The organism is Pseudomonas sp. AC112 (assembly GCF_979253545.1).
This window is the reverse complement of the sequence record NZ_CEEDCM010000001.1, coordinates 2659767-2888028: the sequence shown is the minus strand read 5'-3', so window position 1 is coordinate 2888028 and position 228262 is coordinate 2659767. Positions and strand designations below refer to the sequence as shown.

The following is a 228262-nucleotide window of genomic DNA, read 5'->3' as shown; positions in this document are numbered from 1 at the left end:
GAAAGCTGACCAGCACATCATTTGAATCCACCTCGCTCATACCCGCACCTTTGTATTTTGGACTGCTGTGGAACAAGCGTAGTCCAGGCGCAAGGCCCCGGAAATCGGGGGCCAGGAGAGAATTGCATCAGCCGGATGGAAGGTTTGGGGTAGGGATCGCCCTACACGGATGGCGGGGATAGGACAGCGCCGCGACAAGACGTGAGCTGCAAGCGGCAAGAACGGGCTTCAACCGCTCGAACACCTGTCGCAAACAGATATGCGTACTCCCTGTACGAGCCCGGCTTGCCGGCGATAGCGATTCTACGGACGCTATCGCCGGCAAGCCGGGCGCCTACAAGAGCTTGTGTTCCATGGCGTATTTCACCAACTCGGCGAGGGAGGTGATATTGAGCTTTTGCATCAACCGCGCCTTGTGGGTGCTGATGGTCTTGCTGCTCAACGCCAGTTGCTGGGCGATGTCGTTGACGTTAGCGCCCTGGGCCAGGCGCTCGAACACCGAAAATTCACGCTCGGAGAGCAACGAATGCAATGGCCGGGTATCGGTGAGGCCGACTTCAAAGACCATCCGGTCGGCCAGGTCCGGGTCGATGTAACGACCGCCGGCCGCGACCTTGCGGATTGCCGTGAGCAACAGCGCCGGGTCGCTGTCCTTGGTGGCGTAACCGGCGGCGCCGACCTTCAAGGCGCGGGCGGCCATTTGCGCTTCGTCGTGCATCGACAACACCAGGATCGCCGGCGGATTGCTCAGTGCACGGATGCGCGCGATCGCTTCCAGGCCGTTGACGCCGGGCATCGAGATGTCCAGCAGCACCACCTCGCACGGCACATGGCGCAACGTCTCCAGCAGTTGCTCGCCATTGCTCGCTTCCCCAACCACCAACAGGTCTTTGGCCAGGCCGATCAATTGCTTGATGCCTTCACGAACGATGGTGTGGTCTTCGGCTACCAGTACGCGGATCACAGGGACTTCCTCTTGGTGTTATGCATCCAACGGCACCGTGACACTCAGGGTGGTGCCCTCCCCCAACTCGCTGTCCAGGCTCAATTGCCCGCCCATGATCAGCACCCGCTCGCGCATCCCCACCAACCCGAATGACACCGGGCGGCCTTGGGCCTGGATGAAACCGACGCCATCGTCGCTGATGGTCAGTCGCAAATCCGCGCCCTCCACGGCAAGGGTCAGCTCCACAGTATGCGCCTGGGCATGACGCATCACATTGGTCAGCGCCTCCTGCAAAATGCGGAACAGGCCGATGGCCTTGGCATCGCTGAGAGCCGGCAGGTTATCCGGAACCTGCACCAGGCAGGGAATCTGCGTACGTGCTTCAAAGCGCCGCGCCTGCCATTCGATGGCCGAGGCAATGCCGGCATCCAGAATCGGCGGTCGCAGCGCCGTCGCCACATCGCGCACCAACTGGAACAACTGGGCGATCAGGCGCTTCATGCTGTTCAAACGCTCATGCAGGCCGGGGTCGAGTTGCGCATAGGCCAGCTCGCACATCGAGGTTTCGAGCTTGAGCACCGTGAGCATTTGCCCAAGCTCGTCGTGTACCTCGCGGGCAATGCGGGCCTTTTCTTCTTCGCGCACGGTTTCCAGGTGGGCGGACAGTTCGCGTAACTGCGCCTCACTTTGCAGCAACGCGGCCAACGTCCGGCGCAGCTCGGTGACGTCGTTGAGGTAAACCACCAGGTATTCGGCCTCGGCAAACCGCAGAAAACTCAAGGACACATTGGTCGGCAGGATGCTGCCATCGGCTCGCCGGCAATCGGTGGCAAAATTCTGCGGGCCGTCTTCGCTGGCCCGCGCACGCTTCCACAGGTTGAGCCAGCGGTCCATATCCAGGCTTGGATCAAGGTCGGCCAGCGGCCGCTCGATCAGCGCCCCGGGGCCGTAGCCGAGCATGTTTTCGGCGGCACGGTTGGCATAGCGCACATGGCTGTCCCAGTTGACCCAAAGGATGCCGACAGTGCTCTGATCGATGGAAAACTGCGTCAGTCGCAAGGCTTCGGCACCAGCGGCACGGGCTGCGCTTTCTTCGCGAGCGGCCAGCAAGCCCTGTTCCAGCACCCGTTGCTGGCGTCGCTGCCAGGCCACGACGGCCAGGCTGGCAAGCAGCAACAGGCCCAGCAACAGGCTGAGGTTTTGCCACAGGCCCGGGGATTCCGTCAGGCGCGGGTACTTGGGTTGCAGCCAGCGGCTGTGCAATTGGTCCAGGTCGCGGGCAGGGATCGCGCGAAGTGCGCTTTCCATGATGCCGGCCAGTTCCGGCCATTCCCGACGCGTGGCCACCCGCAGCAATTGCGGCAAGCCGATATCGCCCACCACCGCCAGCCCGGCAAACTCAGCCTCCCCGGACAAACGGCTCAACTGTGCTTCATCCACCACCGCGTAACGCGCCTGCTGGCTCACCAACAACTGCAGGGCCTGGCGCTCCATTGGCACGCCTTGCAGGTTGAGGGTGGGATAGGTGCTGCGCAGGTAATTGGCCACGGCACTGGGCATGCGCACAGCGACACGGGATTGCTCATCGAGCTTTTCCAACTCAACGGCGCCGCCGCCCTCCCGGATGCCGACGATGTGTTGCGGCACGCGCATATAAGGGTCGGTGAACAACCACAAGCGCAAGCCGGCCGGGGTTTGTTGCAGGCCGGGGGCGATGTCGACCTCGCCTTCGCGCACAGCCGCTTCCAGTTGCTCCTGATTGGGAAAGTTGCGCCAGGTCAGCTCGATGTTCAGGGCCTTGGCCAGCCACTGCATCAACTCGACATTCGCACCGGACAGCCGTTGCAAACGCCGATCGTATTGCGCGTAAGGCGCCTGCAACACCAGCCCCACCCGCAATTCGGGGTGCTGGGCCAGCCATTCGCGTTGCTGGGCAGTGAGCTGCGCCTGCGGTGCAGCGGGCGCGGGGGCGGCATTGGCCATCAAGGCAAGGCACAAACAGCCGATAACCAGCAGACAGCGATAAACCATGATCCACGTCTCACATCACTGACAAATACTGACCAACCCATTAGGCTGCTGGAATCACTTCTGGCCGGGAATTAACGATGCCCTTTTTCCAACGTTCGGCACTGCCAGCATTGTGCCTGTCGCTGCTTTTTACCAGTGCCTTTTCTGTACAAGCCGCTGACGCCCCAGCACCTGCCGCCGAAAAACCTGTCGAGCGCCAGCCGCTGCCGGAGCGTAGCCAGGAAGAAGCCAGCTTTCTTACACGCAAAATCCCGCAACAGGAGCAGCAACAATTGCAGGCCGGCAGCGATTCATTCCTGGCACTGTGGAAGCCGGCCAACAGCGCCGAACCCGAGGGCGTGGTGATTATCGTACCGGGCGCCGGCGAAAACGCTGACTGGCCGCAAGCAATCAGCCCGTTGCGGCACAAATTGCCGGATGCCAATTGGGGCAGCCTCAGTCTGTCGCTGCCAGACGTGAGCGTGGACACCCTGCCGCCGCGCGTGATGGAAGCGCCCAAGGCCACCGTCGACACCAGTAGCAAGGAAGCGAGCACCGCCGACAAACCCATCGAGCAGGCCGCCAGTGCCGAAGCCGAAGGCACCGACCCGTCAGTGGTTCCGGGCGCCGATGAGCAAGACAAGACCGATGCGTCGCGCATTTTCGACCGCATCGACGCCGCCGTGGCCTTCGCCCAGACCCAGAGCGCACGCAGTGTGGTACTGCTCGGCCATGGTACCGGCGCCTGGTGGGCCGCGCGCTATCTGAGCGAGAAGCAACCATCCCAGGTGCAGAAGTTCGTCATGGTGGCGGCGCAGACGCCCACCGGGCGCCATCCCGATGTCCAGCAGCTGGCCCCAGGCCTGAAGCTGCCGACTGCCGATGTCTTCTATCAAGACGAAGCCCTATCGCGCAAAAACGCCCTGGCCCGCGCCCAGGCGGCCAAGCGTTTGAAGAATGAGGGCTATAAGCAGGTGTCGTTGAAAACCTTGCCCGGCAACAGTGATGCCGGCCAGGAGCAGTTGTACCGCAGGGTTCGCGGCTGGCTGAGCCCCCAAGCAAGCGCCGACTGAGGGCACACCGCAGGTCCTCTTCGGGGGCGGGCTTGCTCGCGAAAGCGGTGGGTCAGTCAGCGCCAGATACTGATAGACCGCATTCGCGAGCACGCCCGCTCCCACACGCGAACGGGTTATCAGCGTGAAAAAAGTGAAAGCTAACGGAAATCCCGGCGTTCGCGGATCAACGCATAGGCGTTGTGCAACTCGCGAGTACGCTCGGTGGCCTCACGCACTTGCGCGGCGCTGGCGCCGGTACCGGCAATCTTGTCCGGATGATGGCGACTGAGCAGGCGGCGATAAGCCCGTTTAATCATCGACGGCTCGGTAGTGGCGGTCACGCCCAGCAAACGCAACGCATCCTGATAAGTGGGGCCCCGACTGACCAGTGGCTTGCGCTCCGGCGTAAAGTCGGCGGCCAGTGCCTGGAGTTGCTGCGGCGTCCAGCCCAGCCACTTGCCCCAGAGGTCGATCAGGTCGCGCTCGGCGTCACTCGCCTTGCCATCCGCCCAGACCATGCGCCAACACGCGCGCAACACACCCTCCGCGGCATGGGGTTGAGCCTTGAGCACACGTAGATAACTGCGAACCCGATCGGAACCGGACTTGCCGCGATTGAACGCCGCAATCGCACGGCGCTGGGCTGAGTCGCTCATGTCCAGCGCGCGCATTTCCTGGCGCGCCTGCTGGATATGCCCATCCACCACCCGCCCGTTGCTCTTGGCCAAGCGCCCCAGCAACACAAACAACAATTCATCATTGCGCAATGCCGGGCGCCCGCCCAGGCGCTCGCGCAATTGCGCCCAACTCTGCAGTTGCAGACGGCGATCCAGCGCCTGCCCTAACAGTGCACCCAACATGGCCCCCGGAATACTGGCAATGGCAAAGCCAGCCCCGGCGCCGATCAGCGTCCCTGGCCACAACATCTTACTGCCCCGCTGTCAGCAGGGTTTCGACTTGCGCCAGGCGCTCCAGCGTGCCGACATCAATCCAGCGTCCCGCCATGTGTTCCCCCGTTACCAGACCTTTGGCCATGGCCGCCCGCAACAGCGGCGCCAGCTTGAAGGCACCCGCGCTGCAACCCGCGAACAGCTTGGGGTCGAGGACGGAAATGCCACTGAAGGTCAGGTTATCGGCACCGGCCGCTGCATCATGAAGCAAACCTTGATCAAGGTAGAAATCGCCACCCGAAGGGTGGTGCGCCGGGTTATCGACCATCACCAGATGGGCCAGGCCCTTGATCGGCTGCTTGAGCTGGGTGAAGTCGTAATCGGTCCAGATGTCGCCATTGACCACCAGGAAAGGCTCGTCCCCCAGCAATGGCAACGCCTGGAAAATTCCCCCGCCGGTTTCCAGCGGCTCGCCTTCGGCGGAGTAACGGATGCGCAGGCCAAACTGCGCACCGTCCCCCAGGTAGCTTTCGATCTGTTGGCCGAGCCAGGCGTGGTTGATCACGATCTCGGTGAAGCCAGCCTTGGCCAGCGCCTCCAGGTGATACTCGATCAAGCGCTTGCCGCCGGCCTGCACCAGCGGCTTGGGCGTGTGCAAGGTCAGTGGACGCATCCGCTCGCCTTTGCCAGCGGCCAGGATCATGGCCTTCATACGCTCGCCTCGACGGGCTGACGCAGGCTGGCCAGCAGCTCACCGAGTTCGCTCAGTTCCGGCCGGTCCGCCAGCACTGCTTCTATATAAGCAAAGAAGCGCGGCACGTCGGCCAGGTAGCGTGGCTTGCCGTCGCGATGACAAATGCGCGCGAAAATCCCGATGACCTTGAGGTGACGCTGCACGCCCATCAAGTCGCTGGCGCGCAGAAAGTCTTCGAAATCCGGCTGCACTGGAATGCCCAGTTGCCCGGCACGCACCCAATAGCCGCGCTGCCAGTCCCGCACGCGCGCCTTGGGCCAACTGAGGAAGGCGTCCTTGAACAGACACGTGATGTCGTAGGTGACCGGCCCATAGACCGCATCCTGGAAATCCAGCACGCCTGGGTTCGGCTCGCTGATCATCAGGTTGCGTGGCATATAGTCGCGGTGCACCAACACCTTCGGCTGCGCCAGGGCGCTGTCAATCAAGTGATCACTGACGCGCTGCCAGAGCGCTTGTTGCTGTGTATCGAGTTCGATACCCAGGTGCCGACGCACGTACCACTCAGGAAACAATTCGAGCTCGCGGCGTAGCAAGGCGACGTCATAGCTGGGCAGCGGCGCGTCCATCGGCAGTTGCTGGAAAGCCAGCAAGGCGTCGATGGCATCGGCAAATAATTGATCGGCGTTTTTGTCGTCAATCACGTCCAGGTAGGTTTTTCTGCCCAGGTCATTGAGCAAAAGAAAGCCGCGCGGCACATCTTCTGCGTAAATTTTTGGAACATTTATTCCCGACTTCGCCAGCAAATGAGCGATATCGACGAAAGGTTTGCAGTTTTCCTGGGGGGGTGGAGCGTCCATGACCACGAAGGTCCGGCCACCGCCTTCCCAACGGAAGTAGCGCCTGAAACTCGCGTCGCTGCTGGCCGCGGTCAATGTGGCCGGGGGTACGGGACCCCAGTCTTGAGCGTTGAAAAGGATCGGCAACTGCTCATCCAGCCAGACTTCCAGCTGTTGTAAACGTAGATCTTGCTCGGGCATTACAAGGGTCTCCGACGGCGCTAGCCGTCAAGCGGGGCATGCTTTATTATCACGCATCTTTTTCAGACCATCGAGAGGCGTGCGGCCCAAACCGCGGGCAGATGGCACGCAGGAAGCCCGGACTAATAAGATGGCATTGAAATCCCCCGCGTTTCGTAGAAAATTTCCGTTGCTGGTAACCGGCAGTCTGCTGGCCTTGCAACCCTTCGCCACCTCATTCGTGGTCGCCGCGGAACAGTATGACTGCTCAGTCTCTGCTTCGGGTGCCTGGGATTGCGCGCCAAAAACCGCCGCAGCCCCGTTGCCACCACGCCCGGTGCATGACGGTGCAGCCGTCAGCTCCGCCAACAGCACGGCGCAAGCCGATGCTGGCGGCAAAGCCGAGGCCGAGCCCAAGACCGCACTGGTCACCGAATCCAAGGGCCGTGGCCTGCGTTCGCGCAGTGCCGACTACAGCCACCTGGACTGGGTACCCCGCGAGAAGCTGACCGCCGCACAGTTGGCCGAAACCGGTCCTTACTGCGGCGGTGCGTACATCGAGCCGACTCGTCCTGGCATGAACGACAAGACGAACAAGAGCGATGCGCCTACCTTCATCGGTGCCAAGGCCTCTCGTTACGAGCAGGAACAGCAAGTCGCGACCCTCGCCGGTGACGTCGTCATGCGCCAGGGCAGCATGCAGCTGGAGTCGGAAGAAGCCAGCCTGTACCAAGCAGAAAACCGTGGTGAGCTGAACGGCAAGGTCCGTCTGCGCGACAACGGTGCGCTGATCGTGGGCGACCATGCCGAAGTGCAACTCGACACCGGCGCGGCCCAGATCGACAACGCCGAATACGTGCTGCACAAGTCGCGCATCCGCGGTAACGCGCTGTACGCCAAGCGGGCCGAGAACGCGATCATCCGTCTCAAGGACGGTACTTACACCACGTGCGAGCCAGACAGCAACGCCTGGCAGCTCAGGGGCAACAACATCACGTTGAACCCGGCCACCGGTTTCGGTACGGCCACCAACGCGACGTTGCGGGTCAAGAACATCCCGATCCTCTATACGCCTTACATCTACTTCCCGATCGACGACCGTCGTCAATCCGGCTTCCTGCCGCCGAGCTTCAGCACCGGTAGCGAAACCGGCTTTACCCTGGTGACGCCGTACTACTTCAACCTGGCGCCGAACTATGACGCCACGTTGTACCCGCAATACATGACCAAGCGCGGCATGATGATGGAAGGCGAATTCCGCTACCTCACCAAGTCCAGCGAAGGCCAGTTCGGCGGCGCGTACCTGAACGACGACAACGACGAACGCAAGCGTCAGACCGACTACGAAAAAACCCGCTACATGCTCAACTGGCAGCACAAGGGCGGGCTGGATTCGCGTGTCCTGACTCAAGTCGACTACACCACGATCAGCGATCCCTACTACTTCCAGGACCTCAAGTCCTACCAGGAAGGCGTAGAGAGCCGCGACTACGTGAACCAGCAAGGCTCCGTGACCTATCGCGGCGACTCTTACCAGGCACGTTTGAACGTCCAGGCGTATCAACTGGCCACGATCTCCCAGATCACTCCGTATGACCGTTTGCCGCAAATCACCTTCAATGGCCAGCTTCCATTCCACCCTGGCGGCTTCAACTTCAGCTATGAGACTGAAGCTGTTCGTTTTGAGCGCAGCCTGGAGAACGGCAACTTCATCAATGAAAACGGTGACTCCGAGCGTCGCCTGGACACCTACGTCACCGGCCTGACCCGCGCAAACGGTACTCGCCTGAACGTAGCGCCAGCCGTCGAGTACCCGATGAATTGGACGTACGGCTTTGTAACGCCAAAACTCAAGTACGTTTACACCAAGTACGATCTTGATCTTGATAACCAAGGCAAGAATGACATTGTTGCTGCGCAAGCAAACGCAACCGCCGCCAATCCGTATGCTGGTGGCGTCTTCAAAAGCTCCCAGGACCGTGCGCTTCCGGTGGCCAGCATTGACAGCGGCCTGTACTTCGATCGCAACACCAACTGGTTCGGCAAAGACTATCGCCAAACCCTCGAACCACGTGCGTTCTACCTGTACGTGCCGAACAAGGACCAGGCTGATATCCCGGTCTTCGACACCAGCGAGTACTCGTTCAGCTACGCCTCGCTGTTCCGCGACAACCGCTTCAGCGGCTCCGACCGGATTGGCGACGAGAACAAGCTGTCCCTGGGCTTGACCAGCCGCTGGATCGAAGAGAACGGCTTCGAACGTCAGCGTGTGTCCGTGGGCCAGGCGCTGTACTTCAAGGATCGTGAAGTGCAATTGCCAGGCATCCTGGCTTCTGACCGTGCCGATGCTCAGTCGGATGTTTCGCCAGTTGCCCTGGACTACGAGTTCCGCTTCAACCGCGACTGGCGCGCCACTGCCGACTACAACTGGGACACCGAGGAACACAGTCCCCGTTCCGGCAGCGCGATGCTCCACTATCAGCCGGAAGACAACCCGAACAAGATCATCAACGTGGGTTATCGCTATCGCAACGACCAGGTCGTCTACAACCAGTTGACCGGCAAATGGCAGTTCGGTGGTGACTACGGCCAGCCAGGCGACGCGAACTTCGTGAAGGATTACTACAAAATCCAACAACACGACTTCTCGATGATGTGGCCGATCATTCCTCAGTGGAACCTGATCACCCGCTGGCAGTATGACTACGCCCGCAACCGTACCCTGGAAGCCTTCGGTGGTTTCGAGTACGACAACTGCTGCTGGAAACTGCGCGTCATCAACCGTTACTGGGTTTCCAACGACGAATACAGCCAGATCGCCCCGCTTAACGAAAAGGGTGACCACGGGCTCTTCTTCCAGATCGTCCTCAAAGGACTCGGCGGCCTGACCGGCGCCAAGGTAGAGAGCTTCCTCGACAAAGGCATTGAAGGTTATCGTGAACGTGAAAACCAAGCTTTCTGATTGTCTGCGCCCGCTAGTGCTGGGCGCGCTGTTCCTGGGTACCGCATCGGCGCACGCTGCGGTTCAAGAACTGGATAAGGTAGTGGCCATCGTCGATAACGATGTGATCATGCAGAGCCAACTGGACCAGCGCGTCAAGGAAGTCCAGCAAACCATCGCCAAGCGTGGCGGTGGCGTGCCACCGACCAGCGTCCTGGACCAACAGGTACTGGAACGCTTGATCGTCGAAAACCTGCAACTGCAGATCGGCGATCGTTCCGGCATCCGTATTTCGGACGAGGAACTGAACCAGGCAGTGGGCACCATTGCCCAGCGCAACAACATGAGCATTGACCAGTTCCGTGCAGCCCTGGCCCACGACGGTTTGTCCTATGAGGACGCCCGTGACCAGATCCGCCGTGAAATGATCATCAGCCGTGTGCGGCAGCGCCGCGTTGCCGAGCGGGTCCAGGTATCGGAACAGGAAGTGAAGAACTTCCTGGCGTCCGACCTGGGCAAGATGCAGCTTTCCGAAGAATTGCACCTGGCCAACATCCTGATCCCGACACCGGACAGCGCCAACTCCGAGCAGCTCAATGCAGCCGCCGCCAAGACCCAGGCTATCTATGATCGCCTGAAAGCCGGTGCCGACTTTGCCCAGATGGCTATTGCCCAATCCGGCAGCGACAACGCCCTCGAAGGCGGTGACATGGGCTGGCGTAAAGCCGCTCAATTGCCACCTCCCTTCGATCGTGAACTGAGCGCAATGGAAGTGGGCGGCATCACCCAGCCAGCCCGCACGCCAGGTGGCTTCATTATCCTGAAATTGCTGGAACGTCGCGGTGGCGAGACCTCGCTGAAAGACGAAGTGCATGTTCGTCATATCCTGGTCAAACCAAGCGAAATCCGCACTGAAGCCCAAACCAAGGAACTGGCCCAGAAGATCTATGACCGCATCGAAAGCGGTGAAGACTTCGCCACCCTGGCCAAGAGCTTCTCGGAAGATCCAGGTTCTGCCCTCAACGGTGGCGACCTGAATTGGATCGACCCTAAAGCCCTGGTGCCAGAGTTCCAGCAAGTGATGGCCGACACCCCGCAAGGCGTGCTGTCCAAGCCGTTCAAGACCCAATATGGCTGGCACGTGCTGGAAGTCCTTGGCCGTCGCGCCACCGACAACACCAGCCAGGCCCGCGAGCAACAAGCGTTGAACGTGCTGCGTAACCGCAAATATGACGAAGAGCTGCAAACCTGGCTGCGTCAGATCCGCGACGAAGCCTACGTTGAGAACAAGCTGCCAGGCGCCCAGACAGGCACCGACCAGGCCGCTCAGTGAAACCCCAGCGTTTCGCGGTGACACCCGGCGAGCCGGCCGGCATTGGTCCTGACCTGTGCCTGCTGCTCGCCTCGCAACCCCAGCCACACCCCCTGATTGCCATTACCAGCCACGACCTGCTCCTTGAGCGGGCCGTGCAACTGGGTGTGGCTGTCAACTTGCTGAAGGTGGCGCCAGGCAACTGGCCCGACCTGCCCGCCCCCGCCGGCAGCCTGTACGTGTGGGACACCCCGCTGCAGGCCAAGGTGGTTGCCGGGCAACTGGACAAGGCCAACGCAGCGTTCGTGCTGGAAACCCTGACGCGCGCGGGGCAAGGCTGCATCGACGGCGACTTCGCCGGCATGATCACTGCGCCAGTGCACAAGGGCGTGATCAACGAATCCGGCATCGCGTTTTCCGGTCACACCGAATTTCTCGCGGAGCTGACCCACACCGAACAAGTGGTGATGATGCTGGCGACGCGCGGCCTGCGGGTCGCCCTGGTGACCACGCACCTGCCGCTGCGTGAGATTGCCGATGCCATCACCGTCGAGCGACTGGAACGCGTGACGCGCATCCTGCACGCCGACCTGCAACAGAAGTTCGGCATCGCCCAACCGCGCATCCTGGTCTGTGGGCTCAACCCCCACGCCGGCGAAGGCGGCCATTTGGGCCATGAAGAAATCGACATCATCGAACCAACCCTGGAGCGTCTGCGCCAAGAAGGCATGGACCTGCGCGGCCCACTGCCAGCGGACACTCTGTTTACCCCCAAATATCTGGAGCACTGCGATGCAGTGCTGGCGATGTACCACGACCAGGGGCTGCCGGTGCTTAAATACAAAGGCTTCGGCGCCGCAGTCAACGTGACACTGGGCCTGCCGATCATCCGCACCTCCGTCGACCATGGCACCGCCCTGGACCTGGCGGGCAGTGGCAAGATCGATACCGGCAGCCTGCACGTGGCCCTGGAAACCGCCTATCAGATGGCCGAGACCCGTATATGACTGAGCATTACCAACACCGGGCGCGCAAGCGCTTCGGGCAAAACTTCCTGCACGACGCTGGCGTGATCGACCGCATCCTGCGCTCCATCCATGCCAAGCCCGAAGACCGTCTGCTGGAAATCGGCCCGGGCCAGGGCGCATTGACTCAAGGCCTGCTGGCCAGTGGCGGCCAATTGGACGTGGTTGAGTTGGACAAGGACCTGATCCCGATCCTCAACCAGCAGTTCGCCGGCATGCCCAACTTCAACCTGCATCAGGGTGATGCATTGAAGTTCGACTTCAATACCCTCAACGCGGCGCCCAACAGCCTGCGGGTGGTGGGAAACCTGCCATACAACATCTCTACGCCGCTGATTTTCCACCTGCTGAACAATGCCGGGATCATCCGCGACATGCACTTCATGCTGCAAAAGGAAGTGGTGGAACGCCTGGCTGCCGGGCCTGGCGGTGGCGATTGGGGTCGTCTGTCGATCATGGTCCAGTACCACTGCCGCGTCGAACACCTGTTCAACGTCGGCCCGGGCGCGTTCAATCCGCCGCCGAAGGTCGATTCGGCCATCGTGCGCCTGGTGCCGCATGCCGTGCTGCCACACCCGGCCAAGGATCACAAACTGCTGGAGCGCGTCGTACGCGAAGCCTTCAACCAGCGCCGCAAGACCCTGCGCAACACGCTCAAGGCGTTGTTGAGCAATGCCGAGATCGAAGCCGCCGGCGTCGACGGCAGCCTGCGTCCCGAGCAACTGGACCTGGCCGCGTTCGTGCGCCTGGCTGACCAGCTTGCCATTCAGCCCACGCCAGCCGCTGAATAACCCTGTAGTAGCCGGCTTGCCGGCGATGTCGCCCTCAAGATCGCCATCGCCGGCAAGCCGGCTACCACAAGGGCGTGCCCACCCGGCCAGACGGCATGTCTGGCCTAGTGCCCTCCTCTTGGCCTAGACTGACCCGCATCTGCTGTCCTCCGCTTTTGCTTTTAAGGCCTCTTGCATGTCCGATCCTCGCTACCAGATCGACGTCAGCGTCGTCACCCGCTTCCTGGCGGACCAATCGCAACCTGAACAGAACCGCTTCGCCTTTGCCTACACCATCACGGTGAAAAACAACGGGCTGGTGCCGGCCAAGCTGCTGTCGCGCCACTGGGTCATCACCGACGGTGACGGTCAGGTCGAAGAAGTTCGCGGTGCAGGCGTGGTTGGCCAACAGCCGTTGATCGACAGCGGCGCCAGCCACACCTACAGCAGCGGCACGGTGATGACCTCCAAGGTCGGCACCATGCAGGGCTCGTACCAGATGAAAGCCACCGACGGCCAACTGTTCGACGCCATCATTGCGCCCTTCCGTCTCGCGGTACCCGGAGCCCTGCACTGATGGCGACGTACGCGGTCGGTGACCTGCAAGGTTGCCTGGAGCCCCTCAAGTGTCTGCTTGAGCGCGTGGCCTTCGAGCCGAGCACAGACCGCCTGTGGCTGGTCGGTGACCTGGTCAATCGTGGCCCGGCATCCCTGGAGACGCTGCGTTACTTATATAGCCTGCGCGAATCCCTGGTATGCGTACTGGGCAACCACGACCTGCACCTGCTGGCGGCCGGCAATAACATCGAGCGCCTGAAAAAGGGCGACACCCTGCGCGAAATCCTCGAAGCGCCCGATCGCGCCGAATTACTCGACTGGCTGCGCCGGCAAAAAATCATGCATTACGACGAAGGCCGCAACATGGCCCTCGTCCACGCGGGCATCCCGCCCCAGTGGACACTCAAGAAAGCCCTCAAGTGTGCCGCCGAAGTCGAGAGCGCCCTGGCCGATGACAACCTGTACACCGCTTATCTTGACGGCATGTACGGTAACGAGCCGGTGAAGTGGGACAACGACCTCACGGGCGTTACGCGGCTGCGGGTGATCACCAATTACTTCACGCGCATGCGCTTCTGCACCGCGGAAGGCAAGCTGGACCTCAAGAGCAAGGAAGGTGCCGACACCGCACTGCCCGGCTACAAACCCTGGTTCGCCCACAAGGAACGCAAAACCCGCGACACGAAGATCGTCTTCGGTCACTGGGCCGCCCTTGAGGGCAAATGCGGTGAACCCGGCGTATTCGCCCTCGACACCGGTTGTGTGTGGGGCGGCGCCATGACCCTGATGAACATCGACACGGGCGAGCGCCACAGCTGCCAGTGCGAATCCCCCCTTCCCGTTACACTGCCGGCCGCCGCCAAGCGCTAGACGCCGCCGCTGCCAAGCCCAAGGAGCCCGCCATGAGCGAATTCAAACGTATCCCCCCTGAACAAGCCCAGGCCCTGCGCGAGAGAGGTGCCGTGGTGGTCGATATCCGTGACCAGCCTACTTATATGGCTGCCCACATCACCGGCGCCCAGCACCTGGACAACGTCAACATCGCCGACTTCATCCGCGCCGCCGACCTTGACGCGCCCGTGATCGTGGCCTGCTACCACGGCAATTCCAGCCAGAGCGCGGCGGCCTACCTGATCAGCCAGGGCTTCTCCGACGTCTATAGCCTGGACGGTGGCTTTGAGCTGTGGCGTACGACCTATCCTGCGGAAATTTCCTCAGGCAATTCGCAATAATTTTTTTCATACCCCGCTACCCCTCGTGTCGCTTGGGCTCGCGCCGTTTCTGACGAACGGCGCAGCCAAACTAATTGCGCATCGCGCCTTGACCTCTCCGATTCCGAACTATCCTTAAGCGCAGGCCATCCGAATCAGGGGAGAGCCGGTACACCGGCGTGCGGGTCATCGGTAGCGTTTCAGGGTGTTTGGGGGGAAAACGGCCGTTGGCGTCTGCCAATGTCTGCCAGCATCGACTGATTGATCCGGCGTCGGCTCCACGTATCGAGCGAGGTGACGACGTCATGAGTATTTTTAGCCACTTCAAAAACCGCTTCGAATCCACACAGCAGGAAGAACTCACGCTGCAAGAGTATCTCGAGCTGTGCAAACAGGATCGCAGCACCTACGCGTCTGCCGCCGAACGTCTGCTGCTGGCAATTGGCGAGCCGGAGCTGATAGACACCTCGAACAATTCGCGCCTGTCGCGAATCTTTTCCAACAAGGTGATCCGCCGCTATCCGGCCTTTGAAGACTTCCACGGAATGGAAGAATGCATTGACCAGATCGTCTCCTACTTCCGCCATGCCGCCCAAGGCCTGGAAGAGAAGAAACAGATCCTCTACCTGCTCGGGCCCGTCGGCGGCGGCAAGTCGTCCCTGGCCGAAAAGCTCAAACAGCTGATCGAGAAGGTGCCCTTCTACGCCATCAAGGGCTCACCGGTCTTCGAATCGCCCCTGGGCCTGTTCAACGCCACGGAAGATGGCGCGATCCTCGAAGAAGACTTCGGAATCCCGCGCCGCTACCTCAACACCATCATGTCGCCGTGGGCCACCAAGCGCCTGGCCGAGTTCGGCGGTGATATCAGCCAATTCCGCGTGGTGAAACTCTACCCATCGATCCTCAACCAGATCGGCGTAGCCAAGACCGAACCGGGCGACGAGAACAACCAGGATATCTCGGCCCTGGTGGGCAAGGTCGATATCCGTAAACTCGAGGAATTCCCACAGAACGACGCCGACGCCTACAGCTACTCGGGCGCACTGTGCCGGGCCAACCAGGGCCTGATGGAGTTCGTGGAGATGTTCAAGGCGCCGATCAAGGTGCTGCACCCCCTGCTTACCGCGACCCAGGAAGGCAACTACAACAGCACCGAAGGCCTGGGCGCGATTCCGTTCACCGGGATCCTGCTGGCGCACTCTAACGAATCGGAGTGGCACACCTTCCGCAACAACAAGAACAACGAAGCCTTCATCGACCGGATCTACATCGTCAAGGTGCCGTACTGCCTGCGGGTCAGCGATGAAATCAAGATCTACGACAAGCTGCTGTTCAACAGCTCCCTGTCCAAGGCTCATTGCGCACCCGACACTTTGAAGATGCTCGCCCAGTTCACCGTGCTGTCGCGCCTCAAGGAGCCGGAAAACTCGAACATCTATTCGAAGATGCGCGTGTACGACGGCGAAAACCTCAAGGACACCGATCCGAAGGCCAAATCGATCCAGGAATACCGCGACACAGCCGGCGTGGACGAGGGCATGAATGGCCTGTCGACACGCTTTGCCTTCAAGATCCTGTCCAAGGTCTTCAACTTCGACCCGCACGAGATCGCCGCCAACCCAGTGCATTTGCTCTACGTGCTGGAACAGCAGATCGAGCAGGAACAATTCCAGGCGGAGACCCGCGAGCGCTACCTGCGCTTCCTCAAGGAATACCTGGCGCCGCGCTATATCGAGTTCATCGGCAAGGAAATCCAGACCGCGTACCTGGAGTCCTACAGCGAGTACGGCCAGAACATCTTCGACCGCTACGTGCTGTACGCCGACTTCTGGATCCAGGACCAGGAATACCGCGACCCGGAAACCGGCGAAATCCTCAACCGCGTAGCGCTCAATGAGGAACTGGAAAAAATCGAGAAACCCGCCGGTATCAGCAATCCGAAGGATTTCCGTAACGAAATCGTCAACTTCGTACTGCGCGCCAGGGCCAACAACAACGGCAAGAACCCCACCTGGCTCAGCTACGAGAAGCTGCGGGTGGTCATCGAGAAGAAAATGTTCTCCAACACCGAGGATCTGCTCCCGGTCATCAGCTTCAACGCCAAGGCCAGCAAGGAGGACCAGCAAAAACACAACGACTTCGTCACACGAATGGTCGAGCGCGGCTACACCGACAAACAGGTACGGCTGCTCTCCGAGTGGTACCTGCGGGTTCGCAAATCGCAGTAAGGCAGCGACAGGCGTGCGCTGCCGGGCCTCAGGCCTGGCAGCCGACCGCTTGTCTCTAAGCTTCCAGCTCGCGGCTTGAAGCTTGTAACGTGAAGCTGCCCGGAGGGCTCCCCATGAGCTATGTGATCGACCGACGCCTCAATGGTAAGAACAAGAGCACGGTAAACCGCCAGCGTTTCCTGCGGCGTTACCGTGACCACATCAAAAAGGCCGTCGAAGAGGCCGTCAGCCGCCGTTCCATTACCGATATGGAGCATGGCGAACAAATCAGCATTCCCGGACGGGACATCGACGAACCGGTGCTGCACCACGGCCGAGGCGGTAAGCAGACCGTCGTGCACCCCGGCAACAAGGAGTTCACCACCGGCGAACACATCCAGCGCCCCCAAGGCGGTAGCGGCGGCAAAGGCCCGGGCAAGGCGGGTAACTCCGGCGAAGGCATGGACGAGTTCGTGTTCCAGATCACCCAGGAAGAATTCCTCGAATTCATGTTCGAGGACCTGGAACTGCCCAATTTGGTCAAGCGCAACCTGACCGGCACTGACACCTTCAAGACCGTGCGCGCCGGGATCAGTAACGAGGGCAACCCGTCACGCATCAATATTATTCGCACCCTGCGCTCGGCTCATGCCCGGCGTATCGCCCTTTCGGGCAGCAGCCGCGCCAAACTGAAGGAAGCCAAGGACGAATTGGCGCGCCTGAAGCGTGAAGAACCGGATAACTTCGGCGATATCCAGGAAATCGAGGCGGAAATCGAGAAACTCAGCGCGCGTATTCATCGCGTGCCCTTCCTCGACACCTTTGACTTGAAGTACAACCTGCTGGTCAAACAGCCCAATCCCAGCTCCAAGGCGGTGATGTTCTGCCTGATGGACGTGTCGGGCTCCATGACGCAGGCCACCAAGGACATCGCCAAGCGCTTTTTCATCCTGCTGTACCTGTTCCTCAAGCGGAACTACGACAAGATCGACGTCGTGTTCATTCGCCATCACACCAGCGCACGGGAAGTGGACGAAGAAGAGTTCTTCTATTCGCGGGAAACCGGCGGCACCATCGTTTCCAGCGCCTTGAAGCTGATGCAAGAGATCATGGCCGAACGCTATCCGGCCAATGAGTGGAACATCTACGCCGCCCAGGCCTCGGACGGGGACAACTGGAACGACGACTCGCCCATCTGCCGCGACATCCTGATCAACCAGATCATGCCGTTTGTGCAGTACTACACTTACGTTGAAATCACCCCCCGTGAGCACCAGGCACTGTGGTTCGAATACGAGCGCATCGGCGAAGCCTTTGCCGACACCTTCGCCCAGCAGCAATTGGTCTCGGCCGGCGATATCTACCCGGTCTTCCGTGAACTCTTCCAGCGCAGGTTAGTGACATGACCGCCAAAAAAGAGCAAAAACGCCAACCTATCTCCACGGGCTCCGAGTGGACCTTTGAACTGATCCAGGCCTATGACCGGGAAATCAGCCGCATTGCGGCGGGTTATGCCCTGGACACCTACCCCAACCAGATCGAAGTGATCACCGCCGAACAGATGATGGATGCCTATGCCTCGGTGGGCATGCCGCTGGGCTATCACCATTGGTCCTACGGCAAACACTTCCTCAGCACCGAGAAGTCCTACACTCGGGGCCAGATGGGCCTGGCCTACGAAATCGTCATCAACTCCGACCCCTGCATTGCTTACCTGATGGAAGAAAACACCATCTGCATGCAGGCACTGGTGGTGGCGCATGCCTGCTACGGGCATAACAGCTTCTTCAAGGGCAATTACCTGTTTCGCACCTGGACGGACGCCAGTTCGATCATCGATTACCTGGTGTTCGCCAAGCAGTACATCATGCAGTGCGAGGAACGCCACGGTATCGACGCGGTGGAGGACCTGCTCGACTCCTGCCACGCGCTGATGAACTATGGCGTGGACCGCTACAAACGCCCGTACCCGATCTCCGCGGAGGAAGAACGCCTGCGCCAGAAGGAACGCGAGGAACACCTGCAGAAACAGATCAACGACCTGTGGCGCACCATCCCCAAGCGCGCTGGCAAGAACAGCGACAAGGACAATGCACGCTTCCCCGCCGAACCCCAGGAAAACATCCTGTATTTCCTGGAAAAGCACGCCCCCTTGCTTGAACCTTGGCAACGGGAAATCGTGCGCATCGTGCGCAAGATCGCCCAATATTTTTATCCACAGCGCCAGACCCAGGTCATGAACGAAGGCTGGGCAACGTTCTGGCACTACACGCTCATGAATGACCTGTACGACGAAGGCCTGGTCACCGATGGCTTCATGATGGAGTTCCTGACCTCTCACACCAGCGTAGTCTTCCAACCCGGCTTCGACAGCCCTTACTACAACGGCATCAACCCCTATGCGCTGGGCTTTGCCATGTACCGCGACATTCGGCGCATGTGCGAACACCCTACCGAGGAAGACCGCCGCTGGTTCCCGGAAATCGCTGGCAGCGATTGGTTGTCCACCATCAAGTTCGCCATGAGCAGCTTCAAGGATGAGAGCTTTATCCTGCAGTACCTGTCGCCTCAGGTGATCCGAGATCTCAAGCTGTTCAGCATTCTCGACGATGACCTCAAGGATGACCTGGTGGTGCCGGCGATCCACGACGAACCTGGCTACCGCACCATCCGCGAAACCCTGGCGGCGCAGTACAACCTGGGCAATCGCGAACCCAACGTGCAGATCTACAGCATCGATGTGCGTGGCGATCGCTCGCTGACCTTGCGTCACCAGCAGCACGACCGCAAACCTTTGGGCGAGTCCACCGAGGAGGTGCTCAAGCACTTGCACCGGCTATGGGGCTTCGATATCCATCTGGAAACCCTGCAAGGCGATCAGGTGATGAAGACCCATCATGTGCCACCGCGCACCGATCACAACGACAACGACTACGGCCGCCTGGACCTGGCCGTCGTACATCTCTGAAACAGCAAAGCCTCCATTGGCCAGGCACAGGCGGTATCCTGTGGCGCTAATGGAGGCTTTTTCATGAAAATCTACAAAGTCGGCGGTGCCGTGCGGGATCGCCTGCTGGGCATCAAGGTCACTGACATCGACCGCGTCGTCGTGGGCGCAACCACCGAGGAGATGCTGGCCAGGGGCTTCAAGCCTGTGGGCGCAGACTTCCCGGTATTCCTGGACCCGAAAAACGGCGACGAATACGCCTTGGCCCGTACCGAACGCAAGAGCGGCCGGGGCTACGGCGGCTTTGTGTTTCATGCCAGCCCCGACGTTACCCTGGAAGAGGACCTGATCCGTCGCGACCTGACCATTAATGCGATGGCGGAAGACGACGACGGCAACTTGACCGATCCCTATCACGGCCAGCGTGATCTTGAAGCACGCATTCTGCGCCACGTTTCCCCGGCGTTCGCCGAAGACCCATTACGTGTACTGCGAGTCGCGCGCTTTGCTGCGCGTTATGCGCACTTGGGTTTTACCATCGCGCCGGAAACGCTGAAACTCGTGCGTCAACTCAGCGAATCCGGCGAGCTGGAAGCCCTGACGCCTGAGCGCAGCTGGAAAGAAATATCCCGGGCACTGATGGAGGATCAGCCTCAGGTGTTCATCCAAGTACTGCGCGACTGTAATGCGCTGAAAACCTTGATGCCTGAGGTCGATGCACTATTTGGTGTACCGCAACCCGCAGTCCATCACCCGGAAATCGATACCGGCCTGCACACCTTGAGCGTGTTGGAACAGGCTGCACTGCACCAGCAGCCGCTGACTGTGCGCTGGGCCTGCCTGCTTCACGACCTGGGCAAAGGCACGACACCTGTGGATAAGTTGCCGCAGCACATTGCCCATGAACACCGGGGTTTGGAGCTGATCAAGGCTGTCAATGAACGCTTCAAAGTACCGAAGGATTGCCAGGAATTGGCGTTGCTGGTGGGCCAATACCACACTCACGGCCATCGGGCACTTGAGCTAAGAGCCTCGACGTTGCTGGAATTGCTGCAGAGCTTTGACGTGTATCGTCGGCCACAGCGCTTTGAAGAGTTTGTGGTCGCCTGCGAGATGGACGCCCGAGGCCGCAAGGGGCTGGAGCAAAGAAGTTATCCACAAGCGGATTATTTGCGTGGGGCCGCGAAGGCAGCTCGCGAAGTGGCGGTTGCCCCCTTGCTGGAGAAGGGTTTCAAAGGCCCTGAGCTGGGCGAGGCCCTCAAGCGCGAACGGCTCAAGGCCCTAAAAATCTACAAAGAACACCACGCACAATTGTAGGAGCCCGGCTTGCCGGCGATAGCGAACTCAGGAACGCCATCGCCGGCAAGCCAGCTCCTACAGGACAGTGTTCGGTGTGAGCGGCTGGCCCTGCCACTCAAACGCGACAGGCACCAAAATCTACAAAGAACACCACACACAATTGTAGGAGCCCGGCTTGCCGGCGATGGCATCCTCAAGAACGCCATCGCCGGCAAGCCGGACTCCTACAGGAGACTGTTCGGCGTGAGTGGTTGGCCCTGCCATTCAAACGCGACAGGCGCCAGCATCTGGTCAATCTGCGCGTCGCGCCATAGCTCAGCCAGGCTCTTGCCCACTTCAGGGTGTACGCGCGCGGGCGCCATCAACGACAGCGGCCACAGCACAAACGCGTTCTTCAGGATCTCTGCACGCGGCAGTATCAAACCATCGAAATTGCCCACTAGATCGCCATACAACAGCACGTCTATATCCAGCGGCAGACCCTTGCGATCCGGCGCGTAGCGGCCATTGTCGGCCTCAATGAACTTCAAACGGCGATCCAGCTCCATCAACGGCAGATCGGTGTAGGCCGACACCACCAGGTTGAAGAACGGCCCGCTCTTGATACCCACTGGCTGGCTTTCGAACACCGGCGAACAACGCACATCCGTCAGGAAACTCGCCAACGCGTCCAGACCGGCGCACAGATGCCGCTCACGCTCAATATTGCTGCCTAGCCCTAGGTAAACCTGAGTTAGCGACATCCGCGCTCGATCTCCACGCCCACGCCCTTGGCAGCCGGCACGGCGCCTGGCTTGGTCAGTTTGAGGTGCAACCAGGGAATCTGGAATTCACTCATCAACACGTCGGCCAGGCGTTCGGCAAAGGTTTCCACCAGCTGGAACTGGGACTGTTCGGCAAACGCCTGGATACGGACGGACACGCTGGCGTAATCCAGTGCCAAGGTCAGGTCGTCACCAGCGGCGGCCGGGCGATTATCCCAGGCGAAGCTCAGGTCCAGGCGCAGGCATTGGCGGATTCCGCGCTCCCAGTCGTAGGCCCCGATGACGGTGTCGACTTCCAGGCCTTCGATAAACACTCTGTCCAAGCACTCTTCTCCGCAGCACGACAAGGGCGCGATGCCCCGTTAGAATCAGGGCGTCCTCGCCCGGAATAGTTAGCATGTTTTGGTCACTGGCGGTTTTCGCCTACCTGCTCGGCTCGCTGTCCTTCGCCATCTTGCTCAGCCGCCTGACGGGAAATCCCGACCCGCGAATGAGTGGCTCAGGCAATGCCGGCGCCACCAATATGTTGCGCCTGGCCGGCAAGAAGCTCGCCGTACTGACGCTTTTGGGTGACGTCTGCAAGGGCCTGTTGCCCGTGCTGATCGCCAGCCTCGCCGGCCTTACCCTGCAACAGCAGGCCTGGATCGGCGTATGCGCGGTCCTGGGCCATCTGTTTCCACTGTACTTCCGCTTTCGCGGTGGCAAAGGCGTCGCCACGGCTGCCGGCATGTTGCTGGGGATCTACCCACCAGCAGCGTTGCTGGCCGTTCTCGCCTGGCTGCTGACGTTCTACCTGACCCGCACCAGCTCACTCGCCGCGCTGATCGCCACTCCGCTCACCCTGCCGCTACTGGCCTGGCAGGAACCGGCGGCATTGCTGCCGATGAGCGTACTGACACTGTTGATCGTCTGGCGCCACCGGGGCAATTTACGCGACCTGTTTGCCGGGCGCGAACGGCATTTTTAAATACGTTCGCTGAGCCCGGCGCACGTTACAGCGTTACAGCGGCGACAATTGCTCCATCGGCCAGCGCGCCTGCACGCTGATCGCCAGGCTTTCATGCTGCCCGGCCTGCAGGCGCTGGCAACCGGCATAGGCGATCATCGCGCCATTGTCGGTGCAGAACTCCGGCCGTGCGTAAAACACATCGCCTTTCATGTCGCCGAGCATTTTTTCCAGTGAAGTGCGCAAGGCCTTGTTGGCGCTGACGCCGCCTGCGATCACCAGGCGCTTCATGCCCGCCTGTTTAAGGGCGCGCTTGCACTTGATGGTCAAAGTCTCCACCACGGCCTGCTGGAACGCCAGTGCGATGTCGCAACGGGCTTGCTCACTGTCGTCCCCGGCGCTGACGCTCTGCTGCCAGGTGTTCAGCGCAGAGGTTTTCAAGCCGCTGAAGCTGAACATCAAGCCAGGGCGATCACACATCGGGCGCGGGAAGGTGTAGCGACCGGCAACACCCTTTTCGGCGAGACGGGCGATTTCCGGTCCACCCGGATAATTGAGGCCCATCATCTTCGCGGTCTTGTCGAAAGCTTCCCCGGCGGCGTCATCCAGGGACTCACCCAAAAGAGTGTATTGACCGATGCCATCCACCTGAACCAACTGCGTATGACCGCCAGAAACCAACAAAGCGACGAACGGGAACTGTGGCGGTGTTTTTTCCAGCATCGGCGCCAGTAAATGGCCTTCCATATGATGCACACCGAGGGCCGGAATACCCCAGGCAAAGGCCAGCGCCTGGGCGCAAGAGGCCCCCACCAGCAGGGCTCCAACCAATCCAGGCCCGGCGGTATAGGCAATGGCGTCGATTTCGGTCGGCACACAGCCGGCCTCATCCAGCACCTGCCGAATCAGGGGCAGCATACGCTTGACGTGATCACGGCTGGCCAGCTCCGGCACCACGCCGCCATAGGCGCGGTGCAGGTCGATCTGGCTGAACAGCGCATCGGCCAGGAGCCCGCGTTCACTGTCGTAAAGTGCGACACCGGTTTCGTCGCAGGAGGTTTCAAGTCCCAGTACTAGCATGGGTTTGCGCCTTGTAGAGGCTGAATTCGAAGGCGCGCATAATAGTCGCCACTCCCCCTCCCGACTAGCGGTTTTCGATCAGAGGCTTTGCATTCCGGGCAATGAGGGGTTAACATCCGCAACCCTTAAAAACCGACGACCTCAGCCGCGAATTTTTTGCGACGAGAACGTTGATCCCGGTAATGAAAGAAGGTAGCTCTGGATGCCAGCCGTCAAAGTTAAAGAGAACGAACCCTTCGACGTAGCTCTGCGTCGTTTCAAGCGCTCCTGCGAAAAAGCCGGTGTACTGGCTGAAGTTCGTAGCCGCGAATTTTACGAGAAGCCTACTTCTGAGCGTAAGCGTAAAGCAGCAGCCGCTGTTAAGCGTCACGCCAAGAAAGTTCAGCGCGAACAGCGCCGCGCCGTTCGTCTGTACTAATACACAGACGTCTGTAGCAAGCTTCTGCCAAGCCCGGCCCTCAGCCGGGCTATTGGCATTTGCGGATATCGCTTGATGCTTCACTGTTGACGCCGCACACGCGACTGAGACAACTGCTTCACACGTCAGGACTGGCTTTTTGCCAGCGGTGCACGTCTCTTCTGACGAGTCTAACAAGGCTACTGACGAGCACACTCATTCTGTAAACAGGCGACCCACTGTGTCGACTGTGCCTATCGAAGCGTATCCGAGGCCCGCCATTGGCCAAGACCGGACGCCGGGGCAACATTTCCACACCGATGACTGATCAGAAATTAACGTCAGTGAATATTCGGCAGATACACTTCCGTACAACCCATGCAGTCGCTAGATGCTCGAGCACTCGATACGCGCGCTTGGACACTTCACGGGCCCTCATTTACACGCAGTGATGACGAGAACGCCATGGCCGGGCTGATTCCCCAGAGCTTTATTGACGACCTTCTGAACCGCACCGACATCGTCGATGTTGTCAGCTCGCGCGTGCAAATGAAGAAGGCTGGCAAGAACTACACCGCCTGCTGCCCGTTCCACAAGGAAAAGACCCCGTCGTTCAGCGTGAGCCCCGACAAGCAGTTCTACTACTGTTTCGGTTGCGGCGCGGGCGGCAATGCCCTCGGCTTCATCATGGACCACGACAACCTGGACTTCCCCCAGGCCGTCGAGGAACTGGCAAAAGCCGCCGGCATGGAAATCCCCCGCGAAGAAAGTGGCCGCCCGCACAAACCGCGGCAACCCACGGATTCGCCGCTGTACCCGTTGCTGACTGCCGCTGCCGACTTCTACCGTCAGGCGCTTAAAAGCCATCCGCAACGTAAGGCAGCCGTCGACTACCTCAAGGGTCGCGGCCTCACGGGTGAGATCGCCCGCGACTTCGGCCTGGGGTTCGCCCCACCCGGCTGGGACAACCTGTACAAACACCTGAGCAGCGACACTCTCCAGCAAAAAGCCATGATCGACGCAGGCCTGCTGGTGGAAAACGCCGAGACCGGCAAGCGCTACGACCGATTCCGCGACCGCGTGATGTTCCCGATCCGCGACAGCCGGGGCCGCATCATCGCCTTTGGTGGCCGCGTGCTGGGGGACGACAAGCCCAAGTACCTGAACTCGCCGGAAACCCCCGTGTTCCACAAAGGCCAGGAACTCTATGGCTTGTTCGAAGCGCGCAAGAACAACCGCAACCTCGACGAGATCATCGTGGTTGAAGGCTATATGGACGTGATCGCGCTCGCCCAACAGGGCCTGCGCAACGCCGTCGCCACCCTCGGCACCGCTACCAGCGAAGAGCACATGAAACGCCTGTTTCGCGTGGTGCCCAGCGTGCTGTTCTGTTTCGACGGCGACCAGGCGGGCCGAAACGCTGCCTGGCGTGCGCTGGAGGCGACGCTGTCGAGCCTGCAGGACGGCCGTCGCGCGCGCTTTCTGTTCCTGCCCGAAGGCGAAGACCCGGACACCCTGGTGCGCTCCGAAGGCACCGACGCGTTTCGCGCGCGCATCAATCAACACGCACAGCCGCTGGCAGACTATTTCTTCCAGCAACTGACCGAAGAAGCCGACCCGCGCTCCCTCGAGGGCAAGGCCCACATGGCCACCCTCGCCGCCCCGCTGATCGACAAAGTACCCGGCGCCAACCTGAAATCACTGATGCGCATGCGCTTGCTGGAAATCACTGGGCTTAGCGGTGAAGCCGTCAGCCAGCTGGTGCACAACGCACCCCATGATGCGGCGCCACCGGCCTACGACCCAGGCATGGATTACGACGCCATGCCGGACTACTCCGACTTCCATCAACCGCAGGAGGCCTACGCGCCCCAGCAGGAATGGACGCCGAAGAAACCCGGCGCCGGCGGCAAGAAATGGGACAAGAAACCCTGGAGCAAAAACGGCAAGCGCGGTGACGGCGATGAGGCCTATGCCCCACGCACCCCGGTTGCCGTGGAAGCGCCGACATTGATTGCGCTGCGCACGCTCATCCACCACCCGCAACTGGCGGAAAAGGTCGAGAGCGCCGATCACTTTGCCAACGAGAGCAATACCTACGCCCAGGTGCTGATCGCCTTGATCGAGGCGGTACAGAAAAATCCTAAGCTAAACTCAATTCAGTTGATGGCGCGTTGGCATGGCACCGAACAGGGCCGGTTATTGAAAGCCCTCGCAGAAAAGGAGTGGCTAATTGACGGCGATAACCTTGAACAACAGTTTTTAGACACCATTACTAGGTTATCCGCGGGTCAGCACACGCAGACCCTCGATGAACTCATCAAGAGAGCAAGGCAGCCGGGATTATCGGCTGAAGAGCAAATTCAGATAGCAAAACAGATGCGCGACCTCTTAAAACAGAATGTTTCCGCATCAAACCCGACCTCAGCTGGCGTGTGAGGTCATAGCTCGGGTATAATCCTCGGCTTGTTTTTTGCCCGCCAAGACCTTCAGTGGATAGGGTGTTATGTCCGGAAAAGCGCAACAGCAGTCTCGTATCAAAGAGTTGATCGTTCTCGGTCGTGAGCAGGGTTACCTGACTTACGCGGAGGTCAACGACCACCTGCCTGAGGATATTTCAGATCCAGAGCAGGTGGAAGACATCATCCGCATGATTAACGACATGGGGATCAACGTATTCGAAGCTGCGCCAGATAAGGATTCCCTTATGCTGGCGGACGCCGATACCGACGAGGCTGCCGCTGAAGAAGCGGCCGCCGCGCTGGCTGCTGTGGAGACCGATATCGGTCGTACCACCGACCCTGTGCGCATGTATATGCGTGAAATGGGTACCGTCGAGCTGCTGACACGCGAAGGCGAAATCGAAATCGCCAAGCGTATCGAAGAGGGCATCCGTGAAGTGATGGGCGCAATTGCGCACTTCCCTGGCACGGTTGACCATATTCTCTCCGAGTACACCCGCGTCACCACCGAAGGTGGCCGCCTGTCCGACGTCCTGAGTGGTTACATCGACCCGGACGACGGCATCGCGCCGCCTGCCGCCGAAGTGCCGCCGCCTGTCGATGCCAAGGCTGCAAAAGCGGACGACGACTCCGAAGACGACGACGCTGAAGCCAGCGGCGACGATGAAGATGAAGTTGAAAGCGGTCCAGACCCGATCATCGCTGCCCAGCGTTTCGGTGCCGTTTCCGACCAAATGGAAATCACCCGCAAGGCGCTGAAAAAGCACGGTCGTGGCAACAAGCAGGCGATTGCCGAGCTGTTGGCCCTGGCTGAGCTGTTCATGCCGATCAAGCTGGTGCCGAAGCAATTCGAAGGCCTGGTTGAGCGTGTTCGCAGCGCCCTTGAGCGTCTGCGTGCACAAGAGCGTGCGATCATGCAGCTCTGTGTCCGTGATGCGCGCATGCCGCGTGCCGACTTCCTGCGCCAGTTCCCGGGCAACGAAGTAGACGAAAGCTGGACCGACGCACTGGCCAAGGGCAAGGCGAAATACGCCGAAGCCATTGGTCGCCTGCAGCCGGACATCATTCGCTGCCAGCAGAAGCTGACCGCGCTTGAGACCGAAACCGGCCTGACGATTGCCGAGATCAAGGACATCAACCGTCGCATGTCGATCGGTGAGGCCAAGGCCCGCCGCGCGAAGAAAGAGATGGTCGAAGCCAACTTGCGTCTGGTGATCTCCATCGCCAAGAAGTACACCAACCGTGGCCTGCAATTCCTCGACCTGATCCAGGAAGGCAACATCGGCTTGATGAAAGCTGTGGACAAGTTCGAATACCGTCGCGGCTACAAGTTCTCGACTTATGCCACCTGGTGGATCCGTCAGGCGATCACTCGCTCGATCGCCGACCAGGCCCGCACCATCCGTATTCCGGTGCACATGATCGAGACGATCAACAAGCTCAACCGCATTTCCCGGCAGATGTTGCAGGAAATGGGTCGCGAACCGACCCCGGAAGAGCTGGGCGAACGCATGGAAATGCCTGAGGATAAAATCCGCAAGGTATTGAAGATCGCTAAAGAGCCGATCTCCATGGAAACCCCGATTGGTGATGACGAAGACTCCCATCTGGGTGACTTCATCGAAGACTCGACCATGCAGTCGCCAATCGATGTCGCCACCGTTGAGAGCCTTAAAGAAGCGACTCGCGACGTACTGTCCGGCCTCACTGCCCGTGAAGCCAAGGTACTGCGCATGCGTTTCGGCATCGACATGAATACCGACCACACCCTTGAGGAAGTCGGTAAGCAGTTTGACGTGACCCGTGAGCGGATCCGTCAGATCGAAGCCAAGGCGCTGCGCAAGTTGCGCCACCCGACGCGAAGCGAGCATCTGCGCTCCTTCCTCGACGAGTGATACCAGAACCCCCGGCCCAGGCCGGGGGTTTTGCTTTCTACAGATAAAATCCCAAGCAACACCCCTCCCCCGCAATGCCCGTCTACACTCGAAACATTCCCCGTGCCATAACGAGACCGTTATGCCCAGACTGCCGGCCGTGTTACTGCTGTCGCTGCTGACCTGGACCGCAACGGCTGGCGCGTTGACTCTTAGCGATGATGAGCGTGGCTGGCTGGCGGACCATCAGGAGTTGCGCCTGGGGGTGGACGCCTCTTGGCCGCCCTTTGAATACCGTGACGAAGACGGTCGCTACCAAGGCTTGGCGGCCGATTACGTGCGCCTGATCCAGGATCGCCTGGGTGTGCGAGTCAAGTTGATCGAGCCTGTTAACTGGAGCGCCGTGCTGGAGCAAGCCCGGAACAACCAGCTCGACCTGCTGCCCGGCATCATGTCTACGCCCGAGCGCCAGGGCTACATGGCGTTCACTCGCCCGTACCTGGACTTTCCCATCGTCATCCTGGCCCATGAAGGCGGCGCCAAACCGCGCACCCTGAAGGACCTCTACGGCTTGAAGATTGCCGTGGTGGAAAACTACGCACCCCATGAACTGCTGCGCACCCATCATCCCGATCTCAACCTGGTGGCCATGCCCAACGTCAGCTCGACGCTGCAGGCCCTGGCCACCGATGAAGTGGATGCGGTGGTTGGCGACCTCGCCTCAAGTGTCTGGAGCCTGCGCCAACTCAAGCTCGACGGCTTGTACGTCAGCGGCGAAACCCCCTACCGCTACCAATTGGCGATGGGAGTACCGCGTGACAACAAAATGCTCGTGGGCATCCTCGACAAGGTGCTGGCCGACCTCAGCCCGGAGGAAACCGACGCGATCCAGCAACATTGGGTCGGCAGCTTTACCGACCATCGTACGTTCTGGACGGACCTGTTGATTTACGGCCTACCCGCCGTGCTCCTGCTGAGCACCGTTTTGGCCGTGGTGATTCGGATCAATCGCCGGCTCAGCTCAGAAATTTCCCGCCGCGTCGCCCTCGAACAGGAACTGCGCAGCAGCGAATACCACTACCGCGGCTTGGTGGAGAGCCTGTCCGCTATCGCCTGGGAAGCCAGTGTCACCGACTTCACCTACAGCTACGTGTCGCCGCATGCCGAGGAATTACTCGGCTATCCCCGTGCGCATTGGCTGATTCCAGGCTTCTGGCGCAACATCATTCACCCGGCCGACCTGACGCGCACCGAAGCCTATTGCTACCGCGAGACCCGCGCCAACCGCGACCACAGCATCGATTATCGCGTAATCACCGCCGACGGCCGCTGCCTGTGGGTGCGCGACATCGTCAGCCTGATCGAACACGGGCATGAGCCGGTACTGCGCGGCTTGATGATCGATATCAGCGAGGCCAAGCGCACCGAGGAAGCCTTGCAGCTGTCCGAGCAGAAATTCGCCTCGGTATTCCAGCAATGCCCGGACATGTTAGTGATTGCACGCCTGTCCGATGGCTGCCTGCTGGAGGTCAACAAGGCATTCGAAGACCAGATAGGTCTCAAGGCCGAACAAGTGGTGGGCAAAACCGCTACCGAATTGAATATCTGGGGTATCCAGGGCGTGGGTCCGGACCTGCTGCAACGGGTGCAGACCACCAGCATCCGCAACCTGGAAATGCCCTTTCTGCGCAGCAATGGCCAAGCCTTCACCGGGTTGATTTCTGCCGAGCCGTTTCAACTCGATACCATTGAAGCCATTGTGGTGGTGGTACGCGACATCACTCAGCTCAAGGAAACCCAGCAACAGCTGCAGACCTCCGAAGAGAAGTTCGCCAAGGCCTTCCACGCCTCCCCCGACGGCTTGCTGCTGAGCCGACAGCGCGATGGTCTGTTGATTGAAGTGAACGATGGCTTCAGTCGGATTACCGGCTTCAATAGCACGGCCTCCCTCGACCAATCGACGCTGGACCTGGGCATCTGGGTCGATCTCAATGAACGCAAACACATGCTCGAGCTGATGCAGCGCGATGGTTTTGTGCGTGATTTCATCTGCCATATACGCCGCAGCGATGGCCAGATCCGCCTTTGCGAATTGTCCAGCCGCCCACTGCCGATCGGCGACGACGACTGCATGCTGACCATCGCGCGGGATATCACCGAGCGCCAACTGATGCAGGAAAAACTGCAACAAGCCGCCACCGTGTTCGAGAGCACGGCAGAAGGCGTATTGATCACCGATACCCAACAGAACATCAGCGCCGTCAACCGCGCCTTCAGCGAAATTACCGGCTACAGCGAAACCGAAGCCCTCGGCCAGACCCCTCGCCTGCTAGCCTCCGGCCTGCATGACAGCGCCTTCTACGCCGCCATGTGGCACCAGTTGACCGCGCAGGGTCACTGGCAGGGTGAGATTTCCAACCGCCGCAAGAGCGGCGAGCTGTACCCAAGCTGGCTGACGATCAGTGCCGTGCGCAACCGAGAACACTTGGTCACCCACTTTGTCGCGGTGTTTGCCGACATCTCCAGCCTCAAGCTCGCCCAGGCGCGCCTCGACTACCAGGCACACCACGACCCCTTGACCGGCCTGCCCAACCGCACGCTGTTTGAAAGCCGGCTGCAGGCAGCCCTCAACGGGCAGCAAGAAACCGGCAAGCAAGGCGCCGTGCTGTTTCTGGACCTGGATCGCTTCAAACACATCAATGACAGCCTCGGCCACCCGATTGGTGACCTGCTGCTCAAAGACATCGCCGTACGCCTCAAGGAACAACTGCGCGACATCGACACCGTCGCTCGCTTGGGCGGTGACGAGTTCATCATCCTGCTCCCCGGCCTGCAACACGCCAGCGACGCCCAGTACCTGGCCAATAAACTGCTGGCCTGCTTCACGCCGCCGTTCCAGGCCGGCGAGCATGAGTTCTTTATCAGCGCCAGCATCGGCACCAGCCTGTACCCCCAGGACGGCACCGACGTCGCCACCCTGGTCAAGAACGCCGACGCCGCGATGTACCGCTCCAAGGCCAAAGGGCGCAACCGCGTCGAAAGCTATACCCGCGACCTCACCGCCCAGGCCAACGAACGCGTGGCACTCGAACATGAACTGCGCCGCGCCATCGAGCGCGACGAGCTGAGCCTGTACTACCAACCAAAACTGAGCCTGGAGACCCAGGCACTGATCGGCGCCGAAGCGCTGATCCGCTGGCGCCACCCCACCTTTGGCGACGTGCCGCCCGAACATTTCATTGCCCTGGCCGAAGAGAACGGCATGATCCTGCAGATCGGTGACTGGGTACTGGAACAGGCCTGCCGACAACTGCACGCCTGGCAAGGCATGTTCGACGATTTCGGCCCGCTGTCGGTGAACCTGGCCGGCGCCCAACTGCGCCACCCCGGCCTGCTCGGTCGCATCGAACAGCTACTGCGCGACTACCGACTCGACCCAGGCTGCCTGCAACTGGAGATCACCGAAAACTTCATCATGAGCCAGGCCGAAGAAGCGCTGGAAGTCCTACACCAACTCAAGGACTTGGGCGTGCAACTGGCAATCGATGATTTCGGCACCGGCTATTCCTCCCTCAGCTACCTCAAGCGCTTGCCGCTGGACTTCCTCAAGATCGACCAATCCTTCGTCCGCGGCCTGCCCGATGACCCCCACGATGCCGCCATCGTCCGCGCCATCATCGCACTGGGCCACAGCATGCAATTCACTATCATTGCCGAAGGCGTGGAGAACCCCGCACAGCAAGCCTTCCTGGCCGCCGAAGGCTGCGAACAGATGCAAGGCTACATCGTCAGCCTGCCGTTACCGCCTGAGCTTTTTGCCGCGACGTTTCTTCGTATGAGCATTGAGGATTTTTCGGATGGCACAGCGGGGAAACCATCGTTATAATCCGCGACCTGTTACAGGGCCTATAGCTCAGTTGGTCAGAGCAGAGGACTCATAATCCTTTGGTCCACGGTTCAAGTCCGTGTGGGCCCACCAAACAAGAAAGCCGCGCATTGCGCGGCTTTTGTGTGTCTGGCAGTCTCACTTCGCAAACAACTGCCCAATATCCCGGAATGCCTTGAATTCCAGCGCGTTCCCGCATGGATCAAACAGAAACAACGTCGCCTGCTCCCCCACCTGCCCCTTGAAGCGAATGTGCGGCTCCAGCACAAAACGGGTTTCCCTGGCCTGCAGACGTTCCGCCAAGGCATGCCAATCTTCCCAGCCCAGCACCACGCCAAAATGCGGCACGGGCACGTTGTGGCCGTCTACCGCGTTGGTGTGGGCTGATTCCTGGGAGGCGGTTTTCGGGTGTTCGTGAATGACCAACTGATGCCCGAAGAAGTTGAAATCTACCCAGTGTTCGCTGGAACGCCCCTCTTCAAGGCCAAAGACTTCACCGTAAAAATGCCGCGCAGCGGCGAGGTCGTATACCGGAATTGCCAGGTGAAAAGGTGCGAGTGTCATCAGGTCAAACCTCTGTGGGCATTAAGTCCCCCGAGTTTAGCCTTGCTCCTGGCGATGAAAAGACGATAGTTTTTGCGCCGAGCTCAAATTATTTCGATCAATCGAGACGCCCCATGCTGCGCGAACTGAAGACCTTTATTGCGGTAACGCGTCACGGCACGTTTGCGGCGGCGGGCATGCATATCGGGCTGACGCAGTCGGCGGTCAGTGCGCAGATTCGTCAATTGGAGCAGGCACTTGGCGTGCAGTTGTTCGACCGTACCGGGCGCCAGGCCACGTTGAATGCAGCCGGTTTGCGGGCCTTGCCGTTGGCCAGGGAGATCCTGGAAACCTTCAATCGCATGGCCGTGCCCGTGGATGCCAACGAGTACCGGGGCGAACTGAAAGTGGGCGCCATCACCACCGCGCAGACCGGCCTGTTGCCCCAGGCGCTGGTGCGTTTGCGTCAGGCGGCACCGACGGTGGAGTGCAAGTTGATACCGGGCGTGTCCCTGGAGCTGTTGAGCCGGGTGGACGCTGGCGAATTGGACTCGGCCATCATCATTCGACCGCCCTTTGATTTGCCCAAGGAGTTGCACGTACAGGTACTGCGCAAGGAGCCATTTGCGCTGGTCGTGCCTCAAGCACTCACGGGCGATGACCCTTTGCATTTGCTCGCGACACAACCGCATGTGCGTTACGACCGTGCTTCGTTTGGCGGTCGGTTGGTCAGCCGCTTCCTGCGTGAACAGAAGCTGGATGTACAGATGGCGCTGGAGTTGGATGAGCTGGAAGCCATCGTCAAGATGGTCGAGTGTGGCCTGGGCGTGTCGCTGATCCCTCAGGCAGGGTTGTGGCTGGAGCGCTCGCCCAACGTGCGAATCATCCCCCTGGGCAGCCTGACTTTTTACCGCGAAATCATCCTGCTCAGTCGCTACAGCCAACACCACCTCCCCGTACCGCAACTGTTTACTCGCTGCCTGCTCGCCGACGCCAGCCTGTAAGATGCACGCACATTGCCCCCCGTATCGGAGCTCTCGCCTTGCCCGCCCTAGACGAAATTGATCGCCAACTGATCGCCGCCCTGCAGATCAACGCCCGCGAAAGCGTGGCCATGCTCGCCCGGCAGTTGGGCATCGCGCGCACCACGGTGACGTCACGCCTGGCACGCTTGGAGAAAACCCAGGTGATCACCGGTTATGGCGTGCGCCTTGGGCAACGCGTGGTTGACGGTGGTTTGCAGGCTTACGTCGGGATCACCGTACAAGCGCGCTCGGGCAAGGAAGTGTTGCGAAGGTTGAGTGCGATGGCACAGGTGCAGCAATTGTGCGCGGTGAGTGGCGAGTTCGATTACGTCGCTTGGCTGCGCACGGATTCGCCCGAACAGTTGGACCAATTGCTGGACCAGATCGGCAGTGTGGACGGGGTGGAGAAAACCACTACGTCGATCATCTTGAGTAACAAATTGGATCGCGGTCAGCCAATCTGATCAACAGGTTCGTCATTTCGACTAAAAACAGATCAATCCGACGACACATTGCGTCTTATTAACGAACGCTACGCTCCCTAAACTGGCTGCCATCTTTTCCTATACTCAGCGGGTCACGCCCGCCAGGTCGCCAGTAAGGGTCAGCCATGAGCATTCCGTCCAGCACCATCAGCAAGACCAATCGCCACCCCGCCGACGGCAAGAAACCCATCACCATCTTTGGCCCGGACTTCCCATTTGCCTTTGATGACTGGATCGAACACCCGGCCGGCCTGGGCAGCATCCCCGCTGCCAACCACGGCGCCGAAGTGGCGATCGTCGGCGCCGGGATTGCGGGCCTGGTGGCCGCTTACGAACTGATGAAACTGGGCCTCAAGCCGGTGGTGTACGAAGCCTCTAAAATGGGCGGCCGCCTGCGCTCGCAAACTTTCGAAGGCGCCGAAGGCATCATCGCTGAGCTGGGTGGCATGCGCTTCCCGGTGTCATCGACCGCCTTCTACCACTATGTGGACAAGCTCGGCCTGGAAACCAAGCCCTTCCCCAACCCGCTGACGCCAGCGTCCGGCAGCACGGTGATCGACCTCGAAGGCCAGACCCACTACGCCGAAAAACTCTCCGACTTGCCAGCACTGTTCCAGGAAGTGGCTGACGCCTGGGCGGATGCCCTGGAAGCCGGTTCGCAGTTCGGGGATATCCAGCAAGCCATTCGTGACCGCGACGTGCCGCGCCTCAAAGCGCTGTGGAACAAGCTGGTACCGCTGTGGGACGACCGCACCTTCTACGACTTCGTCGCCACTTCCAAGGCGTTCGCCAAGCTGTCGTTTCTGCACCGCGAAGTCTTCGGCCAAGTGGGCTTCGGCACGGGTGGCTGGGACTCGGACTTCCCCAACTCGATGCTGGAAATCTTCCGCGTGGTGATGACCAACTGCGACGACCACCAGCACCTGGTCGTCGGCGGTGTTGCCCAAGTGCCGATGGGCATTTGGCGCCATGTCCCGGAGCGATGCGCCCACTGGCCGGCCGGCACCAGCCTGAGTTCGCTGCACCGCGGCGCGCCGCGCGCCGGGGTGAAACGCATTGCCCACGCCGCCGATGGCCGCTTTGCGGTCACCGACAACTACGGCGACACCCGCGAATACGCCGCGGTGCTGACCACCTGCCAGAGCTGGCTGCTGACCACACAGATCGAATGCGACGAAACCCTGTTCTCGCAAAAAATGTGGATGGCCCTGGACCGCACCCGTTACATGCAGTCATCTAAAACCTTCGTAATGGTTGACCGCCCGTTCTGGAAAGACAAAGACCCAGAAACCGGCCGCGACTTGATGAGTATGACCCTCACCGATCGCCTGACCCGTGGCACCTACCTGTTCGATAATGGTGACGACAAGCCGGGGGTGATCTGCCTGTCTTACTCGTGGATGAGCGACGCCCTGAAGATGCTCCCGCAGCCCATCGACAAGCGCGTGAAACTGGCCCTCGACGCGCTGAAAAAGATCTACCCGAAAGTCGATATCAAGGCGCGCATCATCGGAGACCCCATCACCGTGTCCTGGGAAGCCGACCCGCACTTCCTCGGCGCCTTCAAGGGCGCGCTGCCGGGACACTATCGCTACAACCAGCGCATGTATGCGCACTTCATGCAAAAGGATATGCCCGCCGAGCAACGTGGGATCTTTATCGCCGGTGATGATGTGTCCTGGACCCCAGCGTGGGTGGAGGGTGCGGTGCAAACCTCGCTGAACGCGGTGTGGGGCATCATGACTCACTTCGGCGGCAGCACTCACCCTGAGAACCCGGGGCCGGGGGATGTATTTGATGAAATCGGGCCGATCGCCCTGGCGGATTAAGGAGTTGAACATGCGTGTCGCCCTGTACCAATGCCCACCGCTGCCTTTAGATGTGGCCGGCAACCTCAAGCGCCTGCACCAACTGGCGCATGAGGCGTCCGGCGCCGATGTGCTGGTGCTGCCGGAGATGTTCCTGAGCGGCTACAACATCGGCGCCGAGGCAGTTGGCGCCTTGGCCGAGGCACAGGATGGGCCGTCGGCGCAGGCGATTGGCGAACTGGCCAAAAGCGCCGGGCTGGCGATTCTGTACGGCTACCCGGAACGGGCCGAGGATGGCCAGATTTTCAACGCCGTGCAGTTGATCGACGCGTACGGCCAGCGCGTGTGCAACTACCGCAAGACGCACCTGTTTGGTGATTTGGACCATTCGATGTTCAGCGCCGGCGACGATGATTTTCCGCTGGTGGAGCTCAACGGCTGGAAGCTGGGTTTCCTGATCTGTTACGACCTGGAATTCCCGGAAAACACCCGGCGCCTGGCCCTGGCTGGCGCTGAGCTGATCCTGGTGCCCACGGCCAACATGGTGCCGTTCGATTTTGTCGCCGATGTCACCGTGCGGGCGCGGGCCTTTGAAAACCAATGTTTTGTGGCCTACGCCAATTACTGCGGGCACGAAGGCGATATCCAGTACTGCGGGCAAAGCAGCATCGCCGCGCCGAATGGCCAGCGCATTGCCCAGGCGGGCCTGGATGAAGCGCTGATCGTCGGAGAGCTGGATCGCCAGTCGATCCTCGACGCCCGCACTGCCAATCACTACCTGCAAGACCGTCGCCCTGAGCTGTACGGCGCGCTGCACAAGCCCTGATCCAGCCGGTTTGTTAGCATAGGCACATTCTACGTTTCGGAACTGCCCATGCCTGCGCCGGCCCACCCTCATTCTCTTCACCTGACCCTGGCCAACGGCTTGCGGGTTTCCTTACAGCATGCGCCGCGTTTGAAGCGGTGCGCAGCAGTGCTAAGGGTGGCGGCTGGCAGCCATGACGTGCTGCTGGCGTGGCCGGGGTTGGCGCACTTCTTCGAACATCTGTTGTTCCTGGGCACCGAGCGTTTTCCCACGGACGAGGGGTTGATGGCCTACGTGCAACGTCATGGGGGCCAGGTCAATGCCAGCACCCGTGAGCGCACCACGGATTTTTTCTTTGAACTGCCGGTCGCAACGTTTGCCGGTGGACTGGAGCGGTTGGTGGACATGCTGACCCACCCGCGCCTGACCCTGGAAGATCAACTGCGCGAGCGCGAAGTGCTGCACGCCGAGTATGTCGCCTGGGCCCAGGATGCCAAGGCACAGCAGCAGGTCGCGTTGCTGGAAGGGCTGGCGGCTGACCACCCGCTGCGGGGTTTTCATGCGGGCAACCGCGACAGCCTGCCGGTGGAGCGTGAGACTTTTCAGCAGGCCTTGCGGGATTTCCACGCGCAGTTTTATCAGAGCGGGCAGATGACCTTGAGCCTCGCCGGCCCGTTGCCGCTGGAGGAGCTGGAAGCCTTGGCACAGCGGTTCAGTGAACAACTGACCTCAGGGCCTCTACGCCCACAATCCGCGCCCCCGGCATTGATGCAGGGGCAATCGCAGCGCTATCAGCACATCGCCGATGATCACCTGCACCACGTCGTCACCTGTAACGCCCCCCGTAAAGCACTGGAATTCCTCTGCACCTGGCTCAACGCCCCGGCACCCGGCGGGCTGCTGGCAGAACTTAAAACTCGGCAACTGGGCAGTGCACTGCAGGCTTCGGTGCTGTATCACTTTGCCGGGCAGGCGGTGTTGGATATCGACTTTACACTCAACAATCCCGCTGGATCGGCGACGCAGGTCGAGGCGATGCTGCACGACTGGTTGAGTTTTTTCGCACACAGCGACTGGGCTGCCTTGCGCGAAGAATTTGCCCTGCTGGCCGCTCGCCAACAACAGACCCTAGGTGCCTTGGCACTGGCTCGACACGACAGCGAGGCACTGTCGGAACAGGCGGTCATCACCCTCAAGCGCCTGCTCGACGCACTGCACCTGCCGCCCTCCGGGCACACGTGGCAACTGCCGCCGAACAATCCGTTCCTGCGCCCACCGGTGAAGGAAGAACGCGCCGGCCTGATTCGCGGACAGACCAGCGCCCACCGAGGGTTGCGCACCTTCGCCCAGGATCGCTCCCGCGGGCGTCGTGAGGTATCGGCGCTGGCGTTCAGCCAGGCAGTGGCGGCCGACAGCGATGAAGGTGCGCTGTATCTGCAATGGCAGTCTGCGCCGTCCGGGCTGGAAAGCGCCGTGCAGTCGCTGCGCGAAAATGCCCGTCAGGCGGGCGTTGATGTGTCGTACGAATGCCTGGGTAGCCACGAGCTGGTGAAGGTGGTCGGGCTACAGGAACCCATTCCAGCCGTGCTGGAGGTATTGGCGCAGAGCCTGAGCGAACCGCACGCCGCCCCAGCCGCCTCGCCGCCCATGATTGCTATCCGAACCTTGCTCAAGGCGCTGCCCGCTTGCTGCACCTCGACCATGCCCGAACCGGCATCCTGGGCCACCGCGCGCTGGCAAGGACTGGCGCTGGGTTTCTCTGCCGCGCATGAAGCCGCAATCAAAACCGCAGCGGCTCGTCTACCGGGGCAACCGGCGAGCCTCACTCCGGTCGCGCCGCCCCTCAGCGGCCAACGTATCTGGCATGAGGTGCACACCGACTCAACCGAAGCCGCCTTGCTGCTGTTTTGCCCGGCACCCAGCCAGTCCCTGGCGGACGAGGCCGCATGGCGACTGCTCGGCCATCTGCTCCAGGGGCCGTTCTACCAGCGACTGCGCGTAGAGCTGCAAATCGGCTACGCCGTATTCAGCGGCATCCGACAGATAAACGGCCAAACCGGCCTGCTATTGGGTGTGCAGTCCCCCAGCGTATCCCTCGAAGGCATCGCTGATCACCTGCACACCTTCCTCCAGCAATTGCCGACACTGATCGATAGCCTCGATGACTTGGGCAACCAGGCCTTGGCGCAGCAGTTATCGGCGCAGACACTGCCCAACACCCAAGCCGCCGAACTGCTGTGGCACGCCCATCTGGCGGGCCATCCGTCGGGTTATTTGGCGCACCTGCGCACTTATATCCAAACCTGTACACGGGAAGCCTTGCAGCTCGCCGCCCAGCAATTGAACGACGCCGCAGGCGGCTGGCGTTGCGTGGCCAACGGCCCGCGCCTTCCGACCCTCTGGCAAACGGCAGGCTGATCATTGCCGCCCCTGCAAAAGGCTTTTTCCACCAAGACAGCGCTAACTTGAAAAGAATTGAGTAACATTCCTACGCACACATCTGAACATCTCCGACTGGAGGTGGACTATATGTATTACTTGGTAGTAAACGTCCCATCCCTTCGTAGGAGTAAGAATATGACCTGGTCCAAACCTGCTTACACTGATCTGCGCATCGGTTTCGAAGTCACCATGTACTTCGCCAGCCGTTAATCCGCTGGGTAATACAACGCCTCGGTTCGCCCGGGGCGTTTTTGTTTTGAGCTTGATGGAGCTGCCATGTTTGTCCAGATTCTAGGTTCCGCCGCCGGCGGTGGTTTCCCGCAGTGGAACTGCAACTGCGTGAACTGCGCAGGTTTTCGTGATGGCAGCCTGCGGGCCCAGGCGCGTACCCAGTCCTCCATCGCGATCTCCGACGATGGCGTGAACTGGGTGCTGTGCAATGCTTCGCCGGATATCCGCGCGCAGCTCCAGGGTTTCGCACCGATGCAACCCGGGCGCACCCTGCGGGATACCGGCATCAGCGCGATCATCCTGATGGACAGCCAGATCGACCACACCACGGGCCTGTTGAGCCTGCGCGAAGGCTGCCCGCACCAAGTGTGGTGCACCGACATGGTCCATGAAGACTTGAGCACCGGCTTTCCGCTGTTCACCATGCTCACCCACTGGAACGGCGGCCTGGCCTGGAACCGCATCGAGCTGGACGCCAGCTTCACCATCCCGGCTTGCCCGAACCTGCGCTTCACCCCGCTGCCACTGCGCAGCGCCGCACCGCCCTACTCGCCGCACCGCTTTGACCCGCACCCCGGCGACAACATCGGCCTGATCGTCGAAGACCTGCGCACTGGCGGCAAACTGTTCTACGCCCCGGGCCTGGGCAAGGTCGATGCGCCGCTGCTGGAAATCATGGCCGGCAGCGACTGCCTGCTGGTGGACGGCACGATGTGGGATGACGATGAAATGCAGCGCCGTGGCGTCGGCACCCGCACCGGCCGCGAGATGGGCCACCTGGCGCAAAACGGCCCCGGCGGCATGCTGGAAGTGCTGGAACAGTTGCCCGAGCAGCGCAAAGTACTCATCCATATCAACAACACCAACCCGATCCTCGATGAAGACTCCCCCGAGCGAGCGGAACTGGTGCGGCGCAATGTCGAAGTGGCTTACGACGGCATGAGCATTGAATTGTAGGAGCGACCGACATGACTGACACGCCATTGACCACCGCCGAATTCGAAGCAGCCCTGCGGGCCAAGGGCGCCTTCTACCATATCCATCACCCGTACCACGTGGCGATGTACGAAGGCCGCGCGACCCGCGAACAGATCCAGGGCTGGGTCGCCAACCGTTTCTATTATCAGGTGAACATCCCGCTCAAGGACGCCGCGATCCTGGCCAACTGCCCGGACCGCGAGATCCGCCGCGAGTGGATCCAGCGCTTGCTCGATCACGATGGCGCCCCCGGTGAGGACGGCGGTATCGAAGCCTGGCTGCGCCTGGGCCAAGCGGTGGGCCTCGACCCGGACCAACTGCGCTCCCAGGAACTGGTATTGCCCGGTGTGCGTTTTGCCGTGGATGCGTACGTCAACTTCGCCCGCCGCGCCAGCTGGCAGGAAGCCGCAAGCAGCTCGCTGACGGAGTTGTTCGCGCCGCAGATCCACCAGTCACGCCTCGACAGTTGGCCGCAGCATTACCCGTGGATCGACCCGGCCGGCTACGAATATTTCCGTACCCGCCTAGGCCAGGCCCGCCGCGATGTGGAACACGGGCTGGCGATCACCCTGCAGCACTACACCACTCGCGAAGGCCAGGAACGCATGCTGGAAATTCTCCAGTTCAAACTCGACATCCTCTGGAGCATGCTGGATGCCATGAGCATGGCCTACGAACTCAAACGCCCGCCGTATCACAGTGTGACCGAGCAGCGGGTGTGGCATAAAGGGATCACCCTATGAGCTTTGATCGCAGCAGAATACCGACCTGGCGCCAGGGCTATCGCTACCAGTACGAGCCTGCGCAAAAGGGCCATGTGCTGCTCTACCCCGAGGGCATGATCAAGCTCAATGACAGCGCCGCGCTGATCGGTGGCTTGATCGACGGCGAGCGCGACGTGGCGGCGATCATCGCCGAGCTGGATAAACAATTCCCTGGCGTGCCGGAGCTCGGTGAAGACATCGAGCAATTCATGGAGGTCGCCCGTGCTGAGCACTGGATCACCCTTGCCTGAGAAGCCAGCCATCGGCCTGCCGCTGTGGTTGCTGGCCGAGCTGACCTACCGCTGCCCGTTGCAGTGCCCGTACTGCTCCAACCCGTTGGACTTTGCCGAACAGGGCAAGGAGCTGACCACCGAGCAGTGGTTCAAGGTGTTTCGCGAAGCCCGCGAGATGGGTGCCGCGCAGCTGGGTTTTTCTGGCGGTGAACCTTTGGTGCGCCAGGACCTTGCCGAGTTGATCGCCGAGGCCCGCAAGCTGGGGTTCTACACCAACCTGATCACCTCCGGCATCGGCCTGACCGAGCAGAAGATCAGCGACTTCAAGAAGGCCGGCCTCGACCATATCCAGATCAGCTTCCAGGCCAGCGACGAACAGGTGAACAACCTGCTGGCCGGCTCGAAAAAAGCCTTCGCGCAAAAGCTGGAAATGGCCCGCGCGGTGAAGGCGCACGGCTACCCGATGGTGCTGAACTTCGTCACCCATCGGCACAATATCGACAAGATCGACCGCATCATCGAGCTGTGCATCGCGCTTGAGGCGGACTTTGTCGAACTCGCCACCTGCCAGTTCTACGGCTGGGCGCAGCTCAATCGTGTGGGCTTGTTGCCAACTCAGGAACAACTGGTGCGCGCCGAACGCATCACCAACGAATACCGCGCCAAGCTCGAAGCTGAAGGCCACCCGTGCAAGCTGATCTTCGTTACACCGGATTACTACGAAGAGCGCCCGAAAGCCTGCATGAACGGCTGGGGCAGTATCTTTCTGACAGTAACGCCAGACGGCACCGCCCTGCCCTGTCACGGCGCCCGTCAGATGCCGGTGCAATTTCCCAACGTGCGCGAGCACAGCATGCAGCACATCTGGTACGACTCGTTTGGCTTCAACCGCTTTCGCGGCTACGACTGGATGCCCGAGCCGTGCCGTTCATGCGATGAAAAAGAGAAGGACTTCGGCGGCTGCCGTTGCCAGGCCTTCATGCTCACGGGGGATGCGAGCAATGCCGACCCGGTGTGCAGTAAGTCCGAGCAGCACGGCATCATCCTGCAAGCGCGGGAAGAGGCCGAACATGCCACCCAGACCATCGAGCAACTGGCCTTTCGCAATGAGCGCAACTCACGGCTCATCGCAAAAGGCTGAATGCCTCAGCGCTTGGCGATGATGTACACGGCGTGGATGATGCCTGGGAAGTAACCGCACAGGGTCAGCAGAATATTCAGCCAGAACGCACCGCCGAAACCCACTTGCAGGAACACACCCAGTGGCGGCAGCAGAATGGCGATGATGATACGAATGATGTCCATGGGTAAGCTCCAAAAAATCGGCTCGTGTGAGCCGTGTAGCTAATCGACCTTGGGCGTTCGTGAGGGTTCAGTGGGATCTGGCGTTGGGCCATCCATCATTGTTGCGCAGGCAAAAAAACGCCCCCAGCCAAAAGAATCAGGCCGGAGGCGCCGCGTAGTACGCGAGACGGTTCAGGAATAGGGCGTTAAACGGCGATGCCCTTGCGGCATTGCAGTTGTGCGGTGCGTACGCGGGAGAAGGCGCGGGCCAGGCGCAGGAGCATTTCGTCGATATTGCTTTTGCTCACGGTCAGGGCCGGGGTGAAGCGCAGGCAGTCAGGTTGCGGGGCATTGATGATCAGGCCTTCGTGCAGGGCAGCTTTTACGACGGCTTGCGCCGAATCATCCGACAGCGTCAGGCCCCACATCAGGCCGTGACCGCGCAATTGGCCGTGGTCGTAGCGGTAGGCCAGCCGGGCCAGACCTTCGCCGAGGTAAAGGCCGGACTCACGCACTTGCTCCAGGAAGCCGTGTTCCAACACGGTATCGAGCACAGCAACCCCGGCCGACGCCATCAGCGCATTGCCATGATGGGTACCTTCCAGTTCGCCCACTTCGAAACAGCAGGCTTTGCCGCGTGCCAGCAGCGCCGCCAGGGGCACGCCGCCGCCCAGGCCTTTGCCCAGGGTGATGATGTCGGCCCGTACGCCGTATTGCTGCTCGGCAAGCAGGGTGCCGCAGCGGCCAATGCCGGTGTGCACTTCGTCGAGGATCAGCAGGATGCCCAATTCGTGGCACAGGCGCTCGACCCCTTTGAGATAGTGCTCCGTCGCGGGGACCACGCCGGCCTCGCCCTGGATCGGCTCAAGCATGATCGCAACGGTTTGCGCATCGACTGCCGCATGCAGCGCTGGCAGGTCATTGAAGGGCACATGGCTGAAGCCCGGCAGGTGCGGTTCAAAACGATTGCCACGCTCACTCGCTGACGCCGACATCGCCGCAAAGCTGCGGCCGTGGCAACCACTGCTCGCGCTGATGATGCGGTAGGCGCCACCGCGATGCAGTTGCCCCCATTTGCGTGCCAGCTTGATCGCGGCTTCGCAGGCTTCCGCGCCGCTGTTGAGCAGGTACGCCTGATCGCTGCCAGTGCGGTGGCACAGGCGATCGACGAGGTTGAGTTGGGTGCGGTTAAGCAGGCTGTTGCCCGGATTGATCAGCGCCTGGGTCTGGTCGGCCAAGGCCTTGATCAACACCTGCGGGCTGTGGCCGAGGCTGTTGGCCGCGCCGCCCTGGTTGAAGTCCAGGTAAGCGCGGTCGTCGCTGTCCCACAGCCAGGAGCCCTGGCCGCGCACAAACACTTGAGCCGGCCGCGCCACTGTGGGCATCAGCGATTCGCTGGAAGGAGTGTCGCCTGGTGTGTCGAGGATCAGGTCGTCGAGGCTCGGCGCGGGACGGCGCATATTGAACAGGTTCACACCTCACCCCCGCTGGCAACCGGACCTTGGTCGGTAGACACCCTGTACCCTGGCCGCAGATTGTTTGCCTTGCCTATGTAAACGCTATCAACATAAACGCTGTTCATTGCCCGATCCGGCCCTGTAAGCCCTGCGAATAGGCGCTAGACTAGGCGTCTCGGGGGCCAACAGCCATTTCGTTTTTCCAGCTTTTTCGATAAGTAAGTCTTATGGATTTCAAGCAACTGCGTTATTTCGTCGCGGTGTATGAGGAAGGCCACGTAGGCCGTGCCGCAGAGCGTCTGTCGATCTCCCAACCGGCGCTGTCTCAGCAGATTCGCCAGTTGGAACAGAACCTGGACGTGAGCCTGTTCGAACGCAGCAGCAAGCGCCTGCTCCCGACACTGGCGGCGCACACGCTGTACAACCATGCACTGCCGTTGATCGATGGTCTGCAGCAGGCGGTTGAAGCGCTGCGCAACTTCAAGGGCCAGGCGATGCGCACGCTGGCCATTGGCGTACTGCAAACCGTGCACACCAGCCTGGTCCCGCAGATGCTCGAACGCGTGCGCAAGGCCCAGCCGCACCTGGTGGTGCAGATCTACGAACTGACGGGGCTTGAGATTGAACGGCGGTTGCTGAACGGTTCGCTGGACATCGGTATCAGCTATTTGCCACCACGCCAGCCGGGGCTGCACGGCGTGTTGCTGTATGAAGATGAGCTGAAGGTGGTCATCCCCGAGGACCACCCCTTGCGCGAATTCAAGAAAGTCTCGCTGAAGCAGGCGGCCGAGTTGCCCATGTTGCTGCTCGGGGAAGAATTTCAGGTGCGGCAGATCTGGCAGGGCCAACTGTCCAACCTCGGACGGCGCCCGCAAGTGCAGGCGGAGCTCAATACCATGGTGGGGATTCTCGACAGCTTACCGCACACAAAACTGGCGACCGTGCTGCCGGGGCGCTCCCAGGACGAGCACAACAGCCAGTTGCTGCTGTGGAAACCCTTGAGTGAACCCAGGGTGCCGCTGAAAGTGGGGTTGGTGTGCCGCGATGTGCAGCGCCAGCAGGCGACGGTGGCGCTGCTGCGCACTTTGCTGGAAGACGTGATGAATGCCCCGCAGGCGCCTGCCTGACTTTTTCGCGGGCAAAAGAAAACCCCGCCGAAGCGGGGCTTTGCAGACTGTTTCCCTGACATCCATTTCACTCCGCCTTCCTGGCAGAATCCTACGTGTCCGTGTTGTTGCTTTGCGCTTCCTGCGCGACGTCCATGTGAAGTAGATTATCCGTGGATCCAATCTGGCGATAGAGGACGAATAGCAGCACGTCATGTAAGAGAATGCTTACACGCCCTCCAATCCCTTAGAACAGGGCTTCATCCAGCAAGAACAACGATTCGCTACCCGCTTTTACCGACGCACTCAGCGAATGAATACGCGGCAACAGGCGGGCAAAGTAGAAGCGCGCGGTGCCCAGCTTGCTGGCGTAGAAGTCTTCTTGCGATTCCTTGCCCAGCGCGGCCTTGGCCATGCGCGCCCACATGTAGGCGTAGGCCATGTAGCCAAAGGCGTGCAAGTACTCCACCGAGGCTGCGCCGATTTCGTTCGGGTTGGTCTTGGCGCGATCCAGCACCCAGGCGGTCAACTCATCCAGGTTATCCACGGCCGCGCTCAACGGCTTGGTGAATTCACCCAGCTCGGCACCCGCCGAGGCAATGAACGCGCGGATCTCATCGGCGAACAAGGTGTAGAACGCCCCGCCGCTGCCGACGATCTTGCGGCCCATCAGGTCCAAGGCCTGGATACCGTTGGTGCCTTCGTAGATCTGGGTGATGCGTACGTCACGCACCAGTTGCTCCTGGCCCCATTCACGAATGTAACCGTGGCCGCCAAACACTTGTTGGCCCAGCACGGTGGTTTCCAGGCCCAGGTCGCTCAAGAACGCCTTGGCCACCGGCGTCAGCAACGCCACCAGGTTATCCGCACGCTCACGGGCAGCGGCGTCGTCGCTGAACTTGGCGATGTCCAGTTGCGTCGCCACGTAGGTGGAGAACGCCCGGCCGCCTTCGTTGGCAGCTTTCATGGTCAGCAGCATGCGGCGCACGTCCGGGTGCACGATGATCGGGTCGGCCACTTTGTCCTTGGCTTGGGCGCCGGTGGGTGCACGGCTTTGCACGCGGTCACGCGCATACTCGATCGCGTTCTGGTAAGAACGCTCGCCGGACGCCAAGCCCTGGATACCCACCCCCAGGCGCTCGTAGTTCATCATGGTGAACATCGCCGCCAAGCCACGGTTTGGCTCGCCCACCAGGTAACCCACGGCTTCATCGAAGTTCATCACGCAGGTTGCCGACGCCTGGATACCCATCTTGTGCTCGATGGAGCCACAGCTCACCGTGTTCCGCGCGCCCAGGCTGCCGTCAGTATTGACCATGAACTTCGGCACCAGGAACAGCGAGATGCCCTTGGGACCCGCCGGTGCGTCCGGCAGTTTGGCCAGTACCAGGTGGATGATGTTTTCGGTGAGGTCGTGTTCACCACCGGTGATAAAAATCTTGGTGCCGCTGACTTTGTAGGAACCGTCCGCCTGTGGCTCGGCCTTGGTGCGGATAATCCCCAGGTCTGTACCGGCGTGGGCCTCGGTCAGGCACATGGAACCGGCCCACTCACCGGAATACATCTTCGGCAGGTAGACGGCTTTGAGTTCTTCGCTGGCGTGGGTGTTGATCGACACGCAAGCGCCGGACGTCAGCATCGGGTACAGGCCGAACGCCAGGCTCGACGAGTTGATCATCTCTTCGACCTGGGCCGACACCGCCTTGGGCATGCCCATGCCACCAAAGGCCGGGTCCCCGCCCACGCCCACCCAACCACCTTCGGCGTAGGTTTTATAGGCCTGTGGAAAACCGTCCGGGGTGAACACCGCCGTGTTGTCCCAACGGCAACCTTGTTCGTCGCCACCGCGGCTGAGCGGGGCGATGGACTTGGCGGTGACCTTGCCGGCTTCTTCGAGGATGGCCTCTACGGTTTCGGCGTCAACGGTGTCTGCCAATGCCGGCAATTGGGCCCAAGTGGTGGCGACCTCAAAGACTTCGTTGAGGACGAAGCGCATATCACGCAGCGGCGCTTTGTAATCAGCCATGGCAAACCTCGTGAGAACGTGAAAAGTAATTCGGTAAGAGTCGGTTTTACAGGCTCAGAGTGTACCCGAACAACTTTTCAGACACATAGGGTCCACTTGTGACTGAACGGTATTTTTAAGTCACTACAGCGCAAATGCCTCCGCAGGCAGACTCATCAGGCATTCGCTGCCCGCTTCCATAGCCGCGCGGTGGGTGGCGGTGCGCGGCAGCAGCCGCTTGAAGTAGAAATCGCACGTGGCCAGCTTGGCCTTGGCAAAGTCGGTGTCATCGTGGGCCAAGGCCGTAATGGCCATGCGCAGCCACAGGTAGGCGAGAATGATGTAGCCGCTGTACATCAAGTAATCCACAGCCGCCGCGCCCACTTCATCAGGGTTCTTCATCGCGGCCATGCCGACCTTGGTGGTCAGTTCGCCCCACTCTCCGTTCAGTTGGTTGAGCTGCGCCACATAGGCCTGGAGCTGCGGGTGCTCGGCATTCGCCGCGCAGAACTTATGCACGATCTTGGTAAACCCACGCAGTAGCTTGCCCTGGCTGCCCAGCACCTTGCGCCCCAGCAGGTCGAGGGCCTGGATGCCATTGGTACCCTCGTAGATCGGCGCAATCCGCGCATCGCGGGCCAGTTGTTCCATGCCCCATTCGCGGATGTAACCGTGGCCGCCGAAAACCTGCATGCCGTGGTTGGTCACCTCCAGCCCGGTGTCGGTCATGAAGGCTTTGCATATAGGTGTGAGAAACGCCAACAGGTCCTCGGCGTCCTGGCGCTGGGTGGCGTCGCTGCTCAGGTGCGCCGTGTCGAGCAATTGCGCGGTGAAGTAGGTCAGTGCGCGGTTGCCTTCGTTGAAGGCCTTCATGGTCAGCAGCATGCGGCGCACATCAGGGTGCACGATGATCGGGTCGGCGGCTTTTTCCGGCGCCTTGGCGCCGGTCAGCGAGCGCATCTGCAGGCGGTCGTTGGCGTATTTGATCGCCCCCTGGAAGCTCGCCTCACCATTGCACAGGCCCTGCATGCCAGTGCCCAGGCGAGCATGGTTCATCATGGTGAACATGCAGTTGAGACCCTTGTTCGCCTCGCCGATCAGGAAGCCCTTGGCTCCATCAAAGTTGAGCACGCAGGTCGCCGACCCCTTGATGCCCATCTTGTGTTCGATGGAACCGCAGTGCACCGCGTTGCGCGCGCCGGAATCGGCATGGAACTTGGGCACGATAAACAATGAGATGCCCTTGGTGCCCGCTGGCGCATCCGGCAGCTTGGCCAGCACCAGGTGGATGATATTGGCGCTCATGTCGTGTTCGCCGGCGGAGATGAAGATCTTGCTGCCGGTGACCGCGTAGCTGCCGTCCGCCTGGGGCACGGCGCGGGTCTTGATCAGGCCCAGGTCGGTGCCGCAGTGGGCTTCGGTGAGGCACATGGTGCCGGTCCATTCGCCGGCCGTCAGCTTGCTCAAGAAGGTGTCTTTCTGCTCGGCGGTGCCATGGGCATGGATCGCCGACATCGCCCCGTGGGTCAGCCCTGGGTACATGCCCCAAGAGGTGTTGCTGGAGCCGATCATCTCGCTGAGCACCAGGCCCAATGACTGCGGCAAGCCCTGGCCACCGTAGGCCGGGTCCGCCGCCACGCCGTGCCAGCCGCCTTCCACGTACTGGGCGAAGGCTTCCTTGAAGCCTTTGGGTGTGGTGACGACGCCATTGTCGAAATGGCAGCCTTCTTCATCGCCACTGCGGTTGAGCGGCGCGAGCACGTTCTCGCAGAATTTCGCACCTTCTTCGAGGATCGCGCCGACCATGTCCGGGCTGGCATCGGTCGCGCCCAATGCGGCGTAGTGGCCGTGGAAATCAAACACGTTGTCGATCAGGAAGCGCATGTCGCGAAGGGGAGCTTTGTACTCAGGCATGGCAATGTCTCCGTCAGCAGATGGTTTCAACCTACTGCCAGCCACTGCCGCGAACAATCACTGTAGAACCGCTGAATACACCGCCATCACTCAACCGGCAGCGCTCTCCATGCGCACCGCGCCGCGCCGCGTTTGCCCAGCCGCCACCACGCAGTTGCGCCCCGCGCCCTTGGCGGCGTACAGCGCCTGGTCGGCGGACTTGAGTACCTCCTCCGGCGTGCGCTGCTCGGCCTGGCGTTCGGCCACACCGATACTGATGGTCACCGACACACTGGAAGCGCCGCTGCCCGAACGACGCTGACGCCCTTGTTGATCGTCCTGGGGACGGTCCGAATTACGCAGCTTGATGTCGTAGTCAGCGATGATCTCGCGGATCTCTTCCAGGTGCGGCAAGCATTCCTCCACCGTCTTGCCGGCGAACACCACGGCGAACTCTTCACCGCCGTAGCGGTAGGCGCGCCCGCCGCCGTTGACCTTGGACAGCTTGCTCGCCACCAGCCGCAGCACTTGGTCACCGACATCATGGCCATGGGTGTCGTTGAAGCGTTTGAAGTGGTCGACGTCACTCATCGCCAGCACATAATTGCGCCCCAGGCGCTGCATGCGCTCGTTCAGCGCGCGACGCCCCGGCAAGCCGGTCAGCTCATCGCGGAAGGCCATTTGATAAGCCTCATGGGCCACGCCGGCGGCAATCATCAACATCACCTGGCTGCACATGATGTTCAGGGTGAACGGCAGGATGAACGTCTGCGGCAACATCCAGAACAGGCCCAGCAGCCCCACCAGTTGCGCCGCATGCAGCGGGCGCGGTTGGTACCAGTATTGCGCTGCCAGGGTCAGGAAGCCGATCAGGAACATCGGGTACGACAGTTGGATCAGGCTCATCCAACTGCCGTGCAGCGCCGGCCAGCGAATCTCCGCCAACCAGTTCAGCACCGCCTGGGGATAACTCTGCTCCAACGCCAAGGCCACGCTGCCGATCGCCAGCAACACCGCACCACGCGCGACGAAGTCACGGAACAGGTGGGTCTTCTCCTGCCACAGCGCGTAGATGCTGAACAGCAACGGCAGCAACAGGCAGCACAAGTGGAATACCACGGCCGCGTCTTCGCGCACGCGCCCGTTGTCGCGGTAGAAGTCGGTCTGGGTATCCAGCAGGAAGTAGGCGATGTACACGGTGATCATCAAGAACAGTTCACGCTGACGGCGGTACACCGCGCAGTACGAACCGCCGAGCAACAGCACCAGGGTCGGCAACACATTGAACAGCGAGGTGAAGAAGACGTTGAGGTCCTTGACGTACGCAGCCGAGAGCCCGGCCAGCAAGAGCAGCAACGAAGGAAGAAAGTGACTGAACCGTACAGCGGACACGCGTGACAAGGGTAAAACTCCGACCCGCAAAAAATGATGGCACTGTGCCTTTATGCGAACAGTTAAGCACACCCTGCCGCACATGTATCACATTGCCATCACTGTAACGGCAGCCGGCGACAATCCCTGAGCGCTGTACTGCGGTTTTTTATCGCCCACAAAAAAGCCGCCGCTCCCGTAAAGGAGCGGCGGCTCTGGAAGTGAACCCGGTGAGGCTTAGTAAGCCAGGCCGAAGTCCTCTTCTTTCATGTCCATCAGGTTGTTGGCACCCGACAGCATGGTGGCCACGTGAGTGCGGGTACGCGGCAGGATGCGCTGGAAGTAGAAGCGCGCGGTCTGCAGCTTGGCAGTGTAGAACGCCTCTTCGGTAGTGCCGGCAGCCAGTTTTTCGGCAGCCAGGCGCGCCATGTCGGCCCAGAAGTAAGCCAGGCACGCGTAACCGGAGTACATCAGGTAATCCACCGAGGCGGCACCCACTTCTTCGCGGTCTTTCATCGCGGCCATGCCGACCTTCATGGTCAACTCGCCCCACTCTTTGTTCAGTGCAGCCAGCGGTGCAACGAATTCTTTGACGGCTTCGTTGCCTTCGTTGGCCTGGCAGAACTTGTGCACGATCTTGGTGAATCCCTTGAGCGCTTCGCCCTGGGTCATCAGCACTTTACGGCCCAGCAGGTCCAAGGCCTGGATGCCAGTGGTGCCTTCGTACAGCATCGAAATGCGGCTGTCGCGAACGTTCTGCTCCATGCCCCACTCGGCGATGAAACCGTGGCCGCCGTAGATCTGTACGCCGTGGTTGGCCGATTCAAAACCGACTTCGGTCATGAACGCCTTGGCGATCGGAGTCATGAAGGCCAGCAGGCCGTCGGCCTGCTTCTTGGCGTCGTCGTCGGTGCCGTATTTGACGATGTCCACTTGCTTGGCGGTGAAGTACACCATCGCACGGTTGCCTTCGGCGAAGGCTTTCATGGTCAGCAGCATGCGGCGCACGTCGGGGTGCACGATGATCGGGTCAGCGGCTTTGTCCGGGGCTTTCGGGCCGGTCAGGGAGCGCATTTGCAGGCGGTCACGCGCGTATTTCAGGCCGCCCTGGAAGCCGATCTCGGCGTGGGACAGGCCCTGCAGCGCGGTGCCCAGACGAGCGGTGTTCATAAAGGTGAACATGCAGTTCAGGCCTTTGTTCGCCGGGCCGATCAGGAAACCGGTGGCTGCGTCGAAGTTCATCACGCAGGTGGCGTTGCCGTGGATGCCCATCTTGTGTTCCAGGGAACCGCAGGACACGGCGTTGCGCTCACCGATGGAGCCATCGGCGTTCGGCAGGAACTTCGGCACGATAAACAGCGAGATGCCTTTGGTGCCGGCCGGTGCATCCGGCAGGCGGGCCAATACGATGTGGACGATGTTATCGGCCATGTCGTGTTCACCGGCCGAGATGAAGATCTTGGTGCCGGAGACTTTGTAGGAACCATCAGCCTGAGGCTCGGCCTTGGTGCGCAACATGCCCAGGTCGGTGCCGCAATGTGGCTCGGTCAGGCACATGGTGCCGGTCCATTCGCCCGACACCAGTTTGGTCAGGTAAGCCTCTTGCTGCTCGGGGGTGCCGTGCTCGGAGATGGTGTTCATCGCACCATGGGACAGGCCTGGGTACATGCCCCACGACCAGTTGGCGGCGCCAACCATTTCGCTCACCGCCAGGCCCAGGGATTCCGGCAGGCCTTGGCCACCGTGCTCCACGTCGTGGGCCAGGCTTGGCCAGCCGCCTTCGACGAATTGTTTGTAGGCTTCTTTGAAACCCGTAGGGGTCTTAACGCCTGACTCACTCCAGGTGCACCCTTCGATGTCGCCCACGCGGTTCAACGGTGCCAGTACTTGCTCACAGAACTTGGCGCCTTCCTCAAGGATGGCGTCAACCATGTCCGGGGTAGCGTCCTGGCAAGCCGGCAGGCTCTGATAGTGCGCTTCATAGCCAAGCAGTTCGTCACGAACGAAGCGAATATCACGCAAGGGGGCCTTGTAGTCAGGCATAGCGATAAACCTCTGCTGATGTATCTGGAATGAACGACCGCGTGGAATTGTGCTGTGGCGGTCAAACAGGTGTTTGAAACATACGTTTACCACCTGGGGATGTCAAGCGTCGTCCAGTCGCCGTTTGTCATGACGTGAATCAATAACGCGCACGGCAAAGCCTGCGGCGAGATGCCACAAGGGGTTGAGGGGGTGAATAGAGGTTCAGCGCGATGATGCAGGGCAAATGTGGGAGCGGGCTTGCTCGCGAAAGCGGTAGGTCAGTCAACAGATGTGTTGGCTAAAGGACCGATTTCGCGAGCAAGCCCGCTCCCACAAAAAAGCCAAGGCGCGGACAAAAAAGGGGTCAAGCGTAGGTGTCGATCAGGGTGCCGAGCATTTCATCCGAAGCCTTGGCGACTTTGGCGCCCAGCTCCACTTGGAACTTGCCTTGGGCCATTTCGACCATGTTGCTGGCCGAGTTGGACGGTTGGGCCCGATCGTTGGCTTGCAGACGGTCGCTTTGCGCATCCGAAGGCTGGGTGGTCGCGGCGCTGGCAATTTTGCCGGCGGCCTGGTCGACACGGTTCTGCCCGGCCTGGATAGTGCTCAGCCCCGAGTAAAACGCGCTGCTTCCAGAGATTTCCATGGCGTAAGCCTGCCTTTAGAGAATCGTGAAGTTGAATTGAAGCAGATATCCCGGCAAACAGCCCGTCAAAAACACTAATGGCATAATGCCTTGTTGATAGCCAAAATCAGTCAAGCAGGTCCAGCTGCAAGTATTCAGCAACGGCTTCGGCCCCGGCGTGCTTGAGTTTGGGCACGCGACCCAGGCAGGGTGCAGGCAGCCGCTCGGCCAGGGTGGCGAGGTTCTCTTCCAGACGAGAGGTCTTGGGGTCGATGATATTTGCCACCCAACCGGCCAACTGCAAACCGTCCCGGGCGATGGCTTCAGCGGTGAGCAAGGCATGGCTGATGCAACCCAGGCGCACGCCTACCACAAGGATCACCGGCAGCTTGAGCGCCATGGCCAAATCCGACAGGTTCGCCTGATCTGCCAGTGGCACGCGCCAACCGCCTGCGCCTTCGATCAAGGTGAAATCTGCCTGCCGCGCCAGAATCTGTTGCATGGGTTTGAGCAAGGATTGCACTGTCAGCGATACACCCGCCTCACGCGCCGCCAAATGCGGCGCGATGGCCGGTTCGAACGCCACCGGGTTGACCTCGGCATAACTCAACGGCAACGAACATTCGGCCAGCAGCGCCAGGGCATCGGCGTTGCGCAAGCCCTTGGGCGTGACCTGGCAGCCGGATGCCACGGGCTTACCGGCCGCCGTGCTTCTGCCGGCTTGCCGCGCAGCGTGCAACAGGCCGGCGGCGACAGTGGTCTTGCCGACGTCGGTGTCGGTCCCGGTGATGAAGTAAGCGGCGCTCATAGAGGTTTCTCCAGTACGGCATACACCACTTGGTAAGTCGCCGGCAGGCCCTGGGCCTGGCGGAACTGCTCATAGGCTTGCACCAGTGCAACAATCCGCGCGCGCCCCGTCAACCCTCCCGGCCGCCCCGGATTGAGGTTATGGGCGCCCAGGGCCTTCAATTCGTGGGTCAGGCTGCGCACATCCGGGTAATACAGCACATGGGGGCGCTGCTCCAGGCTGACCACTCGCAGGCCGCTGTCCGCGCACAATTGTTGATAAGCCTCGAACGTACGGAAGCGATTGACGTGCACCAGTCCATCCGCCGCGCGCCAGCTTTCGCGCAGCTCTTGCAGGGTGCCCACGCAGAGACTGGCGAAAGCCAGCACACCGCCCGGTTGCAACACGCGATAGGCCTCACTGAGAACCGCCTCGAAGTTGGCGCACCATTGCACGGCAAGGCTGGAGAAGACCAATCCCAGGCTTTCATCCTTGAGCGGCAAGCGCTCCGCATCACCCGCGACGAAGTGATGTGCGCCCCCCAACGGCCTTGCGTGGTTGAGCATGCCTTCGGCGATATCCAGCGCAATGCCTTGGCTTGCCGGCAACCGTTCGGCCAGCACGCGGCTGAAATACCCGGTGCCGCAGCCCATGTCCAGCCAGCGTTGTGGCGCAGTGCTCGCCGGCAAGCGCGCCAGCAATTGGCTGCCCACCGCCCGCTGCAACTCGGCGACGCTGTCGTAACTGGCAGCCGCGCGGGAAAAGGAAGCCGCCACCTGGCGCTTGTCCGGCAAGCCCCCCGGCAGCGGAGCGTGGGATAAATCAGTCATCGACACACTCATGCAAAAAAGCCTGGATCGCCCCCGCAACACCGTGGGGGTCCTCCAGAAGAAACGCGTGGCCGGCCTGTTCAATCAGGCCGATTTCAACATCGGGGAGCAAGGCCAGCAGGTCGCTGGCGGCTTCGGCGGGCACCAACCCGTCCAGTCCGGCGAACAGGTGCAACTGTGGCCCGCGATACGCCAGCAAGGCCTCCCGCGTGTCGAGTTGGGCGAGCAGTTCAAGCCCAGGCATCAACACGCTCGACGGCGTATTCGGTGCGCCGCTGACCAGCAGGCGCGACAACCCGCGCGGGTCTTCGGCCCCCTTGGCGCACAACAGGCCGAAACGCTTGAGGGTGACCTGGGAATCGGCATGGCAGCCGGCGAGAAAGGCGTCGAAGGTCTCGGCGGGCATCGCGCTCGGCCAACCGTCGTGGGCGACAAAACACGGGTTGCTTGCCAGGGTCAGCAGGCCGCAACAGCGTTCGCCGCGCCGCGCCGCCAACTCCGACGCCAGCATGCCTCCCAGGGACCAGCCGCCCAGCCAGGCGTTGTCCGGCAGCGTGGCGTCGAGTTCGTCGAGCCATTCAGCCAGGTCGCTGGAATCCAGCGCAGGCAACGGCTCGATCTGCACCTGCAGGTGCTCGTCCAACCCCTGCAACGCAGCGGCCAACGGTTCCAGCGGCGATACGCCGAGGCCCCAGCCGGGGAGCAATATCAGTCGATCACGCATGGCCGGGCTCCGAACTGCCTAACAAGCGGAAACACGCTTCCAATGCGTTTAACAATAGCTGCACCTGCGCCGCGCTGTGGGCCGCCGTCAGCGTCACGCGTAAACGCGCACTGCCGGCCGGCACGGTGGGTGGACGGATCGCTGTGACCATCAAGCCGCGCTCGCGCAGCATCTGCGACAGGCGCACGGCCTTGGCGCTGTCGCCGATCAGGATCGGCTGGATCGGCGTGAAGCTGTCCATCAGGTCCAGGCCCAGCTGCTCGGCCCCCTGGCGGAACTGGCGGATCAAACCATTGAGGTGCTCGCGCCGCCAATGCTCTGTGCGCAACAGCTCCACGCTTTTGAGGGTGGCGCACGCCAGCGCAGGCGGTTGGCTGGTGGTGTAGATATACGGGCGGGCGAACTGGATCAGGCTTTCGATCAGGTCTTCACTGCCGGCCACAAAAGCGCCGGCGGTGCCGAACGCTTTGCCCAGGGTGCCGACCAAAACTGGCACGTCGTCCTGGCTCAGGCCGAAATGTTCGACGATCCCACCGCCATTGGCGCCCAATGGGCCGAAGCCATGGGCATCGTCCACCATCAACCAGGCGCCTTTGGCCTTGGTTTCACGGGCCAGCGCGGGCAGGTCTGCCAGGTCGCCGTCCATGCTGAACACGCCGTCGGTGACCACCAGGGTATTGCCGGTGGCTTTCTCCAGGCGCTTGGCCAGGCTGTCAGCATCGTTGTGCAGGTAGCGATTGAAACGCGCACCGGACAACAGGCCTGCATCCAGCAGCGAAGCATGGTTGAGACGGTCTTCCAGCACCGTATCGCCCTGCCCCACCAACGCCGTGACTGCGCCGAGGTTGGCCATGTAGCCAGTGGTAAACAGCAGCGCACGCGGGCGACCGGTGAGGTCCGCCAGGGCTTCCTCCAGCTCATGGTGCGGCGTGGCATGCCCAATAACCAGGTGTGAAGCGCCGCCGCCCACGCCCCAGCGGGACGCTCCGGCGCGCCAGGCTTCGATCACCTGCGGGTGATTGGCCAGGCCCAGGTAATCGTTGTTGCAGAACGCCAGCAGCGGCTGGCCGTCCACCACCACTTCCGGGCCTTGGGGGCTGCCCAGCAGCGGGCGTTGGCGATAAAGATGTTCGGCACGGCGGGCAGCGAGGCGCGCGGCGAGATCGAAAGACATGCTGGCCTCGGTTTAACAGGATTAACTCAGTCGAGAATGTCGGAGGGGCTGCTTCGCAGCCCAGCGCAGGACAAGCCTGCTCACCACAGCAAGCCGGCTCCCACAGGGTCCGAATCAAACAACGGCGTTATAGAACTGCTCGCTGCTCTTCTGCTCCACCAACGCCTGCTCGATCGCCGCTTGATGCACCTCATCGGCGTGCTCTTCGCGCGCTTCCGGCAGGATGCCCAGGCGCGAGAACAGTTGCATGTCCTTGTCGGCCTGCGGGTTGGCGGTGGTCAGCAACTTGTCGCCGTAGAAGATCGAGTTGGCACCGGCAAAGAACGCCAGGGCCTGCATCTGCTCGTTCATCGCTTCACGGCCGGCCGACAGGCGCACATGGGACTGCGGCATCAGGATGCGCGCCACGGCGAGCATGCGGATGAAGTCGAAGGGGTCGATGTCCTCGGCGTTTTCCAGCGGTGTACCGGCGACTTTCACCAGCATGTTGATCGGCACCGATTCCGGATGCTCCGGCAGGTTGGCCAACTGGATCAGCAGGTTGGCGCGGTCATCGAGGGACTCGCCCATGCCGAGGATGCCGCCGGAGCAGATCTTCATCCCTGAATCACGCACATAGGCGAGGGTTTGCAGACGCTCGCTGTAGGTGCGGGTGGTGATGATGCTGCCGTAGAACTCCGGCGAAGTGTCGAGGTTATGGTTGTAGTAGTCGAGGCCGGCCTGGGCCAGGGCTTCGGTCTGGTCCTGGTCGAGGCGGCCAAGGGTCATGCAGGTTTCCAGGCCCATGGCCTTTACGCCTTTGACCATCTGCAGCACGTAGGGCATGTCTTTGGCCGACGGGTGCTTCCAGGCGGCGCCCATGCAGAAGCGGGTCGACCCGATGGCTTTGGCGCGAGCGGCCTCTTCGAGGACCTTCTGCACTTCCATCAGCTTCTCTTTTTCCAGGCCGGTGTTGTAGTGGCCCGACTGCGGACAATATTTGCAATCTTCTGGGCAGGCACCGGTTTTGATCGAGAGCAGCGTCGACACTTGCACACGATTGGCGTCGAAATGCGCGCGGTGCACGGTCTGCGCCTGGAACAGAAGGTCATTGAAGGGCTGCACGAACAGCGCTTTGACTTCGGCGAGGGACCAATCGTGACGCAAAGTGGCGGTGGTGCTGGCGCTCATGGGCGATTCCTTGATTATGCTTTGGCAAGCGCTGCGGGAAGGGCAATACCCACAGGCACGACACGGATGCTCGGCATATTTAAGGAAGATTCATGCACTGTCAACCCGACTACAAACACCAGGTTTACATCTGGTTAAAAAACACTCAAAGCTGTTTAATCTGCGATGAGGCGACCGACTCCGCCGATTGTGTCTGCAACGTCTGCGAAACCGAGCTTCCCTGGCTATTGGAACACTGCGAGGTGTGCGCCCTGCCCCTGCCGATGGAGGGCCTGATCTGTGGCCAATGCCAGAAACACCCCCCCGCCTTTAAACAGGTGATCGCACCTTGGACCTACAGCTTTCCCATCGACAGCCTGATCAGCCGCTTCAAGCACCAGGCGCGCTGGCCCCTTGGGCAGATGCTCGCGCGGCTCTTGGCGCAGCACCTGCAACACCGCCTCGACAATAGCGAACTCACACGGCCCGAATGCTTGCTGCCGGTGCCCATGGCACGCCAGCGCCTGCGCGAACGCGGCTATAACCAGGCGCTGATGCTGGCGCGCTGGCTCAGCACCGACCTGAACATCCCCTACGATGAACAGCTGTTGTTACGCCCCCATGAAACCGTCGCCCAGCAAGCCCTCGATGCCAAGACCCGCAAACGCAACTTGCTCGGCGCTTTCGCACTGGCGCCCGATGCCCAGGTGCAAGGCCGTCACTTCGCACTGGTGGACGACGTACTCACCACCGGCGCCACCGCCCACAGCCTGGCGCGGTTGTTAATGCAGGCCGGCGCGCGGCAGGTCGATGTGTACTGCCTGGCGCGCACGCCCAAACCCGGCAGCTGACTTGACTCTGGCCTACCTTGCCCGCAACGTTCAGCCCATCACATCGAAGCGTATCCCTATGTCTCTGCCTGCATCCCTCAGCCAACACATCATCCGTCGCCCCCAGCGCATTGCCCTGCTGGCGCATATTGCCGAGCAGGGCTCCATCACCCGGGCCGCGAAAAGCGCGGGTTTGAGTTACAAGGCGGCGTGGGATGCCATCGACGAGTTGAACAACCTGGCGCAAAAACCGCTGGTAGAACGCAGCGTTGGCGGCAAAGGCGGCGGTGGCGCCAAGCTGACGGCCGAGGGTGAGCGCGTGTTGCGTCTTTACCAACGGCTGCAAGCGGTGCAGGCCGAAGTGCTGGGCTCGGATGAAGCCGCCAGTGACTTCAACCTGCTCGGCCGCTTGATGCTGCGCACCAGTGCACGTAACCAATTGCACGGCCAGGTCATCGCCATCGAGCCGCATGGCCGGAATGACCTGATCCGCCTGCAACTGGCGGGTGGGCTGAGCCTGGATGCGCAGATCACCCGCGACAGCACGCAGCGGCTGGAACTGGAAACCGGTGTTGAAGTGGTTGCACTGATCAAGGCCGGCTGGCTGGAACTGCTGGCGGCCGGGCACCCTGCAACAACTGGACACAATTGCATGAGCGGCACCGTCGACGCCATTCTCGACGCCGACGACGGCCCCAGCGAAGTCCGCATCGCCCTGCCCAGCGGTCAGGTTTTGTGCGCCCTGGCGCAGCCCGACGCACTCAAGGCCCTGGGCGCCGCCGAAGGCCAGGCGATCCAGGTGCAATTCGCACCGAGCAATGTGCTGCTCGGAACGCCGGTGTAGCTGCTGCCCGTATTCGAACTGCAACAATTTCGTCACGCCCGCTCCTTATGGTGTCTGCAAAAACCGCAGGGAGCCTGAGATGAGCCTATTAGAAGAAAACCAAGCCACCGACCTTGAACAGATGGTCGGCCTCACCCGCCGCCGCTTCATCGGCGCCGGCGCCTTGTGCGGTGCCGCGATGTTCCTGGGGGGCAACCTGCTGACCCGCAGCGCGCTGGCCGTCAACGCCGCCAGCGCCAGCCCGCTGCTGGGCTTTACCAGCATCGCCGCCGCCACCAGCGACGCCATTACCTTGCCGCCGGGCTACAGCGCCTCGGTGCTGATCAGTTGGGGCCAGCCACTGAGCAAGAGCGCGCCGGCCTTCGACCCGTCCGGCAACGGCACGGCCAAGGCCCAGGAACAGCAGTTCGGTGACAACAACGACGGCATGAGCCTGTTCGCCTTTCCCGGCGACGACAACCGCGCGTTGATGGCGATCAACAACGAATACACCAACTACCGCTACCTCTTTGCCCATGGCGGCGCGCCGCAATCGGCCGAAGACGTGCACAAGGCCCAGGCCAGCGAAGGCGTGTCGGTGATCGAAGTGCGGCGCAAGGGCGACACCTGGCAGTTCGTCCAGGACTCGCGCTACAACCGCCGCATCCACGGCAACTCGCCGATCCGACTGAGCGGCCCTGCCGCCGGCCACGACTGGCTCAAAACCAGCGCCGACAAATCCGGCAAAAAAGCCCTGGGCACCTTCCAGAACTGCGCCAACGGCAAGACGCCGTGGGGCACTTATCTGACGTGTGAAGAGAACTTCACTGACTGCTTCGGCAGCACCGACCCACAACAAACCTTCGACGCCGGGCAGAAACGCTATGGCGTGGTCGCCGCCAGCAAAGAAATCAACTGGCACCAGCATGACCCGCGTTTCGATATGGCGAAGAACCCCAACGAACTCAACCGTCACGGCTGGGTCGTGGAAATCGATCCGTTCGACCCGCAATCCACCCCGGCCAAGCGCACCGCCCTGGGTCGCTTCAAGCATGAAAACGCTGCCCTGGCGGAAACCCGTGACGGCCGCGCCGTGGTGTACATGGGCGACGACGAGCGCGGCGAGTTCATCTACAAGTTCGTCAGCCGCGACAAGATCAACCACAAGAACCCCAAGGCCAACAAAGACCTGCTCGACCACGGCACCTTGTACGTGGCGATCTTCGACGCGGGCGACGGCAACGCCGATCATCCCAAGGGCAAGGGCCAGTGGATCGAGCTGACGCACGGCAAGAACGGCATCGACGCCAGCACCGGCTTTGCCAGCCAGGCCGAAGTGCTGATCCACGCACGCCTCGCCGCCAGCGTAGTGAAAGCCACGCGCATGGACCGCCCGGAATGGATCGTCGTCAGCCCCACCGATGGCCAGGTCTATTGCACCCTGACAAACAACGCCAAGCGCGGTGAAGACGGCCAACCGGTGGGTGGCCCGAACCCGCGCGAGAAAAACGTCTACGGCCAGATCCTGCGTTGGAAGGCTGACGCCGATAACCACGGCGCCAGCGAATTCAGCTGGGACCTGTTTGTGGTGGCCGGCAACCCGGGCGTGCACGCTGGCACACCGAAAGGCGGCTCGTCGAATATCAACCCGCAGAACATGTTCAACAGTCCAGACGGATTGGGCTTCGACAAGGCTGGACGCCTGTGGATCCTTACGGATGGGGACTACAGCAACGCGGGTGACTTCGCGGGAATGGGCAATAACCAGATGCTGTGTGCCGACCCGTCCACCGGGGAAATCCGCCGTTTCATGGTCGGTCCGGTGGCGTGTGAAGTTACGGGTATCAGCTTCTCGCCGGATCAGAGGACGCTGTTTGTGGGGATCCAGCACCCAGGCGAAACCGGTGGGTCGACCTGGCCGGAGCACTTGCCGAACGGCAAGCCGCGGTCGTCGGTGATGGCGATTCGTAGGGATGATGGTGGGATAGTCGGCGCCTGATAAGCCCTCTTCGCGAGCAAGCCCGCTCCCACACTTGACCGAGTTCCAGCATGAGAATGCGGTCGAATGTGGGAGCGGGCTTGCTCGCGAAGGCGTCCGCACAGTCACCACCTATCACTGTTACCATACCCGGCCGGACGCGGCGCCCTGCTGCGCGCAGGAGTTCGCATGGCCCACCCGTTTGAAACACTCACCCCCGACCTGGTGCTCGACGCTGTCGAAAGCATCGGTTTCCTCAGCGATGCTCGCGTTCTGGCGCTCAACAGCTACGAAAACCGCGTCTACCAAGTGGGCATAGAGGATTCAGAGCCACTGATCGCCAAGTTCTATCGCCCGCAGCGCTGGACCAACGAGGCGATCCTCGAAGAACACCGTTTCACCTTCGAACTGGCCGAATGCGAAGTGCCGGTGGTCGCGCCCCTGATCCACAACGGCGAAAGCCTGTTCGAACATGCCGGGTTCCGTTTCACCTTGTTCCCTCGCCGTGGCGGCCGTGCGCCGGAGCCGGGCAATCTCGATCAACTGTATCGCCTTGGGCAATTGCTCGGCCGTTTGCATGCGGTGGGCGCCACCCGCCCGTTCGAACACCGTGAAGCCCTGGCCGTGAAGAACTTCGGTCACGATTCCCTCACCACGCTGCTGGAAGGCAATTTCATCCCCAAGAGCCTGCTGCCGGCCTACGAGTCCGTGGCCCGCGACCTGCTCAAGCGGGTGGAAGAGGTGTACAAGGCCACGCCGCACAAGAACATCCGCATGCACGGCGACTGCCACCCCGGCAACATGATGTGTCGCGACGAGATGTTCCATATCGTCGACCTGGATGACTGCCGCATGGGCCCGGCGGTGCAGGACCTGTGGATGATGCTCGCCGGCGATCGCCAGGAATGCCTGGGCCAATTGTCGGAATTGATGGACGGCTATCAGGAGTTCCATGACTTCGATCCGCGCGAATTGGCATTGATCGAACCCCTGCGCGCCCTGCGCCTGATGCACTACAGCGCCTGGCTGGCTCGGCGTTGGGACGACCCGGCGTTTCCCCACAGTTTCCCGTGGTTTGGCAGCGAGCGTTATTGGGGTGATCAGGTGTTGGCGCTGCGTGAGCAACTCTCGGCCCTGAACGAAGAACCCCTGAAACTCTTCTGAAGCTTCTCTGTGGGAGCCGGGCTTGCCCGCGACGCACACGCCTCGGTTTGGCAGGAGTACCGAGGTGATGCAATCGCGGGCAAGCCCCGCTCCCACAGAAAGCAGATCCCATTGCCTGAGAAATATCCTTACAATCGCGCTTTGTTAGCTGCCTAAGCAAGGATTCTGCAATGCACGCCGCCAACCCCCGGAAGGGGTACATCCTGGGCCTGAGCGCCTACGTCATCTGGGGTCTGTTCCCGCTCTACTTCAAAGCCATCGCCAGCGTACCCGCCGCCGAAATCATTGTGCACCGCGTGTTGTGGTCAGCGCTGTTCGGCGGTTTGCTGTTGATGGTATGGAAGCATCCCGGCTGGTTCCGCGAGTTGCGTGACAACCCCAAGCGCCTGGCGATCCTGGCCCTCAGCGGGTCGTTGATCGCGGGCAACTGGCTGACCTATGTGTGGTCGGTAAACAGCGGGCGCATGCTGGAAGCGAGCCTGGGTTACTACATCAACCCGCTGGTGAATGTGGTGCTGGGCATGCTGATTCTGGGTGAACGCCTGCGTCGTCTGCAGTGGGTCGCCGTTGGGCTGGCCGCAGTGGGCGTGGCGCAACAGGTCTGGCAGGTGGGTAGCTTGCCATGGGTGTCGCTGGTACTGGCGCTGACCTTCGGCTTCTACGGGCTGATCCGCAAGCAAGCACCGGTCAAGGCGCTGCCGGGGCTGGTGGTGGAAACCTGGATGCTGGTACCGATTGCCGTGGCATGGCTGCTGTTCAACCCGTCGGCCCATAGCGCACAGATGGCCTTCTGGAGTACGTCCGAAGCCTGGTGGCTGGTGGCGGCTGGCCCGGTGACGCTGATCCCGCTGGTGTGTTTCAACGCCGCCGCACGGCATTTGCCCTACACCGCATTGGGCTTTTTGCAGTACGTCGCACCGACGCTGGTATTGCTCGAAGCCGTGCTGTTGTTCGGCGAACACCTGGCGCCGAGCACCCTGACCGCCTTCGCCTTCATCTGGGCGGGCCTGGTGGTGTACAGCGTAGATATCTGGCTCAGCGTGCGCAAACGCTGATCAAATATCGTACAAACCTCTGCAAGCCACAGAATGCGTGGCTTGCAGCCATCCACCCCAAGGTTATCCACAACCTGATCCCCGCCATTTGTGCACAAGCCCTTGAAACTGCTCGTTTTTTGCTCAGTTGGCGAAGAGCCCCGGCCGGTGTGGCCTGGCAACGGGTCTCTACAGGTTATCCACAGGCCCATGCAAGATTTCCATGCATAACCCTGTGGGCGCTTTACTCCTCGCTGTGCAGTTCCACCATCAGGTCATCCGCCAGGGTTTCCAGGGATTGCTGCAAGTCATCCAGGGATAAGTTCGCCGGCACCTGCAACACGGCCTCGGCGGTAAACAGCGGGTCTCCGCTCATGGGCGCCGGGCGCACGTCCGTGCTCAAGCTCCCCAGGTTCACGCCCTGCTTGCTCAACAGCGCGGTGATTTCGCGCACGATGCCCGAACGGTCATTGCCCACCAGCGTCATCACAATCGATTTGGACGCCAGTGCCTGGCCGCTGCTGCCCTCACCCACCAACACGCGTATGCCGTGTGTGGATAAATCCTCCAGCGCCCCCACCAATGCCTGACGGTTCTCCGCCGGCACGCTGACCCGCAGGATCCCGGCGAACTGCCCGGCCATGTGGGCCATGCGGCTTTCCAGCCAGTTGCCACCGTGGGCAGCGATATTCTGCGCGATGCGTTCAACGAGGCCGGGTTTGTCGGCAGCGATAATTGTGAGTACAAGATGGTCCATGGCAACGCCCTCTGGAATTCAATCTACAAGGTGGACCCGAAGGCCCTCGATAACAAATCGTGTACCATTTTTATATTTATCTGGAACAATCCAACAGTTTTTTGAGAACATCCGGTTCTCCGCTGTGACCGTACGACCAAAGTGGGTCGCTAAACGACGTATTTAGTCTAATTTTCACAACCGCAAGTCATCATGTAGTATGCGCAACCTGGCACTACATAATGAAAATCTAAAAAGCGCTTAAGCTGTGCAGAGTGAGGCAAGCAATGACTGAACACGTTCAAGTCGGTGGCCTGCAGGTCGCCAAAGTCCTGTTCGACTTCGTGAACAACGAAGCCATTCCCGGCACCGGCATCACTGCCGACCAGTTCTGGGCCGGTGCCGACAAGGTCATCCACGACCTGGCACCGAAGAACAAAGCCCTACTCGCCAAACGCGACGATTTCCAAGCGCGGATCGATACCTGGCACCAGACCCACGCCGGCCAGGCGCACGACCCGGTGGCCTACAAGGCCTTCCTGCAAGACATCGGATACCTGCTGCCAGAAGCCGCAGACTTCCAGGCCACGACCCAAAACGTCGATGACGAAATCGCCCGCATGGCCGGCCCGCAGTTGGTGGTGCCGGTGATGAACGCCCGCTTCGCCCTCAACGCCTCGAACGCGCGTTGGGGCTCGCTGTACGACGCGCTGTATGGCACCGACGCCATCAGCGAAGCCGACGGCGCCGAGAAGGGCCAGGGCTACAACAAAGTGCGTGGCGACAAGGTGATTGCCTTTGCCCGTGCTTTCCTCGATGAAGCCGCACCGCTCAGCGCCGGCAGCCATGTGGATTCGACCGGCTACAAGATCGTCGATGGCACGCTGATCGTCAGCCTCAAGGGCGGCAGCAACAGCGGGCTGCGCGACGACGCGCAGTTGATCGGCTTCCAGGGCGACAGCGCCCAACCGATTGCGGTCCTGTTGAAACACAACGGCCTGCACTTCGAAATCCAGATCGATGCCAGCACCCCGGTCGGCCAGACCGACGCCGCCGGCGTCAAAGACGTGCTGGTGGAAGCCGCGCTGACCACCATCATGGACTGCGAAGACTCGGTCGCCGCCGTGGATGCCGATGACAAAGTGGTGATCTACCGCAACTGGCTCGGCCTGATGAAGGGCGACCTGGCCGAAGAAGTGGCCAAGGGCGGCAAGACCTTCACCCGCACCATGAACGCCGACCGCGTCTACACCGGCGTGAATGGCCAGGACGTGACCCTGCATGGCCGTTCGCTGCTGTTCGTGCGCAACGTTGGCCACTTGATGACCATCGACGCGATCCTCGACAAAGACGGCAACGAAGTGCCGGAAGGCATTCTCGACGGGCTGATCACCAGCCTGGCGGCGATCCACAGCCTCAACGGCAACAGCACGCGCAAGAACAGCCGCACCGGTTCCGTGTACATCGTTAAACCGAAAATGCACGGCCCGGAAGAAGCTGCGTTCACCAACGAGCTGTTCGGGCGCATCGAAGACGTGCTGAACCTGCCGCGCAACACGCTGAAAGTCGGGATCATGGACGAGGAGCGCCGCACCACGGTCAACCTCAAAGCCTGCATCAAGGCCGCCAGCGAGCGCGTGGTGTTCATCAACACCGGCTTCCTCGACCGTACCGGCGACGAGATCCACACCTCCATGGAAGCCGGCGCGATGGTGCGCAAGGCCGCGATGAAGGCGGAAAAATGGATCGGCGCCTATGAAAACTGGAACGTCGATATCGGCTTGAGCACCGGCCTGCAGGGTCGCGCGCAGATCGGTAAAGGCATGTGGGCGATGCCCGACCTGATGGCGGCGATGCTCGAGCAGAAGATCGCCCACCCACTGGCCGGCGCCAACACCGCCTGGGTACCGTCGCCTACAGCGGCAGCCCTGCACGTGTTGCATTATCACAAGGTCGACGTATTCGCCCGCCAGGCCGAACTGGCCAAGCGCGAGCGCGCGTCGGTGGACGATATCCTGACCATCCCCCTGGCCAGCAATACCGATTGGTCTGACGAAGAGATCCGCAACGAGCTGGACAACAATGCCCAGGGTATCCTCGGCTATGTGGTGCGCTGGATCGACCAGGGCGTCGGCTGCTCGAAAGTGCCCGACATCAACGATGTGGGCCTGATGGAAGACCGCGCCACCCTGCGCATCTCCAGCCAGCACATCGCCAACTGGCTGCGTCACGGCATCGTTAATGAAGCCCAGGTCATGGAAAGCCTCAAGCGCATGGCGCAGGTGGTGGACCGTCAGAATGCCGGGGATAAGTTGTACCGCCCGCTGGCGCCGGACTTCGACAGCAATATCGCGTTCCAGGCGGCGGTGGAGTTGGTGGTTGAAGGGACCAAGCAGCCTAATGGGTATACCGAGCCGGTGTTGCATCGCAAGCGTCGGGAGTTCAAGGCCAAGAATGGTGTGTAAGTAGTTGAAAAAAGCCCTGATTGTAAAATCAGGGCTTTTTAATTTTGTGTATTTAATTAATAACCGTTGACTTCCCCTCGCCTTCCGCATAAATAAGCACCGCGCGCCCCGACGTATCGTGGTAATAACCCTGAACGAAAAGTTTTTGCCTACTTTCAGACTCACTGACCGTTAACAACGCCACGCCAAAAACCGGATATTGAATATTACCTACCTGATAAAATACGGCCAATTCATCTTCTCTAAAAGCCCACTCATACGTACCGTCCTGTGTCACATCCTGTTTATAGAAGATAAAGAAAATTTTATTTTCCACTCTAAACTCCATGCCGTGGGATGCAAAAAACAAGTTATCCGTCGTCCATTCCTCCTCTAGATCAGTGCTGCGATATAGTTGAACAGTCCCTGTCCCAACAATTTTCATCGGGAGGACGCGCTTTCCTATTTGAATATTTTGGGATTTTTTTCCAGTTATCATAACTTGCTCCTACTAACGCTAAACAGGGGGCTCATCCTGCAGTAACACTTCAGGTCTTGAACCGTCGTTATTTCAGGCGTATCGATGTAAGTCGTCAACGTTGTCAATTAATCACCCACGTTCTCGGGTGCTGCTCTAGAACCAGAAGCCACTGATACTTAATCAGTAACCTCTCGCGCAAACTACGCCCTCTGAGCGCGCTGCGGATACTGTTAAAATTAACAGTTTTAAAATGAATCTGACGGACGGCAAATGAAACAGTCCTGATCGCAAGATCAGGGTGTTCGATCTTATTGAGCGGGCCAAGTAAAAGTGGCTTCACCTGTGCCGTTAATCGTGACTTCATGCTCTTCATTCTTAAATGTCAGATTGATGCAGGTAATATACATACTGTACGTATTTGAGAGGCCCGTGCGTTGGCAAAGAACAAAATACTTTCCAGAGGTAGGCATTATAAAATAAAGACCATTTTCGTATCTATAATCGATGTTACCTCGATGTTACCTCGATGTTACCTCGATGTTTCTCTGGATCTCGCGGAAAGTCAAACTCGTAGAGCTCATCCCGCGGAGACAGCGAAGTCCCGTACTCCGCCGTCAACGCCCCAGCCACCTCTCTGGTGATGATCGAGAAATGACTCAAGCTTGCAGATACATCACGATGTGGAGCATAAATAAATCGCGGCTTGCCCCCCCTGAGTATTAAAATATGTGCATTATTGCTATTTGCTTGATCGTTAGATTTTTTAATAGCCATCACTCGCTCCTTTTGACGGGTATAAGCCCCTGGCTGAAGACCAGAACTCTCCCGTGCAGTGAAATCGCTAACCCCTCGCTTGCCTACTGTGAGAATTGACAGTTCGAACAAAAAAAAGATAAACGGCAGTGGGTGCACCATCGCCAGCGTCTGCTTCACCCTCTTCGCCAAATTCAAAGGGACCAATAAGCCGAATGGGTACACCGAGCCGGTGTTGCACCGTCGGCGTCGGGAGTTCAAGGCTAAAAACGGCCTATAACGAGTGACCGAAACATAAAAAGCCCTGATCAAACCATTAGGGCTTTTTATTTTCGGAAATGAGATTCTGTAACCTGTGAATCGTTGATAAAAAGCCCCCGACTTAAAGCCTGGATTTAATAGACAGGTTCAGAATCTCTTTTAATTATCGACTGACCAGGTCAATAATAAAATGTTGTTTTGAAACTTCCGCTTAAAGAAACCTTGAGCGCGTCCTCCTCAAAGCGGACATTCAAAAACCAACCGTCGTGGGTAAAGCTGCGATCTGAATGCTTCGTTACAGAAACGTAAACGTCACCGCTCTTGGCTGAATAAACCTGTTGATGCTGCGGACTTGTATACCCATTTCTAAACAAGCTTTTAACATCAAAGTGATGATCCCCCTCCGTTAGCTCCTGCCCATATGACCAAAACAGGTTCTCAGGAGATAAAAAATCATCACTATAGATCGACATACTGGATCTCTGAGCCAGGATCATTGTTGTACGAAAAAAACGGGCTCCTCCGTCGGCCAACACTAATACATGCCCCACAGATTCCACAACTTTTGCACGCACCTCTTTAAATTCGACCTTATCGGCAAAGTGGTTATCAGTATTCATTCTATGCACCTCTTTAAGCGTTAGGGAACGACAAGCTTGTCAGGCCTTCGTACAGTAAAGGAGCCGCTCTCAGGATTGCCTACTGTTAGAGTTAACAGTTTTAACCACCTCCTGACGGACGGTACTGCGATATCCCCAGCTCGCGCTTCACCCTCTTCGCCAATTTCATGCTATCAACCGGTTTGGGAGGCAAATCCGCCACGCCCAAACGCATCGTGCTGATCATGTCTGGCGCCTGCGCTTACCCTGGACTGCTCCACCCTGCGTATCTCCAGCCAAAACATCGCCAACTGGCTGCGCCATGGCATCGTCAACCAAGACCAGGTGATGGAAAGCCTCAACTGCATGGCGCCGGTGGTGGACCGTCAGAATGCCGGGGATAAGTTGTACCGCCCGCTGGCCCCGGATTTCGACAGCAACATCGCGTTCCAGGCCGCAGTGGAGTGGGTGATTGAAGGGACTAAGCAGCCTAATGGGTATACCGAGCCGGTGTTGCACCGTCGGCGTCGGGAGTTCAAGGCTAAGGACGGCTTGTAAATGAAAAGAGCCCCGGTCGAGAGACCGGGGCTTTCTTCTTTTCAGGAAGACTGTCAATTAAAAAGTGAAAGTGGCTTCACCTGTGCCGTTAATCGTGACCTCTTGCTCCTGATTCTTAAACTTTAAATTTATGTAATTAATATGGTTTGTATACGTACCCGGGGCGCCCGCGTCTTTGGAAACAACAACAAACTTTCCAGAAATAGGGCTTATAAAATAAACACCTTTTTCGTCTCTATAATCGATGTTTCCGCGATGCTTATCTGGATCTCGTGGAAAGTCGAACTCGTACTTCTCATCCCGCGGAAACAAAGTATTCCCATACTCAGCTATCAACGACCCTGCACCGTCCGTGATGACCGAAAAATGTCTCAAGCTTGCATCTACATTAGTAGAGTGTACAGGGCGTTCCGTTCCATCCCTAAGAATTAGAATACTTGCGTGACCGTTATTTGCTTGATCCTTAGACTTTTGAATAGACATAACCGGCTCCCATGGAGTGTATATGGCCCTGGCTGAAGACCAGAACCCTCCAGAGCAGTAGGCTTTAGGACCGCTTGCTTGCCTACTGTGAGAATTGACAGTTCGAATATAAAAAAGACAGACGGTAGTTACTGCGCCATCCCCAACTCCCGTTTCACCATCTTCGCCAACTTCACGCTATCAATTGGCTTCAGCAAAAAATCCACCACGCTCAAATGCATCGCATCGATCACGTCCGGCGCCTCGGCATCCCCCGACATGATGATGATCGGCAGCGCCGCACGCGTAGATTCACGCACTTGTCGGATCAGTTCCAGGCCATTGCTGGGGGCCATGCGCAGGTCGGTGATCAGTAAACCGATGGAGCTGCTGGACTTCAACAAATCCCACGCCGCCTCACCACTTTCGGCGGTCATGCAGCGAATACCGTCCAGCCCCAGGATTTCCGCCAGCAGTTCACGTGCGTCCTTGTCATCGTCAACAATCAATACACGTTGTGGCGGTAAATCAGGCTCCAGCATCACGGCGCTCAGCGCCTCGCGCTCGGCATCACTCAAAATATCGTGGTCGGACATACGGTTCTCAGCAATTCTCATCAATCTCCCAGCACACTCGTCAGACATCTGCGGAAGGGCGATCAATGTGCACTTCGTCGGAAAGTTTGCCTAGTGGGCGTTCTACGGGTTTTGGACGATAGTCATGTAAGGTTTTTCCCTAGGTGTGTGCCGTTTGTATCGACCTAGACTTACGTCCAATGGGCACCCGCCGCGCAGGAGTCGACCATGAGGGACGATAACGACAAAAAAACTGCGGTCACTGTTATGAGTAAAGCTGATGCCTTCGCCCAGGCGGGGAAAACTGCTGTGTTGCAAAATATCCACGGCACCCTGCAATTCCTGCAACGCTTCCCGCCGTTCAACCAGATGGAAAATGCCCACCTGGCGTTTCTGGTGGAACAGTGCCAGTTACGCTTCTATGGCCCCGGCGACAGCATCCTCAAACCGTCGGGCGGGCCGGTCGAACACTTCTACATCGTCAAGCAGGGCCGCGTGGTGGGAGAGCGGCCGGACAGCGCCGAACCCACCTTTGAAATCACCACCGGCGAATGTTTCCCCCTGGCAGCCTTGCTAGGCGAACGGGCGACCCGCACCGAACACAAGGCCGCCGAAGACACCTTCTGCCTGCAACTGAACAAGCCCGCCTTTATCAAGCTGTTCGCGCTTTCCAGCCCGTTTCGCGACTTTGCCTTGCGCGGCGTCAGCAGCCTGTTGGACCAGGTCAACCAGCAAGTCCAGCAAAAGGCAGTGGAAACCCTTGGCACTCAATACTCCCTGAACACTCGCCTCGGCGAGTTGGCCATGCGCCACCCGGTGACGTGCAGCCCAATCACACCGCTACGCGAAGCCGTCACACTGATGCATGAGCAACAGGTGGGCAGCATTGTGATCGTCGACGAGCACAAGGCGCCCCTGGGGATTTTCACCCTGCGCGACCTGCGTCAGGTTGTGGCTGACGGCACCAGCGACTTCAGCCAGGGCATCGAGGGCCATATGACCCAGGCGCCCTTCTTCCTCACCCCGGACCACAGCGCCTTCGACGCTGCGATCGCCATGACCGAGCGGCATATCGCCCATGTGTGCCTGGTCAAGGACCAGCGCCTGTGCGGCGTGGTGTCCGAGCGCGACCTGTTTTCCCTGCAACGGGTGGACCTGGTGCACCTGGCGCGCACCATCCGCAATGCACCGCGGGTCGACAACCTGGTGGCGATTCGCGGCGAGATCGGCCAGTTGGTCGAACGCATGCTGGCCCACGGCGCGTCATCCACCCAGATCACCCACATTATTACGCTGCTCAACGATCACACCGTGTGCCGGGTGATCGAGCTGACCCTCGCCGAAAAGGGCGACCCCGGCGTGCCGTTCAGTTGGCTGTGCTTTGGCAGCGAAGGCCGCCGCGAGCAGACGCTGTACACCGATCAGGACAACGGCATCCTGTTCGACGCCAAGGACGCCGCCGAAGCGGCCGAAATTCGTGGCCGCCTGTTGCCACTCGCGCAGCAGATCAACCAGAGCCTGGCGCTGTGCGGGTTCAGCCTGTGCAAGGGCAACATCATGGCCGGCAACCCGGCGTTGTGCTTGTCGCGGGCAGAATGGGCGCGGCGGTTCGCAGCGTTTATCCGCGAGGCGACGCCGGAAAACCTGCTGGGCTCCAGCATCTATTTCGATTTGCGTGTGGTGTGGGGCGATGAGCGCGGTTGCGAGCAATTGCGCCAAGGCATTCTCGACCAAGTGGCCGATAACCGATTGTTCCAACGCATGCTGGCCGAAAACGCGCTGCGTCAGCGACCACCCGTAGGGCGTTTTCGCGAGTTTGTGCTGACCCGCAACGGTGGTGAGAAAGCCACCCTCGACCTCAAGGTGCAGGGTCTTACACCCTTTGTCGACGGCGCACGCCTGCTGGCCCTGGCCAATGGCATCCACGCCAACAACACCCTGGAGCGCCTGCGTCAGCTGGTGGTCAAGGAAGTGATCGAGCCCCTCGACGGCGCGGCCTACGAAGAGGCCTACCACTTTATCCAGCAAACCCGCATGCAACAGCATCAGTTGCAGACCCGTGAGAACCAGCCCTATTCCAACCGTGTCGACCCGGAGAGCCTCAACCACTTGGACCGGCGCATCCTGCGTGAATCCCTGCGCCAGGCTCAGCGCCTGCAAAGCAGCCTGACATTGCGGTATCAGCTGTGAGTTTGTTCGGCTGGCTGCGTACGAAGAAGCCCGGGCTCGACAGCAGTCAACAACAGCGCCTGGAACAGCTGCGCCAACCCTCGCCATTGGGCGACCAACCGTTACGCAGCCAACGCTGGGTCGTGCTGGACCTGGAAACCAGCGGCCTCAACCTCAACCGTGACCACGTGCTGTCCATCGGCGCGGTGGTGATCGAGGATGGCGCGGTGGACTTTTCGCAGATGTTCGAGCGCACCCTGCAAAGGGCCGAAACAAAACTCAGCCCCAGCGTGTTGATCCACGGCCTCGGCCCCAGTGCGATAGCGGCCGGCAGCGACCCGGTGGAAGCCCTGCTGGACTTCATGACGTTTGTCGGCGACAGCCCGTTGCTAGCCTTTCATGCACCGTTCGATCAACACATGCTGTGCCGGGCGCTCAAGGACAGCCTCGGTTACCGCCTGGCCCACCCGTTTCTGGATGTGGCCGACATCGCCCCGCTGCTGTGCCCCGACGCGCCTATTCGTGAAGCCGGGCTGGACGATTGGATCAACTACTTCAACCTGCACGTGGGCGAACGCCATCACGCCAGCGCTGATGCCCTGGCCACGGCGGAGCTGATGCTCATCCTGCTCAGCCGCGCGCGCCAGCAGCACATCGACACGCCCCAGGCGCTGCAGGAGCGTTTGAGCCAGTGGAAACGGCGTAAACAGGCGCCCTCTTTCTAACGCCGCGGACCCGGGTGGTGAGCCCGCTCACCACAAACGCGCGCCCCTTCAAACCGACAGACGCCAATTGCGCCCATCCCACGCCTCTGACACAATCGCGAATAATTCTCGTTAGTTTAAACATCCTGTTTGCTAGGTGATGCCTTGTCGTCGATCCAGAACCCACACAGTGAGCTAGTTGGCGCGTTGTATCGCGACCATCGTGGCTGGCTGCTGGCCTGGCTCCGACGCAACGTCGCCTGCCCGAGCCGCGCCGAAGACCTGAGCCAGGACACCTTCATGCGCCTGCTGGGCCGTGACGAGTTGCGCGAACCCCGCGAGCCACGGGCCTTCCTGGTAGCAATCGCCAAGGGCTTGTTGTTCGACTACTTCCGCCGCGCCGCGCTGGAACAGGCGTACCTCACCGAGCTGATGCTGATCCCGGAAAGCGAACATCCTTCGCCGGAAGAACAGCAACTGATCCTCGAAGACCTCAAGGCCATCGACCGCCTGCTCGGCAAGCTGTCGAGCAAGGCCCGCGCAGCCTTCCTCTACAGCCGCCTGGACGGCCTGGGCCATGCAGAAATCGCGCAACGCCTTGGCGTGTCGGTGCCCCGTGTGCGCCAGTACCTGGCCCAGGGCATTCGCCAGTGCTATATCGCCCTGTATGGCGAACCGCAGTGACGGTGATCAGTTCCAAACCGGTCTCGGCCCGCGTGCTCGATGCCGCGATTGCCTGGCAACTGTCCCTCGATTCGGGCGACGGCAGCCTGGTGGAGCGCGAAGAGTTCGACAAATGGCTGGCCAGCGATGAAGAGCACGCCCGCGCCTGGCGCCAGTTGGGCATGCTCGACCAGCGTTTCAGCGTGGCCTCGGGCCCCGCGCGGGCGGCACTGTTGCAATCGCGCGAAGGCATTCGCCAGCGCGTGCGCAAGCTGGGCAGCGGCCTGGCGAGCATTGCACTGGTCGTCGGCCTGGCGTTGTTTGCCGGTGAGCGCTATGTGCCGATCCACTATTGGCTGGCCGACCAACGCACCGCTACCGGCGAGCAGCGCACGCTGAAGCTGGCGGATGGCACGCTGATCAACCTCAACACCCACAGCGCCATCGACGTGCGCTTTGATGAAAAACGCCGGCTGATCGTGTTGCAGGAAGGCGAGATTCTGGTCGAGACCGGCCACAACGACGCACGCCCCTTCTATGTACAGACCCGCGACGGCAGCCTGCGCGCACTGGGCACGCGGTTTATCGTCAAGCGTGAAGGCGACGCCACGCGCTTGAGCGTGCTGCAATCGGCGGTGGCCGCCCGGCCCGAGGCGCTGCAACAGGAACAGGTCTTCAAGGAAGGCCAGCAAGTGCTGATGCGCAGCGACGGCCTCGGCCCGCTGCTGGCCGTCACCCCGGCCACCGACGCCTGGACCCGCGGCATGCTGGTGGTGGACAACGCCCGCCTGGGCGATGTGGTCGAGGAGCTGAGCCGCTACCGCACCGGCTACTTGGGCGTGGATAAAAACGTGGCCGACCTGCGCATCACCGGCAGCTTCCCACTGCACGACACCACCTTGGCACTCAATGCGCTGCTGCCGACCTTGCCGGTGCAGATTGAGCAGCACACGCCGTGGTGGGTGACGGTTAAGGGCAAGCCTTAGGCTTTGCGGTGCCTTGGCTATCGCTTTCGCAGGCAAGCCAGCTCCCACACTTGACCGCGTTCTGCCTGAAAAAACACGGCCGAATGTGGGAGCCGGGCTTGCCCGCGAAGCGGCCCGCAAGCACACCTTAACGCCCAGGGAAAAATATTTTCATCCTGCCCTATCACTTTTCGATTCTCGTTCGGCACCTAGGCAATTGCGAAATATTTCCATTCAGGAGCCGCCCTATGTCCCGCACGCTAGATACCCTGTTGCGCCCCAGCCTGTTAGCCATGGCCATTGCCCTCAGCGCCCCGCTGGCCAGCACCTCGCTGATCGCTGCCGAACAGGCCTCCAGCGTGCGCGCCTACAACCTGCCGGCGGCACCATTGGCCACCACCCTCAACCAGATCGCCAGCCAGGGCGGCCTGGCGCTGACCCTCACCCCGGCGCTCGCCGCGGGCAAGACCTCGGCGCCGGTCCAGGGCCAGTTCGATGCGCCGGGTGCGCTGCGTGAGGCGTTGCGTGGTACCGGGTTGCAGTTGGAGCAGAGCAGTGCGGGGACTTATACCTTGGTGGCGGTTCCCGACGGCGTGATGGCACTGCCGGTCACCAATATCACAGGGCAAGACGGCAACCCGGAAAGTGCCTGGGGCCCGGTGCAAGGCTATCTGGCTACGCGCACCGCCGCGGGCACCAAGACCGACACCGCGCTGGTCGAGGCGCCACGCTCGATCTCCGTCGCCACCCGCGAACAGATGCTAGACCGCAACGTCCAGAACCTGGATGACGCAGTCAAATACATGCCTGGCATTGTTTCCGCCAGCTACGGCAGCGACACCCGCTACGATTGGATGCGTGTGCGCGGCTTCGAACCAACCCAGTTCCTCGACGGCCTGCCACTGCCGCGTGGCGTGTATGCCAACCCGAAAGCCGAGACCTGGAACCTCGATCGCCTCGCCCTGCTGCGCGGCCCAGCCTCGTCGATCTACGGTCAGACCCCACCGGGTGGCTTGCTGGACATGGTCAGCCGCCGTCCCAGCGCTGAGTCGAGCAATGCCGTCCAGGTGCAATACGGCAGCGACAACTATCGCCAGATCAACTTTGCCAGCACCGGTAAGCTCGATGACGAAGGCCAGTTCCTCTACGGCCTCAGCGGGGTGGTGCGCGATGCCGGTACCCAAGTCGACCATATCGACAACAAGCGCTACAACATCGCGCCGAGCCTGACCTGGAACATCGACCCGGATACCAAGCTGACCTTCCTGTCGCAGTTCACGCGCGACGACACGGGCACCACCAGCCAGTTCATGCCGATCCAGGGCACCAAGATCAAATCACCGATGGGCGACGTTTCCCACCACAAGAACCTGGGCGACCCGGACTACGAGTTCTACGACCGCACTTACTACGCGCTGGGCTATGCGTTCGAACATCGCTTCAACGATACGTGGCAGTTCAAGCAGAACCTGCGCTACACCAAGTCGGAATTGGACTTCCAGCAATTGACCGTGGGCTCCTATGCATTCTCCCCAGCCAATGCGGCGGGCGATATCTCCCGGTCGACCACCAACGTGAATGAAAGCATCGGCCAGTTCGCGGTGGACAACAACTTCCAGGCTGACTTTGCCACTGGCGACATCACCCACACCTTTTTGCTCGGCCTGGATCACCAACGCACCGATACCACCTATCGCGCAATCTACGGCACTGCGTCGAATATCAACATTTTCAACCCGGTCAACACCCAGCCGACAGTGCGCCCAACCGGCGTTCGTCCTTTTTACGACTACAACCAGAAAACCGTTCAAACCGGCCTCTACGCGCAAGACCAGATGGCCCTGGACAACTGGCGTCTGACCCTGGGCGGGCGTGAAGACTGGGTGCATCAGGGCACCACCTACTTCAACGACAACGACGCGACCAACACTGACCGCATCAAACACTTCAGTGGCAACGCAGCCCTGAGCTACGTGTTCGACTCGGGCTTCGTACCGTACTTGTCCTACGCCGAATCATTCCAGCCAGCGAGCAACGCCGATACCAACGCCACCAAGACGTTCAAACCGACAGAGGGCAAGCAGTGGGAAATGGGCGTCAAGTACCAGCCGCCCGGCTCCAATACGCTGCTGAGTGCGGCAGTCTATGACCTGACCCAGAAGAATGTGCAGGTGACCACCCTCGGCGCCGGGGGCCAGCAGATCAACAGCCAGACCGGCGAAGTGAAGGTCAAGGGCCTGGAGCTGGAAGCCGTGTCTGACGTGACCGAGAACCTCAAAGTGATTGCCGCCTACACCCTGGCGAAATCCGAGGTGCAAAAAGGCATCTACAAAGGCAACCGCCTGACCTTGATGCCCAACCAGCAAGCGTCGCTGTGGACCGACTACACCTGGCACACCGGTGTTCTGGATGGCTTCGGCATCGGCTTCGGCGCACGCTACACCGGCAACACCTACGGCGACCAGGCCAACACCTGGCTGGGCAAGGCCAATGCCTACACCGTGTTTGACGGTGCCGTGCACTACGACCTGGGCCGCCTGGACAACAGCCTGAAGGGCGCCTCGGTGAAGTTGAACGCCACCAACCTGTTCAACAAGGACTACCTGTCTACCTGTGATGGCAACTACTGCTACTTCGGCGACCAACGCAGCGTCGTCGCCAGCGCCACCTACCAGTGGTAATCGGCTGAGTTAACCGCCAGGCCGCCCCAGTGGGCGGCTTTGGTGTGTCTGAAGGTTGAAAAAAATGAAAAGCAAAACCATCCGCCGCTGGTCCTTCATCCACACCTGGACCAGCCTGGTCTGCACGGTATTCCTGCTGCTGCTCGCCCTCACTGGCCTGCCGCTGGTGTTTCACCATGAGATCGACCATCTGCTGGGCAACGAGCCGGAGTTGGCGCAGATGCCTGCCGACACGCCACAGCTCAACCTGGAACAACTGGTGGCCAAGGCTCAGGCCCATCGTCCTGGCGAAGCCATGCAGTACCTGGCCTGGGACGAAGATGACAAGAACGGCGTGATCGCGATCATGGCCGCCACCGCCGGCACCGAACCCAACGCGTCCCACACCTTCATGCTCGACGCACGCACGGGTGAAGCCGTGGAGACCCCGGCGGCGAACGGCGGCCTGACCCTGTTCCTGCTGCGCCTGCATGTGGATATGTTCGCCGGCCTGCCGGGCAAGCTGTTGCTGGCGTTCATGGGCATTTTGTTTGTGCTGGCGATCATCTCGGGCACGGTGTTGTACCTGCCGTTCATGCGGCGCTTGACGTTCGCCACTGTGCGCCAGGACAAATCCACCCGCCTGCGCTGGCTCGACCTGCATAACCTGATCGGCGTGGTCACGCTGACGTGGGCGCTGGTGGTGGGCGTGACCGGCGTGATCAGCGCCTGCGCCGACCTGATCATCGCCGCCTGGCGCCAGGACAGCCTCAGCGCGATGATCGAACCTTACAAAAACGCCCCGCCACTGACCCAACGTGCGCCAGCCACCGAGCTGCTGGCGATTGCCGCCAAGGCCGCACCCGGCATGGCGCCGGACTTCATCGCCTTCCCCGGTACGCGCTTTTCCAGCGAGCACCATTACGCCGTGTTCATGAAGGGCAGCACCCACCTGACCTCGCACCTGCTCACGCCGGTATTGATCGACGCCAGCACCCTGGCCGTCACCGCCATCGCCAAACGGCCGTGGTACATGGACGCCATGGGCATGTCCCAACCGCTGCATTTTGGCGACTACGGCGGCATGCCGATGAAGATCCTGTGGGCGGCGCTGGATGTGCTGACCATCATCGTGCTGGTCAGTGGGATTTACTTGTGGATCGTGCGGCGCAAGGCGGGCAAGGCATGAAGCCCAGGCAATCGAATTTCTGGAAGGTGTTTGGTGTGCCGCTGGGGATTGGCCTGCTCAGCGCCACCGGGTTGTTTGCGGCATTGCTCGGCGATGGGCTGTGGGATTCGCTCAGTTGGCTCGGGTTAGGCATTCCCGCTGCAATTGGCACTTGGGCCTTGCTCAAACGGTGAGATAGATTAGCCCAGCCCTTTCTTGAGGAATGCCCATGTCCGCTCCCAGCATGACCTTGTTCCACAACCCCGCTTCACCGTTCGTTCGTAAGGTACGCGTGCTGCTGGCTGAAACCGGCCAGCAGGACCGCGTCGCCCTGCACGGCTGCATGCCGACCCCGGTCAACCCGGATGCGCAGGTGGTGCAAGGCAACCCCGTGGGCAAGATCCCGGCCCTGCGCCTGGCCGACGGCACGGTGCTGCACGACAGCCGGGTGATCCTCGATTACTTCGACCACCAGCACGTCGGCAACCCGCTGATCCCGCGCGACGGCTCGGCCCGCTGGCGCCGCCTGACCCTGGCCTCGATGGCCGACGGCATCATGGATGCCGCCGTGCTGGTGCGCTACGAGAGCGCCCTGCGCCCGGCGGAAAAGCACTGGGACCAATGGCTGGACGAGCAGCGCAACAAGATCCGCCGCAGCCTCGCCGAATTGGAAGCGGACGCGATTGCCGAACTGACCAGCCACTTCGACATCGCCGCCATCAGCGTGGCCTGCGCCTTGGGTTACCTCGACTTCCGTCATCCGGATATGCAATGGCGCCTGGATAACCCGCAGCTGGCCGCGTGGTATGCCGAGGTCAGCCAGCGGCCTTCGATGCAACAGACCCAACCACCGGTTTAAAACCCACCGCCGTCCCTTGTAGGAGCTGGCTTGCCAGCGATAGCGCAGTGTCAGTTTGCGGCTCGTTGACTGGACCACCGTCATCGCTGGCAAGCCAGCGCCTACAGGGGGCGGTGGCGTTGTTGAGGTAGTCGATAATCCGCGCCTTCATTTGCTGGTCCTCCCGCAACCCGATCATTGCACCGCCTCCAGGTCAAACGACATCGGCTCAGCCGCCTTGCGCTTGCCCACGCCATACCAATCCAGTTTGCGCGTCAGCACCATCACCGTGCCCAGCAGGCCAAACAGCAGCAGCGAGCCCATCAGCAACGCGTAATCCTCGGCACTCAGCAGCCCGTACAACAAGCCATACAGCGCCGCCAACCCCGCCGAGAAGCCCAGACCATGGGCAACGCTGCGCAGCACATGGCACACGTAGAACCCAATCAACAGCACACAGGCGCTCGCCGAGATCAGGTAGGCCAAGGCGAACCCTATGTGCTCGGACAACGACAATAGCAGCAGGTAAAACAACGCCAGCGCAACGCCCACCAAGGCGTACTGCACCGGGTGCACCGCCAGGCTCTTGAGCACTTCGAACAGGAAGAAGCCGGCAAAGGTCAGGGCTATGAACAGCAGCGCGTATTTGATCGCACGGTCGCTCTTGAGGTACTGGTCCACCGGGTCGATGAAGTTCACGCCAAAGCTGCGGTTGTTGAAGTCATTGCAGCTCTTCCCGTCCAGGCAGGCTTGCAGGGCCTGTTCGAGGTTGGTGGAGAAGAATGAAGTCTGCCAGTTGGCGGTAAAGCCTTTGTCGGTAATCTCGCGTTGTGCCGGCAGGAAGTTGCCGATAAAGCTCGGGTGCGGCCAGTTGGAGGCGAGTGAGACCTGGCTGGTCTTGCCCACCGGCACCACTTGCAGTTGCTCGGTGCCTTGCAGGCGCAGATCAAAGGCAAAGTCCACGACATGGGGCTTTTTGCTGTCCTGTTCCGGCAGCGCCACATGTACGCCCTCACCCAGCCAGTCCACCTGGGAGCCCGGTTCGAACTCCAGCTGCTGGCTGCCCAGCTCCAGTTTCAAGGCGTTTTCGATGCCGCGAATATCGCTGATGCCCACCGCCAGAAACGCCGGCTCAAAGCGGTAATCAGCAAAATCTTCGGTGATGCCCAGCTGCGCGGGCATTTCAAAGCGACCGCTGATGCGGTTGTCGGCATGGAACAGCCGCGCCTGGTAGATACCCCGCGCGCGCAGCTCGGTTTGCACGTTACCGTCGAGCTCAAAACGGTCCGGCAGGAAATACAAACGACCGCGCTCTTCACGGGTGACTTCGTAGCGTTTATTGAGCTTTTCATTGAGCTTCCACTCGCGAACGGTCTTGCGATAGGGCACCACCATCACCGGGCCGGTGAGGCGCTGGCTATAACTGGAACTGCGGGCAATGTCGTCCAATACGTTGTCGCGAGTGAACTGGCGGTCAGCGATGATGCCGTTGATCATCACCAACGGAATCAGCAACAGCAAGATCAGCAGCGCAATTGCGCCAAGTTTGAAAAGCAGGCTGCGGTTCATGGGTCTCTCCCTGTTTTGATGGGGAGAGTCTGGGCAGCCCGTGTGGGAGATTTATGTGGGCAATGTGAAGACTGTGTGGAGATGCAGCACCGCCTGCACGCCGCCATCGACATTGCCGATCTGCAACGCGCCGCCGTGCAGCTTCATCACTTCCTCGACAAAGTTGAGGCCCAGGCCGGTGCTTTTGCGCCCGCTGGCCGGGCGTGGCAGCGAGTAGAAACGCTCGCTCAGGCGTGGCAGGGCGTAGTCGGGAATAGGCGTTGCCTGGTTGAACAGGCTCACCTGCACGTCGTTGTGTCGCGTCTGCGCGCTGAACCTCAGCAGGCCGCCGGGCGGCGTGAAGTCCAGTGCATTGTCCAGCAGGTTGCCCAGTGCCTGACGGAGCAGAAAGGGTTCGCCATACACGTTTACATCCGCCGCAATCGTCTGCTCGACGCGCAACCCGGCGCCTTCGATACGGGCACACTGGGCCTTGAGTACCTCATCGACCATGGCCGCCAGTGCAATACTGGCCTGCTCTTCCAGGCCCTGGCGTTGTTCGACCTGCGCCAGGTTCAGCAGGCGCTCGATCAACTGCTGCAGGCGCGCACTTTCGCTGTCGATATTGCCGACGAAGCGTTGCTGTTGCTCACGGGTCATATCGCCCTGCAACAGCTCGGCCGCGCCGCGGATCGCCGCCAGCGGGCTCTTCAATTCATGGGTCAGGGTGTGCACGTAGCGCTCGACGTAGGCCTTGCCTTCCAGCTGCGTGCGCATGTGCTCCACGGCAGTGGAGAGCTGCTTGAGTTCGCCGCCACGGTAATGGGGCAACTCGGCACGCCGGCCTTCGCTCACCGCTTCGGCGTAGGCTGTCAGCCGCCTAAGGGCAACGCTCAGCCACCACGACAATACCGCGCCAAGCAACAGGCCAAGAATCACCAAGCCAGCGCCGTACCACAGCAAGCGCCGCTCAGTGCGGTCGACATACGGCTGCAACGAGCTGTTCGGCTTGGCCACGGTGACCACGCCAATGATCTGGCCGTTGTCACGGATCGGCGCGCCCACGTGCATCACCGACGAGGCAGGGTCGTCCAGTTCGCTGCGGGTGGAACGCGCACCGTATTCACCGCGCAGGGTCAGGTATACATCGTTCCACTTGGAATAGTCCTGCCCCACCGCTTCGCCCGTGGAGTCGAGCAACACGGTGCCCTTCGCGTCGGTCACGTAGATGCGATGGTTGACCTGGTTTTTCGGCAGCCCCCAGATGGTCGCGCCCGGCTGGCGATTGCCGTAGGCCTTGAGCAGCTCCGGCCAGTGGCTTTGGCCGAGGGTGCCGTTCTTCACGTCGTCGCGCAGGATCTCGGCCAGCAGGTTGGCGGTGTCCACCAGGGTTTCTTCGGTGGACTGGCGCACGCCGGGGCGGATTTCCTTCATCACGGTGCTGAGCACAAAGTAGCCGGTCAGGCCGATAAACAGCGCGTACACCAGGAAGATCCGCAGCCCCAGGCGCATCAGCTATTGCTCGGGCTGTAGCTGTAGCCGAGGCCGCGGTGGGTCTGGATCGGCTCGGCCTCGGCGGCCACGTTGCGTAATTTGCTGCGCAGGCTTTTGATGTGGCTGTCGATATTGCGCTCGTAGCCGGCATCCGCCGCCACGCCTACCGCGTCCAGCAGTTGCTCGCGGCTGAACACGCGCTCGGGCTGCTCCAACAGGCTTTGCAGCAAACGGAATTCATGGCGCGTGAGGCTCAGCGGCTGGCCGCGATAATTGATCTGCATGCGCTCCAGGTCAACCTGGAACAGCGCCGGCGCAGCACCGGGGCCAATCCGCTTGAGGATCGCCCTGACCCGCGCTGTCACTTCCCGAGGGCTGAAAGGCTTGACCACATAATCGTCGGCACCGATCTCCAGCCCCACCACGCGGTCGATCTCGCCATCCCGGGCACTGAGGAACATCACCGGCACTTCGCTGAACCGGCGCAGTTGCTTGCAGGTTTCAAACCCGGTGATGTCCGGCAGGCCGATGTCGAGGATGACCAGGTCGGCCGGCGTCTGGCGCTGATGGGCCAGCGCCTCCTGGCCAAGGCTCAGCCAGGTGGTGGTGAAGCCCTCGCCTTGCAGGGCGAATATCAGTGTGTCGGCTATTGCCGCTTCGTCTTCGACAATCAGGATATGCGCCATGGTGGTCCGTCAGCAGTCCGGTTTGTCAGCAGTGTAACGACGCGCCGGGTTGACCGCTGCGCCGAATTCACGCAGGGCCTTGGCGCCGATCAACAAGGGGTAGTTGAAGCTGCTGCGGTCGGTGAGGTTGACCTCGACAGTGCGCTTGACGTTGCCCAGGCACATTTCCAGGTCGACCACCGGACGCTTGGCCACGGACGGTTCGTCCTTGTCGTCGTCTTCGTCGGCGCGGCTCTTGATCTTGCTGATGCGCGACACTTTGTGTTCATAGACTTTATTGGACGCGTCCTTGCCGCCGAGGCGGAAGCGCACCCAATCGTCGCCATCACGGGTGAAGGTCTCGATGTCGCGGGCCGACAGCGAGGCGGTCAGCGCGCCGGTGTCCATCTTGGCCTTGAAGGTTTCGCCGATCTCCGGCAGTTGGATGTATTCGTAGCGACCGTACAGGGTCGGTTCGGCGGCCATGACAGGCAAGGCAGCCAGGGCGAGGGAGGCAAGGAGCAGTTTCACGAAGTGATTTCCTCGGAAAGAAGTAGGCGGATTCTAGACCGCAAAGGCAGCACTTAGTTAGCTCACCCCAGCATAACCGGCACATTGTGAAACATTCGTCCGGCGAATTGGGATTTGGCCTCTAGACTCACCTCTCTTATCATGGCCCGCCCACAGGATTCCAAGAGTTACTTATGCGCCGCCTGCTCACCGGCTGTTTTGTCTCATTGCTACTGCTGCTCAACACCCTGATCCTGATCGGGCCGTTGATGGTGTTTGCCCTGCTCAAGCTGGTGGCTCCCGGCCGCTATCGTGACTACATGTCGTGGGCGGTAATGTGGATCGCCGAGACCTGGGCCGAGATCGACAAGTTGATTTTCGCGCTGTGCATCCCGACCCGATGGGATATTCGCGGCGGTGAAGACCTGCGGGGCGATACGTCCTACCTGGTGATCAGCAACCATCAGTCCTGGGTGGATATCCCGGCGCTGATCCAGGCCCTCAACCGCCGCACGCCGTTCTTCAAGTTCTTCCTGAAAAAAGAGCTGATCTGGGTGCCCTTCCTCGGCCTGGCTTGGTGGGCGCTGGATTACCCGTTCATGAAGCGCTACACCAAGGCGTTCCTGGCCAAGCACCCGGAACTCGCGGGGCAGGATTTGAAGATCACCAAAGAGGCCTGCGAGCTGTTCAAGCGCCAGCCGGTGACGGTGGTCAATTACCTTGAAGGCACTCGCTTCAACGAAACCAAGCGCAAGCAGCAGGATTCGCCCTTCACTCGCTTGCTCAAGCCCAAGGCGGGCGGTGTGGCGTTCGTGCTGGCAGCGATGGGTGAACAGCTGGATGCCGTGCTCGACGTGACCGTGGTCTACCCACAGCAAAAGATTCCGGGGTTCTGGGATTTAATCTGCGGGTCGGTACCGAAGGTGATCATTGATATCCGCACCCGCGAGCTGGATCCGGCGTTGTGGCAAGGGGATTACGAGAATGATCCGGCGTTTCGCCAGACCGTCCAGAACTGGGTCAACCAGCTCTGGACGGAGAAGGACGCGCGCATTGAGCAACTGCGCGCGGAGACGCTTTAGCTGCCGGTGCCCCAGGCCTGGGCCAGCTTGCCCAGCACCGAGCTGCTGGCACCCTGCCCGCCCAGGTATTGCAGGATCACCGGGGCAAACTGGCCGACCATGCCGCTGTCCATGCCCAAGGCGCTGAACGCGGTGTTCAGGTCGTTGGTGTTCTTCACGTTGCCCAGCAGGCCGTCCAAGCCGCTGGTCTTGCTGCCGCCGGTCTGGCCGAGCATCCCGCTCAAGGCCCCGAGGCTACCCAACGCATTGTTGCCCGACAGCTGGTCGAGCCCCGGCACGCTATTGCCCAGCTGCGAATAGTCGTTGCCGCTCAGTTTGTTCTTGGCCAGGCCCAGCATGGCGCCCGTACCGCCCACCGCTTGTTCGGGGGTGATGTTCAGTTGCGAGGTCAGGGCGCTCAACAACCCGGCCGTCTCGGACGACGGTGCGGCTGCAGCGGCCTTGTTGTTGCCACCCTGCATACCGGAAATGGCATTGGCCGCGTCGCCAAGGCTGAACCCTGCGGCGAACACCGGGCCGGCCGCCAGGGTCATCAGGCAGGAAAGGGCGAAACCGCGTGAAATCTTCATCGAAACAACCTCTGGGTGTAGGGGTGAAAGCAGGCGTTTGACTGGGCAGCCCGGGGGATTGTTCCCAGTGCATCCAAACCCGCCGCTGCCCCGTATATCCATCACCGCCCCCCTGAGGATGAAGGCCGTGAATGGAATGCGCGCGCAACCTGGACTAACCTCTGCCTGCCACCGCTTGCGCGCGCAGTCCCATCGCCCTGCACCCAGAGCCTGGAGAAGCCCTATTTCCGCGTCCGACGCTGATCCGCTGCAGCCTTTGCTGGCCCAATGTGCGCTCGGCAATCGCCAGGCGTTCGAAGCCCTCTACCGCAGCGTTTCGCCGCGCCTGCACGGCGTGGCCCTGCGCTTCATGGGCCGCCAGGACCTGGCCGAAGAGGTCTTGCAGGAAGCGTTCGTGCGTATCTGGTACAACGCCTCGCGCTACGAGGCGCACCTGTCTGCGCCGATGACCTGGATGGTCAACATCACCCGCAACCTGGCCATCGACCAATTGCGCAAACACCGTGAGCAGCCGCTGGCCGACGGCCAGCAGGACGCCTTGCTTGATGACTCGCCCAGCGCCCATGACCAACTCGACCACGAACGCGAAGCCCGCGCCTTGAACCGCTGCCTGGACACCCTTGACGGCATGCAGCGCCAATCGATCACCGTGGCGTACTTCCAGGGCCTGTCTTGCTCGGAGTTGGCCGATCACTTGGCAGCGCCCCTGGGCACGGTCAAATCCTGGATCCGCCGCGGCATGGAACGCCTGCGCAGGTGCCTTGAATCATGAACTACCAGACCACCGCCCTGCGCCGCGCCCTGGCCGCCGATTACGCCATCGGGTTGATGCCCGCCACTGCGCGTCGGCGTTTCGATGCCTTGCTGCTGGAGGACGCAGCGCTGCGCGTGGAGCTCGGCCATTGGCAGGACGCGCTCGCCAGCCTGACCGGCGGCTTGCCCGAGCGACCGGTGCCGGCGCATGTGTGGGAAGGCATCAAGGCACGGATCGAGCCGCAGGTGCTGCATCTGCCGGCCAAGCGACCGTTCTGGAAAAGTATTCGCGTACTGGCCGCCGCCTGCGCGGTGGTTGTCGCGGTGCTGGTGGGCGTGCTGTACCAGCGCGACCTGGGCGTGGAATACAACGCCACGCTGCTCGCGGCCAACCAGCAACCGGCGCTGCAGATCAAGGCGTTTGGCGATCACCTGCAAGTCGAGCCGCTGACATTGGCCGCTATCGAGCCGACGCGCGCGCTTGAGCTATGGGTCATTCCAACCGGTGGCAAACCGATCTCCCTGGGTCTGGTGCCTGTGGCCGGCAAAGGTCGAATCCCGTTAAGCACAGAGCAGCAAGCGCTTTTGAAAGCCCCGGTAACCCTGGCCGTCAGCCTGGAACCACAAGGCGGTTCACCGACCGGCCAACCCACCGGCCCCGTGCTGTATCAGGGCCAATTGGCATCACTTTGAGCTGAACGGGGCCAGGAACCCATCGCGCAAACGAGGGTCCATGACAAGACTTAAAGCCTTGCCAGGAACAGCCCCATGAGCGCGACCCGCCCCCAAGTGATTGAGCAGAAGCCGCCTTTCTGGAACCGTCCACGCGTGTTCATCGGCGTCTGCCTGGCCATCATCGCCGGCCTTGGGGGGGCGCTCTACACCCAGGACAACGTCAAGTCTGCCGCCACCCTGGTGACCACTGCCCAGCAGCCGGCGACGCAGATCATGGCGCACAAGGACTACCTCGAAGTGGAACCCATCGCCACGGCAGCACCCGAGCCTGATCGCAGTCTTGAACTGTGGGCCATGCCCGAAGGCAGCGCACCGGTTTCACTGGGACTGCTGCCGGAAGATGGCAAAGGCATTATCGGCCTCAACCCGCGCCAGCAGAAAAGCATCCGCAAGCCGGTGGAGTTGATGGTGAGTTCGGAAACCAAGGGTGGATCAGTGAGTAAACAGCCGACGGGGCCGACGGTGTACCAAGGGGCGCTGGCAGCGCGATAGGCCAGCATCTTTCGTCCCTGGCAATAAAAAACCGTGGTTTGATCTCGACTTCTTCTAAAGCACTGTCAGTTCTCACAGTAGCCATCGACGGAGAATAACCCCCAGCATAAGGCTTCCCGCATCCCACAGGAGGTGGGTAATGAGAAGCTCACTACTTACAGGTATGTTGGCCACGATGGCTCTGGTGAACACTGTTGGTGCAGCGACCTCCACCTGTCCCTCGATCCAAGCCATCAAACAAACGGCGATGATCAATGGCGGTTACCGCTATGAGGCGTCACAACCTGATGGACGGGCCTGGACAGGTGAAAACCCGTTGGCTGCCGCATCGTACTTGAATGATTCAACCTTTCACGATGCCCGGTACGATGCAAACAACAAAACCGTCACCTGCACCTATAAGGGGCCCATGAATAACGACGCGAGCTTTTCGGTCGCGCTCAAACCTGTGTCTGCCTGGAACCTTATCCCTCCTATTGGCGAGTGGAAAGGCACGTATTGCGAAGGCCTGTCAATTTCAATGTGCTCATTTGCGCATCAGTAAAAACGTCACCCGAATCATTCCGACCGTTCACGTTCACAAATCCTCAGCCAGCCGTCGACGTTCTTGCGGAACTGTAGGCCCAGCACGGCCCACCCAAGGCAGCCTTCTCACGATTTTCGACGGGAAGGTTCAGCCACAAACAAAGGAACTGTGACGACATGATCGGATTGATACCCAATATTTTCGCTGCCGCCAACGCACTCAACCTTCTGGATTTTCGCAGGCCACACCAGGCTTCATCGGGCCAGGCCATCGACATCGGCCAATGCCCAGCGGTCAGCGACATCCACTCCAAACCCTACACGGACCCGGGACTGCCACCGCCCTACGGCGAAGGCTATGAATACTCGGCCCACACCAAGGGCAGGACATGGAAGGGCCAGACCGCCGGAACAGATGACGATTATCTAGCCCCCAGGTACGCACTCAAGGCAGAGACCATCACCCAGACAGAGGGAAGGCTACGTTGTGACTATGGCGGAAAGACTGTCGTTGAAGAGGGTGTAACAGCCACTCCCTACCTGCGGCTCAACTCACAATAAATAATAAGGGCGACCCTGGGGTCGCCCTTATTATTTGCCCTGCTCTTTATGCCGCACTGAACAACTTATGCGGATCAATCATAAACTTCTTCGGCACGCCCCCCGTGATCATCTACACTAACTTGCGGTTTTACTTCATCACCAGAGTCTGGCCGGTGTGGAAGCTGAGGAATTTGGCCCAGCCCAGGCCGAAGCGGATGCTCAATCTGTCCATTTTTGCGGCGGCATCCGTAGCAACAAGGACTTCGCTGATGTACAGGCCACCCAAGCCGGTCAAATAGATGTTGAGTTCGGAAACCATAGCACTCATTAGCACGACTATCCTTGTGTGCCTTGAAAGATTGAAAGCTCCCGTAGCAGTGCGGCCATCCTGCGATGCAATCTGCCGCGCTAAGCGCTAATCACACTATCAACAATAAGAAAAAAATATATAAAACTGTTAACCTTGACAGTTCCAGCCAGGATCTAACTGAAAAATAATAGGGCCGTAATCACCTATTATTTTGAGGAGTTATAAAATGGCTCAATACAAATGCCTTATCGTAAAAAATGGGGACCTAGTCGGCGCCTTACATGACACCGTCCAGGCAGAAAGCGAACAAGAAGCTATCGAAGCAATGAAGAATAAATACCCCAAGTACGACACCTTCAGTTGCTATACAGTTACAGAAGAACCTGACTTACCCCCTGGCGTGTTCGGGCATCCAAGATAAAGGCAGTAGTTGATCTTCAGGAGGCGCCGCCAATATCTCCACTTTCTTAGCTGAAGATAAAGAGGAACACTCTTCAGGTCGTTCCGCTTTAAAGAGACACTAGCAGTTCCGAATTTTCGGCGCAGCTTACAGTAATAAGGGCGACCCCTGGGGTCGCCCTTATTATTTGCCCTGCTCTTTATGCCGCACTGAACAACTTATGCGGATCAATCACAAACTTCTTCGGCACACCCGCATCGAACTCGCCATACCCACGCGGCGCGTCGTCCAGGCTGATCACCTGCACACCGACGATCTCGGCAATGTTGATACGGTCCCACATGATCGCCTGCATCAACGCGCGGTTGTACTTCATCACCGGGGTCTGGCCGGTGTGGAAGCTGTGGGACTTGGCCCAGCCGAGGCCGAAACGAATGCTCAGGCTGCCCATTTTTGCCGCAGCGTCCACAGCACCCGGGTCTTCGGTGACGTACAGGCCAGGGATACCGATCTTGCCCGCCACGCGCACCACGCCCATCAGGGAGTTGAGCACGGTGGCCGGGGCTTCCGCCTTGACGCCTTCATGCCCATGACCACGGGCTTCGAAGCCCACGGCATCGACGGCGCAGTCCACTTCCGGCTCGCCCAGCAGCGCGGCGATCTGTTCGTGCAGCGGGGTGTCCTGGGACAGGTCGGCAATCTCGAAGCCCTGGGCCTTGGCGTGGGCCAGGCGGATCGGGTTGACGTCACCGATGATCACCACTGCCGCACCCAACAGGCGCGCCGATGCCGCAGCCGCCAAGCCCACAGGGCCGGCACCGGCGATATAGACCGTGCTACCTGGGCCAACGCCGGCAGTGACGGCGCCGTGGTAGCCAGTGGGGAGAATGTCGGAGAGGCAGGTCAGGTCGCGGATTTTCTCCATGGCCTTGTCGCGGTCCGGCAGTTTCAGCAGGTTGAAGTCGGCGTACGGCACCAGCACGTACTCGGCCTGGCCACCGGTCCAGTCGCCCATGTCGACGTAGCCGTAGGCGCCGCCAGCACGGGCCGGGTTGACGGTGAGGCATACGCCAGTGTGTTGCTCTTTGCAGGAACGGCAGCGGCCGCACGCCACGTTGAAGGGTACGGAAACCAGGTCGCCGATCTTCAGGTTCTCGACGTCGCTGCCCTTCTCGATCACTTCACCGGTAATTTCATGACCGAGCACCAGGCCGGTCTGGGCAGTGGTGCGGCCGCGCACCATGTGTTGGTCGGAGCCGCAGATGTTGGTAGAGACCACGCGCAGGATGACGCCGTGCTCAATCTTCCTGCCACGGGGGTCCTGCATTTTGGGATAGTCGATTTTCTGTACTTCGACCTTGCCGTTGCCGAGATACACGACACCACGATTACCAGACATGCTTTCACCTCGCTGTTGTTTTTATGGAACCGCGTTGCCCTTTGGGTGGGCAGCGCGTTAAGTGCTCGGGTTACAGATGCTGTTTTTGCGTTGCTTGTAAGGGCCTCATCGCGGGCAAGCCCGGCTCCCACATTTTGAACTGTGAACACATTCAAAAATGTGGGAGCTGGCTTGCCTGCGATAGCGATCTAAAGAACGACCGTGCGATTGGCGTTAAGAAACACCCGCCGCTCAATGTGATACCCCACCGCCCGGGCCAATGTCAGCCCTTCGATATCCCGCCCCTTGGCGATCAAATCCTCGGGGTAGTGACTGTGGTCCACCACCTCCACGCCCTGGGCAATGATCGGGCCTTCATCCAGATCGTTGTTGATGTAATGTGCCGTGGCCCCCACCAACTTCACGCCCTTGTTGTACGCCTGGTGATACGGCTTGGCGCCCTTGAACCCCGGCAACAACGAGTGGTGAATGTTGATGGCCTTGCCATCCAGCTTGCGGCACAGCTCCGGCGACAGCACTTGCATGTAGCGCGCAAGGATCACCAATTCGGCGCCGGTGTCTTCCACCACTTGCCACACCTGACGCTCCTGGGACGGTTTGTCGTTGGGGTCGAGGGGGAAATGGTAGTAGGGAATCTGGTGCCAGTCGGCCAAAGGTTTCAAATCGGGGTGGTTGGACACCACCGCGACCACGTCCATCGACAGTTGGCCGATGCGCTGGCGATACAGCAGGTCGTTCAGGCAGTGATCGGCCTTGGAGACCATGATCACCACTTTTGGCCGATAGTTCGGCGCGGTGAGTTCGAAGATCATGCCGAAGGCTTCACCACGGGTGGCCAGGCCATCGCGGAAACATTGTTCGTCAAAACCCTCGGGTTGGCGGAACTCCACGCGGATGAAAAAACGGCCCGAAAGCCGGTCATCGAACGAGTGGTGCTCGGTGACGTAGCAGCCCTGCTCGAACAGGTAGCGGGTGACCGCGTCCACCGTGCCGAGCACGCTGGGGCAGTCGGCGGTCAAAATCCATGTATCGGGTGCGCGGCTCATGGGTCATTCCTCAGGCTTGAACGCTCAGGCCGAACTCGGCAGACGCATCCTGCAGCCACAACCACCAGTAGTCCGAGAAGCTGCGACGAATCACCAGCTCCCAAGTGTCTTCAGCCGTGTGGCGGATCACCAGTTGCGACTTGGCGAACACCGTGCCCACCGCCTTGCCCACCGGGAAGTTGTTGGGGTGCACGTCGTAGCTGGTGGACTTCATCAGCACATCGCGCACATTAGGACCGCTGAGTTCGAGGATCTGCTGGCCGCCGCTGACGTTGACGATTTGGATGTGCAACTCACCCAACGCGGCACGCAGGTTTTGCTCGGCGGCGAATTCTTCACCGCTTGGCACGATCAGCAACCACTCATCCGGGCCGAGCCACTGCAGGCTGGTTTCACCCTTGACGATCACTTGCAAGGCGCCGGGCAATTCGATGCCGATGGCTTTGTGCACGCCGGCAGCGAACGCCGCGTCATGGCCATCGCCACGAAGGGTCAGGTGGCCCAGGAGTTTCTTTTCACGCACGGTCACGCCGGCGTTCTTGCGCCCCTTGCCGACCAGGCTGGCGAGGTCGGCATGGTGCAGCGACGACTCGGCCTTGGCGCCGGTGGTGGGGCGTTGTTGGTAAACATTGGCTGCTGTCATAAAGCACCTGTTTTGAATGCTGTGGTGTCTGTTCTGGCCTCATCGCGGGCAAGCCCGGCTCCCACAGGGAAACGCATTCCAACTGTGGGAGCTGGCTTGCCTGCGATGCAGGCACCTCGGTCTGTCAGATGTTCTGGCGTTCGCCTTTAGGGTCGAAGAACACCGAGGACACAATCTCCGCCTCGATCACGCTGCCATCCGCTTGCGGTGAGAACACCCGCTCGCCGATGCGCTTCAAGCCACCCTTCACCACCGCCATCGCAAACGAATAACCCAGGGAGTTATGCGCATAGCTCGATGTCACGTGGCCGACCATCTTCATCGGAATCGACTGCTTCGGATCGAACACCAACTGCGCGCCTTCCGGCAGCCATACTTTCGGATCGACCGGCTTGAGGCCCACCAGTTGCTTGCGCTCTTCGCGCACGCAGTCTTCACGGTTCATGCCGCGCCAGCCGATCCACGAGAACGGTTTGGTGCGGCCGACGCACCAGCCCATGTTCAGGTCATCCGGGGTCATCGAGCCGTCAGTGTCCTGGCCGACGATGATGAAGCCCTTCTCCGCCCGCAGCACGTGCATGGTTTCGGTGCCGTACGGGGTCAGGTTGTACTTCTTGCCGGCGTCGACGATTTTTTCCAGCACGCCCATGGCGTAGTCGGCCTGCACGTTGACTTCGTACGACAGCTCACCGGTAAACGAGATCCGGAACACACGGGCCGGTACGCCGCCGACCAAACCTTCCTTCCAGGTCATGAACGGGAAGCCGTCCTTGTCCAGGTCGATGTCGGTGACTTCCGCCAGCAGTTTGCGGCTGTTGGGGCCGGACAGGGTCATGGTCGCCCAGTGGTCGGTGACCGAGGTGAAGTACACCTTGAGGTCTGGCCATTCGGTCTGCTGGTAGATTTCCAGCCACTGGAGTACGCGGGCGGCGCCGCCGGTGGTGGTGGTCATCAGGAAGTGGTTGTCGGCGAGACAGGCTGTGACGCCGTCGTCGAAGACCATGCCGTCTTCCTTGCACATCAGGCCGTAGCGCGCCTTGCCCACGTCGAGCTTGGTCCAGGCGTTGGAGTAGATGCGGTTGAGGAATTCGCGCGCGTCCGGGCCCTGGATGTCGATCTTGCCGAGGGTGGACGCGTCCAGCAGGCCGACGCTGTCGCGCACGGCCAGGCATTCGCGTTTCACCGCGGCATGCAGGTCTTCACCGTTGCGTGGGAAGTACCACGGACGTTTCCACTGGCCGACGTCTTCAAACTCTGCGCCGTTCTTCACGTGCCAGGCGTGCAGCGCGGTGTAGCGAACCGGTTCGAAGATGTGCCCGCAGTGACGGCCCGCCACCGCGCCGAAGGTGACCGGCGTGTAGTTGGGACGGAACATGGTGGTGCCCATCTGCGGGATGGTCACGTTCAGCGAACGAGCGGCAATCGCCAGGCCGTTGACGTTGCCCAACTTGCCCTGGTCGGTGCCGAAGCCCAACGCGGTGTAGCGCTTGACGTGCTCCACCGACTCGAACCCTTCACGGGTCGCCAGTTCGATAGCGGCGGCGGTCACGTCGTTTTGCAGGTCGACGAATTGCTTCGGCGCCCGTGCAGTTGGCTTGTCGTGCGGCACTTGGTAGATCGCCAGCGTCGGCTCTTCCAGGCGGCTCAGGGCTTTCGGCAAGGTGCCTTCCACTGGCGCAAAACCGGCTTCGCTGGCTGCGCGCACGCCCCCTTCAAAACCGTCTGCCAGGGAATCGCCAAGGCCGTAGACACCGTTGATACCACCTACGCACACGCGTTTCTGCGGTGCTTCGCCCGGTACAAAACCGAGAATATCTTCACGCCAGGTCGGCTTACCGCCCAGGTGCGAGGCCAGGTGGACCACTGGGCTGTAGCCGCCAGAGCTGGCGACCAGATCGCAATCCAGCCACTCGCCGGGGCTGGTGACTTTATGCGCTTTCACATCAATCGCAGCGACGCGGGCAGCAGTGACGTGCTTGCTGCCACGCGCCTCGATCACAGCACTGCCGGTGAGGATCCGAATACCTTTGGCGCGGGCTTCTTCAACCAGTGCGCCGCGTGGGTTGTGGCGCACATCGGCCACGGCCACCACTTGCAGGCCGGCGTCGAGCCAGTCCAGCGCAACGCGGTAGGCGTGATCGTTGTTGGTCGACAGCACCAGTTTCTTGCCCGGCGCCACGCCATAGCGACGCACGTAAGTAGAAACCGCACCGGCCAGCATGTTGCCCGGTACGTCGTTGTTGCCGTACACCAGCGGACGCTCGCACGCACCGGTCGCCAGCACCACACGCTTGGCGCGCACACGGTGGATGCGTTGGCGCACCACACCAATCGGCGCACGATCACCGAGGTGGTCGGTGAGGCGTTCGTGAATGGTCAGGAAGTTATGGTCGTGGTAGCCGTTGACGGTAGCGCGGGGCAGTAGCACCACGTCCGGCAGGGCTTTCAATTCAGCAATGACGCTGGCAACCCATTCCGCGGCTGGCTTGCCGTCGAGGTTTTCGCGCGAGTCCAGCAGCGAACCACCGAACTCTTCCTGCTCATCGGCGATGATCACACGGGCACCGCTGCGTGCGGCGGCCAATGCTGCGGCCAAACCCGCAGGGCCTGCACCTACGACCAGCACGTCGCAGTGACGGTTGAAGTTGTCGTAGGTGTCCGGGTCGTTCTCGGTCGGCGAGCGGCCAAGGCCAGCGGCCTTACGGATGTACTTCTCGTAGGTCATCCAGAACGATTGCGGGTACATGAAGGTTTTATAGTAGAAACCCGGTGGCATCAGCTTGCCGCCGACTTTGCCAAGAATGCCCATCACGTCAGTGTTGACGTTCGGCCAGCCGTTGGTGCTGGTGGCGACCAGGCCTTGGTACAACGCCTGTTGCGTGGCGCGCACGTTGGGGATTTGCGTGGCTTCGGTGGCACCGATCTGCAGCACCGCGTTCGGCTCTTCGGCGCCTGCTGCAAAGATGCCGCGAGGGCGCGAGTACTTGAAGCTGCGGCCGATGATGTCGACGCCGTTGGCCAGCAGCGCTGCGGCCAATGTGTCGCCTTCAAAGCCTTTGTAGCTCTGGCCGTTGAAGGTAAACGTCAGGACTTTATTACGGTCGATGCGGCCACCGTTGGACAGGCGATTGGTCTGGCTCATACCTTCTCTCCAGAGGCCTTGGCGGTGAATTGTGGCTTCTCACCGATCTTGTAGGTTTCAAGAATTTCGTAGGTCAGGGTGTCGCGGGTCGCGTTGAAGTACTGGCGGCAACCGGCGGCGTGGATCCACAGTTCGTGGTGCAGGCCACGGGGGTTGTCGCGGAAGAACATGTAGTCGCCCCACTCTTCATCGGTGCAGGCGTTCGGGTCCAACGGGCGCGGGATGTGCGCTTGGCCGGACGCGTGGAATTCCTCTTCGGAGCGCAGTTCGCCACAGTGAGGACAGAAGATATGCAACATAGGGAATTTCTCCTGTTAGTGGGCGACGGCCGCAGCGCCGTGTTCGTCGATCAATGCACCGTTGTGGAAACGGTCGATGGAAAAAGATGCGGCCAACGGGTGCATTTCACCCTTGGCGAGGCTGGCGGCAAACACGTTGCCTGAGCCCGGCGTGGCCTTGAAGCCACCGGTGCCCCAACCGCAGTTGAAGAACATGTTCGGCACCGGGGTCTTGGAGATGATCGGGCACGCATCCGGCGTGGTGTCGACGATGCCGCCCCACTGGCGGTTCATGCGCACGCGCGAGAGCACCGGGAACATCTCGACGATGGCCTGGATGGTGTGCTCGATCACCGGGTACGAACCGCGCTGGCCGTAGCCGTTGTAGCCGTCGATACCGGCGCCGATCACCAGGTCGCCCTTGTCGGACTGGCTGATGTAGCCGTGCACGGCGTTGGACATGATCACGCTGTCGATAATCGGCTTGATCGGCTCCGACACCAACGCTTGCAGCGGGTGGGATTCGATCGGCAGGCGGAACCCGGCGAGCGAAGCCATGTGCCCGGAGTTACCGGCGGTCACCACACCGACGCGCTTGGCGCCGATGAAACCCTTGTTGGTTTCCACGCCGATGCACACACCGTTTTCCTTGCGAAAGCCGATCACTTCGGTCTGCTGGATCAAGTCCACGCCGAGGGCGTCGGCGGCACGCGCAAAACCCCAGGCCACGGCATCGTGACGGGCCACGCCGCCGCGACGTTGCACGGTGGCGCCGAGGACCGGGTAGCGGGTGTTCTTGGAGCAATCGAGGTAAGGGATCTCATCGGCCACTTGCTTGGCATTGAGCAATTCGCCGTCCACGCCGTTGAGGCGGTTGGCGCTCACACGGCGCTCGGAGTCACGGATGTCCTGCAGGGTGTGGCACAGGTTGTACACACCGCGCTGGGAGAACATCACGTTGTAGTTCAGGTCCTGGGACAGGCCTTCCCACAGTTTCATCGCATGTTCGTACAGGTGCGCCGACTCGTCCCACAGGTAGTTGGAACGCACGATGGTGGTATTGCGCGCGGTGTTGCCGCCGCCCAGCCAGCCTTTCTCGACCACGGCCACGTTAGTGATGCCGTGTTCCTTGGCCAGGTAGTAGGCGGTCGCCAGACCATGCCCGCCGCCGCCGACGATGACCACGTCATAGACCTTTTTAGGGGTCGGCGTGCGCCACATCTTCTGCCAGTTTTCGTGGTGGCTGAGTGAGTGCTTGAAGAGGCCGAAGCCTGAGTAGCGTTGCATAGTCATTACTCCAAAACCGCGCTCAGCGATAAACCGGGAAATCAGCGCACAGGGCAGACACGTGCTTGGCCACGTTGGCCTCGACATCGGCGTCGCCGAGGTTGTCGAGGATGTCGCAGATCCAGCCAGCCAGTTCGATGCACTGCGGCACTTTGAAACCACGCGTGGTCACCGCCGGAGTGCCGATGCGCAGGCCCGAGGTCACGAAGGGCGACTGCGGGTCATTCGGCACGGCGTTCTTGTTGACGGTGATGTGGGCGCGGCCGAGGGCGGCGTCCGCCTCTTTGCCGGTGAGGCCCTGACGGATCAGGCTGACCAGGAACAGGTGGTTGTCGGTGCCGCCGGACACAACATCGTAGCCGCGTTTGATAAACACGCTGGCCATGGCCTGGGCGTTGTCGATCACTTGTTGCTGGTAGGCCTTGAAGCCAGGTTCCTGGGCTTCCTTGAAGCACACGGCCTTGCCGGCGATCACGTGCATCAGCGGGCCGCCCTGGGCGCCGGGGAATACCGCAGCGTTGAGTTTCTTCTCGATTTCTTCGTTGGCCTTGGCCAGGATCAGGCCGCCCCGTGGACCGCGCAGGGTCTTGTGGGTGGTGGTGGTGACCACGTCGGCATAGGGCAGTGGGTTCGGGTACAGGCCGGCGGCAACCAGGCCGGCGACGTGGGCCATGTCGACGAACAGCAGCGCACCGACCTTGTCGGCGATGGCGCGAAAGCGTGGGAAATCCAGGGTCTTGGAGTAAGCGGAGAAGCCGGCGACGACCATCTTCGGCTTGTGCTCAACCGCCAGGCGTTCGACTTCGTCGTAGTCGATCAGGCCTGTGTCGGTGTTGATGCCGTACTGCACGGCGTTGTACAGCTTGCCCGAGGACGACACCTTGGCGCCGTGGGTCAGGTGGCCGCCGTGGGCCAGGCTCATGCCAAGGATGGTGTCACCGGCGTTCAACAGGGCCAGGTACACCGCGCTGTTGGCGGAAGAACCGGAGTGTGGCTGCACGTTGGCGTAATCGGCGCCGAACAGTTGCTTGGCGCGTTCGATGGCCAGGGCTTCCACTTTGTCCACGTGCTCGCAGCCACCGTAGTAGCGCTTGCCCGGGTAGCCTTCGGCGTATTTGTTGGTGAGGCCGCTGCCCTGGGCTTCCATCACGCGTTTGCTGGTGTAGTTCTCTGACGCGATCAGCTCGATATGATCTTCCTGGCGCTGCTCTTCGGCATTCATCGCCGCCAGCAGTGCGTCGTCATATCCCTGAATCTGGTCTTGTTTGCTGAACATCGCGTCTCTCCCAGCCTTTCGTATTGTTGAGGCCCGTGCAGGGCCCTTTGATGCGATGGTAGGGCTGGCGCAGACAGGTCAAATGCCTACGGACGCCACGCAAAGGTGCGTTTACGACATTGCTCAAACAACACCGAAACAAATGTGGGAATAGGCCCCTGTAGGAGCCGGCTTGCCGGCGATGGCATCACCGCGGTTCGGCTGGTAGACCGAGGTGCCTGGATCGCCGGCAAGCCAGCTCCTACAAGGGCTGGGCGATGATCTGGCGGACCAGTAGCAGCAGCAGGAAATGCAGGGGATAGAGGGTGTAGGCCCAGCGGCGCATGGGTAGTGGGGCGGTGTTTTCGGCGTGTCGCAACAGGACCACGCCAAGCATTGGCGCAATCAGACAAGTCGCCAACCCCGCCAACGCCACAAGCGTGCCGCTATTGAGCAGAACCTGCCATTGATTGGCGGCGACGCAGACCACGCCCGGCAATACGCTGGAATACCAAGGACGACGGAACACCAGCAGCATCGCCAGTGGCAGTAATACACCGAAAAAACCGAACATCAGCTGAGTGGAAAACACCGCCGCAATCGTGGCTGCGATCACCGCCAATCCGCGATCAAAAGGCGCTTTCTGCTGCCATCCTCTGGCAATAAGCAAGCCCAACGCCAACGTCGGCAATACGTTCAATGTATCGGCATCATCGATAAACAGTCGGTAAGGCACTTCGCTGATCACGCTGAACAGCAACAGCCAGCCCAGATACCGCCACTGGCCAGTGACAGGTGAATTTCTCGCCCGATGGAGGTTGGCCGCAATCGCCAGGCAAAACCACGGGAACGCCAGGCGCCCCGGCACATACAGGCCGTCCAGGCTCAAACCGACATAGCGCAAGTGGTCCAGCACCATGCTCAACAGCGCCAGCCACTTGAGCAGATCCAGAGCGCCATCACGGACGCGTCCGACAGGCATCGTTTCAGTACCGTGCATAATTCCCCAGTGACTTTGCATTTACAGTGCGTGCGCACCCGCGACAATCTTGGTTACAGTGCGCACCAACATCGACCACAGGAATGGGCCATGACCGACAAGAGCCAACAATTCGCCAGCGACAACTATTCCGGCATCTGCCCGGAAGCCTGGGCCGCCATGGAACAAGCCAACCAGGGCCATCAGCGCGCCTACGGCGATGATGAATGGACCCACCGCGCCGCCGACGGTTTCCGCAACCTGTTTGAAACCGACTGCGAAGTGTTCTTCGCCTTCAACGGCACTGCTGCCAACTCCCTGGCGTTGTCTTCACTGTGCCAGAGCTACCATAGCGTGATTTGCTCGGAAACCGCCCACGTCGAAACCGACGAATGCGGCGCGCCGGAGTTTTTCTCCAACGGTTCCAAGCTACTCACCGCCCGCACCGAAAACGGCAAGCTGACCCCGGAGTCGATCCGCGAGATCGCCCTCAAGCGCCAGGACATCCACTACCCCAAACCACGCGTGGTCACCCTGACCCAAGCCACGGAAGTCGGCAGCGTGTACACCCCGGATGAAATACGCGCCATCAGCGTGACCTGCAAAGAGTTGGGGCTGAACCTGCACATGGACGGCGCGCGCTTCTCCAACGCCTGCGCGTTCCTCGGCTGCTCGCCGGCGGACCTGACCTGGAAAGCCGGCGTGGACGTGCTGTGCTTTGGCGGCACCAAGAACGGCATGGCCGTGGGCGAAGCGATCCTGTTCTTCAACCACAAGCTCGCCGAAGATTTCGATTACCGCTGCAAACAGGCCGGCCAACTGGCCTCGAAAATGCGTTTCCTGTCTGCCCCCTGGGTAGGCCTGCTGGAAAACGACGCCTGGCTCAAGCATGCACGCCACGCCAACCACTGCGCTCAACTGCTGAGCAGTCTGGTGGCGGATATTCCTGGCGTGGAACTGATGTTCCCGGTGCAGGCCAACGGCGTGTTCCTGCAACTCTCGGAACCAGCCATTGCGGCGCTGACCGCCAAGGGCTGGCGCTTCTACACCTTCATCGGCAAAGGCGGCGCACGCTTTATGTGTGCGTGGGATACCGAGGAAGAGCGTGTAAGAGAATTGGCGGCGGATATTCGGAAAGTGATGGAGGCCTGAAACCACGGGCCTTTCAGCGCGTTTTCAGAGACTGTTTGTACGTATTTCTGACAGTATCTATCTACCCCCTGTCTTGGCTAGGATCTCGTCACCCCGAACAAACGGACGCGTTACTCCGGGGTTGACTGCCTGCCGAATAATCGGTCGGAAATGGAAATCCAGCAGAGGGTTACATCATGGAATATCAGAACAACGGCAACACCCTGCAGAGCGACGGCACGATCAGCACCACCGTCATTGATTGGGATGAATTTAGGAAACACGCAAAAGTCGGTGACACCATCCGAGAGCCATCAAGGACATTGAGGATCTACGAAAAAGCCTATGAATTGACAGCATCAGGCCAGCACTTTGTAGTCCATATCTTTGCCCAATAACCGTTAGCGCCTAAGACCCACGCCGCAGACTCATGACCTGCAACGCGGGACTGTTGATCGTTCCCACGCTCTGCGTGGGAACGATCATTGGTCAGAACTCGATGCGCACATCACCCTTCGGCACGCTGCAGCACGACAGGATGTAGCCTTCGGCTTCGTCTTCCTCAGTGATGCCGCCGTTGTGGTCCATCTCGACCTCCCCGCCCAGCTTCATCACTTTGCACGTGCCACAGATGCCCATGCCACAGGCTTTCGGGATCAGCAGTCCAAGCTTCGCAGCAGCGGCATGCACGGTTTCGCCCGGCGCCACGCGAATGCTCTTGCCCGAGGCAATGAATTCCACCTGATGCAAATCCGCCAAGTCGATTTCCGGCGCATCGGCGGCTTGCTCGGCCTGCTCCACCGCGTCTGCACGGGCTTCCGGCGGCGTGGCGCCGAAGGACTCCTCGTGATACCGCGCCATGTCGAAACCGGCCGCTTCGAGCAGGCGCTTCACCGCGTTCATGTACGGCGTAGGCCCGCAGCAGAAGACTTCGCGCTCCAGGAAGTCGGGCACCATCAGTTCGAGCATCTTGTGGTTCAGGTAACCGCGATAACCTGCCCAGGGCTCACCCAAGCCGTGCTTCTCACAGATCAGGTGCAGGCTGAAGTTGTCGATCCGCGACGCCATGTGCTCCAGCTCGCGGTGGTAGATGATGTCCTTGGGAGAGCGCGCGCTGTGGATAAACGTCATGTCGACGTTGGCGTTGGTGTCGTAGAACCAGCGCGCCATGGACATGACCGGCGTGATGCCAACGCCGCCGCTGAGGTACAACACTTTCGGGCTCGGGAAGTCGATGGCATTGAACAACCCCACCGGCCCGTGCACCGCCAGTTCCTGGCCTTCGTGCAGGGTGTCGTGCAGCCAGTTCGAGACTTTGCCACCCGGCACGCGCTTGATCGTCACCGAAAAGCTGTAGGGCACCGATGGCGAGCTGGAAATGGTGTAGGAACGCATGATCGGCTGGCCGTCGATTTCCAGCTCCAGGGTGACGAACTGCCCCGGCTTGAAAAAGAACAGGATCGGCTGGTCGGCCATGAAACAGAACGTGCGCACGTCCCAGGTTTCCTGGATGACTTTGACGCAACGGACGATGTGCCGACCATTGGCCCAGGTCTGGGTGGTTACCGGATTCAGGAAATTGCTGGACATGTTGTTCTCCACCGCCGACTTCGGCCTTATGGTGGCGATTCTGCGTAACGCAAGAACCACCCATTTACCTATCTGCGACATTCACATACTTATCGCGACCAGCCCCCAACGACCTAGGGTTGCGCGTCGGGATCAGATTGGGCCATGTCGCCCATGGATAAGGTTCGGCGCATCGCCGGCCCCACACTCGCTCCCAACACAGACGCTTTCTTTACGCCTTGCTGCAAACCTGATTAGCCACTTATCTCGGCCACACAGAATGGCCATGAGGACACACACGATGGACGTCACCGCAACCTTAAGCTTGGGCGATCCGCTGGAACCCGCACGCAAGGCCACCGCGCAAATGCTGCAAGAGCGCGAGCGCACGTTTTCGCTGCCACAGCCGTTCTACTCTGATGAGCGGTTGTTTGATATCGACATGCAGGAGATCTTCCAGAAAGAGTGGCTGATCGCCGGCATGACGTGCGAGATCCCCACCAAGGGCAACTACCTGACCCTGCAAGTGGGCAAGAACCCGATCATCGTGATCCGTGGCGCCGAAGGTGTGGTGCATGCCTTCCACAACGTGTGCCGCCACCGTGGCTCGCGCTTGTGCACCAGCGACAAGGGCAAGGTTGCCAAACTCGTTTGCCACTACCACCAGTGGACGTACGAACTGGACGGGCGCCTGCTGTTCGCCGGCACCGAGATGGGCGCCGACTTCGACATGAAGCAGTACGGCCTGAAGCCTGTGAACGTGAAGACCGCTGGCGGCTACATCTTCATCAGCCTGTCGGAGAACCCGCCGGCTATCGATGATTTCCTGTCGACGCTCAACCACTACATGGAACCGTACGACATGGAGAACACCAAGGTGGCGGTGCAAACCACCTTGATGGAAAAAGCCAACTGGAAGCTGGTGCTGGAAAACAACCGCGAGTGCTACCACTGCAATGCGTCGCACCCGGAGTTGTTGAAAACCCTGCTGGAATGGGACGACGTTACCGATCCGCGTGCCGACCAGGCCTTCAAGGATCACGTCGCCGCCTCTGCCGCCGCCTGGGATGCCGAGAAGATTCCTTACGCCCACGCCAGCTTCGGCCTGCGTAACCGTATCGTGCGCATGCCGCTGCTCAAGGGCACCGTGTCGATGACGATGGACGGCAAGCAGGGCTGCGCCAAACTCATGGGCCGCATCAAGAACCCGGACCTGGGCTCGATGCGTATCCTGCACCTGCCACATTCGTGGAACCACTGCATGGGCGACCACATCATTGTGTTCACCGTGTGGCCGATCAGCGCCCAGGAGACCATGGTCACCACCAAGTGGCTGGTACACAAGGATGCCGTGGAAGGCGTGGACTACGACCCGGCGCGCATGCGCGAAGTGTGGGACGCCACCAACGACCAGGACCGCCGCCTGGCCGAAGAGAACCAGCGCGGCATCAACTCCACCGCCTACCAGCCTGGCCCGTACTCCAAGACCTATGAGTTTGGCGTGGTGAACTTCGTCGACTGGTACAGCGAGCGCATGCTGAGCAATTTGGGCGCCGCCCCGGCGCCGTACCTCAAAGGCGTGGCCGTTCACGAATAAACCCTATTGCCGGCATACCGTCTCCTACATTTGGAATACATTCCCTGTAGGAGCCGGCTTGCCGGCGATTGCGATGCGTCTGTTGAAGCAAGTATTGACTGATTTACTGCTATCGCCGGCAAGCCGGCTCATGCAGAGATCGTTATTGTTCAGAAAACGATCAATTCCCTTGGGAGCCACTGGAGCTCTGCCCTCCAGCCATTACCCAACAACTTATCCACAAAGCCACCCACAGCAATTGTGGGCAAGTACGTCTTCTCCTCGAAATTAAATCAAGAAAATCCGTGACTTATTCCAGTCAGTCGGATTTACGCAGCTTTGTTCATTAATTGATCAAAACGATACAAGCCACGAATTATAGGGCCTGTAGCGGTACGCGAACACCTTATCCACAGAAGCACCAACAGACTTTGGGGGCAACTTGAACAGTGCTGTGGAAAACCACCTCAAACCTTCATAAAACGCGGTTTCCAGGGATTTCAGCCGGGGAAAAAAACCAATTTGATCATATTTTGATCAATACGGTAAAAGCCTTGATTAATAAGGGCTGCAGCCGAGAGCGAACATGTTATCCACAGAAGCGCCAACAGACTATGGGGGCAAGTCGGCCCGGCGAAATGCACGAGAGCAACAAAAAACCCAAGTAAAAACCGTCAGTTAGCCTGGTTGTTTTTCGTACAGAGGGCTACAGGGCTTGATCCACAGGGGGTGTGGACAACCGCGAACAGGTTATCCACAGACGGGTCAACAGGGATTGTGGGTAAGCCTCCCACACGCCCCTTCGATCAGCGTACGACGCCTTCCTCAACCAGCAGCTTGAGAATTGCCTCGGCGCCCGCTTCCGGGCTAAGGCCCTTCAGCACTTGCCCGCCGCCGCCACTGGCCTTTGCCGTGGCGGCTTTCATACGGTCCGCACCGCTCTTGGCCTTGATCACCTTGAGGCGCTTGGGCCGTGGCTTGGCCGGCTGCAGCACGGCGCCTGTGAATAACTCGTCTTGTTCGATTTCAACTTCATGGGCCTCCAACTCACCGCGTTGCGCCGGGCCATAGGCGCTCTGCCGGGGTTTGGGCGCGGCGTTATCCACCGTCGCCAGGAACGGCAAGCGTACCTTCAGGCGCCGCCGCTGGCCGCGTGGCAAGGCTTGCAGCACATGGGCCACGCCGCCGTCGATGGATTCCACCTGCGCCAGCCCGACAATCAACGGCCAGCCCAATTGCTCGGCGAGCAAAAACGGCAACATGCCCGAACCTTCCCCGGTTTCCGCCTGGCTGCCGGCCAGCACCACTTGGGCACCGGCATCACGCAGGTACTCGCTGAGCACCGGCAAGGCATCGCTGCCGGCCGGTTGTTCCAGCACCTGCAATTGCGGCAAGCCCATGCCCAGGTAGCTGCGCAAAGTCGGCTCGGCGATGTTGCCCGCGTGCAGCACCTGCAACTTATCCCCAGCCAATTGCAGGCCCAGCTCGACAGCACGCGCATCCTGCTCGGCACGGCGCGGGCGCCCGGAGGTAGGGTGGGCACCGATGGACACCAGGCTGATTACATTCGTGGTCATGGCCATCTCCTTAAGCTGCATCGCGCTTGGCGCCGTTACGGTAGGCCTCTACCGCAGCGATCAAGGCTTGCAGTATCGCGGCGCTTTCGCCGATCACCGAGAGGTCGGCACGCTTGATCATGTCGCAACCAGGGTCGAGGTTGATTACCACTACTTTGTCGCAGGCGCCAATGCCCTGAAGGTGCTGGATCGCCCCGGAAATGCCCACGGCCACGTACACCCGTGCCGTGACCCAGGTGCCGCTGGCGCCGACCTGGCGATCACGCGCCATGAAGCCATCGTCCACCGCCACCCGCGAAGCGCCTTCGGTGGCGCCCAATGCAGCGGCAGTCTGGTGGAACAGCCCCCAGTCCTTCACCCCATTGCCACCGGAGAAAATGAACTCCGCCTCGGCCATGGGAATCGCCGCCGGGTCCACGGCTACCGCGCCGAGGTCCTCGATACGCGGCAGGCTGCGCGCCAACGCTGTGGATAACTCTACAGGTAACGCCTCGTGACGGGTTTCGCTGACCGGCTCGGCGCATTCTGCGGCAGCCAGGATCAAGCGCGGCAGCGGCCGCGCCAAGTCTTCCTGGCCAGCGCCGGCGCGGCCGATGCACTCGTCGCCCTTGATCTGCCACACCCGTGTGGCCGGGCGCTCCTTGAGGCTGGCGGCAAAGCGTCGACCCAGTTCGCCGCCACCGCTGCGGCTGTCCGGCAGCAACCAATGACGCGGGTTGAACTGGTTATCCACAGCGCGCAGACCTTGTACCCGCTGCTCCGGTGAATAACCGTCGAACTCATGGCCTTCCAGCACCAGCAGTCGGTCGACGCCAGCGGTAGCAAACGCGCTCTCCTTGTGTTCGCCAAACACCACCGCCAGCACCGCACCGTCACTGCCGGCGAGCTGCCGCGCCAGGCCCAGCAAGTCGCGGTCGTGGCTGCTCAGGCGGCCACCCACCATGTCCGGCACCACGTTGATGTAGAACGCCGGCGCAGGCACCTGGTGCAGTGGCAACTGAACTTCCACCGCCGCCGTGCGCTTGGCTGCCCCGCCCTGCTGGGCGCCGCTGCGGTCGATGCGCTTGATGCCGTTGGGGCCGATAAAACCGACACCATGTACGTTCTTGCGGATGACGCCGTTGGGGCCCATCCAGCTGTGTTGTACCGGCTGCATCGCTGCGTGCAGCGGGTGCAGTCGGTTGCGGGCGATCCATTCGGCCCGTGGGTCGCGGCGGATAATGTCGCTCATTAATGCACCTCCGCAGGTTCACGCTTGATGGGAGCTTTGGTGGGCACTGCATCTTCAAGTAATGCGTCGGCCACCAGCTCGGCAATATCCTTGATCAACGGGCGCGGCTCGACTACGCCTTCCAGCATCGCCGTGCATTGCGGGCAACCCACGGCCACCAGCTCGGCGCCGGTTTCGCGGATGTCGTCCATGCGCATGTCCGGGATCCGTTGCTTGCCGGGAATGTCAGTAATCGGCGCCCCGCCACCACCGCCGCAGCAGCGTGAACGGAAGCCCGAGCGTTGCATCTCCTTGACCTCAATGCCCAGCGCCCGCAGCACTTGGCGCGGCGCCTCGTACTCGCCGTTATAGCGCCCCAGGTAGCACGGGTCGTGATAGGTCACGCTATTGCCTTTGTGTTGGCCCAGGTTCAGCGCGCCCTCGCCGATCAACTCGGCCATAAAGGTGCTGTGGTGCTGCACGAGGTAGTTGCCGTTGAAGGCGCCGTACTCATTCTTCAGCACGTGGAAGCTGTGCGGGTCGCAGGTGACGATGCGCTTGAAGCTGTACTTGGCCAACGTCTGGATATTGCGCGAAGCCAGCCACTGGAAGGTCGCTTCATCGCCCAGGCGACGGGCCACGTCGCCACTGTCGCGCTCTTCCAGGCCGAGCACGGCGAAGTCGACCTTGGCCGCTTTCAACACTTTGACGAATGCGCGCAGCGTGCGCTGGTTGCGCATGTCGAAGGCGCCATCGCCCACCCAGAACAGCACCTCGCAACTGCCCTTGTCGCTGAGCAGTGGCAGGTTCAGATCCGCTGCCCAGTTAAGGCGCCCACCCGGCGCGAAACCGCCAGGGTTGTCGGTGGCGATCAGGTTTTCCAGGACTTCGGCGCCCTTGTTCGGCGTGGCACCCTTTTCCAGGGTGAGGTGGCGACGCATATCGACGATGGCGTCCACGTGCTCGATCATCATCGGGCACTCTTCCACGCAGGCGCGGCAGGTGGTGCACGACCACAAGGTCTCGGCGTCCACCAGACCGTTGACGATGGGCTGGTGCGGGTTGCCGCTGTGTTCGCCGATCGGTTTGCCTGGATAGGGGCTGCCGGCGAACTTGGCATCCGTGCCGCCGGCCAGGCCAACGACCATATCCTGGATCAGTTTTTTCGGGTTCAACGGTTGGCCGGCGGCGAACGCCGGGCACGCGGCTTCGCACTTGCCGCACTGCACGCAGGCGTCGAAACCGAGCAATTGGTTCCAGGTGAAATCCTTGGGTTTTTCCACACCCAACGGTGCGGTTTTATCGCTGAGGTCCAGCGGCTTCAACCCGGTGGAACGGCCACCGCCAAAGCGTTCGGCGCGACGGTGCCAGGCCAGGTGCAGGGCACCGGCGAAGGCGTGCTTCATCGGGCCACCCCAGGTCATGCCGAAGAACATCTCGGACACGCCCCACAGCACGCCCACGCTGAGCAACGCTGCAAGCAACCAGCCGCCGAAGTCCGCTGGCAGGATTCCAGTCACCGGCAGGGTGACCAGGAAGAAGCTGACCGAGAACGCCATAAGGCTTTTAGGCAGGCGCATCCATGGGCCCTTGGACAGACGTGAAGGCGGATTACGGCGACGCAGGTAGACAAAGGTGGCGCCGACAAACATCAGCACCGACGCCAGCAGTAAGGCATAGCCAAGGATACGGCTCTGCAGGCCGAAGCCATGGACCAGAATGGCGAGCAACGCCGACAGCACAAAACCCAGCGCGGTAGCGACGTGAGTATTGGCGATGTATTTGTCGCGGGCGACCACGTGGTGCAGGTCGACCATGTAGCGCTTGGGCATGGCCAGCAGGCCGCCCAGCAGGTCGACCTTGGAAGCACGGCCACGGCGCCACATGTTCACCCGGCGCAGGGCGCCGAGTACGGCAAGCCCCAGGGCCGCGAACAAGAGGATAGGAAGCAAGGTGTTCAACATGGTGAAGCTCCCAAAGACCACACAGGTCCTGCATGGGAGCCGGCTCACTGTGGGAGCTGGCTTGCCTGCGATGGCATCGCCTCGGTATCACTCAAAACCGAGTCGCCTGCATCGCGGGCAAGCCCGGCTCCCACACTGATCAGCTCCCACATTTAGATCGAGTACACAGTGGTTCTGTGGTTTTCTAGAAATCCTTGCACAAGCGCAGGGCGTCATAGATCGCAGCATGGGTATTACGCTGCGCCACACAATCGCCAATGCGGAACAGCAAGTACCCATCACCCGCCTCGCTCAGGCACGGCTGCGGCTTGATCGCGAACAAGGCTTCGACGTCGATCTGACCCTTGTTGCGCGAGCCTTCCTTGAGTGCGTAGTAGATGGCTTCGTCCGGGCGCACGCCGTTCTCGACGACCACCTGGTCCACCACCCGCTCCTCTTTGGCGCCGGTGTATTCGTTCTCCAGTACCGCCACCAGCTTGTCGCCTTCGCGGTAGACCTTTTCCAGCATCATGTCGCCGGTCATGATCACTTCCTTGGGGTACATGCTGCGGTAGTAGGTCGGGAACGACGTACCGCCGATGGCCACGCCCGGCTTGATGTCGTCGGTGACGATTTCGACCTGGCTGCCTTTGTCCGCGAGGAAATCCGCCACCGACATGCCGGTGAATTCGCAGATGGTGTCGTACACCAGCACGTTCTTGCCCGGCGCGACTTTGCCGTCGAGCACGTCCCAACTGCTCACGACCAAGCCTTCAGCCGCCCCCCAGTGTTCGTTCTGCTCGACATTCGGGTGCCCGCCGACCGCCAGTACCACCACGTCCGGACGTACGTCCAGGATAGTGTCGGCATCGGCGGCCACGCCCAGGCGCAGGTCGACCTTCAACCGCGCCAGTTCCAGTTGGTACCAGCGGGTGATACCGGCAATCTGGTCACGTTGCGGCGCCTTGGACGCCGTGGTGATCTGCCCACCAATAAACTCTTTTTTCTCGAACAGGGTCACGTCGTGGCCACGCTCGGCAGCCACGCGAGCTGCTTCCATCCCGGCCGGGCCGGCACCGACCACCACAATCTTGCGTTTGACGCCGGTGGTTTTTTCGATGATGTGCGGCACACCCATGTATTCACGGGAGGTCGCGGCGTTCTGGATGCACAGCACATCCAGGCCCTGGTACTGGCGGTCGATGCAATAGTTGGCGCCGACGCACTGCTTGATCTGGTCGATCTGGCCCATCTTGATCTTGGCGATCAAGTGCGGGTCGGCGATGTGTGCACGGGTCATGCCGACCATGTCCACGTAGCCACCTTCCAGGATGCGCGTGGCCTGGTTCGGGTCCTTAATGTTCTGCGCGTGCAGCACCGGGACCTTGACCACTTCCTTGATACCGGCAGCCAGGTGCAGGAACGGCTCCGGTGGGTAACTCATGTTGGGGATCACGTTGGCCAGGGTGTTGTGCGTGTCGCAACCCGAGCCCACCACGCCGATGAAATCGAGCATGCCGGTGTCGTCGTAATACTTGGCGATCTGCTTCATGTCCTCGTGGGACAGGCCGTCCGGATGGAATTCGTCACCACACAGGCGCATGCCCACGCAGAAGTCATCACCGACTTCGGCGCGCACGGCTTTCAATACTTCCAGGCCGAACTTCATCCGGCCTTCAAAGGTGCCGCCCCATTCGTCGGTACGTTTGTTGACCCGTGGGCTCCAGAACTGGTCGATCATGTGCTGGTGCACGGCGGACAGTTCCACACCGTCCAGGCCACCGGCCTTGGCGCGCCGTGCGGCCTGGGCGTAGTTGCCGATCACGCGCCAGATCTCTTCCGGCTCGATGGTCTTGCAAGTGGCACGGTGCACCGGCTCACGCACGCCGGACGGCGACATCAGGGTGGGCCAATTGAAGCCGTCCCAACGCGAGCGACGACCCATGTGGGTAATCTGGATCATGATCTTGGCGCCATGCTTGTGCATGGCGTCAGCCAGGTTCTGGAAGTGCGGGATGATGCGGTCGGTCGACAGGTTGACCGAACTCCACCACTCCTGCGGGCTGTCGATGGCCACCACCGAGGAACCGCCGCAGATTGCCAGGCCAATGCCGCCCTTGGCTTTCTCTTCGTAATACTTCACATAGCGGTCGGTGGTCATGCCGCCGTCGGTGGCGTACACCTCGGCGTGGGCGGTACTGAGTACGCGGTTGCGGATGGTCAGTTTGCCGATCTGGATCGGCGCGAACATTGCTTCGAAAGCCATGGCACGGTCCTCGGCTTACAGCGGCTTGACGGTGAACAGGCCGTCATCGTGGCCCTCTTCGGAGCCTCCGTAGACTTGTTCGGCGACGGTGCGGATCTGGCTGCCGCGCGCTTGCAGAATCTGGTCCATGGCACCGGCAAACCAGCCGGTAAACATGTAGTCCACTTTGCGCCCGACCTTGCCGTACACGTAGACGAAGGCCGAGTGTTCGAGCTTGACGCTGGCGGTGCCTTTGTCGAGGTCGATGTCCTGGATCTTGAACAGGCCCCAGCCGCGTTGCGACAGGCGCTTCATGTAGTGCTCGAACACCGCGACGCCTTCCAGGCCGTGGCATTCAGCTTCTTTTTCACACCAGTGCCAGGCGGATTTGTAGCCGGCCTTGTAGAGGATCTCGGCATAGGCGTCGGCGCCCAGCACTTCTTCGATACCGATGTGGTTGTTGACGAAGAAATGGCGTGGCACGTACAGCATCGGCAGGGCGTCGGAAGTCCAGACACCGGTTTCGCTGTCGACTTCGATAGGCAATTGCGGGGCGATCTTGGCCATGGAAACTTAACTCCAGAAAATTCTTGGTAGTGCCCCCGACGCGAACGGCCGGGGGAGAAATGCGGTGGCTTATTCGCCCCAGACGTCCTTCAGGACGTTGACCCAGTTCTCGCCCATGATCTTGCGCACCACGCGCTCGGGATGGCCGCGCTTGAGCAGGGTCTCGGTGAGGTTGGGGAACTCGCCCACGGTGCGGATGCCCAGCGGGTTGATGATCTTGCCGAAGCTGGTCAGGCGGCGGGCGTAGCCCTTGTCATGGGTCAGCATTTCGAAGAAATCCTGGCCATGGCCCTGGGTGAAGTCGGTGCCGATGCCGATCGCGTCTTCGCCGACGATGTTCATGGTGTATTCGATGGCTTCGGCGTAGTCGTCGATGGTCGAATCGATGCCCTTGGCCAGGAACGGCGCGAACATGGTCACGCCGACAAAGCCGCCGTGGTCAGCGATGAACTTCAGCTCTTCATCGGACTTGTTGCGCGGGTGCTCTTTGAGCCCGGACGGCAGGCAGTGGGAGTAGCACACGGGCTTTTTCGATTCGAGGATGACTTCTTCGGACGTCTTGGAACCCACGTGGGACAGGTCGCACATGATGCCGACGCGGTTCATCTCGCCAACGACCTCACGACCAAAGCCCGACAGGCCGCCATCGCGCTCGTAGCAGCCGGTGCCGACCAGGTTCTGGGTGTTGTAGCACATCTGCACCACACCGACGCCGAGCTGCTTGAAGATCTCCACATAGCCGAGCTGGTCTTCGAAGGCATGGGCGTTCTGGAAGCCGAAGATGATGCCGGTCTTGCCTTGTTCCTTGGCTTTGCGGATATCCGCGGTGGTTTTCACCGGGATCACCAAATCGCTGTTCTCACGGATCAAGGTCTGGCTGGCCACGATATTGTTGATGGTGGCCTGGAACCCTTCCCACACCGACACCGTGCAGTTGGCAGCGGTGAGGCCACCTTTGCGCATGTCCTCGAACAGGTCGCGGTTCCACTTGGCAATAATCAGCCCGTCGATAACGATGCTGTCGGCGTGCAATTCGGCTGGGCTCATCAGGCGTCCCCTTATTGGCGATTCATGCGCCGAATCGTCTGCCGGCGCTTTGGGGCCAGCATATGCCCAGGGGCCGACAGAGCCGGGTGCAAAAACGACAGGGGAATTGCCGAAAGCGTCAATCCGCGACAAAGGCTGTTAAGAGAGGTCTGACTGGCGGCTGTTCTTTGTCCTACGCTTGAGCCAGAATTCCCGCATCACCTGATATGAGACGGCGCAATGAAATCGATTTTCCTGGCTTTGGCACTCATCGCAACCGGCGTCCACGCGGCCGAAGACACCGACAGCACGCCGTGCGACGGCATTGAAAACGACAAGCAAACCCTGGAATGCGCCACCTACAACAAAACCACTGCCGAGCAGTTGCTCAAGGATAACTATCAGGGCCTGCTGGAACGCATGGGTTCGACCTATGGCAGCGACAAGACCAAACTGGCCGACATTACCGCTCGTCTGAAGGATGCCCAACAGAAATGGGAAAAACTGCGCGACGCCGACTGCGCCGTGGACACCTTCCCGGCGGTGAACGGCACCAAGGCCTATGCCATTGCGCAGAATGATTGCCTGGCGCGGATGAGTGATGAGCGGTCGGAGTTTTTGGAGTCGATCGGGCAGGAGTGACCGCTAAAACGCCTTCCTTATCGAGTTGAAGGCCATCTGCAGGTGATCACGCTGGACTATGTCGATATTGAGGTCAACGCAATGCTGGTTCCACTGCGATAGGGCCTCCAACGTCTGCTCGATGTAGAGGTCAGGCTCAAGAAAGCTGAAGGGCGCACAGACCTTCTTGATTACCGTGCGTGATGGCTGACCTGCACCTGCAAAAGCGCTGGTGTGCTCATTCCCCCGACCGCTGGTATTGGCAAACGTCAGGTCGTAGGCCGGCGCCATCTGCCAGCCTGTCGATGAGCCAAAGAACGAGAAGTTTTTTGCATGATCGTCACGGTTGTGGGCCAGCGCGTTGAACACCATCAGTCGAGCCATTTTTTCTACATCCCTGGCGTTTTTGGTGATGGTGAAGGTCAGGCGCAACAGGTCACCATAATCCAGGCTCGGCATACGGAAGTCGGCATACAGAATCGCCGCGGCGGTGAGCATATGTCGCTTTGTAAGACCCACGCGATCAAAGCGCCGTGTGACGAAAAACCTCTCTATTGCGGTAGCTGTCTCTATCTCAAGTAACGCTGAGTCAGAGATTTCGACCCCCGCCATACGGGCCGTCATAGCGTAGGCCTGTTCGATAGCGCCACTGTCACGATGCTCTTCCTGGCTACGGAATTTGATCAACCAGTGTTCATAACCTTCCGGCATCTCACCAAATGAAGAGACAGCTTGCGTCTTGTCGGATGAAAGCCCAATGACTGCCTTAGGACGTGCCCCTCCGGGGGAGCCACCCGCGAGGCGCAGTGATTCAATCACCTCTTTCGCTTCACCGGACAGCACCTCCTGTGAAGCCTGGTAAAGGGAGGCCAGGTCAAGTTCGTGCTGCTCTGTCCCCTTTTCGAACACCGGCTTGTATTCCAGCGCCCCCATACCCCGATTTCCCATATAGGCGAGCCGGTCCAATGGGCCGATCGCACGGCGCTCGAAGCCCAATTGCGTGCGAAAGAAACGGTCCATCAACAAGAGCCCCCAGCCATCGGGCAGCGAATCGCTGAACACCCCTTGCAGGCCACCAAACATCAGTGTGTCTGCCGCCAACTGAGGCGCGGAAGAAAAGTCCATGTACAACGGCGCCAGGTTGAAGCCGTTAGCCAGCCAACTCGGATCATACGAAAAATAAATGCCCCGGCCAGGCGCATCTACCAGCTCTCCCACTCGCGAACCCTGCAACATCACGTGCAGTGCAGAAACTTTTTTCATCGACGTCCTCGAAGCCTGGTTTGGCTTTTTAGTTCCTGAAGACTGAGTGGCGGCGGTGCACTGAACAAATTCGCCATTTGCTCCCCTACTCCCAGACTCATCGCGATCAGTAACAAAGCATCCAGTGACACCTTGCCGGTCGTTTCAAACCGCTTGAGTGTGGATTCAGCCACTCCGGACTGGGCTGCCAAGGCTCGGCGAGAAAGGTTTTTGCTCAGCCGCAGAGCCTTGGCATTACCTGCGATCTGCAACGCAATCTCGCCAGGGGCGTAGAGAATATGAGTAAGGGCCATGGTTCGACCTCGAATGAGTGTTGCCAAGTGTAGCAGGCACGAAATAATCAGATTTAACAATGGATACCAGGTTATCCAATAAACGATAAAAAATCATATAACGGATAATATATAGCCCTTTATATCAAAAAGCCCTTAACCTGATTTGCAGTCTCTTTGACCCCCATTGAAAGGTAAGCGACCATCTGCGCCATCTCACCTCCTTCAAGGCCAAACCATGAAAACCTGCGGCATCGAAATCAAAGGCAGCGAAGCCATCATCGCTGTCGCCTCCCTGGACAACCAGGCGCTGACCCACGTTGCCCTGGCCACCAAAAAAATCGCCCTCGACGATGACGACGAGGCCGCCAACGTCAAAGCCTTCTCGGCCCAGGTGAAGGCGTTTGTGCAGGAAAACGCCGTCGAGCGTATCGCGATCAAGAAGCGCAGCAAGAAGGGCGAGTTCGCCGGTGGCCCGACGACGTTCAAGATTGAAGGGGTGTTTCAGTTGCTGGACGGGGTTGAGGTGACCTTGCTGTCGCCGCAGACCATTAATGCGCAGAACAAGAAGCACAATTTTGAACTGCCCGCGACGCTGAACAAGTACCAGCATGAGGCCTACAAAGCGGCGTGCTCGGCCCTGGTCAAAAAATAAGCCACACCGCCCCTCTCTGTAGGAGCCGGCTTGCCGGCGATGAGGCCAACAAGCCTTGCGGTGATCTATCGGCCGCCATCGCCGGCAAGCCGGCTCCTACAGGGGTTGTGTCGCCTTTTACCGGGGTGTACGGCTCCTGTGTTGCAGCCAGTCACCGAAGGTTTTGTCCTCCAGGGCATAGCCGCCTCGGCTCGACTTCCACACCAGTTCCTTGTCGCGCAGGGCATCAATACAGGCCTGAATTGTCTGAGTGCCCGGCACCACATCGCTGCCCATGTCCTCCAGCGCCTTGCTGACCGCCGTCAGGGTGCTGTCGGTGAATGGCGCGAAGGGTTCGTTGTTTTGCGAACGCTGCACCATCACCTCCAGCACGGCGCGCTGGGGGATGGTGAGCGTGTTCCAGGCGCTTTCGAATTCGGTCCACACGCCTGCACGCAGCAGTTCGGCGCGGCTGTGCAGCAGTTGGCCGAGGTTACTGGCCTCGCCCAGCTCCAGCGCCACTTCACCGATGATCGTGCGTAACATCTCGGGACGTCGGCCGACCAGTTCAAAGGCTTCATCAATATCGGCAGCATTGAATTGGTTGGTCTGGGCCAGATGCGCATTGAGGTGCGCGGTGTAGGCCTGGGTGAACTCTCTACCCAGCAATGGAAACGGCGTAATACTGGACCCGAAGAACGGCTGGCTTTTGCCCAATACCAAGTGAGCCAGCTTGTCGCGATTGGAGCCGGTGAACACCAGATGCAAACCGCTGCCGTCTTCGTCACGCCCTTGGTTGAGCTGATCCCGGGCGGCCTTCAGCGCGAACATCGCATTGATGCCTGAATCGCTGGTCAAGGCATGCTGTGCTTCGTCAATCACCAGGACGACGGTTTTTTCCGCCGCGTGGTGCAGCAGTTCCAAGGCTTGAGTCAAGGTCGCGCCAACCGGCAATTGAGGCTTGCTGAAATCCCAGGACAGGGTGCGCAGAAAGCTCAGTTTCTCGATCCCAATGTTCTTCGCGAGCTTGCGAATACCTTTTTCATAAGGCACCAGCGCTGCGGCGATGGCACTGGCAATCAACTCTGCGGGGTCTTTTTCTTTATCAGCCCACAGATCGACGTACACCGTCAGCCACCCTCGAAGCTGGCACTCCGGGATCAGGTCTTCGCGCAAAAACGTACTTTTGCCCGTGCGACGCGGCGCCGCCAGAAACAGGCCAGAGGTAAAATCCTGGATACCGGCCCCCACCAGGCCGTCGGCAATGCTGCGTGCCAGGGCGGGACGGCGGAATACAAAGCCGCTGTGCTTGGACATGGTTTTATACTCAATTATGGAAAGGACTATAAATTATAGTCACGAGTATAATTGACTATAATTGGCCGTCAAACCACCTCTCGTCGCCGGTCCTCGCGCGGACACTTGGCAAACCGCGCGCGATAACTGCGGGTGAAATACGACGGCGACTCAAACCCGCAGGCAATGCTCACTTCCAGCACGCTCATACCGCTTTGACGTAAGAGCTGCCGGGCCTTCTCCAGGCGCAGGCCGAGGTAGAAGTTGCTCGGGGTGTCATTCAAATGCAGGCGAAACAGTCGCTCCAGCTGGCGCCGGGTGACCTTGATCGCCTCAGCCAGGGCCAATGTGCTCAGCGGCGGCTCGGTGTGCTGCTCCATCTCACCGATCACCTGCACTAGCTTCTTGTTGTTGATGCCATAGCGCGTGGCGATCTGCATGCGCTGGTGGTCTTTGCGTGGGCGAATACGGCCGAGCACGAATTGCTCGGAGACCTGGATCGCCAGGTCGGGGCCATGGGCCTGGGCGATCAGGTCGAGCATCAGGTCGATGGACGCAGTGCCGCCAGCGCACGTGATACGGCGGCGGTCGATCTCGAACAGCTCCTGGGTGACGGTCAGGTGCGGATAGGATTCCTTGAAGGCGTCGATGGCCTCCCAGTGCAGGGTCAGGCGGTGGCCGTCGAGCAGGCCGGCTTGCGCCAGTACGCAGGCGCCCGTATCGATGGCGCCGAGGGTCACACCGTCGTGGTCGAGACGGCGTAGCCAGTGCTCCAGCGCAGGCGTGGCGAACTGCAGCGGTTCGAAGCCCGCCACCACCAATAACGTCGCGCCCTTTTTCAACGGTTCCAGCGCGGCATCGGCGTTGACCGACATGCCATTGCTCGCCAGCACCGCGCCGCCATCGGCACTCAACACATGCCAGCGGTACAGCTCGCCACGAAAGCGATTGGCCACCCGCAACGGTTCCAGCGCGGAGATAAAGCCGATCGCCGAGAAGCCCGGCATCAGCAGAAAGTAGAAATCCTGGGACATGGTGGCGCTCTCGTCGGACGGGCAGCGTGGCATTGTGATACTCCCGTTCTCGGCTGGATTCAAGGGGGCAGGTCGCTGCAGTGCAAGAGCTGGTCGCCGCCGTGCGTTTTGTCGGCCCTCAAGCTGCGTAACTTGATCCCACGGCGCACAAAGACGCCGGACCCCACAATAACGACCTGCCGAGGGATCCACCATGAACCGACTGATCAGCCGCTGCGTGCTCGCACTCAGCGCCAGCGCCATCTTGAGCACGAACGTACTGGCTGCCGACGCGGCATCTTGCCAGAACGTGCGCATGGGCGTGGTGAACTGGACCGACGTAATCGCCACCAGCGCCATGACCCAAGTGTTGCTCGACGGCCTCGGCTACAAGACCAAACAGACCAGCGCCTCCCAGCAAATCATCTTCGCCGGCATTCGCGACCAGCGCCTGGACTTGTTCCTGGGCTACTGGAACCCGCTGATGACCCAGACCATCACCCCGTTCGTCGACGCCAAGCAAGTCAAGGTGCTCGACAAGCCCAGTCTGGAAGACGCCCGCGCCACCCTCGCCGTGCCGACTTACCTGGCAGACAAAGGCCTGAAAACCTTCGCCGACATCGCCAAGTTCGAAAAAGAGCTGGGCGGCAAGATCTACGGCATCGAGCCAGGCTCGGGCGCCAACACCCAGATCAAGGCGATGATCGCCAAGAACCAGTTCGGCCTGGGCAAATTCCAGCTGGTGGAATCCAGTGAAGCCGGCATGCTCGCCGCCGTCGACCGGGCGGTGCGCCGCAAGGAAGCCGTGGTGTTCTTCGGCTGGGCGCCGCACCCGATGAACGTCAACGTCGCCATGACCTACCTGACCGGCAGCGACGATGCCCTGGGCCCGAACGAAGGCATGGCCACCGTGTGGAGCGTCACCGCGCCGAACTACGCCGAGCAATGCCCGAACGTGCACAAACTGCTGACCAACCTCACCTTCACCGCCGCTGACGAGAGCCGGATGATGCAGCCGTTGCTGGATCACAAGGACGCCATCGAGTCCGCCAAGCAGTGGCTCAAGGATCACCCGCAAGACCAGGCGCGCTGGTTGGAAGGCGTGACGACCTTCGACGGCAAACCGGCCGCGACCAACCTGCAACTGACCAGCAAATAACTTTTTCTGAACCACCGTTTCGCAGCTCAACCGGGCTGCGAACGGCACCACCACGCCTGTAAGGAACCGCCTAATGAACCACGACGTCATCATCACCTGCGCACTCACCGGTGCTGGCGACACGACCAGCCGCAGCCCACACGTGCCGGTCACCCCCAAACATATCGCCGCCGCCGCCGTGGAAGCTGCCAAGGCCGGCGCCACCGTTGTGCACTGCCATGTGCGCGACCCTGAAACCGGCAAGTTCAGCCGCGACGTCGCCCTGTACCGCGAAGTGATGGAACGCATCCGTGAGGCTGACATTGACATCATCGTCAACCTCACCGCCGGCATGGGCGGCGACCTGGAGATCGGCGGCGGCGAGAACCCGATGGAATTCGGCCCCAACACCGACCTGGTCGGCCCGCTGACCCGCCTGGCTCACGTCGAAGAGTTGCTGCCAGAAATCTGCACCCTGGACTGCGGCACGCTGAACTTCGGCGATGGCGACACTATTTACGTCTCCACCCCCGCGCAACTGCGGGCGGGCGCCAAGCGCATCCAGGAGCTGGGCGTAAAAGCCGAGCTGGAAATCTTCGACACCGGTCACTTGTGGTTCGCCAAGCAGATGATCAAGGAAGGCCTGCTCGACGACCCGCTGTTCCAACTGTGCCTGGGCATCCCATGGGGCGCGCCGGCGGACACCACCACCATGAAAGCCATGGTCGACAACCTGCCCGCCGACGCCGTGTGGGCCGGCTTCGGCATCGGCCGCATGCAAATGCCGATGGCGGCGCAAGCGGTGCTGCTGGGCGGCAACGTGCGGGTCGGCCTGGAAGACAACCTGTGGCTGGACAAAGGCGTGCTCGCCACCAACGGCCAGTTGGTGGAACGGGCGAGCGAAATCCTCAGCCGCCTGGGTGCACGGGTCATGACCCCGGCCGAAGGCCGCGTGAAGATGGGCCTCACCAAACGCGGGTAACCCTCTGCCGAAACGCATCAAAAATGTGGGAGCGGGCTTGCTCGCGAATGCGGTGAATCAGCACCGAATGCATCAACTGACACACTGCATTCGCGAGCAAGCCCGCTCCCACAAGAAATCACCGAACTCCTCAGGAATGTGGCCCATGAGCTTTATTACAGAAATCAAAACCTTCGCCGCCCTCGGCAGCGGTGTCATCGGCAGCGGCTGGGTCTCCCGTGCCCTGGCCCACGGCCTGGATGTGGTCGCCTGGGACCCGGCGCCCGGTGCCGAAGCAGCACTGCGCAAACGGGTCGCCAATGCCTGGGGCGCCTTGGAAAAACAAGGCCTGGCCCCGGGTGCGTCCCAGGACCGCCTGCGCTTTGTCGCCACCATTGAAGAGTGTGTGAAAGACGCCGACTTCATCCAGGAAAGCGCCCCGGAACGCCTGGAACTGAAACTCGACCTGCACAGCAAGATCAGTGCTGCCGCCAAGCCGAATGCGTTGATTGGGTCGAGCACGTCCGGCCTGTTGCCGAGCGAGTTCTACGAGGGCTCGACCCACCCTGAGCGGTGCGTGGTCGGCCACCCGTTCAACCCGGTTTACCTGCTGCCGCTGGTGGAAGTGGTCGGCGGCAAGAACACCGCGCCGGAGGCTGTTCAAGCCGCGATCAAGGTGTACGAATCCCTCGGCATGCGCCCTCTGCACGTGCGCAAGGAGGTCCCAGGCTTTATCGCCGACCGCCTGCTTGAAGCGCTGTGGCGTGAGGCCCTGCACCTGGTCAATGACGGCGTAGCCACCACCGGCGAAATCGACGACGCGATCCGCTTTGGCGCGGGCTTGCGCTGGTCGTTCATGGGTACCTTCTTGACCTACACCCTGGCCGGCGGCGACGCCGGCATGCGCCACTTCATGGCGCAGTTCGGCCCGGCACTGCAATTGCCGTGGACCTACCTGCCGGCGCCGGAGCTGACCGACAAGCTGATCGACGATGTAGTCGACGGCACCAGCGATCAACTGGGCAAGCACAGCATTTCGGCGCTGGAGCGCTATCGTGATGATTGCCTGTTGGCGGTGCTGGAGGCGGTGAAAACCACCAAGGCCAAGCACGGCATGACCTTCGCCGAATAACGGAAGCCCAGACATGCCCGCACTCACCACCTACACCACCACAATCGTCCCCGACTGGGTGGACTACAACGGCCATCTGCGCGACGCGTTCTACCTGCTGATCTTCAGCTACGCCACCGACGCGCTGATGGACACCCTGGGCCTGGACAGCGAAAACCGCGAAGCCAGCGGCCATTCACTGTTCACCCTGGAGTTGCACCTCAACTACCTGCACGAAGTGAAACTCGGCGCCGAGGTGGAGGTGCATACGCAGCTGGTCGCCTTTGATGCCAAGCGCCTGCACCTCTATCACAGCCTGCATTTAGTGGGAGATGAAAAGGAGCTGGCGGGCAACGAGCAGATGCTGCTGCACGTTGATCTGGCGGGCCCGAATTCGGCGCCGTTCACCGAGGCGACATTGCAACAACTCACGGCCATCAGTGCGGCGCAGGCCGACCTGCCGCGCCCCGCCCTGCTTGGCCGAGTGATTGGACTGCCGCTGAAAAAATAGCCACCCAAAAAACCATAAGGAGCCACCATGCAAACTGCCGCCGCTGTTGCCGATTTCCGTACTTACCCGACGATCTGCGACATCGCGGACGTGCGGGTGCTGGAAGATCAAATCCTTGTGCAGTGGGTGGATGGACGGGTCAGCCCGTTTCATCATCAGTGGCTGCGGGACAACTGCCCGTGCACGGAATGTGTGTACAGCGTGACCCGTGAGCAGGTGCTGGAGATTGTCGACGTGGATGCCACTCTCAGTGCGGCCTCTGCATGCATTGATCAAGGCAATCTGAGCCTGGAATGGAGCGGCGGGCACCGCAGCCAATACGATCCCGGCTGGCTGCGGGCCCATGCCTACGACGATGAATCCCGTGCCGAACGCCGTGCGGCAAAGCCCCAATCGCAGCTGTGGGACAGTCGCTTCCAACTGCCGGCGTTCGAATACAAGGCCGTCATGGAAGACCCGAACGCGCTACTGCAATGGTTGCTGGCGCTGCGCGATTCAGGCTTGACGCAAATCCGAGGCGTCCCAACCGAGCCCGGCTCCCTGGCGCTGATCGCCAAGCGCATATCCTTCATCCGCGAGAGCAACTTCGGCGTGCTGTTCAATGTGCAATCCAAGGCCGATGCCGACAGCAATGCCTACACCGCTTTCAACCTGCCGTTGCACACTGATCTGCCCACGCGGGAGCTGCAACCGGGCCTGCAATTCCTGCATTGCCTGGTGAACGATGCCAGCGGCGGCGAGAGCATTTTTGTCGATGGGTTTGCCATCGCTCACGCGTTGCGCACAGAAGACCCCGAAGCGTTTCGCGCACTGTGTGAAATACCCGTGGAGTTTCGCAACAAGGACCGTCACAGCGACTATCGCCGCCTGGCACCGATCATTGCGCTGGATGCGTTGGGGGAGGTGGCGGAGATTCGCATGGCCAACTTTTTGCGTGGGCCGTTCGAGGCCAGTGTGGAGCAGATGCCGTTGCTGTATCGGGCCTACCGGCGGTTTATCGCGATGACGCGGGAGGATCGCTTTAGGCTGGTCAAGCGCCTGAACCCGGGCGAGTTGTGGTGCTTCGACAACCGCCGCACCTTGCATGCACGCAATGCTTTTGATCCCACTTCGGGGGCGCGGCATTTTCAGGGGTGCTATATCGACCGGGATGAATTGCTCTCGCGCATCCTGGTGTTGCAGCGCTAGACCGTGGCGCGGCCATCGCCGGCAAGCCGGCTCCTACATTTGGAATGCGTTGCCCTGTAGGAGCCGGCTTGCCGGCGATGGCGTCCGTGTAATCAGCACAAATCCCAGGCAAAAAAAGCCCCGATCCAGCCGTGACAAGATCGGGGCAGAGTGCTTTGTGTGGCGCGACATCCAGAGGGTGACCAAACCTTCAAGTTGCTTGCCTGGCATTCAGTGTGCCTATTACTTCTGTTGGTAAATGGCCCGAAAACGACCTGCTCATAGCCATCTGAGGCATTCGTGCAATCTGCCCTTGCCGACCGATTGAGCGGCTACCAGAATCCAAGTCAAACCCCGCTCCCTTCACCAGGATAAACGTCATGATGCATGCGGATTTGATTGACCAGGATGACCTGCTGGGCCAACTGCGCTCGCTGGGTTTCGAAGTGTCCAGTGGCGCCACTGCCGAACAGGCCTGCGAGTGCGCCGTGCGCGGTTTGAGCCCGGCGCGGGCCAAGGCCCTCAAGGGCATGGTTGAGCAGATGTACACCGGCAGCGCGACGATTCTGCCGGCCGTGCGGCAGGCAATCGACAAGCAGCTGTTGCCGGCGTTGGTGCAGTTCAAACAGAACTCCGGCGCCTGATAAAACGCCATCGCAGGCAAGCCAGCTCCCACATTTTGAATGTATTCACAGATCACAATGTGGGAGCTGGCTTGCCTGCGATGAAGCCCCCTCGGTCTAGAGCCTTACACTGGCAAACGTCGACTCGTTGCGCGCCTGGCTCAACGCCGACATCGGCCCCGACAACGGTGACAGCACCAGCGCCTGCGGAATCGGCATCATCGCCACTTGCTGGGTGGTGTTGGAGCCCACGCGTTCATCCCGTGGCGGAATGCCGAAGTATTCGCGGTAGCACTTGGAGAAGTGCGGCGTCGACACAAACCCGCACACCGACGCCACTTCGATGATCGACATCGGTGTTTGCTTGAGCAACTGTCGTGCACGAATCAGGCGCAGCTTGAGGTAGTAGCGCGACGGCGAGCAGTGCAGGTATTTCTGGAACAAGCGCTCAAGCTGGCGACGCGATACGGCGACGTACACCGCCAGTTCGTCCAGGTCGATCGGCTCTTCCAGGTTGGCTTCCATCAGCGCGACGATTTCCTGCAGCTTCGGCTGGTTGGTGCCGAGCATGTGCTTGAGCGGCACACGCTGGTGATCCTGTTCATTGCGGATGCGTTCGTACACGAACATCTCGGAGATCGCCGCCGACAATTCACGGCCGTGGTCGCGGCTGATCAGGTGCAGCATCATGTCCAACGGCGCGGTGCCGCCGGAGCTGGTGAAGCGGTTGCGGTCGAGGGTGAACAAGCGTGTGCTCATGGCCACGCGGGGGAAGGCCTCCTGCATCGACGCCAGGCATTCCCAGTGCACGCTGCAATCAAAGCCATCGAGCAAACCGGCGCAGGCCAAGGCCCAACTGCCGGTGCATACCGCGCCGAGGCGACGGGACTGGCGCGCCTGGCTTTGCAACCACGACACATGTTCACGGGTCACAGTGCGTTGGATACCCACGCCGCCGCACACGATCACGGTGTCCAGGGCTGGGGCTTTGTGCATGGAGGCATCGGGAGTGATTTGCAGACCGTCGCTGGCCCACACCTGGTTTCCGTCAACGCTCAAGGTCGTCCAGCGATACAACTCGCGACCGGAGAGCTGGTTGGCCATGCGCAGGGGTTCGACTGCGGAGGCCAGGGAAATCAGCGTGAAATTGTCCAGCAGCAAAAAGCCGATGGATTGAGGCGCACGGTTCTGGGGTTGGGCCCCGGAGTTGAACGACGTCATCGCGGTATCTCCTCACACAAAGCGGGTGATGGCCTCAGGCGAGGCTCTTGTTATTGCGCTCTGCACCTTAAGGAAACTCCTATGGCGAGACGCTTTGTGTAGATAGAGCAAATGCCATGCCTAAACTTGAATGGCCGTCCAATAACTCCTAAAAACGACCTGCTGACCCGTCTAAATAAGCCCGCGCGCGAAGTACGGGATATGCCCCGAAAAGGACGTCAGAGCGAGCCTGCTCAAGGTGTGTGAGCAGATCGGTAGCACTTGTGGGAAGGCGCTTTGAGGGCGTAGGAGAAGTCTGTCACCACACGCACAGGTGACGGGTGGTCGGGCGAGAAATCGTTTGGGAGCTACTTATCTGTTTGCGACGCGCTAAAAGGTGGCGCTTTTGCATCCGGGTGTTCACTTTATGCGCAGTGTTGTCTGGACTACCGTATTCGCGAGCAAGCCCGCTCCCACACTTGGCCGCGTTCTCATGTTGGAACTCGATCAAACGTGGGAGCGGCGGTGCGACGATTCGACTTGCTCGCGAATACAGGCGACGCGGTCTCAACATTCGACCGCGCTGACCGCCAACCCACCCCGCGATGTTTCCTTGTACTTGTCATGCATATCCGCCCCGGTATCGCGCATGGTGCGGATCACCCGGTCCAGGGAGATAAAGTGCTGGCCGTCGCCACGCAGCGCCATTTGCGCCGCGTTGATTGCCTTCACCGCCGCAATCGCATTGCGTTCGATGCACGGCACTTGCACCAGCCCACCCACCGGGTCGCAGGTCAGGCCGAGGTTGTGTTCCAGGCCGATTTCGGCGGCGTTGCACAGTTGCTCCGGCGTGGCGCCAAGGATCTCGGCCAAACCGGCGGCGGCCATCGCGCAGGCCGAACCCACTTCACCCTGGCAACCGACTTCGGCACCGGAGATCGAGGCGTTCTTCTTGCACAGGATCCCCACCGCCGCCGCACCCAGCAGGTAGTCGACCACGTTGGCTTCCGTCACTTCTTCACTGAATTTCATGAAGTAGTGCAGCACCGCCGGAATGATCCCTGCCGCGCCGTTGGTAGGCGCGGTCACCATGCGCCCACCGGCGGCGTTTTCCTCGTTCACCGCCAGGGCGAACAGGTTGACCCACTCCATGGCGCTCAAGGTCGAGCCAATCACGTTCGGCTTGCCCAGCTCCTGCAAACTGCGGTGCAACTTGGCCGCACGACGGCGCACGTTCAGGCCACCGGGCAAGATGCCTTCGTGCTTGAGGCCTTGCTCCACGCAGTCCTGCATGGCGCGCCAGAGTTTCATCAGGCCGCTGCGGATTTCTTCTTCGGAGCGCCAGACCTTTTCGTTGGCCAGCATCAATTCGGCGACGCGCAGGTTGTGGGTCTTGCACAGCTGCAACAGCTCGACCGCGCTGGAGAAATCATAAGGCAGCTCGGTGCGGTCCATGTCCGCCACGCCGCTCTGCGCCTGGGCTTCATCCACTACAAAACCACCGCCCACTGAATAGTAAGTGTCGCGGTGCAGCTCGCCGTCATCACCAGACACCACCAGCGTCATGGCGTTGGGGTGGAACGGCAGGTTTTCGTCGAGCAGGCGCATGTCCCGTGCCCATACAAAAGGCACTGGCAAACGCCCATCCAGCAGCAGTGTGTCGGTCTCGCGCAGGGTGTGGATGCGCACGCCGATTTGCGACGGATCGATCGCATCCGGCCACTCGCCCATCAGGCCCATGATGGTCGCGGTGTCGCTGCCGTGGCCGATGCCAGTGGCCGACAACGAGCCGTAGAGCTGAACTTCGACGCGCCTGACTTGTTCCAACAGTTCACGTTCACGCAGTGCCTGGACGAACAACGCCGCGGCGCGCATGGGGCCGACGGTGTGAGAACTAGAAGGCCCGATGCCGATCTTGAACAGGTCGAAAACGCTGATAGCCATTAACGTGGGACTCCGCAGGTGAGCAGGCCGGACACCAAGGAGCTGCTACGCTCAGATCGCCCAGATGGCGGCATCATCAAGCTTTTACTGGCCGTCACGGCGTCTCACACCGACGCACTCATGCTCACCAGCGTCGCGCCCGTGCGATCGCCTGTTTTGGCCGTTTTTAGCGGTGCAGATGGGCAAAACCTGCAGTTTTGCCGCTGGAAAAATCTGTAAGCGACGTCACCGACACTGGATACGACCATCCCTGTACTGGATACGACGCCCCCTGTAGGCGTCAGATTTTCACTGGTACATGATCAGTCTCGACTCGTTTGCAAGGCACCGTGCCAGAGCTGTTGTCGCACGCACCAACCGCAACACTTATAAAGCGCGGCGAAGGCCGCCAGAAAAAACACAGGAGTCTAGCCCTATGAAAGGTTCACCCTCGTTGTTGTTGGCCGCCATGCTGAGTCTGCCAGTCCTGGCGCACGCTGCAGAACCGGCACAATGTCAGACCGTCAACTTCTCCGATGTCGGCTGGACCGACATCACTGTCACCACCGCGACCACCAGCGAGATCCTCAAGGGCCTGGGCTACAAGCCGCGCACCACGATGATTTCGGTACCAGTGACTTACAAGTCCCTGGCCGACGGCAAGAACATGGACATCTTCCTCGGCAACTGGATGCCGACCATGGAAAACGACATCAAGCAGTACCGTGATGCCGGCACCGTGGAAACCGTGCGCGCCAACCTGGAGAACGCCAAGTACACCCTGGCCGTCCCGGAAGCGCTGTACAACAAGGGCCTCAAGGACTTCGCCGACATCGCCAAATTCAAGGATGAGCTGGGCGGCAAGATCTACGGCATCGAGCCGGGCAATGACGGCAACCGCACCATCCAGACCCTGATCGACAAAGACGCCTTCGGCCTGAAAACCGCCGGTTTCAAAGTCGTCGAGTCCAGCGAAGCCGGCATGCTCTCCCAGGTCGAACGCGCCACCAAGCGCGACCAGGCCATCGTGTTCCTCGGCTGGGAACCGCACCCGATGAACACCCGCTTCAAGATGAAGTACCTGACCGGGGGTGACGATTCGTTCGGCCCCAACTACGGCCAGGCCACCATCTACACCAACACCCGCAAGGGCTACACCCAGGAATGCAGCAACGTGGGCCAGTTGCTGAAAAACCTGGTGTTCACCCTGAACATGGAAAGCACCCTGATGGGTAAAGTCCTGGACGAAAAACAAAAACCCGATGCCGCCGCCAAGGCGTGGCTCAAAGCCAACCCGCAAGTGCTCGACACCTGGCTCGCCGGCGTGACCACGGTTGATGGCAAACCAGGCTTGGAGGCCGTCAAAGCTTATCTCGCCAAATAACACCCGCTGACCCCAGGCCGGTGCGCTGGCCTGGGATGTTTTCCCCTTCGCATGTGGACATTCACTACCATGCTGACTGAACAGAAAATCCCACTAGGCCAGTACATCGCTGCCTTCGTCGAATGGTTGACCCAACACGGCGCCAACTACTTCGACGCAATCGCATCGACACTGGAAACGATGATCCACGGCGTGACGTTCGCGCTGACCTGGTTCAATCCGCTGGCATTGATCGGTCTGATTGCGCTGCTGGCTCACTTTATCCAACGCAAATGGGGACTGACTGTTTTTGTCATCGCCTCCTTCCTGCTGATCCTCAACCTGGGGTACTGGCAGGAAACCATGGAAACCCTCGCGCAGGTGTTGTTCGCCACCCTGGTCTGCGTGGTCATCGGTGTGCCGCTGGGCATTGTTGCCGCGCACAAACCGTTGTTCTACACCATGATGCGGCCGGTGCTCGATCTGATGCAGACCGTACCGACCTTCGTCTACCTCATCCCTACCCTGACCCTCTTCGGGCTGGGTGTGGTGCCTGGGCTGATTTCCACGGTGGTGTTCGCGATTGCCGCGCCGATCCGTCTGACCTACCTGGGTATCCGCGATGTACCGCAAGAGTTGATGGACGCCGGCAAGGCCTTTGGCTGCTCGCGCCGTCAGTTGCTCTCGCGCATTGAACTGCCCCACGCCATGCCGAGCATTGCCGCCGGCATTACCCAATGCATCATGCTGTCGTTGTCGATGGTGGTGATCGCGGCCCTGGTGGGCGCCGATGGCCTCGGCAAACCCGTGGTCAACGCGCTGAACACCGCCGACATCGCCCTGGGCTTTGAAGCCGGCCTGGCGATCGTGCTGCTGGCCATCATGCTCGACCGCATCTGCAAACAACCCGACGCTAAAGTAGGGGGTGATGCATGAGCATTATCCGATTCGACAAAGTCGACGTGATCTTCTCCAAAGACCCACGCGAAGCGCTCAAGCTGCTGGACCAGGGCATGAGCCGTAACGAGATCCTGAAAAAGACCGGGCAGATTGTCGGCGTGGAAAAAGCCAGCCTGGATATCGAGAAAGGCGAAATCTGCGTGCTGATGGGCCTCTCGGGCTCAGGCAAATCCAGCTTGCTGCGCTGCATCAATGGCCTCAACACCGTGAGCCGTGGCCAACTGTTCGTGGAGCATGAAGGTCGCCAGATCGACATCGCGTCCTGCACGCCGGCCGAGCTGAAAATGATGCGCACCAAACGCATCGCCATGGTGTTCCAGAAGTTCGCCCTGATGCCCTGGCTGACAGTGCGCGAGAACATCAGCTTCGGCCTGGAAATGCAGGGCCGCCCGGAGAAAGACCGACGCAAGCTGGTGGACGAAAAGCTCGAACTCGTGGGCCTGACCCAATGGCGCAACAAGAAGCCGGACGAACTCTCCGGCGGCATGCAACAGCGCGTCGGCCTGGCCCGCGCGTTGGCGATGGACGCCGATATCCTGCTAATGGACGAACCCTTCTCCGCCCTCGACCCGTTGATCCGCCAGGGCCTGCAGGATGAACTGCTGGAGCTGCAACGCAAGCTGAGCAAGACCATCGTGTTCGTGAGCCACGACCTAGATGAGGCCCTCAAACTAGGCAGCCGTATCGCGATCATGAAAGACGGCAAGATCATCCAGTACAGCGTACCGGAAGAGATCGTGCTGAACCCGGCGGACGACTATGTGCGCACCTTCGTCGCGCATACCAACCCGCTGAACGTACTGTGCGGCCGTAGCCTGATGCGCACCCTGGACAACTGCAAGCGCGTCAACGGTTCAGTGTGCCTGGACCCCGGCGGCGACTCGTGGCTGGACCTGGCCGAAGGCAACACCATCAAGGGCGCCCGCCAGAATGGCGCGGTGATGAATTTGCAGAACTGGGCACCGGGGCAAGCGGTGGAAGGTTTGGGCCGAGTGCCGACGCTGGTGGACTCGAACATCGGCATGCGTGATGCGTTGCAGATCCGTTATCACACCGGGAACAAGCTGGTGTTGCATGACAACAACCAGGTGGTGGGGATTCTCGGAGACAGCGAGTTGTACCACGCCCTGCTGGGCAAAAACCTGGGGTAAGCCACACCGCAAAGCAAATGTGGGAGCGGGCTTGCTCGCGAATGCGGTGTGTCAGACAGCCCATCTGCCACTGATACACCGCATTCGCGAGCAAGCCCGCTCCCACATTTTGATCTACGTACAACATAAAAAAACGGCGCCAGTGACGGCGCCGCTCGCTTCAACTATCAGCTATAGACACGGCCAAGGAGCTGCCGATGGCTTTCAAACTGATCGAGCACGTCCCGGGTGATCTGTTCCTGGGCGAAGCCCATCAGGTCGTATTCCTGAGGCCCGTTGTGCAGGTAAACCTCGGCACGGTAGTAACGGGTGCGCTCTTCCTCGGGCAGGTCGCTCGGTGCCGACGAGTAAGCATCCAGGCTCACTTCGTAGACAAACGGGTTGCCCTCTTCCATCTCAATGCGCACACCGATGCAACGCTTGGATTTACCCAGCAGGGTCTGCACTTCCAACCCCTGTTCACGCAATGCAGTCGCCGCTTCTTCCAGCGCCGGGGTGACGTGCTTGTCCATAAAACGCTGCACAGTGCCTTGGCTCGGTTGCAGGTCCAGCGCGGTCAAACGCTCGCTGAAACCACGGCGGCCACGCTCGGCCAATTGCGCCTGCTCCTGTTCGATCGCCACATCCTGGCGCATGGCTTTGTGCAAGCCGAACATGAAGAAGATCAACACCACCGAGAACGGCAGCCCGGCCAGCACCACCATGGTCTGCATGGCTTCGAAGTTGCCGGCGAACAGCAGGCCGATGGTCACCAGGGTGATCACCGCCGACCAGAAGATCCGCAACCAGTGCGGCGCATCTTCGTCCACGTTGCCGCCTTTGCACGACAGGTTGGCCATCATCACCGCGCCGGAATCCGCCGGGGTCAGGAACAGCACGAAGCCCACGAAAATCGACACACCGATGACGATTTTCGACGCCGGGTAATGCTCAAGCAACTGGTAGATTGCCATCGAGGGCTGTTCCAGCGCCGTCTTGCCCAACTCCACCGCACCGTGGTTCAGCACCAGGTCCAGGGCCGAGTTACCGAAGATCGACAGCCACGCCAGGGTAAAGCCCAGCGGGATCAGCAGCACGCCGGCCACCAGTTCACGCACCGTGCGACCACGGGAAATACGCGCGATGAACATGCCCACGAATGGTGCCCAGGAAATCCACCAGGCCCAGTAGAACAGGGTCCACAGGCCCATCCAGCGTTCGGTTTTGTCGGCGTCGCCTTCGTACACGTAGAGGTCGAAGGTTTTCAGGATGATGCCGTTGAGGTAGTCACCGGTGTTCTGCACCAGACCGTTGAGCAAGTGCAAGGTCGGGCCGAACAGCAGCACGAAGATCAGCAGGCCGCTGAACAACACGATGTTGAGGTTGGACAGGCGGCGGATGCCGTTCTCCACGCCCGACACGGCGGCGATGGTCGCCACGGTGCTCATCACGATGATCACGATCAGCAGGTTGGTGTTGCTGTGCTGCATGCCGAACAGGTTTTCCAACCCGGACGACACCTGCATCGAACCAATCCCCAGGTTCGTCACCAGGCCCAGCAGGGTCACGAACATGCCGAAACCGTCCACTGCGTGGCCGGCCGCGCCTTTCACCCAGCGCTCGCCCACCAGCGGGTACAACGCCGAACGCAAGGCCAGCGGCTGGTTATGGCGATACGCGAAGTACGCCACGGCCAGGCCGACCAGGGCATAGATCGCCCAGCCGTGCAGGCCCCAGTGCAGGAAGGTCAGTTGCAGCGCCTGGCGTGCGGCGCCATTGCTGGCGGCTGCGCCTTCGGGCGGGTTGAAGTAGTGGTCCAGCGGCTCGGAAGCGCCGAAGTACAGCAGCGAAATGCCAATGCCCGACGAGAACAACATGCCGGCCCAGGCGCCGTAGCTGAAGTCCGGGGTGTCGTCCTTGCTGCCCAGTTTCAATTTGCCGTAGGAGGAAAACGCCAGGCCGACCACAAACACCAGGTAGGCGGCGATGACCACCATGTAGTACCAGCCGAAGCTTTTCGACAGCCACGCCTGGGCGACACCGAGCATGCGCCCGGCCTCCTGCGGGGCGATGATCAGGATGGCAGTCAACAACAGAATCAACGCGGTGGAGGTGTAGAACACCCAACCGTTGACCCGCACCTTTTCTGGCGGGGTCTTTATAAGAGAGGCAGAACTCATGGCGCAGATGCTCCGGGCAGTGCGAGAGAGAAACACAAGGCAACGGTTATCCCGGGACATCGATTTTTCGGCAGTCGACGGACGGGTGTTATAAAGACACCCCGAAAATTCTTGAGCCTCGCCAAAGCGACGCCCAGGCCCTGATACGGCCTGTTTCAAGGGTTTTTGCAGGTGTCAGATGTCGCGGCTTGCACGTAGGAAATACCTGTAGGCAGCGACCATTTGTCGCAGATCTTATTCTTTGTTGATTGAACGTTCAATCAAAACAAAATAGACTGGCCATCAAGCCGACGGACGTTGATCGCCCATCGGCAGGCCTAAGGAGAGGTGCTACATGCCCAAGGTCGGTATGCAACCCATACGCCGCCAGCAATTGATCGAAGCCACGCTGACGGCCATCGATCAGGTCGGAATGGGAGATGCCAGCATTGCGCTGATCGCCCGTTTGGCCGGCGTCTCGAACGGCATCATCAGTCACTACTTTCAGGACAAGAACGGCCTGATCGCCGCGACGATGCGGTACTTGATGAATGTGCTGATCGAGAACGTCCACGAACGCAGGCTCGCACTGAAGGATGACAGCCCACGGGCGCACCTTCAGGTGATCATCGAGGGCAACTTCGATGCCAGCCAGGTCAACGGCCCGGCAATGAAAACCTGGCTGGCCTTCTGGGCCACCAGCATGCACCACCCGTCATTGCACAGGTTGCAGCGGATCAACGATCAACGTCTGTATTCCAACCTGTGCTGCCAGTTCCGCCGAGTGCTGCCGCTGCCGCACGCACGCAAAGCAGCCCGAGGCCTGGCGGCCCTGATCGACGGTTTGTGGTTGCGCGGCGCCCTGTCGGGAGACGCTTTCGACACGGCGCAAGCGCAACGGATCGCTTACGAATACATGGATTTCCAATTGGCCAAGCAGGTGAGTTAGAGCACACATAACCGCTCAACCCCTGAACTGCTGTTGATCAGTGTTGCCAGACCCTTATGGCTCACTGTTCGGCGGTTAACGCCAACCACTTATGCACTTGCGAGGACTTTATGGCCCGTTTCGAACTGCAAAAACTCTACATTGACGGCGGCTACAGCGACGCTGGCAGCGATGCCACCTTCGAAGCCATCAACCCGGCTAACGGTGAAGTTCTCGCCCAAGTGCAACGCGCGACGAAAGAAGACGTTGAACGCGCCGTGGTCAGCGCCGAAAAGGGCCAGAAAATCTGGGCCGCGATGACCGCCATGGAGCGTTCGCGTATCCTGCGTCGTGCCGTCGACATCCTGCGCGAGCGCAACGACGAGTTGGCCGCCCTGGAAACCCTGGACACCGGCAAAGCCTTCTCCGAAACCAAATACGTCGACATCGTCACCGGCGCCGACGTGCTGGAATACTACGCAGGCCTGGTGCCCGCCATCGAAGGCGAGCAGATCCCGCTGCGTGACACCTCGTTCGTCTACACCCGCCGCGAGCCGCTGGGCGTGGTCGCCGGTATCGGCGCGTGGAACTACCCGATCCAGATCGCCCTGTGGAAATCCGCACCGGCCCTGGCTGCGGGTAACGCAATGATCTTCAAGCCAAGCGAAGTCACCTCGCTGACCACCCTGAAACTGGCTGAGATCTACACCGAAGCCGGCGTTCCGGCGGGCGTTTTCAACGTGCTGACCGGCAGCGGCCGTGAAGTCGGCACCTGGCTGACCGAGCACCCGCGCATCGAGAAAGTCTCGTTCACCGGCGGCACCGACACTGGCAAGAAAGTCATGGCCAGCGCTTCCAGCTCTTCGCTCAAAGAAGTGACCATGGAACTGGGCGGCAAGTCGCCGCTGATCGTGTTTGAAGACGCCGACCTGGATCGTGCGGCCGACATCGCGATGATGGCCAACTTCTACAGCTCCGGCCAGGTCTGCACCAACGGCACTCGCGTGTTTGTGCCCAAGCACCTGCAAGCGGCGTTCGAAGCCAAGATCGTTGAGCGCGTGGCGCGCATTCGTGTGGGCAGCCCGCAAGACGACAACACCAACTTCGGCCCGCTGGTCAGCTTCGCCCACATGGAAAGCGTGCTGGGCTACATCGCCAAAGGCAAGGAAGAAGGCGCACGCGTACTGTGCGGCGGCGACCGCCTGACCGACGGCGAATTCGCCAAAGGCGCTTTCGTGGCCCCGACCGTGTTCACCGACTGCACCGACGAGATGACCATCGTCCGTGAAGAAATCTTCGGCCCAGTCATGAGCATCCTCACCTACGAAACCGAAGAAGAAGTGATCCGTCGCGCCAACGACACCGACTTCGGCCTGGCCGCTGGCCTGGTGACCAAGGACCTGAACCGCGCCCACCGCGTGATTCATCAGCTGGAAGCGGGTATCTGCTGGATCAACGCCTGGGGCGAATCCGACGCGAAGATGCCGGTCGGTGGCTATAAGCAATCCGGTGTTGGCCGTGAGAACGGCATCAGCTCGCTGAACAACTTCACCCGCATCAAATCGGTACAGGTTGAGCTGGGCGACTACGCCTCGGTGTTCTAACCGCGGCGCCGCCAATCGCCCGCAAGCGGGCTCCTACAAGGCTTGCGCATGACCTGTAGGAGCTGGCTTGCCGGCGATCGAGGGCAACGCCCTCGCCTGACCTGACCAACTTCAAAGAGGGTGCATCCAATGTCCCAAGAATACGATTACATCATTGTGGGTGCCGGCTCTGCCGGTAACACCCTGGCGACCCGTCTGACCGAAGACGAAGGCGTCACCGTCCTGCTGCTGGAAGCCGGCGGCCCGGACTACCGTCTGGACTTCCGTACCCAGATGCCAGCCGCCCTGGCCTTCCCGCTGCAGGGTCGCCGCTACAACTGGGCGTACGAGACCGATCCAGAGCCACACATGGACGGCCGTCGCATGGAGTGCGGTCGCGGCAAGGGCCTGGGCGGTTCCTCGCTGATCAACGGCATGTGCTACATCCGTGGCAACGCCATGGACTACGACAACTGGGCGAAACTGCCAGGCCTGGAAAACTGGACCTACCTCGACTGCCTACCCTATTTCCGCAAGGCCGAAACCCGCGACATCGGCCCGAACGATTGGCACGGTGGCGATGGCCCGGTCAGCGTGACCACGCCGAAAGCCGGCAATAACCCACTGTTCCACGCCATGGTCGAAGCCGGCGTGCAGGCCGGTTACCCGCGTACCGAAGACTTGAACGGCTACCAGCAAGAAGGCTTCGGCCCGATGGACCGTACCGTCACGCCGAACGGCCGTCGCGCCAGCACCGCACGCGGTTACCTGGATACCGCCAAGAAGCGCTCCACGCTGACCATCGTCACCCACGCCCTCACCGACAAGGTGTTGTTCGAAGGCAAGCGCGCCGTTGGCGTGCGTTACCTGATCGGCGCTGCCGAAGAGCGCGTTGAAGCCCGCGCGCGCAAGGAAGTGCTGGTGTGCAGCGGCGCAATCGCGTCGCCACAACTGCTGCAACGCTCCGGTGTCGGCCCGGCCAAGCTGCTGGAAAGCCTCGACATCCCGGTGGTCCATGACCTGCCAGGCGTCGGCGAAAACCTGCAGGACCACCTTGAGCTGTACCTGCAATATGCGTGCACTCAGCCCGTGTCGCTGTACCCGTCGCTGCTCTGGTACAACCAACCGGCGATCGGCGCCGAGTGGCTGTTCAACGGCACCGGCATTGGCGCCAGCAACCAGTTCGAAGCGGGCGGCTTCATCCGTACCCGTGAAGAATTCGAATGGCCGAACATCCAGTACCACTTCCTGCCGGTCGCGATTAACTACAACGGCAGCAACGGTGTGAAAGAGCACGGCTTCCAGGCGCACATGGGCTCCATGCGTTCGCCAAGCCGTGGCCGCGTGCAATTGAAGTCGAAGAACCCACGGGACTACCCGAGCATCCTCTTCAACTACATGGCCACCGAGCAGGACTGGCAGGAATTCCGCGACGGCATCCGCCTGACCCGTGAAATCATGCAGCAGCCGGCACTCGACCAGTACCGTGGCCGCGAAATCAGCCCAGGCATCGACGTGCAAACCGATGAGCAGCTCGACAAGTTCATCCGCGAGCACGCCGAAACCGCGTTCCACCCGTCCTGCTCGTGCAAGATGGGCACCGACGAAATGGCTGTCGTCGATGGCGAAGGCCGCGTGCATGGCATGCAGGGTCTGCGCGTGGTCGATGCGTCGATCATGCCGATCATCACCACCGGTAACCTGAACGCGCCGACGATCATGATCGCCGAGAAAATCGCCGACAAGATCCGTGGCCGCCAGCCGCTGCCGCGCAGCACCGCCGACTACTATGTGGCCGGCGATGCGCCGGTGCGTGGCAAGCCGATGCGTGAAATTGCGCAGTAACTGAAATACCGCGTTGCCTGTATCGCAGGCAAGCCAGCTCCCACAGTTGATCGAGTTCGCCTGAACAACGTGATCACCTGTGGGAGCCGGGCTTGCCCGCGATGAGGACCGACCGGCCAATGCAAAACCCCTCCTTGATCAGCTACTCTGTTTGCCTGCCCGCGACGAGCCGCCCACAAGGAAGGCCCCATGTTCGACCACCACGCCACACTCAAAAAACACTTCAGTGCCCTGCGCACCCGCGCCGAATTCTTCTCGCTGCGCTACGTACGCGAATCCGGCCAGTACCTGGCCGTACGCAAAAACGTCGCTGAACCACCGCACCTGAACCACGACGAAGGCGCCATGCTCACCGTGCGTCTCAACGGTGTGGAAGCCTACGCGGCGACCAACGACATTTCCCTGCCTGGCCTGCAAGCCGCCCTTGAGCGCGCCGAACAGCAAGCCCGGTTGATCAAGCCCCACGCCCTGCTCGACCTGCGCGACCAGCATGTCTCCAGCGATGTGGCGGACTACCTGTCCCCCGCACTCAATCAGCCATTCCCGTCCCTGAGCGACTGCTACCAATTGCTGGGCGACGAATCCGCCGCGGTGCCCAAGGACGAGCGCCTGGTGAGCTGGGAAGTCAGCCTCGGCCTGACCCATGTCGAGCAGATCTATCTCAACAACGCCGGCGCCGAGTTGCGCCAGGCCCAGCGCTTCGTGTTCCCCGGCGTCAATGTCACGGCCTACGATGGCAACGACAGCCAGAGCCGCACCCTGGGCGGCAGCAACTTTGGCCAGCAAGGCGGCTTTGATGTGATCAGCCGCTTCGGCCTGGTCGGCGCAGCGCCACGCATTGCCGACGAAGCCCTGCAACTGCTGCTCGCGCCCAACACCCCCAATGGCCCGCGCGACCTGTTGCTGATGCCTGACCAGATGATCCTGCAGATCCACGAATCCATCGGCCACCCGCTGGAGCTGGACCGCATCCTGGGTGACGAGCGCAATTACGCCGGCACCAGTTTTGTGAAGGCCAGCGACTTCGGCCATCTGCACTATGGCTCCAAGTTGCTTAACGTGACGTTCGACCCGGACATCCCAGAGCAACTCGCCAGCTACAGCCATGACGACGACGGCACGCCCGCCAGCAAGCAGTTCCTGATCCGCGAAGGGTTGCTGCTCAAACCGCTGGGCGGTGCGCTGTCGCAATTCCGTTCGGGTATGAGCGGCGTGGCCAATAGCCGGGCCAGCAGTTGGAACCGTGCGCCCATCGACCGCATGGCCAACCTGAACATCGAAGCGGGCGACAAGAGCCTGGCACAACTGATCGGCGGTATTGAAAGCGGCATCCTGATGTCGACCAACCGCTCATGGTCCATCGACGACGCGCGCAACAAATTCCAGTTCGGCTGCGAATGGGGTCAATTGATCGAGAACGGCGAGCTCAAAGGTGTGGTGAAGAACCCTAACTACCGCGCCATTTCTGCCAACTTCTGGCGCAACCTCAGCGCGGTCGGTGACGCCAGCACCTTCAAGGTCCTGGGCACGCCGAACTGCGGCAAAGGCGAACCCAACCAGGTGATTCGCGTCGGCCATGCGTCGCCGGCCTGCGTATTCAGTGATGTCGACGTATTTGGGGGAGACGCCTGATGAACAACTTCAAGGCATTGGTGGAGTGGCTCAAACACGCCATCACCGAGAATGAACAATTCCACCTCGGCTATGCGGATGAAGCGTCCGAATTCGTGCGCTTCAATCACGCCAAGGTGCGCCAGGCGGGCCAGGTGCAACAGGCCAGCCTCAACCTGAAACTGATCAATGATGGCCGCCACGCCGACCTCGGCATCACCCTTGCCGGCGAGCCCGCGCTGGACCGCCAGCGTTTGGCCGATGGCCTGCAACAGTTGCGCGAAACCCTGCCGCTGCTGCCACAAGACCCGTACCTGCTGCTGAACCACAACGCCTGGCAAAGCAACAACGAACAAACCCGCCCGCTGCCGGAACTGGCCCAGGTATTGGAAGACATCAGCCGGGCCGCCCAAGGCGTGGACCTGGTCGGCTTTTATGCGGCCGGCCCCATCAGCCGGGGCTTTGCCAGTTCATCGGGCGCCTTCGGCTGGCACCAGGCCAATAGCTTCAACTTCGACTTCAGTCTGTTCCACGCCAATGGCGAAGCGGTAAAGGCCAGCTACGCCGGGCACACTTGGGACAGCGCCGAGTTTGCCGCGCGCTTCCAACAGGCCCGCGAGCAGCTTGAATTCCTCGGCCGTCCACTGCACAAGCTGGCCCCCGGACACTATCGCGCCTACCTCGCCCCGGCGGCGATTGAAGAAATCATCAGCATCATCACCTGGGGCGGGTTTTCCGCCCAGGCCATCGCCAGCAAGGGCAGTTCGCTGCAAAAGCTGTATGCCGGTGAACAGTCCCTGAGCCCGCTGGTGACAGTAGCGGAACAGATCAGCGGCTCCCTGAGCCAGGCGTTTTCCACCGAAGGTTACCCGCGCGGCGACGTCACGCTGATCAAGGCGGGGCAAGCCGACGGCCAATTGATCAACTCGCGCAGCGCGGCTGAATATGGTTTGAGCACTAACGGCGCAAGCAGCGATGAATCGCCCAGCGCCTTGCAAATGGCGGCGGGCAGCCTGGCCCAGGCCGATATCCTCAAGCAGTTGGGCACCGGGCTGTACATCAGCAACCTGTGGTACCTGAACTACTCCGACCTGCCGGCGGCGCGCCTGACCGGCATGACGCGCTTTGCCACCTTCTGGGTGGAGGATGGCGAGATCAAGGCGCCGGTCAGCACCATGCGCTTTGATGACAGCGTCTACAACCTGCTCGGCGCGCAGTTGGAAGCCCTGACCGCTGATCGGGAGCTGCTGCTGTCCGCCAGCACCTACAGCCAGCGCAACACCGCCTCCAACCTGCTGCCAGGGGCCTTGGTCAAACGCCTGACCTTAACCTTGTAAATACAAAACCCTTGTGGGAGCGGGCTTGCTCGCGAAGGCGGCGTATCAGTCAACTTATCCGGTGGCTGGCGCTCCGCCTTCGCGAGCAAGCCCGCTCCCAAACTGTCTTGCGGTTACTTCCGACACCTCGACTCAATCCTTCCTACCGTCAAATCCCATCTCACGCTTGCTCCAGCGTGCTCAGTTGTCGCGCTTAAAAAACCTCGTTATAAGGGTTAGTGGCATCCCGCCACCCTCACCCACGAGAGCACGACCTTGCCCGGGAAGGGCAAGCTGGAGCGTTGACATGAACCATGGAAGTTTTGTCATTGAAAAGCTGTTCAAGCACTACAACGTTCATGTTGAGCAGCTGGGAAACGATTCGGAAAAAAAGACCGTCCTGATGGTCAACGGTGCGCTGTCCACCACACGCTCCTTCGCCCGCACCAGCAAATGCCTGGCCGAGCACTTCAATGTGTTGCTGTTCGACCTGCCGTTCTCCGGCTATTCCCGCGAACACAACACTGACCTCGACCTGGTGACCAAGGACGACGAGGTGCAAATGCTGCGCGCCCTGGTCGAGCGCTTCCAGGTCAACCATCTGGTGTCGGCCTCCTGGGGAGGCATCTCCACGTTGCTGACCCTGGCGCACAACCCACCCTCCATCGAAAGCTCAGTGGTGATGGCCCTCGCGCCCAACCTCAACCAAGCCATGCTCGACTATGTGGAACGCGTGCGCGTATTGATCGAGGCCGATGACAAGTCTGCCGTCGGCCACTTGCTCAATGAAACCGTGGGCAAGTATTTGTCGCCCCGGCTCAAGCGCAACAACCACCGGCACCTGTCGACCATGGCCACCACCGAATACCGCCAGGCGCGTTTTCATATCCACCAAGTGTTGGCCTTGGGCGATGGCAACTACCTGCCGGCACTGCGGCAGATTGAAACGCCGGTGCACTTCCTCAACGGCGCCCTGGACGAATACACCCCCGCCGCCGAGGCGCAGTTGTTCAAGCAATACGTGGGGCGCAGCAGTTTTGCTGTGGCTGAACATACTGGCCACTTGCTCGACCTTGAATCCAACGAAGCCGCCGTGGCGGTGCACCGTGAACTGCTGGATTTCCTGGTGGGAAAACGCGCGACGAATGGCGCATAATCGCCAACACATAGCCTGCTAACCAAAAAGGGTTTCCATGCCGAACCGCGTCCCGCTCGATGCCAAGACCGCCCGCTGGCTCCCCTGGGTGGTCGCGATAGCCTTCTTCATGCAGTCGCTGGACGGGACGATCCTCAACACGGCATTGCCGGCCATGGCCCGGGACCTCGCGGAAAACCCGCTGCGCATGCAAGGGGTGGTGATCGCCTACATGCTCACCGTCGCCTTGCTGATCCCGGCGTCGGGCTGGATCGCCGACCGCTTCGGCACCAAGAAAATCTTCTTTGGCGCAATCATGCTGTTCAGCATTGGCTCACTGCTGTGCGCGCTGTCCAGCAGCTTGACCATGTTGGTGGGCGCTCGGGTGATCCAAGGCCTGGGCGGTGCGCTGATGCTGCCGGTCGGGCGGCTAGTGGTGCTGCGCGCGTATCCGCGCTCCGAACTGGTGCGCATCATGGGCTTCATCACCATCCCCGGCCTGCTTGGCCCATTGCTCGGCCCGACCATGGGCGGCTGGATGGTGCAATACCTGACCTGGCACTGGATCTTCCTGATCAACCTGCCGGTGGGCATGGTCGGTTGTTATGCCGTGTGGAAACTGATCCCCGACCTGCGCGGCAGCGAACGCACGCGCTTTGATGGCATCGGCTTTCTATTGTTTGGCGCGGCGATGGTGCTGATCACCATCGCCATGGAAGGCCTGGGCGAACTACACCTGCCACACCTGCGGGTGATGTTGCTGCTGTTCGGCGGGCTGGCGTGCCTGGCGGCGTACTGGCTGCGCGCCGGGCACATCGACAACCCACTGTTCTCGCCGGTGCTGTTCAAGACCCGCACCTTTGCCGTGGGCATTCTCGGCAACCTGTTCGCGCGGCTGGGCAGCGGCGCCTTGCCGTTCCTGGTACCGCTGCTGTTGCAGGTAGCGCTGGGTTACTCGCCGTCCGAAGCGGGCATGAGCATGTTGCCCCTGGCAGCGGCGGCGATGTTTGCCAAATCCATCGCCCGCACGCTGATCGAACGCCTCGGCTACCGCGTCGTGCTCACCGGCAACACCCTGGCGCTGGGCATCATGCTCGCCAGCATGGGCCTGGTCAGCGAGCATACGCCCTACCCGCTGCTGTTGTGCATGCTGGCAGTACTGGGGGCGATCAACTCCCTGCAATTCACGGCAATGAACACCGTCACCCTGATCGACCTCGACGACGCCCAGGCCAGCAGCGGCAACAGTTTGCTGTCGGTGGTGGCGCAGTTGTCCCTCAGCCTGGGCGTGGCCTGTGCCGGTGCATTGCTCGGCGGTTTTACTGCCGAAACCGGCAATGACGGTGTGGAAAGCGTCCTCGGCGCGTTCCAACTGACCTTCCTCACGGTAGGCATCATGGCGATGCTGGCGGCGGCGATCTTCTTGCAATTGTCGCCAACCGACGGCAAACGGGTGGTCAGCCGCGAGCACGATATCGAGCATTAACAGGCTTCTCGTCTAGAACTTGCGGGGAAATTCCCACGAGACTGGTACACTGCGCGACATTTTGTTTTGCAGAGCCAGTCCCGTGACTACCATCGCCACCGCTTTTAATACTTTGCCCCTGTCCGCCGCCATGCTGGCTAACCTCGACTCGCTGGGTTATGTCGAGATGACGCAGATCCAGGCGCAAAGCTTGCCGGTGATCCTCAAAGGGCTGGACCTGATTGCCCAGGCCAAGACCGGCAGCGGCAAGACCGCTGCATTCGGCATCGGCCTGTTGAACCCGATCAACCCGCGCTACTTCGGCTGCCAGGCCCTGGTGATGTGCCCGACCCGTGAGCTGGCTGACCAGGTCGCCAAGGAAATCCGTCGCCTGGCCCGTGCCGAAGACAACATCAAGGTACTGACCCTGTGCGGCGGCGTGTCCCTCGGCCCGCAGATCGCCTCCCTGGAACACGGCGCCCACGTCATCGTCGGCACCCCAGGCCGTATCCAGCAGCACCTGCGCAAAGGTTCGCTGGTGCTGGACGGGCTCAACACGCTGATCCTCGACGAAGCCGACCGCATGCTCGACATGGGCTTCTACGACGCCATCGAAGACATCATCAGCAAGACCCCGCCACGCCGCCAGACCCTGCTGTTCTCGGCCACTTACCCGGTGAGCATCAAGCAGCTTGCTTCCAAATTCATGCGCGCGCCGCAGCAGGTGAAGGCCGAAGCCTTCCACTCCGATGACCAGATCGAGCAGCGTTTCTACGAGATCTCGCCGGAAGAGCGCATGGACGCGGTGACCAAGGTCCTGGCGCATTTCCGCCCGGCCTCCTGCGTGGCCTTCTGCTTTACCAAGCAGCAAGTGCAGGAAACCGTGGATCACCTGACGTCCAAAGGCATCTCCGCCGTCGGCCTGCATGGCGACCTGGAACAGCGCGACCGAGACCAGGTGTTGGCGATGTTTGCCAACCGCAGTACGTCGGTGCTGGTCGCTACCGACGTGGCCGCCCGTGGTTTGGACATTGATTCGCTGGACATGGTGATCAACGTCGAACTGGCCCGCGACTCGGAAATCCACATCCACCGCGTCGGCCGTACCGGTCGCGCCGGTGAGACCGGGATTGCCATCAGCCTGGTCGCCCCGTCCGAAGCGCACCGCGCCCAGGCCATTGAGCAACTGCAGAAGTCGCCGCTGAACTGGGACCAACTGGACAACCTCAAGCCGCAAAGCGGTGGTCCGTTGCTGCCACAGATGAGCACCCTGTGCATCGCTGCCGGGCGTAAAGATAAAGTCCGCCCGGGTGACATCCTCGGCGCACTGACTGGTGACGCCGGCATTCCCGGTGCCCAGGTCGGCAAGATCGCGATCTTTGACTTCCAGGCTTTCGTGGCCGTGGAGCGCGGGATCGCCAAACAGGCGTTGCAGCGCTTGAACGACGGCAAGATCAAGGGCCGTTCGTTGCGCGTGCGCATCCTGTAACACTCTGCGATCCAATGTGTGTGTGTGGCTTGCTGTGGTGAGCGGGCTTGCCCCGCGCTGGGTTGCGAAGCAGCCCCAAAATCTTGGGAGCGCTACGCACTCCAGCGCGGGGCAAGCCCGCTCACCACAACAGCCCTCTCCCACATTCAATTGCATTTCATATCAAGTTTTTGTGAGGACAAAGCTGTGCGCTCGACCGAAGTTGTGATCATTGGCGCCGGCGCCGCAGGCTTGATGTGTGCACTGACCGCTGCCGGGCGTGGGCGCAAGGTGATGTTGATCGACCATGCCAACAAGGCCGGCAAGAAGATCCTGATGTCCGGCGGTGGCCGCTGCAACTTCACCAATATGTACACCGAGCCGGCCAACTTCCTCTCGCATAACGAACACTTCTGCAAATCCGCCCTGGCGCGCTACACCCAGTGGGATTTCATCGGCCTGGTAGCCAAGCACGGCGTGCCCTACCACGAGAAAAAACTCGGCCAGCTGTTCTGCGATAACAAGTCCAGCGACATCCTGGGCATGCTGCTCGATGAGTGCATCCAGGTCGGTGTGAGCCTGAACCTGGACACGTCGGTCCAGGAGATTGCCAGGCTGGAAGCCGGGTATCAGCTGCAAACCACCTTGGGTGAACTGCGCTGCGAATCCTTGGTGATCGCCACGGGCGGCTTGTCGATTCCGACCCTGGGCGCCACCGGTTTTGGTTATCAGGTGGCCAAGCAATTCGGCCACGAATTGCTGCCGACGCGCGCCGGGCTGGTACCGTTCACCATCACCGATCAGCTCAAGGACTTGTGCGGCGAGTTGTCGGGCACGTCGGTGGATTGCCTGGTCAGCTGCAACGGCCAGAGCTTTCGCGAGAACATCCTGTTTACCCACCGCGGCCTGAGCGGGCCGGCGGTTTTGCAGATTTCCTCGTACTGGGAACCGGGCGACACGGTGGAGATCAACCTGCTACCCGACCACGACGCCCACAGCTGGCTGCAACAGCAACAGGCCGAGCGCCCCAACAGCGAGCTGAAAACCCTGCTGGGCGAGATCTTCACCAAGAAGATGGCCAACCTGCTGGCAGACAGCTGGTTCGTGTCCAAGCCGATGAAGCAGTACACCCACGCTGAAATTGCCGACATCGCGCAGAAACTCGGCAGTTGGCAATTGGTGCCGGCGGGCACCGAGGGCTATCGCACCGCCGAGGTGACCCTGGGTGGGGTGGACACGCGGGAGGTGTCCTCCAAGACCATGGAATCGCTGAAAAGCCCCGGCCTGTACTTTATCGGTGAAGTACTGGATGTGACCGGTCACCTGGGCGGCTTCAACTTCCAGTGGGCGTGGGCGTCCGGCTATGCCGCCGCGCAATACGCCTGACAAAAGGCTGTACTCGGTCAAAATGTGGGAGCTGGCTTGCTTGCGATAGCGGGGGTGAATTCATCGCCGCCATCGCAGGCAAGCCAGCTCCCACTTTCGTTTCGGGGTGGCACTCAAAAATATGCAATGAGATGTGATTGCCACGCTTGCCGTGACGTCACTGATGGCTCAATTTAACGGCATCGTCCCGGAAGACTCCAGACTTCATGTCATCGACCTCGTTCAAGCAGTCCATGCGGCGCCTGTGGGCGCTGGATAAATTCAGCTACAGCATTCGGGTATTCATCGCCCTCACCGGCAGCATGGCGCTGTGCTGGTATCAGGATGAAATGACGCTGCTGATCCCGTTGTTCCTGGGGATTATCGCCAGTGCCCTGGCCGAGACCGATGACAGTTGGCAAGGCCGGCTCAACGCCCTGGCGGTGACGCTGGTGTGTTTCAGCATCGCCGCGCTGTCGGTGGAGCTGCTGTTCCCTTACCCGTGGATCTTCGCGATCTCCCTGGCCCTGGCCACCTTCTGCCTGACCATGCTCGGCGCCTTGGGCGAACGTTATGGCGCGATTGCATCCGCGACGCTGATCCTGTCGGTGTACACCATGATCGGCGTGGACCAGCGTGGCGGCGCCGTTTCCGACTTCTGGCACGAACCGCTGCTGCTGGTGGCCGGTGCCGCCTGGTACGGCGCACTGTCGGTGCTGTGGCAGGCGCTGTTTTCCAACCAGCCGGTGCAACAGAGCCTGGCACGGTTGTTTCGCGAGCTGGGGCGTTACCTCAAGCTCAAGTCGTCGCTGTTCGAACCGATCCGCCAACTGGATGTGGAAGCACGACGCCTGGAACTGGCCCAGCAGAACGGCCGCGTGGTGGCAGCGCTGAATGCGGCGAAGGAAATCATCCTGCACCGTGTAGGCAATGGTCGTCCCGGTTCGAAAGTCAGCCGCTACCTGAAGCTGTACTTCCTGGCCCAGGACATCCACGAACGCGCCAGCTCGTCCCACTACCCCTACAACGCCCTGGCCGAGGCCTTCTTCCACAGCGACGTGCTGTTCCGCTGCCAACGGCTGCTGCGCCAGCAGGGCAAGGCCTGCCAGACCCTGGCCGAATCGATCCAGATGCGCCAGCCATTCATCTATGACGACAGCTTCGCCGAAGCCTTGGGTGACCTGAACGCCTCCCTGGAACACCTGCGCATCCAGAGCAACCCGGCCTGGCGCGGCCTGCTGCGCTCGTTGCGCGCGCTGGCGGCCAACCTGTCCACGCTGGACCGCCTGCTCGGCGACGCCAGCAACCCCGACAGCCTGGCGGACGCCACTGACAGCAACCTGCTGGACCGCGCCCCGCGCAACCTCAAGGAAATGTGGACGCGCCTGCGCACGCAGATGACGCCCACCTCGTTGCTGTTCCGCCATGCGCTGCGCCTGTCCCTGGCGCTGACCGTGGGCTACGGCATGCTGCATGCGATCCATGCGTCCCAGGGCTACTGGATCATCCTCACCACGCTGTTCGTGTGCCAACCGAACTACGGTGCCACTCGACGCAAGCTCGGCCAGCGGATCATCGGCACCGCCATCGGCCTTACCGTGGCCTGGGCGCTGTTCGACCTGTTCCCGAGCCCCTTGGTGCAGTCGATGTTCGCTATCGCCGCCGGCCTGGTGTTCTTTATCAACCGCACCACCCGCTACACCCTGGCCACCGCCGCCATCACCTTGATGGTGCTGTTCTGCTTCAACCAGGTCGGCGATGGCTACGGACTGTTCCTGCCGCGCTTGTTCGATACCTTGCTCGGCAGCTTGATTGCAGGCCTGGCGGTGTTCCTGTTCCTGCCCGACTGGCAGGGCCGTCGCCTGAACAAAGTGCTGGCCAATACCCTGAGCTGCAACAGCATTTACCTGCGCCAGATCATGCAGCAATACGCCGCCGGCAAGAGCGACGACCTGGCCTACCGCCTGGCCCGACGCAACGCACACAACGCCGATGCGGCGCTGTCCACCACGCTGGCGAACATGCTGATGGAGCCGGGGCACTTCCGTAAGGAAGCAGACGTGGGCTTCCGCTTCTTGGTGCTGTCGCACACCTTGCTCAGTTATTTGTCCGGGCTGGGCGCACACCGCGAGACCCAATTGCCAGCCGAAGTGCGCGAGCACCTGATCGATGGCGCCGGAAATACCCTGGCGGCGAGCATCGATGAAATCGCCACGGGGTTGGCCAACAAGCAGCCGGTTGCGATTCAGAGCGATGCCGAGGAAGCGCTGGCGGCGGACCTGGAGCAGATGCCGGACGAGATCGATGAGGGGCAACGGTTGGTGCAGACACAGTTGGCGTTGATTTGTCGGCAGTTGGGGCCGTTGCGTACGCTGGCGGCGCACTTGATCAAGGACACCAGCGCGGCTTAGGCCGTTATCGCCGGCAAGCCGGCACCTACAGGGGAACGCATTCCAATGGTAGGAGCCGGCTTGCCGGCGATAGGGCCCTCAAGCGCACTACATCCCATGCTGCTTCATCAACCGCGCATAACTGCCATCCGCCTTCATCTTCGCAATCTCCCGGTCAAAGCTGGCAACAATCTGCGCGTGCTCGGGGTTCTTCAGGCTTACCAGGATATGCAGGCTATTTTCACTCAACGGCGTGGGTAAAAACTCCACCGCGTTGCGCACGCGGGCCGACTCGCGCGAGAGGTAATAGCGCGCCACATACTCATCTTCCACGGTCAGCCGCACGCGCTGCGCCGCCAGCATGCGCACGGCCATGGCGAAGTTATGCACCGGCACCTTCTGCAACTGCGCATCCCCATCGAACGCCGCCGAATAGGCATACCCGCGCACCACGGCGATGGGGTAGTCGTGCAATTGCCCGAGGTTCTGGTACTCGATGGGATCGTCGCGACGCTTGAGAAAGCGCACGCGGTTGAGCAGGTATTCGCCAGAGAACTGCCCCAACTGGGTGCGGGCATCGTCGTACCAGGCGTTGACCAGCACGTCATAACGTCCGTCGCCCACGCCCATCAGTGCCCGGGCCCAGGGCACCTGTTCGAAATCACTGGCGTAACCGGCGCGGGCCAGGGCCGTGCTGACGATGTCGGTGGCCAGCCCGCCGTTGATCAGGGTCGCATCGGTAAAGGGTGGCCAGGCGTCCGCTACCAGGCGCAAACGCTGTGCGAATGCCGGCTGGGCCAGCAGCAACACTCCAATCAAAGCAACGGCACGAGTCAATCGCGGCATGCTCAAAGTCCTTGGCAGGCAGGCGGTGGCCTTGGCTCAGGCGGGGCCCGAGGTCCTAACAGTAGCTCAGATTACACAAAGAAACCGGCGCCGAACGCACTCAATGATGGCAAATTGATTTCACTCACAAAAATAGCTGATTTAGACAGCGCCGCCGGCTGCGCTTACTATCGGGAACAGACATTTATAAGAGAACACGCCATGACAGTTGAATGGGTCTGCAAACATCACAATGACCTCGGCAAGGAACAGCTCTACGCCATCCTGCGCTTGCGCAACGAGGTGTTTGTCGTTGAGCAGAAATGCGTCTACCAGGATCTCGACGGGCAGGACCTGGAAGGCGACACCCATCACCTGATGGCCTGGCAGGACGACCAGTTGGTCGCTTACCTGCGCCTGCTGGACCCAGAGTCACAGGGCGGTGATGTGGTGATCGGCCGGGTGATTGTAGCGCCGGTTGCGCGCGGCACCGGGCTGGGGCATCGGATGATGGAAGAAACCCTCAAGCAGATTGCCGAAATCTGGCCGCAGACGCCGATATTCCTGTCAGCCCAGGCGCATTTGCAGGGGTACTACGGGCGGTATGGGTTTGTAGTGGCGGGTGAGGAATACCTTGAGGATGATATTCCGCACATCGGCATGCGCCGCGACTGAGGGTCTCGCCGCAGGCAAGCCCCACATTCAACCGGGTATACCTATGGAAATGCGGTCGAATGTGTGTGGGCTTGCTCGCGAAGGCATCAGGCGATTCACCACCTCCCTTCATGGGTAGCCCAACACCTGCTTGATCTGACCCAGATTCAGCTCGATCCACCGCCGATCAATCGCTCCCCAACTGCGAATCCGATAACACCCGGCATGGTTGCGGGCGCCGTCTTCCTGCTCGAACTCGCAGACGATATCCAAGTCGGCCAAGGCCGCAATCGTATCCTGGGCCGTACGCCGGGGCATGCCCGTCACCTCAGTCAACGCCGGCACACTGCTGGCCTGGCCGCTGTCGATCAGGTAGGCCACGTACAGGCGGCGGTAAAAGCTGCTCTTGGTCTTGCTCACATCCATGGTCGGTCGCCTTGTGCGGTCAGGGTTTGCCCTGCAGGTCGCGGTACGTGAGGTAGACCCGCAGGTCGAATTCCACCTGATGGTAGCCCGGCATCATGTACTCACAGAGTTTGTAGAATGCCTTGTTGTGGTCCGACTCCTTGAAGTGCGCCAGTTCGTGTACCACGATCATGCGCAGGAACTCCGGCGCCGCCTCCTTGAACAGTGCGGCAATGCGGATCTCTTTCTTGGACTTCAGGTTGCCGCCCTGCACCCGCGAGATCGTGGTGTGCAGGCCGAGGGCGCGATGGGTCAGGTCCAGGCGATTATCGAACAGCACCTTGTCGATCGCCGGCGCGTTGCGCAGGTGTTCCTGCTTCAAGGCCAGGGCGTAGGCATACAGGGCCTTGTCGCTTTGCACGGCGTGGCGTTCGGGGTATCGCTGTTCCAGGTAGGCACCCAACTGGTCCTTGGCGATCAGCTGGCGCACTTGCTCCTGGAGGGCGGCGGGATAGGCCTGGAGGTATTTCAGCGCGGTCATGGGGTCTGCAACAGGGCTTGGATGGCCGCCAGTGTAGCGAATTCAGCGCACGCGAGCGCGGCACCAGTGCGCTACTTCCTCGGCCATCAGCGGCTCTGACGCCAGCGGGCCCTGAATGAACGGGCAACCATTGGCCTTGAGCCACTGGGCTTGCTCCTGGGTCTCCACGCCCTCGGCGACGACCACCACATCAAAATGCCCGCACAGCTCGATGATGCTGCGCGCCATCACTGCATCCCGCGCGGAGCCCGGCAGGCGTGCGACCAATTGCGGGTCGAGCTTGAGCGTATCGAACGCCAGGTCGCGCAGATGCGCCAGGGAACAATTGCCCAGGCCAAAGTCATCCAGGGCGGTGCGCACGCCAATCTGGCGCAATAACCTGAGCTGCTTGGTCGACTCTTCCAGGTTGTTCATCAGGCTGTCTTCACTGATCTCCACCTCCAACTGGTGCCCCTGTAGCCCATGTCGCTCAAGCACCTGCTGCAGCTGGGTGGCCAGGTTGGGCATGTTGAACTGGTTGCTGCTCAGGCTCACGCTCAGCACCAGCTCATCATCGAAGGCGGCTTGCCACGCCTGGCGCTGGGCGCCGACTTGTTGATAGATCCACGTGCTCAGTTGGCTGATCAACCGCGCTTCTTCCAGCAACGGTAGGAACAGCCCCGGCGGTACATCGCCAACACTCGGGTGCTGCCAGCGCAGCAGCGCTTCGACGCCACGCACGCGCCCGTCCTCCAGGGCCACCTGAGGCTGGTAGACCAGGGTGAAATCCTTGTTTTGAATCGCCGTGCGCACGCTGTCTTCGAGCATCAGTCGCGAACGGGCGCGGCCGTTCATTTCCTGATCGTAATAGCGATATTGCTGACGGCCCGCACGCTTGGCTTCGTACATGGCGATGTCAGCCGCGCGCAGCAGGCCGTTCAGGTCCGAGCCGCAGTCCGGGAAGGTGGCGATGCCAATGCTGACGCCGAGCATCACGTCCAGGCCGTCCACCTGTTGGCAGATCGACACGCGTTCGATCAGTTTTTCCGCAATCTTCGCCGCCTGCTCGGGGAACTCCAGCTCCAGCAGCGCGGTGAATTCATCGCCGCCCATGCGCCCAAGAATGTCGTAGGACCGCAGGCAACCCTGTAATTGTTCAGAGACCCAACGCAGTACCCGGTCGCCGGCGTCATGGCCGAGGGAATCATTGACCCGCTTGAAACCGTCGAGGTCCAGGTAGAGCAACACCAGCGATTGCTCCAGCCGTTCGCTGCGCAGCAGGGTGTTCTCCACCGCCTGATAAAACCCGCGTCGGTTGAGCAACCCGGTCAATGGGTCGGTGACGGCCTGGAACTCCAGTTGCTGGTGCAGGTGGCGCACCTCGGACATATCCAGCACCGTCACCACCATCGCCTTCTGCTCAGCCGGCAACGGCGCACAGGACAACGCCACCGGCACCTGCTGGCCGCGGCCGGTGCGCAGGATCGCATCGTGCAGGCGCCAGGTCTCACTCTGGCGGTAAGCGCTGTGCATCTGCGATTCGAGCCACGTGGGCACATGGGGTTTTTGCAGGAAGCTCAAGAACTCTTGGCCTTGCAGCTCATCCATCTTCGCATTCAGCAGGCGTGAGATCGCCGGGTTGGCGTACTCGATCACGCCCTCCTCGCTGACCACCAGGATGCCTTCGGCGGCGTTGTCCAACACCGACGCATTAAAGGCGCGCGCAGACTCCAGGTCATGGCTCAGGCGCTGCAAGGCCCGGCGGTTGCGCTGGTGCTCCAGCAACGCCTGGACCTTGGGCTTGAGGATATGCGGGTCGAAGGGCTTGAACAGGTAATCGATGGCGCCGCTGGCGTAGCCTTCCAGCACGGCGGCGGGTGATTGGGCGTTGGCGCTGAGGAAGATGATCGGCGTCATGCGGGTGCGCTGGCTGCCACGCATCAGGCGGGCGACTTCAAAGCCGTCCATGCCGGGCATCTTCACATCCAGCAGTACCAGGTCGACTTCGTGCTGCAGCAGCAATTCGAGTGCTTCCAGGCCGGAACCTGCGGTGATCACCTGCCAGTCTTCCCGCTGCAAAAGTGCGCGCATGCTGAGCAGGTTTTCCGGGTAGTCATCGACCACCAAAAGAACCGAATCGCCATCGCCGTGGTGTGGAGCGCAATCCATGCTACGTCTCTTCCTTAAGGAGCTGCTCCGGTCACTTCTGAGATAAACCCGGATAAACGCTGAGGCCTCACTCTATCCCCGGTTCCAAAAAATCAGAAGTAATGGCGGTGCCATCATTGCGCCAATTTTCAGTAAGCCGACTAACGGTAAGTGCCTGAAGCCCACGGATCATGGGAAACATGGCTTTTTGACATTCCCTTGACGCCAATAAGTTGCCAGCAAACATTTAACAAGATGGTTAACACCACCTATAAAGAACCTGTCTGGCCCAAGGGCCATAGCCTACACCCCTCTGTAAAAAGGCCTACGCCATGATCGACCTATCTACCTGGAACCTCAGCATCCCGGTCGGCTCCCCGCCCGCCACCATCGACACCCCGAAGCTGATGAATGGCTTCAAAGACCAATATTTCCAGGCCGAAGGCAGCAACGTGCAATTCTGGACCCCCGTCACCGGCACCCGTACCGAAAATGCCGTGTACCCCCGCAGTGAACTGCGTGAGACCTACGCCGATGGGCGTTTACGCAACTGGACCTATTCGGATGCGGACAACTTTCTACGCGCCACCCTGCAAGTGAATCAGGTGCCGTCCACCGGCAAAATCGTGATTGGGCAGATCCATGCCTATGACAGCCAGAAGCCGCTGATCAAGCTGGAATATCAATTCAAGGAAAAGACCCAGACCGGCAATATTGTCGCCAAGGTACGCATGCGACCGGATGACGGCGAAGGGCGGGTGATCACCGTAGCCTCGAATGTGCCGCTGGAAAAAAGCTTTACCTACGTGATCAACCTCAATAAAGCCGGGTTGCTGAGCGTGTATGCCGCGGATGGAGAATGGAATGAGCGCATTGGTGCGGCGTGGGGCGCCAAGCCGTTGTACTTCAAGGCGGGGGCATATGTGCAGGACAACAGCGGGGACAGCAAGGAAGGCGCGCGGGTGACGTTTGCCAAGTTGGATATTGATCACGACTGAGCACGGGCTTATTTCGTGTAGGCCACGTCCGATGACGTCGATGGATCAATCGCGCATCAATACCTGTCTCAAACACCCCGATCCCCTGTAGGAGCCCGGCTTGCCGGCGATAGCGATGGCTCAGCCAACGGTTTCGGCGACTGACACACCGCCACTGTAGGAGCCGGCAAGTAGCCGATAATTCAAACAGTTTTTGTCCACTTTCTTTCACATTTCAGCTGACCAAATGATGAGTAAAAAGCCCGCATCACTGCGGGCTTTTCATACGTTAGCTTATGCAACTTATCAAAAATAATACTTCGAAACATTAGTCACACGCCTATAACAGGGTCATCCCACAAAGGGCGCTCGTTTAAATACAAAACCTTAACTACGCTGCCCTGACCTAAACGCCCAGCCGCCAGGAATTGGCTCAAGAGTAAAAATCGCACTTGATTGTACAGGGAATTGATCCTCTGGCACGCCGAAGACCATATAGGTATCAGAGCCTGGACCATTGTGTGAGCCTGTTGTTTGAAGACTGGCATAGGGAGCCGACCCTTGACCTGGGAGCTCCGCGAAACCATATCCTTGAACAGTTGCACTTATTACTTTAGCCATGACCGTATTCTCCGCAATTGAACTGAAAAAACCTGTGTAGCGCTAACATAAAACACCTAAATCCAATCATTTTCTACTGTCAGAAATAACAGGTACATCTCATTAAGTTCAAACCTGCACTCGCCTTTTCCTAACAGAATCAACACTTATGAAAAAAACACTATAAAAAAGCACGGTTATAAAAAATTCAACCCATCGACACTTAGGAAACAGCTCACGTACATTGAGATAAACTGCGCTTATAAAATTCTCCTCACGCCGGCTTTTTTATAACAGGCGGCGCTTATTTCAACTTGGCGCTTGCTAATTTCGTCTGGATATAAACCCAAAAAAATACATAGCAAGCAAATATAGAGACCTGTCAACATTGACAGTTGTTTCACCCGCAAACAAAACAGCAAGCCGTTAACACCTTCCAAGCAGAGGCAGCCGGGCTCGTACACGGTTTAAGTCAGCCACAAAAAAGCCCGCATCGCTGCGGGCTTCTCTTTAAACGACTGAGGCTTAGTTCACCTTAGCGTTCAACTCACCTTTCAGGTAACGCTGATACATCGCTTCCAACGAGATCGGCTTGATCTTCGAAGCATTACCGGCAGTACCGAAGGCCTCGTAACGCGCGATACAAACATCACGCATCGCGGTCACGGTGGCGCCGAAGAACTTACGCGGGTCGAACTCGCTTGGGTTGGTGGCCATCAGGCGACGCATGGCGCCGGTGGACGCCAAACGCAGGTCAGTGTCGATGTTGACCTTGCGCACGCCGTACTTGATGCCTTCGACGATTTCTTCAACCGGTACGCCGTAGGTTTCTTTGATGTCGCCGCCGTACTGGTTGATGATCGCCAGCCACTCTTGCGGGACCGAGGAAGAACCGTGCATCACCAGGTGGGTGTTGGGGATGCGCTTGTGGATTTCCTTGATGCGGTCGATGGCCAGCACGTCGCCGGTTGGCGGCTTGGTGAACTTGTAGGCGCCGTGGCTGGTGCCGATGGCGATGGCCAGGGCGTCGACTTGGGTCTTCTTCACGAAGTCAGCGGCTTCTTCCGGGTCGGTCAGCATCTGGCTGTGATCCAGCACGCCTTCGGCGCCGATGCCGTCTTCTTCGCCAGCCATGCCGGTTTCCAGGGAACCCAGGCAGCCCAGCTCGCCTTCAACCGATACGCCGCAGGCGTGCGCCATGGCCACGGTTTGTTGGGTGACGCGTACGTTGTACTCGTAGTCGGTCGGGGTCTTGCCGTCTTCGCCGAGGGAACCGTCCATCATCACCGAGCTGAAGCCCAGTTGGATGGAGCGCTGGCACACGTCAGGGCTGGTGCCGTGGTCCTGGTGCATGCACACCGGGATGTGCGGGAATTCTTCGATTGCGGCGAGTATCAAGTGACGCAGGAACGGGGCGCCAGCGTATTTGCGCGCACCGGCCGAAGCCTGGACGATCACGGGGGAGTCGGTCTTGTCAGCGGCTTCCATGATGGCGCGCATCTGCTCAAGGTTGTTGACGTTAAAGGCTGGGACGCCGTAGCCGAATTCGGCTGCGTGGTCCAGCATTTGACGCATGCTGATAAGTGCCATTGTGTTGTCTCTCCCGGTCGAGGGTCGTTAATCGTGCAAGCCTGCCGTAGCGGCGGCTGCTATTCAAGTTATTGCAGACCAGGCTTTACACACCTGGCTTGCTGAATCGTTATTGCTGTCAGGCTTACTGCGCTTTGCAGCCACGCCCGATCAAATCATCGGTGGCGACCCAGTAAACCAGGCCTTCCTCACCTTTTGTGTGAAACGCCAATTGGCCGTCGCTGTACAGCACGCCCGAGGCGGCAACGTCCTGCTTGAGGCGGTAAACCTGGTCGGAACCGCCCAAACGGACATCCACCTCGGATTTGGCCTGATTAGCAAAGCGCCAGTTCACCTCAGCCTTGCTGTCGCAGGTCCAGGTGGTCCACTTGTCGGCAGTTTCTGCCTTGTTGCTGAACATGTTCATGCTGCTGCAGCCGGCCAACAGGGCCAGGGCTGCCAGGGCGAAAACGCCTTTCATTGCCAATCCTCGTGAGGCGACCGACGGCCGCCAGTTGATCAGACCCGTCAAGGGCAACCCTGTTCCTGACCGTTGGGCGCGGCGTCGTATTTCTCCAGCCGTTCGTTGCCGATGCGCTTGTTGATCACCGGCATGGTCTCGGCTTGCCAGTCCGCCTGGTAGCAGCTCTTTTTCTGCTGTGCCGCAGGCTTGCCAGCGTCCGGCTCTGCGTTTGGCGTGCTGCCGCAGCCGGCCAACAGGCCCGCTGCGATCACCATTGCCAACGACTTGATCATGGGAACACTCCTTTTCCGGATCACGAGCCTCAGCCTTTGGCTCGGGTTTCCAGCACTTCAACGGCCGGCAGTACTTTGCCTTCGACGAATTCAAGGAACGCGCCGCCACCGGTAGAAATGTAGGAGATTTGGTCAGCAACGCCATATTTATCGATAGCTGCCAGGGTGTCGCCACCGCCAGCGATGGAGAAGGCCGAGCTTTCTGCGATGGCCTTGGCCAGCACTTTGGTGCCGTTACCGAACTGGTCGAATTCGAACACACCCACTGGACCGTTCCACAGGATGGTCTGCGAGGCTTTCAGCAGTTCGGCGAAGTTGGCTGCGGTTTGTGGGCCGATGTCCAAGATCATGTCGTCGGCGGCCACATCAGCGATCAGCTTGACGGTGGCTTCGGCGCTTTCGGCAAATTCCTTGGCGACCACAACGTCGACTGGTAATGGCACGCTGACTTTGGCGGCGATGGCACGGGCCGTGTCGAGCAGGTCCGGCTCGTACAGGGACTTGCCCACCGGATGACCGGCTGCGGCCAGGAAGGTGTTGGCAATGCCGCCGCCGACGATCAGCTGGTTGCAGATCTGGCTCAAGCTGTTGAGTACGTCCAGCTTGGTGGACACCTTGGAACCGGCGACGATGGCAGCCATCGGTTGCGCCGGCGCGCCCAGGGCCTTGCCCAGCGCGTCCAACTCAGCGGCCAGCAGCGGGCCAGCGGCAGCAACCTTGGCGAACTTGGCCACGCCATGGGTGGAGCCTTCGGCGCGGTGAGCGGTGCCAAATGCGTCCATCACGAACACGTCGCACAGCGCAGCGTATTGCTGGGCCAGTTCGTCGCTGTTCTTTTTCTCGCCCTTGTTGAAGCGTACGTTTTCGAACAACACGATGTCGCCAGCTTTGACGTCCACACCGCCCAGGTAATCAGCCACCAGCGGCACGTCGCGGCCCAGGGCCTTGCTGAGGTAATCGGCGACAGGCTTGAGGCTGTTTTCGGCGGAGAACTCACCTTCGGTCGGACGACCCAGGTGGGAGCAGACCATCACGGCCGCGCCTTTTTCCAGGGCCAGCTTGATGGTCGGCAGCGAGGCCAGGATTCGCGCATCGCTGGTGACAACACCGTCCTTGACTGGGACGTTGAGGTCTTCGCGGATCAGTACGCACTTACCTTGCAGATCGAGGTCGGTCATCTTCAACACGGTCATGGGTCGCAGTTCCTGAATTACTGTTGAGGTTGTTTAGAGGCGATGTGCAGATAATGTTCCGCAACATCCAGCATTCGGTTGGCAAAGCCCCATTCGTTGTCGAACCAGGCCAGGATATTCACCAGCCTCGGGCCGGAAACGCGGGTCTGGCTGGCATCGACAATCGCCGAATGCGGGTCATGGTTGAAATCGCAACTGGCGTGGGGCAACTCGGTGTAGGCCAGCAGACCTTTGAGCGGGCCGCTGGTGGCGGCATCGCGCAGGATCCGGTTGACCTCCGTCGCATCAGTGTCACTGACGGTCTGCATGGTGATGTCCAGGCAGGACACGTTCACCGTCGGCACCCGTACGGCTTTGGCCTGGATTCGCCCGGCAAGTTCCGGCAACAGTCGCTCGATACCGCGCGCCAGGCCCGTGGACACCGGAATCACTGACTGGAACGCCGAACGCGTACGGCGCAGGTCTTCGTGGTGATAGGCGTCGATCACCGGCTGGTCGTTCATCGCCGAGTGAATCGTGGTGATCGACACATAATCCAGGCCAATCGCCTGATCCAGCAGGCGCAAGAGCGGCACGCTGCAGTTGGTGGTGCAGGACGCGTTGGACACCAGCAGCTCATCGCCAGTCAGGCAATCCTGGTTAATGCCATAGACGATGGTGGCGTCGACATCCGCCTCGCTGGCCATCGGCTGGGAAAACAGCACACGCGGTGCGCCGGCGTCGAGGAAACGCTGGCCGTCGGCACGGGTGTGATAGACACCGGAACACTCCAGCACCAGGTCGACGCCCAGTGCTTTCCAGTCGATGCCTTCGGGGGTGGCACTGCGCAAGACCTGCACGCAGTTGCCATTAATATGCAGACAATCGCCCTCAACCCGTACTTCGCCGGGGAAGCGACCGTGGGTGGAGTCAAAGCGTGTCAGGTATTCGATGCTGGCCATGTCGGCCAGATCATTGATCGCAACAATTTCAAACCCGGCCGCCGCCCCTCGCTCGAACAGCGCACGCAAGACGCAACGACCAATGCGGCCGTAGCCGTTGAGTGCAACTTTGTAGGGACGGGGTTGGGGCATGGGGTTCTCGATTACCATTGGGTAATGGGGTGGCTGCTAGACCGCTTTCGCGAGCAAGCCCGCTCCCACATTTTGACCGCATTCTCATGCTGGAACTCGGTCAAGTGTGGGAGCGGGCTTGCTCGCGAAGAGGCCAGTCCAGCCACCCCAATTTACAGCCTTAGTCTTCCAGCAGCTCTTCAGCCTGACCCAGGATGTTTTCCAGGGTGAAACCGAACTCTTCGAACAACGCTGGCGCCGGCGCCGACTCACCGTAGGTGGTCATGCCGATCACGCGGCCTTCCAGGCCCACGTACTTGTACCAGTAGTCGGCGTGCGCCGCTTCGATGGCGATACGTGCGCTGACCTGCAACGGCAGCACCGATTGCTTGTAGCCAGCGTCCTGGGCTTCGAACACGCTGGTGCACGGCATGGACACAACACGTACGTTGCGGCCTTGCGCGGTCAGCTTGTCATAGGCTTGAACGGTCAGGCCCACTTCGGAACCGGTGGAGATCAGGATCAGCTCCGGCTCGCCGATGCAGTCCTTGAGCACGTAGCCACCACGGCTGATGTCGGCGATCTGTGCGTCGGTACGCACTTGGTGCTGCAGGTTCTGACGCGAGAAGATCAGCGCCGAAGGGCCGTCCTTGCGCTCGATGGCGTGCTTCCAGGCCACGGCGGATTCCACCGCGTCGGCTGGACGCCAGCAATCCAGGTTCGGCGTGGTACGCAGGCTGGTCAGTTGTTCGACCGGCTGGTGCGTCGGGCCGTCTTCGCCCAGGCCGATGGAGTCGTGGGTGTAGACATGGATAACACGCTTCTTCATCAGCGCAGCCATGCGTACGGCGTTGCGGGCGTACTCCATGAACATCAGGAAGGTCGCGCCGTAAGGCACCAGGCCGCCGTGCAGGGACACGCCGTTCATGATGGCGCTCATGCCGAACTCACGCACGCCGTAGTACATGTAGTTGCCGCTGGCGTCTTCAGCCGAGACACCTTTGCAGCCTTTCCACAGGGTCAGGTTGGAACCGGCCAGGTCAGCCGAGCCGCCAAGGATCTCAGGCAGCAGCGGGCCGAAGGCGTTCAAGGTGTTCTGGCTGGCTTTACGGCTGGCGATGGTCTCACCCTTGGCCGCGACTTCGGCGATGTAGGCCGAGGCTTTTTCCGAGAAGTCGGCAGGCAGGTCACCGGCCAGGCGACGGACCAGCTCATTGGCCAGCTCCGGGAATTCAGCGGAGTAGGCCGCGAAACGCTGGTCCCACTCGGCTTCGGTGGCCAGGCCTTTTTCCTTGGCATCCCATTCGGCGTAGATGTCGGCCGGGATTTCGAACGGGCCGTGGTTCCACTTCAGGGCTTCACGGGTCAGGGCGATTTCCGCGTCACCCAGTGGGGCGCCGTGGCAGTCTTCTTTGCCCTGCTTGTTCGGCGAACCGAAACCGATGGTGGTCTTGCAGCAGATCAGGGTCGGCTGTGCGCTCTTGCGGGCGGTGTCGATGGCGGTCTTGATCTCTTCCGGATCGTGGCCGTCGACGTTGCGGATCACCTGCCAGTTGTAGGCTTCGAAACGCTTAGGGGTGTCATCGGTGAACCAGCCTTCGACTTCACCGTCGATGGAGATGCCGTTGTCATCGTAGAACGCGATCAGCTTGCCCAGGCCCAGGGTGCCGGCCAGGGAAGCGACTTCGTGGGAAATGCCTTCCATCATGCAGCCATCACCCAGGAACACATAGGTGTGGTGATCGACGATGTCGTGGCCAGGGCGGTTGAACTGCGCGCCCAGGACTTTTTCAGCCAGCGCGAAGCCAACGGCGTTGGCCAGGCCTTGACCCAGGGGACCGGTGGTGGTCTCGACGCCTGGGGTATAGCCGAATTCCGGGTGGCCCGGGGTGCGGCTGTGCAGTTGACGGAAGCTCTTGAGGTCGTCGATGGTGACATCGTAGCCGGTCAGGTGCAGCAGCGAGTAGATCAGCATCGAGCCATGGCCGTTGGACAGCACGAAGCGGTCACGGTCGGCGAACGAGGGGTTGCTCGGGTTGTGTTTCAGGTAGTCACGCCACAGGACCTCGGCGATATCCGCCATGCCCATGGGGGCACCGGGATGGCCGCTGTTGGCTTTTTGCACGGCATCCATGCTGAGGGCACGAATGGCGTTGGCACGCTCACGACGGCTGGGCATCGCTGATCTCCTGAGGTTTGAATATAAAAGAAACGGAAAAAAGGACCGGCATTTTCCCTCAGCCACCGCCTGCGGGCAATGACAGATAGTCACTTGAAGGTGTTTTTCCTGTGCTTTGGGCGGCAATCGCCTGCAGAAACGTTTAACGGGTTCGTCTAGAGGTTATAGCGGCTGCTTATAACCGCCACTTATCGTTCAATATCAAAACTTTTTGATATTGGCCTTGCGAGTACTTCCACCCATCACTAGACTGCTGGCCTTATGAACCTACCCGTGCCCTCACTGCGCCCCGACGACGGCGATGAACTGGCAGCCTTGTGCAAGGCCGCTGGCGATCCGTTGCGCCTGAACGTATTGCGCGCACTGGCCAACGATTCCTTCGGCGTACTGGAGTTGGCGCAGATCTTTGCCATCGGCCAGTCCGGCATGAGCCACCACTTGAAGGTACTGGCCCAGGCCGACCTGGTGGCCACCCGCCGCGAAGGCAATGCGATTTTCTACCGCCGCGCCCTGCCCCACACCGAACTGCTCGGCGGCAAGCTGCACGCCGCCCTGCTCGAAGAAGTGGACAACCTGAGCCTGCCGGGCGACGTGCAGTCGCGCATCGGCCAGGTGCATGGGCAACGCGCTGCCGCGAGCCAGGACTTTTTCGCACGGGTTGCAGAGAAATTTCGTGCCCAGCAGGACCTGATCGCCGGCTTGCCCCAGTACCGAGACAGCGTACTGGCGCTACTGGACAAGCTGAGCTTCAGTCATGAGGCCACGGCGCTGGAAGTCGGCCCTGGCGATGGCGGTTTCTTGCCCGAGCTGGCACGGCGCTTCCAGCAGGTCACGGCCCTGGACAACAGCCCGGCGATGCTCGAACTGGCGCGCCAGCTGTGCGAACGCGAATCGCTGGGCAATGTCAGCCTGCAGTTGGCGGACGCACTGAATAGCACGACGATCAAGGCCGACTGCGTGGTGTTGAATATGGTGCTGCACCATTTCGCCGCCCCCGCCGACGCCCTCAAGCAAATGGCCGGGCTGCTGCACCCCGGCGGTAGCCTGCTGGTTACGGATTTATGCAGCCACAACCAGAATTGGGCCAGGGAGGCCTGCGGTGATCTCTGGTTGGGTTTTGAACAGGACGATCTGGCCCGTTGGGCCACCGCTGCGGGACTCGTTCCCGGGGAAAGCCTCTATGTAGGTTTACGTAATGGTTTCCAGATCCAGGTCCGCCATTTCCAGCGGCCGGCTGGCGACACTCACCATCGGTAAATATCAGGAAAACATCGAGATGAGCGAATACTCCCTTTTCACCTCCGAGTCCGTGTCTGAAGGGCATCCGGACAAAATCGCCGACCAGATTTCTGATGCGGTGCTGGACGCCATCATTGCTGAAGACAAGTTCGCCCGTGTGGCGTGCGAGACTCTGGTGAAAACCGGTGTAGCGATCATCGCTGGCGAAGTGACCACCACCGCCTGGGTCGACCTGGAGCAGATCGTTCGTGACGTGATCACCGACATCGGCTACACCAGCTCCGACGTCGGCTTCGACGGCGCGACCTGCGGCGTGATGAACATCATCGGCAAACAGTCCCCGGACATCAACCAGGGTGTCGACCGTGCCAAGCCTGAAGATCAAGGCGCCGGCGACCAGGGCCTGATGTTCGGCTACGCCAGCAACGAGACCGACGTGCTGATGCCAGCACCGATCACCTTCTCGCACCAACTTGTACAACGCCAGGCCGAAGCCCGTAAAAACGGCCTGCTGCCGTGGCTGCGCCCGGACGCCAAGTCCCAGGTGACCTGCCGTTACGAAGGCGGCAAAGTCGTCGGGATCGACGCCGTCGTACTGTCGACCCAGCACAACCCGGACGTGTCCTACGCCGACCTGCGTGAAGGCGTGATGGAGCTGATCGTCAAGCACGTGCTGCCGGCTGAACTGCTGAGCAAGGACACCCAGTTCCACATCAACCCCACTGGCCAGTTCATCATCGGTGGCCCGGTGGGTGACTGTGGCCTGACCGGTCGCAAGATCATCGTCGACAGCTACGGTGGCATGGCTCGTCACGGCGGCGGCGCGTTCTCGGGCAAGGATCCTTCCAAGGTTGACCGCTCGGCGGCCTACGCCGGTCGTTACGTGGCCAAGAACATCGTCGCTGCCGGCCTGGCCGAGCGCTGCGAGATTCAGGTTTCCTACGCCATTGGTGTAGCCCAGCCTACGTCGATCTCGCTGAATACCTTCGGCACCGGCAAGATCAGCGATGACAAGATCGTGAAGCTGGTGCGTGAGATCTTCGACCTGCGCCCTTACGCGATCACCACCATGCTCGACCTGCTGCACCCGATGTACCAGGAAACCGCAGCCTACGGCCACTTCGGTCGTACCCCTGCGCAGAAGACTGTCGGCGACGACACCTTCACCACCTTCACCTGGGAAAAAACCGATCGCGCCAACGACCTGCGCACTGCCGCCGGCCTGTAATCGCTCTCGATGCACAAAAGCCCCGCCGGGTTATTCCGGCGGGGCTTTTTTATTGCGCGACGACCTTCACGCTTTTTGGATCCAAAGCTTGCAGGCCCAATGATGGCCCCTTAGAATCCGCGCCCTCTCGGGCCCTTCACCTTATTTGGATATTGCCCTGCGCCAGCCCGGGATTCATCAGTGCGCAGGCAATCGAACATTGAGGTTTTTCATGCGCATTTCCACGCTCGCCCCTGCCGCCCTTCTGCTCAGCCTGTTCGCCCTGCCGGCCCAATCTGCCGACCTGAGCGCACTGAGTGGTGCGCTTGGCGCTCAACTGGGTGGCGGCAACTCCGGCGATTGCCAGAAACAAGCCAACGACCTGCAAGCCAAGATCGATGCCGCCGAAGCCCAGAAAGACACCCTGAAAGTGAAGGCCTTCAAAGCCGCGCAGGACCAGATCAACAAAGGTTGCAACAAACTTTCCGAAGCCCAGGCCAAAGCCGACGCCAAGCAGCAAACGCAGGAAGCCAAGGCCGATAAGCCGGACGCGGTGAAAGCCCTGGGCGGTCTGTTCAAGTAAATAGAAACACCCAGTAAAAAGCCCCGCCCTGTCGGGGCTTTTTTGTGGCCGAGTGGATCATTTAGGCTGGGCGCCCCTTCCGAGCAAGGATGCTCCTGATGCATTCACTGGTTGCCCTTTTACTCATCGCGTTACCTCTCTGGGTGTGGGCCGAAGAGTGCCCGGACGCAGCCCGTTCACAGGTGGGTGCCCTGGCCGCGCAGATCCGCCACTGGGATGACAGTTACCACCGGCTTGGCCAGTCCCCCGTCAACGATGAACTCTACGACCAGGCGCGCCAGCGCTTGACCCATTGGCACCAGTGTTTCCCCGAAACGGCTGCGGCGCCTGCCAACCCACTGGCGAGTTCACGCGGAACGTTGTCTCATCCCGTTGCCCATACTGGCCTGGAGAAGCTGCTGGACGAGCAAGCCGTCGACGCCTGGTTAAATACGCGCCAGGATGTCTGGATTCAACCCAAGGTCGATGGTGTTGCAGTGTCCCTGGTGTATCGCCAGGGGCGCTTGAAACAGGTCATCAGTCGAGGCGATGGAGCGGCAGGCCACGACTGGTCCGCCTCCGCACGCAAGATTCCCGGTATTGTCCAGCAGTTGCCCGAACCCATCGATCTGGTGCTGCAAGGCGAACTCTATTGGCGTCTCGATGACCACGTGCAGTCAGCAAGCGGCGGGCTCAATGCTCGCGGCAAGGTGGCCGGGTTGATGAACCGCAAACACTTGAGCGACACCGACGCCGCTGGCATTGGCTTGTTCGTTTGGGCCTGGCCGGACGGCCCGGCAGCGTTTACCGAACGCCTGGCCACCCTGGCACGCTGGGGTTTCACCGATAGCCGGCGCTACAGCCAGCCCATCCGCGACATCAGTGAAGCCGCGCACTGGCGCGCCTATTGGTACAACCACCCCCTGCCGTTTGCCAGCGATGGCGTGGTGCTGCACCAGGCACAACGCGCACCTGCCAAGCGTTGGCAAGCCAGCGCCCCCTATTGGTCAGCCGCCTGGAAGTACCCGGTGACCAAGGCCTTGGCATGGGTGCGCAACGTGCAGTTCAAGATTGGCCGCACCGGGCGCATCACGCCCATGCTGGAATTGGAGCCGGTACGGTTGGATGACCGGCAGATCAGCCGGGTGAGCGCTGGCTCATTGAAACGCTGGCAGGCACTCGATATCCGCGCGGGCGACCAGGTTTCCATCAGCCTGGCGGGCCAGGTTATTCCTCGGCTGGACGAGGTCGTCCTGCGCAGCCCCACCCGGGCGGACTTGCCAGTGCCCAACCCAGCTAAATTCCACGCCTTGAGCTGCTGGCAACTTGACCCCGGTTGCGAGGAGCAGTTGCTGGCACGTCTGACCTGGCTGAGCGGCAACCAGGGCCTGGCCTTGCCGTATATCGGCCGCGAGACCTGGAACGTATTGATCCAGGCCGGTCTAATCGCAGGCTTTCTCGATTGGTTGACCCTGGATGCGGCAGAGCTTGCTAACATTGAGGGCTTCGGTGATCGCAGCCGCGCACGAGTGCTCGAGGGCCTCCACAGCGCGCGGCAACGGCCTTTTGCACAATGGCTAAAAGCCTTGGGTGTACCGCCTGCGGCACGTAACAACCTGGAAGGCGACTGGCTGACGCTGGTCGCCAGAGATACCCAGGCCTGGCTGGCCATCGACGGGATCGGCCCGGGCCGCGCGGCGCAATTGAGCGCATTTTTTCGCGACCCGCACGTACAGGCCATGGCTGAAACATTACGCGTGGCGGGGGTGGACGGCTTTTGAACCTGCTCTCCCCGCCATCAGATTGCGACTTTGGAGCCCCACATGAAATTTCTAGCCCCCTTTGCCTTGCTGACCGTCGCAAGCTTCATGGCCACACCGCTGCTGGCCGCCGAAGAAGCTGCGCAGCTCACGGGCTGCGCGGCCAAGCGCCAAGCCATCAGCACCCAGATCGAACAAGCCAAGGCCCACGGCAACAGTGCACAACAAGCCGGCCTGGAAAAAGCCCTGAGCGAAGTCACCGCCAATTGCACCGACGCGTCCCTGAAGAAAGAGCGCGAAAATAAGGTGCTCGACGCCAAGCATGAGGTCAGCCGCCGCCAGGCTGACCTCGACAAGGCCATGAAAAAAGGTGACGCGGACAAGATCAACAAGCGCAAGGACAAGCTCGCCGAGTCCCGTAAGGAACTGCAGGACGCTGTCGACGAACTCGACGAATAAACCCGGTCAGTGGTCCCGGAACTGTTTATGGCAGGCGCTGCAGGCATCTTCGACTTTCTGCACCGCCGGGCCCAGGTTACTGGCCTTGTAAGGCTGCACCTGGCTGGCGGTCACCAATTCACCGGTGGCCGTTTCAAGGTTGCGGGCCAGTTGCTGGAACTGCGCCTGTTTCTGCCACACGTCGTCCTTGGCGCTGGTGTGATCTTCTTCACGCACGCTTGGAAAATGTTGCCACGGTTCATGGGACAACGCATCCAGCTTGACCGCGCCTTCGGCGAATCTCGCGCCGTCGAATGGAATACGCCCGCGCAGCATGCCGCCCAAGTCTTCACCGGTCTTGAGCATTTGTTTGAAGATCGCCTTTCGCTGGCCCAGTGGCGAGTTCGGATCAACGCCGCCACAGGCGGACAGGGTCAGGCAGGCCAGCAGTACAACGGTCAGTCGTTTACAAGTCATGGTGGCTTCGCGGTCACGGAAAACGGCGGCCAGTATCCTCGCCCCGCCCAAAAAGACCAATAGCCCTATTAATAATAAGGGTTGCCCCCAGGCGCTGCGGCGCGGGCAATCGCTTCAGGAATTGCGTGTATGAATGTCACTTTGAAAACCTGGAGCCGCCGCCTGGCGTGGGCTCTGCCGATGATCGCGCTGCTGGCCGGCTGCGACGCGGGCAAAGAAACAGCCAAAGATGAAACGTCCAAACCCCACGCCGTTGCCACCTATGTGAATGCACCATGGGAAGCCTTGCCGGCAGTGTCCGACAGCGACCTGTTGGCCGGTTTTGAATCCTGGCGCAGCGCCTGCCAACGCCTCAAGGCCGACCCGGTGTGGGGCGCGACCTGTGCAGCCGCCGCCACGGTGCCAAGCAACGCCGTGGCGGTGCGTGGGTTTCTGAAGGAGCGCCTGGATGTGTTCGGCCTGCGTTCGGCTGACAACACCCCGAACGGCTTGATCACCGGCTACTACGAACCGGTCTACCCCGGCAGCCTGACCAAGACCGCCACCGCCAACGTGCCGGTGTACGGCGTGCCGGACGACCTGATCATCGTCAACCTCGAAAGCATCTACCCTGAGCTCAAGGGCAAGCGCCTGCGCGGTCGCCTTGAAGGTCGCGTGCTCAAGCCCTACGACGATGCCAGCGCCATCAACGGCCAGGGTTCCACGGCCAAACCGATTGCCTGGCTGACCAACCCGATGGACCTGCAATTCCTGCAGATCCAGGGCTCGGGCCGCATTCAACTGGCCGGTGGGCGCCAACTGCGCGTCGGTTATGGCGACCAGAACGGCTACCCCTACCGCCCGATCGGCCGCTGGCTGGTGGAACAGGGCGAGTTGAAGAAAGAAGACGTGACCATGGGCGCCATCAGTGCCTGGGCCAAGGCACACCCGCAACGCATTCCGGAACTGCTGGCGAGTAACCCCAGCTATGTGTTCTTCAGCGCTCGGCCTGACAGTAACGAAGGCCCGCGTGGTTCTCTGAACGTGCCGTTGACCGCAGGCTACAGCGTGGCGGTGGATCGCAAGGTGATTCCGCTCGGCAGCCTGTTGTGGCTTTCGACCACCAAGCCGGATGGTACCCCCATCGCCCGCCCGGTGGCTGCGCAGGACACCGGTGGTGCGATCACGGGTGAAGTGCGTGCAGATTTGTTCTGGGGCACCGGCGATGCGGCGGGTGAACTGGCTGGGAATATGAAGCAGCAGGGGCAGATCTGGATGTTGTGGCCAAAGGGTGCAGCGTTGCCCCACGTGCCGGATGCGCCCGCGGGGAACTAAGGGACGCTGAAAATCCAAAATGTGGGAGCGGGCTTGCTCGCGAATGCGGTGTATCAGCCCCCTATGTACTGACTGGCACTCCGTATTCGCGAGCAAGCCCGCTCCCACAGGGGATCTTCATCAACCCGTCAGATCGAGACGAAGAAGAAACTCGCAATCAACGCCATCCCCACGAACCACACCAGCGAACGCAGCATCGCCCAGTCCGCCAGGTAGCAGATGATGTACAGCAGGCGGCTGGTGATAAACAGCACGGCCAGCACATTGATGGTCACCAATTCGGCCGTGCCGGCCAAGTGCGCGATAATCACTGCAGCCGCAAAGGCCGGCGTGACTTCAAAACTGTTGAGTTGTGCACTGTGGGCGCGTTTGGCAAACCCTTCGAGTGTATCCAGGAACGCGCGAGGATCGTGGTTCTGCCGAGGGCCGAACTTGCCACCGCTGAACTTGGCCACCCCCGTGCACAGGTAAGGCAGGAAAATTGCGATCAACACACACCAGAAGGCCACCGTCATCACTGATTCCTTATTCAGATTGTTATTTGAGTTCGAGGCAGAATTTAGAGTTTTAGCACTAAATAGACAAAGCCGCACCCATCGCTATGAGCCGCCAGCCCCGCAAAGGTTCTATCGGTGATTTGCCCTAGGCCTTGCAACATCGCGCCGCTGCTGCGGTCCATCCCCCATCAACGCTGTCCCACCCAACTTCCAAGGACCCCGGATGCTTGAACTTGTCGCCGCTTTTATTTGCCTCACCACCCTGCTCACCTATGTGAATTTCCGTTTTATCGGCCTGCCGCCCACCATCGGCGTGATGGTCACGGCCCTGGTGTTTTCGCTGATCCTGCAAGGCTTGAGCTTTCTCGGCTACCCAGGTCTTGAGGAACGCATCCAGCAACTGATCGGCCAGATCGACTTCGGCGATTTGCTGATGAACTGGATGCTCTCGTTCCTGCTGTTCGCCGGCGCCCTGCACGTGAACCTGAACGACCTGCGCAGCTACCGCTGGCCCATCGGCCTGCTGGCAACCTTCGGCGTATTGATCGCGACCGTGGTGATCGGCAGCCTGGCGTATTACATCTTTGCCCTGTTTGGCTGGCACGTGAGCTTCCTCTACTGCCTGCTGTTCGGCGCGCTGATTTCCCCCACCGACCCGATTGCAGTGCTGGGTGTGCTGCGTACCGCCAACGCCTCCAAGCCCCTGAAGACCACTATCGTCGGCGAGTCGCTGTTCAACGACGGCACGGCGGTGGTGGTGTTTACCGTTTTACTGGGCATTGCACAGTTGGGCGAAACGCCGACCGTGAGCGCCACCGCCATGTTGTTTGCCCATGAGGCGATTGGCGGCGTGGTGTTCGGGGGTCTGATCGGCTACCTCGTTTATCTGATGATCAAGAGCATCGAGCAGCACCAGATCGAGGTGATGCTGACACTCGCCCTGGTCATCGGCGGTTCGGCGATGGCTACTGAGCTGCACGTCTCGGCGCCGATTGCGATGGTGGTCGCCGGCCTGATCATCGGTAACCTGGGCCGCAAGCTGGCGATGAATGACATGACCCGTCGCTACCTGGATGGTTTCTGGGAATTGCTCGACGACATGCTCAATGCGCTGCTGTTTGCGCTGATCGGCATGGAGCTGCTGCTGTTGCCGTTCAACTGGCTGCACGTGTTCGCCGCCAGCCTGCTGGCCGTGGCGATCCTGCTGTCGCGCCTGCTCACGGTTGCACCGGCCATCCTGCTGTTGCGTCGCTGGCGCACGGTGCCACGCGGGACCATCCGCATCCTGACCTGGGGCGGCCTGCGCGGCGGCGTCTCGGTGGCACTGGCGTTGGCCCTGCCACTGGGCCCGGAGCGCGACCTGCTGCTGAGCATCACCTACATCGTGGTGCTGTCGTCGATCCTGTTGCAGGGGTTGAGCATCGGCAAGCTGGTCAAGCGCGTAACCCGGGACGAGCCCCAGGCCGTGCCTGACGCTCACTGATCCTTGTCGATCGGCTGCGGATGCCTCGGTTCCGCAGCCTTTTTACCCGGCAAACTGCCCTCGCTGCGGATTTGCGCATGGCTGATCAGCGCGAAGATAAAGCTGCCGCCAATGATATTACCCGCCAGCGTTGGCCCGGCGAACACCAGCCAGAAATCCTTCCACGGCAATTCGCCGGCAAACACCAGGTACGACACCTCGGCCGAACCGACGACGATATGGGTGAAATCCCCCAGGGCCATCAGGTAGGTGATCAGGATGATGATCCACATTTTGGCGCTTTCCATGGACGGGATCATCCACACCATGGTGGCGATCATCCAGCCCGACACAATGCCCTTGGCGAACATCTGGCCGGCATCGTTCTCCATGATCTTGCGCCCGATTTCGAGGAAGGCCAGGTCGGTCTTGGTGTCGAAGATCGGCAGGTGCAGCATCACATACGCCACCAGCAGGGTGCCGCACAGGTTGCCCACCAGCACCACTGTCCACAGCCGCAGTAGTCTTCCGGCATTGCCCAGTGTGGGTTTGCTCATCACCGGCAGCACGGCGGTCAGGGTGTTTTCGGTGAACAATTGCTGGCGCGCGAGGATCACCGCGAGGAAGCCTGCGCAGTAACCAAAGCTGGCGATCACCTTGAAGGCTTCGCCTTCCGGCAGGCGCGAGTTGAGCAATCCCATCGCCATCAGCGACAGCCCCATGGTCAGCCCGGCGGCCAGTGCCGACCACCACAAGGCGGCGACACTGCGCTCCAGTTCCTGATCGCCCTGGGTACGGATGATTTCATGCAAAACCGCCGCGCGGGGTGGCTGGTTCTTGTCGACATCCTGTTGCTCTTCCTGCGACAGGTTGGGGGTCTTGCCGTCTGCGTTGGTGGCCATGATGTTCCAGAGTCCGAGGGGTGCCTGTAGCTACGACACGCCGCGACGATGGCTGTTCAGTGGCCAGGCAACTAAACCGGGATGCGCCAGGCCTTGGCCGCTTCCACCGTGGTAGAGCTGATCGGAGCACTCCAGGGTTTATTGCGCGCCTGGTAGTTTTTGACGATGCCGTCGAGCACGGTGTTGAACGCCTGTGGCGTCTTGGCATCCGCCAAGTCACGTGCCGCACCTCGTAGCAGCTCGACGTTGGCCGCCGGCTGGCCCGGACGATAGAGCGACGGGTAAATGACTTCCCGTGTGAAGTTTTCGGATTTAACCGCGAGATCGCGCCTTTTCATCTGCGCAACCGCGCTCGTCATAACCTTCGACAACGGCTCTGCGTTGCCAGGTGCCTGCTTGCTCATGACTTGCAGGAGTTGCTGAAAATTTGGCTTGCCGGCTGCGTTGAGACGCCGTCCCAACCATTCGACATGCTCGGGACGCCGTACCAGCGCATCGAGGTTACGCAACGCCGCCGCCAATTTGGGGGTCACCGTCAGCTTGTCACTGGCCTGATTGGCTTCGGTAATGGCGACATCCATCGCTTGCATGGCTTGCTGCGCGCTCTGGCGAAACATCAGCACATCCTTGGCGGCGGGATCTTTCCTCAGATCATTCTCAACGCTCGCCAGCATTTCATCGTCTATGGCCAATACAGCGTCGTCCAATGACTGAAATGGGTAGCGCTCACGTAGCTCGGCACGCTTTTCCAGGTGCGCGCCTACCGCCGTACGCGCCGATGCCTGCAAATGCGTTTTCTGATCGTCGGTCATGGTGAAATTAACCGTGCCGCCCAGCATGCCGCGAAAATCGCCCTTGTCGGACTTCAGCGGTAACACGACGGTTTGGTCCGCCTGGGCCATGAGCTTGTCTTCCTGATACCCCACGGCGGCCGCATGCGAGACACCAATGAGGGTATCGACCAGGCCACTCACAACGCTGCCACCCTTTGCAGGCTCCGGGTTATCGGATTCGAACCTGACGACCAGCGACTCGGTCTTGCTCAGGGGGCTTTCTGGAAAAGACGGATCAATCACCGCAGTAGACGGTGTATTGACCAGCAGCCCACCATCCTGAAATGCCGTTTGCTCAGCATGCTCCTGAAAGGCGTGGCCTTGCTCCTTCGGGCTTTTGAACAGACCTGGCAAGGAGCTGGAAATATGGGCCGCCCGGGCAATGTCCATCTCCGGGGTAGTGCTGGTGTTGAAGACCACCAACTGCGGCCGGCCATCGAACATACCGGTACCCGTGATATTGAGCTGCTTGACCGCCGGAATGTGGCGGCTCAACACCTCTATGTCGCGAAAAGTCGGCCCCTTCCCCGCACTGAGCCGGTCGGCAATCTTCATGACTTCATCTGGCCGGCTTTCCCGAGAGGTTCCTGCCATCTGTGCCAGCAGCGACTTGCGCGCTTCACTGCCAATCAAGTCTTCAAGCGGTTGCGCTTCGGTTTGCAGACGCGGCAGGAGGGTGAACAGTAATTGCGCAATGTTGCCGGCCGGCCCAGGCAAGCGTCCCGCCCATTTGCCAATTTCAGCACTGGCATTCTGCAGCTTGGCAATCAGCGGGTTTTTGCTGTTCAGCAATTCAGGCAGGTTGAGGCTGTTCGACAACTTTTCAAAGGCCTTGGCATCCATGCCACTGGCCAGCAACGCAGCAGAGATCGCGCCTGCGGATGAGCCGGAAATTACGTTTACGCCGCCCAATGCCTGGTGGTCTTCAAGCGCCCGGACCATGCCGGGGAACGCAATCCCCTTCGCCCCACCGCCACTCAATACCAAATGTGCAAGCGGCGGCGGCGACAAGCTCACTTCCACCCGGCCATCGCTGGAGCGAACAAGGCTCACCTTGCGCTCGCCTACGCTTTTGACCAGAGAGGTCTTTACATCTTTATCGACACCTTCAGACCGTTGAGACTGAAAATTGGCATTAGAACTGGACACTTTCATACACGGCTCTCTCTACAGGATGTAGTCCTGAGTGACGCGAGAGCCTGGGATGGGTCCACCCGGAATGATTTGGTAAAACAAATCAACCCGGGCCTGGGTTACTCGGGAAGACTGTCGTCCTTGAACTGGTCTTTCACGTACTTGATCTCGGTGCGGCCATGAGGTGCTGGCAGGCCGTCTTCACCGAGGTTGACGAAGACCATTTTCTCTACCGTCAGGATACTTTTGCGGGTGATTTTGTTGCGCACTTCACACGTCAGGGTAATGGAGGTGCGGCCGAACTCGGTGGCCGTGATGCCCAGTTCGATGATGTCGCCCTGGCGCGAGGCGCTGACAAAGTTGATTTCGGAGATGTACTTGGTCACGACGCGCTGGTTGCCCAACTGGACGATGGCGTAGATGGCCGCTTCTTCGTCGATCCAGCGCAGCAGGCTGCCGCCGAACAGGGTGCCGTTGGGGTTGAGGTCTTCGGGTTTTACCCATTTGCGGGTGTGGAAGTTCATGGTCACTCCAAAGCATGTTGCGAAATGATGGTCAACATCATGGCAGAGCCCGGCCCCAAGCTCTATGCGCCATTGCCTATCAAGCCCATGCGCGATCTTCATATGGCCGACAGAAAGGCTTGGGATGTGCCGCGTACACGGCTATAATCGCCCCCGCTTCAAAACGGTCATCTTCAATTGGTACCGTTCTCCCGCCACCTGTCCGAGGGGCGCTGCAGCAGGTTCAACCTGTCAGGCTCGGATGGGGCGTTGTCCGGCCTGGTTCACCTGGCCTGATACTAAACGCACAACGGCGCCCATTCGCACACTACGAATGGAGGCTCTCTATGAGCGCTGTAATCACGCCTGCAGATTTCAACGACTACAAAGTCGCCGACATGTCCCTCGCTGCCTGGGGCCGTCGCGAAACCTTTATCGCCGAATCCGAAATGCCGGCCCTGATGGGTCTGCGTCGCAAGTACGCCGCTGAGCAACCGCTCAAGGGCGCGAAGATCCTCGGCTGCATCCACATGACCATCCAGACCGCCGTGCTGATCGAAACCCTGGTTGCCCTGGGTGCCGAAGTGCGTTGGTCGTCCTGCAACATCTTCTCAACCCAAGACCAGGCCGCTGCCGCCATCGCTGCTGCCGGTATCGCCGTATTCGCCTGGAAAGGCGAGACCGAAGAAGAGTACGAGTGGTGCCTGGAGCAAACCATCCTGAAAGATGGCGCGCCTTGGGATGCCAACATGATCCTCGACGACGGCGGCGACCTGACCGAGCTGCTGCACAAGAAGTACCCGCAGATCCTCGACCGCGTCCACGGTGTGACCGAAGAAACCACCACCGGCGTACACCGCCTGCTGGACATGCTGGCCAAGGGCGAGCTGAAAATCCCGGCCATCAACGTCAACGACTCGGTGACCAAGAGCAAGAACGACAACAAATACGGCTGCCGTCATAGCCTGAACGATGCCATCAAGCGCGGCACCGACCACCTGCTGTCGGGCAAGCAAGCGCTGGTGATCGGCTACGGTGACGTGGGCAAGGGTTCGTCCCAGTCCCTGCGTCAGGAAGGCATGATCGTCAAAGTCTCCGAAGTTGACCCGATCTGCGCCATGCAAGCCTGCATGGACGGTTTCGAAGTGGTTTCGCCGTTCATCAACGGCCAGAACGACGGCACCGAAGCCAGCATCGACAAGGCCCTGCTGGGCAAGATCGACCTGATCGTCACCACCACCGGTAACGTGAATGTTTGCGACGCGAACATGCTCAAAGCCCTGAAGAAGCGCGCCGTGGTCTGCAACATCGGTCACTTCGACAACGAGATCGACACTGCTTTCATGCGCAAGAACTGGGCATGGGAAGAAGTGAAGCCACAGGTACACAAGGTTCACCGTACCGGTGCGGGTGATTTCGACCCACAGAACGATGACTACCTGATCCTGCTGGCTGAAGGCCGCCTGGTTAACCTGGGCAACGCTACCGGCCACCCAAGCCGCATCATGGATGGCTCGTTCGCCAACCAGGTACTGGCCCAGATCTTCCTGTTCGGCCAGAAATACGCCGACCTGTCGCCAGCCCAGAAAGCCGAGCGCCTGACCGTGGAAGTGCTGCCGAAGAAACTCGACGAAGAAGTGGCCCTGGAAATGGTCCGCGGCTTCGGCGGCGTCGTGACTCAACTGACCAAGACCCAGGCCGACTACATCGGCGTGACCGTTGAAGGTCCGTTCAAGCCGCACGCTTACCGCTACTGATATGCCTGCTGCCCGCCCTCCGTGTGAAGGCGGGCTCTTGTAGGAGCTGGCTTGCCGGCGATGGCTTCACCTCGATTTTGCTGAGCCACCGAGGCGCCTGCATCGCCGGCAAGCCAGCTCCTATATGAATTGCGCACGTCTTTCAGGCTTTTGAGTTTCCAAGGATACGACCATGTCCCAAGACCGTCGCTACAGCTTCGAGTTCTTCCCGACCAAGACCGATGCTGGGCATGAAAAACTGATGGCGACTGCCACGCAGTTGGCCAGCTACAACCCCGACTTCTTCTCCTGCACCTACGGCGCCGGTGGCTCGACCCGCGATCGCACGATCAACACCGTGTTGCAGCTGGAAAGCCAAGTCAAAGTTCCCGCCGCTCCGCATTTGTCCTGCGTGGGCGACAGCAAGGCCGACCTGCGCAGCCTGCTGACGCAATACAAGGCCGCCGGCATCAAGCGCATCGTCGCCCTGCGTGGCGACCTGCCGTCCGGCATGGGCATGGCCAGCGGTGAGCTGCGCTACGCCAATGACCTGGTGAGCTTCATTCGTGAAGAAACCGGCGACCACTTCCATATCGAAGTGGCGGCTTACCCGGAGATGCACCCCCAGGCTCGAAACTTCGAAGACGATCTGCACAATTTCGTGCGCAAGGCCAACGCCGGCGCCGACAGCGCGATCACCCAGTACTTCTTCAACGCCGACAGCTACTTCTACTTTGTCGAGCGTGTACGGGCCATGGGTGTGAACATCCCGATCGTGCCGGGCATCATGCCGATTACCAACTACAGCAAGCTGGCGCGTTTTTCTGACGCCTGCGGTGCCGAGATCCCACGTTGGGTGCGCAAGCAACTGGAAGCCTATGGCGACGACGTCAAGAGCATCCAGGCGTTTGGCGAACAGGTCATCAGCACAATGTGTGAAGAATTGTTGCAAGGTGGCGCACCAGGGTTGCACTTCTATACCCTTAACCAGGCTGAACCGAGCCTGGCGATCTGGAACAACCTCAAGCTGCCGCGCTGAGGTCTGTTCAAGCAGCCCCCAGGCCCCCGTTTATACGGGGGCTTTTTTTGTTTATCTCTCCCTGGAATGGATGCCTGCAGTAAATGAATACAGCGTCACTGACTCACCGCCCTCAGCTGGTTTACCTGGTATTCGGGGCCGAGACCTATCATCAGGAAGCGGTATTCAGCATCGCCAGCGCCCTGTCACACCTGGGCGGCACCGCGAACATGCCGCTGGACATCCAGGTGTTCAGCGACAACCCAGCGCCCTACGCGGGCTTGCCGGTGCAGGTCCACACCCTGGATGACGCCACGCGCAAACGCTGGAGCGAGCCCCACGGCTACCATTTCCGCACCAAACATGTGCTGTTGCGCCAAGTGCTGGAAACAGCCGAACGGGCCTTGTTGATCGATACCGACACGTTTTTTCACGACTCGCCGATGGCGCTGTTCGAACGCGTCGCCCCCGGCACCCTGCTGTGCAATGCTTTCCACGCCAAATACGGTGATAACCGCGAAAGCGTGCTGTACGAAGCCCTGGCCAAGCACCTGGCCGACAAAGGTGTCGCCGACGACGATATGTGGCTGCTCAACTCCGGCGTCATGGGCATGGCCCGGCAGGACGCGCACCTGCTGGATCATTCGATCGAGCTGATGGACGAGCTGTTTCCAATGGCCCAAGGTGCCTACACGCTGGAAGAGTTCTGCCTGTCGGTTGCCGCATACCGTCACGTCAACGTGCGGCAGTGCCCGGACCTGATCCATCATTATTGGAGCCGCAAACAGCTGTTTCGCGCAAAGGTCAGGGCCTGGATCAGCAAGCATGCCGCCGCCCCCACCTGTGCCGAGGCGCTGGCCGATACCCGCAAGGTGTCCGCCCACCTGCCCCGCCCACCGCGTCTGCAGCGCCTGATGTACAAGCTGATCACCCTGGCGCTGCCCAAGCGCAAACAGCAATTTATCCGCGAGATTCTCTACGGCTGCTATGAACACGAAAACGAGTTCGATCAGGCCTGTGGCCCGGTTTGGTGGGACAAAGCGCGACAGAATCAGGAAGAGCGCCAGCAATGCCCGGTTGACGCACACCAACTGGAACACTGGTTCGCCAACCCGCTGGTGCGCCTGATTCTCGGCGAGCGACGCGCAGCCATCTACGAACACCTGATGACCTCAGAGACTAAATAGCATCGCCCGCAGATGCTTGTGGCAGAGCTTCTCTTTAACGCCGGGGCGTCGTAACCTCAGGGCATGCCCGTCATACTGAAGCTGTTGACTGCTGCCTTATTCACTTGCCTGAGCCTGGCCGCTTATGGCGAGAAACTGCGCATTGTCACTGAGCCCTGGGCGCCCTACGTGTATGAGGACCAGGGCACCATGCAGGGGCTGGACTACGAGACCACCGTGATCGTGTTCCAGCGCCTGGGGGTGGACGTGCAATGGCAGTTCCTGCCCTGGAAGCGCTGCCTGGTCATGCTCGACCAGGGCCAGGCCGACGGAGCGCTGGATATATTCCACAGCCATGACCGCGACGCCTTGCTGCTGTACCCCAGCGAACCGCTGTCGGAAGTCGAGTTCGTGCTCTTCTATGCCAATGAACGTCCCCACCCTGCCCAAAGCCTCGAAGACCTGCGCGGCCTTACCGTCGGTACCTCGCCGGGCTACCTGTACGGTGCAGAATTCAGCGACTCCAGCCTGTTCAACCGCGAACCGGCCCCCAGCCATGAGGCCAACTTCGGCAAATTGATGCTGGGACGCATCGACATGGTGATCACCGACCGTCGAGTGGGCCAGCATGTGATCAAGGCGCTGGGCCTGGAGGGCAAGGTCAGCCAGGCGCCGGCAGTGGTCAGCCGCCAGCCGCAGTTCCTCGCAGTACGCCGTGGCGCGGGCATGGACCTACTGGTACAACGGTTCGCCGCCGAGCTCAAACGCTTCAAACAGGAACCGGCCTATGGCGCATTGAGCGCCAAATATGGTGGAATCCAGGCGAATACGGGGTCTGGACGCACCGTTGAGCAGCAGGAAAGCAGCGCGCCGTGATTGCTCTGTTATACTCCGGCCTTTCCGCCAGGCTCACGCCCGGCCGCTGAGGTCTTGAAAAAGGCACCCAACCCCGCTACAGCGCAGCTTTCAGCCCGCGCGAGCCGGCGGAGTGCCCGCCAGACGCAGCAGGACCGGACGGGGTTGCGCTCCCCTAAGCGCCATTCACGCCCGGCAAGATTATCCCTTTGGGCCAAGCCCTAACTAAAACAGGATTACTCATGTCCTTTGCTTCCCTCGGTCTCTCCGAGGCTTTAGTCCGCGCCATCGAGGCAGCGGGCTATACCGAGCCTACTCCGGTGCAACAGCGGGCCATTCCCGCCGTGTTGCAAGGTCGCGACCTGATGGTTGCGGCTCAGACAGGTACTGGTAAAACCGGCGGCTTCGCCCTCCCGATTCTGGAGCGGTTGTTCCCCAACGGTCACCCGGACAAATCCCAGCGTCACGGCCCGCGCCAACCACGCGTACTGGTCCTGACCCCCACCCGCGAACTCGCAGCCCAGGTGCACGACAGCTTCAAGCTGTATGCCCGCGACTTGAAGTTCGTCAGCGCTTGCATCTTCGGCGGCGTCGGCATGAACCCACAGGTTCAGGCCATGTCCCGTGGCGTCGACGTACTGGTGGCCTGCCCGGGTCGTTTGCTCGACCTGTGCGGCCAGGGCAGTGTCGACTTGTCCCACGTGGAAATCCTCGTGCTGGACGAAGCCGACCGTATGCTCGACATGGGCTTTGTCCATGATGTGAAAAAGGTCCTCGCCCGCCTGCCGGCCAAACGTCAGAACCTGCTGTTCTCGGCAACGTTCTCCCAGGACATCACCGCCCTGGCCGGCAAGCTGTTGCACAACCCGGAGCGCATCGAAGTCACGCCGCCGAACACCACGGTCGAGCGGATCGAGCAACGCGTCTTCCGCCTGGCCGCCAGCCACAAGCGTGCGCTGCTGGCTCACCTGATCACCGCCGGCGCGTGGGAACAGGTGCTGGTGTTCACCCGCACCAAGCACGGCGCCAACCGCCTGGCCGAGTACCTGGACAAGCACGGCCTCACCGCCGTCGCCATCCACGGCAACAAGAGCCAGAACGCGCGCACCAAGGCCCTGGCCGACTTCAAGGCCGGCTCCGTGCGCATCCTGGTTGCCACCGATATCGCCGCCCGCGGCCTGGATATCGACCAACTGCCGCACGTGGTCAACTTCGAGCTGCCAAACGTCGATGAAGACTACGTGCACCGTATCGGCCGTACTGGCCGGGCCGGTCGCTCGGGTGAAGCCATCTCCCTGGTCGCGCCGGACGAAGAAAAACTGCTGAAAAGCATCGAGCGCATGACCAAGCAGAAAATCGCCGACGGCGACCTGATGGGCTTCGATGCCAGCGCCGTGGAGGCCGAAAAGCCAGAAGCGCGCGAGCGTCCGGACGTGCGCAACCCGCGCAACCCACGTGGTCCGAAGGGCGATGGCCCGAATGGCGGCGGTGGCGGCGGTGGTCGTCGCGACAAGGGCAAGGACAAGGGCGGCAAGGAAAAAGCGCCTACCAACGGCCGTGGCGAACGCCCAGCCCGTGAGCAGAAGCCCCGTGAAGGCACCCCGGCCCGCGAACAGCGCCAGCCGAGCCAGCCACCACGCGCTGCAGCCGACCGTGCGCCGGACGAGTTCCTCGACGACGACGTGGATAACTTCGGCAACCGCGTTGACTACGTGCCCCAGGCCAAGCCGGCCCAGGGCCGTGGCCGCCGTCCAGGTGCCCCGGCACAAGGCGCGGGTGCAGGTGCTCCACGCACTGGCCAGCCACAAGGCGGTCGCCAGAACGGCCCGCGCAACAGCAGCGGCGGCACCACCGGTACGCCACCTGCCAAGCGCAACGGCCCGCGCAACGGCGCACCCCGTGACGGCCAGGCCCGTCGCGACGACTCGCGCAGCAACAACCGCCGCCCGGCCCGTGATGACCAGCCTCGCTTGTCCGAACCGGCGGTGCAGAACCCGCGCGGTGGTCCGGCCCCGAAGATCATCCACAAGGAGTCGAAAGCTGACCGCTTCCCGACACCCGAGCAGTTGGATCAACTGCCAGGCCGTCCTCGTGGTGAAAAACCAGCGCTGCTGACCCGCAATCGCTGATTTTCAACGCCGATAAAAAATGCCCCGCCTCTTTCGAGACGGGGCATTTTTTTGTGCTCTTAAAACTGTAGGAGCCGGCTGGCCGGCGATGGCGTTCGTTGGAACGCCGCAGGGCGTGAGGCCCTATCGCCGGCAAGCCGGCTCCTACATACGAAGCATTACTTCGTCTTCACACCTTCCAGCGAGATGTCCAGGTCCACAGTCTGCGAGGACGGGCCTGGGCCTTTGATGCCGAAGTCGTTCAGGTTGACGGTGGTGGTGGCGTTGAAGCCAGCACGTTCGCCGCCCCATGGGTCCTTGCCTTCACCGTTGAAGGTAGCCTTGAAGGTCACTGGCTTGGTCACGCCGTGGAAGGTCAGGTCGCCAGTCACGTCTGCAGTTTTCTCACCGGTAGGCTTGACCGCCGTGGACACGAACTTGGCATCAGCGAACTTGGCAACGTCCAGGAAGTCTTTGCTGGCGATGTGCTTGTCACGTTCTGCGTGGTTGGACCACAGGCTGGCGGTTTTCACGTCGACCGCGATTTTGCTGGCTTCTGGCTTGGCTGCATCCCAGCTGAACGTGCCATCCCAATCCTTGAAGGTACCGTGAATGAAGCTGTAGCCCAGGTGGCTGATTTTCCAGTCGATGAAGGCGTGCTGGCCTTCTTTGTCGATCTTGTAGTCAGCCGCCATCACCTGACCTGCAGACAGCAGGGCAGTACCGATTGCCAGAGCGGCGAGGGTCTTTTTCAACATGCTTTCTATTCCTTGTGAGTCGAGGTTGAACATCAGGCTTTGCGCCCCAGCATACGAACCAGGGTCGCATCACGGTCAATGAAGTGGTGTTTGAACGCAGCCACGCCATGCAAGCCGGCGAAGACCACCAACACCCAGGCGAGGTACAGGTGTACCAGGCCTGCGTTATCTGCCTGGTCCGGTAGCCCGGAAACCACGGCAGGAATCTCAAACAGGCCAAACACCGGGATACCGACACCGTCTGCGGTGGAAATCAGGTAACCGGCGATCATCACGGCAAACAGCCCGAGATAAAGGAACGCGTGGCCAAATGCAGCACCGATACGGGTCATGCGGCTGTAGCTGGCCAGCGGTGGTGGCGGTGGGCTCACCAGGCGCCAGACAATACGCACCAGCATGATGGCGAACAGCGTGATGCCAATGCTCTTATGCAGGTCCGGCGCGTCTTTGCGCCAGGCGCTGTAGTAGTCGAGGCCGACCATCCACAAGCCCAGGGCGAACAGGCCAAACACCACCAGGGCGACGCCCCAGTGCAAAACAATGCTGACCCAACCATAGCGGGCCGATGAATTACGTAGCTGCATGTCCCAAATCCCGTAAGAGCTGTGCCCAAGACTAGCGATTTACCTATCGAATTAAAGCGGAAAATTTCGCTTTGAAATATCGAGAAATACGATCTGGAGCCTAGGCACAATAAGTTAACGACGGATTAAGGACTATTCCTAAGAAACGTGACAGACCGTCCTGTGTTTACCGCGAATTCACTCACAATAGGTTGTGACACGCGCCACCATTGCATAGGCTTGCGCGATTGTTTCACCTGCGCCCGCCGCAGGACCGCTTCGAGGAGATAACCGATGGGCTTGAACAACCAGTGGATGCAACGCGACCTCGCCGTGCTGTGGCATCCCTGCACCCAGATGAAAGACCACCAGCAATTGCCGCTGATCCCGATCAAGCGCGGCGAAGGCGTCTGGCTGGAAGACTTCGAAGGCAAGCGCTACCTCGATGCTGTCAGTTCCTGGTGGGTCAACGTGTTTGGCCACGCCAACCCGCGTATCAACCAGCGTATCAAGGACCAGGTCGACCAACTGGAACATGTGATCCTCGCCGGTTTCAGCCACCAGCCGGTGATCGAGCTGTCCGAGCGCCTGGTGCAGATGACACCCGAGGGCCTGACCCGCTGCTTCTATGCCGACAACGGCTCGTCGTGCATCGAAGTCGCGCTGAAGATGAGCTTCCACTATTGGCTCAACCGTGGCCTGCCGAACAAGAAACGCTTCGTCACCCTGACCAACAGCTACCACGGCGAAACCATCGCCGCGATGTCGGTGGGCGACGTGCCGCTGTTCACCGAGACCTACAAGGCGCTGCTGCTCGACACGATCAAAGTGCCAAGCCCCGATTGCTACCTGCGCCCCGAAGGCGTGAGCTGGGAAGACCACTCGCGCACGATGGCCCAGGTGATGGAGCAGACCCTCGCCGAGCACCACGACACCGTCGCCGCCGTGATCATCGAACCGCTGATCCAGGGCGCCGGCGGCATGCGCATGTACCACCCCGTGTACCTCAAGCTGCTGCGCGAAGCCTGCGACCGCTACGGCGTGCACCTGATCCACGATGAAATCGCCGTCGGCTTCGGCCGTACCGGGACGATGTTCGCCTGCGAGCAGGCCGGCATCCGTCCGGACTTCCTGTGCCTGTCCAAGGCCCTCACCGGCGGCTACCTGCCGCTGGCGGCCGTGGTCACCACCGAAGATGTGTACAGCGCGTTCTACGACGACTACCCGACGCTGCGCGCCTTCCTGCATTCCCATAGCTACACGGGGAACCCGCTGGCCTGTGCGGCGGCGTTGGCGACGCTGGATATTTTCGAAGAAGACAACGTCATCGAGAACAACAAGGCCCTGGCCCAGCGCATGGCCACGGCCACCGCGCACCTGGTGGACCATCCTCACGTCTCGGAAGTGCGCCAGACCGGCATGGTGCTGGCCATCGAGATGGTGCAGGACAAAGCCACCAAGACCGCCTACCCGTGGCAGGAACGCCGTGGCCTGAAGGTGTTCGAGCACGCCCTGGAGCGCGGCGCGCTGTTGCGTCCATTGGGCAGCGTGGTGTATTTCCTGCCGCCCTATGTGATCACGCCGGAGCAGATCGACTTCCTCGCCGAAGTCGCCAGCGAAGGCATCGATATCGCCACCAACAGCAAGGTCAGTGTTGCCGTTCCAGACAATTTCCACCCCGATTTCCGCGACCCGGGCTAGCCCCCTTGTAGGAGCCGGCTTGCCGGCGATGAGGCCTTTACGCCTTGCAGCGAGCTTACAGCCGCCATCGCCGGCAAGCCGGCTCCTACAGGGGTTTGTCATCGCTCCCATTTTCCAGAGAACAGAAATGAGACTGTCCCGCTTTTTTACCGACACCCCGCTCAGCCTCGGCGACCATGAGCTACCCGAAGCCCAGGCGCACTACATCAGTCGCGTGCTGCGCATGGGCGAAGGCGATGCCGTGCAATTGTTCGATGGCTCGGGCCAGGAGTTCCTGGGCAGCCTGCTGGAAGTCGGTAAAAAGCGCGTCACCGTGCAACTCACCGAAAGCTTTGCGGGCCAGGCCGAATCGCCGCTGCACATCCACCTCGGCCAGGGCCTGTCCCGTGGCGAACGCATGGATTGGGCGATTCAGAAGGCGACCGAACTGGGCGTCAATGCAATCACGCCGATTTTCAGCGAGCGCTGCGAAGTGCGCCTCAAGGATGAACGCGCCGACAAACGCCTGCTGCACTGGCGCCAAGTGGCGATCAGCGCCTGCGAACAATGCGGGCGCTCCACGGTGCCGGTGATTCACCCACCGCTCTTGCTGGCGGACTGGTTGAAGCAGACCGAGGCGGATTTGAAACTGGTGCTGCACCCGGTGGCCGAGCCGATGGTCAGCCATGCCAAGCCGTCGAGCCTGGCGTTTCTGATCGGACCCGAGGGCGGGCTGACCGACAACGAAGTCGACACCGCGCAGGGTGCCGGCTACCACGCCGCCCGCCTCGGCCCGCGCGTGCTGCGTACCGAGACGGCGCCGGTGGTGGCGTTGGCAGTCGCCCAACAGTTGTGGGGCGACTTCTAGGGATTACTCCACGGGATCGCTGACCGGCTTGGCAATGATCGCCTTGAGCTCGCTGGTCATCGGAAACTCCAGGTTCAGCCCCTTGGGCGGGATCGGCTGTTCAAACCAGCGCTGGTAAATCCCATTGATCTCGCCACTGCGGTACAGGTCGGCGAGCGTCTCGTTGACCACCGCCAGAAACTGCGGGTCGTCCTTGCGCACCATGCAACTGTAGATTTCGCGCGATTGCTCCTCGCCCACCACGACCCAGTTGTGTGGGTCCTTGGCCTTGGCGCGCTCGCCGTAGAGCAACGCGTCGTCCATGTAGAACGCCACGGCGCGGCCTGTTTCGAGCATCTTGAACGCTTCGCCGTGGTCCTTGGCGCTGATCACGAACATGTTGGTCTTGTGCTCGGCGTTGTAACTCTTGAGGAAGCGCTCGTTGGTGGTGCCCGCGGTGGTCACCACGTTCCTGCCCGCCAGGTCGGCAAACCCTTTGATGCCGCTGTCCTTGGCCGTCAACAACTGGCCCTTCACATAGATAAAGCCGTAGGAGAACGCGACCTGCTTCTGGCGCTCAGCCGTCACACCGGTGGAGCCACACTCCAAGTCGACGGTACCGTTCTGCACCAGCGGGATACGCGTTTGCGACGTCACCAGGTTGTACTTCACATTGAGCTTCGCCACCCCGGTTTTCTGCTGGATACGTTCGACGATCCTGCTCGCCAGGTCTACCGAGTAACCCATGGGTTTGCCGCTGTGATCGCCCACATAAGAAAACGGCACCGACGCATCGCGATAGCCCAGGGTGATGGACTTGGCGTTGCCGATCTTTCCCAGCGTGCCGCCCAAGGGCGCTTCATTCGCCTGGACCTGTGCGCCGAACAAAAGCCCCAGGGTGCAGCCGGCCAACAGGATTCTTTTCATTGTTATGCTCCGTTGTTGTTTGAATTGTTTGAGTTATTTACGTACAGCGATCACGCTGATTTCCACCAGCACGCTCGGTCGTGCCAGCTCCGCTTGCAGGGTGGTGCGCGTGGGCGCCATGCCCGGCGACAGCCACGCGGACCACACCGCATTCATCGGTGCGAAACCGGTGCCGATGTCCTTCAGGTAAATGGTGGCGTTGAGCAGGTGGTCCTTGTCACTGCCCGCCTGGGCCAGCAGCGCGTCGATTCGGTCCAGCACCTCCTGGGTCTGGCTCGCCACATCCTGGCCGTCACCGGGCACCTGGCCGGAGAGAAATACCAGGTCCTTGAAGGTCACGGCACCCGAGAGACGCTCGTTGCTGTTGATTCGGTTGATGGTCATGGCACATCCTCAGGCGGCGCGGGGCGATAGGCCCTGCATATCAATGGAAGGGACGTGTTGGCCGATCAGTTCGGCCAGCACTTGGGCGCTGCCACAGGCCAGGGTGAAACCCAGTGCACCATGGCCCAGGTTCAGCCACAGGTTGCGGTAGACACTCGCGCCAATCAGCGGCACACCGGTCGGGGTGGCCGGGCGCATACCGGCCCATTCCACCGCGTGGGCATAATCGCCGGCCAGCGGAAACGTCTCCAGGGCTTGGCGTTTTATCAGCGCCAGGCGCTTGGGTTCGAGGCTGGCGTCAAAGCCGACGATGTCCACCATGGCCGCGACCCGCAGTTGTTCACCGATACGCGCGTAGACGATCTTGCGGTCATAGTCGGTGATGCTCACGTTCGGCGCCTGGTGTTGCGCGCCAATCGGCACGCTGAGGCTGTAGCCCTTGAGCGGGTACAGCGGCAACGGCACGCCCAACTCGGCGCTGCGATACCCGGCCGCCAGCACCAGGTGTTCGACCGGCATTACTTCATCCCCTATCTCGATAGCCTGTACCGCGCCCTCGGCATGGCGAATCCTGGTGACTTTGCGCCCCAACAAAAAGGTGCAACGCCCCGACGCTTGCAGCCGCGCCGCTAATCGCTGGCAGAAGGCATGACAATCGGCCACCTCTTCATTGGGCGTATAGATCCCGCCGACAAATCCACCGCCCGCCAGCGCTGGCTCCAGGCGCGCGCAATCGGCGGCAGACAGCACCTGCTGTTGCAGGATATCAGTGACCTTGCTGCGCGCCTGTTCAAAGGAACTGGGGTTGCGAAAGGTCACCAGCTTGCCGTTGCGTCGCCAGTCGAAGCCGTCCAGGTGGTCGTCGTCGCGCCATTGCTGCAAGGTGTCCTGGCTCAGGGAGGCCAGGCGCAGCAGGTGCGCGGCATTGCGTTTGTTCACCGAGCCACGGCAGGCGCCCAGGAACGCCGCCATCCAGCGCCATTGCTGGGGGTCGAGGCGTGGGCGCAGCTTGAGCGGCGAGTCACCGCGCAGTAACCAGCCAATGGCTTGCAGCGGCACGCCAGCATCGGCCAGCGGTGCCACGTAGCGATAGGACAATTGCCCGCCGTTGGCGAAACTGGTTTCGCTGCCCAGGGTCTCGCGCGCCTCGATCACCGTTACCTCGTGACCTGCACGCACCAACGCGTAAGCGCTGGCCAGACCAATCACCCCACCGCCAATGATGCACACCATCTTTGCCGCCCGCCGTTGAATCAAGAGGCCTCAAGCCTAGGGGCAGGTGACAGGCCACCGACAATGAATAAAGATGGACCACCTATAAACAAAGGTTATGGACTCGCCATGCGCTTGCGTCATATCGAAATCTTCCAGGCTATACGCCAGACCGGCTCCGTCAGCGCCGCCGCGCAGTTGCTGCACGTATCGCAGCCCGCCGTCACCAAGGTGTTGCAGCACGCCGAATTGCAGCTGGGCTTCCCCCTGTTTCTGCGCGTGCGCGGCAAGTTGCAGCCCACGCCAGAAGCCCTGGCGCTGGAAAGCGAAGTCGAGAAAGTCACCGAAAGCCTGCAAGGCGTGCGCCGCCTGGCCAAGAGCCTGCGCCGTGCACCGGGCCAGAGTGTGCGCATCGGCGCGATCCCGGCGCTGGCCCTGTCGCTGCTGCCGCCGGCGATTCTGGAGTGGAAGCACGCCTACCCGGACATGGCTTGCGAACTGTCCAGCGACCATAGCCGCGAGCTGGTGCAGAAGCTGCTGATGCGTGAGATTGACTTGGCGCTGACGCTGAACTTCTCCGGCCATCCGGGGTTGACCACGCAAGTGCTGGCCAACGGTGTGTTGGTGGCATTGGCGTCCAAAGGCTATTGGTCCGACGCCGAGCTGAGCCAGCCGCTACCCCTGGCGGACCTGGCAGGCACCGCATTGATTGGTCTTTCCAGCGCCGACCCGCTGGCAGCGAAACTCGACAGCTACCTGGAAAACGTCGACCCACCGCCACGGGTGACGATCTCCGTACAAACCTACTCCCTGGCCCGTGCCATGGTTGAGTCCGGCGCCGGCCTCACAGTAATCGACCCCTTTACTGCCCTCGGTGCCTCGACAGCCACCACGTGCATCCGCACACTCACGCCGCCGCTGCCGATTACCCTGTACGCCCTCACCCGCGCCGATGAACCACCGCCGCACATGCTGGCCAATCTGCTGCAGATCTTTGGCCAACGCGCCCGTGACCTGCTGGAACGCTTATAACTGTAGGAGCCGGCTTGCCGGCGATGAGCCCCTTGAGCCCTGCTGCGACCTAGCAGCCGCCATCGCCGGCAAGCCGGCTCCTAGGTGATGGTTACAGCACGTAATGCATGATCGCCACGAAGTGCAGCAAACTCCCGCCGATCACAAACAAATGCCAGATCCCATGGGAGTGGCGCAGGCGATCCTCCAAGGCAAAAAAGATGATGCCGACGGTGTATAAAACGCCGCCCGACGCCAACCAGATAAACCCTGCCGTACCCAATGCCGCCATCAACGGCTTGACCGCCACCAGCACGATCCAGCCCATCACCGCGTAGATCACGATCGACAGGATGCGCGCCTCGGAGCGCGGCTTGATCTCCTGCAGGATGCCGATCACCGCCAGCCCCCACACAATCCCGAACAGCGTCCAGCCCCACGGCCCGCGCAGCGTCACCAGGCAAAACGGCGTGTAGCTGCCGGCGATCAACAGGTAGATCGAAAAGTGATCGACCTTCTGCATGATCTCTTTTCGGCGCCCCTGCACGCTGTGGTACACGGTGGACGCGCTGTACAGCACCATCAAGGTGAAACCATAGATCGCCACGCTGACGATCTTCCAGGGGCTGCCGTCCAGGCTCGCCACCACCAACATCCACACGGCGCCAATACACGCCGCGACTGCACCGAGCAAATGGCTCCAGGCGTTGAAGCGCTCCCCGTGGTACATCTGTCACTGGCCTCCTGTAATCGTTAAGCACTGACCGGCAAGCGTCCTGCCTTGCGCATAAGAGTGCAAGCGGCTTATGACGTTCCGAGGACGCCGTGCGGTTTTGCGGGCACAATCGACAGCATTCGAACAAGAGCCACGGCCATGCTGATCGACGAAGAATTCACCCTCAAGAAACTGGAAATCTTCCTGGCGTTCATGCGCACCGGCAACCTGGCCCGCGCCGCCGCCGAGCTGCAAACCAGCAACGTCAGCGTGCACCGCGCCATCCACTCGCTGGAAAATGCCCTGCGCTGCCCGCTGTTCAAGCACGAAGGGCGCAACCTCACGCCGCTGGAAAGCGCCTACGTATTGGAAGAGCGCGCGCAAAAACTGGTCGCCGATGTGGTCGACAGCGTGCGCCTCACCCGCGAAGCCGCCGGTTTTTCCGCCGAGCGCTTCAAGCTCGGCTCGCTGTATTCGCTGACGGTGAAAACCGTGCCGCAATTGATCATGGGCCTGAAGATCCGCCGCAGCGAACTCAACATCGACTTGATCCTGGGCTCCAACTTCGACCTGCTCTACAAGCTCAAGAACATGGAAGTGGACGCGATCCTCATCTCCCTGGACGAACACGCCAACGACCCCGACTGCGAACAGATTGCGCTGTTTTCCGATGATATTTTCCTCGCCACCCCCGCCGATTCCCCCTTCGACCGCGAGCGTGAGATCGACCTTGCCGACGTGCGCGACGCGACCTTCATCACCCTCACCCAAGGCTTCGCCACGCACCAGGATGGCAATCGCGTATTCAAGCAGGCGGGGTTCGAGCCGAAGGTGGCGATGCAGGTCAATGACATCTTCACGCTGCTGAGCATGGTCAGCTCGGGCGTGGGTTATGCACTGCTGCCAGGTAGGATTGCGGCGGTGTATGAAAACCGCGTGAAGCTGATACCGCTGCAACCCAGGTACCGGTTGCAGCAGCATATTGGCGTGGTGTTCCTGAAGGCCAAGGAGCGCGATCCAAACTTGCTGGCGCTGTTGGCGGAGTGTCGGATGTACGCCAATCGGCAGGTTTGACCCAATCTTGCAGGAGCCCGGCTTGCCGGCGATAGCGATCTCAAGGACGCCATCGCCGGCAAGCCAGGCTCCTACAAGGGACTAACCGACCAGGCCGCGTACGATGAAATAGAGCAGCGAAGGCCCGAGCAAGCAACCCAGCCCGGTGTGGAACGTCGCCGTCAACGCACCATACGGCACCAGCCGCCGATCCGTCGCCGCCAAGCCCGCCGTCACACCGCTCACCGTGCCGGCCAACCCACCAAACACCATCGCCGAACGCGGATTATCCAAGCCCATCCAGCGCGCTGCGACCGGCGTGCCGACCATCACCAGAATCGCCTTGATCAACCCGGTGGCAATCGACAGCGCCATCACATCCGAGGTCGCGCCAATCGCCGCACCGGTCACTGGCCCGACGATGTAGGTAACGGCACCCGCGCCAATGGTGGTCATGCTGATTGCATCGCGATAACCAAACACCCAGGCCATGCTCGCACCGACGATAAACGGCAGGATCGTGCCGAGCAGCAGTGCAATCACACCAATCATCCCAGCCTTGCGCGCCTCGGTGGCTTGCACTTCAAACGCCGTGGCGACAATGGCGAAGTCGCGCAGCATCGCGCCGCCCATCAGGCCGATCCCGGAGAACAGCGCCAGGTCCGCCAGACCTTTCTGGCCGCCGGTGATCGTGCCGCCGACCCAGGCCAATACCAGGCCAATGACGATGGCAATCGCCGAGCCGTGAATACGCCCGAAGGTCAGGCGCTTGGACAGCACCACCGAAATCCACATGACCACGCCAACGAAGGCAAACGCGGTGATCAGGCCGTTGTGTTCCAAACCTTTTTCAATGAGATCCCACATATCAGCGACCTCCTACTGGTGCGATCAGCGGCTCTTCATCGGGCAGCGGTTCACCCTTGTGCGTGCGGCTGATCAGGGCGATGGTGCAACCACATACGACCACAGACCCAATCGCGGCGAGCACCGCCACCGGGCCACCGTGCAGGGCGGTCACCACGTTTTGTTGCGCGGCCATCGCCACCACCACCGGGATGTACATGGCGCCCCAGAAGCCCACGCCCATTTCGCAATCCTTGGTCATGCCGCCGCGCTTCTGCATCCACAGGCGGGCGCAGATCAGCAGGATCATCGCGATGCCCACCCCGCCCACGTTGGATTTGACGCCCAGCAACACGCCAAGCATGTCGCCCATGATCACGCCCGCGAGCGTGCAGATCGCCAGCAGTGCCACACCGTAGATAATCATTGTTGTTGTCCTCAAAGTGCTCGATCGAAATTGTTGTTGTTGTGCTTCGAAAGCCTTGGGTACTGCTTTATCGGTGGCGGCGCTCCTCCTCTTGCAGCAGGGCCTGCAAAGTGTCCAGGCGTGCGCCTTCGCAGGCGATCACCGTGCCCTGTTCAAACACCCGGCGCGACAGGCCGGTGAGCACCGCGCCCGGAGGCAGTTCGATTTGCAGGCGCACGCCGCGCTCGTAGGCGCTTTGCACGGTGCCGCGCCAGTCGACGACGCGGCACATGTTGAAGGCCAGGTCGTCGCGCAGTTGCTCGGGGTTGTGGATCGGCCGCGCGCGGGTACTGCTCAGGTAGGTGATACGCGGCGCCTTGAGCGACACGAAGGCCTGCGCCAGGGCCTGGGCCGGTTGCTCCAGCAGCACGCAATGGGACGGCACGCTGACGGCCAGGCGCTTGGCGATGCCGTTGCCTTTGATGCGGTCGGCGACTCGCTTCATGGCCGCATTGCTGCCGGCGATGACGGTCTGGTTGTCGGCATTGATATTGGCCAGGTAAACCGGGGTTTCAGCACTGTGTATGTCGGCCAGCACGCTTTCGACGGTGGATAACTCAGGGCCAATCAGTGCGGTCATGCCGTAGCCCTGTGGATAAGCGTTTTGCATCAGCTCGCCGCGCAGGCTGACGAGTTTAATGGCGTCGTTGAAGTCCAGCGCACCGGCGATCACCGCCGCCGGATAGGCACCGATGGACAGGCCCGCGACGTAATCCGGGGCGTGTTGCAGCAGGCGGGCGTGGGCCACGCCGGCAATCAACAGGCAGAGTTGTACCGCGCGGGTATTCGCCAGGGCCTCAGCCGAATCCAATGCCCGAACGTCTTCACCCAGCGCATCGCTGGCCTGCTCCAACACCTCGGCCGGCAACGCCTGGAGCATGCCCGGCCGTTGGGCGCCCTGCCCCGGGAACACCAGAAGGCTGCTCATGCCACGGCCTGCCAGGGATCAAGCACCAGGTGCGCACCGCGGGCGGTTTTGAGCAGCACGCGGCGTGAACCACTCGCCCATTCGCGCAAGGCAACAGCGCCAAATGGAGTTTGCAACTGCAGGTCCACGGCGCACTCAGCCGTTTCAAGAATCGCCAGCAGGTCTTCTGCATCACCTCGGGCCAACGGCTCGGGGGTGCGCAGAATCAAGTCCAGGTCACTCTGCTCGTGCAGCGCTTCGACCCCACTGGCCAATTCGAAGCCCGCGCTGCCGGTGACGCCCCACGCTTCCTGCGCCAGCACTGGCCGCAGGGCTGCGAGCGCTCGCAACGCCGGTAAATCCCGTGGCGAGATCACACCGCGCAACGCTTCGGGTATCACACGCCGCTGCACCGCTGCCATAGGCATCTCGGCGGCGAAACGCTGTTCACGCAAACGCCCGCGCACACCGACCGCCACATAGCCCGGCTCGGCGACGGCGCGACGTACCACCACGGGGTGCTCCGCGTCGATCGCCGCCACCGCCCAGGCCGGAGCGTCGGCCGGCAGGTGCGCCGGGGTCATGCCCCAGAGCAAGTCATGGGCGTTCACCATTGTTCCCGCAGCAGTTGGCGTACGTGGCTGGAAGCCGCGCGGTTGGTCGCACCAAGGCGACCGCTCAAGTCGGTGCTGCCAATATCCTTGATCGCACTCACCAGGCAATCGCTGACCCGCGCCACATCCTCCGGCGTGGGCTGTTCAATCTGGCTGACCGACAAGGTTTCCCACAGCAACCCCAGGCTGGCGTAACTGTCGATGTCGTAGGCCATGGGCGGCACGCTGGCGGCCAGGGCTTCCAACTCTTCAACGCTGCGCAGCGTCACGCGCGCGGCCGAGGCCTTGCCCATGGCGTGCACCATCACACCGGGATCGCGCAGGGCGATCAGGCGATTGGCTTGGTACCCGTGGGCGAGAAATGCGCCGGACATCGCCTTGCCCACCAACAGCGCAATCACCGGGTGCCCGGCCAGGCGAGCACGGGCATAGCTGTCGGCAGCGGCGGCCAAGGCCTGGTGGATGCCGAACGCTTCTTCGCGCCGACCATAGGCTTGGCTGGGCACGTCGACGATGGCGATGATCGGGCGTTTGTCGCCTCGGGCAATGGCTTCATCGACGGCCTTCGCCAGACCCCAGCCTTCCAGCAGGCCGACTTCGCCGTTGCGTGCGCGGGGGAAGCGGTTTTGTGCGTCGGTGACCACGGCGATATAGCGCACATGCTGCTCACCCAGCACACCATCGGCGACTTTCAGCGAGTTGGGCAAATCCTCAACGGCTGTCGCTCCGGCGCTCAAAGCGTTGAACCACTGCAAACCTCTCATGAGCGTTCTCCTTGAAACAGATCGCGCACTGTCGCCGGGTCGATCTGCGCCGTGGCGTCCAGTTCGGCCAGGCGCGCCAGGTAGTACACGGCCTGGCGGCTGCGTTGTTGGGTGGGCAGGCCTTGTTGCAGCAATGCGCTGACGGTCTGTTGAATCGCGGCCACATCGTCCGTTACATAACGGTCGGCCAGGCCGCTGTTGAAGCGTTGTTCGCCGCCCGTAAAGCTCCAGATGAAAGGCCGGTCGCGGGAGTCGTACTCTTCCAGGCCGGCCTCCTGCTCGATCACTTGCGGGCCGTTCAGGCCCAGGCGGGCTTCGCGCGTGACCACCAGGTAACTGCACAACCCGGCGGCGATGGACATGCCACCAAAACAACCGACACTGCCGGCCACCACACCGATCACCGGCTGGTATTGGCGCAGGTCGACAATCGCCGCGTGGATATCGGCAATGGCGGCCAGGCCGAGGTTGGCTTCCTGCAGGCGCACCCCCCCGGTTTCCAGCAGCAGCACCGCGCGGGTCGGGACGCCCTTACGGTTGTCTTCGGCGGCCAGTTCCAGGGCGCCGGCGATTTTCGCGCCGCCCACTTCGCCGAGACTGCCACCCTGGAAGTTGCCTTCGATGGCGGCAATGACGACAGGTTTGCCGTCGATGCTGCCCTTGGCGATCACCACACCGTCATCGGCCTGTGGCACCACGCCTTGGCGGCTGAGCCAGGGCGACATGACCCGCTGGAACGGGTCGATCAATTCGCGGTAGGAACCGGCGTCCAGCAACGCCTTGGCACGCTGCCGAGCGCCCAGTTCAACGAAGCTGTGTTTGGCGAGTAAGTCAGTCATGGCCGATCTCCTCGAAACCCTGCTCCAGGCGCAAGCGCACCACGCCGGGGGTGGCGCCGAAATCGTGGATATCAATATTCAAGGCTGGCGGGGTTTGCTCCTGGAAGATCCGCTCGAACAGATGCTGCCAGCGTTGCTCGGCGCCATTCACCGAGGTCTGCACCTGGATGGTCAGCGTGCCCGGCGTGCCCGGTTCCAGCAGCACTTCCAGGTCGCCCGAGCCGACGCAACCCACCAGCGCACGGCCTTTTGGCGGCTGCCCGGCGGGGAATTCAAAGGATAAGGTTTCCATCACAACGCTCCGTCGAGGCGGTCGATAAACAGGCAGGCAGCCAACAGGTCGGCGGCGCCGCCCGGGGAGGCATTCAGGGCCAGCAGTTGAAGGTCCAGCGCGTGCAGTTGGCGACGACCGCCGAGGGTTGCGCTGCCGCCTGCATCGAGTACCGCTTGAGCGCCCTGCTGCATCGCTAGCAGGCCTTCGGGGCCGGCGCGGTAAAGCACGCAGGTGTCGGCCAGGTCCGTCATGATCGCGAGCAAGGCGTCCAGGCGCGCGTTCTGTTCGCCGGCGCTTTGCTGGCGGCTTCGGTGCAGCTGCGGCAAGCCGCGTTGCACCACGGACGGGAAGCCCAGCTGCGCTTCTTCACGAGCGCCGCGTGCGCCGTAACGTTGGGCGACTTGAGCACCGTGGCTCATGGGCTGCGGGGCATAGCGGTCGTTGAGCAAGGCCAGTTTGGCTGCCGTCAGCGTGACGGCGCGGGGCTCCAGCGCCGCCGCTGCCGTGAGCAAACCAAGGGCCCAGATCGCACCCCGATGGGTGTTCACGCCGTTGGTGGTGGTCAACATTGCTTGCTCACCTTCACGGCCAATGCGCCCAAGGGCTTCACGCAGGGGCAAGCCGACTTCACCGAATTCAATCGCCGCCTCGGCCATTTCCTTGAACATCGGCCACAGCGACAACGCCGAGGCATGCATCAGGCCCAGATGCAAATCACTGTGGGCGCCGTTGCCACGCCGGTCCACCAGGGCGGGTTTGGGCGACAGGTCCGCTTCATCGATCAGCGCATCGACGGCCAGATCAGCTAGGCGATCCGCAAGGCTGAGTTCATGCAATTTAAGGGCGCGCATTTACCAGCTCCTGAATTTGGCGGGCGGGTTGTACAAGCCACCGGACCACTCCACCAGGTCAGCCACGCTCTTGGCGGCCAACAGCTCGCGGGTGGCGTCAGTGCGGCGAATGCCCAAGTCTTCGGGCAAGGCGATCAGGCCTTCGCGGCGCATGCGCGCGGTGTCCTTGGGGTTGTGGCGCATGCCAATCGCCGTGACACCTGCGACGGCAGCGATCATCGCCTGGCGCTCTTCGAGTGAACGCGCTTTGTACAGGTAGGCAATGCCCTCTTCGGTGAGCAGGTGAGTGACGTCATCGCCGTAGATCATGATCGGTGCCAGCGGCATGCCGCTTTTGCGCGCGACTTCCACCGCGTCGAGGGTGTCGACGAACGTGGGTTTGCCGCCTTCCTGGAAGGTCTCGACCATTTGCACCACGAGTTTTTTGCCGCGTTCCAGCAGCGCTTCCGGGGCATCGTCGTGGCGCATATCCAGCCAGGCCGGCGTGCCGTGGCGCCGACCGCGTGGGTCGTGGCCCATGTTCGGTGCGCCACCAAAACCGGCGAGTCGGCCACGGGTCACGGTGGAGGAATGGCCGTCGCCGTCGACCTGCAGGGTGGCGCCGATAAACAGGTCCACCGCGTATTGGCCGGCGAGTTGGCAAAACATCCGGTTGGAGCGCATCGAGCCGTCGCGGCCGGTGAAGAACACATCCGGCCTCGCGGCGATGTAGTTCTCCATGCCCAGTTCGGTGCCGAAGCAATGCACGCTTTCCACCCAGCCGCTTTCAATCGCAGGGATCAGCGTGGGATGCGGGTTGAGGGTCCAGTTGCGGCAGATCTTGCCCTTGAGGCCAAGGGATTCGCCGTAGGTGGGCAGGATCAGCTCAATGGCGGCAGTGTTGAAACCGATGCCGTGGTTGAGCGACTGCACATTGTGTTTTTCGTAGATGCCACGTATCGCCATCATCGCCATCAGCACATGCACCGGCTTGATGTGGCGCGGGTCGCGGGTGAACAGCGGCTCGATGTAGAACGGCTTGTCGGCCACCACCACAAAATCCACCCAGCTCGCCGGAATGTCGACGCGGGGCAAATCGGTGACGTCATCCACCAACTGGTTGACCTGCACGATCACGATGCCATCGCTGAACGCGGCAGGCTCGATCAGCGCCGGGGTGTCTTCGGTGCTGGCGCCGGTGTAGATATTGCCGGCGCGGTCGGCCATGAAACCGGCGGAAAGCACCACGTTGGGGATCAGGTCCACCACCAGCCGCGCATAGAGTTCGATGTAGGTGTGGATCGCGCCGATTTCCAGCAGGCCGTCTTCGAGCAACTGGCTGATACGCAGGGATTGGGTGCCGGCGAAGGAGAAGTCCAGCTTGCGGGCGATGCCTTTTTCAAACAGGTCCAGGTGCTCGGAACGGCCGACGCTGGGCATGATCATGTGCAAATCGTGGAGCTTGGACGGGTCGGCTTTGGCGAGGGAGCGCGAGAGGAAATCCGCTTGCTTCTGGTTATTGCCCTCCAACACCACGCGGTCGCCGGGCAGGATCAGCGCCTCAAGCGCCTCGACGATCCTGTCACTGGGCAACACCGCCCCGTCTGCGTATTTTTTGACCAGCCCGAGCCGCCGCTGCTTCTCGTCGCGCCGCCGCGTCCAGCGCGAGTCGGGGGTGATTGTTGTTGTCATGGTCGCTCCACGGGTTTGCTGTCGTGGGGCTTACGTTAAAAGGGCAAGGAAGGGGGATCAATCAAGCTCGCCGTGCAACTGTTACGGACAGAGTAACGATTGGCCTCGCCGAATATTCCATTACACATCCGCCGGAACCAACCCTCATCGAGCGTTCACCCACCTGACGACTGACAGGAAGCGTAACGACTACCATCGAAACTGCCTTACGAGGTACCCCTTATGTTTGCTCTAGACTACGCGCTGATGCAGCAGTCTTCAGTGCGACGCAATACCCCGCCCGGCCCACAGCCCACACCCGACGTTAAAAACATTTCACCACTTGCCCCGGCAAAGCCCTCTACCTTCGCACCCGGCTCTACGCCATTGCCCGAATCGTCAGGCATTCCACCGGCCACGGTGCAGTTCCCAGCACTGGCCAAGCAATTCAAGGTCAGTGATCAGCAAGCCTTCCTCACGCAATACGATGATCTCACCCTCGCCATGCGACGTTTGCACGGCCAACAGCCAAGCTTCAGCCAACTCAAACAGCAGCAAGTGGCGTCGATGTTGGCAGACCAACCCTATCTCGACCCTGCAAACCTGATCGTCAAGCGCTGGACTAAACAAAGTGACGGCAGTATCAAGACACTCTCAGAAGAGCCGCTGCTGAAGGTATTGGAAAGGCGAGTCGCAGAACAACTGGGCACGCCAGCCAAGAAAGATGACAGTAACGTCTGCGTCGGCGTGTTCACTCAACGCACAGACACCCGGCCCTCCACCGAAATCACCCCATTACACTCACTCCACACCATCGCCGAACGCATCGCCACCCAGTACCCCGCGATACTCAAGGGCTACTGGACCAAACCCCGCCCGACAGAACGCAATCCACAGGTACTGGCGGCGCCGCAGAGTCAACTGCTGGACCTGCATAAACAACAACTGTCGACCCTTGCCGCATTGCGCGCCAGCGACGGCACGTTGAGTGCGGCGAGCAAAAAGCTGATCGACAACGCCCTGCAACACCCTACCCTGGCCGAACGGGAAAAAAACTTTCCAGATGGCGCGCGCCCAGGCGTGTATCCACTCATGATTGACGACGGCACCGAACGCGGTGCACTGATGGCGGGTACGTTTCTAATCACCCAAACCGACGGTTCCTTTGCCACGCCACCCGCTTGGCCCCAAGACAAATCCCTTGCACTCAATGACGCCCATGGCCCCGCTGTGCTGTACACCCCAGGCGAGGGCTTCGAGGCGTTCGCAACGCCAGCCCAGGCCCGCCAAGCCTTGGCAAAACGGCTTGACGAGGGCGGGGCAAACGCCGACCTGCTGCTGCAAACCCTGCCGCTATCGCTACAAAACCGCGCCGAGCCGCCCAGCGGCGAAGACCTGATGCTCATTGCAGCACCACTGGATGGGGATGTTTTGGCCGAAGGCATTCCCTGGATGCTCGCGCGTCAGCAGGCAGAAATCGAGGCGAGCCAGTGTGAAGATCCCCTTTCATCAACGACCATCGACGCCGCCGCCGACTGGTCCTACTTGCTTGACGGCAGCAATGCCCTGCTGGCGCGCAATCAAGCATTGGCAGATAAACTGCAACCCGAGTGGTTGAAAAAACTGAGCCCGGCTCAAGAGGCGCTCTTTACCCACTTGGAGCACGCGCAGGAAAAAAGTGCCAACGCACTGACTCCCTTAATTCAAAGCATTCCCTCCCTGGCAACCTTCGCCCGCGACCGGATGAATGAGGCGATAAAAAAGAGTTACCCGAACGCGGTGTTGGATGCCGACCAACTGATGGTTCAGGTCCGCACCAAGACCTACGTCAACAACGGCCGAAAAACCAACAGCAGCACCCCTTATGAAAAAAACACACAGGTATCACTCACCGACCTGGCCCTGAAAAACCCCACCGAGTTCCCTGCTGGTGAAGCCGGCACGTTCACGCAAATCACGTTCAAACTGCCGCTGACCGACAAACAGGGCAAACCGTTACTCGACACCGACGGTAAGCCTATTGTGCTGGACACCGACCAACTCGAGACACTGGTCAACACCGCTGATGTCGGCGGTGAATACACCGCCCTGTTGAAAAAAGAACTGGTAACAGACGACGCGGCGGGCCTGGCAGGAAAGCGGCGTAATGCGTGGAAAGCCAGCCAGGCAGACCTGATGGGCAAAGAGGCGTTTCTCGCAACGCTCAACCCGGATGCCTACAAGGCAGAGGCAAAAGACGACAAAACCAGCAAGCGCGGGGCGCAATGGGTCGACGCCGTACTGGATCACCCCGATCCGGAAACCCGCCCGCAGGTCGATGGCGAAACCGTTGTTAGCCACGCCCTCGTCCAACGCGGCCTGCCCGTTCAAGGTGTGATGGTAATCGGCAACACCAAGGACGCAGAGCGGGTCCTGTACGCACCGAATGCCCCCGACGGCCTCACTTTTCGCGAAGTGGCAAGCCAAGAGGCGCTCAATACACTGCTGGATAAAAACGAGTGGAAGCTGTACACCGCGAGCCGCAAATCGCCGGTCAGTAAAGATGACGTCGCCAAGGCGGAGGAGGCGCTCAAGAAACACACATTCAATCTGGGAGGTAACCCTGCTAGCGCAATCGACAACTACGTCAAGGCCCTCAACCTGAAAGGTGAAACCTCTACCCTCACGCCTATGACCGGCAATGGCCTGGATGCGCTGTACAAACAACACGTGCAATTGGTGATCGACAAGGCCGATCACCAATCCGTCAGCAGTGCCGAGGTTAAGGCACAGTCAACCGCCAACAAAATCCTGTTCGGTGTTGAAGTCGCCATGATCTTCATGGACCTGCTACCGGTGGTCGGCAAAGGTGCTTCCATGGGACTGCGGCTGGGCAAGGCCGGTGTCGCAGCCCTGCGCGCCAATGCAAGATTATTGCCCAAGCTGGTCAAGAACCCGGCACTGGGCCGGGCGATCTACGCGGACTTTGCAACCGCCGGGGCAGGCATCCCAGTGATCCGAACAGCGCCACTAAGGCCCGTCGGCAAAGCCCCCTTGCGCGCCATTGAACACATCGCCAAGGCCTCCCAAAAAAACGGCCCACCACAAATGGCCGCCTCATCCAGTAATCGCATTGCCGCGCAAGACATACCCACGTCGAATGTGATCACCACGGCAGGTCGAGACCTGAGCGCGTTTACCGTGCCGAGCACAGTGATTCAGGGCCGCCCGTTGCGCCCGGACGGTACCTACAATGTCGGCGGTAACTTTTATGTACGCTTTACCGACAGCACAGAGGTGAACCAGGTCTACCAGATCGACTCGGCGTTTCATGCGCGCAGCGGGCAGGTGAATATCATTGATCCGAATGCGCCGTTGACGACACCCAAGAGCGGCAGGATCAAGGCATCGTTGCAGTCGGCGGGAGGTGGAGAGTGGCGGTTGAACGTAATGGCGGGTGGGCGACGAGGTGCACAAAGGCGACAAAGCCCGACACCGCCAGTGGAATATGTGGACTACCTGTTCGCGGGTGGTGCTGATTTCACTGCTGTATCAGGCTCACGCGGCACGGCAAGACGTTGGTTCAGAAACGACATGGCAAATTTTTACCAACGCCAGGCGAACGGAGCGCTCCCCCCTCGCCCCAACATGCTGGCTTCGCCAGCCAATACATCGCCCGGCGACTTGATGCGCATCCAACTTGAAAACGGCCCCGGGCTGGTGCTGGGCGAACAACACAACCAGGTCGCCATGGACGTGCTGCTGATCGAGAACATGCCCATGTTCCGCGAAATGGGGGTCACTACCTTGCTACTTGAGGGCGCCCCTGGCATCGGACTCACCCCCTACGTAGCGGCAGATATTCCGATGATCCCGCTTCGTCCCCGCAACGCGGCCTACCAGAACAACACCCCATCACGAATGGCCTTGTATGAAGCGGCCGAAAAAAACGGCATCAACATCGTAGGCATCGAGCACGAACACCTCACCCAACACGCCACTCGCAGCGCCACCAACGACAGCCTCAACCTGCGGTACACCAATGATCGGCAAAGAGAACTCAATTACTACGCCACGAAAGTAATCGGTCAGGTCCCACCTGGAGAAAAATGGGTCGCCGTGGTTGGCCGGTCACATATGAACACCAGCCGGGGGGTGCCTGGCATAGCGGAACTGACCGGCGTGCCCGGTATAGGTGTCTACGACGGAGCCAGGGGCTCAGCCAGCGTGACACGCCCGACGACCGGCCCACGGCCAGACCGACAACAAAGGCTTGGGGTGAACGATGTGGCGGGGGACTATCAGATTTATCAGAATGTTGATGAATACCTCAAACCAATATCGCCACCTTGATCGCGCATTTCTGAGGTCGTATTGATTGTTCCCACGTGGAGCCTGGGAGCGATCAAATAAGCACGGGAACTACGCCATTCGAGTCGATGGAACCGCAGGGTCCTGAACAACGCACTCCCGCACCAGGTTTGGTGGTGTCTCAGAAGCCGTGGGTTGCGGCAGATATTTGCTCTAGCGCTCTATCGACCCACAACTGCCCAAGCTCTGCCATTTGCTGGATCCCGAGCATGATCGCGCGCTGGGAAGTGTCCAAGTCGAAAGCCAGGTTGCACGCGAACTAACATCTTGCAGTAAAAAACCGAGGGCCTGCCGGCTTACAACTTCATGTCTACGCTCACAGTCCCCAACCCTTCCAGCGGGTAGCTGCGGTATTCATAAACCTCCCCACGAACTGTGAGGCGGATGAAACCATCCTGGCGGGTAGCTTGGACATCCGGCTCTTTAGTTTTCAGAAAGGGATGTGCCGACATCAATGTCGTGAGTATTTCCCGATCAGTACTCAGATCCTTGTGGACGTAGTACAGGTAGGAAAAGCCCACCGTTGCGCCACCCTGATTGTTTCGCGCACCGTAAATGGAGCTTCCATTATTCAGGGAATACTTGAGCACAACCTCATCCAATTCCGGTGGACCTGGGCTGATCAACCAACCAACACCCAAGTACCCGAGACACACCACCAGCAGCCCGTTGAGCAAGCCCTGGACCGGCCACTTAATACCCTTGAGCTCTGGCATATTCGATATCCTCCTTGATCCAATGCTGGTCACTGTGATCATCACCATACGGCGCATCGCCCTACCAGTCTCCGAACTCCGCCCGAGAAGTCCCTGCCGCCTTTTGCGCCGCACCAGCCGCTCTCAACAGCACACTCTCCGGAATACCCAGCACAGTGCCGGTGATGCCGTAGTTGAAGTTACCGAACGCCTCATACTCGCGACTTTTCTGTTTGTAATCCCAAGGGCCACGCCCTCTGACCTGCGAGTAAAACCACGAATAGGTGAACGCCGAACCAGGCTTCAAATGCATCCTGCGGTTGTTGGCCAAGGCGATATTGTCTTGCAGCGAAACGCCCGGGGGTATGGGAGGGACGGCCATTTGCGAATCCTTGCTGATGGGTTTGAGTGTCGAAAAGTTAGCACTCAAAAGTCAGCAAAAATTCCGAGTCCTTACTTACAGAAAGTTCAGACGTCCTTTAGATCCAAGCCTTACGTTTACGGTGGCAGGACAAGACTGCTTGAAGATGTAATCCCTGCCCTGGACATCACCACCACCGAAATGGCGCGACACCTTGGCTTCGCCCCCGAGACTTTTTCAAGGATCTTGCATGGCCACGCCCCAGTCAGTCCGGACCTTGCCGTCCGGTTGGAACGAGCCGGTGTGAGTACCGCCCACATTTGGAACTTCATAGGGATTTGAATAGGTGGGCAATCAAGCCAAGCCGGATTCAACCAAGAGCGCTTCGATGCCCATGAGGTCCGGCACCTTCGCCACATGCTCCCCCACCTGCACCGCCGCCAGCTCCAGCGGGCACAGCGGCACATCCACATAGCTCAATTCACTATCCAGCTTGTAGGAGCGGGGAATCCCCTGGATCACCAGCGCAATAAACTTCAACGTCGGCCGCCCACCCAAGGCATTCAACACCACAATCCTTGCGCGCTCACCGGTCACACTCGCTTCGCCGCATACCGCTTCAAAGCTGATCAGCGGTATTTGCCGATCGCGCCAGGTCACTTGCCGTAAATACCACGGCGGCGCGTCGCTGGCCGGTTCGCCGCGCTGGAAGTCGATCAACTCGGCGATGGCGACGTTGGGCAGCACCAGATGGCGGTCGACCAGGGGCAGCAGCAGGCCGGTGAGTTGGCTGGTGCGGTGGTCAAGCATGGGACTTGCTCCAGTAGGCGATGCTTTCGAGCAGCACCGATTCCTGGTACGGCTTGCCGAGGTAGTCGTTGACGCCAATGGCCATGGCGCGGTCGCGGTGTTTCTGGCCGGTGCGCGAGGTGATCATGATGATCGGCAGGCGCATCAGCCGGGGGTCGTTGCGCACTTGGGTGGCGACTTCGAAGCCGTCCATGCGCGGCATTTCGATGTCGAGCAGCATCAGGTCCGGGGTGTGCTCTTCGAGCACGGCGAGGGCGTCGATGCCGTCTTTGGCGGTGAGCACGTTCATGCCGTTGCGCTCCAACAAGCGGCTAGTGACTTTACGCACCGTGACGGAGTCATCCACCACCAGCACCAGCAACGGGCGCTTTTTCAACGGGTCGTTGAGGATCAGCGGCGCGTCGACCAACTGGGCCGGCAAAGCCGGCTGGCGTGCGCGGATATGCGCGAGCAAATCGATGATCAGCACCACGCGACCGTCGCCCAGGATCGTCGCGCCCGACAGGCCCTGCACGCCTGCAAACTGTGGGCCCAGGCCCTTGACCACAATCTCCCGCGTGCCGGCCATGGCATCCACATGGATGGCCACCCGCCGCTCGTTGCACTGCACCAAGAGCACCGGCACCGGCTGGTACTGGCCCAGCAGTTTCGGGCGGCTGACGGTGTGCAGCAGGTCGCCCAGGTAGAACAACTCATAGCGCTGGCCGGCGTATTCATAACTCGGCGGATCCTGCTGATAGTGCCCCGCCAGCTCATGGGGCAGCACCCGCACCAGGCCTTCGATGGTGTTGAGCGGAATCGCGTACTGGTCATCCGCACATTGCACCATCAGCGCGCGGTTGACCGACACGGTGAACGGCAAGCGAATACGGAAATGCACACCTTCGCCCGGCGTCGAGTCAATGACCATCGAGCCGCCAAGCTGACGCACCTCCTCATGCACCACGTCCATGCCCACGCCGCGCCCGGAAATCTGCGTAATCTTTTCAGCCGTGGAGAAGCCCGGCTGCAGGATGAATTGCAACACGTCGCGGTCGCTGATCTCTTGATGCGGGGCGAGCAAGCCACGCTTGATCGCCTTGCGCCGTACGGCCTCCAGCGGTACACCGGCACCGTCGTCGCGCATGTCGAAAACGATGTCGCCGCCCTCGTGGGTCAGGTCCAGGGTGATGCGGCCTTTCTCGGGCTTACCGGCCAGCAGCCGTGCATCGCGGGACTCCAGGCCGTGGTCGACGGCGTTGCGCAGCATGTGCTCCAGCGGCGCGGCCATGCGTTCCAGCACGTTGCGGTCCATCTCGCCCTCGGCGTTGCCGACGATGAACTCCACGTCTTTACCCAGCTCCCCCGCCACTTGGCGCACGATGCGCTTGAGGCGCGGCAGCATGCGTTCGAACGGCACCATGCGCGTGCGCATCAGGCCTTCCTGCAACTCTGTGTTGATACGCGCCTGTTGCTGCAACAGGTCGTGCGCGTCCTCGTTGCGACGCTCAAGGGTGTCCTTGAGGTCGAGCAGGTCGGAAGCGGATTCGGACAATGCGCGGGACAATTGCTGCAATTGCGAATGACGATCCATTTCCAGCGGGTCGAAGTCCTCATACCCCAGGCGCTCGGCCTCGGCTTGCTGGCGGCTGAGGATGCGGCCCTGGGTTTCAGTGTCGAGACGCCGCAGTTGGTCGCGCATGCGTTCGATAGTGGTTTCCACTTCTGTGAGGGCGATGCGGGCGTCGTTGACTTGCTGCTCGATACGGCCACGGAAGATGGACGTCTCACCGGCCAGGTTGACCAGATCGTCGAGCAGCTCGGCAGAGATCTTTACCATGTCGGCGGCCGGGTCTACCACGGCCTCCGCCTTGCCCGCTGGCAACGCCACCGGCGTCACCGGTTCGTCGCTGGGGTGCACCAGGCTCTTGATGCGCTCGATGAGTTTGTCCACCGAGCCGACCGGCAAGCCATCCGCCACCGCGTCGATCATCTGCGCCAGGCGGTCGTGGCAGCCCTGCAGCAAGGCGAACAGCTCCGGCGACGGCGCGAGCAAGCCGGCAGACAGGCCTTCATAGAGAAATTCCAGTTCGTGGGCAAGGTCGCCAATGGGCGCGATCTCGACCATACGCGCACCGCCCTTGAGGGTGTGCAAGTCGCGCAGCAGGGTTTCCACCTCCTGGCGATTGCCGGGCTCGGCCTGCCAACGCGACAGCGCCGCACTGGAACTGTCGAGAATGTCGGCGGCCTCTTCCAGGAAGATATCCAGCAACTCGGGGTCGGCGCCGGACGTTGGCGGCGCGGTAGCTGGTGCAGCAGGCGCAGTGGCTTGACGCAACGCCCGGACCTTGGCGATCAGCTCGGCGCTGTCACTCAGGGGCTGGTGCTGCTGCAGTTCTTCCAGCTGCAAGGCCAGCAGCTCATGGCAGGCCATCAGTACCAGGGAGAGTTCGGCGGAGTAACTGTAGCGGCGGTCCACCAACCCTTCGTACAGGCATTCCAACTCATGGGCCAAGTCGCCAATCGGGCCGATTTCGGCCATGCGCGCACCGCCCTTGAGGGTGTGCAAATCGCGCTGCAATGACGACAACGGCGCGGCGTTGTCGGGCTCCAGCAACCAGCGCTTGAGCGATTGCCCGGCGCTGTCGAGGATGTCCACGGCCTCTTCGAGGAAGATCTCGACGATCTCGTCGTCCATCGCGGTGGCGTGATCCAACTGTTGTGTGGCGGCGCCCAGTTCGGAAATGCTCAGCACCCGACTGCCGTCGCTTTTGATCAGGCCGGTGGCGGACGGGTCGAGGGCTTCATCCAGCAGTTCGCGCAGGGCGTCGACCCGTGCCGGCGCAGGGCTGACTTCCTGGCCAGCGGCCAGTTGGTCGAGCATGCTGATCAGTGCTTCATGGGCTTGTTCGGCCTCATGGAAAAACCGCTCGCTCACCGCCAGGCTGCTCTCCTCCACCGCGCCATAGAGGTCGAGCAGGGCTTCGCAGAGTTCGTCGATGGCGTGCAGGTCGGCGACATGTGCGCCCTCCCCCAACGTGGTCAGTTCGTCGAGCAGCGCAGTGAGTTCCTGGCGTTCGCCGGGATGCTGTTGCCAGCGGCGCAGCAGGTTTTCGGCGTCGAGCAGAATATCCATGCCCTGGGCCAGGAAGTTGGCGATCAGTTGCGGGTCGCGCTTGATACGCAGGCCGGTGTTCGGGGCGTCGAGCAAGGCTTCAAGCTGGTGGTCCAGCAGGCTTTGGGTCCGGTTGATCAGGTCCTGTGCGCCCCTGATGGGCGCCAGGGGGTCGCTGTCCAGGTCACGCAGCCCGCGCTGGAACAGGCCCTCGGCTTCGAGCAGCAACTCTACTTCGTCCAGATCGAGCGGCAGGCGGTGGGCCTTGTACTCTCGGGTCAGGTGGTCCAGCGGGCGCGCCAGCTCGGCGATGGGCAACACGCCGGCCATGTAGGCGCTGCCCTTGAGGGTGTGCAGGGCGCGTTGCAGTTCATCGCTGACTTGCAGCGGTACATGCTCGGCGGCCTGTTGCAGGAAGTGATTGAGGCTGTCCAGATGGCTTTGGGCTTCGTTGCGGAAGATCTCCAGCAGCATCGGGTCATGAGGCTCGGCGGCCGCTACCTGTGTACCGCTGGCCAAGGCGTGGGCACGGGCAGCCAGGGCATCGACCTCATCGCGCTGGCGCTGGTCGTCGGTGGCGAAGTCGGCGATCAGCTCCGGCAGCAGGGCCACCGCTTCATCCAGCACCTGTTGCACCTCGGGGCCCAGGGCTACGCTGCGTTCCAGCACGCGGTTGAGCAGGTTTTCCACCGCCCAGGCCAGCTCGGCCAGGACCAGGGCGCGGACCATGCGGCCGCTGCCCTTGAGGGTGTGGAAGGCGCGGCGCATTTCACCCTGGGCGGTTTTGTCCGCGCTGTTGGGCAGGTACCGGTGCAGCACCTCTAGGACTTCGTCGGTCTCTTCGAGGAAGACCTCGCGCAGTTCATCGTCGATGGGCTCTTCGTTGGCCGGTGGCGGCAGCAGGCTGCCAGGGCGCTGCAAGGCCGGCGGGTTTAGCCGCGACGTGGGGCTGGCCAGCGCATCGAACTGCGACTGGCTCGGCGCGACCTCCACCGCCAATGCTCCATCCGGGGCAACCAGGGCTTGGCGCCAGGGTTTCTCTGCCGGCAGGTAACCCAGCGCCGCCAGGCCTTGGGTGGCCAGTTCCAGCACCCGTTCACCTGCAGCATCGGGGTCTTGGAGCATGCGTTCGAGGTAGTACTCCAGGCTGCTGATCACGTCGGCGAAATGCGCCAACTGCATCTCGGACGGCGGCGCGTCGCTGCCCATCAACTGTTCGTCGACGTAGTCCGTGCAACCACGCATCAGGCTGGCCGCGCGGGGCAAAGGGATCATCGCCAGGGCGCCACGCACTTGGCTCAGCAGCTCCGGCAGGGACTCGAGCCGCTGGCGGTCCCAGTCGGCTTCGATACAGTCGATCACCAGTTCCTTGGCTTGCTTGAGGCACTGGCAGGATTCGCGGATCACCAGTTGGTGGATCTGGGTCAGGTCGGTGGTGGGCAGGCGGCTGTCTTCGCGGCTTTCCGGTTCGACAGTGCCGACCATGCCCGCCAGTGTGGCCTCGACGTAGAGCAACGCGCCGGCGACGTCCATCAGCACCGCATCGTTCGGCTCGCGCTGGCCCTGGGCCAGGCTCAGCACCACGGCGAGCTGGTCGATAATGACTTTACGCGGCTGGCCGAAGCCCAGTACCGCCAGGGTGTCGGCGATCTGCCGCAGCGGTGCTAGCAGTGCATCAAGGTCGCTGGTGTGCTGACGGTCGCTGCGTACAAACAGGTCGAGACGCTCCTTGACCCGCACCAGTTCTTCACATAATGCACCCAGCACCGAGCCCATGGCGTTGCGGTCCGGCCCGGCCAGGCGTGCGCGTTCGGCATCGACCACCGCGCTGTCGGGCAAGGCTTCATCAAGGCCGTAGCGTTCCTTGAGGCTTTGCATGCGCGGCGTCGGCCGGGTGACCTTGGCGACATAAAACAGCAAGCTTTTGAGCAGCTCATCCGGCGCCGGCTGGTTGATCCCGCCGATGCCCTGGGCCAACAGGCGCTTTAGCTGTTTATCACTGGCCTTGAGCAGGCTGCGCAACGCCGGGCTGTTGGCGATCACGCCGGTGAGCATGCCTTCGACCAGCGCCGAGGTGACTTGCCACAGTGGCAACAACGGCGCGCCCTGGCACAGCGCTTCGAGGCGCGCGAACACCCGCGCCATGTCTTCCAGGTTGCTGGGGCCATGGTCTTCGCGCAGCAGCCCGGCAAGCGCTTGTTGCAGCAGCTGGTGCCACTGGCGCAATTGGTCTTTCAGGTCGGGGGCCGCGCGTTGGGCCAGGGCTTCATCGGGCAGCGGCGCAATCGTCAGCAGTTGCGGGCTGAACAGGCTGGTCTCCGACAGCAGGCTTTCACCACGGGCACTGCGCAGGTCATTGAGCAGCGGCAACACCACCAGCGGCAGGTCACGGCGGGCGCTGTGCACACGGTCCAGGTAGAGCGGCAATTGGTTGAGGGCCTGTTGCAGCAGGCGGATGCCTTCGTCGCGCTGGCTCACATGCCCAGCTTGCAAGGCCAGGGCCAGTTCTTCGACTTCCTCGGCGAGCAGGGCCGCGCCGTAGAACTCGACCATTTGCAACGCGCCATGGACTTGGTGGATAGCGGCCAGGCACTCGCTGAGGGCATCGCTGTCGCCGGTTTCGACATAGGCATCCAGCGCCGAACGGGCCTGTTTCAAGGTTTCGGCAATGTCGCCCTTGACCCATTCGAGGGCCACGTAGTCGTGCCGATCAACCATAACTGCTCCGCTTAGAATTCATGTAGTGCTTGATGACCGCCACACCCTATAGGAGCCGGGGGGTGGCGCGTTTCATTCGTCCACCGGCCGCGCTGGCGGCAAGGTAAACCCCGACACCGACCGGCGCAGTTGGCTGGCCATCTTCGCCAGGTTGCCGATGCTTTCGGCGGTCGCCGTGGAGCCCGACGAGGTCTGGGTGGTGATCTGCTGGATCACGTTCATGGTCAGGGAGATCTGCCCCGCCGACGAGGTCTGTTGCTGCGCCGCGTTGGAGATGCTCTGGATCAGCGCCGCCAGGGTTTTCGACACACCTTCGATCTCTTCCAGCGCCACCCCGGCGTCCTGGGCCAGCCGCGCGCCGCGCACCACTTCGGTGGTGGTCTGCTCCATGGAGATCACCGCTTCGTTGGTGTCGGCCTGGATCGCCCGCACCAGCGTTTCGATCTGCCGGGTGGCTGCAGACGAGCGCTCAGCCAGGCGCTGCACTTCATCGGCCACCACCGCAAAGCCGCGCCCGGCGTCACCGGCCATGCTCGCCTGGATCGCGGCGTTGAGGGCGAGGATGTTGGTCTGATCGGCAATGTCGTCGATCAGGCTGACGATATCGCCGATCTCCTGGGAAGACTCACCCAGTCGCTTGATGCGCTTGGCGGTGTCCTGGATCTGTTCGCGAATGTTGTCCATGCCGTGGATGGTGTTGTGCACCACTTCGTTGCCCTTGTTGGCGATCTCCACCGAGCGCTCCGCCACCGCCGAGGACTCGGCGGCGTTGGCCGAGACCTGGTCGATGGACTGGGCCATCTGGTTGATCGCCGTGGAGGCTTCGGCAATCTGCTGGGCCTGGTGCTCCGAGGCCTGGGCCAAGTGCATCGCGGTGGCCTGGGTGTCCTGCACGGCGCCGGCAACTTGCCCGGCGGTGAGGTTGATGGTGGCGACCAGGTCGCGCAACTGGTCGACGGAATAGTTGATGGAGTCGGCGATGGTGCCGGTGAAATCTTCGGTCACCGAGGCGGTCACGGTGAGGTCGCCGTCGGCCAGGTCTTCGATTTCGTCCAGCAGGCGCATGATCGCGTTCTGGTTTCGTTCGTTCTTCTCGGCGGTTTCGTGCAATTGGCGGTTGGTTTCGCGCACCATCACCAGGCCTATCAAGATGATCGAGGTCAGTGCGAGCAGGCCCAGGACATAGCCGCCGATGGTGTCAAAACTGCGCCCGCTGGCGAGGTTTTCGAACCCGGTGGCCAGGTGCGAGGCTTCATCGAGCAGGGTTTGCGACAGGTTGAAGATATTGCTCGCCGAGGCGCGAACCTGGAACAGTTGCGGCGAGGTCTCGAGGATCTCGTCCACGGAGCCGGAGACAAACTCGAACAGCTCGGCGATTTCCGCCAACCGCGCGCGAGCGTCGCGGTCTTCGACCTGGGTGATGCGCAGGCCGGGGTTGCCCTGGAGCATGCCGTTGAGCACCTGGCCGAAGCGGTTGGCGTCACGGCCAAAGGCATCGGCGGCCTGCACGGCGGTTTCGTCGCCGGCGAGTACGGTGTTCACCGCACCAAGGATACGTTCGGCCAACAGTGACTGACGCTGGGCCAGCGCCACCTGGCTGGCCGGGGCGCCGCGCTGCAGGAGGATGTCGACGACCTTTTCCGATTCCATCTGCAACTGCGGCACGGTTTCGGCCAACGTCGCGGCCACCTGGTGCAACGACAGCACGGTCTGCTCGCTGGCGAGAATCGCGTCGGTGTTTTTCAGCAGCGCTTCCCAGTCGGTCTGCACCGCGCGCATTTCGGCACGCACCGCGTTGGGGGCGGCAGGCAGGCCAGTCTCCAGGTCACCCTTTTTCAGGTAGCCCCAACGCTGGGCGAAATCGTTGCGCGCATCGCCGAGCAGCTTGAACGCAGCGGCCTTGCCGGCGGCGGCCTCGGTGGCGTTCTTGGCGATACGCTGGGACAGCACGCGCAGCTCACCGGCGTGACCGATGTACTGTTTGTCATAGGTGGACTGGGTGTTGAGGTACGCAAAGTTGGCGAACAGCAACATGATGAACACGATGAGCGCGATGAACAGCACGATGATCTGCGAGCGGCTGCGTGAGCCGGCCTGGGGTTTTGGCGGGGTAACGGTGGTCATGCGGCAACATCCATGAAGCCTGGGGCCTGGGCCAGGGCGAAGGGGCTGAAGACCTGCCATTGCTGGTCGCTGTCGAACTGGCCCTGGATAAACGGCGCACCGGGCGCGGCGCTCGCCAGCAGTGCGTCTTGTGCGAAATGCTGCATTCCCACCACCTCGTCGACCAGCAGCCCGACAAACAAGTCGTTGAATTCCACCACCAATACACGCCGCTGCTTACGCGCCTTGGACAGTTCCAGGCCGAGAAACCCACCGAGGTCCATCACCGGCAGCAGGCGCCCACGCAGGTTGGCCACGCCCTTTACCCACGGTTTGACCCCGGGCATCAAGGTGCAGCGCGGTTCATGCAGGACTTCGGCGACTTCGCCCATGGGCGCCACATACCAGTGCTGGCCCAGGCGAAAGCCGATCCCGCTCCAGCGTTGCAAGCGGGTCTCTTGGGACGGCAGGTCAGCAGCCAGCAGGCGGCAGCGCCGATCGATGTCCAGCAGCAACTCGAAGGCGGTTTGCGACTCGGTCATGATGGCGAACCGTCAGCCGGCCAGCACCTTGTTCAGGGTGGCGATCAGCGTTTCTTCGTCCACCGGCTTGGTCAGGTAATCCTTGGCGCCCTGGCGCGCGCCCCAGATCTTGTCGGTTTCCTGGTCCTTGGTGGTGATGATGATGATCGGGATGCCGTTGGTTTCAGGCTCTTTGGACAGCTGGCGCGTGGCCTGGAAGCCATTGAGGCCCGGCATCACGATGTCCATCAGCACGGCATCGGGTTTTTCCTGGCGGGCCAGGGCCACGCCGTCCGCACCGTTTTCGGCCTTGAGGACCTGGTGGCCATGCTTTTCCAGCATGCCGGTCAGTTTGTACATTTCAGTCGGCGAATCGTCGACGATCAGAACACGTGCCATGGTTTTCCCCACTACATAGGTGGACGCCGGCCCTTTTGAGGCGGCGTCAGTGTGCTTGTTCTACTGCGGCGAAGGCAGGCACGTAGGCCTTGATCGCGCCCAGCAGTTCTTCCTTGCTGAAAGGCTTGGTCAAAAACTGATCGACACCGACGATGCGCCCCTTGGCCTTGTCGAACAGGCCATCCTTGGACGACAACATGATCACCGGGATCGACTTGAACGCCGGGTTGTTCTTCACCAGCGCGCAGGTCTGATAGCCATCCAGGCGCGGCATCATGATGTCGACAAAAATAATGTGCGGGTGATGATCAACAATCCGGGCCAGGGCATCGAAACCGTCGATGGCCGTGATGACATCGCACCCCACATTCTTCAACAAGGTTTCAGCGGTGCGGCGGATCGTCTTCGAATCGTCGATCACCATCACTCTCAAGGCGTTGGAATGCTGTTCCATATCTGCTCTGCCATCGCCACAGCGAATCGGTTTTCGGTGTGTACTGCCTGATGTTGCACAGGATGAGCGCCGCAAGCCTTGGAATTCAAGGGCTGCTACGCCGTGGCAGTCTTTTTAGCACAGTCTCCGGACGCAATCTATCGAGCAACCGGCCAGGTGGTTTTTCCTTGACCCACAACAGCCACAGCGCCACTCTGACGCCACTTTTATGCGCCCTAATTTGCTAGAGGAAATCCCCCATGAGCGTTCGCGTCGGCATTGTCATGGACCCTATCGCCAGCATCTCCTATAAAAAGGACAGCTCGCTGGCCATGCTCCTGGCCGCCCAGGCCCGCGGCTGGACGTTGTTCTATATGGAGCAGCGCGATCTTTACCAGGGTGACGGCGAGGCCCGCGCACGCATGCGTCCGCTGCAGGTGTTTGCCAACCCGCAGAAGTGGTTCGAGCTGTCGGACGAAGTCGACAGCCCGCTGAGCGATCTGGACGTGATCCTGATGCGCAAGGACCCGCCGTTCGACATGGAGTTCGTCTACTCCACCTACCTGCTGGAGCAGGCCGAGCGCGCCGGCGTCTTGATCGTCAACAAACCGCAGAGCCTGCGCGACTGCAATGAAAAGCTGTTCGCCACCCTCTTCCCGCAGTGCACCCCGCCCACCGTGGTCAGCCGCCGCGCCGATGTGCTGCGTGAATTCGCCGCCAAGCACGGTGATGTGATCCTCAAGCCGCTGGACGGCATGGGCGGCACCTCGATCTTCCGCCACCGCGCCGGCGACCCGAACCTGTCGGTGATCCTGGAGACCCTGACGGCCCTGGGCACCCAGCAGATCATGGGCCAGGCCTACCTGCCGGCGATCAAGGACGGCGACAAGCGCATCCTGATGATCGACGGCGAGCCAGTGGATTACTGCCTGGCACGCATCCCGGCAGCCGGCGAGACCCGCGGCAACCTGGCGGCCGGTGGTCGTGGTGAAGCCCGCCCTCTATCGGACAAGGACCGTTGGATTGCCGCCCAGGTTGGCCCGACCCTGCGCGAAAAAGGCCTGCTGTTCGTGGGATTGGATGTGATTGGCGAAAACCTCACCGAAATCAATGTCACCAGCCCCACCTGCATTCGCGAGATCGACAACGCATTTGGCACGAACATCGGCGAAATGTTGATGGCTGCCATTGAGCGCAAGCTACAAGCCAAGTGACATAGAACAGCCGGACACACACCAACATTGCGTTATCATGCGCCACCTGTGAAACGCGCGATGTTGGTTTTTTTGTCATGACACTCCCGTCCGAACTGCCCCCCGAACTCTCCCACAGCGGCGTGCGCCCGGCTGATCGGCTCGGATTTACCCTGTTCCTCGCTGCACTGATTCACCTGGCCGTGATCCTCGGCGTTGGGTTCACAATGGTCGAACCCAAGCAGATCAGCAAAACCCTGGAAATCACCCTCGCCACGTTCAAGAGCGAAAAGAAGCCCGAGAAGGCTGACTTTCTCGCCCAGGACAACCAGCAAGGCAGCGGCACCCTCGACAAGAAAGCCGTGCCCAAGACCACCGAAGTGGCGCCGTTCCAGGACAACAAGGTCAACAAAGTCACGCCGCCACCGGCCCCCAAGCCCGAGGTCAAGCAGGCAACGCCCAAGGCCGCCGTGACCACCGTCGCGCCCAAACCGCAAAAAGCCCCGACCCAGCGTGAAAAAACCAAGACCGAGCCCGTGCCCGAGCCCGTGAAGCCGGCGCCGACCTTCGACAGCTCGACGCTGACCGATGAAATCTCCAGCCTGGAAGCCGAGCTGGCCAACGAACAGCAGCTGTACGCCAAGCGCCCGCGCATCTACCGACTGAACGCCGCCTCGACCATGCGCGACAAAGGTGCCTGGTATAAGGACGAATGGCGCAAGAAGGTCGAACGTATCGGCAACCTCAACTACCCGGATGAGGCACGCCGCCAGCAGATTTATGGCAATTTGCGCTTACTGGTGTCGATCAACCGCGACGGCACGTTATATGAGGTGCAGGTGCTGGAGTCGTCCGGCCAGCCGTTGCTGGACCAGGCCGCCCAGCGCATCGTGCGCCTGGCCGCACCCTTTGCGCCGTTCAGCGGCGACTTGAATGACGTCGATCGCCTGGAAATCATCCGCACCTGGAAGTTCGCCAGGGGCGACCGGCTGTCCAGCAACTGATACACCTGCCGGCTCCTACAGGCAGAGTGTTCGACATGAAAGGTAGGCTTGTCATGCATCACCAGCTTGTCAGTTCGCCCCTCCGCCGCCACACTAGCGGACATGAAAAATGTCAGCCCGACCTACCTCAAGCACCAATTCCTGATCGCCATGCCCCATATGGCCGACCCGAACTTTGCGCAGACCTTGACCTACATCGTCGAGCACACCGCCAAGGGTGCCATGGGGTTGGTCATCAACCGTCCGCAAGAGCTGAACCTGGCGGACATCCTTGAGCAACTGCGCCCCGAGATCGACCCGCCCGCCCGCTGCCAGGGCGTGCCGATCTACATCGGCGGCCCGGTGCAGACCGATCGCGGCTTTGTGCTGCACCCCACCGGGCCGAAGTTCCAGGCCACGGTCGACTTGGAAGGCGTGTCGCTGTCCACGTCCCAGGACGTGCTGTTCGCCATCGCGGACGGCGTGGGCCCTGAGCAAAGCGTGATCACACTCGGCTATGCGGGCTGGGAAGCCGGGCAGTTGGAAGCCGAACTGGCCAGCAATGCCTGGCTGACCTGCCCCTTCGACGCCGAAATCCTGTTCAATACCCCCAGCGAACTGCGCCTGGAAGCCGCTGCGGCCAAGCTGCGGGTGAACCTCGGCCTGCTGACCAGCCAGGCGGGGCACGCCTGATGGCTTTGCGTCTGATCCTGGGTTTTGACTACGGCACCAAACAGATCGGCGTAGCCGTCGGCCAGGTGATTACCGGCCAGGCCCGCGAGCTGTGCACCCTGAAGGCCCAGAACGGCATACCGGACTGGAACCAGGTCGAAGCCCTCATCAAGGAATGGAAGCCCGATGCCGTGGTGGTTGGCCTGCCCCTGAACATGGACGGCACCCCCAGCGACATGTGCCTGCGCGCCGAAAAATTCGCCCGCCGCCTCAATGGCCGCTACAACCTGCCCTTCTATACCCACGATGAACGCCTGACCACCTTTGAAGCCAAGGGTGAGCGTCGCGACCGTGGTGGCCAGAAAGGCAGCTACCGCGACAACCCCGTGGACGCCATCGCCGCCGCGCTGCTGTTGCAGGGTTGGCTGGATGAGAACACTGCTTTATTTGAATCCTGACTGACGCGGCTTGCCGCGTCTTTTTACGTTTGAGCCCGGACCTTGCCTGCGCCAAGGTCCTGAAGGAGCCTGCATGAGCCTGCCGAACCCCGCCGAACTGATCAGCCAGATGGCCACAAGCCTCACGGCCCATCTGCAACACCGCAACATCAGCGAGCCGCGCTTCATCGGCATTCGCACCGGTGGTGTGTGGGTGGCCCAGGCATTGCTGGAAGCACTGGGCAGCGACTCGCCCCTCGGCACCCTCGACGTGTCCTTCTACCGTGACGACTTCAGCCAGAACGGCCTGCATCCACAAGTGCGCCCGTCGGCGCTGCCGTTCGAGATCGAAGGCCAGCACCTGGTGCTCATCGACGACGTGCTGATGAGCGGCCGCACCATCCGCGCCGCCATGAACGAACTGTTCGACTATGGCCGCCCGGCCAGCGTGACCCTGGTGTGCCTGCTGGACCTGGACGCCGGCGAATTGCCGATCAGCCCGGATGTGGTCGGCGCCACACTGTCGCTGCAAGCCCACCAACGGGTAAAATTGTCCGGTCCCACGCCGCTCGAACTCGAACTGCAAGACCTCGCCCTTTAAACCGCCTTGTAAAGAGTCCCCGCGATGACGCCTCTAGATGCCAAGCGCCCGCTGCAGCTCAATGCTCAGGGTCAGTTGCAACACTTCTTGTCCCTCGACGGTTTGCCCCGCGAACTGCTGACCGAAATCCTCGACACCGCCGACTCGTTCCTTGAAGTCGGTGGCCGCGCGGTGAAGAAGGTCCCGCTGCTGCGCGGCAAGACCATCTGCAATGTGTTCTTCGAGAACTCCACGCGCACCCGTACCACCTTTGAACTGGCGGCCCAGCGGCTGTCGGCCGACGTGATCACGCTGAACGTATCCACCTCGTCGGCAAGCAAGGGCGAAACCCTGCTCGACACCCTGCGCAACCTCGAAGCCATGGCCGCCGACATGTTCGTGGTGCGCCACGGCGATTCCGGCGCCGCGCACTTCATCGCCGAGCACGTGTGCCCGCAGGTAGCCATCATCAACGGCGGCGATGGCCGTCACGCTCACCCGACCCAGGGCATGCTCGACATGCTCACCATTCGTCGGCACAAGGGCAGCTTTGAAAACCTCTCGGTGGCCATCGTCGGCGACATCCTGCATTCGCGGGTCGCACGCTCGAACATGCTGGCCCTTAAAACCCTGGGTTGCCCAGACATCCGCGTGATTGCACCAAAAACCCTGCTGCCGATCGGCATCGAGCAGTACGGCGTGAAGGTCTACACCGACATGACCGAAGGCCTCAAGGACGTGGACGTGGTGATCATGCTGCGCTTGCAGCGTGAGCGCATGGCCGGCGGCCTGCTGCCAAGTGAAGGCGAGTTCTACCGCCTGTTCGGCCTGACCACCGCACGCCTGGCCGGCGCCAAGCCGGATGCCATCGTGATGCACCCAGGCCCGATCAACCGTGGCGTGGAGATTGAATCGGCGGTGGCAGACGGCAACCAGTCGGTGATCCTCAACCAAGTGACCTACGGCATCGCCGTGCGCATGGCGGTGTTGTCCATGGCCATGAGCGGACAAACCGCGCAACGTCAATTCGAGCAGGAGAACGCCCAGTGAAGCTCAGCATTCTTGGCGCTCGCGTTATCGATCCGGCCAGTGGCCTGGATCAAGTGACTGATTTGCACTTGGAAGCCGGCAAGCTCATCGCCATCGGCGCCGCCCCTGCGGGTTTCAGCGCGACTGAAACCATCGACGCCAAAGGCTTGGTGGCCGCGCCTGGTCTGGTCGACCTGAACGTCGCCCTGCGCGAGCCGGGTTACAGCCGCAAGGGCAACATCATCAGCGAAACCCGCGCCGCCGCTGCCGGTGGCGTCACCAGCCTGTGCTGCCCGCCGCACACCAAGCCGGTGCTGGACACCTCGGCCGTGACCGAGTTGATCCTCGACCGCGCCCGCGAAGCCGGCAACTGCAAGGTGTTCCCTATCGGCGCCCTGAGCAAAGGCCTGGAAGGCGAACAGCTCGCCGAGCTGATCGCCCTGCGTGACGCCGGTTGCGTGGCCTTCGGCAATGGCCTGGAAAGCTTCCGCAGCACCCGCACGCTGTGCCGCGCCCTGGAATACGCAGCCACCTTCGATTTGACGGTGATCTTCCACTCCCAGGACCGCGACCTGGCCGAAGGCGGCCTGGCCCATGAAGGCGCCGTGGCCAGCTTCCTCGGTTTGCCGGGCATTCCGGAAACCGCCGAGACCGTGGCCCTGGCCCGTGACCTGCTGCTGGTGGAACAAAGCGGTGTGCGTGCGCACTTCAGCCAGTTGACCAGCGCTCGCGGCGTGGCCTTGATTGCCCAGGCCCAGGCCCGTGGCTTGCCGGTCACCGCGGATGTGGCGTTGTATCAGCTGATCCTGACGGACGAGGCGTTGATCGACTTCTCCAGCCTGTATCACGTGCAACCGCCGCTGCGCACCCTGGCCGACCGCGACGGTTTACGTGCGGCGGTCAAGTCCGGTGTGGTCTCGGCGATTTCCAGCCACCACCAGCCCCATGAGCGCGATGCCAAGCTGGCACCGTTCGGCGCGACAGAGCCGGGCATCAGCAGTGTCGAACTGTTGCTGCCGCTGGCAATGACGTTGGTAGAGGATGGGTTGCTGGACTTGCCGACGTTGCTGGCACGCCTGAGCAGCGGCCCGGCCGAGGCCTTGCGCCTGCCGGCGGGCAAGTTGGCGGTGGGGTCGGCGGCAGACTTGGTGCTGTTCGACCCGGCCAGCTCCACGGTTGCCGGGGAGCAGTGGCTGTCGAAAGGTGAAAATTGCCCGTTCATCGGCCATAGCCTGCCGGCGACGGTGCGCTACACCTTGGTAGACGGCCGCATCAGCTACCAGGCCTGATGCTGGTCTAGAGTGGGCACAGTAACTGTGGGAGCGGGCAAGCCCGCTCCCACATTGGTTTTCTGTATGGCTTGAGAAACTCAACGTCCGTTATTACGCTCGGCATTGCGGATCGATATCTGCGTATTCAACGTCCAGAAGTCATACAGCACCCCCACCAGGAACAAACCGCCGGTCAGCAGATAGATCAAGCCGGTGATCCATTTGCCCTGGTACATGCGGTGTACGCCAAACACCCCGAGAAACGCCAACAGAATCCAAGCCACGTTGTATTCGATCGGCCCGGCGGTAAAACGCAGGTCCGCTTCACGGTCCATGGCCGGGATCAGGAACAGGTCGATCAGCCAGCCGATGCCCAGCAAGCCAAAGGTGAAAAACCAGATCGTGCCGGTCACTGGCTTGCCGTAATAGAAGCGGTGGGCCCCGGTAAAACCGAAAATCCACAGCAGGTAACCGATCACCTTGCTGTGGGTGTCTTGCTGCGAGCCAATCTGTTGATAGGTGTTCATCGCGTACCTCTTTTGCCTCGATAGATAAATTTTTTCACTTTCTTTGTGACTTTTTTACAGGCGCCCGACGTACGGCAAATGGTATCTTCCCTGCCCTGAAAGCCTTATGCCACCTGACTTGTGTAGGACAATTGCGGCGAATCGTCGCGTTTTTCCTGATTTTGACGTCAAGGTTCAGTCGACAAACGGCCTGAGAACGACACAAAAAGCTGTTATAAAGTTGCGCGCAAACCCATAAGAGCCACGCCTAATGCGACCATTTTTCAAGACATGGCTAACCATTTGCCTATTAATGCCACTGGCCGCCCACGCCACCAATCGTGAGCAACGACTTCCTAACGTTAACGGTTTCACCCCTAAAGTCCACAGCACACCTGGCACTACCAAGTCGGTCAAGCTGACCGTCAACCGCCCGACTCAACTGAGCAAGGCCCATAACGGCAAAGCCGTTCCAGGTCTGGTTGGCGTCAACACCAAGCAGAGCAGCACCGTCCTCAGCCGCGCCGTCAACGTGCTCGGTACTCCTTATCGTTGGGGCGGCAGCAGCCCAAGTAAAGGGTTCGACTGCAGTGGCCTGGTGAAATATGCGTTTAACGACGTAGCAGCCGTGGATTTGCCGCGCACCTCCAACGCCATGGCCGCCGGCCACGGGCAGAAGGTTGATCGCAAGGACCTGAAACCAGGCGACCTGCTGTTCTTTAAACTGAAGAGCCGCCAGGTGAACCACGTTGCCATCTACCTGGGCAACGACCGTTTCATCCACGCGCCGCGTCGGGGCAAGTCGGTGAGCATCGACACCCTGAAGAAGCCGTTCTGGGACAAGAACTACGTGATTGCCAAGCGTGTGTTGCCCAAAGAGCAGAACAACCTGCGGGTCGTCCAACGCTAAATCTGCTGTGTGTAGGAGCCGGCTTGCCGGCGATGAGACCCTTGAGATCAATGGAATACTCAAGGCCGCCATCGCCGGCAAGCCGGCTCCTACAGTTCATATATCCGTCGGCACCCTCGCTTTCTCCCGCGCCTCTTCCCGGCTGATCACCCCCTCCCCGACCAACGCCTTCAAGCTCATATCCAGCGTCTTCATCCCCAACGCCCCACCCGTCTGTATCGCTGAAACCATCTGCGCCACCTTGTCCTCGCGGATCAAGTTCCGAATGGCCGGCGTGCCCAGCATGATTTCATGGGCCGCCACGCGTCCGCCGCCGATCTTCTTTACCAGCACTTGGGACACCACCGCCTGCAACGACTCCGACAACATTGAGCGGACCATGGCCTTTTCCCCAGCCGGGAACACGTCCACCAGCCGGTCTACGGTCTTTGCCGCCGAACGGGTGTGCAGGGTGCCAAATACCAGGTGCCCGGTCTCAGCCGCCGTCAGCGCCAGGCGGATAGTTTCCAGGTCACGCAGTTCGCCCACCAGGATCACGTCCGGGTCTTCCCGCAGCGCCGAGCGCAGAGCGGTGGAAAAACAATGGGTGTCGCGATGCACCTGGCGCTGATTGATCAACGCCATTTTCGGCGTGTGGATAAATTCGATGGGGTCTTCAAGGGTGAGAATGTGCTGGCGCCGATGCTGATTGAGAAAATCGATCATCGCCGCCAGGGTGGTGGACTTGCCCGAGCCGGTCGGGCCGGTCACCAAGACCAGGCCACACGGTAGTTGGGCGATACGCCGGAACACCTCGCCAAGGCAAAGGCTTTCCAGGCTCCGGACCTCGGACGGGATGGTGCGAAACACCGCACCCATGCCACGACTCTGTTGAAACACGTTGGCCCGGAATCGCGCTACGCCGTGCAGTTCAAAGGCGAAATCTGTTTCTAGAGATGTTTCGAAATCTTTTTGTTGGTACTGCTTGAGCAACGGGCTCAATAAGTCCGCCACTTGCGACGATGAAAGCACCGGCCAATCCAGCGGCCATACCTCGCCATCCAGCCGCAGCATCGGTGCCAGGCCGGCTGACAAATGCAGGTCGGACGCGCCACGGCGCACGCTGGCCGTGAGTAATTCAGTGATATCCATAGGGCTTTCCATTTCCAGTAGAATGCCGCGGACTCCATATCCACGGGCGCATCTTGAATGTCGACGATAGCAGACAACATCGGCCAGGTTAGCCAGCGCATCCGCGCCGCTGCCGACGCCGTGCAACGTGACGCAAGCAGCATCCACCTGCTGGCCGTGAGCAAGACCAAACCCGCGCAGGCGGTGCGCGAAGCCTATGCCGCCGGCATGCGCGACTTTGGCGAGAACTATCTGCAGGAAGCCTTGGGCAAACAGGCCGAATTAACCGACCTGCCCTTGAGTTGGCACTTCATCGGCCCCATTCAATCGAACAAGACGCGCGCTATCGCCGAGAACTTCGCTTGGGTGCATTCCGTGGACCGCCTCAAAATTGCACAACGCCTGTCCGAACAACGCCCGGCCGACCTGCCGCCGCTGAACATCTGCATCCAGGTCAACGTCAGTGGCGAAGCCAGCAAGTCCGGCTGTACGCCCGCCGACCTGCCGGCATTGGCAAACGCCATCAGCGCCCTGCCGCGCCTGAAGCTGCGTGGCCTGATGGCCATTCCCGAGCCGACCGAAGATCGTGCCGCGCAAGACGCAGCGTTCGCCGCTGTTCGCGACCTGCAAAACAGCTTGAACCTGCCGTTGGACACACTTTCCATGGGCATGAGCCATGACCTTGAGTCGGCCATCGCCCAAGGCGCCACTTGGGTGCGGATTGGTACCGCCCTGTTTGGCGCCCGCGACTACGGCCAGCCATGAAATGGCTGACTTCCCTCTGAGTAAGGACCTGTCATGAGCAACACGCGTATTGCCTTTATCGGCGCCGGTAACATGGCGGCCAGCCTGATCGGTGGCCTGCGGGCCAAGGGCCTGGATGCCGCGCAGATCCGCGCCAGCGACCCGGGCGCCGATACCCGTGCCCGCGTCAGCGCCGAGCACGGCATTGAAACCTTTGCCGACAACGCCGAGGCCATCCGTGGCGTCGACGTGATTGTGCTGGCAGTGAAACCGCAGGCCATGAAGGCCGTGTGCGAAAGCCTGCGCCCGAGCCTGCAGCCCCAGCAACTGGTGGTGTCCATCGCCGCCGGCATTACCTGCGCCAGCATGAAAAACTGGCTGGGCGCCCAGCCGATCGTGCGTTGCATGCCCAACACCCCCGCCCTGGTCAGCCAAGGCGTGAGTGGCCTGTACGCCACCAGCGAAGTGAGCGCCGAACAACGCGACCAGGCGCAAGAGCTGCTGTCCGCCGTGGGCATCGCCCTGTGGCTGGAGCAGGAGCAGCAACTGGACGCGGTCACCGCCGTGTCTGGCAGCGGCCCGGCGTATTTCTTCCTGCTGATCGAAGCCATGACCGCCGCCGGCGTGAAACTGGGCCTGCCCAAGGACGTGGCCGAGCAACTGGCCGAGCAGACCGCCCTGGGTGCCGCACATATGGCGGTTGCCAGCGACGTGGACGCGGCCGAGTTGCGCCGTCGCGTGACCTCCCCCGGCGGCACCACGCAGGCGGCCATCGAGTCGTTCCAGGCCGGGGGCTTTGAAGCCCTGGTGGAAAAAGCATTGGGTGCCGCTGCGCACCGCTCGGCGGAACTCGCCGAACAACTGGGCAAATAAGGAGCCAACATGATTGGTTTGAACACCGCAGCCGTCTACGTGCTGCAAACCCTCGGCAGCCTGTACCTGCTGATCGTACTGATGCGCTTCGTGCTGCAACTGGTGCGCGCGAACTTCTACAACCCGCTGTGCCAGTTCATCGTCAAGGCTACCCAGCCGCTGCTCAAGCCGTTGCGCCGGATCATCCCGAGCCTGTTCGGCCTGGACATGTCGTCGCTGGTGCTGGCGATCCTGGTGCAGTTGGCCTTGATGGCGCTGACCCTGCTGCTGACCTACGGCACCACCGGCAACTTCGTACAGCTGCTGATCTGGGCCATCATCGGCGTGACCGCGCTGTTCCTGAAGATCTTCTTCTTCGCCTTGATCATCAGCGTGATCCTGTCCTGGGTCGCCCCGGGTAGCCACAACCCTGGCGCCGAGTTGGTGAACCAGATCTGCGAACCGGCCCTGGCGCCGTTCCGCCGCCTGCTGCCGAACCTGGGAGGCCTGGATATCTCGCCGATCCTGGCGTTCATGGTGCTCAAGTTGCTGGACATGCTGGTGATCAACAACCTGGCGGCAATGACCATGATGCCGGACATTCTGCGCCTGCTGATCTAACGCCCCTTTGCAGGAGCCGGCTTGCCGGCGCTAGCGTTCTTGAGGGCGCTATCGCCGGCAAGCCGGCTCCTACATTTGGTATCTGGGCATTGAATTCAATCCGCGCAGGCCTTTGCTTGCCGCTGGGGTTCCCGCTCTTTAGACTTACGCCTCATTTAAACGAGAGCAGGGTCGATGCCAGCTGCCTTTCCCCCCGATTCTGTTGGACTGGTCGTGCCCCAAGTGGCGCACTTCAGCGAACCGCTGGCCCTGGCCTGCGGCCGTTCGCTGCCCGCCTACGACCTGATCTATGAAACCTACGGCCAACTGAATGCCACGGCGAGCAATGCCGTGCTGATCTGCCACGCCCTGTCCGGCCATCACCACGCTGCCGGCTACCACTCGGTCGACGAGCGCAAGCCCGGCTGGTGGGACAGTTGCATCGGCCCCGGCAAGCCCATCGACACCAACAAGTTCTTTGTGGTCAGCCTGAACAACCTCGGCGGCTGCAACGGCTCCACCGGCCCCAGCAGCCTCAACCCGGAAACCGGCAAGCCGTTCGGCGCCGACTTCCCGGTGCTCACCGTGGAAGACTGGGTGCACAGCCAGGCGCGCCTGGCCGACCTACTGGGCATCAGCCAGTGGGCCGCCGTGATCGGTGGCAGCCTGGGCGGCATGCAGGCGCTGCAATGGACCATCACTTACCCGGACCGTGTGCGCCATTGCCTGGCCATTGCCTCGGCCCCCAAGCTGTCGGCGCAGAACATCGCCTTCAACGAAGTGGCTCGCCAGGCGATCCTGACCGACCCGGAGTTCCACGGTGGTTCGTTCCAGGAAGCCGGTGTAATACCCAAGCGCGGCCTGATGCTGGCGCGGATGGTCGGGCACATCACCTACCTGTCCGATGACTCCATGGGCGAGAAATTCGGCCGTGGCCTCAAGAGCGAGAAGCTCAACTACGACTTCCACAGCGTCGAGTTCCAGGTGGAAAGCTACCTGCGTTATCAGGGCGAGGAGTTCTCCGGGCGTTTTGACGCCAACACCTATTTGCTGATGACCAAGGCCCTGGATTATTTCGACCCGGCCGCCAACCACGACGATGACCTGGCAAAAACCTTCGAAGGCGCCACGGCCAAGTTCTGCGTGATGTCATTCACCACCGACTGGCGCTTCTCGCCGGCGCGTTCGCGCGAGCTGGTGGATGCGCTGATGGCCGCGCGCAAAGATGTCTGCTACTTGGAGATCGATGCTCCGCAAGGCCACGACGCCTTCCTGATCCCGATCCCGCGTTACTTGCAGGCATTCGGCAATTACATGAACCGGATTACTGTGTGAGAACGCCATGAGAGCCGACCTGGAAATCATCCAAGACTGGATCCCCGCCGGCAGCCGCGTGCTCGACCTGGGCTGCGGCGATGGCGAACTGCTGAGCTGGCTGCGCGACAATAAGCAAGTCACCGGCTATGGCCTGGAAAACGACCCGGACAACATCGCCCAGTGCGTGGCCAAGGGCATCAACGTGATCGAGCAGGACCTGGACAAGGGCCTGGGCAACTTTGCCAGCAACAGCTTCGACATCGTGGTCATGACCCAGGCACTGCAAGCCGTGCACTACCCGGACCGCATCCTCGACGAGATGCTGCGCGTCGGCCGCCAGTGCATCATCACCTTCCCCAACTTCGGCCACTGGCGCTGCCGCTGGTACCTGGCCACCAAGGGGCGCATGCCGGTGTCGGACTTCCTGCCGTACACGTGGTACAACACGCCGAACATCCACTTCTGCACCTTCGAAGACTTCGAAGCCTTGTGTGGCGAGCGTGAAGCGAAAGTGATCAACCGCCTTGCCGTCGATCAACAGCACCGCCACGGCTGGGCGAGTAAGCTATGGCCCAACCTGTTGGGCGAAATCGGTATTTACCGGGTCAGCAGTCCTGGCCTGACCGACCACAAGATTGCCGTCTAATCATCTTCAAGAGGGACGCTCATGAGTCGTTTGGCTATTTTTCTATTGACCGCCTGCCTGGGCGCCAGCGCCGTGGCCGCAGACGCAATAGACGCTAACCGCAAGAAAGACTTCGGTGACATCACCGTGCACTACAACACGTTCACCTCCAGCTTCCTGCAACCGGAAACTGCCCAGGCAGTCGGCGTGGTACGCAGTAAGGAGAAGGGCCTGATCAACGTGACCGTGATCAAGGGCGTGACCCCGGTGGCCGCGCAAGTGACGGGCACCATCAAGGATTTGGGCGGCAAGAGCGAGATCCTCACCTTCAAGCAAATCAACGAAAAAGGTGGCATCAATTATCTCGCGCCGTACGCCGTGACCCAGCGGGAATACAAGACCTTTACCATCAACGTTGAAACCGGCGGCAAAGCCCATAGCTTCCAATTCAACCAGGAACTGTTTCCGGCGGAATGATGAACCTTACCCAACTCGTACTCGCCAGCCATAACGCCGGCAAACTCAAAGAACTGCAAGCCATGCTCGGCGATGCCGTGCAGTTGCGCTCGATTGGCGAGTTCAGCCAGGTGGAGCCGGAAGAGACCGGCCTGTCGTTCGTCGAGAACGCCATCCTCAAGGCGCGTAATGCCGCACGTATCTCCGGCCTGCCGGCGCTGGCGGATGACTCGGGCCTGGCGGTCGACTATCTCGGTGGTGCGCCGGGCATCTACTCGGCGCGCTACGCCGATGGCAAGGGCGACGCCGCCAACAACGCCAAGCTGCTGGATGCGCTCAAGGACGTGCCCGACGCCGAGCGCGGCGCACAGTTCGTCTGCGTGCTGGCCCTGGTGCGGCATGCCGATGACCCGCTGCCCATCCTTTGCGAAGGCCTGTGGCACGGGCGCATCCTGCATGCGGCCAGCGGTGACCATGGGTTTGGCTATGACCCGCTGTTCTGGGTGCCTGAGCGTAACGTTTCCAGCGCCGAACTGAGCCCCGCCGACAAGAACCAGATCAGTCACCGCGCCCGCGCAATGGATTTGCTGCGCCAACGCCTGAGCCTGAAATGACCCAGAACACCTCTGCGCAGCCGCTGATCCACGGTGGCGCGCACACACCTCGGGCGGCCTTGCCTGTGCTGCCGCCCCTGGCGCTGTATATCCACATCCCGTGGTGCGTGCGCAAATGCCCTTACTGCGACTTCAACTCCCACACCGCCAGCAAGGTGCTGCCGGAAGAAGAGTATGTGGACGCCCTGCTGGCCGACCTCGATCAGGACCTGCATGCGGTTTACGGTCGCGAGCTGAGTTCGATCTTCTTTGGTGGCGGTACGCCAAGCCTGTTTAGCGCTGCTGCACTGGGCCGCCTGCTCAAGGGCGTGGAAGCGCGTATCCCGTTTGCCAGCGATATCGAGATCACCCTGGAAGCCAACCCCGGGACGTTCGAGCAAGAAAAATTCGTCGCGTACCGCAAGCTGGGCATAAACCGTCTGTCCATTGGCATCCAGAGCTTCCAGCAGGAAAAGCTCCAGGCCCTGGGCCGCATCCACAACGGCGATGAGGCCGTGCGCGCTGCCGGCATGGCACGCCAGGCCGGCTTTGATAACTTCAACCTGGACCTGATGCACGGTCTGCCCGATCAGTCCCTGGACGACGCCCTCGGCGACTTGCGCCAAGCCATCGCGCTGAAGCCGACGCACTTGTCCTGGTACCAGCTGACCCTGGAACCCAACACCGTGTTCTGGAACCAGCCGCCTGCGCTGCCGGAAGACGATACGTTATGGGACATTCAGGAAGCCGGCCAGGCGCTGCTCGCCGAACACGGTTATGCGCAATATGAAGTGTCGGCCTATGCCCAAGCGGGCCGACCGGCGCGGCATAACCTCAATTATTGGAGCTTCGGTGACTTCATTGGCATCGGCGCCGGCGCCCACGGCAAGCTCAGCCACCCGGACGGACGCATCGTGCGCACCTGGAAGACCCGGGCGCCGAAGGACTACCTCAACCCGGCAAAAAGCTTCCAGGCCGGCGCGAAGGAACTGACCAACGAAGAACTGCCATTCGAGTTCCTGATGAACGCCCTGCGCCTCACCGAAGGTGTCGACGCCAGGCTCTACGCCGAGCGTACCGGCCTGGAACTGGCGAGCCTCGATGAAGGCCGCCGCGAGGCAGAACAAAGTGGCTTAATGCAGGTCGAACCGTCACGCCTGGCGGCGACGGACCGCGGGCAACTCTTTCTCAATGACCTGTTGCAGAAGTTTTTGAGCTGACCGCTCTTAAGGAAATCGAATGGATTTGGTACTCGACCTGCTCGCCACCGTATCCCGCTGGAGCCGTAGCAACCTGTCGGAAATCTCCCTCGCCCTTGTGGGCTGCCTACTGGTGCTGTTCGGCGCCGATATCAAAGGCTGGGTGGAAGCGCGCTTGGGCAGCATCGCCGGCGCGTTGCGCGTCCCGCTGATGGCGTTGGTGTGCATGATCGGCAGCGGCGCCGCGTTGATCTACGCCACACCGTGGATTGTGCGGGGCTTGAGCCAGTTCAATAACTACAGCCTGGCGCCGGTGTTGATCGTGGTACTGGTACTGATTGGTGTAGTCGCAGACCGCCGCTGACTCCCACGCCAACGCAGATACACATGTGGGAGCGGGCTTGCTCGCGAATGCGGAGTGTCAGTCACTGGAGATATTGACTGATCGACCCCATTCGCGAGCAAGCCCGCTCCCACATTTTTGACCGCATTCCAAACCAACGGTTTGTCAGTCCACCTTCTCGAACTTCAAATCCCAAACCCCATGCCCCAGCCGCTCGCCGCGGCGTTCGAACTTGGTGATCGGGCGCTCAGCCGGGCGTGGTACGCATTTGCCGTCTTCGGCGAGGTTGCGGTAGCCGGGGGCGACGTTCATCACTTCCAGCATGTATTCCGCATACGGCTCCCAGTCGGTGGCCATGTGCAGGATGCCGCCAACCTTAAGCTTGCTGCGTACCAACTCCGCAAAGGAGGCCTGGACGATGCGGCGCTTGTGGTGACGGGCTTTGTGCCATGGGTCGGGGAAGAACAGCATCAGGCGGTCGAGGCTGTTATCGGCGATGCAGCGGTTGAGCACTTCGATCGCGTCGCAGTCATACACACGCAGGTTGGTCAGCCCTTGGGTCAACACACCGTTGAGCAACGCACCGACACCTGGGCGGTGGACTTCCACACCGATGAAGTCCTGGTCCGGCGCGGCGGCGGCCATTTCCAGCAGGGAGTGGCCCATGCCAAAGCCGATTTCCAGGGAGCGCGGGGCCGAACGGCCGAACACCTGGTCGTAGTCCACCGGCGCGTCGGCCAGGGGCAACACGAACAGCGGCGTACCTTGCTCCAGGCCCTTTTGCTGGCCTTCGGTCATGCGACCGGCGCGCATCACAAAACTCTTGATGCGGCGGTGCTTGGACTCGTCGCCTGCTTCCAGGGTGTTCGGCGTTTCGTTTGATTCAGTCATCAATGGCTCTTACTTGATCAGACCATCCAGCGGCGAGGAGGCGCTGGCGTAGAGTTTTTTCGGCATGCGACCGGCGAGGTAAGCCAGGCGGCCCGCGACGATGGCGTGGTTCATGGCTTCGGCCATCATGATCGGCTGCTGGGCGTGGGCGATGGCGGAGTTCATCAGCACCGCGTCGCAGCCCAGCTCCATGGCGATGGTTGCGTCTGAGGCTGTGCCTACACCCGCATCCACCAGCACCGGGATCTTGGCTTCTTCGAGGATGATCTGCAGGTTGTACGGATTGCAGATACCCAGACCGGAACCGATCAGGCCGGCCAGCGGCATCACGGCGATGCAGCCGATTTCCGCCAGTTGGCGCGCGATGATCGGGTCATCGCTGGTGTAGACCATCACGTCGAAACCTTCCTTGACCAGGGTTTCGGCGGCCTTGAGGGTTTCGATCACGTTGGGAAACAGGGTTTTCTGGTCGGCCAGCACTTCCAGCTTCACCAGGTTATGGCCGTCGAGCAGCTCACGGGCCAGGCGACAGGTGCGCACGGCCTCGATGGCGTCGTAGCACCCGGCGGTGTTCGGCAGGAAGGTGTAGCGATCCGGCGACAGCACTTCGAGCAGGTTCGGTTCGCCTTCGATCTGGCCAAGGTTGGTGCGGCGCACGGCGAAGGTGACGATCTCGGCGCCCGAGGCTTCGATGGCCAGACGGGTTTCTTCCATGTCGCGGTACTTGCCGGTGCCGACCAGCAGACGGGACTGGTAGGTACGACCGGCCAGGACGAAGGGCTTGTCGTTACGAACGATGCTCATGGGAAATCCTCGAAATGGGGTGAGGTTCTGCAGAATTCAGGAAGCTGCGCGATCAGCCGCCGCCAATGGCGTGGACCACTTCGACCTGATCACCTTCGGTGAGCGCGGTCTCGGCGTGCTGGCTACGCGGGACGATATCCAGGTTGAGCTCCACTGCAACGCGACGCCCGGTCAGGTCCAGACGGGTCAGCAGGGCCGCAACGGTTTCACCGTCGGGCAGTTCAAAGGATTCGCCGTTCAACTGAATGCGCATGCCACGGGCCGCCATCGTTTTAAGGGGCCCGCATTCTAGCCCGATTGACGTTGCCGGCCCAAGCCCCTTGGTCAGGCGACCTGCAAGCGCCACGCCGCCAGACCGAGG

207 protein-coding genes, 1 tRNA gene, 5 pseudogenes and 1 riboswitch (2 of these 214 only partly in view) are annotated in these 228262 nt (G+C 61.0%); of the genes and pseudogenes, 112 read left to right on the top strand and 101 right to left on the bottom strand.

All coding sequences use genetic code 11. The features are described 5' to 3' along the window. From AC0IYN_RS13325 to AC0IYN_RS13315, 3 genes are all read right to left on the bottom strand, one after another. Positions 1-40, bottom strand: partial view of an ABC transporter ATP-binding protein gene (locus AC0IYN_RS13325; RefSeq protein ID WP_338574723.1) — the beginning only. It extends 1073 nt beyond the left edge of the window; 40 of the gene's 1113 nt are visible here — the first part of the coding sequence; it begins with the start codon at positions 38-40; its stop codon lies beyond the left edge, outside the window. Positions 41-334: 294 nt separating this feature from the next. Then, positions 335-964: a response regulator gene (locus AC0IYN_RS13320; protein ID WP_017739608.1), complete on the bottom strand. Its 630-nt coding sequence runs from the start codon at positions 962-964 to the stop codon at positions 335-337. An 18-nt stretch (positions 965-982) separates the two neighbouring features. Next, entirely contained in the window at positions 983-2977 is a 1995-nt protein-coding gene (locus AC0IYN_RS13315; RefSeq protein ID WP_406599861.1) for a PAS domain-containing sensor histidine kinase, read from the bottom strand. Between the two features lie 77 nt (positions 2978-3054). On the opposite strand from AC0IYN_RS13315, the gene AC0IYN_RS13310 reads away from it, so the two are divergent. Continuing rightward, positions 3055-4029: an alpha/beta hydrolase family protein gene (locus AC0IYN_RS13310; protein ID WP_406599862.1), complete on the top strand. Its 975-nt coding sequence runs from the start codon at positions 3055-3057 to the stop codon at positions 4027-4029. A 140-nt stretch (positions 4030-4169) separates the two neighbouring features. Here AC0IYN_RS13310 and AC0IYN_RS13305 read toward each other — a convergent pair whose 3' ends face one another. Genes AC0IYN_RS13305 through AC0IYN_RS13295 form a run of 3 tightly spaced genes read right to left on the bottom strand, consistent with a single transcriptional unit; the run spans position 4170 to position 6635 of the window. Beyond that, entirely contained in the window at positions 4170-4937 is a 768-nt protein-coding gene (locus AC0IYN_RS13305; RefSeq protein WP_100492017.1) for a TerB family tellurite resistance protein, read from the bottom strand. 1 nt (position 4938) lies between these two features. After that, entirely contained in the window at positions 4939-5613 is a 675-nt protein-coding gene (gene murU / locus AC0IYN_RS13300) for an N-acetylmuramate alpha-1-phosphate uridylyltransferase MurU (RefSeq protein ID WP_078050420.1), read from the bottom strand. Then, entirely contained in the window at positions 5610-6635 is a 1026-nt protein-coding gene (locus AC0IYN_RS13295; RefSeq protein WP_457267891.1) for an aminoglycoside phosphotransferase family protein, read from the bottom strand. The genes murU and AC0IYN_RS13295 overlap by 4 nt, the downstream gene beginning before the upstream one ends. A gap of 130 nt (positions 6636-6765) precedes the next feature. Here AC0IYN_RS13295 and AC0IYN_RS13290 point away from each other — a divergent pair, with 130 nt between their 5' ends. The 11 genes from AC0IYN_RS13290 (at position 6766) to AC0IYN_RS13240 (ending at position 20902) form a co-directional block, all read left to right on the top strand. Next, entirely contained in the window at positions 6766-9576 is a 2811-nt protein-coding gene (locus AC0IYN_RS13290) for an LPS-assembly protein LptD (protein ID WP_406599864.1), read from the top strand. Next, on the top strand, positions 9551-10888 hold the full coding sequence (locus AC0IYN_RS13285) for a peptidylprolyl isomerase (RefSeq protein ID WP_458376011.1): 1338 nt from the start codon (positions 9551-9553) through the stop codon (positions 10886-10888). Before AC0IYN_RS13290 ends, AC0IYN_RS13285 begins: the two co-directional genes overlap by 26 nt. Continuing rightward, positions 10885-11874 carry a 4-hydroxythreonine-4-phosphate dehydrogenase PdxA gene (pdxA, locus tag AC0IYN_RS13280; RefSeq protein WP_458376012.1) on the top strand — a complete coding sequence of 330 codons (990 nt, stop codon included), beginning with the start codon at positions 10885-10887 and terminating at the stop codon, positions 11872-11874. Before AC0IYN_RS13285 ends, pdxA begins: the two co-directional genes overlap by 4 nt. Then, positions 11871-12683: a 16S rRNA (adenine(1518)-N(6)/adenine(1519)-N(6))-dimethyltransferase RsmA gene (rsmA, locus tag AC0IYN_RS13275; RefSeq protein ID WP_078050425.1), complete on the top strand. Its 813-nt coding sequence runs from the start codon at positions 11871-11873 to the stop codon at positions 12681-12683. The genes pdxA and rsmA overlap by 4 nt, the downstream gene beginning before the upstream one ends. A 175-nt stretch (positions 12684-12858) precedes the next feature. After that, a complete protein-coding gene (gene apaG / locus AC0IYN_RS13270) occupies positions 12859-13239 on the top strand; it encodes a Co2+/Mg2+ efflux protein ApaG (protein WP_010206973.1) in 381 nt (126 codons plus the stop codon). Further along, positions 13239-14090 (top strand): symmetrical bis(5'-nucleosyl)-tetraphosphatase, encoded by an 852-nt coding sequence (locus tag AC0IYN_RS13265; protein WP_457249183.1) that lies wholly within the window; start codon positions 13239-13241, stop codon positions 14088-14090. The genes apaG and AC0IYN_RS13265 overlap by 1 nt, the downstream gene beginning before the upstream one ends. A 32-nt stretch (positions 14091-14122) precedes the next feature. Further along, entirely contained in the window at positions 14123-14452 is a 330-nt protein-coding gene (glpE, locus tag AC0IYN_RS13260) for a thiosulfate sulfurtransferase GlpE (protein ID WP_406600000.1), read from the top strand. A 284-nt stretch (positions 14453-14736) separates the two neighbouring features. After that, entirely contained in the window at positions 14737-16659 is a 1923-nt protein-coding gene (locus tag AC0IYN_RS13255) for a PrkA family serine protein kinase (protein ID WP_078050428.1), read from the top strand. Between the two features lie 113 nt (positions 16660-16772). Continuing rightward, positions 16773-18044 (top strand): YeaH/YhbH family protein, encoded by a 1272-nt coding sequence (locus AC0IYN_RS13250; RefSeq protein ID WP_406600001.1) that lies wholly within the window; start codon positions 16773-16775, stop codon positions 18042-18044. Continuing rightward, a complete protein-coding gene (locus AC0IYN_RS13245; protein WP_010206982.1) occupies positions 18041-19606 on the top strand; it encodes a SpoVR family protein in 1566 nt (521 codons plus the stop codon). Before AC0IYN_RS13250 ends, AC0IYN_RS13245 begins: the two co-directional genes overlap by 4 nt. Positions 19607-19669: 63 nt before the next feature. Beyond that, positions 19670-20902: a multifunctional CCA addition/repair protein gene (locus AC0IYN_RS13240; protein ID WP_406600002.1), complete on the top strand. Its 1233-nt coding sequence runs from the start codon at positions 19670-19672 to the stop codon at positions 20900-20902. A gap of 206 nt (positions 20903-21108) precedes the next feature. Here AC0IYN_RS13240 and folK read toward each other — a convergent pair whose 3' ends face one another. Then, a complete protein-coding gene (gene folK, locus AC0IYN_RS13235; protein ID WP_457239617.1) occupies positions 21109-21627 on the bottom strand; it encodes a 2-amino-4-hydroxy-6-hydroxymethyldihydropteridine diphosphokinase in 519 nt (172 codons plus the stop codon). Further along, a complete protein-coding gene (gene folB / locus AC0IYN_RS13230) occupies positions 21618-21971 on the bottom strand; it encodes a dihydroneopterin aldolase (protein WP_406596715.1) in 354 nt (117 codons plus the stop codon). Before folB ends, folK begins: the two co-directional genes overlap by 10 nt. Before the next feature lie 74 nt (positions 21972-22045). On the opposite strand from folB, the gene plsY reads away from it, so the two are divergent. After that, positions 22046-22615, top strand: a complete 570-nt coding sequence (gene plsY / locus AC0IYN_RS13225) for a glycerol-3-phosphate 1-O-acyltransferase PlsY (protein WP_078050433.1) — start codon at positions 22046-22048, stop codon at positions 22613-22615. Between the two features lie 33 nt (positions 22616-22648). On the opposite strand, the gene tsaD is transcribed toward plsY, so the two are convergent. Further along, entirely contained in the window at positions 22649-23674 is a 1026-nt protein-coding gene (gene tsaD, locus AC0IYN_RS13220) for a tRNA (adenosine(37)-N6)-threonylcarbamoyltransferase complex transferase subunit TsaD (protein WP_015886185.1), read from the bottom strand. 202 nt (positions 23675-23876) lie between these two features. On the opposite strand from tsaD, the gene rpsU reads away from it, so the two are divergent. From rpsU to AC0IYN_RS13195, 5 genes are all read left to right on the top strand, one after another. Beyond that, on the top strand, positions 23877-24092 hold the full coding sequence (gene rpsU / locus AC0IYN_RS13215; RefSeq protein WP_002551877.1) for a 30S ribosomal protein S21: 216 nt from the start codon (positions 23877-23879) through the stop codon (positions 24090-24092). A 444-nt stretch (positions 24093-24536) separates the two neighbouring features. Beyond that, positions 24537-26510: a DNA primase gene (gene dnaG / locus AC0IYN_RS13210; protein WP_078050435.1), complete on the top strand. Its 1974-nt coding sequence runs from the start codon at positions 24537-24539 to the stop codon at positions 26508-26510. A 67-nt stretch (positions 26511-26577) separates the two neighbouring features. Next, entirely contained in the window at positions 26578-28428 is a 1851-nt protein-coding gene (gene rpoD, locus AC0IYN_RS13205) for an RNA polymerase sigma factor RpoD (protein WP_034109669.1), read from the top strand. A gap of 121 nt (positions 28429-28549) precedes the next feature. Continuing rightward, positions 28550-32293 carry an EAL domain-containing protein gene (locus AC0IYN_RS13200; RefSeq protein WP_471841719.1) on the top strand — a complete coding sequence of 1248 codons (3744 nt, stop codon included), beginning with the start codon at positions 28550-28552 and terminating at the stop codon, positions 32291-32293. Positions 32294-32309: 16 nt separating this feature from the next. Continuing rightward, a tRNA-Ile gene (locus tag AC0IYN_RS13195) sits at positions 32310-32386 on the top strand. A gap of 45 nt (positions 32387-32431) precedes the next feature. Here the strand turns inward: AC0IYN_RS13195 and AC0IYN_RS13190 are convergent. Further along, positions 32432-32857: a VOC family protein gene (locus AC0IYN_RS13190; RefSeq protein ID WP_406596712.1), complete on the bottom strand. Its 426-nt coding sequence runs from the start codon at positions 32855-32857 to the stop codon at positions 32432-32434. Positions 32858-32970: 113 nt separating this feature from the next. Here AC0IYN_RS13190 and AC0IYN_RS13185 point away from each other — a divergent pair, with 113 nt between their 5' ends. From AC0IYN_RS13185 to pqqE, 10 genes are all read left to right on the top strand, one after another. Next, a complete protein-coding gene (locus tag AC0IYN_RS13185) occupies positions 32971-33840 on the top strand; it encodes a LysR family transcriptional regulator (protein WP_406596711.1) in 870 nt (289 codons plus the stop codon). Between the two features lie 38 nt (positions 33841-33878). Then, positions 33879-34325, top strand: coding sequence for an Lrp/AsnC family transcriptional regulator (locus AC0IYN_RS13180; RefSeq protein WP_010206997.1), 447 nt, complete (start codon positions 33879-33881; stop codon positions 34323-34325). 167 nt (positions 34326-34492) lie between these two features. Continuing rightward, positions 34493-36175 carry a flavin monoamine oxidase family protein gene (locus AC0IYN_RS13175; RefSeq protein ID WP_099493332.1) on the top strand — a complete coding sequence of 561 codons (1683 nt, stop codon included), beginning with the start codon at positions 34493-34495 and terminating at the stop codon, positions 36173-36175. A 10-nt stretch (positions 36176-36185) separates the two neighbouring features. Continuing rightward, positions 36186-36980, top strand: coding sequence for a carbon-nitrogen hydrolase family protein (locus AC0IYN_RS13170; protein ID WP_471841717.1), 795 nt, complete (start codon positions 36186-36188; stop codon positions 36978-36980). Positions 36981-37028: 48 nt separating this feature from the next. Beyond that, positions 37029-39377 (top strand): pyrroloquinoline quinone biosynthesis protein PqqF, encoded by a 2349-nt coding sequence (pqqF, locus tag AC0IYN_RS13165; protein ID WP_471841716.1) that lies wholly within the window; start codon positions 37029-37031, stop codon positions 39375-39377. 159 nt (positions 39378-39536) lie between these two features. Further along, positions 39537-39611: a pyrroloquinoline quinone precursor peptide PqqA gene (gene pqqA, locus AC0IYN_RS13160; RefSeq protein ID WP_003194766.1), complete on the top strand. Its 75-nt coding sequence runs from the start codon at positions 39537-39539 to the stop codon at positions 39609-39611. Between the two features lie 66 nt (positions 39612-39677). Then, on the top strand, positions 39678-40589 hold the full coding sequence (pqqB, locus tag AC0IYN_RS13155) for a pyrroloquinoline quinone biosynthesis protein PqqB (protein WP_406596708.1): 912 nt from the start codon (positions 39678-39680) through the stop codon (positions 40587-40589). A gap of 11 nt (positions 40590-40600) precedes the next feature. Continuing rightward, positions 40601-41353: a pyrroloquinoline-quinone synthase PqqC gene (gene pqqC, locus AC0IYN_RS13150; protein WP_017138042.1), complete on the top strand. Its 753-nt coding sequence runs from the start codon at positions 40601-40603 to the stop codon at positions 41351-41353. After that, a complete protein-coding gene (gene pqqD, locus AC0IYN_RS13145) occupies positions 41350-41625 on the top strand; it encodes a pyrroloquinoline quinone biosynthesis peptide chaperone PqqD (RefSeq protein WP_015886196.1) in 276 nt (91 codons plus the stop codon). The genes pqqC and pqqD overlap by 4 nt, the downstream gene beginning before the upstream one ends. Then, positions 41618-42748, top strand: a complete 1131-nt coding sequence (gene pqqE / locus AC0IYN_RS13140) for a pyrroloquinoline quinone biosynthesis protein PqqE (RefSeq protein WP_078050443.1) — start codon at positions 41618-41620, stop codon at positions 42746-42748. The genes pqqD and pqqE overlap by 8 nt, the downstream gene beginning before the upstream one ends. 5 nt (positions 42749-42753) lie before the next feature. Here pqqE and AC0IYN_RS13135 read toward each other — a convergent pair whose 3' ends face one another. Next, on the bottom strand, positions 42754-42912 hold the full coding sequence (locus tag AC0IYN_RS13135) for a YqaE/Pmp3 family membrane protein (protein WP_003194776.1): 159 nt from the start codon (positions 42910-42912) through the stop codon (positions 42754-42756). Between the two features lie 185 nt (positions 42913-43097). Next, positions 43098-44366, bottom strand: a complete 1269-nt coding sequence (locus AC0IYN_RS13130) for an aspartate aminotransferase family protein (protein ID WP_406596706.1) — start codon at positions 44364-44366, stop codon at positions 43098-43100. 209 nt (positions 44367-44575) lie between these two features. On the opposite strand from AC0IYN_RS13130, the gene AC0IYN_RS13125 reads away from it, so the two are divergent. Then, positions 44576-45475 carry a LysR family transcriptional regulator gene (locus AC0IYN_RS13125; protein WP_100492005.1) on the top strand — a complete coding sequence of 300 codons (900 nt, stop codon included), beginning with the start codon at positions 44576-44578 and terminating at the stop codon, positions 45473-45475. Positions 45476-45701: 226 nt separating this feature from the next. Here the strand turns inward: AC0IYN_RS13125 and AC0IYN_RS13120 are convergent, their stop codons facing one another. The 10 genes from AC0IYN_RS13120 to bioB form a co-directional block, all read right to left on the bottom strand. Then, positions 45702-47480: an acyl-CoA dehydrogenase C-terminal domain-containing protein gene (locus tag AC0IYN_RS13120; protein WP_471841710.1), complete on the bottom strand. Its 1779-nt coding sequence runs from the start codon at positions 47478-47480 to the stop codon at positions 45702-45704. A 123-nt stretch (positions 47481-47603) separates the two neighbouring features. Continuing rightward, positions 47604-49373 carry an acyl-CoA dehydrogenase C-terminal domain-containing protein gene (locus AC0IYN_RS13115; RefSeq protein WP_471841707.1) on the bottom strand — a complete coding sequence of 590 codons (1770 nt, stop codon included), beginning with the start codon at positions 49371-49373 and terminating at the stop codon, positions 47604-47606. Positions 49374-49463: 90 nt separating this feature from the next. Continuing rightward, positions 49464-50753, bottom strand: a complete 1290-nt coding sequence (locus AC0IYN_RS13110) for a GGDEF domain-containing protein (protein ID WP_078050448.1) — start codon at positions 50751-50753, stop codon at positions 49464-49466. Between the two features lie 207 nt (positions 50754-50960). Next, positions 50961-52766, bottom strand: a complete 1806-nt coding sequence (locus AC0IYN_RS13105; protein WP_406596702.1) for a phenylacyl-CoA dehydrogenase — start codon at positions 52764-52766, stop codon at positions 50961-50963. A gap of 346 nt (positions 52767-53112) precedes the next feature. Then, positions 53113-53394, bottom strand: coding sequence for a hypothetical protein (locus tag AC0IYN_RS13100; RefSeq protein ID WP_025857014.1), 282 nt, complete (start codon positions 53392-53394; stop codon positions 53113-53115). Positions 53395-53500: 106 nt separating this feature from the next. Continuing rightward, positions 53501-54181 (bottom strand): dethiobiotin synthase, encoded by a 681-nt coding sequence (gene bioD / locus AC0IYN_RS13095; protein WP_078050450.1) that lies wholly within the window; start codon positions 54179-54181, stop codon positions 53501-53503. Continuing rightward, positions 54178-54990, bottom strand: a complete 813-nt coding sequence (bioC, locus tag AC0IYN_RS13090) for a malonyl-ACP O-methyltransferase BioC (RefSeq protein ID WP_471841703.1) — start codon at positions 54988-54990, stop codon at positions 54178-54180. Before bioC ends, bioD begins: the two co-directional genes overlap by 4 nt. Next, positions 54983-55714 (bottom strand): alpha/beta fold hydrolase, encoded by a 732-nt coding sequence (locus AC0IYN_RS13085; protein WP_099493057.1) that lies wholly within the window; start codon positions 55712-55714, stop codon positions 54983-54985. Before AC0IYN_RS13085 ends, bioC begins: the two co-directional genes overlap by 8 nt. Continuing rightward, complete coding sequence (bioF, locus tag AC0IYN_RS13080; protein WP_457266861.1) at positions 55707-56888, bottom strand: 8-amino-7-oxononanoate synthase; 1182 nt, start codon at positions 56886-56888, stop codon at positions 55707-55709. Before bioF ends, AC0IYN_RS13085 begins: the two co-directional genes overlap by 8 nt. Positions 56889-57002: 114 nt before the next feature. Next, positions 57003-58058, bottom strand: a complete 1056-nt coding sequence (gene bioB, locus AC0IYN_RS13075; protein WP_016977842.1) for a biotin synthase BioB — start codon at positions 58056-58058, stop codon at positions 57003-57005. Between the two features lie 92 nt (positions 58059-58150). On the opposite strand from bioB, the gene AC0IYN_RS13070 reads away from it, so the two are divergent. From AC0IYN_RS13070 to rarD, 5 genes are all read left to right on the top strand, one after another. Further along, positions 58151-58888, top strand: a complete 738-nt coding sequence (locus tag AC0IYN_RS13070) for a ComF family protein (RefSeq protein WP_471841698.1) — start codon at positions 58151-58153, stop codon at positions 58886-58888. 58 nt (positions 58889-58946) lie between these two features. Then, a complete protein-coding gene (locus tag AC0IYN_RS13065) occupies positions 58947-59711 on the top strand; it encodes a TOBE domain-containing protein (protein ID WP_458376022.1) in 765 nt (254 codons plus the stop codon). Positions 59712-59790: 79 nt separating this feature from the next. Next, a complete protein-coding gene (locus AC0IYN_RS13060; protein ID WP_471841695.1) occupies positions 59791-61689 on the top strand; it encodes a PhoX family protein in 1899 nt (632 codons plus the stop codon). Between the two features lie 168 nt (positions 61690-61857). Next, positions 61858-62832, top strand: a complete 975-nt coding sequence (locus AC0IYN_RS13055; RefSeq protein ID WP_457239360.1) for a serine/threonine protein kinase — start codon at positions 61858-61860, stop codon at positions 62830-62832. 170 nt (positions 62833-63002) lie between these two features. Then, a complete protein-coding gene (rarD, locus tag AC0IYN_RS13050; protein WP_406596695.1) occupies positions 63003-63887 on the top strand; it encodes an EamA family transporter RarD in 885 nt (294 codons plus the stop codon). A gap of 223 nt (positions 63888-64110) precedes the next feature. On the opposite strand, the gene AC0IYN_RS13045 is transcribed toward rarD, so the two are convergent. Then, positions 64111-64623, bottom strand: coding sequence for a glycine cleavage system transcriptional repressor (locus tag AC0IYN_RS13045; protein WP_471841692.1), 513 nt, complete (start codon positions 64621-64623; stop codon positions 64111-64113). A gap of 266 nt (positions 64624-64889) precedes the next feature. On the opposite strand from AC0IYN_RS13045, the gene AC0IYN_RS13040 reads away from it, so the two are divergent. Next, a complete protein-coding gene (locus tag AC0IYN_RS13040; protein ID WP_471841690.1) occupies positions 64890-67067 on the top strand; it encodes a malate synthase G in 2178 nt (725 codons plus the stop codon). A gap of 52 nt (positions 67068-67119) precedes the next feature. Here the strand turns inward: AC0IYN_RS13040 and AC0IYN_RS13035 are convergent, their stop codons facing one another. Beyond that, on the bottom strand, positions 67120-67545 hold the full coding sequence (locus tag AC0IYN_RS13035; protein WP_471841687.1) for a hypothetical protein: 426 nt from the start codon (positions 67543-67545) through the stop codon (positions 67120-67122). A gap of 489 nt (positions 67546-68034) precedes the next feature. Next, positions 68035-68460, bottom strand: coding sequence for a hypothetical protein (locus tag AC0IYN_RS13030; RefSeq protein ID WP_471844858.1), 426 nt, complete (start codon positions 68458-68460; stop codon positions 68035-68037). 16 nt (positions 68461-68476) lie between these two features. Between AC0IYN_RS13030 and AC0IYN_RS13025 the strand changes: the two are divergent. Continuing rightward, positions 68477-68560, top strand: a pseudogene (locus AC0IYN_RS13025) (hypothetical protein); the annotation flags it as partial. Positions 68561-68720: 160 nt separating this feature from the next. On the opposite strand, the gene AC0IYN_RS13020 reads toward AC0IYN_RS13025, so the two are convergent. After that, a complete protein-coding gene (locus tag AC0IYN_RS13020; protein WP_406596692.1) occupies positions 68721-69161 on the bottom strand; it encodes a hypothetical protein in 441 nt (146 codons plus the stop codon). A gap of 249 nt (positions 69162-69410) precedes the next feature. On the opposite strand from AC0IYN_RS13020, the pseudogene AC0IYN_RS13015 reads away from it, so the two are divergent. Then, positions 69411-69698 (top strand): annotated as a pseudogene (locus tag AC0IYN_RS13015) (malate synthase G); the annotation flags it as partial. 57 nt (positions 69699-69755) lie between these two features. Here AC0IYN_RS13015 and AC0IYN_RS13010 read toward each other — a convergent pair. Together AC0IYN_RS13010 and AC0IYN_RS13005 are read right to left on the bottom strand one after the other, a co-directional pair. Beyond that, positions 69756-70181, bottom strand: coding sequence for a hypothetical protein (locus AC0IYN_RS13010; protein WP_406596691.1), 426 nt, complete (start codon positions 70179-70181; stop codon positions 69756-69758). A 128-nt stretch (positions 70182-70309) separates the two neighbouring features. Beyond that, the gene (locus AC0IYN_RS13005) at positions 70310-70756 is read right to left on the bottom strand and encodes a response regulator (protein WP_457248024.1); all 447 of its coding nucleotides are present in this window, start codon (positions 70754-70756) and stop codon (positions 70310-70312) included. 246 nt (positions 70757-71002) lie between these two features. Between AC0IYN_RS13005 and AC0IYN_RS13000 the strand changes: the two genes are divergently transcribed. From AC0IYN_RS13000 to AC0IYN_RS12965, 8 genes are all read left to right on the top strand, one after another. After that, positions 71003-72925: a putative nucleotidyltransferase substrate binding domain-containing protein gene (locus AC0IYN_RS13000; protein ID WP_406596690.1), complete on the top strand. Its 1923-nt coding sequence runs from the start codon at positions 71003-71005 to the stop codon at positions 72923-72925. Next, complete coding sequence (locus AC0IYN_RS12995) at positions 72922-73629, top strand: 3'-5' exonuclease (protein WP_406596689.1); 708 nt, start codon at positions 72922-72924, stop codon at positions 73627-73629. Before AC0IYN_RS13000 ends, AC0IYN_RS12995 begins: the two co-directional genes overlap by 4 nt. A gap of 144 nt (positions 73630-73773) precedes the next feature. Continuing rightward, a complete protein-coding gene (locus AC0IYN_RS12990; protein ID WP_078050462.1) occupies positions 73774-74292 on the top strand; it encodes an RNA polymerase sigma factor in 519 nt (172 codons plus the stop codon). Next, positions 74289-75257 carry a FecR domain-containing protein gene (locus tag AC0IYN_RS12985; protein WP_471841683.1) on the top strand — a complete coding sequence of 323 codons (969 nt, stop codon included), beginning with the start codon at positions 74289-74291 and terminating at the stop codon, positions 75255-75257. Before AC0IYN_RS12990 ends, AC0IYN_RS12985 begins: the two co-directional genes overlap by 4 nt. Positions 75258-75484: 227 nt before the next feature. Further along, a complete protein-coding gene (locus AC0IYN_RS12980) occupies positions 75485-77917 on the top strand; it encodes a TonB-dependent siderophore receptor (RefSeq protein WP_471841681.1) in 2433 nt (810 codons plus the stop codon). 64 nt (positions 77918-77981) lie between these two features. After that, positions 77982-79085, top strand: a complete 1104-nt coding sequence (locus tag AC0IYN_RS12975; protein WP_471841679.1) for a PepSY-associated TM helix domain-containing protein — start codon at positions 77982-77984, stop codon at positions 79083-79085. Beyond that, on the top strand, positions 79082-79258 hold the full coding sequence (locus tag AC0IYN_RS12970) for a hypothetical protein (protein WP_406596685.1): 177 nt from the start codon (positions 79082-79084) through the stop codon (positions 79256-79258). Before AC0IYN_RS12975 ends, AC0IYN_RS12970 begins: the two co-directional genes overlap by 4 nt. A gap of 35 nt (positions 79259-79293) precedes the next feature. Next, complete coding sequence (locus tag AC0IYN_RS12965) at positions 79294-79923, top strand: glutathione S-transferase N-terminal domain-containing protein (protein ID WP_406596684.1); 630 nt, start codon at positions 79294-79296, stop codon at positions 79921-79923. A gap of 174 nt (positions 79924-80097) precedes the next feature. Here AC0IYN_RS12965 and creD read toward each other — a convergent pair whose 3' ends face one another. The 4 genes from creD to rloA2 are packed head-to-tail and all read right to left on the bottom strand — an operon-like array spanning position 80098 to position 84140. Next, positions 80098-81471, bottom strand: coding sequence for a cell envelope integrity protein CreD (creD, locus tag AC0IYN_RS12960; protein WP_457239354.1), 1374 nt, complete (start codon positions 81469-81471; stop codon positions 80098-80100). Positions 81472-81522: 51 nt separating this feature from the next. Next, complete coding sequence (gene creC, locus AC0IYN_RS12955; RefSeq protein ID WP_471841675.1) at positions 81523-82962, bottom strand: two-component system sensor histidine kinase CreC; 1440 nt, start codon at positions 82960-82962, stop codon at positions 81523-81525. After that, on the bottom strand, positions 82962-83630 hold the full coding sequence (gene creB, locus AC0IYN_RS12950) for a two-component system response regulator CreB (protein WP_406596681.1): 669 nt from the start codon (positions 83628-83630) through the stop codon (positions 82962-82964). The genes creC and creB overlap by 1 nt, the downstream gene beginning before the upstream one ends. 9 nt (positions 83631-83639) lie before the next feature. Continuing rightward, complete coding sequence (rloA2, locus tag AC0IYN_RS12945) at positions 83640-84140, bottom strand: retropepsin-like aspartic peptidase RloA2 (RefSeq protein WP_025858771.1); 501 nt, start codon at positions 84138-84140, stop codon at positions 83640-83642. Between the two features lie 173 nt (positions 84141-84313). Between rloA2 and AC0IYN_RS12940 the strand changes: the two genes are divergently transcribed. Further along, the gene (locus tag AC0IYN_RS12940) at positions 84314-85201 is read left to right on the top strand and encodes an acyltransferase (protein ID WP_471841672.1); all 888 of its coding nucleotides are present in this window, start codon (positions 84314-84316) and stop codon (positions 85199-85201) included. On the opposite strand, the gene AC0IYN_RS12935 is transcribed toward AC0IYN_RS12940, so the two are convergent. Further along, positions 85198-85770: a DUF2780 domain-containing protein gene (locus tag AC0IYN_RS12935; RefSeq protein WP_078050471.1), complete on the bottom strand. Its 573-nt coding sequence runs from the start codon at positions 85768-85770 to the stop codon at positions 85198-85200. The genes AC0IYN_RS12940 and AC0IYN_RS12935 overlap by 4 nt on opposite strands. A 136-nt stretch (positions 85771-85906) precedes the next feature. Between AC0IYN_RS12935 and AC0IYN_RS12930 the strand changes: the two genes are divergently transcribed. The 5 genes from AC0IYN_RS12930 to AC0IYN_RS12910 all read left to right on the top strand — a co-directional run bounded on the left by AC0IYN_RS12930 (position 85907) and on the right by AC0IYN_RS12910 (position 88836). Beyond that, complete coding sequence (locus tag AC0IYN_RS12930) at positions 85907-86542, top strand: sigma-70 family RNA polymerase sigma factor (protein ID WP_471844781.1); 636 nt, start codon at positions 85907-85909, stop codon at positions 86540-86542. Continuing rightward, the gene (locus AC0IYN_RS12925; RefSeq protein WP_406596679.1) at positions 86539-87216 is read left to right on the top strand and encodes an anti-sigma factor; all 678 of its coding nucleotides are present in this window, start codon (positions 86539-86541) and stop codon (positions 87214-87216) included. The genes AC0IYN_RS12930 and AC0IYN_RS12925 overlap by 4 nt, the downstream gene beginning before the upstream one ends. 75 nt (positions 87217-87291) lie before the next feature. Beyond that, on the top strand, positions 87292-87750 hold the full coding sequence (locus AC0IYN_RS12920; protein ID WP_406596678.1) for an anti-sigma factor domain-containing protein: 459 nt from the start codon (positions 87292-87294) through the stop codon (positions 87748-87750). 139 nt (positions 87751-87889) lie between these two features. Next, on the top strand, positions 87890-88294 hold the full coding sequence (locus tag AC0IYN_RS12915) for a hypothetical protein (protein ID WP_457266850.1): 405 nt from the start codon (positions 87890-87892) through the stop codon (positions 88292-88294). A gap of 158 nt (positions 88295-88452) precedes the next feature. Beyond that, positions 88453-88836, top strand: coding sequence for a hypothetical protein (locus AC0IYN_RS12910; protein ID WP_457239349.1), 384 nt, complete (start codon positions 88453-88455; stop codon positions 88834-88836). A gap of 46 nt (positions 88837-88882) precedes the next feature. Here the strand turns inward: AC0IYN_RS12910 and AC0IYN_RS12905 are convergent. From AC0IYN_RS12905 to AC0IYN_RS12865, 9 genes and pseudogenes are all read right to left on the bottom strand, one after another. Then, a pseudogene (locus AC0IYN_RS12905) lies at positions 88883-89107 on the bottom strand (formaldehyde dehydrogenase, glutathione-independent); the annotation flags it as partial. Between the two features lie 620 nt (positions 89108-89727). Continuing rightward, complete coding sequence (gene fdhA, locus AC0IYN_RS12900) at positions 89728-90927, bottom strand: formaldehyde dehydrogenase, glutathione-independent (RefSeq protein ID WP_078050476.1); 1200 nt, start codon at positions 90925-90927, stop codon at positions 89728-89730. A 188-nt stretch (positions 90928-91115) separates the two neighbouring features. Beyond that, positions 91116-91973, bottom strand: a complete 858-nt coding sequence (gene purU / locus AC0IYN_RS12895) for a formyltetrahydrofolate deformylase (protein WP_471841666.1) — start codon at positions 91971-91973, stop codon at positions 91116-91118. A gap of 10 nt (positions 91974-91983) precedes the next feature. Continuing rightward, on the bottom strand, positions 91984-92616 hold the full coding sequence (locus AC0IYN_RS12890) for a sarcosine oxidase subunit gamma (protein WP_406596674.1): 633 nt from the start codon (positions 92614-92616) through the stop codon (positions 91984-91986). Between the two features lie 124 nt (positions 92617-92740). Then, positions 92741-95758 carry a sarcosine oxidase subunit alpha gene (locus AC0IYN_RS12885; RefSeq protein WP_458376029.1) on the bottom strand — a complete coding sequence of 1006 codons (3018 nt, stop codon included), beginning with the start codon at positions 95756-95758 and terminating at the stop codon, positions 92741-92743. Further along, on the bottom strand, positions 95755-96057 hold the full coding sequence (locus tag AC0IYN_RS12880) for a sarcosine oxidase subunit delta (RefSeq protein ID WP_010207083.1): 303 nt from the start codon (positions 96055-96057) through the stop codon (positions 95755-95757). Before AC0IYN_RS12880 ends, AC0IYN_RS12885 begins: the two co-directional genes overlap by 4 nt. 15 nt (positions 96058-96072) lie before the next feature. Beyond that, positions 96073-97323, bottom strand: a complete 1251-nt coding sequence (locus AC0IYN_RS12875; RefSeq protein WP_471841662.1) for a sarcosine oxidase subunit beta family protein — start codon at positions 97321-97323, stop codon at positions 96073-96075. A gap of 22 nt (positions 97324-97345) precedes the next feature. Then, positions 97346-98599, bottom strand: coding sequence for a serine hydroxymethyltransferase (glyA, locus tag AC0IYN_RS12870; RefSeq protein ID WP_090401748.1), 1254 nt, complete (start codon positions 98597-98599; stop codon positions 97346-97348). A gap of 241 nt (positions 98600-98840) precedes the next feature. Continuing rightward, positions 98841-99578, bottom strand: coding sequence for a TraX family protein (locus AC0IYN_RS12865; RefSeq protein WP_457266846.1), 738 nt, complete (start codon positions 99576-99578; stop codon positions 98841-98843). A gap of 90 nt (positions 99579-99668) precedes the next feature. Here AC0IYN_RS12865 and AC0IYN_RS12860 point away from each other — a divergent pair, with 90 nt between their 5' ends. Together AC0IYN_RS12860 and AC0IYN_RS12855 are read left to right on the top strand one after the other, a co-directional pair. Then, the gene (locus AC0IYN_RS12860; RefSeq protein ID WP_028618222.1) at positions 99669-100709 is read left to right on the top strand and encodes a threonine aldolase family protein; all 1041 of its coding nucleotides are present in this window, start codon (positions 99669-99671) and stop codon (positions 100707-100709) included. 176 nt (positions 100710-100885) lie between these two features. Continuing rightward, positions 100886-101086, top strand: a complete 201-nt coding sequence (locus AC0IYN_RS12855; RefSeq protein WP_406596671.1) for a hypothetical protein — start codon at positions 100886-100888, stop codon at positions 101084-101086. Positions 101087-101177: 91 nt separating this feature from the next. On the opposite strand, the gene gbcB is transcribed toward AC0IYN_RS12855, so the two are convergent. Further along, positions 101178-102278 carry a glycine-betaine demethylase subunit GbcB gene (gbcB, locus tag AC0IYN_RS12850; RefSeq protein ID WP_406596670.1) on the bottom strand — a complete coding sequence of 367 codons (1101 nt, stop codon included), beginning with the start codon at positions 102276-102278 and terminating at the stop codon, positions 101178-101180. Between the two features lie 280 nt (positions 102279-102558). Here gbcB and gbcA point away from each other — a divergent pair, with 280 nt between their 5' ends. After that, on the top strand, positions 102559-103854 hold the full coding sequence (gene gbcA / locus AC0IYN_RS12845) for a glycine-betaine demethylase subunit GbcA (RefSeq protein WP_078050486.1): 1296 nt from the start codon (positions 102559-102561) through the stop codon (positions 103852-103854). 785 nt (positions 103855-104639) lie between these two features. On the opposite strand, the gene etfB is transcribed toward gbcA, so the two are convergent. The 6 genes from etfB to AC0IYN_RS12815 form a co-directional block, all read right to left on the bottom strand. Next, positions 104640-105410, bottom strand: a complete 771-nt coding sequence (etfB, locus tag AC0IYN_RS12840) for an electron transfer flavoprotein subunit beta (RefSeq protein WP_406596669.1) — start codon at positions 105408-105410, stop codon at positions 104640-104642. Between the two features lie 10 nt (positions 105411-105420). Next, positions 105421-106641, bottom strand: coding sequence for an electron transfer flavoprotein subunit alpha (gene etfA, locus AC0IYN_RS12835; RefSeq protein WP_471841655.1), 1221 nt, complete (start codon positions 106639-106641; stop codon positions 105421-105423). After that, positions 106641-108584 carry a dimethylglycine demethylation protein DgcB gene (gene dgcB, locus AC0IYN_RS12830; RefSeq protein WP_471841652.1) on the bottom strand — a complete coding sequence of 648 codons (1944 nt, stop codon included), beginning with the start codon at positions 108582-108584 and terminating at the stop codon, positions 106641-106643. The genes etfA and dgcB overlap by 1 nt, the downstream gene beginning before the upstream one ends. 184 nt (positions 108585-108768) lie before the next feature. After that, positions 108769-110829 carry a dimethylglycine demethylation protein DgcA gene (dgcA, locus tag AC0IYN_RS12825; RefSeq protein WP_406596666.1) on the bottom strand — a complete coding sequence of 687 codons (2061 nt, stop codon included), beginning with the start codon at positions 110827-110829 and terminating at the stop codon, positions 108769-108771. 15 nt (positions 110830-110844) lie between these two features. After that, positions 110845-111375 (bottom strand): DUF5943 domain-containing protein, encoded by a 531-nt coding sequence (locus AC0IYN_RS12820; RefSeq protein WP_016977793.1) that lies wholly within the window; start codon positions 111373-111375, stop codon positions 110845-110847. Between the two features lie 69 nt (positions 111376-111444). After that, a complete protein-coding gene (locus AC0IYN_RS12815) occupies positions 111445-112422 on the bottom strand; it encodes a dipeptidase (protein ID WP_015886257.1) in 978 nt (325 codons plus the stop codon). A 219-nt stretch (positions 112423-112641) separates the two neighbouring features. On the opposite strand from AC0IYN_RS12815, the gene AC0IYN_RS12810 reads away from it, so the two are divergent. Continuing rightward, on the top strand, positions 112642-113043 hold the full coding sequence (locus AC0IYN_RS12810; protein WP_034109800.1) for a lysozyme inhibitor LprI family protein: 402 nt from the start codon (positions 112642-112644) through the stop codon (positions 113041-113043). Positions 113044-113046: 3 nt separating this feature from the next. On the opposite strand, the gene AC0IYN_RS12805 is transcribed toward AC0IYN_RS12810, so the two are convergent. Both AC0IYN_RS12805 and AC0IYN_RS12800 read right to left on the bottom strand, forming a co-directional pair. After that, the gene (locus AC0IYN_RS12805; RefSeq protein WP_406596665.1) at positions 113047-114285 is read right to left on the bottom strand and encodes a type II toxin-antitoxin system HipA family toxin; all 1239 of its coding nucleotides are present in this window, start codon (positions 114283-114285) and stop codon (positions 113047-113049) included. Next, positions 114282-114578 carry a helix-turn-helix domain-containing protein gene (locus tag AC0IYN_RS12800; RefSeq protein ID WP_033898040.1) on the bottom strand — a complete coding sequence of 99 codons (297 nt, stop codon included), beginning with the start codon at positions 114576-114578 and terminating at the stop codon, positions 114282-114284. The genes AC0IYN_RS12805 and AC0IYN_RS12800 overlap by 4 nt, the downstream gene beginning before the upstream one ends. 217 nt (positions 114579-114795) lie before the next feature. Between AC0IYN_RS12800 and AC0IYN_RS12795 the strand changes: the two genes are divergently transcribed. Then, a complete protein-coding gene (locus AC0IYN_RS12795; protein ID WP_457239341.1) occupies positions 114796-115212 on the top strand; it encodes a DUF3010 family protein in 417 nt (138 codons plus the stop codon). 117 nt (positions 115213-115329) lie between these two features. Here the strand turns inward: AC0IYN_RS12795 and AC0IYN_RS12790 are convergent, their stop codons facing one another. Continuing rightward, complete coding sequence (locus AC0IYN_RS12790; RefSeq protein WP_406596663.1) at positions 115330-116508, bottom strand: AAA family ATPase; 1179 nt, start codon at positions 116506-116508, stop codon at positions 115330-115332. Positions 116509-116576: 68 nt separating this feature from the next. After that, positions 116577-117521, bottom strand: a complete 945-nt coding sequence (locus AC0IYN_RS12785; RefSeq protein ID WP_458376031.1) for a GlxA family transcriptional regulator — start codon at positions 117519-117521, stop codon at positions 116577-116579. Positions 117522-117714: 193 nt separating this feature from the next. Here AC0IYN_RS12785 and AC0IYN_RS12780 point away from each other — a divergent pair, with 193 nt between their 5' ends. From AC0IYN_RS12780 to AC0IYN_RS12755, 6 genes are all read left to right on the top strand, one after another. Continuing rightward, positions 117715-118659 carry a choline ABC transporter substrate-binding protein gene (locus tag AC0IYN_RS12780; protein WP_406596662.1) on the top strand — a complete coding sequence of 315 codons (945 nt, stop codon included), beginning with the start codon at positions 117715-117717 and terminating at the stop codon, positions 118657-118659. A gap of 73 nt (positions 118660-118732) precedes the next feature. Then, complete coding sequence (gene cdhC, locus AC0IYN_RS12775) at positions 118733-119620, top strand: 3-dehydrocarnitine:acetyl-CoA trimethylamine transferase CdhC (RefSeq protein WP_471841646.1); 888 nt, start codon at positions 118733-118735, stop codon at positions 119618-119620. A 145-nt stretch (positions 119621-119765) separates the two neighbouring features. Beyond that, on the top strand, positions 119766-120731 hold the full coding sequence (locus AC0IYN_RS12770) for an L-carnitine dehydrogenase (protein ID WP_078050496.1): 966 nt from the start codon (positions 119766-119768) through the stop codon (positions 120729-120731). A gap of 13 nt (positions 120732-120744) precedes the next feature. Further along, positions 120745-121221, top strand: coding sequence for a thioesterase family protein (locus tag AC0IYN_RS12765; RefSeq protein WP_406596659.1), 477 nt, complete (start codon positions 120745-120747; stop codon positions 121219-121221). Between the two features lie 27 nt (positions 121222-121248). Then, positions 121249-122409, top strand: a complete 1161-nt coding sequence (locus AC0IYN_RS12760; RefSeq protein WP_457240567.1) for a gamma-butyrobetaine dioxygenase — start codon at positions 121249-121251, stop codon at positions 122407-122409. A gap of 359 nt (positions 122410-122768) precedes the next feature. After that, positions 122769-123032, top strand: a complete 264-nt coding sequence (locus tag AC0IYN_RS12755; RefSeq protein ID WP_028618238.1) for a hypothetical protein — start codon at positions 122769-122771, stop codon at positions 123030-123032. A gap of 96 nt (positions 123033-123128) precedes the next feature. Here the strand turns inward: AC0IYN_RS12755 and gbdR are convergent, their stop codons facing one another. Next, on the bottom strand, positions 123129-124232 hold the full coding sequence (gene gbdR, locus AC0IYN_RS12750; RefSeq protein WP_005792167.1) for a choline metabolism transcriptional regulator GbdR: 1104 nt from the start codon (positions 124230-124232) through the stop codon (positions 123129-123131). Positions 124233-124778: 546 nt separating this feature from the next. Then, entirely contained in the window at positions 124779-126155 is a 1377-nt protein-coding gene (locus tag AC0IYN_RS12745; RefSeq protein ID WP_406596657.1) for an L-serine ammonia-lyase, read from the bottom strand. 415 nt (positions 126156-126570) lie between these two features. Between AC0IYN_RS12745 and AC0IYN_RS12740 the strand changes: the two genes are divergently transcribed. The 3 genes from AC0IYN_RS12740 (at position 126571) to choV (ending at position 129608) form a co-directional block, all read left to right on the top strand. Next, entirely contained in the window at positions 126571-127518 is a 948-nt protein-coding gene (locus AC0IYN_RS12740; protein ID WP_406596656.1) for a choline ABC transporter substrate-binding protein, read from the top strand. A gap of 69 nt (positions 127519-127587) precedes the next feature. Then, a complete protein-coding gene (gene choW / locus AC0IYN_RS12735) occupies positions 127588-128433 on the top strand; it encodes a choline ABC transporter permease subunit (RefSeq protein WP_016972877.1) in 846 nt (281 codons plus the stop codon). After that, the gene (gene choV, locus AC0IYN_RS12730; RefSeq protein WP_028618241.1) at positions 128430-129608 is read left to right on the top strand and encodes a choline ABC transporter ATP-binding protein; all 1179 of its coding nucleotides are present in this window, start codon (positions 128430-128432) and stop codon (positions 129606-129608) included. The genes choW and choV overlap by 4 nt, the downstream gene beginning before the upstream one ends. A gap of 167 nt (positions 129609-129775) precedes the next feature. Here choV and AC0IYN_RS12725 read toward each other — a convergent pair whose 3' ends face one another. Then, positions 129776-131710, bottom strand: coding sequence for a BCCT family transporter (locus AC0IYN_RS12725; protein ID WP_223204552.1), 1935 nt, complete (start codon positions 131708-131710; stop codon positions 129776-129778). Between the two features lie 391 nt (positions 131711-132101). On the opposite strand from AC0IYN_RS12725, the gene betI reads away from it, so the two are divergent. The 10 genes from betI (at position 132102) to yccS (ending at position 146873) form a co-directional block, all read left to right on the top strand. Further along, positions 132102-132695 carry a transcriptional regulator BetI gene (betI, locus tag AC0IYN_RS12720; RefSeq protein ID WP_028618243.1) on the top strand — a complete coding sequence of 198 codons (594 nt, stop codon included), beginning with the start codon at positions 132102-132104 and terminating at the stop codon, positions 132693-132695. A gap of 110 nt (positions 132696-132805) precedes the next feature. Further along, entirely contained in the window at positions 132806-134278 is a 1473-nt protein-coding gene (gene betB / locus AC0IYN_RS12715; protein ID WP_078050503.1) for a betaine-aldehyde dehydrogenase, read from the top strand. A 129-nt stretch (positions 134279-134407) separates the two neighbouring features. Continuing rightward, positions 134408-136102 carry a choline dehydrogenase gene (betA, locus tag AC0IYN_RS12710; RefSeq protein WP_078050504.1) on the top strand — a complete coding sequence of 565 codons (1695 nt, stop codon included), beginning with the start codon at positions 134408-134410 and terminating at the stop codon, positions 136100-136102. Between the two features lie 189 nt (positions 136103-136291). Beyond that, entirely contained in the window at positions 136292-137734 is a 1443-nt protein-coding gene (locus AC0IYN_RS12705; RefSeq protein ID WP_457240390.1) for a TldD/PmbA family protein, read from the top strand. Further along, a complete protein-coding gene (locus AC0IYN_RS12700) occupies positions 137734-139050 on the top strand; it encodes a TldD/PmbA family protein (protein ID WP_471841638.1) in 1317 nt (438 codons plus the stop codon). Before AC0IYN_RS12705 ends, AC0IYN_RS12700 begins: the two co-directional genes overlap by 1 nt. 286 nt (positions 139051-139336) lie before the next feature. Beyond that, positions 139337-140185, top strand: a complete 849-nt coding sequence (locus AC0IYN_RS12695; protein WP_457240537.1) for an alpha/beta fold hydrolase — start codon at positions 139337-139339, stop codon at positions 140183-140185. Positions 140186-140222: 37 nt separating this feature from the next. Beyond that, positions 140223-141650 (top strand): multidrug transporter subunit MdtD, encoded by a 1428-nt coding sequence (gene mdtD / locus AC0IYN_RS12690; RefSeq protein WP_078050508.1) that lies wholly within the window; start codon positions 140223-140225, stop codon positions 141648-141650. 130 nt (positions 141651-141780) lie between these two features. Beyond that, entirely contained in the window at positions 141781-143118 is a 1338-nt protein-coding gene (dbpA, locus tag AC0IYN_RS12685; RefSeq protein ID WP_231999012.1) for an ATP-dependent RNA helicase DbpA, read from the top strand. 186 nt (positions 143119-143304) lie between these two features. After that, complete coding sequence (locus AC0IYN_RS12680; protein WP_471841636.1) at positions 143305-144483, top strand: BaiN/RdsA family NAD(P)/FAD-dependent oxidoreductase; 1179 nt, start codon at positions 143305-143307, stop codon at positions 144481-144483. A 206-nt stretch (positions 144484-144689) separates the two neighbouring features. Next, positions 144690-146873: a YccS family putative transporter gene (gene yccS / locus AC0IYN_RS12675; protein ID WP_078050510.1), complete on the top strand. Its 2184-nt coding sequence runs from the start codon at positions 144690-144692 to the stop codon at positions 146871-146873. Positions 146874-146960: 87 nt separating this feature from the next. On the opposite strand, the gene AC0IYN_RS12670 is transcribed toward yccS, so the two are convergent. After that, positions 146961-147698 carry a substrate-binding periplasmic protein gene (locus AC0IYN_RS12670; RefSeq protein WP_471841633.1) on the bottom strand — a complete coding sequence of 246 codons (738 nt, stop codon included), beginning with the start codon at positions 147696-147698 and terminating at the stop codon, positions 146961-146963. Positions 147699-147899: 201 nt separating this feature from the next. Here AC0IYN_RS12670 and AC0IYN_RS12665 point away from each other — a divergent pair, with 201 nt between their 5' ends. Further along, positions 147900-148352: a GNAT family N-acetyltransferase gene (locus AC0IYN_RS12665; RefSeq protein ID WP_099493089.1), complete on the top strand. Its 453-nt coding sequence runs from the start codon at positions 147900-147902 to the stop codon at positions 148350-148352. Between the two features lie 108 nt (positions 148353-148460). Here the strand turns inward: AC0IYN_RS12665 and AC0IYN_RS12660 are convergent, their stop codons facing one another. Genes AC0IYN_RS12660 through AC0IYN_RS12650 form a run of 3 tightly spaced genes read right to left on the bottom strand, consistent with a single transcriptional unit; the run spans position 148461 to position 151425 of the window. Further along, a complete protein-coding gene (locus AC0IYN_RS12660; protein WP_406596650.1) occupies positions 148461-148757 on the bottom strand; it encodes a winged helix-turn-helix domain-containing protein in 297 nt (98 codons plus the stop codon). 19 nt (positions 148758-148776) lie between these two features. Then, positions 148777-149277: a M48 metallopeptidase family protein gene (locus AC0IYN_RS12655; RefSeq protein WP_010207148.1), complete on the bottom strand. Its 501-nt coding sequence runs from the start codon at positions 149275-149277 to the stop codon at positions 148777-148779. A gap of 42 nt (positions 149278-149319) precedes the next feature. Continuing rightward, entirely contained in the window at positions 149320-151425 is a 2106-nt protein-coding gene (locus tag AC0IYN_RS12650; RefSeq protein WP_406596649.1) for a putative bifunctional diguanylate cyclase/phosphodiesterase, read from the bottom strand. 311 nt (positions 151426-151736) lie between these two features. Here AC0IYN_RS12650 and AC0IYN_RS12645 point away from each other — a divergent pair, with 311 nt between their 5' ends. Next, positions 151737-152402: a polysaccharide lyase family 7 protein gene (locus AC0IYN_RS12645; RefSeq protein WP_078050516.1), complete on the top strand. Its 666-nt coding sequence runs from the start codon at positions 151737-151739 to the stop codon at positions 152400-152402. 1104 nt (positions 152403-153506) lie between these two features. Here AC0IYN_RS12645 and fba read toward each other — a convergent pair. From fba to tkt, 6 genes are all read right to left on the bottom strand, one after another. Continuing rightward, a complete protein-coding gene (gene fba, locus AC0IYN_RS12640; protein ID WP_003177554.1) occupies positions 153507-154571 on the bottom strand; it encodes a class II fructose-bisphosphate aldolase in 1065 nt (354 codons plus the stop codon). 124 nt (positions 154572-154695) lie between these two features. Then, entirely contained in the window at positions 154696-155031 is a 336-nt protein-coding gene (locus AC0IYN_RS12635; RefSeq protein WP_016977756.1) for an MliC family protein, read from the bottom strand. 47 nt (positions 155032-155078) lie between these two features. Then, positions 155079-155306 carry a hypothetical protein gene (locus tag AC0IYN_RS12630; protein ID WP_016977755.1) on the bottom strand — a complete coding sequence of 76 codons (228 nt, stop codon included), beginning with the start codon at positions 155304-155306 and terminating at the stop codon, positions 155079-155081. 29 nt (positions 155307-155335) lie between these two features. Then, entirely contained in the window at positions 155336-156499 is a 1164-nt protein-coding gene (locus AC0IYN_RS12625; RefSeq protein ID WP_471841629.1) for a phosphoglycerate kinase, read from the bottom strand. A gap of 17 nt (positions 156500-156516) precedes the next feature. Continuing rightward, on the bottom strand, positions 156517-157572 hold the full coding sequence (epd, locus tag AC0IYN_RS12620) for an erythrose-4-phosphate dehydrogenase (protein ID WP_016977753.1): 1056 nt from the start codon (positions 157570-157572) through the stop codon (positions 156517-156519). A gap of 160 nt (positions 157573-157732) precedes the next feature. Continuing rightward, positions 157733-159730 (bottom strand): transketolase, encoded by a 1998-nt coding sequence (gene tkt / locus AC0IYN_RS12615; RefSeq protein WP_028618256.1) that lies wholly within the window; start codon positions 159728-159730, stop codon positions 157733-157735. A 261-nt stretch (positions 159731-159991) separates the two neighbouring features. Between tkt and AC0IYN_RS12610 the strand changes: the two genes are divergently transcribed. The 5 genes from AC0IYN_RS12610 (at position 159992) to AC0IYN_RS12590 (ending at position 164957) form a co-directional block, all read left to right on the top strand. After that, complete coding sequence (locus AC0IYN_RS12610) at positions 159992-160987, top strand: ArsR/SmtB family transcription factor (RefSeq protein WP_471841627.1); 996 nt, start codon at positions 159992-159994, stop codon at positions 160985-160987. Positions 160988-161006: 19 nt separating this feature from the next. Then, complete coding sequence (gene metK / locus AC0IYN_RS12605) at positions 161007-162197, top strand: methionine adenosyltransferase (RefSeq protein WP_034109862.1); 1191 nt, start codon at positions 161007-161009, stop codon at positions 162195-162197. Between the two features lie 211 nt (positions 162198-162408). Continuing rightward, on the top strand, positions 162409-162759 hold the full coding sequence (locus tag AC0IYN_RS12600) for a hypothetical protein (protein ID WP_406596647.1): 351 nt from the start codon (positions 162409-162411) through the stop codon (positions 162757-162759). A 98-nt stretch (positions 162760-162857) separates the two neighbouring features. Beyond that, positions 162858-164519 carry an NAD-dependent DNA ligase LigB gene (ligB, locus tag AC0IYN_RS12595; RefSeq protein WP_471841624.1) on the top strand — a complete coding sequence of 554 codons (1662 nt, stop codon included), beginning with the start codon at positions 162858-162860 and terminating at the stop codon, positions 164517-164519. Between the two features lie 42 nt (positions 164520-164561). Further along, entirely contained in the window at positions 164562-164957 is a 396-nt protein-coding gene (locus AC0IYN_RS12590) for a DUF1090 domain-containing protein (protein WP_406596645.1), read from the top strand. 6 nt (positions 164958-164963) lie between these two features. On the opposite strand, the gene AC0IYN_RS12585 is transcribed toward AC0IYN_RS12590, so the two are convergent. Further along, entirely contained in the window at positions 164964-165413 is a 450-nt protein-coding gene (locus AC0IYN_RS12585) for a c-type cytochrome (RefSeq protein WP_471841621.1), read from the bottom strand. A 129-nt stretch (positions 165414-165542) separates the two neighbouring features. Between AC0IYN_RS12585 and mltA the strand changes: the two genes are divergently transcribed. Further along, positions 165543-166727 (top strand): murein transglycosylase A, encoded by a 1185-nt coding sequence (gene mltA / locus AC0IYN_RS12580; protein ID WP_406596643.1) that lies wholly within the window; start codon positions 165543-165545, stop codon positions 166725-166727. A gap of 128 nt (positions 166728-166855) precedes the next feature. Here the strand turns inward: mltA and AC0IYN_RS12575 are convergent, their stop codons facing one another. Continuing rightward, positions 166856-167242, bottom strand: a complete 387-nt coding sequence (locus AC0IYN_RS12575; protein ID WP_010207167.1) for an MAPEG family protein — start codon at positions 167240-167242, stop codon at positions 166856-166858. Between the two features lie 205 nt (positions 167243-167447). Between AC0IYN_RS12575 and AC0IYN_RS12570 the strand changes: the two genes are divergently transcribed. Beyond that, complete coding sequence (locus tag AC0IYN_RS12570; RefSeq protein WP_458376037.1) at positions 167448-168707, top strand: cation:proton antiporter; 1260 nt, start codon at positions 167448-167450, stop codon at positions 168705-168707. On the opposite strand, the gene AC0IYN_RS12565 is transcribed toward AC0IYN_RS12570, so the two are convergent. From AC0IYN_RS12565 to AC0IYN_RS12555, 3 genes are all read right to left on the bottom strand, one after another. Next, complete coding sequence (locus AC0IYN_RS12565; RefSeq protein WP_458376038.1) at positions 168701-169588, bottom strand: formate/nitrite transporter family protein; 888 nt, start codon at positions 169586-169588, stop codon at positions 168701-168703. The genes AC0IYN_RS12570 and AC0IYN_RS12565 overlap by 7 nt on opposite strands. 71 nt (positions 169589-169659) lie before the next feature. Further along, positions 169660-171576, bottom strand: coding sequence for a patatin-like phospholipase family protein (locus AC0IYN_RS12560; RefSeq protein ID WP_457248339.1), 1917 nt, complete (start codon positions 171574-171576; stop codon positions 169660-169662). A 98-nt stretch (positions 171577-171674) separates the two neighbouring features. After that, a complete protein-coding gene (locus AC0IYN_RS12555; protein ID WP_003194988.1) occupies positions 171675-172079 on the bottom strand; it encodes an acyl-CoA thioesterase in 405 nt (134 codons plus the stop codon). 198 nt (positions 172080-172277) lie between these two features. Then, a riboswitch (S-adenosyl-L-homocysteine riboswitch) is annotated at positions 172278-172384 on the top strand. 21 nt (positions 172385-172405) lie between these two features. On the opposite strand from AC0IYN_RS12555, the gene ahcY reads away from it, so the two are divergent. The 5 genes from ahcY (at position 172406) to AC0IYN_RS12530 (ending at position 178962) form a co-directional block, all read left to right on the top strand. Beyond that, complete coding sequence (gene ahcY / locus AC0IYN_RS12550; RefSeq protein WP_406596640.1) at positions 172406-173815, top strand: adenosylhomocysteinase; 1410 nt, start codon at positions 172406-172408, stop codon at positions 173813-173815. 172 nt (positions 173816-173987) lie between these two features. Then, positions 173988-174833, top strand: a complete 846-nt coding sequence (metF, locus tag AC0IYN_RS12545) for a methylenetetrahydrofolate reductase [NAD(P)H] (RefSeq protein WP_406596639.1) — start codon at positions 173988-173990, stop codon at positions 174831-174833. A gap of 83 nt (positions 174834-174916) precedes the next feature. Then, the gene (locus tag AC0IYN_RS12540) at positions 174917-175999 is read left to right on the top strand and encodes a hypothetical protein (protein WP_457239392.1); all 1083 of its coding nucleotides are present in this window, start codon (positions 174917-174919) and stop codon (positions 175997-175999) included. 63 nt (positions 176000-176062) lie between these two features. Then, positions 176063-176854 (top strand): substrate-binding periplasmic protein, encoded by a 792-nt coding sequence (locus tag AC0IYN_RS12535; RefSeq protein ID WP_406596637.1) that lies wholly within the window; start codon positions 176063-176065, stop codon positions 176852-176854. Positions 176855-177075: 221 nt separating this feature from the next. Continuing rightward, a complete protein-coding gene (locus AC0IYN_RS12530; protein ID WP_406596636.1) occupies positions 177076-178962 on the top strand; it encodes a DEAD/DEAH box helicase in 1887 nt (628 codons plus the stop codon). 158 nt (positions 178963-179120) lie between these two features. On the opposite strand, the gene AC0IYN_RS12525 is transcribed toward AC0IYN_RS12530, so the two are convergent. Together AC0IYN_RS12525 and AC0IYN_RS12520 are read right to left on the bottom strand one after the other, a co-directional pair. After that, positions 179121-179699: a YceI family protein gene (locus AC0IYN_RS12525; protein ID WP_406596635.1), complete on the bottom strand. Its 579-nt coding sequence runs from the start codon at positions 179697-179699 to the stop codon at positions 179121-179123. A gap of 32 nt (positions 179700-179731) precedes the next feature. After that, a complete protein-coding gene (locus AC0IYN_RS12520) occupies positions 179732-180283 on the bottom strand; it encodes a cytochrome b (RefSeq protein ID WP_078050533.1) in 552 nt (183 codons plus the stop codon). 273 nt (positions 180284-180556) lie between these two features. On the opposite strand from AC0IYN_RS12520, the gene AC0IYN_RS12515 reads away from it, so the two are divergent. Beyond that, positions 180557-181963, top strand: coding sequence for an adenosylmethionine--8-amino-7-oxononanoate transaminase (locus AC0IYN_RS12515; protein ID WP_406596634.1), 1407 nt, complete (start codon positions 180557-180559; stop codon positions 181961-181963). A gap of 127 nt (positions 181964-182090) precedes the next feature. Further along, positions 182091-182810 carry a 16S rRNA (uracil(1498)-N(3))-methyltransferase gene (locus tag AC0IYN_RS12510; RefSeq protein WP_406596633.1) on the top strand — a complete coding sequence of 240 codons (720 nt, stop codon included), beginning with the start codon at positions 182091-182093 and terminating at the stop codon, positions 182808-182810. 3 nt (positions 182811-182813) lie between these two features. On the opposite strand, the gene AC0IYN_RS12505 is transcribed toward AC0IYN_RS12510, so the two are convergent. Genes AC0IYN_RS12505 through AC0IYN_RS12495 form a run of 3 tightly spaced genes read right to left on the bottom strand, consistent with a single transcriptional unit; the run spans position 182814 to position 185333 of the window. Then, on the bottom strand, positions 182814-183716 hold the full coding sequence (locus tag AC0IYN_RS12505; protein WP_471841607.1) for a transporter substrate-binding domain-containing protein: 903 nt from the start codon (positions 183714-183716) through the stop codon (positions 182814-182816). A 33-nt stretch (positions 183717-183749) separates the two neighbouring features. Then, a complete protein-coding gene (locus AC0IYN_RS12500; RefSeq protein WP_099493109.1) occupies positions 183750-184100 on the bottom strand; it encodes a RidA family protein in 351 nt (116 codons plus the stop codon). Positions 184101-184109: 9 nt separating this feature from the next. Then, complete coding sequence (locus tag AC0IYN_RS12495) at positions 184110-185333, bottom strand: D-amino acid dehydrogenase (RefSeq protein ID WP_406596631.1); 1224 nt, start codon at positions 185331-185333, stop codon at positions 184110-184112. Positions 185334-185441: 108 nt separating this feature from the next. Here AC0IYN_RS12495 and AC0IYN_RS12490 point away from each other — a divergent pair, with 108 nt between their 5' ends. Beyond that, entirely contained in the window at positions 185442-186344 is a 903-nt protein-coding gene (locus AC0IYN_RS12490; protein ID WP_406596630.1) for a LysR family transcriptional regulator, read from the top strand. Positions 186345-186435: 91 nt separating this feature from the next. On the opposite strand, the gene trhA is transcribed toward AC0IYN_RS12490, so the two are convergent. Further along, entirely contained in the window at positions 186436-187053 is a 618-nt protein-coding gene (gene trhA, locus AC0IYN_RS12485) for a PAQR family membrane homeostasis protein TrhA (RefSeq protein WP_034116211.1), read from the bottom strand. A 144-nt stretch (positions 187054-187197) separates the two neighbouring features. Between trhA and AC0IYN_RS12480 the strand changes: the two genes are divergently transcribed. Beyond that, on the top strand, positions 187198-188112 hold the full coding sequence (locus AC0IYN_RS12480) for a LysR family transcriptional regulator (protein WP_101273388.1): 915 nt from the start codon (positions 187198-187200) through the stop codon (positions 188110-188112). An 81-nt stretch (positions 188113-188193) separates the two neighbouring features. On the opposite strand, the gene madM is transcribed toward AC0IYN_RS12480, so the two are convergent. The 9 genes from madM to mdcA all read right to left on the bottom strand — a co-directional run bounded on the left by madM (position 188194) and on the right by mdcA (position 195323). After that, entirely contained in the window at positions 188194-188958 is a 765-nt protein-coding gene (gene madM / locus AC0IYN_RS12475) for a malonate transporter subunit MadM (protein WP_058426582.1), read from the bottom strand. A gap of 1 nt (position 188959) precedes the next feature. Beyond that, positions 188960-189364, bottom strand: a complete 405-nt coding sequence (gene madL, locus AC0IYN_RS12470; protein ID WP_015886323.1) for a malonate transporter subunit MadL — start codon at positions 189362-189364, stop codon at positions 188960-188962. A 67-nt stretch (positions 189365-189431) separates the two neighbouring features. Beyond that, positions 189432-190331 (bottom strand): malonate decarboxylase subunit epsilon, encoded by a 900-nt coding sequence (mdcH, locus tag AC0IYN_RS12465; protein ID WP_457239398.1) that lies wholly within the window; start codon positions 190329-190331, stop codon positions 189432-189434. Continuing rightward, positions 190328-190924, bottom strand: a complete 597-nt coding sequence (locus AC0IYN_RS12460; protein WP_471841601.1) for a malonate decarboxylase holo-ACP synthase — start codon at positions 190922-190924, stop codon at positions 190328-190330. The genes mdcH and AC0IYN_RS12460 overlap by 4 nt, the downstream gene beginning before the upstream one ends. Further along, positions 190918-191688 (bottom strand): biotin-independent malonate decarboxylase subunit gamma, encoded by a 771-nt coding sequence (gene mdcE / locus AC0IYN_RS12455; protein WP_471841599.1) that lies wholly within the window; start codon positions 191686-191688, stop codon positions 190918-190920. Before mdcE ends, AC0IYN_RS12460 begins: the two co-directional genes overlap by 7 nt. Next, a complete protein-coding gene (locus AC0IYN_RS12450) occupies positions 191685-192527 on the bottom strand; it encodes a biotin-independent malonate decarboxylase subunit beta (protein WP_471841597.1) in 843 nt (280 codons plus the stop codon). The genes mdcE and AC0IYN_RS12450 overlap by 4 nt, the downstream gene beginning before the upstream one ends. After that, entirely contained in the window at positions 192520-192819 is a 300-nt protein-coding gene (locus AC0IYN_RS12445) for a malonate decarboxylase subunit delta (protein WP_015886328.1), read from the bottom strand. The genes AC0IYN_RS12450 and AC0IYN_RS12445 overlap by 8 nt, the downstream gene beginning before the upstream one ends. Then, positions 192819-193652, bottom strand: coding sequence for a triphosphoribosyl-dephospho-CoA synthase (locus AC0IYN_RS12440; protein WP_457239401.1), 834 nt, complete (start codon positions 193650-193652; stop codon positions 192819-192821). Before AC0IYN_RS12440 ends, AC0IYN_RS12445 begins: the two co-directional genes overlap by 1 nt. Beyond that, positions 193653-195323: a malonate decarboxylase subunit alpha gene (gene mdcA, locus AC0IYN_RS12435; RefSeq protein ID WP_038849452.1), complete on the bottom strand. Its 1671-nt coding sequence runs from the start codon at positions 195321-195323 to the stop codon at positions 193653-193655. A 222-nt stretch (positions 195324-195545) separates the two neighbouring features. Between mdcA and AC0IYN_RS12430 the strand changes: the two genes are divergently transcribed. After that, complete coding sequence (locus AC0IYN_RS12430) at positions 195546-199634, top strand: dermonecrotic toxin domain-containing protein (RefSeq protein ID WP_471841594.1); 4089 nt, start codon at positions 195546-195548, stop codon at positions 199632-199634. A gap of 139 nt (positions 199635-199773) precedes the next feature. On the opposite strand, the pseudogene AC0IYN_RS12425 reads toward AC0IYN_RS12430, so the two are convergent. The 3 genes and pseudogenes from AC0IYN_RS12425 to AC0IYN_RS12415 all read right to left on the bottom strand — a co-directional run. After that, positions 199774-199905: pseudogene (locus AC0IYN_RS12425) on the bottom strand (DUF6124 family protein); the annotation flags it as partial. Between the two features lie 43 nt (positions 199906-199948). Then, positions 199949-200368 carry a hypothetical protein gene (locus tag AC0IYN_RS12420; protein ID WP_457239404.1) on the bottom strand — a complete coding sequence of 140 codons (420 nt, stop codon included), beginning with the start codon at positions 200366-200368 and terminating at the stop codon, positions 199949-199951. Positions 200369-200429: 61 nt separating this feature from the next. Further along, the gene (locus tag AC0IYN_RS12415; protein WP_457239405.1) at positions 200430-200729 is read right to left on the bottom strand and encodes a polymorphic toxin type 44 domain-containing protein; all 300 of its coding nucleotides are present in this window, start codon (positions 200727-200729) and stop codon (positions 200430-200432) included. Between the two features lie 135 nt (positions 200730-200864). On the opposite strand from AC0IYN_RS12415, the pseudogene AC0IYN_RS12410 reads away from it, so the two are divergent. Then, positions 200865-201032: pseudogene (locus AC0IYN_RS12410) on the top strand (HigA family addiction module antitoxin); the annotation flags it as partial. A 30-nt stretch (positions 201033-201062) separates the two neighbouring features. On the opposite strand, the gene AC0IYN_RS12405 reads toward AC0IYN_RS12410, so the two are convergent. The 6 genes from AC0IYN_RS12405 to pilG form a co-directional block, all read right to left on the bottom strand. After that, a complete protein-coding gene (locus tag AC0IYN_RS12405) occupies positions 201063-201518 on the bottom strand; it encodes a chemotaxis protein CheW (RefSeq protein ID WP_457239406.1) in 456 nt (151 codons plus the stop codon). Further along, positions 201511-207330, bottom strand: coding sequence for an Hpt domain-containing protein (locus AC0IYN_RS12400; protein ID WP_457239407.1), 5820 nt, complete (start codon positions 207328-207330; stop codon positions 201511-201513). Before AC0IYN_RS12400 ends, AC0IYN_RS12405 begins: the two co-directional genes overlap by 8 nt. A gap of 72 nt (positions 207331-207402) precedes the next feature. Continuing rightward, complete coding sequence (locus AC0IYN_RS12395; RefSeq protein ID WP_406596619.1) at positions 207403-209454, bottom strand: methyl-accepting chemotaxis protein; 2052 nt, start codon at positions 209452-209454, stop codon at positions 207403-207405. After that, entirely contained in the window at positions 209451-209975 is a 525-nt protein-coding gene (locus tag AC0IYN_RS12390) for a chemotaxis protein CheW (protein WP_078050551.1), read from the bottom strand. The genes AC0IYN_RS12395 and AC0IYN_RS12390 overlap by 4 nt, the downstream gene beginning before the upstream one ends. Before the next feature lie 12 nt (positions 209976-209987). Beyond that, positions 209988-210353 (bottom strand): twitching motility response regulator PilH, encoded by a 366-nt coding sequence (gene pilH / locus AC0IYN_RS12385; RefSeq protein WP_014720320.1) that lies wholly within the window; start codon positions 210351-210353, stop codon positions 209988-209990. A 46-nt stretch (positions 210354-210399) separates the two neighbouring features. Further along, entirely contained in the window at positions 210400-210807 is a 408-nt protein-coding gene (pilG, locus tag AC0IYN_RS12380; protein WP_034109939.1) for a twitching motility response regulator PilG, read from the bottom strand. A 239-nt stretch (positions 210808-211046) separates the two neighbouring features. Between pilG and gshB the strand changes: the two genes are divergently transcribed. The 7 genes from gshB to AC0IYN_RS12345 all read left to right on the top strand — a co-directional run bounded on the left by gshB (position 211047) and on the right by AC0IYN_RS12345 (position 216969). Then, positions 211047-212000: a glutathione synthase gene (gene gshB / locus AC0IYN_RS12375; protein WP_078050552.1), complete on the top strand. Its 954-nt coding sequence runs from the start codon at positions 211047-211049 to the stop codon at positions 211998-212000. A 77-nt stretch (positions 212001-212077) separates the two neighbouring features. After that, positions 212078-212983: an energy transducer TonB gene (locus tag AC0IYN_RS12370; RefSeq protein ID WP_457248330.1), complete on the top strand. Its 906-nt coding sequence runs from the start codon at positions 212078-212080 to the stop codon at positions 212981-212983. Between the two features lie 102 nt (positions 212984-213085). Continuing rightward, complete coding sequence (locus tag AC0IYN_RS12365; protein ID WP_458376048.1) at positions 213086-213655, top strand: YqgE/AlgH family protein; 570 nt, start codon at positions 213086-213088, stop codon at positions 213653-213655. Then, a complete protein-coding gene (gene ruvX / locus AC0IYN_RS12360) occupies positions 213655-214092 on the top strand; it encodes a Holliday junction resolvase RuvX (RefSeq protein WP_005792259.1) in 438 nt (145 codons plus the stop codon). Before AC0IYN_RS12365 ends, ruvX begins: the two co-directional genes overlap by 1 nt. Positions 214093-214165: 73 nt before the next feature. Next, a complete protein-coding gene (gene pyrR / locus AC0IYN_RS12355) occupies positions 214166-214672 on the top strand; it encodes a bifunctional pyr operon transcriptional regulator/uracil phosphoribosyltransferase PyrR (protein WP_016976043.1) in 507 nt (168 codons plus the stop codon). A gap of 24 nt (positions 214673-214696) precedes the next feature. Continuing rightward, a complete protein-coding gene (locus AC0IYN_RS12350) occupies positions 214697-215701 on the top strand; it encodes an aspartate carbamoyltransferase catalytic subunit (protein WP_025857712.1) in 1005 nt (334 codons plus the stop codon). Further along, complete coding sequence (locus tag AC0IYN_RS12345) at positions 215698-216969, top strand: dihydroorotase (protein ID WP_406596617.1); 1272 nt, start codon at positions 215698-215700, stop codon at positions 216967-216969. Before AC0IYN_RS12350 ends, AC0IYN_RS12345 begins: the two co-directional genes overlap by 4 nt. Before the next feature lie 80 nt (positions 216970-217049). Here the strand turns inward: AC0IYN_RS12345 and AC0IYN_RS12340 are convergent, their stop codons facing one another. Then, a complete protein-coding gene (locus AC0IYN_RS12340; protein ID WP_471841584.1) occupies positions 217050-217478 on the bottom strand; it encodes an NINE protein in 429 nt (142 codons plus the stop codon). A 250-nt stretch (positions 217479-217728) separates the two neighbouring features. Here AC0IYN_RS12340 and AC0IYN_RS12335 point away from each other — a divergent pair, with 250 nt between their 5' ends. Then, positions 217729-218367 carry a C40 family peptidase gene (locus AC0IYN_RS12335; protein ID WP_406596615.1) on the top strand — a complete coding sequence of 213 codons (639 nt, stop codon included), beginning with the start codon at positions 217729-217731 and terminating at the stop codon, positions 218365-218367. A gap of 96 nt (positions 218368-218463) precedes the next feature. Here the strand turns inward: AC0IYN_RS12335 and AC0IYN_RS12330 are convergent, their stop codons facing one another. Then, positions 218464-219498, bottom strand: coding sequence for a type IV pilus twitching motility protein PilT (locus AC0IYN_RS12330; protein WP_471841582.1), 1035 nt, complete (start codon positions 219496-219498; stop codon positions 218464-218466). A gap of 57 nt (positions 219499-219555) precedes the next feature. Between AC0IYN_RS12330 and AC0IYN_RS12325 the strand changes: the two genes are divergently transcribed. From AC0IYN_RS12325 to AC0IYN_RS12285, 9 genes are all read left to right on the top strand, one after another. Beyond that, positions 219556-220242, top strand: a complete 687-nt coding sequence (locus AC0IYN_RS12325; RefSeq protein WP_025859577.1) for a YggS family pyridoxal phosphate-dependent enzyme — start codon at positions 219556-219558, stop codon at positions 220240-220242. 33 nt (positions 220243-220275) lie between these two features. Next, positions 220276-221094 (top strand): pyrroline-5-carboxylate reductase, encoded by an 819-nt coding sequence (proC, locus tag AC0IYN_RS12320; protein ID WP_457233002.1) that lies wholly within the window; start codon positions 220276-220278, stop codon positions 221092-221094. Between the two features lie 9 nt (positions 221095-221103). Further along, positions 221104-221694, top strand: coding sequence for a YggT family protein (locus AC0IYN_RS12315; protein ID WP_058426554.1), 591 nt, complete (start codon positions 221104-221106; stop codon positions 221692-221694). Positions 221695-221868: 174 nt separating this feature from the next. Then, a complete protein-coding gene (gene metX / locus AC0IYN_RS12310) occupies positions 221869-223008 on the top strand; it encodes a homoserine O-succinyltransferase MetX (protein ID WP_457240514.1) in 1140 nt (379 codons plus the stop codon). A gap of 7 nt (positions 223009-223015) precedes the next feature. Further along, positions 223016-223636 (top strand): methionine biosynthesis protein MetW, encoded by a 621-nt coding sequence (gene metW / locus AC0IYN_RS12305; RefSeq protein WP_016972957.1) that lies wholly within the window; start codon positions 223016-223018, stop codon positions 223634-223636. 21 nt (positions 223637-223657) lie between these two features. Continuing rightward, the gene (locus AC0IYN_RS12300; protein WP_078050563.1) at positions 223658-224092 is read left to right on the top strand and encodes a DUF4426 domain-containing protein; all 435 of its coding nucleotides are present in this window, start codon (positions 223658-223660) and stop codon (positions 224090-224092) included. Continuing rightward, positions 224089-224685 (top strand): RdgB/HAM1 family non-canonical purine NTP pyrophosphatase, encoded by a 597-nt coding sequence (rdgB, locus tag AC0IYN_RS12295; protein WP_457240518.1) that lies wholly within the window; start codon positions 224089-224091, stop codon positions 224683-224685. The genes AC0IYN_RS12300 and rdgB overlap by 4 nt, the downstream gene beginning before the upstream one ends. Beyond that, a complete protein-coding gene (hemW, locus tag AC0IYN_RS12290; RefSeq protein WP_406596610.1) occupies positions 224682-225884 on the top strand; it encodes a radical SAM family heme chaperone HemW in 1203 nt (400 codons plus the stop codon). Before rdgB ends, hemW begins: the two co-directional genes overlap by 4 nt. 19 nt (positions 225885-225903) lie before the next feature. Then, positions 225904-226227 (top strand): DUF3392 domain-containing protein, encoded by a 324-nt coding sequence (locus AC0IYN_RS12285; RefSeq protein WP_015886351.1) that lies wholly within the window; start codon positions 225904-225906, stop codon positions 226225-226227. Between the two features lie 144 nt (positions 226228-226371). Here AC0IYN_RS12285 and trmB read toward each other — a convergent pair whose 3' ends face one another. The 4 genes from trmB to AC0IYN_RS12265 form a co-directional block, all read right to left on the bottom strand. Then, entirely contained in the window at positions 226372-227097 is a 726-nt protein-coding gene (gene trmB, locus AC0IYN_RS12280) for a tRNA (guanosine(46)-N7)-methyltransferase TrmB (RefSeq protein ID WP_078826457.1), read from the bottom strand. 9 nt (positions 227098-227106) lie between these two features. Then, a complete protein-coding gene (locus AC0IYN_RS12275; RefSeq protein ID WP_078050567.1) occupies positions 227107-227901 on the bottom strand; it encodes a thiazole synthase in 795 nt (264 codons plus the stop codon). Positions 227902-227953: 52 nt separating this feature from the next. Then, positions 227954-228154 (bottom strand): sulfur carrier protein ThiS, encoded by a 201-nt coding sequence (gene thiS, locus AC0IYN_RS12270; RefSeq protein ID WP_032865944.1) that lies wholly within the window; start codon positions 228152-228154, stop codon positions 227954-227956. Positions 228155-228225: 71 nt separating this feature from the next. Next, positions 228226-228262, bottom strand: partial view of a DUF423 domain-containing protein gene (locus AC0IYN_RS12265; RefSeq protein WP_071494482.1) — the end only. It continues 341 nt past the right edge of the window; only the last 37 of its 378 coding nucleotides appear in the window; its start codon lies beyond the right edge, outside the window — the gene reads right to left on this strand; its stop codon occupies positions 228226-228228.

Bases quoted from the DNA above. Each gene is read 5' to 3' on its own strand.
- AC0IYN_RS13295 (WP_457267891.1), bottom strand. From the start codon at position 6,635: ATGCCCGAGCAAGATCTACGTTTACAACAGCTGGAAGTCTGGCTGGAT.
- mltA (WP_406596643.1), top strand. From the start codon at position 165,543: ATGAATGTCACTTTGAAAACCTGGAGCCGCCGCCTGGCGTGGGCTCTG.
- AC0IYN_RS12970 (WP_406596685.1), top strand. From the start codon at position 79,082: ATGAAGCCCAGGCAATCGAATTTCTGGAAGGTGTTTGGTGTGCCGCTG.
- AC0IYN_RS12445 (WP_015886328.1), bottom strand. From the start codon at position 192,819: ATGGAAACCTTATCCTTTGAATTCCCCGCCGGGCAGCCGCCAAAAGGC.
- AC0IYN_RS12865 (WP_457266846.1), bottom strand. From the start codon at position 99,578: ATGCACGGTACTGAAACGATGCCTGTCGGACGCGTCCGTGATGGCGCT.
- AC0IYN_RS12820 (WP_016977793.1), bottom strand. From the start codon at position 111,375: ATGGCCAAGATCGCCCCGCAATTGCCTATCGAAGTCGACAGCGAAACC.
- AC0IYN_RS12570 (WP_458376037.1), top strand. From the start codon at position 167,448: ATGCTTGAACTTGTCGCCGCTTTTATTTGCCTCACCACCCTGCTCACC.
- AC0IYN_RS12745 (WP_406596657.1), bottom strand. From the start codon at position 126,155: ATGGCTATCAGCGTTTTCGACCTGTTCAAGATCGGCATCGGGCCTTCT.
- AC0IYN_RS12420 (WP_457239404.1), bottom strand. From the start codon at position 200,368: ATGCCAGAGCTCAAGGGTATTAAGTGGCCGGTCCAGGGCTTGCTCAAC.
- AC0IYN_RS13120 (WP_471841710.1), bottom strand. From the start codon at position 47,480: ATGGCTGATTACAAAGCGCCGCTGCGTGATATGCGCTTCGTCCTCAAC.
- ruvX (WP_005792259.1), top strand. From the start codon at position 213,655: ATGGCTTTGCGTCTGATCCTGGGTTTTGACTACGGCACCAAACAGATC.
- AC0IYN_RS12510 (WP_406596633.1), top strand. From the start codon at position 182,091: ATGAGACTGTCCCGCTTTTTTACCGACACCCCGCTCAGCCTCGGCGAC.
- AC0IYN_RS13125 (WP_100492005.1), top strand. From the start codon at position 44,576: ATGGATTTCAAGCAACTGCGTTATTTCGTCGCGGTGTATGAGGAAGGC.
- choW (WP_016972877.1), top strand. From the start codon at position 127,588: ATGCTGACTGAACAGAAAATCCCACTAGGCCAGTACATCGCTGCCTTC.
- madL (WP_015886323.1), bottom strand. From the start codon at position 189,364: ATGATTATCTACGGTGTGGCACTGCTGGCGATCTGCACGCTCGCGGGC.
- AC0IYN_RS13200 (WP_471841719.1), top strand. From the start codon at position 28,550: ATGCCCAGACTGCCGGCCGTGTTACTGCTGTCGCTGCTGACCTGGACC.
- AC0IYN_RS12450 (WP_471841597.1), bottom strand. From the start codon at position 192,527: ATGACTGACTTACTCGCCAAACACAGCTTCGTTGAACTGGGCGCTCGG.
- pqqB (WP_406596708.1), top strand. From the start codon at position 39,678: ATGTTTGTCCAGATTCTAGGTTCCGCCGCCGGCGGTGGTTTCCCGCAG.
- AC0IYN_RS13265 (WP_457249183.1), top strand. From the start codon at position 13,239: ATGGCGACGTACGCGGTCGGTGACCTGCAAGGTTGCCTGGAGCCCCTC.
- AC0IYN_RS12700 (WP_471841638.1), top strand. From the start codon at position 137,734: ATGAACAACTTCAAGGCATTGGTGGAGTGGCTCAAACACGCCATCACC.
- rarD (WP_406596695.1), top strand. From the start codon at position 63,003: ATGCACGCCGCCAACCCCCGGAAGGGGTACATCCTGGGCCTGAGCGCC.
- folK (WP_457239617.1), bottom strand. From the start codon at position 21,627: ATGTCGCTAACTCAGGTTTACCTAGGGCTAGGCAGCAATATTGAGCGT.
- AC0IYN_RS12500 (WP_099493109.1), bottom strand. From the start codon at position 184,100: ATGACCATCAACCGAATCAACAGCAACGAGCGTCTCTCGGGTGCCGTG.
- AC0IYN_RS12855 (WP_406596671.1), top strand. From the start codon at position 100,886: ATGGAATATCAGAACAACGGCAACACCCTGCAGAGCGACGGCACGATC.
- purU (WP_471841666.1), bottom strand. From the start codon at position 91,973: ATGAGCCGCGCACCCGATACATGGATTTTGACCGCCGACTGCCCCAGC.
- AC0IYN_RS12800 (WP_033898040.1), bottom strand. From the start codon at position 114,578: ATGGCCCTTACTCATATTCTCTACGCCCCTGGCGAGATTGCGTTGCAG.
- AC0IYN_RS13010 (WP_406596691.1), bottom strand. From the start codon at position 70,181: ATGTCTATTCAAAAGTCTAAGGATCAAGCAAATAACGGTCACGCAAGT.
- apaG (WP_010206973.1), top strand. From the start codon at position 12,859: ATGTCCGATCCTCGCTACCAGATCGACGTCAGCGTCGTCACCCGCTTC.
- AC0IYN_RS12650 (WP_406596649.1), bottom strand. From the start codon at position 151,425: ATGGATTGCGCTCCACACCACGGCGATGGCGATTCGGTTCTTTTGGTG.
- AC0IYN_RS12405 (WP_457239406.1), bottom strand. From the start codon at position 201,518: ATGCTTGACCACCGCACCAGCCAACTCACCGGCCTGCTGCTGCCCCTG.
- AC0IYN_RS12920 (WP_406596678.1), top strand. From the start codon at position 87,292: ATGAGCGCGACCCGCCCCCAAGTGATTGAGCAGAAGCCGCCTTTCTGG.
- murU (WP_078050420.1), bottom strand. From the start codon at position 5,613: ATGAAGGCCATGATCCTGGCCGCTGGCAAAGGCGAGCGGATGCGTCCA.
- AC0IYN_RS13070 (WP_471841698.1), top strand. From the start codon at position 58,151: ATGCACTGTCAACCCGACTACAAACACCAGGTTTACATCTGGTTAAAA.
- AC0IYN_RS12390 (WP_078050551.1), bottom strand. From the start codon at position 209,975: ATGACCGAGTCGCAAACCGCCTTCGAGTTGCTGCTGGACATCGATCGG.
- dnaG (WP_078050435.1), top strand. From the start codon at position 24,537: ATGGCCGGGCTGATTCCCCAGAGCTTTATTGACGACCTTCTGAACCGC.
- dbpA (WP_231999012.1), top strand. From the start codon at position 141,781: ATGCTGGCTAACCTCGACTCGCTGGGTTATGTCGAGATGACGCAGATC.
- pqqC (WP_017138042.1), top strand. From the start codon at position 40,601: ATGACTGACACGCCATTGACCACCGCCGAATTCGAAGCAGCCCTGCGG.
- AC0IYN_RS12785 (WP_458376031.1), bottom strand. From the start codon at position 117,521: ATGTCCCAGGATTTCTACTTTCTGCTGATGCCGGGCTTCTCGGCGATC.
- AC0IYN_RS12300 (WP_078050563.1), top strand. From the start codon at position 223,658: ATGAGTCGTTTGGCTATTTTTCTATTGACCGCCTGCCTGGGCGCCAGC.
- AC0IYN_RS12625 (WP_471841629.1), bottom strand. From the start codon at position 156,499: ATGACCGTGTTGAAGATGACCGACCTCGATCTGCAAGGTAAGTGCGTA.
- AC0IYN_RS12975 (WP_471841679.1), top strand. From the start codon at position 77,982: ATGAAAAGCAAAACCATCCGCCGCTGGTCCTTCATCCACACCTGGACC.
- tkt (WP_028618256.1), bottom strand. From the start codon at position 159,730: ATGCCCAGCCGTCGTGAGCGTGCCAACGCCATTCGTGCCCTCAGCATG.
- AC0IYN_RS12400 (WP_457239407.1), bottom strand. From the start codon at position 207,330: ATGGTTGATCGGCACGACTACGTGGCCCTCGAATGGGTCAAGGGCGAC.
- rpsU (WP_002551877.1), top strand. From the start codon at position 23,877: ATGCCAGCCGTCAAAGTTAAAGAGAACGAACCCTTCGACGTAGCTCTG.
- fdhA (WP_078050476.1), bottom strand. From the start codon at position 90,927: ATGTCTGGTAATCGTGGTGTCGTGTATCTCGGCAACGGCAAGGTCGAA.
- mdcH (WP_457239398.1), bottom strand. From the start codon at position 190,331: ATGAGCAGCCTTCTGGTGTTCCCGGGGCAGGGCGCCCAACGGCCGGGC.
- AC0IYN_RS12935 (WP_078050471.1), bottom strand. From the start codon at position 85,770: ATGAAGATTTCACGCGGTTTCGCCCTTTCCTGCCTGATGACCCTGGCG.
- trmB (WP_078826457.1), bottom strand. From the start codon at position 227,097: ATGACTGAATCAAACGAAACGCCGAACACCCTGGAAGCAGGCGACGAG.
- AC0IYN_RS12740 (WP_406596656.1), top strand. From the start codon at position 126,571: ATGAAAGGTTCACCCTCGTTGTTGTTGGCCGCCATGCTGAGTCTGCCA.
- AC0IYN_RS13055 (WP_457239360.1), top strand. From the start codon at position 61,858: ATGGCCCACCCGTTTGAAACACTCACCCCCGACCTGGTGCTCGACGCT.
- AC0IYN_RS13315 (WP_406599861.1), bottom strand. From the start codon at position 2,977: ATGGTTTATCGCTGTCTGCTGGTTATCGGCTGTTTGTGCCTTGCCTTG.
- bioB (WP_016977842.1), bottom strand. From the start codon at position 58,058: ATGAGCGCCAGCACCACCGCCACTTTGCGTCACGATTGGTCCCTCGCC.
- betB (WP_078050503.1), top strand. From the start codon at position 132,806: ATGGCCCGTTTCGAACTGCAAAAACTCTACATTGACGGCGGCTACAGC.
- AC0IYN_RS13185 (WP_406596711.1), top strand. From the start codon at position 32,971: ATGCTGCGCGAACTGAAGACCTTTATTGCGGTAACGCGTCACGGCACG.
- AC0IYN_RS12285 (WP_015886351.1), top strand. From the start codon at position 225,904: ATGGATTTGGTACTCGACCTGCTCGCCACCGTATCCCGCTGGAGCCGT.
- ahcY (WP_406596640.1), top strand. From the start codon at position 172,406: ATGAGCGCTGTAATCACGCCTGCAGATTTCAACGACTACAAAGTCGCC.
- AC0IYN_RS12340 (WP_471841584.1), bottom strand. From the start codon at position 217,478: ATGAACACCTATCAACAGATTGGCTCGCAGCAAGACACCCACAGCAAG.
- AC0IYN_RS13250 (WP_406600001.1), top strand. From the start codon at position 16,773: ATGAGCTATGTGATCGACCGACGCCTCAATGGTAAGAACAAGAGCACG.
- thiS (WP_032865944.1), bottom strand. From the start codon at position 228,154: ATGCGCATTCAGTTGAACGGCGAATCCTTTGAACTGCCCGACGGTGAA.
- AC0IYN_RS13170 (WP_471841717.1), top strand. From the start codon at position 36,186: ATGCGTGTCGCCCTGTACCAATGCCCACCGCTGCCTTTAGATGTGGCC.
- AC0IYN_RS12590 (WP_406596645.1), top strand. From the start codon at position 164,562: ATGAAATTTCTAGCCCCCTTTGCCTTGCTGACCGTCGCAAGCTTCATG.
- AC0IYN_RS12555 (WP_003194988.1), bottom strand. From the start codon at position 172,079: ATGAACTTCCACACCCGCAAATGGGTAAAACCCGAAGACCTCAACCCC.
- AC0IYN_RS13135 (WP_003194776.1), bottom strand. From the start codon at position 42,912: ATGGACATCATTCGTATCATCATCGCCATTCTGCTGCCGCCACTGGGT.
- fba (WP_003177554.1), bottom strand. From the start codon at position 154,571: ATGGCACTTATCAGCATGCGTCAAATGCTGGACCACGCAGCCGAATTC.
- AC0IYN_RS13065 (WP_458376022.1), top strand. From the start codon at position 58,947: ATGTCTCTGCCTGCATCCCTCAGCCAACACATCATCCGTCGCCCCCAG.
- AC0IYN_RS12365 (WP_458376048.1), top strand. From the start codon at position 213,086: ATGAAAAATGTCAGCCCGACCTACCTCAAGCACCAATTCCTGATCGCC.
- AC0IYN_RS12490 (WP_406596630.1), top strand. From the start codon at position 185,442: ATGCGCTTGCGTCATATCGAAATCTTCCAGGCTATACGCCAGACCGGC.
- AC0IYN_RS12350 (WP_025857712.1), top strand. From the start codon at position 214,697: ATGACGCCTCTAGATGCCAAGCGCCCGCTGCAGCTCAATGCTCAGGGT.
- metF (WP_406596639.1), top strand. From the start codon at position 173,988: ATGTCCCAAGACCGTCGCTACAGCTTCGAGTTCTTCCCGACCAAGACC.
- pqqD (WP_015886196.1), top strand. From the start codon at position 41,350: ATGAGCTTTGATCGCAGCAGAATACCGACCTGGCGCCAGGGCTATCGC.
- dgcB (WP_471841652.1), bottom strand. From the start codon at position 108,584: ATGTTGAACACCTTGCTTCCTATCCTCTTGTTCGCGGCCCTGGGGCTT.
- AC0IYN_RS13190 (WP_406596712.1), bottom strand. From the start codon at position 32,857: ATGACACTCGCACCTTTTCACCTGGCAATTCCGGTATACGACCTCGCC.
- ligB (WP_471841624.1), top strand. From the start codon at position 162,858: ATGCATTCACTGGTTGCCCTTTTACTCATCGCGTTACCTCTCTGGGTG.
- AC0IYN_RS12505 (WP_471841607.1), bottom strand. From the start codon at position 183,716: ATGAAAAGAATCCTGTTGGCCGGCTGCACCCTGGGGCTTTTGTTCGGC.
- creB (WP_406596681.1), bottom strand. From the start codon at position 83,630: ATGGCGCATATCCTGATTGTCGAAGACGAAGCGGCAATAGCCGACACA.
- AC0IYN_RS12760 (WP_457240567.1), top strand. From the start codon at position 121,249: ATGCAAACTGCCGCCGCTGTTGCCGATTTCCGTACTTACCCGACGATC.
- AC0IYN_RS13040 (WP_471841690.1), top strand. From the start codon at position 64,890: ATGACTGAACACGTTCAAGTCGGTGGCCTGCAGGTCGCCAAAGTCCTG.
- mdtD (WP_078050508.1), top strand. From the start codon at position 140,223: ATGCCGAACCGCGTCCCGCTCGATGCCAAGACCGCCCGCTGGCTCCCC.
- AC0IYN_RS12610 (WP_471841627.1), top strand. From the start codon at position 159,992: ATGAACCTACCCGTGCCCTCACTGCGCCCCGACGACGGCGATGAACTG.
- pilG (WP_034109939.1), bottom strand. From the start codon at position 210,807: ATGGAACAGCATTCCAACGCCTTGAGAGTGATGGTGATCGACGATTCG.
- AC0IYN_RS12515 (WP_406596634.1), top strand. From the start codon at position 180,557: ATGGGCTTGAACAACCAGTGGATGCAACGCGACCTCGCCGTGCTGTGG.
- AC0IYN_RS12770 (WP_078050496.1), top strand. From the start codon at position 119,766: ATGAGCTTTATTACAGAAATCAAAACCTTCGCCGCCCTCGGCAGCGGT.
- AC0IYN_RS12885 (WP_458376029.1), bottom strand. From the start codon at position 95,758: ATGAGCCAGACCAATCGCCTGTCCAACGGTGGCCGCATCGACCGTAAT.
- AC0IYN_RS12915 (WP_457266850.1), top strand. From the start codon at position 87,890: ATGAGAAGCTCACTACTTACAGGTATGTTGGCCACGATGGCTCTGGTG.
- AC0IYN_RS12910 (WP_457239349.1), top strand. From the start codon at position 88,453: ATGATCGGATTGATACCCAATATTTTCGCTGCCGCCAACGCACTCAAC.
- AC0IYN_RS12540 (WP_457239392.1), top strand. From the start codon at position 174,917: ATGAATACAGCGTCACTGACTCACCGCCCTCAGCTGGTTTACCTGGTA.
- AC0IYN_RS13060 (WP_471841695.1), top strand. From the start codon at position 59,791: ATGAGCCTATTAGAAGAAAACCAAGCCACCGACCTTGAACAGATGGTC.
- AC0IYN_RS12860 (WP_028618222.1), top strand. From the start codon at position 99,669: ATGACCGACAAGAGCCAACAATTCGCCAGCGACAACTATTCCGGCATC.
- hemW (WP_406596610.1), top strand. From the start codon at position 224,682: ATGACCCAGAACACCTCTGCGCAGCCGCTGATCCACGGTGGCGCGCAC.
- AC0IYN_RS12315 (WP_058426554.1), top strand. From the start codon at position 221,104: ATGATTGGTTTGAACACCGCAGCCGTCTACGTGCTGCAAACCCTCGGC.
- yccS (WP_078050510.1), top strand. From the start codon at position 144,690: ATGTCATCGACCTCGTTCAAGCAGTCCATGCGGCGCCTGTGGGCGCTG.
- AC0IYN_RS12330 (WP_471841582.1), bottom strand. From the start codon at position 219,498: ATGGATATCACTGAATTACTCACGGCCAGCGTGCGCCGTGGCGCGTCC.
- AC0IYN_RS13000 (WP_406596690.1), top strand. From the start codon at position 71,003: ATGAGTAAAGCTGATGCCTTCGCCCAGGCGGGGAAAACTGCTGTGTTG.
- cdhC (WP_471841646.1), top strand. From the start codon at position 118,733: ATGAACCACGACGTCATCATCACCTGCGCACTCACCGGTGCTGGCGAC.
- AC0IYN_RS12695 (WP_457240537.1), top strand. From the start codon at position 139,337: ATGAACCATGGAAGTTTTGTCATTGAAAAGCTGTTCAAGCACTACAAC.
- AC0IYN_RS12275 (WP_078050567.1), bottom strand. From the start codon at position 227,901: ATGAGCATCGTTCGTAACGACAAGCCCTTCGTCCTGGCCGGTCGTACC.
- AC0IYN_RS12765 (WP_406596659.1), top strand. From the start codon at position 120,745: ATGCCCGCACTCACCACCTACACCACCACAATCGTCCCCGACTGGGTG.
- metK (WP_034109862.1), top strand. From the start codon at position 161,007: ATGAGCGAATACTCCCTTTTCACCTCCGAGTCCGTGTCTGAAGGGCAT.
- pqqF (WP_471841716.1), top strand. From the start codon at position 37,029: ATGCCTGCGCCGGCCCACCCTCATTCTCTTCACCTGACCCTGGCCAAC.
- AC0IYN_RS12890 (WP_406596674.1), bottom strand. From the start codon at position 92,616: ATGACAGCAGCCAATGTTTACCAACAACGCCCCACCACCGGCGCCAAG.
- AC0IYN_RS12460 (WP_471841601.1), bottom strand. From the start codon at position 190,924: ATGGTGAACGCCCATGACTTGCTCTGGGGCATGACCCCGGCGCACCTG.
- AC0IYN_RS13115 (WP_471841707.1), bottom strand. From the start codon at position 49,373: ATGCCTGAGTACAAAGCTCCCCTTCGCGACATGCGCTTCCTGATCGAC.
- trhA (WP_034116211.1), bottom strand. From the start codon at position 187,053: ATGTACCACGGGGAGCGCTTCAACGCCTGGAGCCATTTGCTCGGTGCA.
- AC0IYN_RS12325 (WP_025859577.1), top strand. From the start codon at position 219,556: ATGTCGACGATAGCAGACAACATCGGCCAGGTTAGCCAGCGCATCCGC.
- AC0IYN_RS12665 (WP_099493089.1), top strand. From the start codon at position 147,900: ATGACAGTTGAATGGGTCTGCAAACATCACAATGACCTCGGCAAGGAA.
- AC0IYN_RS12600 (WP_406596647.1), top strand. From the start codon at position 162,409: ATGCGCATTTCCACGCTCGCCCCTGCCGCCCTTCTGCTCAGCCTGTTC.
- gshB (WP_078050552.1), top strand. From the start codon at position 211,047: ATGAGCGTTCGCGTCGGCATTGTCATGGACCCTATCGCCAGCATCTCC.
- AC0IYN_RS12795 (WP_457239341.1), top strand. From the start codon at position 114,796: ATGAAAACCTGCGGCATCGAAATCAAAGGCAGCGAAGCCATCATCGCT.
- rpoD (WP_034109669.1), top strand. From the start codon at position 26,578: ATGTCCGGAAAAGCGCAACAGCAGTCTCGTATCAAAGAGTTGATCGTT.
- AC0IYN_RS12755 (WP_028618238.1), top strand. From the start codon at position 122,769: ATGATGCATGCGGATTTGATTGACCAGGATGACCTGCTGGGCCAACTG.
- AC0IYN_RS12880 (WP_010207083.1), bottom strand. From the start codon at position 96,057: ATGTTGCATATCTTCTGTCCTCACTGTGGCGAACTGCGCTCCGAAGAG.
- bioD (WP_078050450.1), bottom strand. From the start codon at position 54,181: ATGAGCGCCGCTTACTTCATCACCGGGACCGACACCGACGTCGGCAAG.
- AC0IYN_RS13245 (WP_010206982.1), top strand. From the start codon at position 18,041: ATGACCGCCAAAAAAGAGCAAAAACGCCAACCTATCTCCACGGGCTCC.
- glpE (WP_406600000.1), top strand. From the start codon at position 14,123: ATGAGCGAATTCAAACGTATCCCCCCTGAACAAGCCCAGGCCCTGCGC.
- AC0IYN_RS12520 (WP_078050533.1), bottom strand. From the start codon at position 180,283: ATGCAGCTACGTAATTCATCGGCCCGCTATGGTTGGGTCAGCATTGTT.
- AC0IYN_RS12560 (WP_457248339.1), bottom strand. From the start codon at position 171,576: ATGAAAGTGTCCAGTTCTAATGCCAATTTTCAGTCTCAACGGTCTGAA.
- AC0IYN_RS13085 (WP_099493057.1), bottom strand. From the start codon at position 55,714: ATGCGTGATCGACTGATATTGCTCCCCGGCTGGGGCCTCGGCGTATCG.
- creD (WP_457239354.1), bottom strand. From the start codon at position 81,471: ATGAACCGCAGCCTGCTTTTCAAACTTGGCGCAATTGCGCTGCTGATC.
- plsY (WP_078050433.1), top strand. From the start codon at position 22,046: ATGTTTTGGTCACTGGCGGTTTTCGCCTACCTGCTCGGCTCGCTGTCC.
- AC0IYN_RS12635 (WP_016977756.1), bottom strand. From the start codon at position 155,031: ATGAAAGGCGTTTTCGCCCTGGCAGCCCTGGCCCTGTTGGCCGGCTGC.
- etfA (WP_471841655.1), bottom strand. From the start codon at position 106,641: ATGAGCGACATTATCCGCCGCGACCCACGGGCCGAATGGATCGCCCGC.
- AC0IYN_RS12780 (WP_406596662.1), top strand. From the start codon at position 117,715: ATGAACCGACTGATCAGCCGCTGCGTGCTCGCACTCAGCGCCAGCGCC.
- gbcB (WP_406596670.1), bottom strand. From the start codon at position 102,278: ATGTCCAGCAATTTCCTGAATCCGGTAACCACCCAGACCTGGGCCAAT.
- AC0IYN_RS13100 (WP_025857014.1), bottom strand. From the start codon at position 53,394: ATGGAAATCTCTGGAAGCAGCGCGTTTTACTCGGGGCTGAGCACTATC.
- AC0IYN_RS12415 (WP_457239405.1), bottom strand. From the start codon at position 200,729: ATGGCCGTCCCTCCCATACCCCCGGGCGTTTCGCTGCAAGACAATATC.
- pilH (WP_014720320.1), bottom strand. From the start codon at position 210,353: ATGGCACGTGTTCTGATCGTCGACGATTCGCCGACTGAAATGTACAAA.
- proC (WP_457233002.1), top strand. From the start codon at position 220,276: ATGAGCAACACGCGTATTGCCTTTATCGGCGCCGGTAACATGGCGGCC.
- AC0IYN_RS12805 (WP_406596665.1), bottom strand. From the start codon at position 114,285: ATGAAAAAAGTTTCTGCACTGCACGTGATGTTGCAGGGTTCGCGAGTG.
- AC0IYN_RS13035 (WP_471841687.1), bottom strand. From the start codon at position 67,545: ATGATAACTGGAAAAAAATCCCAAAATATTCAAATAGGAAAGCGCGTC.
- tsaD (WP_015886185.1), bottom strand. From the start codon at position 23,674: ATGCTAGTACTGGGACTTGAAACCTCCTGCGACGAAACCGGTGTCGCA.
- AC0IYN_RS13045 (WP_471841692.1), bottom strand. From the start codon at position 64,623: ATGGACCATCTTGTACTCACAATTATCGCTGCCGACAAACCCGGCCTC.
- AC0IYN_RS12370 (WP_457248330.1), top strand. From the start codon at position 212,078: ATGACACTCCCGTCCGAACTGCCCCCCGAACTCTCCCACAGCGGCGTG.
- AC0IYN_RS12480 (WP_101273388.1), top strand. From the start codon at position 187,198: ATGCTGATCGACGAAGAATTCACCCTCAAGAAACTGGAAATCTTCCTG.
- AC0IYN_RS12705 (WP_457240390.1), top strand. From the start codon at position 136,292: ATGTTCGACCACCACGCCACACTCAAAAAACACTTCAGTGCCCTGCGC.
- metW (WP_016972957.1), top strand. From the start codon at position 223,016: ATGAGAGCCGACCTGGAAATCATCCAAGACTGGATCCCCGCCGGCAGC.
- epd (WP_016977753.1), bottom strand. From the start codon at position 157,572: ATGCCCCAACCCCGTCCCTACAAAGTTGCACTCAACGGCTACGGCCGC.
- AC0IYN_RS12395 (WP_406596619.1), bottom strand. From the start codon at position 209,454: ATGACCACCGTTACCCCGCCAAAACCCCAGGCCGGCTCACGCAGCCGC.
- AC0IYN_RS12925 (WP_406596679.1), top strand. From the start codon at position 86,539: ATGAACTACCAGACCACCGCCCTGCGCCGCGCCCTGGCCGCCGATTAC.
- bioC (WP_471841703.1), bottom strand. From the start codon at position 54,990: ATGACTGATTTATCCCACGCTCCGCTGCCGGGGGGCTTGCCGGACAAG.
- AC0IYN_RS12940 (WP_471841672.1), top strand. From the start codon at position 84,314: ATGCGCCGCCTGCTCACCGGCTGTTTTGTCTCATTGCTACTGCTGCTC.
- AC0IYN_RS13255 (WP_078050428.1), top strand. From the start codon at position 14,737: ATGAGTATTTTTAGCCACTTCAAAAACCGCTTCGAATCCACACAGCAG.
- AC0IYN_RS12810 (WP_034109800.1), top strand. From the start codon at position 112,642: ATGAAATCGATTTTCCTGGCTTTGGCACTCATCGCAACCGGCGTCCAC.
- AC0IYN_RS13240 (WP_406600002.1), top strand. From the start codon at position 19,670: ATGAAAATCTACAAAGTCGGCGGTGCCGTGCGGGATCGCCTGCTGGGC.
- mdcE (WP_471841599.1), bottom strand. From the start codon at position 191,688: ATGAGAGGTTTGCAGTGGTTCAACGCTTTGAGCGCCGGAGCGACAGCC.
- choV (WP_028618241.1), top strand. From the start codon at position 128,430: ATGAGCATTATCCGATTCGACAAAGTCGACGTGATCTTCTCCAAAGAC.
- AC0IYN_RS12660 (WP_406596650.1), bottom strand. From the start codon at position 148,757: ATGGATGTGAGCAAGACCAAGAGCAGCTTTTACCGCCGCCTGTACGTG.
- AC0IYN_RS13310 (WP_406599862.1), top strand. From the start codon at position 3,055: ATGCCCTTTTTCCAACGTTCGGCACTGCCAGCATTGTGCCTGTCGCTG.
- madM (WP_058426582.1), bottom strand. From the start codon at position 188,958: ATGTGGGATCTCATTGAAAAAGGTTTGGAACACAACGGCCTGATCACC.
- AC0IYN_RS12965 (WP_406596684.1), top strand. From the start codon at position 79,294: ATGTCCGCTCCCAGCATGACCTTGTTCCACAACCCCGCTTCACCGTTC.
- AC0IYN_RS12565 (WP_458376038.1), bottom strand. From the start codon at position 169,588: ATGGCCACCAACGCAGACGGCAAGACCCCCAACCTGTCGCAGGAAGAG.
- AC0IYN_RS12980 (WP_471841681.1), top strand. From the start codon at position 75,485: ATGTCCCGCACGCTAGATACCCTGTTGCGCCCCAGCCTGTTAGCCATG.
- etfB (WP_406596669.1), bottom strand. From the start codon at position 105,410: ATGACCACGAATGTAATCAGCCTGGTGTCCATCGGTGCCCACCCTACC.
- AC0IYN_RS12815 (WP_015886257.1), bottom strand. From the start codon at position 112,422: ATGAGCCCAGCCGAATTGCACGCCGACAGCATCGTTATCGACGGGCTG.
- AC0IYN_RS12530 (WP_406596636.1), top strand. From the start codon at position 177,076: ATGTCCTTTGCTTCCCTCGGTCTCTCCGAGGCTTTAGTCCGCGCCATC.
- AC0IYN_RS12535 (WP_406596637.1), top strand. From the start codon at position 176,063: ATGCCCGTCATACTGAAGCTGTTGACTGCTGCCTTATTCACTTGCCTG.
- AC0IYN_RS12430 (WP_471841594.1), top strand. From the start codon at position 195,546: ATGTTTGCTCTAGACTACGCGCTGATGCAGCAGTCTTCAGTGCGACGC.
- AC0IYN_RS13005 (WP_457248024.1), bottom strand. From the start codon at position 70,756: ATGTCCGACCACGATATTTTGAGTGATGCCGAGCGCGAGGCGCTGAGC.
- glyA (WP_090401748.1), bottom strand. From the start codon at position 98,599: ATGTTCAGCAAACAAGACCAGATTCAGGGATATGACGACGCACTGCTG.
- pyrR (WP_016976043.1), top strand. From the start codon at position 214,166: ATGAGCCTGCCGAACCCCGCCGAACTGATCAGCCAGATGGCCACAAGC.
- AC0IYN_RS12645 (WP_078050516.1), top strand. From the start codon at position 151,737: ATGATCGACCTATCTACCTGGAACCTCAGCATCCCGGTCGGCTCCCCG.
- AC0IYN_RS13290 (WP_406599864.1), top strand. From the start codon at position 6,766: ATGGCATTGAAATCCCCCGCGTTTCGTAGAAAATTTCCGTTGCTGGTA.
- bioF (WP_457266861.1), bottom strand. From the start codon at position 56,888: ATGTCTTTCGATCTCGCCGCGCGCCTCGCTGCCCGCCGTGCCGAACAT.
- AC0IYN_RS12875 (WP_471841662.1), bottom strand. From the start codon at position 97,323: ATGCAACGCTACTCAGGCTTCGGCCTCTTCAAGCACTCACTCAGCCAC.
- betA (WP_078050504.1), top strand. From the start codon at position 134,408: ATGTCCCAAGAATACGATTACATCATTGTGGGTGCCGGCTCTGCCGGT.
- rdgB (WP_457240518.1), top strand. From the start codon at position 224,089: ATGATGAACCTTACCCAACTCGTACTCGCCAGCCATAACGCCGGCAAA.
- gbcA (WP_078050486.1), top strand. From the start codon at position 102,559: ATGGACGTCACCGCAACCTTAAGCTTGGGCGATCCGCTGGAACCCGCA.
- AC0IYN_RS13105 (WP_406596702.1), bottom strand. From the start codon at position 52,766: ATGCCTGACTACAAGGCCCCCTTGCGTGATATTCGCTTCGTTCGTGAC.
- metX (WP_457240514.1), top strand. From the start codon at position 221,869: ATGCCAGCTGCCTTTCCCCCCGATTCTGTTGGACTGGTCGTGCCCCAA.
- dgcA (WP_406596666.1), bottom strand. From the start codon at position 110,829: ATGGCTTTCGAAGCAATGTTCGCGCCGATCCAGATCGGCAAACTGACC.
- mdcA (WP_038849452.1), bottom strand. From the start codon at position 195,323: ATGACAACAACAATCACCCCCGACTCGCGCTGGACGCGGCGGCGCGAC.
- AC0IYN_RS12655 (WP_010207148.1), bottom strand. From the start codon at position 149,277: ATGACCGCGCTGAAATACCTCCAGGCCTATCCCGCCGCCCTCCAGGAG.
- AC0IYN_RS12790 (WP_406596663.1), bottom strand. From the start codon at position 116,508: ATGTCCAAGCACAGCGGCTTTGTATTCCGCCGTCCCGCCCTGGCACGC.
- AC0IYN_RS12670 (WP_471841633.1), bottom strand. From the start codon at position 147,698: ATGCCGCGATTGACTCGTGCCGTTGCTTTGATTGGAGTGTTGCTGCTG.
- AC0IYN_RS12335 (WP_406596615.1), top strand. From the start codon at position 217,729: ATGCGACCATTTTTCAAGACATGGCTAACCATTTGCCTATTAATGCCA.
- AC0IYN_RS13020 (WP_406596692.1), bottom strand. From the start codon at position 69,161: ATGAATACTGATAACCACTTTGCCGATAAGGTCGAATTTAAAGAGGTG.
- AC0IYN_RS12630 (WP_016977755.1), bottom strand. From the start codon at position 155,306: ATGATCAAGTCGTTGGCAATGGTGATCGCAGCGGGCCTGTTGGCCGGC.
- betI (WP_028618243.1), top strand. From the start codon at position 132,102: ATGCCCAAGGTCGGTATGCAACCCATACGCCGCCAGCAATTGATCGAA.
- creC (WP_471841675.1), bottom strand. From the start codon at position 82,962: ATGCGCCTGGGGCTGCGGATCTTCCTGGTGTACGCGCTGTTTATCGGC.
- AC0IYN_RS12930 (WP_471844781.1), top strand. From the start codon at position 85,907: ATGCGCGCGCAACCTGGACTAACCTCTGCCTGCCACCGCTTGCGCGCG.
- gbdR (WP_005792167.1), bottom strand. From the start codon at position 124,232: ATGACGTCGTTCAACTCCGGGGCCCAACCCCAGAACCGTGCGCCTCAA.
- rsmA (WP_078050425.1), top strand. From the start codon at position 11,871: ATGACTGAGCATTACCAACACCGGGCGCGCAAGCGCTTCGGGCAAAAC.
- AC0IYN_RS12585 (WP_471841621.1), bottom strand. From the start codon at position 165,413: ATGACTTGTAAACGACTGACCGTTGTACTGCTGGCCTGCCTGACCCTG.
- AC0IYN_RS12440 (WP_457239401.1), bottom strand. From the start codon at position 193,652: ATGCGCGCCCTTAAATTGCATGAACTCAGCCTTGCGGATCGCCTAGCT.
- AC0IYN_RS12575 (WP_010207167.1), bottom strand. From the start codon at position 167,242: ATGACGGTGGCCTTCTGGTGTGTGTTGATCGCAATTTTCCTGCCTTAC.
- AC0IYN_RS12525 (WP_406596635.1), bottom strand. From the start codon at position 179,699: ATGTTGAAAAAGACCCTCGCCGCTCTGGCAATCGGTACTGCCCTGCTG.
- AC0IYN_RS12495 (WP_406596631.1), bottom strand. From the start codon at position 185,333: ATGGTGTGCATCATTGGCGGTGGGGTGATTGGTCTGGCCAGCGCTTAC.
- AC0IYN_RS13305 (WP_100492017.1), bottom strand. From the start codon at position 4,937: ATGTTGTGGCCAGGGACGCTGATCGGCGCCGGGGCTGGCTTTGCCATT.